This window comes from Rugosimonospora africana, from assembly GCF_016862975.1.
GTDB classification, from domain to species: domain Bacteria; phylum Actinomycetota; class Actinomycetes; order Mycobacteriales; family Micromonosporaceae; genus Rugosimonospora; species Rugosimonospora africana.
Genome location: NZ_BONZ01000013.1, coordinates 1 through 229,989 on the forward strand (window position 1 = coordinate 1; position 229,989 = coordinate 229,989).

The following is a 229,989-nucleotide window of genomic DNA, read 5'->3' on the forward strand; positions in this document are numbered from 1 at the left end:
ACCGGCACCCTCAGCGGCGTCACCGGTGTCCTGGGCGGCCAGGACTCGTCCGGTCTGCTGGGCGGCACCCTGAGCAACACCACCGGGGCCCTGAGCGGGACGCTGGGCGACACTGGTGCGCTGACCCACGACCCGACCGGCGCGGTGAGCGGCCTGCTGGGCGGACAGGACACCTCGGGCCTGCTGAACGGTACGTTGAGCAACACCACCGGCGCGCTGGGTGGCACCCTGAGCGGTACCACCGACGGTCTGACCCACGACCCGGCGGGCGCCCTGAACACCACGCTCGGCGGCGTGACGCAGAGCGTGACCGGCACCGTCAACCAGGCGTTGGACGGTCACGGGCTCGACCTGTACGGCGCGACCAACAACGGTCTGGCCGGCGGCCTGCTGTCCGGCGATGGTGGGGTCAGCACGGACGCCAACTCCGCGCACGCCTCGCTGCACGCCGCTGGCGCCCTGTCGCCGTCCGGAGTGACCGACCTGGTGGGCCAGGTCACGCACACGCCGGACGCGACGACCGACCACGGCAGCGACCACCTGCTCGGCATCCCGCTGCTCTGATCGGCTGATTGAGGCAAGATTGCTCCCAGAATCGGCTGATCTATTCGGTAGCCCGATTCACAGGTGTGCGAGCGTGGCACCCCGGCCGGAGTCGACCCCAGTGGTCGGCTCCGGCCCCTGCCACGAGTAGGGATCGATGATGGTACCGCTCTGGCTTGACGTACTGGACGACACCATCCGTGCCTGCGCCGCGCAGAGTCGGGCGGACCTGGTGCACCAACTGCAGCACAAACGCGCGCAACTTCTCGATCCGAAACTGCGCGTGCTGGTCGTCGGCGAGGCCGGGCAGGGCAAGAGCCAGCTCATCAACGCGATGCTCAACGCCCCGATCTGTGCGGTGGGGGACGACTCCACGACGTCTGTCCCCTCGGTCATCCAGCACGCCGACACACCCTGCGCGGCCCTGGTCACCGGGCCGACCGCGGTGCCCGATCGCGACGTGGCGGCCACCGAACGCGTGGCCGTACCCATCGAGCAACTGGCGAGCGGCGTCTCCGGTGCCGGAAAGTACCACCGCGCCGAGATCGGCATTCCCCGCGAGCTGCTGACCGCCGGCCTCGTGCTGATCGACACCCCCGGCCTCGACGCCGGTTGGGCCAACGGCGGCGGCCTCGACGCCGCCTGGGTGGGACACACCGACGCGGTACTGCTGGTGTCCGACGCGAACCGGCAACTGTCCGATGTGGAGCTTGCTTTCCTCGCGTACGCGATCCGGACCTGCCCGCACGTCATCGTGGCACTGAACAAGACGGACATCGCCCCGCAGTGGCGGAAGGTCGCCGAGGAAAACCGTGAGCGCCTGGCCGACGCCGGCATCCCGGCCACCGTGATTCCGGTCTCCGCGACGCTGCGCCTGCTCGCCGCGCGTACCAACAATCGCAAGCTGAACACCGAATCCGGCTTCCCCGATCTGATCGCGCGCCTCCAGCACGACCTGCGGACCAAGTCCGAGTCGCTGGCGCCGCACACCGCGCGGACCATCGCCGGTACCGTCGTGGAGCAGCTGTGCGTGCCGCTGCGCGCCCGCCGATTCGCACTGGATGGCGCGCTGGTCTCGAATGCCGCCTCGGATCTCAGCGAAGCCCAGCGGCAGCTCGACGACCTGCGCCGGCTGTCCAGCCGGTGGCAGAACTCACTGGCGGACCGGATCTCGGACCTCAGCTCCGACATCGAGCACGACCTGCGCGACCGTACCCGCAAAATCATGCGCCGGGTCGACGAGGTGTTCGACTCCGCCGATCCGGGCGCGGTGTGGGACACCTTCCAACCCTGGCTGGAGGAAAACCTCCTGGAGGCCGCCGAGGCCAACTACGGCTGGCTGGTGGAGCGTTCGCACTGGATCGCCGAGAAGATCGCGGCCAGCTTCCCCGGCTACCGGGAAAGCGTCATCCCCGAGTCCGCCTTCCGGATCGAGCACGATGTGTTCGAGACCGTGGCAGACCTGGAGAAGCCGAACATCGGGCGCTTCACGTTCAGCCAGAAGGTATACACCGGGCTGCGTGGCTCGTATGGCGGCGTGGTGATGTTCGGGCTCGCGACCAGCCTGGCAGGGCTGCCGCTGATCAACTTCGTGTCTCTGGGCGCCGGTGCGCTGTTCGGCGGCAAGAGCCTGAAAGACGAGGGCGAGTCCCGGTTGCTGCGGCGCCAGAGCCTGGCGAAGGCCGCGGTGCAGCGGCACGTCGAGGACTTCTTCATCTCGTTCAGCAAGGACTGCAAGGACGTCATCCGTCAGGTCCAGCGCAAGCTGCGCGACCACTTCTCCGCGATGGCCGAGGACCTGCAGGAGAGCATCCTGGAGTCGGCCAGGACCGCGAAGCAGGCGGCCGACCGCGACCTCACGGAACGGGACCGGCACGATCGCGAACTCCAGCGCGAGCTGGAGGATCTGCGCCGGCTGCACGACCGGGCCAACGCGCTGGCGGTGGTACCGGCGCCGGCCGCGAAGGCAGTGGCGGCGTGACCGGTACCCGCCTGGAGAGCCAGGTCTGGGCCCTACTGAACGAAGCCCACGACCTGTACCGCGACAGTCCCCGCGCGTCCCGCTGGCTGGAGCACCACGTCGAGCGGTTCGAGGAGCCGCTGCGAATCGCGGTCGCCGGGCCGGCGCAGGTCGGCAAGTCCACGCTCATCAACGCGATCGTCGGCGAGGGCGTCGCACCCGTCGAGGTCGACGGCGCCAAGGATGCCTTCGTCTGGTACCAGGACGGTGCCGTACCACGCGCCGCGCTGCACTCGGCGCACGAGTCGGTCACCGACCTCGCGGTCACTCGGCTCGACCGCTGGCTGCACGTCGATCCGCCGCCCGGTACGCCGGAGGACCTCAACGAGATCGTGGTGGACTGGCCGACCCGTACGCTGCGCCACACGATCCTCATCGACACCCCCGCCGTCGGTGTCTCCGCGACCGCCACGCCGACTGGGCAGTCCATCATGGACAGAGTCGCCCGGGAGGCGGACGCCGTGCTGTACCTCGCCCGGCGCGCACCCGGTACCGAACTCAACGCGCTGCGCATCATCCCCGAGACACCGGTGAGCCGGGCCGCCCCGGTACACACGATGGTCGTGCTGTCCCGGGCGGACGAGATCGGCGGCGGTCGCATCGACGGCCTCCTGGCCGCGAAGCAGCTCGCCCGCCGGCACCGTCGCGACGTCCGGATGCGCGCGCTGTGCCTGAACGTCGTCGCGGTCGCCGGGCTCCTCGCGGAGGCCGGCCGCACGATCCGGGAGCCGCAGTACGCGGCGCTGGCCAACCTCGCCGCGATCGACCGGGGCGAACTGGACGAGCTGTTGCTGTCCACCGACCGGTTTCTCGGCGGGGCGGACAGCGTCGCGACTCTCTCGGTGCGCCAGGATCTGCTGAACCGGCTGGGGATCGTCGGCGTGAGGCTGGCCACGACTCTGATCCGGCAGGGTTGCGGTGACGTCGGCTCGCTGGCGAGCCAGCTGGTGCGCCGCAGCGGCCTGGCCGAGCTACGCGAGTCGATCAGGCAGCTCTTCGTCGAGCGGCGCGGCCTGCTCAAGGCACGATCCGCTCTCCTCGCGCTGGAGTTCGTACTCCGTGCCGAGCCGCGGCCGGGCTCCGACCGGCTGATGGCGGAGCTCGACCATACGGTCGCCGGCGCCCACGAATTCCGCGAACTGCGGCTGATGGCCGCGTTGCGCAGCGGGCGTACCCGGCTGCCCGCCGCGCTGGAAGCGGAGGCGCAACGCCTGATCGGGATGGAAGGCACGGATGTATCGACGCGATTGGCAGCAGATGAACAGGCAACCGGGGCGCAACTGTGGACACTGGGGGCGCAGGCTCTGGACCGGTGGTTGGAACACGCCGAGAACCCACTTTTCAATCATGCTCAGCAGGGCGCGGCGCGTACCGTCGTCCGCAGTTGCGAGGGGATGCTGGCCGAGCTCGCCGGATGACCGGGCGGTACGCCGGGCCGGGTGACCGCCGGAGCCGCGCTCCCGGCTGCGGGCCGGTACCCACCCCAACAGCATTGATGCCTTGACAGGAATATAACCCATCGGGAATTCTGGTGCTCATGACCGATGGTGAACTCGAACGGATCGACGACAGGTGGCGCCTGCGGTTCTCCCGCAGGCTGGCACACACACCCGAGAAGGTATGGCGGGCGTTGACCGAACCGGAGCACCTGGCCGCCTGGTTCCCCACCACGATCGAGGGAGACCGGGCGGCCGGCGCATCGCTGCGCTTCGCGCATCCGGAGGGCAAGGGGCCGGCCTTCACCGGCACGATGATCGCGTACCAGCCACCCTCGCTCATGGAATTCGAGTGGGGCACCGACACGCTGCGGTTCGAACTGCGGCCGGACGGCGACGGTACTGTGCTGACCCTCCTGGACCTGTTCGACGAGCAGGGCAAGGCGGCGCGGGACGCGGCCGGCTGGCACGTCTGCCTGGATCTGCTGGGCGTCCACCTGGACGGTGAACCGGCACCGGACGACCGGCTCAGCGGCTGGGCACAGGCCAACGCCGACTACACCGCCCGGTTCGGGCCGGAGGCGGCCACGATCGGCCCGCCCGGGTCGGCGGGCGCCTGACCGGGTCTCCGGCCGTACGGTCCACCTTCCCGTTCAGGCTTTCCGGATCTGCCGCCGGGGCCGCCGGCTCCCGCTTAGGCTCGAAACCATGGCTCGCGGACCCCGCGGCGAATCCGGACACCGTCTCATCGGGGCCTCGCCGGAAGACCTCCTGACCAAGCTGCGCGTGCGCTCCGAGACCGGATTCCGCCAGCGGTGGCGGCGCGTCAAGACCAGCAGCATCCTCGCCATCCAGGCCGGTGTCGCGGGGGCGCTGTCCTGGCTGTTCGCGAACAGTCTCCTGCACCACCCGCAGCCGGTGTTCGCTCCGATCTCGGCCGTCATCGTGCTGGACATCTCGGTCGGGCAGCGGCTGCGCCGCACCGCCGAACTGGTCTTCGGGGTGGCGCTCGGCATCTTCATCGGCGACTCCATCGTCTTCGCGATCGGTACCGGCGCGTGGCAGCTCGGTCTCGTCGTGTTCCTCGCCACGGTCCTCGCGGTGTTCATCGGCGGTACCCCCGCCGTGGTGTCGAACGCCGCCTCCTCCTCGGTCCTCATCGCCACCCTGTCCCCACCCGCCAAGGGCATCTACTACCTGCGGTTCGAAGACGCACTCATCGGCGGTCTGATCGCGCTCGGCGTGTCGGCCCTCCTGTTGCCCGCCAACCCGGTGGCGGCCGTGTCACGGAAGGCCGGGCCGGCCTGCACCGCCCTGGCCGACGGGCTGGCTCAGGCCGCACACGCGATGGGCGACCGCAACGCGGACGAGGCGGACGAGGCGCTCACCCGACTGCAGGAGGCCGGAATCACGGTGTCCCAGTTCCGGGACGCCCTCCCGGAAAGCCGGGAGACCGCACGGGTGGCCCCGCTGCGCTGGCGTTCCCGCGGGGCGCTCGGCAAGTACAAGGACGCCGCCGAATATCTCGAACGGGCGCTGAGCAACGCGCGGGTACTGGCTCGCCGCGCGGTCACGATGATCCGGGACGAGGAGCCGATTCCCGAGGAGCTCTGCAGATCCGTCTACACACTGGGAGAGGCGACCAAGGAGGTACGCAAGACACTGCTCTCCGACGTCCGGGACCCCAAAGTCGCGGACCTGTCGGTGCAGGCGGTCGCCGAGGCGGCCGAGGCGTACCGGAAGGGTTTGAGCTTCTCCGGCAGTGCGGTGGTGGCTCAGATCCGGGCGATCGCCACCGATCTGCTCGGTACCGCGGACCTCGGACACGGCGAGGCGAACGAACTCGTGCGTCGCGCCGGCGGCAACCCCGCGAAGCCGGTCGGTTGAGCCACCGCGCGGTCGCGACGCGCGACCGGTGCGCCGCCCCGATCGGGTGACAATGGGCGGATCGCCAGTGCCAGCAAGCGAATCCGCGATGCGACGCCAGCCGGCGGACGGATGCGCGCGATCCTTCGCGACCGCGAACGTGCCACCTCGGCGAGGAAACGCAACACCTCCCGGAGCATCCGCTCCGGCGGTGTACTACGCTTTTCCCGCGAGATGTTGATACCGCAACAATCGCCGGGGTAGGTTGGCGGCCAGCAAACAGGCGTACAAACCCGAGTGCGGTGTACGCCAGCCCCCACAAGCATTCCAGGCACAGCGCGCCCCACGCGCACCCGACCCGAAGGCAGCAACCGTGACCTCCTACACCATCACCATCACTCCCGACGACAACAGCGCGACAACCACCACTCTGCGGCTGGACACGTCCGGCGGCGACGTCACGCTCACCGACCTGCATCTGCACGCCGGCAACATCCTGTCGCAGGGCTCGGTTCCCGCTATCGACTACGGCCTCCTGCTCCAGGCCATCACGCCGAGCATGCCGACCCCGGTCCTGACCGCGTCCGCACCGAAGCACGAGATCGAGGCGGCGCCCTCGACGGTCGTCGACGCCACTGTCACCGACACCGCACCGGCCAGCCCGGCGAAGGCAACCTCCGGCGCGGCCAAGGCAACGGCGAAGTCGGCGTCCGGCGCGACGAAGTCGGCGACCAAGTCCGCGACGAAGTCGGCAGCCAAGGCAGCGAAGTCCACGGCCAAGGCGACGCAGCCCGCGGCCAAGGCGAGCCAGCCCGCGACCAAGGCGGCGGAGGCCCCCGCCAAGGCAGCGAAGTCGACGGCGAAGGCGACGCGGTCGGCCACCCGGCGGGCGCCGGGCAAGAAGGCCACGGCGGCCGAGACCGCTCCGACCGCACCCGCGACCAAGGCACGCACGCGTCGCTCCGCCGGCTCGACGCGGTCGGGCGCCCAGTCGTCGATCACCGACGCGGCCATGGCGAAGAAGAGCGCGAAGGCGGCCCCGGCCAAGAAGGCCACCACCCGCAGCACCACCGCCGCCGCCGCCAGCAACGAGCGCGCGTACCGTCGCATGCCCGACGACTTCGCCACGGTGTACGCGCAGGCGGGCAGCGCCGCCGCCGTCGCGGACCACTACAGCGTGCCGCGGCACACCGCGCACGGCTGGATCCGCCGGCTTCGTGGGCAGGACGCCGCCGCGACCCGCTGAACTTCCGCGGCTGATTCGCACCGCGCCCGGGGTGCCACCGTGCTCGTCCACGGCGGCACCCCGGTTCGCGTCGGGCCTCGCCTCGATCGTCCGGGGCGGCGACCCGTCCCGATGGAGGGTGTAACGCGACGACCCACCGTGGCACTGTTAATACGCGATGCATAGGTGGGGAAACCGTCGGCTTGATCTGGCCGAGACAGACCGGCTGATAGCTGGTGGCACGCCCGACCCCGGGCAGACGGGGTTGGGTGAGCTGCTCGACGCGGTCCGTGCTCCGGCGCTTCCGGAAGAGTTGCTCGGGGAGCAGCGGGCCGTGGCTCAGTTCGTCGTGGCACGCGAGGGCACGCAGGCGGCCGCGGCCCCGGGACGGATCCGTCGCCGGGTGCGCCGGGACCGGGGGCGTCAATCCGTGGGAACGGTCGTGCTGCGGCTCGCCGCGCTGGTCGCGGTGTTGATGACCGGCTCCACGGTGCTCGCCGCGGAGACCAACCGCCTGCCGCCGGTCGTCCAGCAGCGCGCCCACAACCTGTTCTCCCCGCTGGGGGTTCCGGCGCCGAGCACGGCGGCGCGGCCGTCGGTATCGAAGTCGCCGATCCCCGGTGGCACCGGCCGGTCGGCCGCACCCCGGCCGGATCCCAGCGTCACCCATCCGAGCGATTTCACGCCGGTCCAGCTGTGCCAGGCGTGGAACCTGGCGCGGAAGGGCCCGCACCGCACTACCCTGCCGGACCCGGTGCAGCGCGCGCTCGAAGCGGCGGCCAAGGGGCAGCCGAACATCGCCTCGTTCTGTGCCCATGTGCTGTCCGGAAGCGGGAAGCAGGCCACTCCGACGCAGCCCGGCGCGACACCGACGCCGGACCGCACGGACAAGCCCGGCAAGGGCAAGGGCAAGGGGCACACCAAGCGGTAAGGGTCAGGCTCGCGCCGACAACTCGTCGACCGTTGCCGCGATCTCCCCGTACGGGTCGTGCCGGGCGATGTCGGCCCGCAACCGTTCGGCGTTGCGCCGGTACGACGGCGTGCTGAGCACCGCCTCGACCGAGGCGCGGATGTCCTCCTCGGTCGGCCGCTGGGTCGCCAGGTTGATGGCCGCGCCGGTCCACGCCGTACGGGCGGTGATTTCCGCCTTGTCCTCACTCAACCCGGCGAGCACCATCGGTACCCCGAATCCGAGCGCCTGCTGCACCCCGCCGTAGCCGCCGTTGCTCACGAACACGTCGGCATGAGGCAGCAGGTCCGAGTACGGCACGAACGCGGCGACTCTGGCGTTGTCCGGTACGCCGGACAGCGTCGCGTCCCGCCCGAGCGTCGCGACGACCAGTGCGTCGGAGTCGGCCAAACCCCGTAGCGCCGGCTCGACCAGTTCGCTGAAGTCCCGGTTCGCCAGAGTGCCCTGGGACACCACGATCACCCGTCGCGCGGCGAGAACGTCGTCCCACCACGGCGGGAGCGGCCGGGATGTGTCCGCCACGCCGGGCAGCGGCCCCACGTACCGCAGCCCGGGCGGCGCGTCGCTGCGCGGGTACTCCAGTGCCGCGACGGTCAACTGCAGGTACCTGTCGGGCATGAGCACCTGGTTGTCCTGAACGAACGGCGGCACCTCGGTCGCGCCCAGGCCGCTCAGCAGTGCCAGGAAACGCCCCTGGACGTCGCAGAAGACCCGCTCCACCTCGGCGTTGGCCGCGCGGTTGCGGGCCCGCCCCTCCGGCGAACTGTCCGGCGGCAGGCCGAGCCCAAACGGCGCGGTGTCGACGCTGCTCACCGGTAGTGCGGCGAGGCCGATGCCGACGATCGCGGCGGGTGCCAGGCCGGGCGCGCCGTACCGCACCGGCGCGGCCCCTTGGAACGTCGTGTCCTGGAGCAGTACCACCGGCTCGTCGCCGGCCGCGGCCAGCAGCCCTTGCAGCGAGTGGTGCTGGGCCGGGATCGGCTCGACGAACAGCCGCTGCAGGTCCAGCGCGATGCGCTGTGGGCCGGGCGGCGCCGAGTTCCGCCCCGGTACCAGTTCGTCGAGCCGGCCGATGTCGAAGTCGGCGACCCCGGTCAGTGGCTCGAACCGGACGCCGATGCCGTCGAAGCAGTCGCGGTACCGGGAACCGGTCAGGAAGGTGATGTCGTGCCCTCGCCGGCTCAGGTCGGACGCGATGGCCCGCATCGGAGCGACAAATGCGTACAGTGGCGCGGCGGCCACGATCAACTTCGCCATCTGGTCCCTGTCCGGGTTCACCCACTGAGTCCGTTCCGACGCACGGAGTGTTGTGGTCCGCGCGCCCTGCCTACGCGCCGACGCCCTGGCCGGTTCGAGGAGTCCGCGCCGAACGTGCTGAGATCTTCCCCATCGCGGCACGCCGGGTGCGTGCGCGAGCATCGACATTCGGCGTTGTGCGGCCGCACCGGCTGGCTGAGAATGGTCCCCATGCTGCGGCGGCGGGCGTGACGTGTCCGGGCCGGCTGCTGCGACGCCCTGGGTCCCCGCCCGCCGGGGTGGCGTCGGCGGGCTGGAATCGTGGCAGGCCATCGACGGCGGCATGCGGCTGGCCTCGTCCGGGACCGATGGCGTGGTGCAGGTGTGGGACCTGTCCGCCGGCACGTTGACGAGGCTCACCGCGTTCAGTCATGGGGCCGGCGTCCAGCATCTGCGGGCGTGCCGCGGCGACGCAGGAGTCCGGCTGGTCTCAGCCGGTGTCGACGAGTGGATCAGGGTCTGGGATCTGGAGTCGGGCACCGAGGTCGCCTCGATGTCCCCGGTCAACGAGAGCTGGATCCACGCGATGAGCAGTTGGACCACGACCGACGGCGAGAGCCGGCTGGCGGCGGCGGGTTCGGACGGTTCGATCCGGATCTGGGACGTGGAGAGCGGCGCGCTGGTCAGCGAGCGGATCGCCGCCCACACCGGCGCCCTCCACGCGCTCACCACCTGGGTCGCCGCCGACGGCACGAGACGGCTGTGCTCGGCCGGGCAGGACACCGCGATCCGGATCTGGGGCGAGGGATCGGGCGACCTGCTGCGTGAGATCAGCGGGGGTCACGCGCGGGCGATCTGGAGCCTGACCAACTGGCCGGACGCGGGTGGCGGGATGCGGGTCGCGTCCGGCAGCGCGGACGGAACGGTACGGATCTGGGACGCGGAGACGGGTACTCCGATCGGGTCACCGCTGCTCGGTCACACCGGTTGGGTGCACACGATCGTCACCTGGAGCACCGGCGACCAGGTCGACCGTCTCGCGTCCGCGAGTATGGACGGCACCGTGCGGATCTGGGACCCGCGCACTGGCGATCCGCTCGCCGGCCCGGTGCCCGGGAATTTCACCAGTGCCGAGAGCGGCATGACCGCGTGGTCGACGGGCGGACGCAACCGGCTCGCGACGTCCGCGCGGGACGGCATCATCCACATCTGGGACGCGGACACGGGCACCCCGGTCGACTCGTCGCCCACCACCCACATGGCCGCGTTGTGGGCGCTGGCGACGTGGACCGCCAGCGACGGTCACACCCACGTGGCCGCAGCCGGGGACGACGGGGTCCTGTGCGTGTGGGACACCGAGACCGGCGCGCAGGTCGGCCAGCCACTGTCCGGGCACACCGCGACGGTGTGGACGATGACCGCGTTCACCGCCGCCGACGGGCGCGCGTTGATCGCCTCGGCGGGCGACGACGGCACCGTGCGGTGCTGGGACGCGCACTTCGGTGCCGCGGCCGGTGAGCCGATCAACGCGCATGCCGGCTGGATCCCCGCGCTGATCGCCCACCCGGCCACCGGCGGGCCGGTGCGACTCATCTCCGGCGGTGCGGACGGCACCATCCGGCTGTGGGATCCGGCGACCGGCCGGGCCCAGCAGGTACCGAACGTCGCGGTCACCGGGCTGAACTGGGTACTCGCCCTGGCCGCCTGGTCGGCCGAGGACGGCCGGGTACGGATCGCGTTCGGCGGCGACGGCAACGAGATCCACGTGTACGACGCCGGCACGGGCGCCCCCTTCTTCGGTCCGCTGTCCGGCCACGCCGGCTGGATCCGGGCACTCGCGACGTGGACCGACCGGAACGACCGCCGCCTCCTGGCCTCCGGCAGTGTCGACGGGACGATCCGGGTGTGGGACGCGGGCACCGGTGAGCCGGTCGGAACACCGCTGCACGGCCACATCGGCACGGTACGTTCGCTCGTGCCGTGGACCGATCCGCAGGGCAACCCGCGACTCGCGTCGGCCGGCGGCGACGACGGGACGATCCGCTTGTGGGATCCGGAGAACGGGACTCCGATCGGCGAACCGCTGACCGGCCACCAGCGCGGCGTGTGGGACCTGGCCGGGTGGCGCGCCGCCGACGGTTCCGCGCGACTCGCCTCCACCGGCTACGACGGCACCATCCGTCTCTGGGATCTCCACCTGCGGCGGGCGATCCGCTCCATCGAGGTCGGCCCGGTCGGGATCTGGGCGCTGTCCGACGCACCCGCCACCGTGGACCTGCTCGACCGGCAGCGGTGGGCCGACGCCATCGCCGACCAACTGGTTCGCCCGGGCCAACCGTCCGGCTCGGGCCAACCGTCCACTTCGGACGATCCGGCCGACGACGGGCCGTCCGTCGTGAGTGTCGAGGGGCCGTGGGGCTGCGGCAAGACCACGCTGATGCGGTTGGTCCGCCGCCGTCTCGACGAACGCCATCCGCCACCGGCGCGTGCCGACCACCGATCCGCCGCGAGGCAGCGGTACACCGTCCGGGCGGCACTGCGGGAGATCACTCGCCACGGTCGCGCTCCGGCCCAGCCGGCACAGCCGCGACCGGCAACCGGTCCCGCCCGGCGCGTCGGGCGCCGCGCCACGAACCGGACCAGCCGGCCGGGCGGCGCCACGGCGCACCGGGGCGTGCTCACCGTGTGGTTCAACCCTTGGGTGCACCAGTCCGGCGAACAGGCGTGGGCCGGACTCGCCCACGAAATCATCGAGCGCGCCGGCACCGTGCTCTATCCGACCGACAGCGAGCGGGAACGGTACTGGTTCCGCCGGAACCTCGGGCGCAGCGACCGGTACAGCCTGCGCCGCGCCCTGTACCGCCGGGTCGTGTCGCCGATGCTCGGGGTGGCGCTCGGCGCGATCGTCGCGCCGCTGGCGATCGCGCTGGCCGAGTTGAACGTACCGTTCGACGTGCTCGGCCACTCGGTCACCGCGGCGACGATCGCGCTGGTGATTTCGGCGGCCTGCCTGGTCGCCGGCATCGCGCACACCACCACCCGGTTCTGGTTCAGTCCGGCGGCGCACTACCTTCCGGCCGCGCTCTTCCACGGACCGGTCACCGATGCCGACCTGCTCCAGCAGGACAACCAGCCGCTCGAGATCGTCGCGGATCCGTTGCGCAGAGCCCGAGTCGGCGCCCTCTACCTGTACCAGCACGACATCGGCGAGGTCATCACCGACGTCCGGAACGCGGGTTGCGACCTCGTCGTGTTCGTCGACGACATCGACCGGTGCCGGACCACGGTGACCGCGGAGGTGTTCGAGGCGATCAATCTGTTCCTCTCCGGCGTGAACGCGGACACCGGACTGCGCTGCCGGTTCGTCATCGGCCTCGACCCCGAGGTGATCGCGGCGCACCTCGACGGCCACTACCCCGACCATTATCATCGCCAGACCGCACAGCGCGGAGACGATCCGAGCGCGGGCTGGGCCTTCCTGCGCAAGCTGATCCAGTTGCCGGTCGTGCTGCCTCAAGCCGCGGACGACAGCATCCCGCGCTTCATCGATCAGGCCGCCGGATCCGCCCGGACGTCCGCCGACGGCTCGCGGGTGCCGGCGCCGCGGGGGGCCAAGGTTTCCGCTGCCGGGGCTTCCGCTGTCGGGGCCTCCACTGCCGGGGGTTCCGTTGCCGGGGGTTCCGTTGCCGGGGGTTCCGTTGCCGGGGGTTCCGTTGCCGGGGGTTCCGTTACCGGAGCGGCCGGCGGGGCCGCCGCCGACGGCGCGCGGGGAGACGGTGCCAGGCCGTCGCCGGGGACCGCGCCGACTCCGGTCGACACGCTCGCCTGGCGGTCGCTGGAGCAGCATCCGCAGGTACGGTCCTGGCTGACCGCCCGGTTGAGCGCGCAGCCCGGCCGGTCGGTACGGAACGCGAAGCGCCTCATCAACGTCTGGCAGTTCTACGCCCGGGTGTGCCCCGAGCCCAGCCGCTCACCGGATGACGGCCCTGCCGACGTACGCGCGTCGATCTCACACGCCAAGCATCTGCTCATCTTCGCCGAGATCGTCACCCGGTGGCCCGCGCTGCTGCACGCGCTGCAGTGGCGCTCCGACGGCCGGGCCGGCCTCGACCGTCTCGTCGCGTACCTGGCCGACGAGGACCGGTGGAACCAGACCGTCGGGGAACTCGGCATCGAGGTGAACCGGTACGAGCACCAACTGCGCGAGTTGCGGCTGCTGCTGCTCCAGTGCGATCCCGGGCTCATCGGCAACCTGGCCGACACGCTGCTTTGACGCGTATCTTTACCCTTTGGACTCGCGTCCCGAGTGAGCAAGGTCCCCGAGATGCTGACGAGCCGGGCGGTACCAGGAGTCGGACCGGGCAAGGATGCCCACCGGCGACACCTCGGTGCCCTTCTCCGGCACGTACACCTGCGAGGTCCGGCCTCCCGCACCGAACTGGCCGACCGGATGGGGCTCAACCGCAGCACCATCATGGCGCTGACCGCCGAACTCACCTCCGCGGGTCTGGTCCGCGAGGAGTTGCCCGACCAGACCGGCCGGGCCGGACGGCCGTCGCTGGTGGTGCGACCCGAGTCCGACCGGGTATTCGTGCTGGCCTTCGACGTCGCCGTGGACCGGCTGGTCGCCGCGCGCGTCGGGCTGGGCGGGACGATCCTGGACCGCCGCGAGGCGGTACGGCCGCGGGCCGGTGCGGACCTCGACAGCGTGGTGGAGGTACTGGCCGGGTTGGGCCGGCGGGTGGCGGGCACGGCTGGCCCCGGATCGGTGTGCGTCGGGGTGGGCGCGTCGTATTGCGGGATGATCCGGCCCGGCGACGGGATGGTGCGCTTCGGCCCGGACATGGGCTGGGTGGACCAGGCGTTCGGCGCTGAACTCGGCCGGCGGCTGGGTCTCGGCCTGCCGGTACCGGTGGGCAACGAGGGCCACCTGGGCGCCCTGGCCGAGTACGAGCGCGGGGCGGGCGTGGGCTTCCCGAATCTCATCTACCTGCACGGCGACGTCGGCGTGGGTGGCGGGATCATCGTCGGCGGCAAGCTGTTGAACGGCGACGGCGGGTACGGGTGCGAGCTGGGGCACATGCTGGTGAACCCGTACAACGGCCGGCCCTGCGGATGCGGCTCGCGCGGCTGTCTCGAAGCGGAGGTCGGCGAACGGGCCCTCCTCGACGCCGCGCGGCGGCCCGCCGACCTGACCGGGCGGGACGCCGTCCGCGCCGTGGTGGACGCCGCCGATCGCGGCGATCCGCTGGCCCGGGCCGCACTCGATCACATCGGCGACTGGCTCGGCATCGGCGTCGCCAATCTGATCAACCTGTTCAATCCGGGCCTGGTCGTCTTCGGCGGGATGCTGCGCGACGTGTACCGGGGGTCGGCGACCCAGGTACGCACCCGGTTGACGGCCAACGTCCTGGCGGTGTCACGGGAACGGGTGCTGCTGCGCACCTCGGCCCTCGGCGACGACGCGACCCTGATCGGCGCCGCCGAGCTGGCGTTCGCGCCGCTGCTCGCCGACCCGACCGGGGAGCACAGCGGCGGCCGGCACCCGGCGGAGGCGGGCACCGCCCGCTGAGCTCTGTGTTCTCCACCACGGCCGGCTCCGTGACGGCCGGATTCTGTCGGTACCCGCTGGCACGATCCCCCTCGTGACGTGGAACGGGAGGAGAAGGACGTGACGCTGAACTTCGTGGAGCGGGGCAGCGGCATCCCGGTGCTGGCGGTGCACGGCTGGACGCCGGATCACCGGCTGATGCTCGGCTGCCTGGAGCCGTTCTTCTCCGGGCGACCGGGATACCGGCGGCTCTATCCCGACCTGCCCGGCATGGGGAAGTCTCCGGCGCCAGAGTCGATCGCCAGCTCCGATGACGTGCTGGCCGCCCTCGACGACTTCGTCGACCGCACCATCGGCGACGCACCGTTCCTGCTCGTCGGCGAGTCGTACGGCGGCTATCTCTCCCGGGCGCTCGTCCGGACCCGGGCCGACCAGGTGCTCGGACTGGCCCTGATCTGCCCGATCGGCGCGGTGGTCGAGCACGCCGATCGTCACGTGCCCGGGCACCGGGTGCTGCGTGCCGACCCAGACCTGCTCGCCTCCGTCGACCCGCGGACCGCCGAGGCGTTCGCGGAGATCGCGGTGGTGCAGACGCCGGAGACCCTGCGCCGGTTCCGGGAAGAGATCATGCCCGGGCTCGACGCCGCGGACAGCGCCGCGATGGCGCGCATCCGGCAGCGCTGGACGTTGACCGACGATCCCGAGGGTGGCGAGCCGTTCGCCCGCCCGACGTTGATCCTCACCGGCCGGCAGGACTCCAGCGTGGGCTACCTCGACCAGTTCGTACTGCTGCCGCACTACCCGCGGGCCAGCTTCGCCGTGCTCGATGTGGCCGGCCACAACCTCCAGTTCGAGCAGCCGGAGTTGTTCGACACGCTGATGGGCGACTGGCTCGACCGGGTCGACGAGTCCTCACAGCACGGGGCGGACGGACGGCGGACGCGGCGCCTCACGGGGTGACGAAGGTCCCGTGCGAGAACCGGTACGCGGCGACCGCCAGGAACAGCGCGACGAAGACGACCGGCCACACCAGCGCTCCGACGAACACGCCGATGGCGGTGCGCTCGCGGCCCCGCCGCTGGTGCCGCACGCCGAGGAAGGCACAGGCGAGCACGCCGAGGATGGCCGCGGCCTCACCCTGGAGCGGGTAGCCGTGGTCGCGCAGGCTCGGGCCGCCCAACACCTCGACAGCGGCGAACAGCGCCACGGCGCCCAGGTAGATGCCCAGCGGCTGGACGAATCCCACCGCGAAGCCGGTCGGCGTCCTGTCTCTGCGCTCGGAGCCGGACACTGCTGGACCAACCATGCTCCACACCATCCTTGAGACGCGGCGGTATCAGACTACGGCGAACGGGCAACGGGTATCATAGGTAACCTTCTTTACAAACTGCGCGCGCCCCAGGTCCCCGATCACTCCGTCGCGCGGGGCAAACCGGGAAATCCGCCGACCCCGCACAGCACACCGCGTGATGATGAAAGGCGATGAGCCACAGCCGCTCCGCGCCCGATCGACCCAACCAATCGGAGCCACATCGCTACCTGTCCGGCTGCGCGCTCTCGGCCGTCGCCGGTGCCGTGCTGGCCCTCCAGTCCCGGATCAACGGCGACTTCGGGCACCGCGTGCACGACGGCGTACTCGCCGCACTGATCAGCTTCAGCAGCAGCCTGACGCTCTGCACGCTGATCCTGGCTCTCTTCGCGGTGCGCGGGAAGGCCGGCGCGCTCATCCGTCAACTGCGCGCGAACCGGCTGCCGCCGTGGTACTACCTGGGCGGGATCGCGGGCGCCTACACGCTGATCAGCCAGGGCGAGGCGGTGACCGCCCTCGGTGTCGCCGTGTTCACCATCGCGGCGGTCTCCGGGCAGTCGATCGCCAGCCTGGTCATCGACCGGCTCGGGATCGGGCCGTCGGGTCGCCAGCCGGTCACCGCGTTCCGGCTGATCGGCGCCGTACTCTCGATCGGCTCGGTGATCGTGGCCGTGAGCGGGAAGTTCCACACCCCGGAGGCGATCGGCCTGATCGTCCTGCCGGTAGTCGCCGGCATCGTCACTCCGCTGCACCAGGCGCTGAACGGCCGGGTACGGGCGGCGTCGCACAGTACGCTGGCCCCCACGCTGATCAACTTCGTGGTGGGTACCGCGCTGCTGCTGCCGGTGTTCGGGATCGAGGTCGCGATACGCGGCGCGCCCGGCAACATACCCACTCCGCCCTGGCCCGCCTACGTCGGCGGACCGCTCGGCGTGACGTTCATCGCGATCACGGTGACCGTGGTGCGCCAGATCGGTGTCCTGCTGCTCGCGCTGGCGACCATCGCCGGCCAACTGGTCATGGCGATCATCCTGGATCTCATCGCGCCGACCGCCGGCATGCACCCCGGCCCGGCCACCTACGTCGGCACCGCGCTGACGATCGTCGCCGTCGCGGTCGCGGCGATCCACCGTCGCCGCTGACCGCACATCGCACGCGTTCGCGCCGCCACCGTACCGACCTGACCCGTTTCCTAGCGCCGCTAGCAGTTCTATCGTCGCCCTGCTAGTGTCGACCACGTTCCTAGCGCTGCTAGAAATTGGAGACGGGTCATGCTCACCCCCATCGCCTACGGGCTAGCCATCGTCCTCGGTGTCTTCGTGGTCTTCATCGGCGTGCGGTTCCTCGTCGCGCCCCAGTCGTCGGCCGCCGGCTACGGCGTCCCGGCCAAGAAGGACGGAGACTCCGCGTACCTGACCATCAAGGGAGTGCGGGACTCCGTATACGGGCTCCTCGCTCTCGCCCTGATCGCCTTCGCGTCGGCCCACGCGGTCGGCTGGTACATGCTGGTCGTCGCGATCGCCCCGCTCGGTGACATGGTCATCGTGCTGCGGCACGGCGGGCCCAAGGCGGTCGCCTTCGGCGTTCACTTCGCCACCGCCGTCGTGATGCTCATCAACGCCGCACTGCTGTTCGCAATCTGAGATGCCGCACTGCAGTTCGCGATCTGAGATGCCGCACTGCTGTTCGCGATCTGAGATGCCGCGCCGCTGTTCGCCCTCGGGGATCGGGTCAGCCACCCGCGCCAGCGAACGGGGCGACCCGGACGCCGGCCGCGTGCAACGCCCCGCGGACCGCCCGAGCCATGGCCACGGCGCCGGGGGTGTCGCCATGCACGCACAGCGACTCCACCGGCAGCCGGATCGTCGCCCCGTCGACCGCGACCACGGTGCCCTCGGTCGCGACGCGTACGGCCCGGGCCGCGACCTGGTCGATGTCCCGCAGCACGGCACCCGGCTCGCGACGGGAGAGCAGGCGCCCGTCCGGCCGGTACGCGCGATCGGCGAAGCCCTCTGCCACAACCCGCAGGCCGGCGTCGGCGGCCAGCCGGGCGAGCACCGAGCCCGGCTGGCACAGCACCGCGATGTCGTCCCGCCACGCCAGTACCGCGTCGACCACCGCACCCGCCTGGGCGGGGTCCACGGCCGCCGTGTTGTACAGCGCCCCGTGCGGCTTCAGGTACGTCACCGGGCCGAACGCCGACAGCGCGCCGATCTGGTACAGGATGTCGTCGCGCAGCTCGCCGGCATCGACGTCGATGTATCGCCGGCCGAACCCGGACAGGTCGCGATAGCCCACGTGGGCACCGGTCGCCACGCCGCGGGTCGCCGCGTACCCGCAGACCCGCCGCATCGTCGAGGGATCCCCGGCGTGGTAGCCGCAGGCCACGTTGGCACTGGTCACCGTGTCGAGAAGCGCTTCGTCGTCGCCGAGGCGCCAGATGCCGAAGCCCTCGCCGAGGTCGCTGTTGAGGTCCATCGCGCTACCTGTCCTCTCTGTTCCGGCGCAGGCCGTGGACGCTGCCGGCACGGAAGGCGGCCGCCGCGATAGCGCCGATGGCGGTGAGGCCGATCGGGGTCGGGTGCATGAATTCGATGACAATGATCGCCAGGACACCGGTACAGCCGGTCCCGACGCAGATCACCGCGAGGTGGTCGGAGAGCCGGCTGGCCGGGCGCCACCGCGAGGGACCCGGCGGCCCGCCGCCGTCGAGGATGTCCTGCTCCCAGTCGCCGTCCTCGTCGCCGAAGTCGGTGAAGTGGCCGATATCCCTGAGGTCGGCCAGGACGCCCAACTTGTGCAGGACCAGGTTCACCGCGCGCCGCCATCGGTTCCGGGACTGGCCGCCGGGTCTACGCAGGAGAGGCAGGAGAGCCGGCGCGGTGTGTTCGGGGCGGAGGCGGTCCATGGCCGTACCTCTTTTCGGTCCGCAGTGTCACCTTCCGTCGACAGCGGTGTCGAATCCGCTCGCCCGATCCGGGTACCGGCCAGGCGAGCGGGTGGTTCAGTCCAGGTCGGCCGCTCGCGCGGCCGGCGTGACGACGTACTGGCGCAGGCGCAGGTCGCGGAACGTGACCGGCCCACGAGGCCCCGGTACCCGATCGATGTTGATTCCGGTCTCCGGGACCGCGAGCAGTTTGAATCCGTCCAGCAGGCGGGTGGTCGCGTTCCAGAAGCCGCCGGTGCCGGCGTAGCTGCCCAGGAACTCGCCGGCCGCGGCGGAATCCTCGGCCACGATGGCCGCCGCCAGTCCGGAGGTCTCCTCGTTCGCGATCCGAGCGGCGTCGACGGGCCCGTCCGCCGGCGCGATCGTCACCGTCGCGTCCGCCGCGGAGTCGAGGGCCCACTCGTGCCCGATCGGGAAATCGTGCGGGGGCAGCATCGCGCGGATGCTCGGCTGCTGCGCGGCGAGGAGGTCGACGATCCACGGCGTGCTCTGCTCCCAGATCGCCCGGTCGACGAGCAGCAGGTTGAGCCGGTTGCAGACGCCCAACCGGTCCACGCTGGCCACGATGAGGTCTTCCGCGCGGCGCCGGTCGGCCGACGGATGCAGATACATCACCCCACCGCCGTCGGCGTGCGCGAGGGTCTTGACGCCGTTGAGGGCGGCACGCTGAGCCAGCTCGCGGGTGCTGTCGCCGCTGCCGCGCAGGATGACCAGCGGGATCAGGCCGGGCTGGCTCACCAGGGCCGCGGCCGACTCGCGCCCCGGCACCCGGACCAGTTGGATCGCGTCGGGGTCGAGCCCGGCTTCGGCGAGTGCCGGCCCGACCACCTCGTCCATGAGGGCGGCAGCCGACCGCAGCGCCGCCGAGCCGGTCCGCAGCACTCCCGCGTTGCGGGACTTGATGAGCTGGGACGCGATGTCCACCACCACGTTGGGCCGCGCTTCGAAGTTGGCGCCGATCACGCCGACCGGGCGGCTCCACTCCTGAAGCAGGAGCCCACCGGGCAACTCGCGGACGGTGACCCTGGACGGCTCGGGCGCCAGGTCGGCGAGGGCGGTGAGCTGGTCGGCCATGCCGGCCAGCCGGTCCGCACCGAGCCGCAACCGGTCGGTGAGGCCCACGCTCAGTTTGGCCTCGGCGGCGGCCTCGAGATCGGCCCGGTTGGCCGCGAGGAGCGCCTCCGGCGCCTTGCTCAGGCGGGTCACCATCCCGCGCAGGGCCAGGCCGATGGTCTCGTCCGAGGCCGCGGCCAGCGAGGAGGCCGCCTGGTGCGCCCGCCGGGCGGCGTCGGCGACTGCCCCATGCGTTTCGGTCACGTCTGTCATGAGATGCCCCTCGGGGTCGAACCTGATCTTCGGCGACGCTCGCTTTACGCGCCCTGCAACCGACTGTAGGGTGTCGATTGTTGAACAACACAGACGGTACCGGCGTGACTCTGACTCGTGCAACATTTTTGTTCAACAATCTTTCGTAGAACTGTCTAACAGGAGCCGCCATATGACTCGCCCCGAGCGGGCCCGGCCCGGCAGCGGAGCGCTCGCCAGCCTGCCGTCCCTGGCGCCCCTGCCGACCGCCGCCGAGCGAGCCGCGGCCGTGATCCGGGAAAACATCTTCGAGGGGAAGTTCCAGCCGGGCACCGCGCTGCCGGAGGCCGCCCTGTCCCAGGCGCTGCAGATCTCCCGCAACACCGTGCGTGAGGCGTTCCGGGCGCTGATGAGCGAGCACCTGCTGACCTACGAGACCCACAAGGGCGTCGCCGTCCGCGCGCTGACGGTCGCCGACGTCCACGACATCTACACGCTGCGGCAGATGTTCGAGACGAGCGCGATCGACCTGCTCGACTCCGGCAGGGCGGAGCTGGATCCGGCCGCGCTGCTGGAGCCGGTGGCGGCCGGCGAGGCGGCGGGCGCGGCCGACGACTGGGTCACCGCCGGCACCGCGAACCTGCGCTTCCACTCCAACCTGGTCAGCGTGCACGGCAGCACCCGGATGGAAGAGTTCTTCCGGCGGCTCATGACGGAGATGCGGCTCGGCTTTCTGGCACTGGAGGATCCGAAGACCTTTCACGCGCCGTACCTCGTCCAGAACCGCTCCATCGCAGACAAGATCATCGGCGGCCGCTACGACGAGGCCCGTACCGACCTCACGGCCTACCTGGAACAGGCCAAGACGGAGGTCGCCGCGGCGGTCGCGAAACAGTCCACGGTGGACGATGACCGCTGAGGTGAGGGTCCGCCCGGTGGGGCTCTCGGCGTGCCTGCTCGACGTGCCGCCCTCGGTGGTCGGCGGGTTGGCCGAGTACCTGCGGGACTGTCACGACCGAGGGATGCTCGGCGGTGTCGTCGACGTGGTACCCGGTGCCAGCACCGTGCTGCTGGACGGGGCCGGGGCGGCAGACCTGGCCCCGGTACTGGGGCCGCTGCTGGCCGGCTGGTTCGGCGGTGGCCCCGACCCGACCCGGGCGGCGGAGCTGGTCGAGATTCCGGTGGCGTACGACGGTCCCGACCTCGCGGACGTGGCTCGGCAGGCGGGGCTGAGCGAAGCGGACGTCGTGGCGCTGCACACCCGCGCGCCGATGACGGTCGCGTTCTGCGGGTTCGCGCCGGGCTTCGCGTACATCGCCGACCTGCCGGTACCGCTGCGGATGCCACGGCTGGCGACCCCGCGCAAAGCGGTACCCGCCGGTTCGGTCGCCATCGCCGAGGAGTACACCGGCATCTACCCGCGTACCTCGCCCGGTGGCTGGCGGATCCTCGGCCACACCGCGGCCGAGCTGTGGAACCTCGACCGGGAACCGCCCGCGCTGCTGAGCCCGGGCACACGCGTTCAGTTCGTCATCGCGCCGTGAAACCGCCGACTCTCGACGTGCTCCGCCTCGGCCTGCTCGCCACGGTGCAGGATCTGGGCCGGCCGGGGCTCGCGCACCTGGGGGTCCCCCGGTCCGGCGCCGCCGACCGGGACAGCCTGCTGCTGGGCAACCGCCTGCTCGGCAACCCGCCCGACGCGGCCGGGATCGAGGCGACCGCACTCGGTCTCGACGTCCGGCTCGACCAGCCCCGGTGGATCGCGGTGACCGGTGCCACCTGCCGCGTGTCGATCGCCGGCCGTCCGGCCGACCTGCACGCCCCGCAGTACGTACCGGCCGGGGCGACGCTGTCGATCGGCCGCGCGGAGAACGGGATCCGGACGTACCTGGCCGTGGCCGGCGGGATCGCGTGCCCGCCGGTACTGCACAGCCGCTCCACCGACACCCTCAGCGGGATCGGCCCCGCCCCGCTGGCGGCCGGCACCGTGCTCCCCCTCGGGCCGGCTGCCGGCGACCCGGCTCCGGTCGACATCGCGCCCCGCGCACGCATCCCGGAAACGGCCTGGGTACGGCTGGTTCTCGGGCCGCGCGACGACTGGTTCGCGGGCGACACGATCGACGGGCTCTTCGCCGCGACGTACCAGGTGTCGACCGCGAGCAACCGGGTCGGCGTACGGCTCGACGGGCCCGAGGTACCGGTGCGCCACTCCGGCGGCCTGCCGAGCGAGGGGATGGTGCTCGGGGCGGTACAGATTCCGGCCAGCGGCAAGCCCATCGTCTTCCTGGCCGACCACCCGACCACCGGCGGCTACCCGGTGGTCGGCGTCGTGCACCCCGACGACCTGTGGATGATGGCCCAGGCCGCGCCCGGCACCCGGGTACGCTTCCGCCGCGTGGCCACTCCGCCCACCGGCACCGTGCTGCGCCTGGCCGAATCCGCCCGGCACACCGCGCCGGTCAATCGCCGCTGACCCGGCTCCGGTCGAACACACACAGCGCGTACCGGTGCCCGTCAGACTCCCGCTCGAAGTCGTACGCGCGGCGGAAACCGGCCTTCTGGCACGCGCGTACGGCGGCGCCGTCGGCGGCGAGCGGATCCGCGACCACAAACCGCGTCTTCGGGAAGCGCGGCAGCACGATGTCGTGGACGACGCTCCAGATCACCCGCGTCCCGATGCCCCGGCCGGCCAGCTCCGGATCGCCGATCGCGCAGTGGACAGCGACGGCGTCGGCGCCGTCGTCGGTCGCCCAGCGGGCGGCCTCGAAATACTCCTCGTCCGAGGCGAGCGGCGCCGACCGGGCCAGCCCGATGGGACGGTCCGCCATCAGGACGGCGTCCACCGCGTCGGACTCGGGAGCGAAGGAGATCCGATCCAGCGGTACGGACAGGGCCCGCCGCATCCCGTCCGCGACGAACCGTGGCCTGACCCGCGCGTACGCGTCCTCCGGCGGTACCCATTCGAACCGGTCGTGCTCGACGTCGACCAGAGTCACCTGCGCGTCCGACCCGACCCGGGCGGCGAACGAAACCCAACTCCCGCTGAGGTCGACCGGCGCCACCTCGATGCCGGCCAGGCCGGTCTCCTCGGTCAGTTCGCGCAACGCGGCGGGGAGGATCGCCTCGCCCGGCTGGCGGGAACCGGCCGGTGTCGTCCATCCCCACGGACCCGCGTAGTCGACACCCTGGTGCGCCCGGTGCAGCAGCAGCACGGCGCCGTCGTCGCGACCTACCACGATGCTGGCCCCGTTCGGCCATTCCTCGGCGATCGGCAATCCGTCCCACGTCGTGGCCATCAGCAACTCCTCTGGCGATGTGGCGTCGCACTGCCGATTATCGCCGGTAAGGACACCCCGCCCGCGGGAGCCGCGGGGCGGGTGCCGGCCCCCGTCGCCGGCACCCGCCCCGAACGCTTCCGGCTCGACCTCAGGAGGTCTGGCCGACCCGGTCCACGATCGTCACCTTGAGCACGGCCGTCGACTCCAGCACCTGGCCGGCCTTGAGCCCGTCCTCGTTGCGTACCTGGACCAGGCGCTCGCCGAGGAAGGCATGGGTACCCCGATCGAAGATCAGCTCCTGGCGCTGGCCCTGCACCTCGGTGAGGGCCACCGCCACACCGCCGCGTCCGGCCTCATCGGTCACGTTTCCGACCACCGTCACGCCCGGAATCTTCGCCACCGCGTTGAAGACCGCGGCCAGCGACGCCGGGCTCAGGTACGCCTCGCGGATGAGGTCACCGGCCGCGGTGAACGCCTCCTGGTCGCGTGGATTCTTCGTACCGCCCGCGTTGCGGTAGAGCAGGGCGCGCATGCCGTCCGCGTCGGTCGGCAGGTCGCCACGATAGTTGGGGATGGGCTTGCAGGGCTGCGAGACAGTCTGTTCGCCCTTGGTCTGCTTCTCCACCCCGCCGCGGCAACCCGGCAGCGGTATCTCCTGCCAGCCGCCCGCGTCCGACCTCGGATGTTGACGGATCAGGCCGTCACCGGTGCCGTCGACCGACAGCCAGGCCCGGCGTTCGTTCGAGGTGGTGACCTGACTCGAGTCGCCGCCCTGCCCCTGCGACAGCTGGGTCGCGGTGGCGATGGAGTCGGCGTAGACGAACTGGTCGCCGCGGACAGTCAGCATCGGCCCGTGCTGCGCCAGCGAGGCGGCATCGTGGAGGATGTCCGCCGCCGAGGCGCGCGATGCCGGAGCGTGGCCGCCGAAGGGCACCACCTGTGTCACCAGTACGCCTGCGGTCACCACGGCGGCCAGCCCGCCGGCGACGCCCAGCCGCCAGCCCATCGACGGCAGCGCGAACCTCGGTCGCCGGTACCCGCCGCGGCCCGCGACGGTCGCCTCGGTCAACACCCGCTGGCGCAGTCGCGCGGGCGGGTTCGCGCCGGCCGGGTCGAGTTCGCTGCCCAGCACGGCCAGCGCTTCCAGGTCACTCATGAGTTCTCTCCCAAGACTGTTGTGGGGTCGCTCCCGCCGAGCGCTTCCTTGATCTGCCGGCGCGCCCGGTGCAGCCGCGACCGCACCGTGCCCAGCTTGATCTGCAGGGTCTCGGCGACTTCCTCGTAGCTCAGGTCGCCCCAGGCGATGAGCAGCAGCACGTCGCGGTCGCCGCGGGCCAGCCGTCCCAGTGCCCCGGCCAGCGGGGCGCGTACCGCCTGGGCGGTCACCGCGATCGCCACGCGGTCGGCCATCCCGTCCACGGTGTCGTCGACACCGGCGCGGCTGAGCATGCGGTACCGCGCCTGTTCGGCCCGGCGCCGCCCGGCGATTTCCTTCGTGACGATGCCGAACAGCCACGGCCGGGCGTCCGGCCGGGCGAGGTCGTACTCCCGCCGTCGCCGGAACGCCGCCAGGAACGTGTCCGCGACGACGTCCTCCGCGAATTCGGGGCCGATCCTGCGATGGGCGTACCGGTAGAGCTGCGCGGCATAACGGTCGTACAGCACGGCGAACTGCTCGGTGTCCCGCCAGGACGCCTCGATGATGGCCGCGTCGCAGCTGCTCCCGGCCGCCACTGTGGTCACCACGGTGCGGTGACTCGATACAACCGACTCACTCGACTTCCCTCCGTGTTCGCGACATTCGACATCCATGTCTCTGCCGCACGGCCGTTTCGAGTTCACGGTCGTACCGACCCCGGCGGCGTTAGGCCGGGTCTGTCGCCTCCGGCGGTTCCTCGATCGGGAACTGGATCAGGCTGATCAGGCGGGGGGTACGCCCGGGCGCGGGTTGGTTGCGGGACCGGGACGCGAACAGCCCACGGACGTCGCCGATCAGCTCGACCAGCTCGTCTTCGCTCAGCCAGGCGATGCCCTGCCGGTAGCCCACCAGGTCGGTGTGCGGATCGGAACCGGGCCGGTCGAGGTAGGCGTTGAACTCCGCGTGCAGCGCGGCCATGGACGCGGCGAACCCCTGCCGGTGGTCGTTCAGCGACATCGACGCGCCGGCCTCGGCGTCGATGTCCGCCCGGTCCCGGCGCAGCCGGTAGTGGCGCTCCACCGCCCCGCGTACCCGCTGCTCGTCGACGACTTCCAGCACCCCTCCGTCGGTCAGGAGGCCGACGTGCCGGTACACCGTGGTCTTGGGGACATCGGGCAGGCTCGCGCACAGGTCGGCGGTGGTGCGCACGCGCCCGCCGGACATGGCGTACACGATGCGCAGCCGAACCGGGTGCAGGAGCAGGTCGAGGACGTCCATTCCGCCATGTTCCCACATCTGGTACCTTTCCCAAAGTTGGGAACGATGGAGGGGGACGGGGATGACTGACAACACACCGGCGGCGCCACGGCCAAGCGAGGCGGCGACGACGCCGGTAAGCGACGCGACGGCACCACGGCTGAGCGACGCGGCGGTGGCCCGGCTGCGCACGCTCGATCCGGCCGCGCCGCTCGATGACCTGGAATGGCTCGATGCGGCGATCGGCGACGCCCGGGTGGTGGCGATCGGCGAGAGCGCGCACTACAACCACGAGTCCTACCAGCTGCGCCACCGGCTGCTGCGCTACCTGGTCGAGCGGCACGGCTTCAGCGCGTACGCGATGGAATCGGGTTTCACCGAGGGTTGGCGGACCGACGGTTGGGTCCACGGCGGTGACGACCGGCTCGGCGAAGTCATGGCCGACGGGATCACCTCGCTGATGGGGCTGTGGGCACCGATGCGCACCCACCTGGAGTGGATGCGCGAGCACAACCGGCGCGGGTCGCTCGCTTTCTACGGCATCGACCTGGGCGGCTCCAACGCGTCGCTGCTGCCCGGCCTGGACGCCGTCATCGCCTACCTCGCGGAGGCCGACCCCGAGTTCGAAGTGGACCCCGGCATCCGGAAGACCGCCGCCACGTTCGCTGCCCCGTCCGCGTTCTCCGCCCCCGCGGCCATCGCCGGATGCGCCGAGATTCCCCCGGAAACAAGAGACGCGTTGACCGCGGGCCTCGCCGAACTCACCGCGCGGATGACCGCACGGCGCCTCGACTATCTCCAGCGCACCACCGTCGACGCCTACCAGCGCGCGGTGCGTTCGCTGCACCTCACCGTCGCGCTCGACACCGTCGCCCGCGCGATGATTCGCGGCGACCGGCAGACCGTGATGTCCAACCGGGACGCCGCGATCGCGGACACCGTCGAGTGGATCCTGCGACGGGAGGACCGCATCGTGGTGGCCGCTCACAACGGCCATGTCCAGCGCTGGCCCGCCACCATGCCGGGCATGCCGGCGGCGGCTCCGATGGGCCTTCACCTGGCCGATCGTCTCGGCGACGGGTACCTGGTCATCGGCATGACCACCGGTACCGGCCAGGCTCTCAACAACAACGCCGACTTCTACGCCGGCACCCTGTTCGCGGACCAGGAGCCACCGCGACCCGGGAGCCTCGACGCGCTGATGGCGGCGAGCTGCGACGACCCGTTCGCGACCGACCTCCGGCGGCTGTCACCGGAGGACGCCGACACCGTACGGGCCGCCGGCCGGCAGCGGTTCGCCAGCTTCTACACCGAGCTGAATCCGCTCGACGCCTACGACGTGATCGTCCACCTCCCGCACGTCACGGCGGCCGAACCCGACCCGGACGCGATCGCCTGTTCCCCACCGGATGTACGGGAGGCGTTCTCCCGGTGGCGGGACGCGCGCTGATCCGCGTCACGGCCGGCGGCGGCCACCCAGTACCCGGAAGATGAGGTAGGTCGCGACGATGACCACCGCGACCCCGCCGACCGCCAGCGCCTGAACGGCCCGGGCGATGCCGTCCAACGAGGTGGCGAGCAGGTGCAGGACCTCCAGCCCGGCCGCGGCTATGCCGGCGCACCCGACGAGCAGAATGACCGGCGCCAGCGGCCGGGGCATCCGCGGCCGCTGGCGCACCAGCACCACGCAGACGACCAGGATCGCCAGGTACCCGCCGCCGCTCGCCCACCGCCACGACTCCGGCAACGCGTCAGTGAGCCTGGGCAGAACCGGGTCGCGCAGCTCCCCGACCCGCCGGTCGATGAACCGGCCCAGCGCCCGTACCGGTTCGGCGGACATCCGCCCGAACGGCGGGTAGGTGTGCACCCGCCGCGAAAGTTGTGGCCAGTCGCCGAGCGTGTCGAGCAGAGCCAGGACGCAGACGAGTTGCCACAGGGTGACCCAGCGGTCCAGCTTCTCCGCCGTCCGAACGGACCAGCGTACGGTGCCGGACGTCGCCCGCCGGATCGTTGACAGTACCCGCCGGCACGCCCTCGTCACCGGGTTCCGGTTGATCCGCGCCTGGCGGCGCTCCCAGCGCTCCAGCGCCGGAACGAAGACCTCGTCGATGAGCCCGTCGTCCGGTGCCTCACCGGCTTCGGCCAGGTCGCCGGTCATCAGTCCGGGCCAGCGCCGGTGGCGGCGGGCTCCTCCCACTCCAGCCGCAGCACCATGCTGGCCTCGCCGCCCACCTTGGCCAGCACGCTGACCAGCGCGTTGGACTCCACGGCCAGCTTGACGCCGAACTCGACGCTGACCCGGCGCGGTGCGGCCAGCTTCGCGCCGGCGACCGCCTCGGTGACCAGCCGGGTCAGGTTCGTGATGTCGTCGCGCAGGTCGGCGAACCGGACCCGCCGGGCAGCGGTGGCGTCTCCTCCGCCCGTGCCGGCGACCTCGACGCGCAGGACCGAACCGTCTGGCATCTCGACCGGTACGACGCGGGACCGGTCAGTCGAGTCGGGCATGACCGCCTCTCTGTTGGCACTGGTCGGGCGGGACGGTGTTCCGATTTTAGTAGCATGTGGTCAACTCATGTCGATCGGTTGGCGGTGACGTCCGGACATGCCAACGCCGGAGACGGGTCCCGCGGCGCAGACCCGCCGGTGTGCCGTCGCCCTGTTCGCCGGTGACGAGTTTCTGGGCAGTGGCTTCTTCATCCAGCGCGGGGTGGTGCTCACCTGCGCGCATGTGGTGTGGCAGTGGTCCGAACATCTCACCGTGCGGTGGGGCGAGCTTCGGCTGCCCGGACGGGTGGTCGTCCGGGAGCCCGATCGTCCCGACCCGCAACGGTCCTTCTATCCGTTCCCCGACCTGTGTTTCATCAAGGTCGGCGAGTCGGTGAACCACCCGTACGCGCCGCTGCCCGACAACCCCGTCACCCCGGACGAGGTGGAGGCGTACGGGTTCAGCACGTACTCGCCGGACGAGACGGTCGCCGAGGACACCCTGCGCCTGGACGTCGCCGGCTTCACCGGCCGGTACCTGCGCCTGAAAAACGACCAGGTACCGGCGGGCATGAGCGGCAGCGCCATCGTCGATCCGGCCACCGGCGTTGTGCACGGCATCCTGAAGGCGTCCCGCGACTACCAGCAGCCGCAGGGCGGGTACATGGTCGGCGCGGCGAGCATCTTCGAGGCACTGCGCCGGCACGCGGGAACCCTCGACCTGCGGTCACCGCTGGAACAGCCGCTGTCCGCGCCCAGTTCGCCGTGGCTGCGGGAACTGCTCGCCGCCCAGTCCCATGCCGCCGACCGGTTCCCGTACCGGCTCGTCGAAGGCAACCCACCGCCACTGTCCGAAGTGTACGTTCGGCTGCGCGCCCGGCCCCGGGCCGGCGGGGAGACGCCCGGAACTCTCGGCGACACCCTTCCCGGCGCGCGCCGGTTCGCCGACCGGCCGGCCACCGACATGCTCACCCGTCACCGTCACGCGCTGATCATCGCCGGCCCGGGCGGCGGCAAGACGACCCTGCTGCAGAACATCGCCGGGAACACCGCGGTGAACTGGCTCGCCGGCGCCAGCGAGCCGCCGCCGTTCGGGCGCGTGGTCGCGGTGCGGGTACCGGCGGTGGCCCTGACCGCACGCCGGCCGTGGCGGCAGTCCCTCGCCGAGGCGGTCACCGCCGATCTGCGCGGACTCATCAACCATCCGCTGTCCCCCGAGCTGTTCGACAGCCGCCCGATGCCCGGGGTCAACTGGCTCGTGATGGTCGACGGCCTGGACGAGATCCTGGACACCGACCGGCGCCAGGAGCTCATCGACACCATCGCGCTCCGGCTCGGCGGGTACGATCAGGATTTCCGGTACCTGATAACGAGCCGCCCGCTTCCGGCCGGCGAACTGGACCGGTTGGCCGCGCAGATTCCCCGGCACGAGTCCGACCGCCTCGGCGACTATCTGCTCAGCCCGCTCGACCCGCTGGATCTGCGCCGCTTCGCCGGCCGCTGGTTCCGTGCCCGCCATCCGGACAAGGCAGCCGCGCTGGCCGCCGACTTCCTGCACAAGGTGGACGGCAGCGAACTCGCACCGCTGCTGAAATCCCCGCTGCTCGCCACCATCACCGCCGTGGTGTACGAGCACAATCCCGGCGCGTCGCTGCCCGCGGACCGCACCGGCATCTACCGGGAATTCGTCGACTACCTCATGCACCAGCGGCAGGACCGGTTGCGCCTGGCCGATCAGCTGCGCGAGCAACTGTCCGGCCGGCTCACCGACGACCAGGTCAGCCAGTTGCTGCGCGACACCGAACCGTGCCTCGAACATCTCGCCGACCTGCGGCTGTCCCTCGACGAGCTGCCCTCGGTGCCGAATGCCGTCACGTACCTCACCCGGCGGCGGGCCGCGCTGCACGCGGTACGCAACCTCGGCGACCACGTCTCCGGCCTGCTGACCAGTACTGGCATGCTGGTGCCGGTCCGCGACCGGATGGACTTCATCCACCAGAGCTTCGCCGAGTACCTGGCCGCCGCGCCCGCCTCCGACCGGTCCCGGTTCTCCTGGCGTTCCTGGGTCCGTGCCGCCCGCCGCGACGGCGGCGTGCGCAGCCTGGCCATGTTCACTCTGGCCCGGGCGATCGGCCGGGGCTTCGAGCCGCTGCCCCTGCTGCGCCGGCTGCTGCTGCCGCGCTGGAACCTGCGGCACACCGGCTTCCCGATCGTGTCCGCCATCCTCAGGGACGGCATGTCGCTGGGGCCGGACAACGGCCGACGGTTCTTCCGGACCGCGCTGCGCCTGCTCCGGCTGCGCCCGGCGTTCGCGCTGGGTACCTTCCTCGAACGCGACCTTCCGGAGATCGTCGGCTGGCTACTGGCCCGGTCGCCGCGGCCCACCGACCTGTACCGGTTGGCCAACAGCCGCTGGGTGTCCCGACCGAAGCGGCTGGCGGTGGCCGCCGTCCTCGCCGAGAGCGCCATCGACGACGTGGCCGAACACGGCCGTGAGGCGCTGCGGCGGCTCGCCGACCGCGGCCGGCTGGACCATCGGGTGATCGCCTGTGTGGTACTGGCCGAGTACGGCACCGCCGACGACTCGGAGCTGATCCTCCGGGGACTGCGCGACGCGCTGATCGACCGGCGTCACACCGCGGCCCGGTCCACCGCCCTGAACCTGCTCAACGAGTGGGGGTACGGCCGCCTCGCCGTGCTCACGCTGCTGGCCGTCGCGCTCGATCCCGGCCGCGGCCGGCGCGCCCGACGCAGCGCACTGGGCATGCTCGCCTTCGCCGCGAACAACACCCTGTCGCGCGTCGGCGACTGGCCGAACCGCTCGGACCGGATCGGGCACTGGCTGCGCACGGCACTGTCCGGGCCCCGGTTCAGTCCGGTGTCCCCATGGATGGGCGACATCCTGGCCAACGACCGCCGGGCGCTCGTCGACCGTCTCGCGGCGGCGATAGCGACCTGGTACTGGCTCGACGAGGAACGGCTCGGTCGCGCGCTGGTGCTGCTGTTGCGGGATCCGTCGTACAGCCGCGCGGAACGGTTGCGGGTGGGCGATCTTCTACGGGTACGCGCGGACGAGGACGTCGCCCGGTTGGCCCTGCGTACCTTGGCGGCGGACGAGCACCTCGGCCCGGCCCGGCGGCTCGCGGTCGCGAAGAGCCTCGCGAGCCTCGGTGAAGCCGGCGAGCGCGACGGGCTGCTGGCGGCGTGGCGCGAGCGGTCGGGCCGGCACGGCCGGCTCGCGCGTGCGGCCCTCGATGAATAGCCGTCTGCACCTTTTGTCTGACTCACGGCTCCTTTTGTCGGACTCACTGCCTCGACTTGCATGATCATGCATCCGTATGCATATACTCCTACTCGTGTCCAAGGTGCTCACCTCTCTGCCTGTCGGTGAACGTGTCGGAATCGCCTTCTCCGGGGGCCTCGACACCTCGGTAGCGGTCGCGTGGATGCGCGAGAAGGGTGCGGTCCCCTGCACCTACACCGCCGACATCGGCCAGTACGACGAGCCGGACATCGCCTCGGTACCCGGGCGTGCCGCCGCGTACGGCGCGGAGATCGCCCGCCTGGTCGACTGCCGGGCCGCCCTGGTCGAGGAGGGGCTCGCGGCCCTGGCCTGCGGGGCGTTCCACATCCGGTCCGGCGGCCGCGCCTACTTCAACACCACGCCGCTCGGGCGGGCCGTCACCGGCACCCTCCTGGTCCGCGCGATGCTCGATGACCAGGTGCAGATCTGGGGAGACGGCTCCACCTTCAAAGGCAACGACATCGAGCGGTTCTACCGGTTCGGCCTGCTCGCCAACCCGCACCTGCGCGTCTACAAGCCGTGGCTGGACGCCGACTTCGTCAACGAACTCGGTGGCCGCCAGGAGATGTCCGAGTGGCTGCTCGAGCGCGGGCTGCCGTACCGGCACAGCACGGAGAAGGCGTACTCGACCGACGCGAACATCTGGGGCGCCACCCACGAAGCCAAGGCGCTCGAACACCTCGACGCGGGCATCGAACTCGTCGACCCGATCATGGGCGTACGGTTCTGGGACCCGACCGTCGAGATCCTCACCGAGGACGTCACGATCGGCTTCGAGCAGGGCCGGCCGGCGACGATCAACGGCAAGGAGTTCGCCTCCGCTGTCGACCTCGTACTGGAGGCCAACGCCATCGGCGGCCGGCACGGCATGGGCATGTCCGACCAGATCGAGAACCGGGTCATCGAGGCCAAGAGCCGGGGCATCTACGAGGCACCCGGCATGGCTCTGCTGCACGCCGCCTACGAGCGGCTGGTCAACGCCATCCACAACGAGGACACACTGGCCAGCTACCACAACGAGGGCCGAAAGCTGGGCAGGCTGCTGTACGAGGGCCGCTGGCTGGACCCGCAGGCGCTGATGCTGCGCGAGTCGTTGCAGCGCTGGGTCGGGATGGCGGTCACCGGTGAGGTGACGCTGCGACTGCGGCGGGGTGAGGATCACTCCATCCTGGACACGTCCGGGCCGGCGTTCAGCTACCACCCGAGCAAGCTGTCGATGGAGCGGACCGAAGATTCCGCCTTCGGGCCGGTCGACCGCATCGGTCAGCTGACCATGCGCAACCTGGACATCGCCGACTCCCGCGCCAAGCTCGAGCAGTACGCCCGGCTCGGCATGATCGGCAGCCCGCAGCCGAAGCTGATCGGTGCCGCGCAGGCCGCCTCGACCGGACTGATCGGCGCGATGCCGGAGGGCGGGGCCGAGGCGATCGCCTCGCGCGACATCCCGAGCGAAGAGGAGCTGCTCGACCACGTCGCGATCGAGTCGGGTAGGGACTGATCCGGCTTTCGCTTCTGCTGCGGCTTCGCGTCTCCTGCCGCTTCACTTCTCCTGCCGCTTCGCTTGTTCCGCGGCTCTCGCTTCTCCTGCCGCTTCGGGCTGCCTACCCGGCCAGCCGCTTGGCCGCGTCGTATCCGAGGTGCAGAAAGTCGGCACCGGCGATGGCAGAGGCGATGCCCATTCCGAAGCGGGTGAGCCTCGGCACGAAAACCAGCCCGGACGCCAGCCCACTGGCCACCCACACCGCCGTGCAGAACGGGCAGGTCAGCAGCTCACCGATGGCGTGGCGGGCGCCCCGGCCACGGGGGCGCTCGTTGAGTTCGGCCTCGCCGGCCGGACCCTCGAACGCGGTGACCGGAGCGCGCAACGGGCTGGTGACGGCGTCCTTGGTCAGCAGGCGGGAGAGCTTGTGCGTGGCCAGCGCCAGCAGCAGCAGGTCGCCCGGCGCCGGTCGCTCGGGCAACCGCCGGCCTAGCAGGCGCGCGGCCAGCGCCACGGTACCCGCCGCGCCCGCGTAGCCCGCCAACACCAGCGCGTACCCCTTCAGTGGCCGCTCGTCGCTGGCGCTGTCGGCGTACCCGCGCACCAGCGTCGACGTGGTGTCTGTCGATCCCATGCGCATCTCCTACCCGGCACGTTCGGCGCGCAACCGTCCCACCTACGTGTGACGGAGACCTCGGTACCTTGCAATCCACGGCACGGCGCAGAGGATTGATTCGCACGGTGCGTACGGGTGGGGGCGATTCGCGTGGAGAGTGATCTCGACGAGGCCGTGGCGGTCTTCACAGAACTCCGGCCGCGCCTGTTCGGGATCGCGTACCGCATGCTCGGCAGCGCCGCCGAGGCCGAGGATCTGGTACAGGACGTCTGGCTGCGCTGGCAGGCTTATGACCGGAGTACGGTGACGAATCCCGGCGCGTTCCTGGCGACCACGACCACGCGGCTCGCCATCAACGCGCTCCAGTCCGCGCGGGCCCGCCGCGAGACGTACATCGGGCCGTGGCTTCCCGAACCCGTCGACACCAGTGCCGACCCGTCGCTGGGCGCGGAGCGTGGCGAGGCACTGGAACTCGCGGTCCTGATCCTGATGGAAAGTCTCACCCCGCAGGAGCGCGCCGCCTACGTGCTGCGTGAGGCGTTCGACTACCCGTACTCCCAGATCGCCGAGATCCTGCAGTCCAGCGAGCCGGCGGTCCGCCAACTGGTCAGCCGGGCGCGCAAACACCTGGCCGGTCAGCGGCGCACACCGGTGAGCAGCGCGGAGACGAAGCGGCTGCTGACTGCCTTCCTCGCCGCCGCCCGATCCGGTGACCTCGCCGCCCTGGAGAGCCTCTTCGCCGCCGACGTGATCAGCTACGCCGATGGCGGTGGCGGCCGGGGCGCCTCGCGGATCCCGGTGGTGGGCCTGGAGCGGGTGGCGAAGTACCTCAGAGCGTTCGCGGACCGGTTCTGGATCGGCGTCGACGTGGCATGGACCAGCGTGAACGGGCAGCCCGCCGCGCTGTTGTCCCGAGACGGCACGGTATTCGCGGTGCTCGCCGTCACCGCGTCCACCGAGGGGATCGACCAGCTCCTGTGGGTGATGAATCCGGCCAAGCTCACCGGGGTGTCGGCACCGCGGTGAGTCCCCGGCGGCCGAGACCTCGACGAGGAGTCGGCCGCCGGACTCGGGCGCCGCGGGGGGTCAGCGCTTGAGCCAGTCGCGGTACGCGGTGGGCGCGATCACCGCACCCTCCCTGGCGATCAGGACATCGCCCTGTACCGCGGCGAACATCCCGGCGCTGTCGTCGGTGACCACGGTGCGGGAGTCGCCGCGAGCGGCAAGGGTGATCTTGCCCAGCTCGTCGAGCGGGAACACCTCGGGACCGGCGACGTTCCGCGTCCCCTGCAACGGGGCGCCCATGGTGACATCCGCCACGGCCTGCGCGACGTCGGCCGAGGCCATCGGCTGGACGGGCGTGGCGGGCAGGCGCACGGTGTTCTCGTCGGACGTCCAGGACAGGACCGCGTCCACGAACTCGAAGAACTGGGTGGCGCGGACGATCGAGTACGGCACCGGGCCGGCCTTGAGAATGTCCTCCTGCAGCACCTTCGCCTGGTAGTAGACCAGGTCGGGCACCAGCTCGGCACCGACGATGGACAGGATGACCGCGTGGCCCACCCCGGCCTTCGCGGCGGCGCCCAACAAGTTGTCCATGGTCGTCTGGAAGAAGGCGGGCGACGCGTCGTCGAACGTCGGCGAGTTCGTCAGGTTCACCACGACATCGGCGCCGTTCAGCGCCTCGGGCAAACCCTGCCCGGTAAGCAGATCAACACCGGTGGACGGCGAAAACGGCACCGCTTCGTGCCCGGACCGCTGCAGGATCTTGACGACCTGCGACCCGATAAGCCCCGTTCCACCCATCACGGCGATCTTCACGTCAGTTCACACCTTTCCCAACAAGGCCAATCCTCTGATCCGCCGGCGGCCTTCCGCATCGAGTGCGGCCGCCTCCGGCAGGCAAGACCGGATAGGGGGCTCGGTTGTGACAGCCGCCGCGGACTCGGCCGTGACCGGTGACCGTGCGTGTCAGGGGTACCGGGTAAAACAGGGCTATGAGCAGCATAGGCGCGGAGCTGAAGCGCTGGCGTGGTATTCGCCGGCTCAGCCAGCTCGAACTGGCGACGCTGGCCAGCACCACCCAGCGTCACGTCAGTTTCATCGAAAGCGGGCGGTCTCAGCCGGGACGCGTGGTCGTGATCCGGTTGGCCGAATCGCTCGGGCTGTCGCTGCGCGAGCGCAACGACCTGCTCACCGCGGCCGGCTACGCGCCTGTGTTCACCGAGTCGAGTCTGGATGAGGCGGCACTGCGCCCGGTCCGGTCCGCCCTCGACCAGATCCTGCGCGGCCACCTGCCGTATCCGGCGCTCATCGTCGCGCCACACGGACGAGTGGTGGCGGCCAACGACGCCATCGACGTGTTCACCGAGGGGGCGTCACCCGAACTGCTCGCGCCTCCGGTCAACGTGCTGCGGCTCATGCTCCACCCGGAAGGCATGGCACACCGGGTGCGAAACTTCCCCGAGTGGGGACGGCACGTCATCGAGGGGCTGCGCGCCCGGGCGCGACGCAGCCCGGATTCGCGCCTGGACGACTTCGTCGACGAACTGGCTCAATACGTCCCCGAGGAACCGCTCGGCGCCGAGCATGTCGGGTTTGCCGTACCGATGCGGTTGGCCTCGGCCGACGGTGAGCTACGCCTGATCACCACGCTGACCTCGTTCGCCACCGCGACCGACATCACCCTCGCCGAACTTGCCCTGGAGGCGTTCCTGCCCGCCGATGAGGCCACCGCCGAGCTGCTTCGGATCCGGGCGAAGCGATAGCCCGCCCCGGCCGGCGGTTAGGGCCGGGGCGAGTTCACGGCCGGTAGGAGGGCACCGGCGCACCCACCTGCTTGGCCCTGTCCAGGAGCATCGGGGCGAACTTGGTCGCGTTCGGCCCGTCGAAGTGCAGCCCGTCCTCGCGCTGCGGCGCGCCCGGCTTGTCCACCGCGCAGGTCGGGTCGGCGCACAGCAGGTCCCACAGCGACATGGTCAGTACCTTGCCGCCGAAGCCCTTCGCGACCTGGCTGAACAGTGCGTTGTAGGTGGGCATGAGGGAGTTGGAGACGTTGCTGTCCCGGCAGGTCTTGGTGTCCGGGCCGCCGACCCGCTTGCACAGCTCCGGGCCGGCCGGCGTCAGGTCGAGCCACACCACGGTGGCCCCGCGACTGGTCAACCGCGTCAGCGCGGTGCGCCAGTGGTCCTCGATCACCTTCTCCTGTTCGGCGGTGCCGCCCATGAGCGCGTGGTCCGGGCCGTACGCGATGTCCAGGTCCCACCGCGAGTACACGAAGATCACCGACGGGTCGTAGGTGTCGACGAGCTGGCGCTGCGCCGCCTCGACCTTGCCGGGGCAGCGGTTGGCACCGATGACGTCCTGCGCGTCGGATCGCTCGAAACCGCCCACGCTGCACCCGTCGAAGGCCGCGCTGACCAGCCCCCACCCGTTGCGCTTGGCGATGTCGACCAGGCCCGGCGCGGTCAGCCGGGCCACCGAGTCGCCGGCGAAGCCGACCGTGTACGCGCCCAGTCGCGGCTTGTCGACGAGCACTCGGAACTGTGACGCGTCGTCGGTCAGCAGCGGCTTGGTCGCGTTGGCGGTGCTGCCCAGCACCAGTACGGCCGCCACCCCGATGACCACCGGCGTGGCCACCACCAGCCGCCGAGGTGACAGCCGGAACCCGAACGGCTTACCCCGCCGGATCGGCTGCTCGATCAGGTAGAAGGACGCCACCGCGATGAGCAGCGAGACCGCCACCCGCACCATGTCCAGCGCCGCGCCACGAAGCCCCGAGGAGGATTCGGTCAGCGCCTGATATACCGGCCAGTGCCAGAGGTACAGCCCGTACGAGATGCGGCCGAGCCAGGCCAGCGGTCGCAGCCCCAGCAACCGGGCCAGCGGCGAGCCGACCGCCCCGCCGGCATAGGTGCCGGACACCAGTACCGCGGCCACGAAGCCGAACACCAGCCCGCCGCCCCGGTAGTACCACGGCCACGAGTCCGGCATCACTACCAGCGCGACCAGCACCACCAGTACGGCCGGCACCGCCAGCCGGCGCAGCCACGGCCGCAGCCGATCCCCGAGCGGGCCGGCGACCAGCAACGCGAGCGCCGCACCGGCCAGCAGTTCGTGCGCCCGGGTGTCGGTGCCGTAGTAGACCCGCGACGGATCGGACGCGTGGTAGTAGTGGCGCATCAGCACCGCTGAGCAGAGTGCGCCGACAACGGCGACCGCGGTCAACAGCCCCACCCGGCCGCGCCGCCACCGCAGCAGCACCAGCACCACCAACGGCCACACCAGGTAGAACTGCTCCTCGATGGCGAGCGACCAGGTATGCAGCAGCGGCGACGGCAGGTTGAACTGCGCGAAGTAGGACTGCCCGGAGAGCACAAAGTGCCAGTTCGCCAAGTACCCGAGGGTCCACCACGCGTCGTGGCGCACGGACCAGATCCGGTCCGACGGTCCGGTCAGCGCCGCCCAGACGCAGACCGCCAGGATCACCAGAAGCGCCGCGGGCAGCAGGCGCCGCACCCGGCGGGCCCAGAACGTGCCGAGCCGGATCGTGTCCCGCACCTGATACTCGCGTACCAGAAGGGACGTGATCAGGAAGCCGGACAGCACGAAGAACAGGTCGACGCCGAGGAAACCACCGCGCACCCAGGGCAGCGACAGGTGGTAGAGCAGCACCGAGACCACCGCGACCGCGCGCAGCCCGTCCAGTGCCGGGCTGTAGGCCAGGTTGGTGTTCGACGCGGTGGGCGGGGCGTCCTGTGAGGTGGTTATTGTCTGCGGTTCGGTTTCGAGCGCCATCGGCTCGGCAGTATTCCACAGCCCTCCCGGACATTCCATCCATGTGATGGTTCGGTCGCCGTGGAGCCGGTGCGGGCCGCGCGCCCCTGACTCTTCGCAGTCCACCGCACACGCCACGCATCCGGTGTGGCTTGCCGGCTACGGAGTCATTCGTCGCTTGACAGCAGATGGTGGAGGTAACGGGCGGGATCGTTCAGGAACGCGCGGGTCAGCGCGACCGTCTCGGCCTCGTCGTAGGCGACCTGCCGGATCGAGCCGTCGCCGTCGATCTGGAGGATCCGGGCATCGGGCGCCGAGAGCAGGATCGGCGAGTGAGTGGCGACCACGAACTGGGCGCCCTGGTGGACAAGCTCGTGGATGCGGGCCAGCACCGCCAGGCAACCGTGCACCGACAGGGCTGCTTCCGGTTCGTCCAGCAGGTACAGCCCGCGCGGCCCGAACCGGTGGTTGACCAGGTCGAGGAACGACTCACCGTGCGAGCGCTCGTGCGGGTTGTGCCCGCCGTACGCGGGAAGCAGCGAGCGGGACACGGTATCGAGGTTCAGGCGTTCGATCTCGGTGGCCACGTTGTAGTACGACTCGGCCCGCAGGAAGAATCCGGTACGTGGTCGGTGGACGTCGCGCACCAGCCGCAGGTAACCGCCGAGGGACGACTCGGAGGCACGGGTACTGAATCGGAAGTTGGTCGATCCGCCCTCCGGGTTGAACCCGGCCGCAACCGCGATCGCCTCGACCAGGGTGGACTTGCCCGCACCGTTGTCACCGACCAGGAACGTGACGCCCGGGTCCAGGTCCAGCCGTCCGGCCGCGCGCAACCCGCGGACGACGGGCAGCGTGAACGGGTACCCGGTCAGGTCCGCGTCGCGTTCGTCCAACTCCACCCACCGGACGAATCCGCCACCGTCGCGGCGCCCGGTTGACGTTCGACGTTCAGCCGCCAACGGTCCCCCCACCACTCCGGGGCGACGGGCACCGGATCTTTGCCACGGTACGTCCGGTCTTCACGTCGATGAGCAGAGTCTCGCCGGCGAGAGCAGGCGATGACGCGTCGTCCGGCGGCATCGTCCGGGCCTCGCACACCGGCGACAGTCCAGCGGGGGCGAGCGCCCCTGGCTCTCCGCCGATGCAGGCAACGCCGACGACCGCCGCGACGGCCAGAAGCGGGCGTACGCCCGGCGCCCAGCCGCCACGCGGTGGCGTACGCGGAGCGTCAAGGTCGATCAACGTCATCCCGGCAGGTTACCGGTGCGTTGGTTCCTCGACGCACCGCCTTGACTTCCCCCATGTCGGTTCCTTGACGCGTTTACGACCAGTTCGGCTCGGCGCGACTGACGCCGCACGACGACCCGAACCAGTCGCCGTGCGGGCCGCCCGGGGAGGGACGGCCCGCACGGTCAGACCCGGCTGAGTTCCGAGCACCGGGTTCAGGTGTGGTCAGAACTTGCCGGCCTCGATGTTGGCCAGCGTCACCCGCGAGGACTGGTAGGTCTCCAGCGACGGCGGAGTCGCGTCCGCCGGGTCCTGCCCCGGGGCGGGGCTGACCGCGGAGCTGACCGGCAACCCGGTCGTGGCGTTGATCGTCAGCACCTCTTGGGCGCTGTCGCCGAAGATCGCGGGCCCGGCCGTGATGGTCAGCGTCGGCTGCCCGCCGGTCGTCGAGTCCGCGACGGTGACCTCGGGAATGGTGGAGAGCAGACGAAGCACGCCCGCGCGGACATCCGGGTCCTCCGCCCCCCTGGCCAGCGCGTCGACGCTGTTGGTCCAGAGGACGTTGTTGATGCCGTCCTCCAGGGCCTTGCCGGTGGGCCGTGGCCGCGGCGACCTCGTGACCCCCTTCTCCCGCAGAATCCGCTGCTCCTCGGCCATGGCCTTGTCCCACGCCTCCTGCGCCGCGGCGGGGCTCAGGCCCAACCCCCACGGGTTGGCGGTGGCGTTGACCATCTGCTCCCGGGCCTTGGCGAGGTCGCCGGTCGCCGCCAAGCGCGCCGCCGCCACCTCACGGGAATCCTCCGGCTCGGCGAGGTTGTCATGGTGAGCAATGGCCGCCGGAAGGGCGCCCTCGGTGTCCGTCACGTAGACGTCGCCGCCGTCCGTGTACAGGTTGTAGGTCACATATGGCGCCCTGTTGGCAACGGTCTGGGTCCTGATGACCAGCGACGCGTCTCCCGGCAGCGGGCCGTCGGTCGCCGTGATGTCGGATGCCAGGGATACCAACCGGGAACTGACCGCGGGCGCCTTCGACGCCGACCCGGCGGCCGCCCCGGCCGGCGCCGCGGACCGGGGCGTCGACGTGGCGACGGTCGCGACGGCCACCGCCGCCGCCACCGCACCGATGGCACCAATGCCGACCTTGCCCAGAACGCCCACGCGGAAGTTGCGCACCCAGGAGAACCTCTCCGCTCGTACCGGGGCCGCCCCGGACTCGACCATCGCCGACCGCAGCGTCGCCCGCGCCTGCTCGTACGCCTCAGACCGCAGCGGCGGGACATCCTTCAACTGACTGAGCAGGTCCATCTCGTCCACAATCACAAGCTCCCCTTCACACTGTTGAAATCGTTCAAGAGCGCGGCCACTTCCGGCGCGTTTCGCAGCGCCATCCGGGCCTGATGCAGAAGACGGCGCGCCGTTCCGGCCGGCATGCCGAGCGCCCGCGCGGCATCGGCGACGGTCAGGTCCTCCCAGGCGACGAGGGTCAGCACCTCTCGCTCCTCCGACCTGAGCTCTGCCAGGGCCGCCCGCAGTACCGCCTGGATGTCCACGCGGTCGTCCACCGCCGGCCAGGGATCCCACCCGGTCGCCATGCTCGTCACGTCCGGTACGAGGTCCTCGGCCGGCCGGGACCGCCAGTAACGCCGGAGTCGGTTCAGCGCCACGCCGTACAGCCACGGCCGTGCCTCGGCGAACGACCGGTCATAGGTCTTGCGGGACTCGAAGGCCGCCACCCACACCTCGCCGAGCAGGTCCTCCGCCGCCTCCCGCCCCACTCGCCGCGCGAGGTAGGCCCCGACCGCGGCTTCGTGACGGCAGATCACCTCCACGAAGGCGTCCCTGTCGCCGGTCAGCGACCTGCCGATCAACTCCGCGTCTGACGTCATGACCCTCCTCGTCCCTGCCTCGCCTTCCACACAGGGATTGCCAACCCGCCCCCCAAAGCGTTCAGGGCCGGAACGAGCGAGGTTCCGCCCCGGCCCGTCGACCCACAGCCTGGAGCGCCGCCGGCAGTCCCCGCCTGACCAGCAGAAGCGCCCCCGGTTTCATCACCATCCGCCGTTGAAGAGGGCCAGGAGCGCCGGCGCCGGGTCTGCCGCGGTGGTGGCGTTGGCCACACCGACAACGATCACGACCAGCACCAACAACACCGAGAAAGCGCCGAACGACCCCCATACCCGTCTCGTTCGCCGGTCGGATGACGTCGTTCGCACAAACCTCCGCCACCACAGCGCCACGCTCGTGCCGATGAGAACGACCACCACCATCGCGGCGAGCACGGCCATGACCACGTGGTACCGCGTGAAGTCGTTGATCATCACCCCGACGGCGGGCGGTGTCCGGCCACCCGCACTCCGAGAGTCGGACAGTTGCTGCCTGACCTGCGCTAGCGTATCGGCGAGCGGTCCGTCGGTCGCGCCGCCGGTGAGCATCGGCATCAGCGAGGTGAACGGCGCTACAGCACCCTGGATGTTGGCCATCACGGCCGCCAACGAGAGCAGCGCGAGCATCGTGACAAGAACACCGGCCGATGCCAGGAGTACCTGCCTCGCCGCCCCGATACCGCCGGCGTTCACGAACGCCCGCCAGAGAAGAGCGCCGAGCGCGATGAGCACGATCAGCAAGATCCCGGCGATCACACCCTTGGCCACGTGAAAGCGGAACCAGTAATCGACCACCCTGTCCAGGTCCGGGGAGAAATCCCGGTCGCCAGAACGCCAATACTCGACGAACGCCCGGCGAACGGCTTCGGTGAGATGGTGCTCGTCGGCGAAGCCGCCGCCCGGCCCCCTCGCCGCCAGCGCGGGCGGGCCTACAACGAAGGCGCCGATCAGGACGGCAGCGATGGCGGTGAGCGTGGCGATCGCGCGACTGCGGACACCTCGCGCCACCGCCCTGAGCAGGGTGGGAGCCGACATCATGGGCCCAGGCTAGGAGAGCGTGGCGGGCGCGAACCAGGACGCTGGTTGGAGTCTTCCGGGTAGTGGTAGCCATACCCGGCACGCGGCGCTTGCATCGCATGCACCTTCAACAACCTCGGCGTACCGATCGACCGCGAGGTCAGCGGCTGATTGGCGAAACTGGCGCCAGCTTGTTAGGTGGACGAAGCCTGGGACAGACTGTGGTCGTGACCGTGGAGACGCCGGAACAGCGCAGGACGCGGGAGCAGCAGCGCGTCCTTTTCGATGGCGTGGCTGGGCTGTACGACGCCACCCGCCAGAGTTATCCCGCTGAGATTGTCGACGCCGTCGTCGCGAACGCCGCGATCGGCCCGGGCGCCGCCGTACTGGAGATCGGCTGCGGCACCGGCCAGCTCACCCGGCAATTGGCAGGGCAGGCGTTCAACCTGACCGCCATCGACATTGGCGCGGCGATGGTGCAGGCCGCCCGGCGCAATGTCGCGGACGCGACCGCCCGGTTCCAGGTGTGCTCCTTCGAGGATTTCCCAGACAGCGGTCCATTCGATCTGATCGTGTCCGCCACGGCCTTCCATTGGATCGATCCCAGCGTGGGTCTGGCCAAAGCCGACCGGCTGCTGCGGCCCGGCGGCTGGGTTGCGCTGCTGACCACCGGGGAACGTTATCCTGAGCCGCTCCAGGGAAGGCTGCGCGATCTGTGGGTCAGGTACAGCCGCCAGGCCGGGAAATGGGGCGGCCAGCCTGCTTGGCTGACCGCACTGCGGGAGAACGGGCGCTTCGGCGAGACGGTCGAGGCGAGCCACACCAGGGCCCTCCGCCTTCCCGCGGAGGCCATCGTCGGCGTCGAACGCACCCGCGCCACATTCCTCAGCTACGCCGAGCAGGATCAGGCGGATTTCACCGCGGACCTCAAGGCGCTGCTGGAGCCGGGCTCGCATGTCGACCTGATCCAGGAGAGCTTCCTCGCTATGGCACCAACAGTCTCCTGATCCCGTCGTCCGCTTCGGCGAGCACGTAGACCCATCCCGAGGGCCACACCGTCAGGCTCAAGCAGCCCCGAGCCCCGGCCAGATCACCTGTCCGGTCATTGTCAGGGCTGCCGCGTCGGGCACCGGACGCTCCGACAACCGGCACAGTTCACGCAGAGCGTCCGCGAAGCCTTCGTCGTCCTCGTGTATCTCGAAGTACTCGCCCCAGGTGACGTCCACCGTCAACTCGACCCAGCGTTCGCCGTCGGGCGGTAGCTCGATCGCCGAGACCTCGACACGGGAGATCTCGTCCCACGTCAGCGCATAGACGCTGGTGGCGCCCGGCCGCATCTCCTTGCCGTACATCGAGACCAGCGGCTCGATGACGGACGTTATCGTGATGCCCTCGTCCGTCACCTCGACTCGCCGCACGAACGGATCCTACGCGTCGACACCCCCTGGTCCGGACTTCACAGGCCGCCACGGGCCTGTGGGGCCCCAAAAGTTCGGGGCCCCACAGGATGGGGTTCTCAGTGGGAGTTGGACTTGTTCCCGCTGTGCGGATGTCGACTCAGAATGTGCCGAGGGTCAGCGCAGTCATGGAACTCCAGCCGCTGCCGATTTGGCTCCGACCGCCCAGGGTGTGAACACCGGCGATACCCGTGTTCGGGTAGAGCCAGAGGAAACCGGCGCTGTCGCGGGCCACGACGTCCGGGTGGCCGTCTCCGTTCATGTCACCCAACTGGAGCGCGGTCATGACGTTCCACCCGTTACCGAGTTGGATCTTGGAGCCGAAGGTCGAGGTGCCGGTGCCTGGGTAGAGCCAGAGGTAGCCGCTGGTGTCGCGGGCGACGAGGTCGACCTTTCCGTCGCCGTTCAGGTCGGCTGGCTTGATGGCGTTCATGACGTTCCAGCCGGTGCCGATCTTGATGGGCGCGCTCAGCGCCGGGCTGCCGGGGGTGCCGGTGTTGACGTACTCCCAGAGATTGCCGGACGCGTCCCGGGCGACGACGTCGGCCTTCCCGTCGAGGCTGAGGTCGGCGGTCTCAATGATGTTCATGACGTTCCAGCCGTTGCCGGCCTTAAGTGGTGCCCCGAACGTCGGGATGCCCGTGTCACTGGTGTTCGGGTAATCCCAGAGGTTGCCGGACCCGTCACGGGCGATCACATCATCGTGGCCGTCCCCGTCGACATCGCCGACGTCGATGGTGTTCATGACGCCCCAGCCGGTGCCGACGGTCGACGGCGAGCCGAAGGTGGACATGCCGTGCCCGTGGGTGTTGGGGTACATGGCCAGGGCGTTCTGCGGGGTCCGGGCCAGAACGCTGTCGAAGGCCGGGTTCAGCGTCTGGTTCGGCCTGGCGAAGGCCGCCAGATCGGCCAGTGACCCGTTGAATACGTCCTTGTCTCCGGGCCAGGGGCTGTCGGCGTACTGCCAGAAGGTGAACTGGTTCCAACCGGCGGGCAGCGGCGGCGGCTGGGTGGTGTAGCCGCCGATGTCCAGCGGCAGGTTGGCGAAGGAGGCGTCGTTGCCGGTGCACGGGTTCCACCAGTTGGTGTTGGTGTAGATCATCGGCGGCCGGCCGATGTGTGCCTGGACTTCGTTGACGAAGCCGGTGATCCAGGCGGACATCTGGGTGGTCGTCAGTCCCCAGCAATCGGAGAGGCCGAGTGCGGAGTAGGGCCACTCGATGTCCAGGAACGGCACCAGAGTCTGACCGTCGGTCGACCACTGCGCGGAGTTGAGGAAGTAGTCCGCCTGCCCGACCGGGTCGCCGAGGTCGGGTCTGGCGTAGTCGTACGCACCGACGTACAGGCCCTGATCCTTCGCCGCATGGTAGTCGGAGTCGAAGTACGGGTTGATGTAGTCGTCGCCTTCGGTGGCCTTGACGTAGGCGAATCGTACGCCGGCGTTGTACTGTCCGGCCCAGTCGATGGCCTGGCCACCCGGGTGGTCATTGCTTGATACGTCGATTCCGGCCACCGGGTATCCGGTTGGTGTGGCTGTCGGGCTGGCCAGCCGCGAGGTGGCTCTGTCTGGTCGTGCGCCCGCGTGAGCCCAGCCGCCTCCGTCGACGACCGTGGCCTTGGCCAGCGCCGGTGAGGGTGCCGCCGCGACTGCCGTGCCGGCCGCTAGCAGTACGGCCGAGGCGAGCGCGGTCAGGTACCGGGATGTCATGGGAATCCATAATCCTTCCGCCGAACGATGCATCAAGGATCTTCACGGACGGCTTCCCGGCGCACAAGACCGGAGCGGTGTGCGAGGTGTGGACTGACCTTCCGCGTTCGGACGTTTCCCGCCGGTGACCGCGACAACTGATTGCACCAAATCTTGTCAACCACGCGGCCGTCCCGGCGCTCGCATTCCGCGCACAGTGGCCGGCTTCGCGACCATTTTTCGTCATCGGTAGGTGAGAGTGCGGAATCGGTGTGATTCACAGTGGTACGTGGCAGTTTTGGGGTCGACCTCGGTTCACGGATCCGGGATGAGAACTCAGCTGCTTCTGGCCCCAGCCTTTCGCGCAGTTTCGCGCGGATCTGGTCGGCGTTGGGATGGCCGTGATGGTCGAGGATGTCCATGGCGTACTGCCAGACGCGGCGTAGCAGGTGATGGCCTGGGCGTGATCCCCGACGGATAGCACAGCACCACGCCCGCGTACGCGGTATGCAGATAGTCGTCCAGGACCTGGCGCAGCGCCCCCCGCACTTCGCATCCTCCTGCCCACTTGGTCGCCCGTACCAACGCGGAGCTGCTCGCCGCATCACGCCGCGCGGAGCGCCTCGGTCGGTGGCAGCCGGGCTGCTCGGGCGCTGGGGTACAGGCTGGCGATGACTCCGGACAGGATGCTGGCGGTGATGCCCGTCACGACGACCTCGGCGGGAACCCGGACTTCCCAGTCCTGGATGGTCGCGTAGACGATGGTGGTGAGCACACCGATGACCGCACCGGCGACGCCGCCGATCGTGGAGAGCAGGACGCCCTCGACAAGGAACTGCCAGCGGATGTGGGCGCGGGTCGCGCCTAGCGCGCGGCGCAGCCCGACCTCACCGCGGCGTTCGAGAACGCCGATCACCATAACGTTGGCAATGCCGATGCTGCCCACGAGCAGGGCTACCGCGCCGAGCCCGAGGAATAGCCCGGTGTAGGCGTTCTGCGCCGCGGCGCGCGCGGCCAGCGCGTCCGAGGGCCGGGTGACGTTGACCTCATCGGGGTGGTCGGGATTGGTCATGAGCGCCAACTGCGTACGGACGGACTCCACCGTCTCATCAGTGGAACGCTCGTAGATCGTCGTGGGGTGGCCGTCGAAGTTGAGCAGCGCCTGGGCGACTGGAAAGCCGACAAGTACCCCGGAGTTGATGGTGGGGTCGAGCACGCTGGGGCCGAGTATCCCGATGACGGTGAACCACTGGCCAGCCACGTAGATCTGCGGCGAATTCTCGACCTTCTCGACACCGAGCCGTCTGGCCGCGGTAGCGCCGAGCACCGCCACCGGAAAGTTGGCGGTGGCGTCGCTGAGCCACTCGCCGGAGAGAACTGGCATGTCGAGAGTGCGTGGCAGGGTCGGGCTGGTCGCGAGAATGGTCAGGCCGCTGGTCTGGCCCGCGGGCACCCGCTGGTTGCGGTACGCCGCGCCGTCGACGATGCCGGTCGAGGCGACGTTCTCTACGCCGTGGATGCGGCCGATCATCGCGGGCGCGGTGGTGGGCAGCGCGCTGGCATCGCCGCTCATTGAGGTGCCAGCCGTGACGGTGAGCAGATTGGTACCCAGCGCGTCGATCTGAGCGAGCAGTCTGGCCTGGCTGGAAGCGGATATTCCCAGAACGGCGACGACGCAGGCGATTCCGATGGCGATACCCAGGCCGGAGAGCACCGTGCGCGTCGGGCGACCGCGCATGCCGAGCGTTCCGAGGGACATGACGTCGCCGAGCCGGAGCCGAGAGCGCGCCAGCCGGGGGGCGGTGGGTTGCGCGAAGGTCATTGCTGGGTTCCTCGATGAGTGGGAGTCTTCTCTGCGACTGCGCGCGGCGTGTGCTCATCGGAGACGATGGCGCCATCCCGGAGGTGGACACGACGGGGCAGGCCCGCGGCGATCTCGGCGTCGTGCGTGATGACGACGATGGTGGTGCCGTCGGCGTTCAGCTCCTGCAGCAGTTCCAGAACGGCGCGGCCGGCCGCGGAGTCCAGGTTTCCGGTCGGCTCGTCGGCGAGTACGACCGCCGGTGCGCCGACCAACGCGCGAGCGATCGCGACGCGCTGCCGCTCGCCGCCGGAGAGTTGGTCCGGGCGGTGGCGCAGCCGGTGACCGAGCCCGACCCGTTCGAGCGCGAGTGCGGCACGCCCGCGCCGGTCGCCGCGTGGAGCACCGCAGTACAGCAGGCCGGTCGCGACGTTGTCCACGGCGGACAGCGTGGGGCTGAGGAAGAACTGCTGAAAGACGAAGCCGATCCGGTACGCCCGCAGCGCGGCAAGCTGGGTGTCGCGCATGCGTCCGGTGTCGTACCCGTCGATGCGTACCGATCCGCTTGTCGCCTTGCCGAGCGTTCCGGCGATCTGCAGCAGGGTTGTCTTGCCCGACCCGGACGGCCCGACAACGGCAAGGAACTCCCCGGCACGTACCGTCAGGTCGAGGCGGTGGAGGACTTCGAGTCCACCGTAGCTTTTGGTCACCCCTCGCAGTTCGATGACCGGCGCTCGACCGCTCCCGAGGTGTGATACCGCCGCGGTCACAGGTCGGGCACCTCCACCCGGGCGCCGGCGGTTATCCCGTCGCCGCTGATCTCGACGGAGCCGGAGGCGAACAGCCCGGTGGTGACTTTGACGGTACGGCGTTGCGTACCGTCGACGATGACGACGGCGAAGCCGCCGTCGGCAACGGTCAGGGCCGAGACCGGCACGATGAGGACGCCGCTGCGCTTCTCGCCGTTGAGCGTGACGGAGATGGGCGCCTGGTCGACACCGCCGAGGTTGGCGTGGCTGTCGATGGCGATCTCGACTGAGACCGACTGCGGGCAACTGTTGCCCTGGCAGGCGTTGGGCCGCCCGCCGGTCTGCTCCGCGGTGCCGTCGGAGTTGCCGCCCTGCGTCGCGCTGGCTGTGCCTATCGTGGCGACGCTGCCGGAGACGGTCTTCCCGCTGGGCAGCAGTACTTGGACCGTCTGACCCTTGTGCACATAGGCGAGGTCGGCCAGCGGCACGTCCACGTACGCGTCATGCCCGGTTCCGGTGCCCGTGGCGATCGTCGAGGCCGGTGCCGCCGGCCCGCCCGTGGTCGCGGAGACAGTTGCCACCCGCACCGCGCCGGGGGCGACCACGGCGTCGCCGGCCCTGACCAGACCGGTGTCGTTCTCATCCAGCGCCCGCTGCCACCGCCGGACCGCCTGCGCCGTCGCGTCCGTGTAGCTGTCGTCGACGGTAAGGCCGCTCGGGTTCGCGTAGCCGAGGGCCACCAAGTTCTCCTCGAGTTCCCGGACGTCCTGGCCCTCGGTGCCGATCGTCAGCGTGCGGTAGAACGGCACCGTCCCGTACAGCAGGGGAATCGGGTCCTGGTCGACCGAGTAGACCGTCTGGCCCCGCGTGATGACCGCGCCCGGCACGGGTACCGCGGTGATGGTGCCCCGGCGCTGATTGACCAGGGTGTAGCTGCCCGAAAATCCCAGCCGCCCCGGCACCTGGACCGTGGCAGCGAGGTCGCCCTTGGTCACCTCTGCCGTGGCCAGCGCTACCGGCGTCTGCGCCTGGGCCACCTGCGTGCGGGGCCGGTGCGGGTACCACCAGGCGGCCGCGGCACCCGCGCAGACCGCCACCACGACCGCCACGGCTGTCAGCCCACGTCGCCTCACTTCTGAGCTCCGGGAAGCTGTACCCCCGACGGCAGCTTGCTGGCACACGCGGTGCTCGCCCGCTTCCAAGCCGGAGAACTCATCAACTCCTTGCTCAGCGACCAGTTGCCCGACGGGTCTGGGTCGGCCACGTTCACGCCGTTCTGTCGCAGGCACTGCGCGTAGGCAAGCAGATCCTGGGAGCTCTGCGTCTTCTCGTTGGGCTTGCCCGCCGCGACCCAGGCTTCATTGAACGGTTTGCGGCAGATGGTACGGGCAGCCTCGTAAGCAGCATTGCCGCGCGCTGCCGGATCCTCGTGGAAGTTCGGTACGCCGTCAGCGTCGAACGTTGGATCCGGCACGTCGAAGCCCTTGCCGCGCATACACTTGGCGACTTGCAGGGCGGCCGCGCTCAGGTCCGACGCGGCGCCCGGGCTCGCCTTCGCGGTCGCGCTGCCGTGCGACGAGCAACCGCTGGTCGCGGTCAACACAAGTAGGCCCGACAGCATCGTCGACAGCACCACTGCACGTTTCATAGTCGGTCGATCCCTTTCGGCTGGCTGGGTGCGTTCGGACAGCCAGGTTCCCCGGCCGACCGTCAACAGGGCGTGCGCAAATTCCTTGATCCCGTCTTTATGCCCGCTGGTGTTTACTGACCAGATGCGCGTACTCGTGGTGGATGACGACCAGGTACTGGCCGAGACCGTGGCCCGCGGCCTGCGACGTCATGCCCTGTCCGTGGATGTCGCGTTCGACGGTGGCCAGGCGCTGGAGCGGGTGGCCGTCACCCGGTACGACCTCGTCGTGCTGGATCGCGACTTGCCTGAGACCCACGGTGATGACGTGTGCCGGCGGATCGTGGAGACCGGCTCGGGAAGCAGCCGCATCTTGATGCTCACCGGGGCGACCACGGTGCGCGACCGAGTCTCCGGGCTCAATCTCGGCGCCGATGACTACCTCAACAAGCCCTTCGCGTTCGACGAACTCGTCGCGCGCGTACAGGCGCTGCTGCGACGCGCCACCCCGGCCCGGCCGCCAGTGCTCGAACGGGCCGGGATCCGCCTCGACCCCTCGCAGAGGGTCGTCACCCGGGGCGGCCAGTTCGTCCGCTTGGCACCCAAGGAGTTCGCCGTCCTGCGCGTCCTGCTCGCCGCGGACGGGGCCGTGATCAGCGCCGAAGAACTACTCGAGCGCGCCTGGGACGAGAATGCCGACCCCTTTTCCAACACAATGCGCACCACCATCAGCACACTGCGCAAGAAGCTCGGTCAACCGGAAGCGATCCTCACCACCGTGGGCGCGGGATACAGCATCCCGTGAAGAACCTCCGTCTGACCGCACAGACTCGACTCGCCGTGATCCATGCCGGACTGTTCCTCGCCGCGGGTGTCGCCCTGGCAGTCGTCATCATCACGTTTACCTTCTGGCCGGACACAGCCACCCACCCCCCGACCGTGCTGATCGACAAGATCAGCGGCAGGGTCCGCCTCTCCGGGAACTTCCAGAGCGTGCTGGCAGTCAAGCAGCAGGCACGCCACGAACTCGAGATCCGGCTCATCACCGTGTCCGTCATCGGCATCGTCGTGATGACCGCCGTCGCGGGGTTCATGGGCTGGGTCATGGCGGGCCGGACACTGCGACCCGTGCACGCTGTCTCCGGCGCCGCGAGGCGCCTCTCGCAGACCAACCTGCACGAACGGATTCCTGTCGCGGGTCGGGACGACGAGATGCGCGAGCTCGCCGAGACCTTCAACCAGATGCTCGCCCGCCTGGAGAAATCCTTCGAGGCCCAGCGCGCTTTCGTGGCGAACGCGTCACACGAGCTGCGCGGGCCGATGACCACTCAGCGTGCGCTCACCGAGGTCGCCGCCGCGGACTCACCGGACAACGCCGAGCTCAGGGATCTCGCCGAAGCGATGCTCCGCCAGCTCGATCGCCAAGACCGACTCGTCAACGGCCTGCTCGCACTGGCCACGAGCGACGGCGGCGTCACCGAGACCGCACCGGTCAGACTCGACCGTATGGCCACCGAGTGCCTCGACGGACTCGCCGGGGAGATCGATCAGCGGCGGCTCACCGTGCGGCTCGCGCTCGAACCCTCGACGGTGGACGGCGACCGCGCGCTGATCGAACTGCTGTTGAGCAACCTGATCCGCAACGCCGTCCTGCACAACGTGCCCGGCGGCGAGCTGCGGGTGAAGACTCGGGGCGGCCACGTTGTCATTGACAACACCGGCGCCCTCGTCGACGCACACCGGCTCGCCGAACTCGCTGAGCCGTTCAGGCGAGGACAGCGGGACCGCACGTCACAGACAGCCGGCAGCGGACTCGGATTGGCGATCGCCCGAGCCGCCGCTCACGCGCACGCCGCTCCGCTGCGTCTCGCGCCGCGGCCCCGCGGAGGGATCATCGCCGAGGTCGATTTCCCTCAACGAAAACCACTCGCGGACAGTCGAGGGACTGCAGGGGCTACTCGGGAACGATGGAGAACCCGAGGATGACCGCGGCGGAGACCACCACGTGCCCGGGGGCCAGGTCCTCCGCCGACGCCGCTCCGCCCGAACCGTGGCCGCGGTAGCGCTCGTGGCCGACCTGCTCGGGGTCGACGTCGTCGATGTGTAGAACACTGCCGAGCCGGACGCCGGCCGCGTCGGCATAGAGTTCCGCCTTCCGCCGCGCCGCCACCACGGCCTGACGCCGAGCCTCGGCCCTCATCTCAGCCTTGCCCAGGACGTCGAAGTCCACTCCTTCGATCTCATTCGCGCCGGCGGCGACCAGGTCGACGAGCAGCTCCTGCACGTCGTCGAGGTTGCCGGATTCGACGGCGAACGAGGCTTGGCACTGGTATCCCAGGAACTTTCGGTCGGGCCCGTAGTTACTCCACGCGCTTTTCAGATCCAGCCGCGACCGTTCGACGGCAGCGTCGGGGACAGCGTGCCTGCGCAGCGCCTGCCGTACCGCGTGCACCGCGTCGCTGGCCACGGCGAACGCCTTTGACGGAGTCTGCTCCACCCGCTGTACCCGGAACCTGGCCCGGACCAGGTCCGGCATCGCCTTCACACTGGCCGCGCCGTAGGCGGTCACACCCCAGGGATTCTCTACCAGCTGCATAGCGACGATCTTATGAAGCTCGCGCCACGAGCCGCTGCCCGGTTATGTGCCGATCGAACAGTCGCAGCTGAGCCGCACGGGTGTCCGCGCCACCGATCGCCAGGTGTACTCACGAGGTCAAGCAGCGGGCGATCCCGGTCCGGGACGGTTGTGCCGGTGTCGCCGGTCAGCGGTGTAATAACCTTCCCTGCGTCGATGTATGGACGCTGCCGGAAAGCCAGGAGGTTCAGTGAGGTCACCCGACGGCGCGGATCCGACTGACCGCCTCGGCAAACGCTCCCGGCGCACCTGGCTAGGAGCACTGATCGTCGTCGTGGCCCTCGGGCTGTCAGTCGGCCTAGTGAAGATTGCCGCAGATGCCGGTTCCGCGGCCGCGAACTATCCCGCCGTTCGCAAGCCGCCTATGGGCCCCGAAGGGCCGAGCCCGACAGCCACTTGGCTGAGCAATCCCGTTCTGCCCGGCGTGAGCCTGGCCAGCGTCCAGCGTGACCTGCCGGCAGCGTGGCACGTCACGCTGTATCACCTCGGTAGTTCGGCAGTCGGCAACTTCACCGATCCGGTCACCGGTAGCTCTGGGCAAGCCGCGCTCAGTCTCTCGGACACGACAGGCAAGGACTCAAGCCACGTCATCGGGATCGTATGCACCTTCAACAAGGTTGGGGTGCCGATCCGCTCCACGGTCCTCCCCGAGGTTACGTCGTGCGTCGACACCGTGCTACCGAAGACCCAGCAGCAAACGCTGGCGACATGGCTAACCGCGACCGTGCACACACTGGGCACCCCAATGGATAACCCGCAGTACGAAGAGAGCACCGACAAGTCGCCGTACCACGCGAGGGCCGTACTGACCGCCGGCGGCGACCTCACGGTCGTTATCACCGCAACCAGCCACTGACAAGCCGTACGGACATCGCACTGCCTCCTGGGCCGACGATTCCTCAGCCTCCAGCGGCACGCTGGACGTGTGATCGGCTTCGGTGACGCGATTCTGCGTGAGCGGCTGGCCAGGCGCGCGTCCCGTCGAGGAACACCGCAGCGATGGCCGCAGAGGCATCCTCGACGCCCGCACGTCCGGCGGAGCTTATCTGCAGCGCTGCCTTGACGAGGCCGCCTTGCGCGGCGCGCCGTCCGTCCAGATCCCCCGCTTTTGCCCTGAATCACGATGTCCCTAACCCCTTCGAGCGTGAAGGGATTAATGATCCAGAGTCTTCGCTCCCGGTGGCATCCGGATCTCCTGCGCCGATCGGCGAAGGTGCAGCTCAACCGCCATCTGTCGCCTGAAATGGCGAGTCACGGGCGCGGCTCACACGTGACTCACATGAGTCAGGAATATAGTCAGGCGGCCATATTCCCTGCTCAGAGGAGGTGGGCCGCCAGGGGCTCGAACCCTGAACCCGCAGATTAAAAGTCTGCTGCTCTACCGTTGAGCTAGCGGCCCGCGGGGCCCTACATTACCCGACCGGCGCCCGCTCAGTCCTCCGACTTAAGGGCCGCCCCGTACCTCTGTGGGGACCGTCTCGGGTGTTGAGAACCGATGGTGGCTACCGGTAACCCGCCGGGAGCCACGCCGGGCACCTGAGCGTTGCCGATGCCCGGCGTGTCGGAGACAAGGGTCGGGCACTACGCACCGATCCCCGCTTGGATGATCAGCTGACTGGCAATCTCGACGTACTCCCGCCCGGGGCGCTGTTATCGGCTCGGGAGTGATCGCGGTAGCCCGAAGGATGGGAGCACGCTGTTTTCGAAGCGGGTCATGGCGCAGATCCGGTCGCCGGTGAGAGTGAGGACGAAGAGGCCGGTCCCGTGGCGGATACCGGTAGGGGCGTGCAGATAGGCCCCGAACGCCGGTTGACCGTTGGCCCGCGTCGGCACGAGGTCGAACCTGCGGCCGGAGCCGAACATGCCGGCGCAGAAGCGGGCCACAAGGTCTCGGCCCTCGTATTCGAGGGGCAGCGGTGGCATGGACATGAAGACGTCGTCGGTCAGCAGGGCCACCAGCGCGTCGATGTTGGCGGATTCGTACGCGCTGACGAACTTCGCCACGATCGCATCCTCGGCCGGCGAGTCGGCGACGGGTGGCGGTTCGCGGTCGGCGACCGGCATTCGCCGGCGCTGCAGGCCGGCACGCGCCCGTTTGAGGGCGCTCTTGACCGATTCGATGGTGGTGTCCAGCATGTCGGCTACCTCGTCCGCGTGGAATCCGAGGACGTCGCGCAAGATGAGGACGGCGACCTGGCGAGGTGGCAGGGCCTGAAGCGCGGTCACGAAGGCCAGCGAGATGGATTCGGTCTGCTCGTAGCGTGCCTCCGGGCCGAGCGGCAGATTGATCGCGCCTTCGAGGAGGGTGTCGGGATATGGCTCGAGCCAGACGACTTCGCCGAGCCGGGTCGGCTCGGGCGGTTCGACCCCGGGGATGTCCCACTCCTTGACGGGACGTCGGCTTGCCGAGCGAAGCGCGCTGAGGCACTTGTTGGTGGCGATCCGGTAGAGCCAGGTGCGAATCGAGGCGCGACCGTCGAACCCTTCCAGACCTCGCCAGGCGGCCAACAAGGTGTCCTGAAGGGCATCCTCGGCGTCCTGGAACGACCCGAGCATCCGGTAGCAGTGCACCTGTAGCTCGCGGCGGTGCGGCTCGGTCAGCGCACGGAACGCCTCTCCGTCCCCGGCCCGCGCCCTGCTGATCAGGTCGGCTCTCACCAGTTCCACCCTCGTCGCCTCTCTCGCACTCTGTCGCGCTTCGACTGTACGGACGCCGGCCGAGGGCCAAAGGGGGCGGCGTCGAGCGCCCCCTTTCCCGATCTGGCGGCGTCTAGATCGGTGGCAGCCGACAAGGCCAACGAAAGGGAATCGACATGGGAAAGATCGTGATCAGCGAGAACATCTCGCTGGACGGCGTCATCCAGGCCGGCGAGGACGACTTTGAGCGTGGCAGCTGGGTCACTCGGATCGGGCAGAAGGACCACGAAGAGTGGGCCAAGGTCGAGTTCGAGGAGGCGCTGGGGGCCGAGGCCCTGCTGATGGGGCGACGCACCTACGCGTGGTTCCTCGCGCGTGGTTGGGCTTCCCGCACGGGCGAGTGGGCGGACAGGTTGCGAAGCCTGCCCAAGTACGTTGTCTCCTCTTCCGCGCTCGAAGGCCCCGATTGGTCCAACTCGACGGTCCTGAAGGGCGACGTGGTGGAGGAGGTCTCGAACCTGAGGCAACAGGGGAACGGGGACATCGTCGTCTACGGCAGCGGCCGCCTCGCGCACACGCTGATGGAGCACGACCTCGTCGACGAGTTGCGCCTGATGACCTACCCGTTCGTGGTCGGGGCGGGCGAGCGGCTCTTCGGCGAGACCAGCGGCGTGAAGCCCATGCGCCTGGTCGACACCCGCGCCGTCGGTGACGGCCTCGTCCTCCTCACCTATCAGTCCGTCCGGGACGTCTAGTCGGCCGGCGAGCGGCCTTCTCGACGGTTCGCGGGACGCGCCTCTACAGGCCGCCCCGCGACCCGGCGGGCTCGGGGTGCTGTACGCGCTACCGTTCGCGATCGTCCGCTAGCGGTACGCACCAGCCTCAGTTACAGTCACTCCCATCGATCTCTTAGACGTGGGAGCGACTATGAGAAATCGGTGGAGCCGTCGTGCACGTCGACTGGTGTCGGCCGCACTTGCCGCGGTACTCGCCACACTCGGTGTTGTCATGGTCGCCGCCCCGGCGTCGGCCGACGGGAAGAGGGACTTCAACGGCGACGGGCGTGGTGACCTGCTCGCGCTGTTCGACTACGGCAATGGCGACACGGGGCTGTGGGTGTTCCCCGGCGCGCCGAACCGGCCGGACGGGCAGCCCGGGCAGATCGGGGCCTACGAGGCGTGGGAGACCGGGCCCGGCAACTACTGGATCAGCGCGACGAAGAATGTCGCCGGTGACTTCAACGGCGACGGGCGCACCGACATCATGAGCCTGTACGACTACGGCAACGGCGCCGCGGGGCTGTTCGTCATTCCCGGCACGGGCGGCTCCGGACCCAGCGCGACGGACGCGTACCGTGTCTGGTACACCCCGCCGGGCAACTTCTGGCTCAGCGACGTGAAGTTGGCCGCGGGCGACGTCAACGGCGATGGCAAGGACGACCTGATCGCCGTGTACCACTATCCCGACGACACCATGGGAGTCTGGGTGTTCCCGGGCACCGCGAGCGTCGGCGACGGCTCGAGCGAGCCCTACGAGAGCTGGCAGTCGCCCAGTCACTGGTATCCGCTTTCGCAGGTGGAGTTCACCGCCGGCGACATCAACGGCGACGGCCGTGACGACCTCGTCGGTCTCTGGGACTACCCCAACACGACCGCCATCCTGTGGGTCTGGGCCAGCAGCCCGTCCGGACCCGGGAATCCGTACCAGATCTACTACAACCAGAACTGGGAGCCGAATGTCGGCCAGCGTGCCCAGTTGACGACGTTCAACCAGAACAACGACGGCATGGACGACATCGCCGTGGTCAGCAACGCCGAGATCAGGATATTCAACGGCACCGCCCAGCAACAAACGGGTTACTCCACGCCGTACGTGCTGCCACTCGAACTCCCCACCGACAGCGCGGTGCTCACCCGGTCGGTCATCACCTCCGCCGACATCGACGGTGACGGCGAGGGCGAGATCATCGGCATGTTCGACAACTTCAACGGCGGCACCTCCATGTGGGTACTGAGCGGCTCGCCGGACGCCGTCTTCGAGTGGTATCTGGCGCAGGTCTGGTCAGCGATCCCGGGCGACTTTCCGATGAACCGCACCAAGGTCGCCCGCTAGCGGCGACCATCAGGACTCGTTCACCAGCGACCGACCGAGCCAGGCGCGGACCAGCGCCTGGCTCGGTTCCGTCATGCCCCGACAACCACGGCCGGGGCGACGGTGAAACTCGTCCGCCAGGCACGGCAACCTTTGGCGTAGTCGTCGCATCTTAGGAAGGTGAATGCGGATAACGAGTTCGTGCGGCGCACACCGGCGCTGACCAGACTCGCGTTTTCTTCCGTGGCCTGTTCTGAACGCCGGACGGCCGCCAAGGCCAAGGAAGGAAATTCCGCATGCCGCGCGTGTTGGTTGTCGAAGACGAGGAACACGTGTCGGATGCGTTGTCGTACCTGCTGCGCAAGGAAGGCTACGAGGTGTGCCTCGCGGCCACCGGTACGCAGGCACTGACCGAGTTCGACCGGACGGGCCCCGACATTGTGCTGCTGGACCTCGGGCTGCCGGACATATCGGGTCTCGACGTATGCCGCGGAATCCGGTCGGAGTCGACCGTGCCTATCGTCATGGTGACCGCCCGGGACTCCGAAATCGACAAGGTGGTCGGGTTGGAGATGGGCGCGGACGACTACGTCACCAAGCCGTACTCGTCGCGGGAGCTGTTCGCACGGATCCGGGCGATACTGCGCCGACGACGTGGCGAGGTCCGGAAGCCGACGGCGGCGATGCTGGCAGCGGGGCCGGTACAGGTAGACGCGCAGCGGCACGTCGTGACCGTCCGCGGCGACGAGATTGACCTGCCCCTGAAGGAGTTCCAGATCCTGGAGACGCTGCTTCGCCATGCCGGCCGAGTGCTGACCCGGGCGCAGATCATCGATCAGGTATGGGGTCCCGACTACCCATGCGACTCAAAGACCCTGAACGTGCACGTGAAGCGACTTCGGCACAAGATCGAGGCGTCACGCTCAACGCCCCGCCACATCATCTCGGTGCGGGGCGTGGGCTACAAATACGAGCCGTGAAAGGCCCGAACCGATGCGGGTCGGGGGGTCTTGTCATGCCTGCCGGACAGCGGCGACCTCGAACTCCAGCGACACCGTCCTGCTGATGGAGACCCCGGTCGCCGCGTTCCAATTCACGCCCCAGTCCGCGCGGTTGATCGTCGCGTTGCCCCTGAGGTGAATCCGCGCGATGCCACGCGGGTCGTTCTCCGCACCGGTTCGCTCGAAGGCGACGGTGACCGGCTTGGTGACGCCGCGGATGGTCAGGTCACCGGTGAGTTCGAAGGTGGCCTCGTCGACCTGCTGTGTCCCGGTCGAGGTGAAGGTGATGGTCGGGTGGTCGTCCTCGTCCAGGAACTTGCTGCGCAGCAGGCCGTCGCGCTGTGAGTTGCGGGTGTGGATGCTGCCGGCCCGGATCGTGAGCTCGACGCGCGACTTCGACACGTCGTCGCCGTTCAAGTGCCCTACGCCCTGGAACTCCTCGAAGTGCCCGCGCACCCGGGGTCCGAACGTGTGCCGGGCGACGAAGCCGATCCGGGTGCGGGCGGTGTCGAGGGCGTAGTCGCCACTCAGTTCGCCGAGCGTGGCTGTGCCTGTCATGCTGGTCGCTCCTGTGAAGACAAGTGCCGCCTGTCGGGTGGTCACGTGTCCAGCATCGAGGCAGGCCAGCGGCGGAACAATGTAAGCTTCGTGGAGCGATCCATAACGCTGGAGTTATCGGTGGAGATACGGGAAATCGAGATCTTCCTGACGTTGGCCGAGGAGTTGCACTTCGGCCGCACCGCCGAACGGCTCCACGTGTCCCAGGCCCGCGTCAGCCAGGCCATCAGCAGACAGGAACGGCGCATCGGCGTGGCGCTGTTCGACCGCACCAGCCGACGCGTAAGTCTGACCCCGGTCGGGCGGCGCCTCCGCGAAGACCTGCAGAAGGCCCTCGACCTCCTCCGGGACGGACTCGCCCGGGCCGAAGCGGCCGGCCTGGGCGCGGGCCAGACCCTCCGACTTGGCGTCTTCGGCCATGCCGGCTACGAACTGCGCCCCCTCGTCGATGTGTTCCGCACCCGCTACCCCGGCAGCGACGTTCAGTTCAACGAAATCACCGGCGGCCACCCGTTCACCGCCCTGCGCACCGGAGACAACGACGTGAACGTGGTGTGGCTGCCTGTCGCCGAACCAGACCTCACGGTCGGCCCCACCGTCTATGTCGGAGGTCGCGTGCTGGCCGTGTCGGCCGACCATCCACTCGCCGAGCGCGGCACCGCATCGCTGGAGGACCTCGCCGACTACCACGTCGTCGACCTCGGCCCCGATGCCCCCGAATATTGGGTCGCGTCGATGGTTCCGACGCGTACACCGAGCGGTCGCCGGATCCCCCGCGGGCCCGCCGCGCGAACCTTCCACGAGATTCTCTCCCTGGTCGCCACCGGGCGGTGCGTCCACCCGCTGGGCGAAATCGCCGCCCGCTACAACAGCCCCCCAGGCATCGTCTTCCTGCCCATGCCCGACGCTCCCGACCTCCACTGGGCCCTGACCTGGCGCTCCACCGCCGACAGCGCCGCCATCCGCGCACTGGCCCAGACCGCCGCCGACCTCGGCCCCATCTCGCTGGACCGGTCCTCGGCGGCTCCCGTGGCCGGCTGAAGCGTGGGCAGCCGGTCGGGGACCGGCTGCCCACGTCGTTCACGTCAGCTGTTGACGAGGTACGCGCGGATGATGGTCTGGTCGAGCTCGTTGCCGTCCGTGTCCTGAGCGTGCGCACGCAACGAAACGCTGCCCCCACCTGGGTTGTCGACGGTTGCCACCCAGCCACCGCCGTTACGGGCCAGTGGCGCCTCGCTCCAGGTCTTGCCGTCATCGTCAGAGGCTTCGACCGTGAGTTTGGCGATGGTCGCGGTGCCGGCTCCCGGCTGCCGGGACACCGCGACCGGGATTAGGTAGTGCTCCCCGGGCCTGGCGTGGTTGTGGGCGTCGAGGGCCGGGGTGTACCGCACATTGAGCAGCGGCAGCACCGCCGCCTGATCGCCATCGACGTGCTCGGACTGGAAGGTCCAGTCGCTGGTGATGGTGGTGGAGATCTGGGAAATCGGAGAGGTCACCGTGGCCGCGAGGCGGTAGGTGGCCTTGTCGGGAGGCAGGTCCGCGGAGACATAGGCGAAGCTGGGCCAGTCCTGGATGAGCTGGCCGTCGCGGTACAGCTGTGCCGTCGCGCGCTGAGCCTTGGGCTCGCTCAGGTGGTCGGGAGCGGAGTCCACGAACATGTCGACTCCGGCGGCGAACTGGTCACCCCGCCGCAGCACGCCGTGGGCAAAGCCGTTGGCTATGAGCTGTGGATCGCGGAAGTTCGGTCCGAACACCCCCTGGCTCCAAGGGACCGGATGGTATGTCTGGCCGGGCCGGTAGGAACGCCATTGGCTGTCGGACAGTATGAAGTCGAGTGCACCGCTCTGGACGTCGCCCTGTTGCATCGACGACAGCCACTGCAGTCCCTCGGCGAGGTAGTACTCGGTGCGGTGGAATGGCGCCTTGGCGAGCAGTCGCTGCGCCCCGAAGTCCGAGAAGAACTGAAACAGCCCTTCGGGACCGCTCGCTGGCCGGGCAACGTGAGCGGTTTTGACGTCTCGGGGCTGGTCGGTGACGGCGTCGTACTGCGCGTCGACGGTGGCAAAGTCCTTCTGCGCCGGTTGGAGCCGCAAGCCGGTGAACAGTTGGCCGAAACTGGTGCCGGCGAGTTCGTACTCGTAGGGGCTGTCGGTGTAGTCGTCGGCCGGACCCGGCTCGGCCAGGCGACCCTGCACGAAGCCGACGAACTCGTCCTTGCCGGCGGGAGGGCCGCCGAGGTCGGCGGTGTAGAGCGGCGTCGAATAGTCGCCCGACACGGAGTAGGTGAGCACTTGGCCCAGTCGGTGAACGTCACGGACGGCGTTCAGGTCCCACTCCATCAGCCGGGCCGAACTCCTGGGCGCGGTCAGCCGCACCGGTTGGGCCCGGCGCGCGTCGACCGTCAGGGAGACATCCCTCTCGACATCGAGTACCGGCTGCATGAGGAGGTTCGTGTCGTTGCGTCCGGCGGTCGTACTGAACTCCGCGAGCGTGTACTGCCCGGGAGGCAGTCGCAGAGTGGTCTGCCCGGCCGATCCGCTGACGACCCCACCGCAGGACGGATCGGTACCGCAGTCACCGATCCGGTCGAGATAGGTCACGTACTCGCCCGGAGCGCCGCCGTCCCGGCCGATGTGGGTGATCTGGACGTTGTAGTGCTCGCTCTCCTTCTCGACCGCGACTGGGGTCGTCAGGGAAGAGCCGCCGCCGGTGGCGATGAGCCGACCGCTGTAGCGCCCAACGGGCACCTGGTCGGAGCGGGTGTCTACAGCGACGGTGACCTGCTGTGTTCCACCGGCCGGTACCACGGTCCGGGCCGGGCTCACGGTGAACAGCCCTGCCGGTGCCGGGGTGCCGTCCGGGCCGGTCGCTTCCAGCGCGAGGTCGAGTGTGACATCGGCGGTACCCGTGTTGCGGTAGGTGACGGTCTTCGACAGCACCGCGTCGTCCCCGTGCGGCCAGAGAGCCATGCCGAAACTCAGGCTCGCTGGCTGCGCCATGACGGACTGGGTGATCGCCTTGGCGATGTCGACGCGCCCGGCGCCCTGGTCGAAGACGCCGACAGTCCCACCAGTCGTACCGAGGGTCTTGGCCGAGGCCATCAGCGCGTCCTTGACCTGTTCGCCCGTCCAGTCGGGGTGCTGCTGGAACAGGATCGCGGCCGCGGCTGAGACGTGCGGCGTGGCCATGGAGGTGCCCGACAGCTTGACGTACTGCTGGTCCACGACCTCGCCGAGTTCGGTCCCGGCCGCGCGGGCGCCGACGATGTCCACGCCGGGGGCGGTCAGATCGGGCTTGAGCGTGTCGCCGGCCGTCGGGCCGCGGCTGGAGAAGTCGGCGACCACATCCTGCCCGTCGACCGCGCCGACGGTGAGCGCCGCGTCCGCGCTGCCCGGCGACTGGACGGTACTGCCCGTGTTGCCCGCCGCGACGACAAACAGCGTCCCGTACTGGGCGGACAGTGCGTTCACGGCCTGCTCCACCGGGTCGACGTCCGGGGTGTCCGCGCCGCCCAGGCTCACATTGGCCACCGACGCGTGCTGCGCCGCGGCCCATTGCATGCCGGCGATGATCGCGTCGTCCGGGCAGGAGCCGTACTGATCGCAGACCTTCGCGTCGAGCAGCCGTGCGTCCGGTGCGATCCCCTGGTACTTCCCGCCGGACGCGGCGCCACTGCCCGCCACCGTCGAGGCAACGTGGGTACCGTGGCCGCCGAAGTCACCCGCTGGTTCGCTGGTGAAGTTCGCCGATGCGTCGACCTTCCCCGCCAGGTCCGGATGGGTGGTGTCGATCCCGCCGTCGATGATCGCTACCCGCACGTTCTTGCCGGTCAGCCCGGCTTGCCAGGCCACCGGGGCGCCGATCTGCGTCGCGTTCGCATCCTCAGCCAGGTGGCGCCGCCCGTTGAGCCACACCTTGGTCAGGCCGGAACCCAGCGTGCGCGTCCCACGGTCGAGGTGGGTCGCGGCGTTCCACCAGGTCGGCGCGTCCTTCTTGGACACCGCTATCGAGGCGCCGTGCACGCTGGAGAGCTGCCGGACGGTGTTCTCCGCGGCGGTCAACGGGTGCGGGGTGCCGGGGTCGTACTGGACGATCAGCGACAGGTCCTTGCGCTGCGTGTCGCCGTACCCGTCCTCCAGGAGTGTCGTCACGTCGAACAGCCGCTGGTCCAATCGACCCGTGGCGAGAAGCGTCGCAGCGTCCCCCGGGACCACCTGGATGTGGCCCTTGTCCGCGCTGACGCGGAACGGCATCGATCGCCTGCCGGGTCCCGGGGTGATCTGGGGCGGCGTGCCGCCGTTCAGTTCGACCCGATCCCCGGTGATCAGGGTGACCGATCCGCTCGGCGATGCGACCGCAGCCGGTACCGTGCGCGCCGATGCCGGGGTACCGGCGGAGGTCCCCACCGCGCCGGCCGCGGCGAGGATGACCACCACCGGTACACCCACAAAGCGTTTTCTCATGGGCAACGTCCTTTCCTGGGCAACGTCCGGCCCGGCCGGACGCCCGTCGGTTCGGGATGGCAGCGGACCCGGCATGCCTCACCTGCCGGGTGCCTCCGGTGAATGCCCGCGGCCGCACGATCCCTTCGCGACAGCCATCCGCTCGACCGCCCGCCAGCACCCGTGCGGCCTCACCCGCGGCCGGAAGGCTCGTGAAGGGAACCGATGGCATCGGGCATCAACGCGGTGACCAACGCCCATGACGAATGGAGGCTTGATGGTGAGAATGAGTCCGGCATGACGATGACCGCCCAGTCCGCGCGCAGCCCGTCCGATGCCGACATCCTGCGGGAATCGCGGGATCGCCCGGGGCGCTTCGCGGACCTCTTCGACGCCTACCACGGCCAGATCCACAGGTACATCGCGAGCCGGCTCAGTGCCGGCCACGCCGACGACCTGGCCGCCGAGACATTCCTGGTGGCCTTCCGCGGCCGCAAACGCTTCGGCGGCCAGGGCGGCCACGTACGGGCCTGGTTGTACGGCATCGCCACCAACCTGATCCGGCGGCACCGGCGGGACGAGGAGCGCAAGTACCGGGCACTCGGCCGGATCGCCGCATCGGACGGCACCGACGTTCACGACAACGACGAGGACCAGATCGCCGCCCGCCTGGACGCGCTGGGCGTCCGGCGCGACCTCGGCGCGGCACTGCGGTCTCTCAAGCCCGCCGATCGCGATGTGCTGTTGCTCATCGCCCTCGCCGAACTCAGCTATGCCGAAGTCGCGGTGGCCCTCGGCATCGCCGAAGGGACCGTCGCGTCCCGTCTCAACCGCGCACGCAGGACCGTCCGCGCCGCCCTCGCCGACGCGGATCCGGCCCGAACTCGACAGGAGCACGAGAATGGATGACTTGCAGCTGATCCGGCAGACGCTGGACGCCCCGCCGCCCTCGGCACGCGCCACATTTCAGGCGCGCGGACGGCTCGACGCCGCCATCGGGGGTTCGGCTCCCGTGTCCGCACGTCGCTTTCCCGTGCGGTTGCGCTGGTCCTTGAGCGGCGGCGTGGTACTCGCCGCGGTAGCCGGCGTCGTCCTCGCGACCACGGCAGCTCACCCGGAACACGCCGACCGCGGCGGCACTACCCAGGTTCTGGGCGACCGGTCGGCACAGACGATACTGCTCGCCGCGGCGACCCGCGCCGGCGCCGACAAGACCGGCAAGTACTGGCACGTGGAGACCATCGCCGTCGCCGGACCGCAGAGGGTGGGGACCGCGCCCGACCAGTACAACCTGGTCGATCGTTCGGCGACCGCGAACTGGATCGCGCGGGACCCCGAGGACACGAGCTGGACGGGCACCCGCGATCTGGGTTGGCGCCCCGACACCGAGGCCGACCAGCGGGCGTGGAGCGAGGCGGGGTCCCCGAAGCAATGGGACCTGTCGGTGGATGGGTCCGTGGACGGGTCCCCCGCGGGCACACGGCGGTTGACCATGACGGCTGGCAAAGGCCAACTTTCCCCGGTCGATAGCCGGACGACGTACCTGCAGGATCTCGGAGGATTCGACCTCACCCAGATCCAGCAGCTGCCAACGAACCCGTCGAAGCTGCGGGCGCTGCTCCTGTCCCGGATGGCCGCGGCCGGGCTCACGGCCGGTAGCTCGGGCGCTGACACCTTTCTGTTCGGCGCGGTGAGCCAGTTGCTCCTGGACGTTCCGGCGCCCCCCGCGGTCCGGGCCGCGGCGTTCACCGTGCTCGCCGGAATCCCCGGCGTCGACAGCGTGGGTACGGTGAAGGACGCCGACGGAAGGCAGGGCCTGGGCATCGAGATGAACCGCACCTCGCCCGGCGGCTTCGTAGAGCGCCACCAGCTGATTCTCGACAGCTCGACCTACGTGATCATGGGCGAGAGCTTTTCCGGCAGCCAGGGCGCGGCCGCGCCGATCAAACATGGGGAGAGTGTCGTGGTCGCGGCGGAATGGACCGACCAGAAGCCCGAACCGCCGGCCGCCTCATAACCCGGATCCGGCGGGCCGGGCACTCGCGAGGCTGCCCGGCCCGCTGGCGACCACGTAGGCGAGCGCCCGTGTCAGGGGCCGTGTCAGGGGCGTGACAGGTCGGTGGCGGCCCGGGCGCCGATGGTGGTCGCATGACAAGTTCAGCGATCGCAGTTTCGGGACTGCGGAAGGCATTCGGGGACAAGACCGTACTCGATGGCATCGATTTCGATGTCCCCGCCGGTACGGTTTTCTCCCTACTCGGCCCGAATGGCGCCGGTAAGACGACAACGGTGAACGTGCTGACCACGTTGATGAAGCCCGACGGCGGCACGGTACGGGTCGCCGGGCATGACATCGCGACCGAGACCAAGGCGGTACGCGCGGCAATCGGGGTCACCGGTCAGTTCGCGGCAGTGGATGAGCTGCTGACCGGGCAGGAGAACCTGCAGTTGATGGTGGACCTCAAGCGCCTCGGCTCCGGCGAGGGCAAGCGCGTCGTCACGGAGTTGCTGGAACGGTTCGACCTGGTGGAGTCGGCCCGGAAGCGGGTGTCCACCTACTCCGGGGGTATGCGCCGGAAGCTGGACCTGGCTATGACGCTGGTCGGGAAGCCCCAGATCATTTTCCTGGACGAGCCGACCACGGGACTGGATCCCCGCAGCCGCCGGACGATGTGGGCGATCGTCCGCGAGTTGCTGGCCGACGGCGTCACCATTTTCCTTACCACTCAGTACCTTGAGGAAGCCGACCAGCTCGCCGACCGGGTGGCGGTGCTCAACCAGGGGCGCCTGGTTGCCCAGGGCACTCCGGGCGACCTCAAGCGGCAGGTGCCCGGCAGTCACGTCCGGCTCCGGTTCGCCAGCACTGTCGAGCTCGACGCGGCGGCGCGGGTCCTGACCGGTTCGACCCGGGATGACGAGGACCTGACCCTGCGGGTGCCCAGCGACGGCGCGACGAAATCGTTGCGGGTCCTGCTGGACCGGCTCGATGAGTACTCGATCGACGCCGAAGAGTTCTCGGTGCACACACCGGACCTCGACGACGTTTTCCTTGCCCTGACCGGCCACGCCAGCACGGAGGTAACCGCACGATGAGCACCGATTCTGTCACCATGTTGCGTCGCAACTTCAAACACATCGCGCGGAATCCGACCTCGGTGTTCAACGCGGTCCTGATGCCGATCCTGATCATGTTTATGTTCGTGTACATGCTGGGAGACGCTTTCAACGTCGGCGTCGACTACATCGACTACGCGACGCCGGGGCTGATGCTGCTGGCCGTCTGTTACGGGCTGGGAGCCACCGCGACGTCGGTGAACTCCGACATGACGAGGGGCATCATCAACCGGTTCAAGGTCATGGACGTGCGTCGCGGTGCGGTGTTGACCGGTCACGTCGTCGCCAGTCTGCTGACCAATCTGATCGCCATCGCGGCCCTCATCGGAGTGGCCTTCCTGCTGGGATTCAGCCCGTCGGCGAGTCTTCTCGACTGGCTCGGCGTGGTCGGCATGATCGTGCTGCTCGGTTTCGCGGCCGCCTGGCTCACGGTCGCCCTGGGATTGGCGGCGAAATCTCCGGAAACGGCGGGCATGGCCGCTGTACCGCTGGTCTTGCTGCCGTTCTTCAGCAGCGCGATCGTACCGGCGGACAAGATGGGGGCGGGCATCCGGCAGTTCGCGGAGTACCAGCCCTTCACGCCGATCATCGAGACCATGCGTGGGTTGCTCAACGGCGCACCGTCCTCCGGTGACGCGATCGCCGCCATCGCCTGGTGCATCGGAATCGCTCTCGTCGGGTACCTGTGGGCGCTTGCCACGTTCAAGAAGCGAGTGTGACCGCGACAAGCTGGGACCAGCTCGTCTGCGAGCCCTCCCGCGTCGCCTCGGCGAACCTCGTGTCGCCGAGGCGGCGCCGCGCGGCCTGCTCGATCCGGGCCACATCCGGGTCGGACCGATCCGGCAGGCCGCGCACGCCGGCGCTCGCCGCGAGCAGCCGCGCGGCCTGCTCGTGCTGGTCGCGACGCAGTGCCAGGTCCGCGACCCCGACGAGTACCCGCGCGATCATGGGTGCGTACCCCGCCTCGGTCGCCGCTTCGCAGGCCGCCACGCGGTGCGCCCGGGCCTCGCCGAGATCGTCGGCGAGGTAGCCGAGCAGGTCGTGCGTCACCGCCCGGATGCTCGCCCGCTCCGCTTCGTCGCGCAGCATGGTGGTCGCGATGCCGAGGTGCTGGTGCGCCTCCCCGGCGTTGCCGCGCCAACGCGCGAGTTCCGCCTTCACCAGGGCCAGCTCCGCCAGCGCATCGGGCCAGGTGACCCGTTCCGCACACCGTTGCGCCTCGGCCAGGGCGGCCACGCTGGAGTCCTCATCGCCCAGCAACCAGTACAGCTGAGCCTGTCGCGACCGCATCCGGATGACATCCTCAATGGCGCCGAGTTCGGTGACCACCGCGATCGCCTGTTCGTAGTGCTCGCACGCACCGGCGAACTCACCGCGCACGGCGGTCCGCTCCGCCAGTTCGCTCAGCGCGAACCAGATCCCGAACCGTTCGCCGAGCGCCCGGAACTCGCTGAGAGCCAGCTCGAGATGCGCGTCCGCGTCCCGCCCCTCATGGCCGAGCGCGATCCGCATCTTGCCGAGCTGGAGCCGGGCCAGTGCGCGTACCCAGGCGTCCTCGTCGTCCAACAACGGTTCCCAGACGGACAGGAGGTTGTCCGGCCCCTGCAACATGCCTTCCAGCGGGGCGATCAGTCCCAGCCGCGGGTCGCGGGACTGAGTGCGCTGGCTGAGCCGGTACGCCTTGTGGATCCACTCCGCCGCCTTCTGCTCATCGCCTCGCCCGGAGCCCAGGAAATGTACGACAAGCGCGTACACGATGGCGCGGGCCTCATCGGTCACCTCGCCGGGAACTTCGGTGGCCGCGGTGAGCAACTCGATGCCTTCGGCCTTGTACCCGCGGAGCCACCAGTACCAGCCGGCGGCCCCGGCGAGCCGCATCGCGCCCTGCGCCTCGCCGGCCGCGAGCGCACCACGCATCGCGGAACCGATGTTGTCGTGCTCGACATCGAGTACGGCGAGCCATTCCAGTTGCTCGACGCGGCGAAGACGCGGGTCCGCGGTCTCGGCGAGTTCGGTGACGTAGGCGAGATGCGCGTGGCGCACCAGGTCCGATTCCCCCGCCTCCGCGAGCCGGTGCCCGGCGTACTCCTTGATGGTGCCGGTCATCCGGTAGCGCGGTGCGCTGTCGCCCTCGGCGAGCAGCAGCGACTTCTCGGCCAGTGCGGTGAGCGACTCGAGCACCTGGTCCGGCTCGACCCCATCGCCGGCGCAAACCCGCTCGGCCGCTTCCAGGCTCGCCCCGCCCGAGAACACCGAGAGCCTGCGCAGGACCATCCGTTCGGCGTCGCTGAGCAACTCCCAGCTCCAGTCCACCACCGCGCGCAGCGTCCTGTGCCGCGGCAACGCGGTGCGGCTGCCGCCGGTCAGCAGGCGGAACCGGTCGTCGAGCCGGTTGGCGAGCTGATCGATGGACATTGTGCGCAACCTGGCCGCGGCCAGTTCGATCGCCAGCGGCATCCCGTCCAGCGCCCGGCAGACGCGCGCCATCGTCGACAACGTGTGGGCGTCGGCCGTGAGATCCCTGCGCACCGCGCCGGCCCGGTCCCGCAGCAACCGCACGGCCGGGGAGGACTCGATCTCGCCGGGGCCGGCGTTCCGTTCCGGCAGGTCCAGCGGCACGACCGGCCACAGCGCCTCACCGGTGATGCCGAGCGGTTCCCGGCTCGTCGCCAGGATCCGCAGCCGCCGGCATTCCCCGAGCACCCGATGAGCGAACGCGGCCGCCGACTCGATCACGTGCTCACAGTTGTCCAGGATCAGCAGCGCCTCTCGCTCGCGGATCGCGGCGATGAAGCGGTCCGTCAGATCCGCGTTCAGTGCCCCGCCCAGCAGGGAGTCCCGGAGGCCGAGGCCGGCGATCGCCGGCTGCGCCACGTCGTCGTCCGCGCCGATGGCAGCGAGTTCCACCAGCCAGGCCCCGTCGGGCAGGTCGTCGAGCAGCGTGCGCGCGGTCTCCGTGGCCAGCCTGGTCTTGCCCGAGCCGCCCGGCCCGATCAGGGTGGTGAGCCGGTGTTCGGCGACGAACTCACGAACCACGGCGAGATCGGCGTCCTTGCCGACAAAGCTGGTCAGCTCGGCGCGCAGGTTGGTCTTCCGGCTCTCCTCCGGCCGTCCCAACTCGCCGCGCAGCAGCGCGACGTGCAACGCGGACAGCTCCGGTGAGGGGTCGACGCCCAGCGTGTCGGCCAGGGTCTCTCTCGTGCGCTGGTACACGAGCAGCGCCTCGTTGTTGCGACCGGTCGCGACAAGGGCACGCATCAACGCGGCGACAAGCCGTTCCCGCACCGGATGCGCGGCCACCAGATCGGTCAACTCCGTGACCAGCTTCACACCGTGGCCGGACTCGATCTCCGCGTCGAACCGATCCTCCATCGCGGCCAGGCGCAGTCCCTCAAGCCGGGTGACCGCCGCGTCAAACGCCCCACTGTCGGGCAAAGCGACGTCCTGCATGGCCGTACCGCGCCACAACGCCAGGGCCTCGCGGAGCCGCCGTACCCGCCGCGGATCCTCGTCACCGCGGGCCTGGCCGACGAGGCGCTCGAACCGTACGGCGTCGACGGCGTCGGGTTCCACCCTCAACCGGTAGCCGTCCGGCTGCCCCTCGACCGACCCGTCGGGCAGCACTTTCCGCAGCCGGGAAACCAGGCGTTGCAAGGCATTCGCCGCGTCCGACGGCGGGTGCTCACCCCAGATCCAGTCGACGAGCGTCGCCTTCGGGACCGCGTGACCCGGTTCGAGCGCGAGGGCGATCAACAGCCCGCGCAGCCGGTCCCCCGGCACGTCGGCGAGGACGCCGTCGTCCGTACGAACCTCGAATGGCCCAAGCATCCCGATCTGCACCTGGCAGATTTTGCCACGGGCGGCTGGCGGGTCAGCGGCTGCCGACCCGGCGCCGCCATGGGGAGTCCCCATGGCGGTGAGCCGGCTCAGCGACGCCGAGAGGTCGGCCCCGCTGCGGGATCGTCAGGTCCTTCCGGTCTGCGCGTGCCTGTAGGTCAGCCGGCGCAGCAGGTGCTCGGCGGGCCCCCGGTACCGCCAGCGGTCCATCGCCCAGGCGGCCAACACCGAGACTGTCCACACCCCGAGTCCGGCAAGGAGCGCCGGGTAGGTGGAGCCGCCCAGATCAAGGGCGAACGGGGCAAAGAGGATCATCCACGCCACCGACTGGAACAGGTACCCGCTCAGCGAGCGCTGGCCCAGTGCGGCGATGGCGTTGACGACCGGCCGGCGACGGTCGGACAGGCGCAGCGCCAACAGGCCGATCAGGGCCACATAACCTGGGCCGCCGTACTCGCCGCTGACGTCGTGCAGCAGCGACAGGATCTTGATGGTCCCGGCGTCCGCGTGCACCAGGCCGGCAGCGATCAGCGCGTACGGCAGGGCGCCGAGCACGACGATGGTGAGGCATCCGATCGCGGTGCGGCGCAACAGGACCCGGTGCGCCGCCGGGTTCTCCAGGATGCGGCGGCGCGCGGCCCACATGCCGAGCCAGGCGATGACGATGATCGGAATCACCGTCAGGGTGTGCTGGGGCCACTCCGTCAGCCGATCCAGCACCGAGCGGCCGTACGAGGTCGCGGCCAACGATGGGTCGGGGATGTTGGTGAGGATCGCCCGGCCACTCCTGCCATGGACGAGTACCAGGACGGGCAGGACGATGAGGTACGCGAGCTGCGCGGTCCACAACCACAGGACGACGCGGTGGAACCGGTCGCCGCGGCGCAGCAGGATGAGCGTGGCGATGACGCCCACGATGCCGTACGCGCCGAGGAAGTCGCCGAAGTACAGCAGCGTGCCGTGGAGGACTCCGAAGCCGAGGAGGAACGCGTTGCGGCGCAGCAGAATGCGGCGCGCGTCGGTACCGGCGGCCTCGTGGCGACGCGCCAGTTGCACCAGTCCGTAGCCGAACATGACCGCGAACACCGGGTACGCCCGGCTGTGCACAAAGGTCACCATGAAGAAGTTGACGACCCGCTCCCACCCGTGCGGGGTACCGTCAATGCCGGGCTGACCGGCGAAGGCGCAGTTTGCCGCGTTGGCGAGCGCGATGAACAGCAGCATCGCTCCGCGGGCGAGGTCGGGAGCGAGTGCCCGTTCGGCGCGCTGCACCGGCCCCGCCACGGTGGTCCGGGCGGCCAGGGTTTCTGTCATACACCGAGGCTCGGCCATGGAAGCCGCGAAATCGCTGGGGCCCGACCCCGTCTTCGACGTAGGTCTACACCCCCCACCCGTCCCTTGCCGGCACCGCGCGAACCCTGGGCGGGCGCCGTCGCGGGTATGGCTGGCCATACCCCACAAGACGATGGCGCGCTGTGTGTCGGGCGGGGCCGCGTTCCCGAAGGCTTGATGGCATGCGGAACACGGTGGTTGACCTGTTTGACGTGGTGAAATGTTATCCGGGCGTGCGCGCCCTCGACGGGGTGTCGGCGGGGTTCGCGGCGGGCACGTTCTCGGCGGTGATGGGGCCGTCCGGCTCCGGCAAGTCGACGCTGTTGCACTGTGCGGCCGGTCTCGACCGGCCGGACAGCGGCCAGGTGAAGCTCGGCGGACACGAGATCGGTCGGCTGCGCGAGCCGAAGCTGACCGAGACGCGGCGGCGTCTGGTGGGGTTCGTCTTCCAGACCTACAACCTGCTCGACTCGCTGTCGGTGTGGCACAACGTCCTGCTTCCCCAGCGGTTGGCCGGGGTGCGGCCGGACCGGGCCTGGGCGCGCGAGGTCGTGCGCCGCGTCGGCCTGAGTGGACGCGAAAACGACCGGCCGGCTCAGCTTTCCGGAGGCCAGCGCCAGCGGGTGGCCCTTGCCCGGGCACTCGCCGCCCGACCCGAGGTGATCTTCGCGGACGAGCCGACCGGTGCGCTCGATCTGGCCACCGGCCGCGAGGTGTTGGGTCTGTTGCGGGAGGCCGTCGACGAGTTGGGTACGACGATCGTCATGGTGACCCACGACCCGGCAGCCGCCGCCTGGGCCGACCGGGTCGTGTTCCTGGCCGACGGCCGCGTGGTCGCTCAGCTCGACAACCCGTCGGCGGAGAAGGTCGCGGCGCAGATGACGGCGGTGAGCGCCCGGTGATACGGCTCGCGATCGGCTCCCTGCGGCGGCACCGCGGGGTGTACGCCGGCACCTTCCTGGCGGCGATGCTCGCCGTCGCCCTGCTCGCCGGCGCGGGCATGTTGCTCTTCTCGGTGCTGACCGCGAAGCCGCCGGCCGACCGGTTCGCCGCTGCGCCGCTCGTCGTCTCCGGTGCCCGCCAGGTCAGCGTCGCGACGGAGACCGTCAAGCACAAGAAGGAGGGCAAGACCAAGCTCAAGCGCAAGGTGAAGAACGAACGGCTCACCGGCGCCGGCACGCTGCCCGCCGACCTTCCCGCACGGATCGCGGCCGTGCCGGGCGTCACCGGCGTGGTGGCCGACGCCGCCTTCCCGGTCCAGGTCGCGGGGCCCGATGGCATGCCGCTGCGCGGCACAGATGGCGCCCCGGTCATCGGTCACGGCTGGCGGTCGGCGGTGCTCACGCCGTACCAGCTGAGAAGCGGCCACCCACCCGCGCACGGCGAGGCGGTGATCGACGCCGACCTGGCTGCCCGCGGCCGGGTCGCGGTGAGCGACACCCTGCACGTCACCACCCGGACGGGCGAGTATTCGGTACGGGTCAGCGGCATCGCCGCGCCGGCCGGACGCGACGGCCTCGCGGCACAGGGTGCGTTGTTCCTGGCCGACGGCGACGTGGCCGCGGTGTCCGGCCTGGCCGGCCCGACCGCGGTGGGCGTGTTCGCCCGGCCCGGCGTCGAACTGGGGGGCGTCGTCGGCGACGCCGAGGTCTACACGGGCGACGACCGCGTGCGTGCCGACCTTCCCGGTGCGCTGCCCGACTACGTCGGACCGATCTCGATCTTCGGGTTCGTCATCGGGATCACCGCGTTCGCGGCCGTCTTCGTGCTCACCGGTACGGTCGCCCTCGGCGTACGGCAACGGCTGCGCGAACTGGCTTTGCTGCGGACCGCCGGCGCCACGCCCGGCCAACTTCGTCGCCTGCTGGGTCTGGAGAGCGTCGTGCTGGCCGCGCTCGCCGCGCTGCCCGCCGCGCCGCTCGGGATCGTGTTCGCCCGGGTCGTCGCCGCCCGGTTCCGCGCCCTCCACGCCGTCCCGGCTCAGTTCTCGGTGCGGGTGAACCTGCCAGTCATGCTGTTGGGCGCTCTCGCCGGGGTGCTGGTCACGTTCGTGGCCGCGCGGATCGCCGCACGCCGCTCGGTGCGCATCGCCCCGACCCAGGCACTCACCGAGACTGCCACCGCCCCGACCGGCGGCCTGGTACCGCGTGTGCTCGTCGCCCTGGTCACGACCGGCGGCGCGACCGCGATCCTGACGTTCGTGCCGCTCGGCGGGCCTCTGGGGATGGGGATGAGCTTCGTGTCGTCGGCCCTGTTGCTGTGCGCGGTCGCGGCGCTGGGGCCGTATCTGGTCCGCCCGCTGACCATTGCGGCCCGGCCGCTCGGGCTGGCGGGAATGCTGGCCCGGGCCGAATACCGGCGGGTCGCGGCGCTCGCGGTGCCGCTCGTGCTGATGTTCGGCATCAACGCCACGATGCTGCTCAACAGCACCCTGCTGGGCAAACTGACCGAGCAGGATCAGGTGGCGCGCGACGCGGTGGCGACCGCGCAGGTGACCGGTCCGGGTGGTCTTCCGCTGTCCACCGCCCGGAGGCTCGTTGCCACTCCGGGCGTCACCGGCGCCGCGGCGTTGCTGCCGACCCGGGTGATCGCGGTCAAGGGCGGCAAGCCGGAGGACTACCCGGCGCAGGGCCTGCTGGCCGCCGGGCAGAGCGCGCTGGACCTGGACGTCCGGTCCGGGGCGTACGCGGCGGACGGCGTGGGCGCGAGCGAAGCGATGGTGCGGCAGTACGGCTGGAAAGTCGGGCAGGTCGTGCCGTTGTGGCTCGCCGACGGCGTACCGGTCCGGTTGCGACTGACCATGGTGTACGCCCGGGCACGCGGCTTCGGCGATCTGGTGCTGCCGGCCGGACTGGTCGCGGCGCACGACCCGAGCGGGCTGATCAGCACGGTCGGCCTGCGCTACACGCCGGGGACAGCGCAACGGTTGCTCGCCGACTTCCCGAGCCTGCGCGTCACGCCGGCGGTCGGTGCCGCCGCGACCGGGGACGCGTCGGAGCAGCAGGGCGCCTGGGAGCTGATGGTGGTGATTTCGCTCGGGTTCACCGCGATCGCCGTGGTCAACACGTCCGCGATCGCCACCGCGAGCCGCCGCCGCGAGTACGCCGATCTACGGCTGGCGGGCGCGACAGTCGGACAGTTGCACCGTATGGCCGGGGCCGAGGCGTTGGTGACAGTGTTCGCCGGGCTTCTGCTCGGCGCGGCGGTGACCGGAGTGGTCGTCGGCGCGTTCAGCACGGCCCAGGACGGCGCGCTGAGGTGGCTCGTCGATCCGGCGACATACGCGGCGATGGCCGGTGGTGTCGCGGTCCTCGGCCTGCTCGCGGGTACGCTGCCCGCCCGCCTCCTGCTGCGCCGGCGCGGCTTGGCCACCGAGGCGTGACGGGATGAGCGGCTACGCTCGGCAGCGATGCGCCACGTGATCGCGAAGACCGGACGGGCCCTCGCCTACGTGGTGACGGGCCTGTTCGCCGGCGTCCTCGGCTTCGCCTGGAGCCTGGCCGCCACCCTCGCGGTCGTCGTGACCTCGGTCACCCACCTGGGCGGGCACGTCTTCCTCGGGGCCGCCTGGGTGACCCGTCGCTTCGCCGGTCTTGAGCGGCGCCGTGCCGGTTGGGTGCTCGGCGTCCCGATCGCCGCGCCGTACGTGCCGGTCACCGGCGATCGGGTCCGCCAACGGGTCGGCGCGGTCGCCGGGCAGCCGGCCACCTGGCGTGACCTCGCCTGGCTGGTCCTGCTCTTCCCGGTCGGCCTGGTCACCGGCGGGGCGGGACTGGTCGTCGCCCTGGTCGGCGTGGGCGTGGCGGTCGCGCCGACGTGGGCGTGGGCGGTGCCGAATCCGCACGCGCCGTTCCCGATGAAGCCACTGCTCACCACCACGCCGGGGCGGTTCGGGCTCGCCGTGATCGGCTTGGCCCTGCTCCCGGTGGTGCTCGGGATCGTGCGTACCCTCGCCGCCGGACCCGCCCGGCTCGCCGCGGCGCTGCTCGCTCCGGGCGAGCACCGGCGGTTGGTCGACGAGACGGCCCGTCTCGCCGAGACCCGCCGCCGGGTGGTCGACGCGCAGGCCGCCGAGCTGCGCCGCATCGAACGGGACCTGCACGACGGCGCCCAGGCCCGGATCGTGGCGGCCGGCATGACCCTCGCGCTGGCCGCCCGCAAGCTGCACGCGGACGGCGACGCCGCGCCCGACGTCGACCTGGCCCGCCGCCAGCTCGACGACGCGCTCGGCGAGCTGCGCCGGCTGGTACGGGGCATCCACCCGCCGATCCTCACCGACCGTGGCCTGCACGCCGCGCTGGCCGCGCTCGCCGGCGACAGCCCGTTCCCGGTGCAGTTGCGCGGCGACCCGGACGCCCGGTACCCCGCGGCCGTGGAGTCGGCAGCCTATTTCGTGGTAGCCGAGGGGCTTGCCAACGCCGCCAAGCACGCGGCGGCGACGGCCGGCACGATCGACGTCCTGCGCGCCGGCGACGTTGTGCGGGTCGAAGTCCGCGACAACGGCCGGGGCGGTGCCGACCCGACCGGCGCCGGACTAGATGGGCTGCGCCGCCGTGTCGAGGCGCTCGACGGCGGCCTCACCCTCACCAGCCCGGCCGGTGGGCCGACCGTCCTCTCAGTGGAGCTGCCGTGCGCATCGTGATCGCCGAAGACCTGTTGCTGCTGCGCGAGGGGATGGTGCGGCTGCTGACCGAGACCGGGCACACCGTGGTCGCCGCCGTCGACACCGCCGACGCCCTGGTCGCCGCGGTCGGCGAGCACCGGCCCGACCTGTCGGTCGTCGACGTGCGGTTGCCGCCCGGCTTCCGCGATGAAGGGTTGCGCGCGGCGTTGCGGATCCGGGCCGCCGACCCGGACGCTCACGTGCTCATCGTGTCGCAGTACGTCGAGCGGGCGTACGCGGCGGATCTGCTGGCCGACGGGCGCGGCGGGGTCGGGTACCTGCTCAAGGACAGGGTGACCGCACTCGACGACTTCCTCGACGCGGTGGAACGCGTCGCGGCCGGCGGCACGGCGATGGACCCCGAGGTGGTACGGCAGCTGTTCGCCCGCACCGGCGGGCGGCAGGGCATCGAGGCGCTCACCCCGCGAGAGCGGGAAGTGCTTGCCCTGATGGCGCAGGGGCTGTCGAACTCGGCCATCTGCACCGAACTGGTGTTGGCCCCGGTGTCGGTGGAGAAGCACATCGGGAACATCTTCGCCAAGCTTCAGCTGCCGCCGTCGGACGACGCCCATCGACGGGTACGGGCCGTCCTGGCCTATCTCAACGGGTGAAGAGCGGTCGGCGGCAGAAGGACCGCGGCGGCGCGCTGAAGCGCCGCCGCGACATCGGTGAAGGACGGTCAGCGGCGCCGGAAGCGGCCCAGGAGGCTGTGCGGGTACGGCAGCTCGCGGTCGCTGGCCGAAGTCAGCCGGTCCAGCTGCTCCGGCGACAGGGACCAGCCGGTGGCGCCGAGGTTGTCGTCAAGCTGGTCCCGGTTGCGGGCACCGATGATCGGCGCGGTGACCGCCGGCCGTTGCAGCAGCCAGCGCAGGGCCACCTGGGCAAGCGTGCGTCCGGTCTCGCCGGCCACCGCGCGCAGGGTGTCCAGGATGCTCCAGGTGCGCTCGTTGGCGTACGCGGCCCACTGCTCCGCCCCTCCCTGGCTGGCGGCCCGGTCCACTCGCGTGTCCGGCGGCGGGGCGCTCATGTCCCGGTGGTACTTGCCGGTCAGCCAGCCCCCGCGCAGCGGGCTCCACGGGATGACGCCGACGCCCTCGTTGCCGCACACCGGAATCAGGTCCAGCTCGGTGCCCCGGTCGAGGAGGTTGTACAGCGGCTGCAGGCAGGTGAACGGCTCCCACCCGTGCCGCATGGCGACGTCGATCGACTTCTGCAGCTGCCAGCCGGTGTAGTTGCTGGCGCCGAGGAACCGGACCTTGCCGCTGGTGACCAGTTGGTCGAGCGTGGACAGCGTTTCGGTCAGCGGGGTGGCGTCGTCGAAGACGTGCACCTGGTACAGGTCGATGTAGTCGGTGCCGAGCCGGCGCAGGCTCGCCTCGACCGCGCTGCGGATGTGTTTACGGCCGGCTCCGCTGTCGTTCGGCCCGGTGCCCATGGCGCCGTAGACCTTTGTCGCGATGACCAGGTCGTCGCGTGACCTGGTCTTCAGCCAGCGGCCCACAATCCGCTCGGACTCACCGGCGTGGTACACGTCGGCGGTGTCGATGAACATGCCGCCGGCGTCGACGAACCGGTCGAGCAACTGGTGGGAGGTACGCTCGTCGGCCTCGCGGCCGAAGGTCATGGCCCCCAGGCACAGTTCACTGACCTTCAGCCCGGTGGCGCCCAGAAATCGATACTCCATGGTCTGACGCTAGGTCTTCGAGTGTGCTCGAAGGCAAGCACGCGGAGACCGTAGTCCACTGTGGACGGCGCCTCAGCCCCGCTCGGCGAGCAACTGGACTCCCGAGCGATCGATCAGCAGCAGCGACGGGACCAGTTCACCGGTCGGGTACGGCGACGAGAGGACCATTTCGCGCAGCGTCTCCGGCCAGCCCGACGCCGCCCCGGCGACGGCCAGCTCATCGGGGCTGGGCAGCCCCACGACGATCCGCTCGTCGCCCAGCAGCTGCGACATCCGCTGGTAGAAGTCGGGCAGCGCCACGGCCGAGGCACACATGCCGCCGTCCCGCCGCATGGTCAGCAACTGGCCCCGCTCCGAGGAGTGGGCGTCGATCTGCAGGCCGCGCCGCAGCCCGTCGGCCGCCCGGGCGAACAGCTCGTGCAGCGGCGGCGCACCGAGCCGCTGATGGCCGTCGTGGGTCAGGTGGTCCATGCCGATGTTGCCCGTCGGGGTCGGCCCGACCGTGGCGAGCGCGAAGAACAGCCGCTCCTGAACCAGGGCCCAGTGCGGCATGGTCGAGCGCATCAGCGGTGCGTTCGGCGCCGACGCGCTCCACAGCACCGGCAACAACTCACCGTTCTGCCGCACGTGCTCCATCCGGCCGGCCGCGTCCTGCGCCTCCCGCCGCTGTTCGGCATCCGCCATCGCCTGCCGCGCCGCGGCGAACGCCGGCTCCCAGTCGCCGTCGGTGGGTCGGGTGAAGCTGTGGCTGAGTTCCGCCCGGGGAAAGGTTTCCGCGATGAAGCGGTTGTCCTTGTCCGACGCCTCCCACTCGGTGTAGATGGCGGTGACCTCGTCCGGCCGCGCGCGGTGCTCCCGTGACGCGCGGTCCCAAGCCTGCCGTACGCAATCGTCGGCCTGGGTCGGCGCCCCGGCGATCGCGTGCTCGCCCTCGCCGCGCGCGAGCAGGAAGACCACCATGTTCGTAGTGGGATCGGCGTTCACAGGGAGCCTCCTCGTCGTCCGGTAGAACCTAACCGACGCCGAAGACACGCGGGCCGCTCGGCGTGGCAGGGCCGCACCCGGTACGTGCGGCCCTGCGGTGCGGGCTCAGCCGCAGTTGCCCCAGCTGTACCGGCCGGCACCCTCCCAGTTGGTGCCGTACAGAACGTCGCCGTCGTACATCACACACTTGTCCACAGCGGAGCGCTGGATCGTCTCGTAGTACTTGAAGTTCCCGGACGCGTAGACCCAGGAACCGCCCTCTACCCGGATTCCGGCCTCCACACCGGTCGCCGAGCCCACAGCCACGCTCTTCAGGGTGGCGACACAGTTGTACCCGGTGCCGCTGTTGTACATCAGGTAGACGTCGCCCACCTTGGTGCCGTCCGGCGCGGTGATCGCCTGGTGGCCGCCGGTGACGCTGGCCCACGAACCACCGAAGTCGTTGCTGCATGCCTGTGCGGCGCTGTACGGGTTCGAAGCGGCGTGTGCGGGCGAAGCGAGAGCCACCGCCGCGACAGTCGCGGAAGTAATCGAGATGGCCAGTCGTTGCGCCAATTTGCGCACAAGGTCCTCCAAATGCTCTGGCGCGAAGATCGCGCGCATGAGCCGTCATGATCCCACAAGGCACGAGTGGGGCTGATTGCACCGTCACGACGGCTTGCGCCCGGACCACACACCACTGGGTCGCCACAGCACTCGGTTGTCCGAAGGAAGCGCGAGCACGCGCGCATGGAACTCGCGGCGGTGCTCCTCCGGCAGATCCTCGACGAATGCCCGGTAGCCGTGGGACATCGCCCAGCGCCACAGCGTCTCATTGTCCGCGAAGTGCACAGTGGCCTCGGCCCGATGCTCGCGGAGATCGACGAAGCCGGCCTCGGTCAGCAGGTCCGCGGCGTCTACTGGGTGGCCCATGCTGCCACCGGGCGGCAGGAACTCATCGAACTCGAGGAACAACGCGTTCAGGCGCGCGCCCAGTGACTGGCTCTCGGACAGTGCCGGCCCAGCCTCAAACGCGCCTTGACTGCGCGCACTGCCACCGGTGAAGGCGAACCGGCCGCCGGGTGCCAGGACCCGGTACGCCTCCGCCACACCAGCCGCCGGGCGGCCCAGGACGTGGATGACGAACGACGCCGCGACCAGATCGAAGCTCCCGGACGCGAACGCCAGCGCCTCGGCGTCCATCAGGCACACCCGCGCGGCGGGGTACGACGCGGCGAGCCGGCCGGCCATCCCCGGCGCCGCGTCGACGGCCGTGACAGCACAGCCGCGGTGCAGAGCCGGACCGGTCAACGCACCTCGACCCGCACCGAGGTCCAGGAACCGGGAACCCGGGGGCGGAGCGAGGGCCTCGACGATCGCCGCGCCGAACTCGGCGAAGAAGGGAACGACCTCGTCGTACTGCCCGGCTACCCGATCGAAGAGCTGCCAGGTCGGACCGATCACAGTGATCGATCATGATGTGGGCATCGCCACCGGGCAAGCGATTACCCGCCTGCCGCATCTCCGCCGCAGAGGTGTGGGCGGCCCGTCGGGCGGGTATTGGAACTGCTGTTCGAGTCAGTCCGACAGGGATGAGGGAGTGGCAGTGTCCAGGACGGATCGGGATGGCAAGCGCGGGCGGAACCCGGCCGCCAAGGATCCCAGCGACTGGGTGACCGGCGAAGAGCCGATGACGGCGGCGCAGGATTCTTACCTGCACACGCTGGCCCAGGAGGCGGGCGAGGACGTGCCGGACGACCTGACCAAGGCACAGGCGTCGGAACGCATCGACGAGTTGCAGGAGGAGACCGGGCGGGGCCGCTGAGCGCGGTGGCCGGCGCCGCCCGGCCGATCCCGCGCGGCGTCGCTCCGACTCGACCGAGCACTCCGGACGCACCGGCATCAACAAGTTGTTGACAAACAAGTTGTTGATGGACAGGCTGGGCGCGTGAGCGGAGAAGCCGAGGACCAGGCGGCCGGCGCCACCGAGCGTCAGGCCCGGAAACGGTTGATGACCCGTGGCGGCGACGAGCTGCCGCGGCTTCCGTGGTTGGCCGACAGCCAGCCGCACGATGCCGTCACGCTGATCCGCCAGGCACTGTGGCGGGCCAACACTGACCGGAGCGCGCTGGAATTGCCCGACGACCTGCTGGCCGCGATCGCGTTGCTGGCCGCGGGGCGCGGCGAACTCGACCAACTCGAGGCGGGGCTGCTGTTCGTCGCCCGCGCGGAGGGGCTGACCTGGGCACAGATCGCCGAAGCACTGGGCGTACGGACGGCCCAGGCCGCACAGCAGCGACACGAACGGGTTGTGGCCCGGCTCGGTGAGCGTTCGTGAGCATCGTCCGGCTGATCGAAGCGGACGCGGCCTGCGGCCGGAAGGCACAGGCCCTCGCCGTCCTGATGCGCGCCGGCCTTCCCGTACCGGACGGGTTCGTCGTCACCGACCCAGGTACCGACCGGCGACGGGTTTCCGCGCACCTGAGCCGGCTGCCGGCCCGGGCGGTCGCGGTCAGATCGTCGGGCCTGAGCGAGGACTCCGAGAGGGCGTCCTACGCCGGGCAGCTGGAGACCGTCCTCGGGGTTCGGACCGTCGACGATGTCCTGGCCGCGATCCGGCACTGCGCCGCCTCGGCCGGCACCCCGCGCGCACGGGACTACCGGACGCGCGTCGACCCGCACGGCGACCCCACCGGCGAGGCGGCCGACCCGGTGATCGTGCAGGAACTCGTCGAGGCTGACCACGCCGGCGTGCTCTTCACCCGCGACCCGCGGACCGGCGACGACACGATCGTGATCAACGCGTCCTGGGGACTCGGCGAGTCCGTCGTCGCCGGCACCGTGGTGCCAGACGAGGTCACCGTGACCCCGCCGGCGGACACGATCCGGGTGACCCTCGGCACCAAGCAGACCCGAGTCGACCTGTTCGACCACGGTCTGGTCCGCATGCCAGTCCCAACGGCAGACCGGGCGCGGGGCTGCCTGACAGTCGACGGGATCGGCCGGCTGGTCGCGCTCGGCCGGCGGTGCGAAGACCTCTTCGGCCGGCCCCAGGACATCGAGTGGGCGGCGCGCGACGGCCTGATCTGGCTCGTGCAGTCACGCCCCATCACCGCGCTCGACGCGCCGCGTACACCACCAACCGAGCAGGGCTCCGGTCACCTCCTCGTCACCGGCGTACCGAGCAGCCCCGGGCGGGCGCTCGGGCCGGCGCGCCTGGTTCGTTCGGTCGACGAGTTCCGTCGCGTACGGCGCGGCGACATCCTGGTGTGCCGCACCACCGACCCGGCCTGGACACCGCTGTTCCGCCTCGCCGCCGGTGTCGTCACCGAGACCGGCGGCGTCCTCAGTCACGCGGCGATCGTGGCGCGCGAGTACCGGATCCCCGCCGTCGCGGGCGCCCGGGCCGCGCTGACCAGCATTCCCGACGGAACGCAGATCACCATCGATGGAGCGCGCGGCACGGTCACCGGAAGGCGCTCCTGATGGCCCACCGGTCGCCCACCGACCTCCTCGTGCTGCACGCGGTCCGGCTCAAGGGATTCGCCGACACCGGAGCCGTGGCGGCGCGGTTCGACCTCGACACAAGGCAGGCGGCCGAAGAACTCCTCGACGCTCAGGCATACGGCTGGGCGACCAGGTCCTCCTTCGCCGACCTGGTCGGGTGGTCGCTCACCGAAGCCGGCCGCCTACGCGACGAGAGCCTGCTCCGCGATGAACTCGACGAGGTCGGCGCGCGCGACATGGTGGCTAGCGTCCACGAGCGGTTCCTTCCGCTCAATGCCGAGGCCGCGCGGCTGTTCACCGGCCTGCAGCTCGGCACCGGCCTTGGGCAGGATTCCGCCACCCGCCGGTTCGCGGAGATCGCCGAAGCGCTCCGCGACCTCGAACACAGCCTGACCGCGCACCTGACTCGTTTCACCGGCTACCACAGTCGGTTCACCGGAGCACTCGCCAACGCTCAAAGCGACCCGGCCTGGATGACCGGCATGGAGGTCGACTCGTGCCACCGGGTCTGGTTCGAGCTTCACGAGGATCTTGTCGCCACGCTCAACCTCTCCCGATGAGCTGGCTGCCAAGCCTCTCCCGATGAGCTAGCCGCCAGGTGCGGACGGTCTCACTCGCGCAGCCGCGCTGCGAGTTCGCGGGTCGCCTCCATCGCGTACCGCTGCAACCTGGGGCCGAAGGTGATACGCGTCGCGCCCAGCCGACCCAGCTCGGTCACCGACTCCTTGTCCGGTCCGGCAGCCAGATTGATCGGGCCCTCGATACCCTCCCGCAGCACCGGTACCACCTCGGACGGCGCCATGATCGGGTACACGCAGTCGGCGCCGGCCGCCACGTACAGGCGGGCACGCGCCACGGCGTCGGCCGGATCACCCGTGCCGATCAGGAAGGTGTCGACGCGCGCGTTGATGAACAGAGCGTCACCCGCCTCCGCCCGTACCTCGGCCAGCCAGTCCGCGTGCCGATGCGGGTCCTTGAGCGTGGTGTGCTCCTCGGAGTCCTCCAGGTTGCAGCCGACCGCGCCCGTCTCAAGGAGCCGCCCGACCAGTTCCCCCGGGGCGAGGCCGTAACCGCCCTCGATGTCGGCGGATACCGGCACGGAGACGGCTCGGACGATCCGCGCCACCGCGGCGAACATCTCGCCGGGCGGGGTCGAGCCGTCCTGGTAACCGAGCGAGGCGGCGACCCCGGCGCTCGGAGTGGCCAGCGCGGGGAAGCCGGCGTCGGCGAAGACCCGGGCGCTGGCCGCGTCCCAGGGGCCGGGCAGGACGAGCGGGTCGCCGGCGGCGCGGCCGTGGTGCAGGGCGCGGAAAGTGGAAACGGTCATGCGCACACGCTACGTCCCGGGTGGCACTGGATCCTGGTCCATTTCGGCGACAGCTCTGTGGGCCAATTCATGCCGAACGGCCGGCTTCTCTAGTACCGGCTGAGGTTCTGGCTGGGCGCCATCACGATGCGCGGGGAGGCGGCCGGATCCAGCCAGTCCAGCACCCGGGTCAGATCGGACTGTCCCAACGAGACACAGCCGGCGGTGCCGCCGCTGCCCATCTGGTGCAGGAAGATGCCGCTGCCGCGCGCCGGTGTGGCCGATACCGCCGGGATGTTGTAGTTGATGACCGCGAAGTAGTTGTACTGCGGCACGGTCTGCCACAGCGCCTCGCTGCCCCCGCCCGGGTTCGTGCCGTGCACGAAGCTGTTGTACGTCGACGAGCTGGGGTTCTCGTTCCAGTAGTCATTGGCCACCAGTTGGTGGTAGCTGTACCTGACGCCGGGATTGCTGTTCACGCCGTACATGGTGGAACCGATGCTGTAGACCCCGGTCGGCGTCGTGGGGTCATTCTCCACGTGGTTGTCGCTGAATCCCTTGGTGCCGATCCGCGCGCTCATCGCACCGGACTTCGGCCGCCACACGCCGCTGACCTTCTCGAACGTCTCGATCGTCGCGACGCTGGTGCCGTAGCCGTTGCTGTAGACCACGATGAGCTGGCGGGTACTGGCCGGGATCGTGTGCAACCGGGAGGCGAGATTGCTCGATGTGGCCGGCGTCGCGGCCTTGGTGGTCGAGGAATGCCCGCCCGACGGCGTCCGGGTGGTGGACGGCTTGGCGGACCGGCTCGGCGTGCGGGACGGTGCCGCGCTCGGAGACGGTACGGGCGACTGGCTCGCCGACGCGGACGGAGTCGTGGAGCCGGTCAGTCCGGACGCCGAGGTGCCGGCCGGGATCAAGCCCGCGTCTCCCGCGCTGTTGCGGGCCGAGGATCCGCAGGAGGTCAGTCCGAGCCCGCCGAGTAGCACCACCGCGAGAGCGCCAACCGCAGTCCGCCCCAGCGGGGTTCGCATCCGTACTCCTCCAAGCGGCCGGCGTTCGCAAGCCGCGTGACGCTACCACGGTGGTTGTAGATTTCGAGGAAAGATCGGGGCGTCATCGAACTCCAGGTTGATCATGCTGGCCGAACGGACGACTCCCCGGTGGTCGCGTTTCGGCAGAACTCCAGGCGGGTCGGACGATTCGCCAGCACCCGGCCGCGTAGAGTGCGCGCGTGACTGTGCGCCGGGTGAGCGGGCGGAAGGCGGTTCTGGTCGCCGGCCTCGTGCTGGCCGGCTCCGCACTCGCCGGCTGCGGCCACGGCTCGGGGCTGACTTCGGCGGTGTGGCACGGTTCCGGCGTGGCGTCACCGTCGCCGAGCCCGTCACCGGTACCGTCCGCCACCCCGACCGGCGGCCCGGCGCCGTTCGTCGGTACCGCGTCACCGGTCACCGCGGACACCGTGGCGCACACGTGGCATTCCGGATGCCCGGTCGGCCCCAGCCAGTTGAGCCTGCTGCACCTGAGCTACTGGGGCTTCGACAACGCGCCGCACGTGGGCACGATGGTGGTCAACAAGTCGGTGGTACCGGATGTGCTGAAGGTCTTCGAAAGCCTGTACCGGCAACGGTTCCCGATCCGTCAGATGCAGCCCGAGGACGTCTACGGCGGCAGCGATCCGGCATCGATGGCGGCGGACAACACGTCCGGCTTCAACTGTCGCAACGCGGTCGCGGACGGCCCTCCACAGTGGTCGGTGCACGCCTACGGCGAGGCGATCGACGTCAACACGGTGGAGAACCCGTACGTCTTCGGTGGGCAGGTGTTGCCGGCGGCCGGCTCCGCGTACCGGGACCGGTCGAAGGTGCGACCGGGCATGGCGGTGAAGGGCGGCGTGCTGGTACGGGCGTTCGCCGCGGTCGGCTGGCAGTGGGGCGGCCGGTGGAGCGACGGCCCGGACTACCAGCACTTCAGCAAGACCGGCGGCTGAACCCCTCGCGACAGCACGTGTCCACATGGACACTACCCGTGACCTCTCGCCATATTCTTGACTGATTCCAGAAAACTGGCCAGACTACGAGGCGTGGCCACGACCCTGGAACTCCAGCGGATGCTGCGAGGGGCCGCGCTGCGCGCCACCACTCCCCGGGTGGCGGTGCTGAACGCGGTGCACGCGCACCCGCACGCTGACACGGACTCGCTCATCGGCGCCGTGCGCGAAGATCTCCCCCGGGTCTCCCACCAGGCCGTGTACGACTCGCTGCACGCGTTGACCGCCGCGGGTCTGGTACGGCGCATCCAGCCATCCGGCTCCGTGGCTCGCTACGAGTCCCGGGTCGGCGACAACCACCACCACGTCGTGTGCCGTTCGTGTGGCCGCATCGCCGACGTCGACTGCGCCGTCGGCGAGGCGCCCTGCCTGGTCGCGTCCGACGACGGGGGCTTCGCGATCGACGAGGCCGAGGTCACCTACTGGGGTTGGTGCCCCGACTGTTCCACCCCAGGCAACCCCTGATCCCTCTGATCCGCCCAGTCAAGTCACGGAAGGAACCCGATGTCCGAGAACCACGACGCCGTCGTTCACGACGCAGACGCGGGAAGCGAGTCTCGCTGCCCGGTCGCGCACGGACGCGCCCCCCACCCGACTCAGGGCGGCGACAACCGCGGCTGGTGGCCGAACCAGCTCAACCTGAAGGTCCTGGCCAAGAACCCCGCCGTGGCCAACCCCCTCGGCCAGGAGTTCAACTACGCCGAGGCATTCAAGACCATCGACCTCGCCGCCGTGAAGCGGGACATCGCTGAGGTCCTCACGACCTCTCAGGACTGGTGGCCGGCCGACTTCGGGAACTACGGCCCGTTCATGATCCGGATGGCGTGGCACAGCGCCGGCACCTACCGCATCAGCGACGGTCGCGGCGGCGCCGGCTCCGGGCAGCAGCGCTTCGCGCCGCTCAACAGCTGGCCGGACAACGGCAACCTGGACAAGGCCCGCCGCCTGCTCTGGCCGGTCAAGAAGAAGTACGGCCAGAACCTCTCGTGGGCCGACCTGCTGATCCTCACCGGCAACGTCGCCCTGGAGTCGATGGGCTTCAAGACCTTCGGGTTCGCCGGCGGTCGCGCGGACGTGTGGGAGCCCGACGGAGACGTCTACTGGGGTCCCGAGACCACCTGGCTCGGTGACGAGCGCTACACCGGTGACCGGGAGCTGGAGACGCCGCTCGCCGCGGTCCAGATGGGCCTCATCTACGTCAACCCCGAGGGCCCGAACGGCAACCCGGACCCGATCGCCTCGGCCCGGGACATCCGCGAGACGTTCCGCCGCATGGCGATGAACGACGAGGAGACGGTGGCGCTGATCGCCGGCGGCCACACCTTCGGCAAGACCCACGGCGCGGGCACCGCGGACCACGTCGGCGCCGAGCCGGAGGGTGCGCCGCTCGAGGCCCAGGGCCTGGGTTGGACGAACTCGTTCGGCACCGGCAAGGGCCCGGACGCGATCACCAGCGGGCTCGAGGGCATCTGGACCAACACCCCGGTCACCTGGGACAACAGCTTCTTCGAGATCCTGTTCGGGTACGAGTGGGAGCTGACCCAGAGCCCGGCCGGGGCAAACCAGTGGCAGCCGAAGGACGGCGCGGGTGCGGACACCGTCCCGGACGCGTACGACCCGGCCAAGAAGCACGCCCCGACGATGCTGACGACCGACCTGGCGCTGCGATTCGACCCGGTCTACGAGCAGATCTCGCGGCGCTTCCTGGAGCACCCGGACGAGTTCGCGGACGCCTTCGCCCGGGCCTGGTTCAAGCTGACCCACCGCGACATGGGCCCGATCGTCCGGTACCTCGGCTCGGAGGTCCCGACCGAGACCCTGCTCTGGCAGGACCCGATCCCGGCGGCCACGTACGAGACGATCGACGCGCAGGACATCGCCACCCTCAAGGGTCAGCTCCTCGCCTCCGGGCTGTCGGTGTCCCAGCTGGTCTCCACCGCGTGGGCGTCGGCCGCGTCGTTCCGCGGCAGCGACAAGCGCGGCGGCGCCAACGGGGCGCGCATCCGGCTTGAACCGCAGAACGGCTGGGAGGTCAACAACCCCGAAGAGTTGGCGGCGGTACTGCGCACCCTGGAGGGCGTCCAGGAGTCGTTCAACGCATCCCAGACCGGCGGGAAGAAGGTCTCTCTCGCCGACGTGATCGTGCTCGGTGGGGCCGCGGCGGTCGAGCAGGCCGCCAAGAACGCCGGCTACGACGTCGAGGTCCCGTTCACCCCGGGGCGCACGGACGCGTCGCAGGAGCAGACCGACGTGGAGTCCTTCGCCGCGCTCGAGCCGGCCGCGGACGGGTTCCGCAACTACCTCGGCAAGGGCACCCGCCTGCCGGCCGAGTTCCTCCTGGTCGACAAGGCCAACCTGCTGAACCTGAGCGCGCCGGAGATGACCGTCCTCGTCGGCGGTCTCCGCGTCCTGGGTGCGAACTACCAGCAGTCGTCGCTGGGCGTTCTCACGAAGACCCCGGGTTCGCTGACCAACGACTTCTTCGTCAACCTGCTCGACCTGGGTACGACGTGGAAGCCCGCGGCCGAGGACGGGAGCGCCTTCGAGGCCCGCGACTCCGCCACGGGCGAGGTCAAGTGGACCGGCAGCCGCGTCGACCTTCTCTTCGGGTCGAACTCGGAACTGCGCGCGCTCGCCGAGGTTTACGCGAGTGACGACGCCCGGGAGAAGTTCGTGCGCGACTTCGTCGCGGCGTGGGTCAAGGTGTCGGACCTCGACCGGTTCGACCTCGTCTGACCCCGACCAGTCTGGCTCGGCGCGTCTGACGCCGCGCCACGACCCAGACCAGTCGCCCAGCGTCTCCGATCACAGGTCCGGGCCGGCTCGTGATGAGCCGGCCCGGACCTGTATCAGTTGCCGAGCATCTGCATGCCCTTGCCGCCGTACCGGTCGCCGGACACCAGCTCGCGCGGCACGACCTCGCCGATGCGGGCCAGCTGCCGCGCCGACAGCGAGATACCTTCGGCCGCGACGTTTTCTTCGAGGTACTTCACCCGCTTGGTACCCGGAATCGGGATGACCAGTTCGTCCTGAGCCAGCAGCCAGGCCAGGGCGACCTGCGCTCCGGTGGCGCCCAGCTCATCCGCGAGGGCGCGGACCGCGTCCGCCAGCCGCAGGTTGGTGTCCAGGTTGGCGCCGGAGAAGCGGGGCAGGCCGCGCCGGAAGTCGTCGGCCGCCAACTGGTCCGGCGTGAGCGGAGTGCCGGTGAGCATGCCGCGCCCGACCGGTGAGTAGGCGACCAGCGCCACCCCGAGTTCCCGGCACGCCTGAAGCATGCCGTCCTCGACATCGCGGGTGAACAGCGAGTATTCCATCTGTACCGCGGCGATCGGGTGCACGGCGTGCGCCGCGCGCAACGTGTCGACGCTGACCTCGGACAGTCCGAGGTGGCGTACCTTCCCGGCCGCGACGAGTTCGGCCATGGCGCCCACGGTGTCCTCGATGGGTACGGCCGGGTTGCGCCGGTGGGCGTAGTACAGGTCGATGGTGTCCATTCCGAGCCGGGTGAGGGAGGCGTCGCACGCCTCGCGTACCCACTCCGGAGAAGTGTCCACATAGGACGTCGGTGCGTCGGAACGGGCCGGGCCGTCGCCGCTGCTGCGCAGCCCGAACTTGGTGGCCAGGATGAACTCGTCACGCCGGCCGCCCAGTACCCGCCCGATCAGCCGCTCGTTGTCACCGGCGCCATACACGTCGGCGGTGTCCAGCAGGTTCACACCGAGGTCCAGCGCCCGGTGCAGGGTACGGGCGGATTCGTCGTCGTCACGCACCCCGTACGCGTGACTCATGCCCATGCAGCCCAGCGCGATCGCGCTGACGGCCGGTCCGGACGCGCCCAGTTGTCGTTGATTCATGGGTACCAGCCTGGCGCTTCGAGTGTGCTCGAGGTCAAGCCCGGGCACCGCCGGTCAGAACGAGCGCGCTCGGCGCATCACCCGCGGGCGCCCGTCGGGGTCGCACAGGTACCGGTACATCGGAACGGCGAGCAGCCGCCCCAGGCGCCCGAGGTGGGGCGGGTGGTAGGCGCGCAGCCGCCCGCGCGGTCGTGGTGTACCGTCCGGGAGCCGGTGCCAGTCGTCGAGTGCCCCGGCGGCGTGCCGGTACGCGTCGAACAGCCCGCGCGGGTCGCGCAGATCGGCGTCATCGCCGGCCGCCCGGTCCAGATGCTCGTGGGCCAGCCGGAGGCGCAGCGCCCGCCCGAAGCCCGTACCGGCGTCCGTGTCCATGACCGCGCAGCTGAGTTCGGAGTCGTGTGTCCAGGACCGCAGGTTGAGGTTGTCGGAACCGACACAGGTCCACACGTCATCGATGACACACACCTTCGCGTGGACGTAGATCGGCCGGCTCTCGTGATTCTCGATCCCGTAGACGGCGACCCGGTCCCGCCCGGCGTCGTGAAGCATCCGCAGGGCCCGGGCGCGGCCGACGCACTCGGCCCGTGCGGTGCTGCCGTCGGTGTCTGGATGCAGCGGGATCACCGCGACCATGAGCAGCTGCGGCTCGCGGCGGAGCGCGGCGGCAAAGACCTCCGTCACCTCGGTCGACCAGAGGTACTGGTCCTCCAGGTAGATGAGCGACCGGGCCCGCCCCACAGCTTTCAGGTACGCGCGAGCGATGCTGCGTTCTCCCGCCCGGGCGAACGGATATCCGGGGTATCGGCGAGGGTAGGTTCGCAGCACCTGCACCGCCTGGGAGCCACACGCACCGGGATCCGCCGACTGCTCCGGCAGGCGATCGGCGCTCAGGTCGTCGTGGTCCACGATGCTGCCGAGCAGCCGGATCGGATTGTGGGACAACGCGGCGGGATCGGTCCACCGTTCCCGGAAGGTGGCTTCGACGTCGCCGACCGCGGGACCGCGCACGGCGAGTTGGATGTCATGCCAGGGCGGCGGATCGCCGTAGACCGACGGCATCTCCTGCTTCCGGGGATCGCCGTGGTGCCGCTCGTCATCTCTGCGCGAATGACATAGATCGATGCCGCCGACGAACGCGACGTCGCGTGAGGATCGGTCACGGTACCGTACGACGACCATTTTCTGGTGGTGGGAACCGCCCCACCGGATCCGCATGTCCAGCAGGCACTCGCCGCCCGCCGCCTCAATCTCGGCGCCCAGGCGCCGGTTCTCGGCGCTGCTGAAACGTAGCAGGTCCAGATGCGAGCGCCAGATCAGTCCCTTGACGGTGACTCCGCGCGCCGCCGCGTGACACAGCAGGGACGAGATGGAGGTGCCTTCATCGTCGACCGGCTCGTCCGGGTCGCCCCGCCAGTCGGTGAACAGCACCAGATCGCCGGCACGGGTGGCCGACACCGCTTCGCGCAACGCGGCGAAGTATTCCCGGCCGTGTACCAGTGGAACCACCTCGTTGCCGACCGTCCAGGCCTCACCGCCGGCGTGCCGGCGGTCGATGCCGGTGTCGGGATTGCCCCGCTCCTCGGCGCTCAGGAACCAGTCGGCGGGGCACGGCGGTGGCTGCGATACCGCGCGGGATCCGGTCGCGGGAATCCGCGAAAGCTGATCGTCGGGGTACGGCAGCCGGGGAGCGGGCAGCACCGGTCCCGGACGGGTTCCGGACTCGCCCCGCTCATCCTGTGGTCGTGAGCGTGTCGGCATGCCCGATGCTGTTCCCCGTGGGGTGATCAGCTATGCCCCGCCCGACTCGGTCGATCTTGGCACCGGATCTCGCGGTGTCCCCGGTTGGCGACTTCGTCTGATCCGCGCCACGGGTAGCATTATGAACCGGAGGCACCTCCACCTGGGGTTCTCCACCGCCGCGACCCGAAACAGCCACCGCGACCCGAACAGCCACCGCGACCCGAACAGCCACCGCCAACCGATCGGCCAGCCGCAGACCAGGAGGAGCCCGTGTCCGCCCCCGACAGCCGGCCACTGCGCGCGGACGCGCAGCGCAACCGCGACCGGTTGCTCGAAGCCGCGGTGCGGGCTTTTTCCACCGACGATCCCGAGGTGACGCTGGACGGGATCGCGAAGGACGCGGGTGTCGGGATCGGCACGCTGTACCGGCACTTCCCCACCCGGGAGGCGCTCGTCGAGGCGGCGTACCGCAATGAGCTGGCGCGGCTGTGCGACGCCGCCGCCGACCTCTTGCGCGCCATGCCCCCGGACGAGGCGCTGCGGACCTGGATGGACCGGTTCGTCGAGTACATGACGACCAAGCGGGGCATGGCGGCCGCATTGCGCGCGGTCATCGCGTCGGGTGGGAATCCGTACGCGCAGAGCCGGGACTCGATGATCGCCGCGATCGGGTCGTTGTTGCGCGCCGGGGCCGAAGCGGGGACGGTCCGGCCCGATGTCGACCCGGGCGATGTCCTGGTGAGCCTGAGCGGTGTGACCCTCGCGACCGCCGAACCGGCGCAACGCGAACAGGCCGGCCGGGTTCTGGACCTGCTGATGGACGGGCTGCGGTACCGGGGCGCATCGGCCTGACGCCGTCCGGGGCGTACCCGACCGGTTGTCCGGTCGGGGTTCCTGCCGCGACCGGTCCGGTACGCGAGGTGTGCGCCCGGCCGCGCCCGATCCGTCCGCGAATCCCCGGCTCGGCGGCGGCCAGATCCCGGAATGGCCGGCCCCGGCGGTTGGTTGTAACCCGGTGACGCCGACACGTTCACTGGCGCGCTCCCCTAAAACCCTTATGACACAAGGCTTTTAGCCTGCGCGTCGCCAACCCGGAAGGCTTGGAATTGAAGACCAACTTCACCCGCTGGCTGCCGTCGATCGCCAAGACGCCGACCCGCAGGACGGCCCTCGCCGCGGTCGGAATCGCCGCTGTCTGCGGTGGTGTCGCCGGCCCGGCTATCGCCGCCGAGAGCGGAACGACGCCCACGATCACCGGTGGGACCACTGTCACCGCCGCGGAGATCAAGACGGTAGCCGCGAGTGAGCCCGCGAAGGACGGCAAGTCCGCGCCGGCGAGCAAGCCCGCGCCGGCCGACAAGTCCGCGCCAGCGGGCAAGCACGCCTCGAAGGGCGATCACGCTTCGAAGGGCGACGCGAACCGGCACGGGGATTCCGGCAAGAACGACCACCGGTCCGCGCCCAAGAAGCCGGCCGCTCCGGCCTACCCGGCCGCGAAGCAGTTGAACTACCAGTACCAGGGGCAGATCAACTTCTTCTACTGCGGCCCGGCAGCGACCCGGATCGCGCTGAGCGCGCAGGGCCACTCGCTGAGCCAGGACGACGTCGCCGGCAAGCTGGGTACGACCATCAACGGCACCCCGTCGGCGGTGGACACCACCCGCGTGCTGAACAGCATCGATGGTCCGAACACGTACCACACGACCGACGTCCCGCATAAGCTCGTCACCTCGAAGCAGGTCGACCAGTTCCGCGGTGACGTGATGCGGGCCATCAACAACGGCAACCCGGTGGTGGCCAACATCGCGGGTACCGGGGTCGACACGCTGGGCGGGGCCCACTCGTACGACGGCGGTCACTACGTGACCGTGGTCGGGTACGCCGACGACGGGCACACCGTACTCATCGCCGACCCGGCTGACACGGTGGCCGACGGCTCGTACTGGATGAGCACCGGCGACGTGACCACCTGGATGGGGAACCACGGGTACTCGTCCTGACGGACTCGACACTCCTTTCGCACCGGCCCGGCCCGGCGGTACCTCACCGCCGGGCCGGGCCATTTCCGTCTCCTGCCACGGATTGCCGGGGTCGCGACGGCAAGGCTGGCCGGCGGTTTGACCGGCACCACCGCCAGACGGGCCGGGTATCCGGTTTGACCGCCACCATCACGGGCATGCCTGGTGCATGGACGAGCGCCAAGACCAGCCGGACCCGGAACTCGACCTCGCGGCGATAGACCGGGATCCCGATCTCAACGCGACCCTGGACCGGGACACCGACCTCGACGAACTGCGTGACGGCGGCCCGAGCCGCACGCCGGGTACCCGGACGACAACCGCCCGGACGACGCTGATCGGTACGACGACCGGGCGCGCCGGCCGGGCCATGACCCCGGGCAAGCGGCACCCCCGACCCGGGGCGGGCCCGACCACCACCGGCGATGCCACCACCGGCGGCATGAACACGCCGACCGGAATGGGGACCAGCGACGCCAACTCGACCGGGCAGGTCGGCGGCGCCCCGGAGACCGGGGCCCGGGCGCGGCGCGAGCAGGATCGCGAAGAGCCCGAGCGCTGATCCGGGGACCCGCCGGACCGATCCGAGCCCCAGCTCAACCCCTATACACAATGTGTATACCTCTGGGTGTAGAGTTCGGGCATGTCAATCGGACAGGTATTCCTCGGGCTGCTTGAGTCCCGGCCGAGTTACGGGTACGACCTCAAGCGCTCCTACGACGAGCGTTTCGGCCAGGACCGCCCCCTGCACTTCGGGCAGGTCTACTCCACGCTGTCCCGGCTGCTGAAGCACGGCCTCATCGAGGTCGACGGGGTCGAGCCGGGCGGTGGCCCGGAGCGTAAGCGCTACGCCATCACCGGCGCCGGCGTGACCGACGTCCAGCGGTGGCTCGCGCAGCCCGAGAAGCCCGAGCCGTACCTGCAGAGCACGCTGTACGCCAAGGTCGTGCTCGCCCTGCTCACCGAGCGCCCCGCGGCCGAGATCCTGGATACCCAACGGACCGAGCACCTGCGACTCATGCGCGAACTGACCCAGCGCAAGCTGGACGGCGACTTCACGGTCCAGCTCATCAGCGACCACGCGCTCTTCCACCTGGAGGCGGACCTGCGCTGGCTGGAGCTGACCTCGGCCCGGCTCGACCAGCTCGCGACGGTGGTCCGGTCATGACCGCTTCGGAACGGCCGTCCGGCGACGCGCTGCTGGCAGCCATCGACCTGCAGAAGTCGTTCGGGGCGACCGCCGCACTGGCTGGCGCCACGCTGCGGATCCGGCCCGGCGAGGTGGTCGCGGTGATGGGTCCGTCCGGGTCGGGCAAGTCGACGCTGCTGCACTGCCTGGCCGGCATCGTCCGGCCGGACGCCGGCAGGGTGGTGTACGCCGGCCGTGAGCTGTCCGCGCTGTCGGACAGTGAGCGCAGCGCGCTGCGCCGCAGCGAGTTCGGGTTCGTGTTCCAGTTCGGTCAGCTGGTACCGGAGCTGACCTGCCTGGAAAACGTCGCGCTGCCGCTGCGGCTGAGCGGGGTACGGCGCCGGGAGGCACAGCGCCGGGCGACCGGCTGGCTGGACCGGTTGGAGGTCACCGACGTGGCCGGCAAGCGGCCCGGTGAGGTGTCCGGCGGTCAGGGGCAGCGGGTCGCGGTGGCCCGTGCGCTGGTCACCGACCCCCGCGTCATCTTCGCCGACGAGCCCACCGGCGCGCTCGACTCGCTCAACGGCGAGCGGGTGATGCGACTGTTCACCAAGGCCGCGAAGAGCAGCGGTTCGGCCGTGGTACTGGTCACCCACGAACCGCGGGTGGCGGCGTACTCCGACCGAGAGGTGGTGGTCCGCGACGGCCGTACCCGGGCTGAGGAGATGGTGGCGTGACGCCCGGGGGAACGCAGCCGGAGCTGGGTTTTGGCGGAGGCGAGCACCCCCCACGTTTCCCCAGCCGGTGGACGCGCGACCTGACTCTCGGCGCTCGGCTCGCGTTCGCCGGCGGTCGCGAGGGCTGGCTGCGTACCGCGCTCACCGCGATCGGCATCGGGCTCGGCGTCGTGCTGCTGCTCGGCTGCGCCGCCGTGCCGAACATCCTGCGGGCGCACACCGGGAGGGTGGCCGCCCGGGCCGACGATTTCTCCTTCGCGACCACCGACCTTCCGCGCGGCGACGCGACGCTGCTGGTCGCCGACATCGACACCCGGTACCGGGAATGGAACATCCGCGGCCAGCTCCTCCAGCCGGAGGGTCCTCGGGCACCGCTACCTCCGGGGCTGTCCGCCCTGCCCGGCCCGGGGCAACTGGTCGTGTCGCCGGCCCTGGCCAGGCTGCTCGACTCGCCGGACGGCGCGCTGCTGCGTCCCCGGTTCGAGTACCCGGTCGTCGGCACGATCGGCGAAGCCGGCCTGCTCGGACCGAACGAGTATGCCTTCTATCTGGGCAGCGACCAGTTGGAGGAGGTTTCGAGGGGACCGATCGGCAGGCGGATCGACCACTTCGGGGCGGTCCACGCGAGCCAGCCGTTGAGCCCGATGCTGATCCTGCTGGTGCTCATCATCTTCGTAGTCCTGCTGCTGCCCGTCGTGGTGTTCGTCGCGACCGCCGTGCGCTTCGGGGGTGAGCACCGCGACCGCCGGCTGGCGGCGCTGCGGCTGGTCGGCGCGGACGGTGCGATGACCCGGCGGGTCGCGGCCGGCGAGGGGCTGCTCGGCGCGGCGCTCGGAGTCGGGCTGGGGATCGTGGGTTTCCTCGTCGCGCGCGAGTTCGCCGGGGTGGTCACCCTTTACGACCAGAGTGTGTACCCGGCGGATGTGCGCCCCAGCCTCGCGTTGGGCCTGCTCGTCGTACTCGCCGTTCCGGCCGTCGCGGTCGGCGTCAACCTGCTCGCCCTGCGCCGGGTCGTCATCGAACCGCTCGGGGTGGTCCGCCAGGCGGCGGGTACCCGGCGCCGGCTGTGGTGGCGGCTCACCCTCCCGGTGCTCGGCGTCGCCGCGCTGTACCCGCTGTCCCCGGGGACTGACCTGCGGGACGGCACGGTCGCGCAGATCCAGGTGACCACCGGCGCCATCCTGCTCCTGCTCGGCGTCGCGGCCCTGCTGCCGTGGCTCATCGAGGTGGTCGTCGCCCGGCTCGGTACCGGCTCCGTGCCCTGGCAACTCGCCATGCGCCGGCTGCAACTGGGCGGCGGCACCTCGGCCCGGGCTGTCGTCGGGGTGGCCGTCGCCGCGGCCGGCGCGGTCGCGCTGCAGATGCTGTTCGGTGCGGCGGCACGTGCGAACACGGTGTCGACCGGCCAGGATCCCAGCCGGATCCAGGTCGAGGTCAGCCTCATCGGGCAGGACAGCGCGCAGGAGGTGACGCTGCTGCACCGGCTGCTGGCCACGCCCGGGGTGACTTCCGGGTACGGCATGACGCACTTCAGCATCGTCGATCCCGCACAGCTCAAGCCGCACAGCCAAGGCAGCCAGCCGGGAATCTGGGACCTGACGGTCGCCGACTGTGCCTCGCTGCGCCAGATGCTCGTCATCGACGAGTGCGCCGACGGCGACGTGTTCCAGGCCAGTCCCACCGGCGCACCGGATCCCACGGATCCCCACCCCGGCGAGCGGGTCCTCATCGGCGACCCGGACCAGCCGAATGCTCCACATTGGACGATCCCGGCGACGGCCCGCGCGGTGCGGTCGGCGACCGATGCCAGCGGGTTGACTTACACCGGGCTGATGGCGACGCCCGGCGCCATCTCCGGATCGGCGCTTCCCCGGCCGGGGATCGTCGTCGACCTGCGGGCCGACGACGACGATCCGGACGCCATCGAACGCGTCCGCAACACGGCGGCGGGCGTCGACCCGCTGGCCGACGTCACGTCGCTGCGGGCGACCGCCGAGAACCACAACTTCGCGGTCATCCGGCGCGGGCTGGCGATCGGCGCGCTCGCCACTCTCCTGCTGGTCGGCGCGAGCCTGCTCGTCGGCACGCTGGAGCAGCTACGCGAGCGGCGGCGGCTGCTGGCGGTACTGGTCGCGTTCGGTACCAAGCGGACGACCCTGAGCCGTTCGGTGCTCTGGCAGACCGCGATCCCGGTCCTGCTCGCCATGGCGCTGGCCGTCCTGGCCGGCGTCGGACTGGGCGCCATCCTGCTCCGGATGGTGCACGAGCCGGTGCGGATGGACTGGTCCGGCATCGGTCTCATCACTGCGGCGGCGGGGCTGGTCGTGCTGCTGGTGACCGGGCTGAGCCTGCCGCTGCTGTACCGGTTGATGCGCCCGGACGGCCTGCGTACCGAGTGAACTCGGCAGACGGGTACCGGCACGGTCGGGTATCGTCTCGGCCATGGCGTGGTACGGCGCGAACCTCCGACGAGGGCGAACCCTGGCTCGTTCGCGAGCCTTCCCGTCCGCCTGAGCTGACCACCCACGTCTGATCGACGGCGGATCGAATCCGCCGTTCCCTTCGCATCCGCGCGATCGATCCGCTTCCGAAGCCCCGCAGGTGATCCGGGCGAGCCCCGGACCGGAGCCGATTGGTACGCGCTGATGAATCTGGAGAAGTTGTTGTCCGGCCGGCTCGGCCCGGCCTTCTCGGCGGTCGCCGGACAGGCCGCCGGGAAGACCGCTGGGCCGGCCGCCGGCAGTTCCGCTGAGCCGGCCGCCGGAGAGGCCGCCGAGCCGGCCGCTGACGATGCCGCCGAGCCGGCCGCACCGGACGGGCAAGCGATCCCGGTCGACCCCGCCGTCCGGCGCTCCCAACGCGCCGACTTCCAATCCGACGCCGCCCTGGCCCTGGCCCGCCGGCTCGGCCGCCCGCCCCGGGACATCGCCGCCGAGGTGCTCGGCCTGGCCGACCTCGGCGACCTGTGCCGGGCCGAAGTCTCCGGGCCCGGATTCATCAACCTCACCGTCGCCGACTCCGCGCTCGGCACCCTGCTGTCCGGCATGGCGGCCGGCGAGCGGCTCGGGGTGGTGCCGCCCGAGGTTTCCGAGACCGTGGTGGTCGACTACTCCGGCCCGAACGTCGCGAAGGAGATGCACGTCGGGCACCTGCGGTCGACGGTCATCGGGGATGCGACGGTACGGCTGCTGGAATGGCTCGGCCACCGCGTGGTGCGGGTGAATCACCTGGGCGACTGGGGTACCCCGTTCGGCATGCTCATCGAGCACCTGATCGACGTCGGCGAGTCCGAGGCGGCGCACGACCTGTCGGTCGGGGATCTGGACTCGTTCTACAGAGCCGCCCGGGTCGCCTTCGACGCCGACGAGGCGTTCGGTGAGCGCGCCCGGTCGCGGGTCGTCGCGTTGCAAAGCGGCGACGCGGACAGCCGGCGGCTGTGGCGACTGCTCGTCGAGGAGTCGGAGAAGTACTTCCTGGCCGTCTACGACCGGCTCGACGTGACGCTGACCGAGGCGGACTTCTACCCGGAGAGCTTCTACAACGACCTGCTCGGCCCGGTGGTCGACGAGCTGGACCGGTTGGGGTTGCTGACGACCAGCGCCGGAGCGGCGTGCGTGTTCCCGCACGGGTTCCCCGGCCGGGACGGCCGGCCGCTGCCCATCATCGTGCGCAAGAGCGATGGAGGGTACGGGTACGGGGCCACCGACCTGGCCGCGATCCGGCACCGTACCCAGACTCTCGGCGCCACCCGCCTGTTGTACGTCGTCGGCCTGCCGCAGCGGCAACACCTGGAGATGGTGCACCAGACCGCCCGGGAGGCCGGCTGGCTGTCACCACCGGCCCGGGCGCAACACGTCGGATTCGGCTCCGTGCTCGGTGCGGACGGCAGGATGCTGCGCAGCCGCGCCGGTACCAACGTCAAGCTCATCGAACTGCTCGACGAGGCCGTCGCCCGTGCCGCCGAACTGGCCCGGAGCAAGAGCCCGGACCTCGACGAGCGCACCATCGCCGAGGTGGCGCGGGCGGTCGGCATCGGAGCCGTCAAGTACGCCGACCTGTCCACGTACCGGGTCAAGGACTATGTCTTCGACTGGGACCGGATGCTGTCGCTGGACGGCAACACCTCCGCATACCTCCAGTACGCCCACGCCCGGATCCGGTCCATCTTCCGCCGGGCCGGGGCCGTGACTGCCCGCGGGGACATCACCGTCACCGAACCCGCCGAGCACGCCCTCGCCCTCGAACTGCTCGACTTCGGCGACGCCGTCGCCAGCACCGCGGAAACGCTGGAGTTCCACCGGCTCACCGGCCACCTGTACACGGTGGCCACGGCGTTCAGCGCGTTCTTCGAGCAGTGCCCGGTGCTGCGCGCCGGGGACGGGGTACGCGACAGCCGGCTGGCACTGTGCGACCTGACCGGCCGGGTACTGCGGCAGGGCCTGGCATTGCTGGGCATCGCCACCCCGGACCGCATGTAGCCGTCACCTACCGGTCTGGCTCGGCGCGTCGGGCGCCGCGCGACGAACGAGACCGGTCGCCCTCACAGCCAGCCGCGGTCGTCGGCGATGCGTACCGCCGCCATCCGGTTCTGCGCACCGGTCTTCGTGATGGCGGCCGAGAGGTAGTTGCGCACGGTTCCTTCGGACAGGTACAGCTTGGCGGCGATCTCGGCGACCGTGGCTCCGGAACGGGCTACGGTCAGCACGTCGCGTTCCCGTGCGGTCAGCGGGGAGTCGCCCGCGGCGAGCGTCGCCGCCGCGAGCGCGGGATCGACGACCCGCTCGCCGCGCATGACCCGACGGATAGCGTCCACCAGTGCTTCCGGGGGCGCGTCCTTGACGACGAAGCCGACCGCGCCGGATGTCATGGCCCGGCGCAGATAACCGGCACGGCCGAAGGTGGTGAGGATGACGACGCGACACTCGGGCAGCTGAGCGTTGAGCACCGCCGCCGCGGCCAGGCCGTCGAGGCCCGGCATCTCGATGTCGAGCAAAGCCACGTCGGGCCGGTGCGTGCGAGCCGCGTCGACCACCTTGTCGCCGCGGTCGACCGAAGCGACCACTTCGAAGTCGTCCTCGAGTTCGAGCAGCGCGGACAGTGCGCCGCGGATCAGGTCCTGGTCATCGGCGAGCAGCAGGCGGATCGTCATGCGGCAGTGTCCTTTGTGGTCTTCGATGTGGGTGCTTCGGATCGGTCGAGCGTGACGCGCAGGCTCCAGCCGCGTGGGCTGGCCGGGCCCGCCTTCACCGTGCCTCCGGCGGCGGCGACCCGTTCACGTAGTCCGGTCAGGCCGTTCCCGCTCGGGGCCGCCGCACCGGTACCGTCGTCGCGGATTTCCACCTCTGCCGCCGACAGGGTCACCGCGCACCGGGTGGCGCGGGCGTGGCGTACCACATTGGTGATGCCCTCCCGCACGATCCAGCCGAACAGTTCCTGGTGGCTCGCGGGGACCAGATCGGTGGCCGTCGGCAGGTCGGCCACGATGCCCGCCGCTCGCAGCAGTTCCCTGCCGCGGGCGAGCTCGCCCGCGAGGGTCACTTCGCGGTAGCCCGACACGGCGGCCCGCACGTCGGTGAGCGCCTGGCGGGCCAGCCCCTCCACGGCGGTGATTTCCTCGACCGCGCGCGGCGATCCGCTCTCGGAGAGGCGGCGGGCCAGGCCACTCTTGACGGTGATGACGGTCAACGAGTGGCCGAGCAGATCGTGCAGATCCCGCGAGATGCGGGCCCGTTCGGCCTCGGAGGCCAGGCGCGCGACCTCGGCACGGGCCTCCAGGAGGGCGCGGTTGTTGGCGGCGATGTCGGAGAACCCGACCACCGTGAGGCTGGTGAAGACGATCAGGATCGCCTCGGTCAGGCCGGGTCCGAGGTGCCAGGGCCGCACCGCCCAGGGAACCACGAGCGCCGCGAGCGTGCCGCCCGCGACGATCGGCGCGAGATGGCGGCGCGACACCATCGCGGCGAACGACACGATGACGACGGCGAGGAAGAACGCGTAGTCCCGGGCGATGGGTAGCTCGGCCGCGAACAGTACGACCATGACGCCGAACAGCGACCACATCCGGACCGACCGGCGCCTCCCGTAGGCGAGCGCGGTCAGGATGTAGCTCAGGCAGAAGGCGGCGACGATGACGTATCCGGCAATCGCCTCGACGCCGGTCGCGTACCGCGGGATGCCGGAGACCGTGACCGCCGGGTAGACGAGCATTCCGGCGGCGAGCACGATGCGGCGCCAGCCCCGGGCCCACCGCAGCGGGTCTTCGTGGAGCGAGTCTTCGTCCGGCATGACCACTCCTGATGTCTGTGTTTCCAACAAGTCTGGCTCGGCGCGTCTGGCGCCGCTCCGCGACCCAGACCAGTCGTCCGACCAGTTGCCTGGCTCTTCACGTCTGGCGCCGCGCCGCGACCCAGACCAGTCGTCCGCCGCGCCGTTGACGTTAACAACGGCGTGGCGGACGGGACGGGTCGGGATTTCCCAGTTCACGCGGTGGCGAATACGGAGCGCAGGTGCCGGCCGTTGACCACCGCGACCACACCGAGCAGCAGGAGCCCGCAGACCGCCTGTTCGGTCTTCATCCACAGTGGAAAGGTGCCGGGCAGGGCGATGATCACCGTGATCGCGGCGACCATGACCGCGGCGATGATGCGCAGCCGCCGGTAGGCGCCGCGGGATCCGCGGGCCGCACGGGTGGCGAAGGTGTACGTGAGCGCCGAGCTGACGGCCACGATGATGCCGCGGATCCAGACGGCGGAGTTGACCAGGGTGGTGTGGTCGCGGAGCAAGACGATGACCGCGACGGTCAGCACGCTGAGGAGCAGGTAGCCGCCGGTGAGCATCCGGATGGTCTGGAACGCCTTGCGGCCGCTGGGGTGCGTGAGGTTGGCGGCGGCTGCGGTTGCGGTGAGCTGTGTGTTTGTCATGTCCAATATGGTGGCCGGCGGCACCGGCACCCGGGCAGTGTGATCATTCCCCAGTCATCCATGACATTCGTCATGGATGGTCGACCGACACGTCGGGGGCGCGGGACGTGACCGTCCCGCGCCCCCGACCAGCACCCCCCAAGCTCAGTCGATACCGTCCGTGACTGTGCTCGCCTCCGCCAAACGGCGGCTCCGGCTGTGCTCAGTCGATGCCAACCAGCACCGGCTCCTCGACCTCCACCAGCGCCTCGGGCGCGTCGGCGGGGGCCGGACGGCGCAGCCCGGTGAGCGCCACCAGCAGGCCGAGCCCACCGATCAGCGACACCAGGACCAGGCCGGGCCGGAACGAGGCCAGCGTCTGGGCCGCGGACACCGGGCCGTGCTGGCTGTGCGCGGTGACCACCGCGGTGACCGCGGCGAGCACGATGGCGCCGCCGAGCTGGCCCGAGGTCTGCACGAGCCCACTGGCCAGGCCCTGCTCCTCGTCCACGATGCCGGACGTGGCCTGGATGTTCAGCGCCGAGAAGGCCAGCGCGAACCCGATGCCGATCAGCACGATGGTGGGGAGGATGGCCACCGCGTAGTGCGGCGTGATCTGCACCCGGAGGAACAGCAGGTACCCGGCCGTCAGAGCGACGAACCCGAGCGCGATCAGCCGCGGCGCTCCGAGCCGGCCGACCAGCGTGCCGGCCCACGGCGCGCTCAGCGCGACCAGCAGTCCGGTCGGCAGGAACGCCAGGGCCATGGTCAGTGGCGACCAGCCCAGCAGGGACTGCATGTAGAGCGTGCCGATGAACTGGAAACTGAAGTACGAGCCGAACATCGCCATCATGCCGAGGTTGGCGCGGACCAGCGACCCGCTGCGTAGGATGCCCAGCCGGACCAGCGGCTGCCGGGTGCGCCGCTCGACCGTCACGAACCCGACCGCCAGCACGGCGACCAGCACGAGCGAGCCGATGGTGCGGGCGCTGGCCCAGCCGACCGTCGACGCCTCGACCACCGTGTAGACCAGCAGCAGGGAGGCGACGGTGGACAGGGCGGCGCCGGCGAGGTCGTAGTGACCACGCTGCCGGGCCGAGTGGTCCGCGCGCGGGATCAGCGGGATGCCCGCCAGCAGCACGGCGAGCGCGACCGGTACCGGCAGCAGAAGCGCCCAGTGCCAACCGATCTGGGTCATCAGCCCACCGAGGATCAAACCGGACGAGAAGCCGCTCGCGCCGAACAGCGTGTAGATGGACAGGGCGCGGTTGCGGGCCGGCCCCTCGGGGAACGTCGTCGTGATGATCGACAGCCCGGCCGGAGCGGTGAACGCGGCGGCCGTGCCCTTCACGAAGCGGCTCGCGATGAGCAGCGCACCGTTGTCGACGACGCCGCTGAGCAGCGAGGCCGCCGCGAAGGCGGCGACCGCGATGAGGAACACCCGCCGCCGGCCGAGGAGGTCGGCGGACCGGCCGCCGAGCAGCAACAGGCCGCCGTATCCGAGCACGTAGCCGCTGAGGACCCATTGCAGCGCCGAGGTGGACAGGTGCAGATCGGCGCCGATCGAGGGCAGCGCGACGCCGATCATCGAGACGTCGAGCCCGTCGAGGAAGAGCGCGCCGCACAGGACGAACAGCGCCCCCCAGAGCCGGGGTGTCCAGACGCGTGGATCAGTTGATGCGGTAGCCATGGCGGCCAACTTACATGCAAGCGCATTGAATGCACAAGCATTAAATGCAGTTGCAAATTTTGTACCCGCATGTGGTAGAATCCTGCTCAATCTCGACGAGGAGGGGACTATGGCGCGGCGGACCATCAAGGCCGGACGAGCTGATGACTCCGCGCTCGTCGCCGATTGGCGCGACATCTCGGCGTGCTACAGCTCACTGCGCTGCGACCTCGACCGGGAGCTGGACGATCATCACGGCCTGGGGATGAGCGAGTTCGAGGTCCTCGACCGGTTGGTCGAAGCCCCGGCTGGTGAGTGCCGGATGCACACGCTGGGCGACGCGATGTATCTCAGCCAGAGCGCCCTGTCGCGGGTGGTGGCCCGGCTGGAGCGCGAGGGCCTCCTGGTTCGGGACATGTGTGCCGACGACCGCCGCAGTGTCCGGGTTCGGCTTACCGAGGCCGGCGCCGACCGGCACGAGAAGGCCCGACCCACGCAGCTCGCGGTGCTGGCCCGGCACTTGCGCGAGGAGCGGCAGCCGGCCGGCGACGGCCCAGCCTGATCCGCCCGGCCGACGGCCCAGCCTGATCCGCCCGGCCAGCCACGGCCCCACCTGATCCGCCCAGCCGGCGACGGTCCCCGCCTTCTCCCCCGGGCCAGCAGCCTCGCCGAAAATTCGTAACAGCACTTATATAAGTACTGTTACTGTGGGCCCGTGACAGCAGACGATGCCTCGGATCCGACAGCGCAGAGCCTGTGGCGACCACTGCGCCTGCTGCAGGCGAGGATGGACGTCGACATCGCCCGGATCTACGACGAGGCCCACATCGAAGGGCTGAAGCCCAGCTTCGTCATGGAACTCATCCGCCTGGACGCCCTCGGTCCGATGACCATTACCGAGCTGGCCGAATCCGTTCAGCGCACCCACTCCGCGATCAGCCAGAAGGTGGCCGCGATGCGCGGCGCCGGCCTGGTCCGCACGACGTCCGGCACCGATGCCCGCAGCAAGAAGGTCACGCTCACCGCCAAGGCACGCCGCATCGTCGACCGGTTGAAGGCCGAGTGGCGGGCCACCGAGGCCGCCATCGCCGACATCGAAGCGGAGATCCCGTACCCGCTGAGCCGGATCGTCGGCGACATCGAGGCGGCACTGCGACGCAAGAGCTTCCACGACCGGATCGCCGAAAAGCTGGCCGGGGACGCCGCATGGGAGTGAGGCATTCACTGATCGACCTGGGGCCGCTGCGCTCGTCGCCGCGGTTCCGGCGGCTGTGGATCGGCCGCGCGTTCTCCGGATTCGGCGGGCAGATGACGCTGGTCGCCGTCATGTTCCAGGTGTGGCAGCAGACGAGCAGCACAGTCTGGACCGGCCTGGTCGGCCTGGCACAGGCCGTGCCGCTCATCGTGTTCGGGCTCTTCGTCGGCTCCCTCATCGATCGCAGCGACCGGCGCAGGTTCTACCTGATCACCACCACCGGCCAGGCCGCGTGCTCGCTACTGCTGGCTGCACAGGGGTTCTCCGGGCACGTTCCGGCGCCCGGGGTGCTGCTGCTCCTCGCGGTGCAGTCCTGCTTCGTGGCCGGTGGCGGGCCGGTCTCCCGTACCTTCATCCCGCGGCTGCTGCCCAAGAATCAGCTGGCGGCCGGGCTGGCGCTCAACCGCATCTCCGGGCAGGCGGCGCTGCTGCTCGGGCCGGCGCTGGGCGGGCTGATGCTGGGCTGGCTCGGCGTCGGCGGCTGCTACCTGGCCGACGCCATCAGCTTCGGGCTCGCGTTCTACGGCGCGTTCGGGTTGCCGCCCATGCCGCCGGACGGTGAGTCGTCCCGGCCCGGCCTGAGGGGCGTCGCCGATGGTCTCGCGTTCCTGGGCCGTAACGCCACGGTACGCGGCGCGCTGCTCACCGACCTGGCCGTCACCGTACTGTCCATGTCGACCAGTCTCTTCCCGCTCATCAACGCCGAACGGTTCGGGAACGACCCGCGGACCCTCGGGCTGTTCCTGACCGCCATCGGATCCGGCGGCGTCATCGCGTCGCTCTTCTCCGGTACGTTCACCCGGCTGCCCCGCCCCGGCCTCGTCATGCTCTGCGGTTCGGCCACCTGGGGCGTCGCGATGGCGCTGTTCGGCGTCTCACCGAATCCGTGGGTCGGACTGGCCTTCCTCGCGCTCGCCGGCGCGGCGGACACCGTCGCCGTGGTCTCCCGCAGCACGGTCGTGCAGCTTCACACCCCGAACGCGCTCCTCGGCCGGGTCTTCGCCGCCGAACAGATCGTCGGACAGGCCGGTCCCGACATCGGCAACCTGCGCGGCGGCCTGATCGCCGGCGCCACCTCGGGAGCGGCGGCGTTGGTCAGCGGCGGCCTGCTCAGCGTCGCGGCTGTGTTGCTGATCGGCGCGACAACGCCGGCGTTCCGCAGGACCGCACCGGTCACCGGCGGCGACACCGCCGACGATCGGACGCCGGTCGCCTCGCAGCCAGCCCCCACAACCTGACCTCGGCCGCTGTGCGCGAGACCGAGGCCAGGTCGTCGGAGGTCAGGTCGTCGGAGGTCAGTAGATGGCCTGGTACTTCTGGAAGCCGGATCCCTCCAGGATCCGAGCGGAGAAGCTGCCCGCGCCGTTGCCCGGGTATTCCCACAGCTTGCCGGCACTGTCCCGGGCGACCAGGTCGTTGTTCCCGTCCAGGTTCAGATCCCCGATACCGATGATGGCGTTGTACCCGCCCCACCCCGGACCGATCTGCACCCGGGCACCCAGCCCGCCGTTACCGGTGCCGTTGTAGCGCCACATGACGCCGGACGCGTCCACGGCCAACAGGTCACCGATACCGTCACCGTTCAGATCCCCGGCACCGATCAAGCGACTGTAGATGTTCCACCCAGGGCCGGTCTCGACTCGGCTACCCACCGAACCCTTACCCGTACCGGGATACAACCACAGACGACCGGCACTGTCCCGCGCCAGCAGATCCGCCTTCCCATCCCGGTTCAGATCGCCGGGAGAGGTCAGCGTGTACCCACCCCACCCCGTACCGATCTTGATGCTCTTCACGATCTCTGTGTTGAAGTAGGTCTGGCCGAGGCCGAGGTACGCGTGCAGCACACCCGCCCCGTCACGCGCGAGGATGTCTGACAACCCGTCGCCGTCGAAGTCGCCGAACGGCACGATCGCATTGAACTGCCATGACCCCGAACCGAGCAGCCAGGTGTCGGTGAACCCGTTGTCGCGCAGAGCACCGTCCGATGTGCCCTCGTACCAGTGGGACTCGCCCTGCCAGTTTCCCATGACGCCGAGCAGCGCGGGCGAGCCGTTACAGCCGTAGCTACGGAACGGCATCTGTCCACAGTAGACGCTGAAGCTTCCGGTGCCGGCCGGCTGCGGGGCGCTGCCACCCGCCGGCACAACCGTCAGGTGCCAGGTGTAGGCGCCGGAAATCGCCTTCGCACCCGAGGAGAGCAGACCGGTCCAGTAAGCTCGGATGCTGGTTCGTGCCGGGCCGTCCGACGTGGTGAACACGGTCTGGTCACCGATGTCGCGGGTGATGCTCAGAGTCCACGACGCGACCGGACGGGTGACTGCGTAATAAACCTGGAAGTCTGGGTAGGTGGAGCCCGGATAGACCAGTTGCGGGACGTACATGTCGGCAAGGTCGGTCGGCGACGGTGGCACTCCGGTGTCCACCACGTGCACCGCACCGTCCGCGGCGACGTACGCGACATCGCCGCCGTACTTGTCCACGGTCCAGTCGATGTTCCGGTCATCGGCGACCGGGCCCGCCGGCAGAGACGCCAACTTCACCGGCGTCGGCGGCGCGAACCTCGGCTCCGTACCCGGCAGGCGCCGACCCAACTGCCCGGTGTGGAAGTCGAACATCTCCAACGAGCCCGCATCACCGTCATGCCAGACCAGGTAACCGTCGCCCAGCATCGCGGGGCCGGCGAGATGCGGCAACGAAACGGCGGTGTCGTACTGGAGATTGACCAACCCGGCCGCCCCCGACGCGCACGACCAGTACAACCAACGGGCACTGGCCTGCACCTCGCTTGGCACACACGACGCGCCGGTCGAGACCGTCTGCGTGGTCTTGCCCGTGGGCAGGTCAATCGCCGCGAGCTGGCCGGGGGTCGTGGTCGCCGTCCACAGCGTCGAATACCACAACGCCGCCCCGGTAACCGGCCCCGACCGCACCACAGAGCCGTAGCCGGGCTCGACGACATACTGGGTCGCCGGCGACGTGGCGTCCACGATGGCGTAGTTGGTGGAAGCGTCGACCAGAGTGCCGCCGGTGGCCGGCAGCGTCATGTGCACAGTGCCCGTATAGAGGTCGATGCTCCCCGCGGTGGACGTGCTGACGTATGCGACGCCGTACGTGTTGCCATCGACCATGCTGACGCAGCGGACACCCGTAGCGCAGGTGACCGCCTGGTCCGACAGCGTTCCCCCGTTCTCCGACGGAGCGGTCTCCCCGCTGTCCGGTGCCACGAGCAAGTGGTTCTGTAGCACGAAATGTGGGCCTCCACTGGGCAGCAGTCCGCTCTGCGCGTGCCGCAACAGCCCGTGGTCGAGGGTCAGGCCGGCGTTGGTCAGCGGATCGCGCAGCGGCAGCGCGTGATCCGTCAGGGACCCGCCGCTGGCCGCCGAGAACCGGTGCACAGCCCAGTCGGAGATCCCCGAGCCCCCGATCACCAGGACCGAACCGTCAGATGCCTGTGCCATCACCCCCTGGGTCGGGTACGGCACTGCTGGCACTAGCGTGCTGCCGCCACCTCCGGAGAGCGGGAAGTCCCGCGCGGGGGTCTCGGCGTTGGCCTGGACGGCAGACGCTATGAGGTGGTCTCCCGTGAGCCCGATGTGGAAGGTGGCCGCGCCGGACAGCACGACGTCCTGCGACGTCGTGTCGGTACCGGTGGTCAGCCCGCTGATAGAGAACACGTGCACCGTGCCGGCACCGGATGGGGCGCAGGCGACATGGTCACCCGAAACCAGGAACTGAGTAACGGAAGACTGGGGGACCGGGATGCTCGTCGCCACCCCGCTCGTCAAGCTCAGTAGCGAGTAGTACCCAACGCCGTTCGAGGCGTATCTGACCACCGCCCAAGGGGCGCCGCCGGAGGTTGTCGGCGGGCTGACGGAGATCGACGCATCGGCCGGAAGCCCAGTAACCGGCTTTACCGTGAACGTGCCGTCCGCGGCGAAAGTCCACAATTGTATTGCCGTCACTGCCGAGTTCTGTACAGCGGTTACCAGGGCCGTTGATCCATATACCGCGTTGACCTGGTACCCCGCCGGCACCGCCCACTGTTGCCAGCTCTGGTTCGCGAGGTCGACAACGCTGACTGTGCCTGTCGGCGCCGGATGGGAGGCGACCTGTCCCTTGATGACGATGGCGTCGCCGCCGGCCGGCCGGATCGCGTTGTCACCAACCTTGGCGAGGTCGCTCACCACGGTCGTGGCACCAGTGTCGTAACGCGTCCAGAGGAAGTCGGTGGAGCCATCGTGATGATGCAGGAAGCCAGTGGCTCCGGCGACCACGATGCTGTCCTGCGGGTGGTTGGCCTGGCCGAGCGGCGCGACGACCGCGACCTCGGCCGGAGGCTTGCTCGCCGGAGGCGCCTGCGGGCCGGTCCCGGCGACCGGGTCGGCGACGGCGGGGCTGGCCGCTGTCAGCGCGACGAACGCCGTCATAACGGCAATGGCATATCTGGACGAATGGCGGCGTAGAACCACGAGAGTCTCCCCCGAAAGCCGGACCGCCGGTGCGCGCGCCCACTTGATCATCGCGCCCGGGCAGCGGCAGCGTATCAGCCAGCCGAGCGCGACGAATGGACCGAAGGGATGGCGCCAAGCCGTCCTACCGGCCACACTCGACGGCTCCAGACCCGCGAAGCAATAAGATTTCGGGATCCGGGCGAATCTGTCCAGTGTTGCGCCGCCCCGAGGGACTCGAACCTATTGAGGGCGTGGCTTCGCCTTCAGCCGACGGCGAAGGTCAGGAACCGGCCGTTGGCTGACGCGAGCGGGATGGGTTGCGCCGTCTGAAACTCGACCAGGTTCGCGCCGGGGTTGCCGTTGTTGATCGACCCGTTGGTGAAGGCACTGACCGCGTGGTTGGCATCGCCCAGTCCGTTGAGTTGCTGCCCGCTGTATCTCCCAATTCGCCCGTGATGTGACGGCTGGTGGCATAGCGACTACACATCGTAGATAGGCGGAATTGGGGAACAACCTCCGTCAGTACTGTCCGGCTGGCCGCCGAGCGTCCCACTCCGGCGTGCCGGAACAGCTACCGGGACCGGGAGAGGCCAGTCCTGACGATTCTTCAACTAAGCCTTCGACCTCTGCCGTCACCTCATACGCGATAGTCGTCCTCGTCGGGGCTCACCGCATGCCGGTGGTCCGGGACGTCGACCGGAGCAGCCTCGAACGGGGTCCGCAACTGCCGCATCACCTCGTCGTCGACCCACGGCCGAGGTTGGACAGCGACGTCAGGGTCCAGCCCGTCCAAGAACGGACTGCCAACATCGGATCCGCTGGCGTTCATCAGGCAACACTCCCGTACCTCGGAACGGAATCAGAACCAGTGTCGGAGGATACGAGACAGGACCGACACTTCTACCGACGCGGGTTTATCCCCTCGGACTGGATCAGCGTCGCGGAGGCAGCTCGCCTGGCGTTCCGGCGTCGCGCGGACACCCGGGTTCCCACCGAGCCTGCGATTGCAGCCGACCACTGTCAGGGACCAACTGCCAGGACCAGGGCAAACTGAAGAGCAGGATCCCGGGCTGCGGGAATCCGTCCCGCCGGCCGGAACGACTCAAGGCCGCGACCCGCATCTCTGCTGATCACGGCCTTGAACTCTGGCGCGCCCGGAGGGACTCGAACCCCCAACCTTCTGATCCGTAGTCAGATGCTCTATCCGTTGAGCTACGGGCGCCAGAACCTGAACCAGTGTACATACCGCGTTTTGCGCGGAGGCTCCGGGATTCGAACCCGGGAGGGGCTTTAAGACCCCAACCGCATTAGCAGTGCGGCGCCATAGACCAGACTAGGCGAAGCCTCCCGGACGGCCCAGTGGACCGCCGCCGGTCGAGGATACAGGGCAGCCACCTCTGCGAGCAAAGCAGAACCGCGACCGATTGGTCCGGCAGGACGCGAGCAGGGCCCGCGAAGGCTACGCTCGGGGCGCATGGAGGACGACAGCAGGACACCGCGGCGCGGAAACCCGCCCAGGGATCCGGCGGCGAAGCGTCCCGACCAGCCCCGGAGTGCCGAACGATCCAGGTCTCCGGAGCGGCCGAGAACCCCGGACCGGCCGCAGACCCCGGACCGGCCGCAGCCAGCCGAGCGGCCCAGGCCCCCGGCGGCCCTGTTCATGGAGCCGGTGATCCCACCCCGACCACCGGCACCCGAGCGGGACGAGAGCGCACCGGCCGGCGAGCCCGCGCCCCCGGCCACCACGCCGGCTGCCACGGCAGCCCCGACCAACGCGCCGGCTGCCGCCGCGCGAGCTGCCATGGCGGCCCCGGCCACCGAGCGCGCCCCGACCGAGCAAGCCGCCACCGAGCGGGCGGCCACCGAGCCCACCTCCCCGGCCGCGGAGGCAGCCCGGGTGGCTCCGACCCGCGGCGGCATCCCCGGCCAGCGCTCCGGACCCCGGCGCACCCGCGCGGCCGAACCCGGCACGGGCGCCGCGGACGCCGACGAGCCGGAGGACACCACGGGCGCCGACGAGCCGGGGGTCGTCGCCGCGGATACCGATGAGCCGGAGGTCGCCACGGACGTCGAGGCCCAGGCGAGCGGCGCCGCCGGCCGGGCAACCCCGGCCAAGAAGGTGCCGAGCAAGGCGCCGAGGAAGGCACCGGCGAAGAAGGCGCTTGCGAAGAAGCTCCCGTCCCGCAAGGCCGCCGCCCGGAAGGCCGCCCCGGCGGAGCCCACGGACCTCCCGCCCGCCGACCAGGCACCCACGGACCTGCCACCCACGGACCAGGCACCCACGGACCTCCCGCCCGCCGACCTGCCGCCTGCGGATGTGGCGCCCGCGCCCGCCGAGACCACCTCCCCGGGCGCCGCCCAGCCCGCGAGCCCGCCGCAGCCCGACCAGCCCGCGAGCCCGCCGCAACCCGACCAGGCCGCGAGCCCGCCGAAGCCCGGACAGGCCGCGAGCCAGACGGCGCCCGGACAGGCCGCCGGGCCCGCGCCGGCCGGCCCTCCGGAACTCACCCTCTGGGATCGGCTCCGGAGCGACCCGGCCCACGTGCCCGAGGTACTTGCCCTCGCCGCCGTCGAGCGGCTCGGCCCGGAGGCGGCCCGGTACACCGGATGGGTCCGGGCCACCTATCCCGGTGCCACCGACGACCGGCTCGCCCAGGCCGCCGGCCGGCGCTTCGCCGCACAGGCCAGGTCGGCGGCGCTCGCCGGGATGATCGCCCCGGAGATCGGGCAGCTCGTCGCCCTCGTCACCCTCGGCTGGCTCCAGGCCCGGCTGGTACTGCACATCGCCGCCGCGTACGGGCGGGATCCGTCCGCCCCCGAGCGCGCCGCTGAGCTGCTGGTTCTGCTACGGGTACACGACGATCTCGCGACGGCGCGCGACGCACTGGCGACCGCCCGGGACAACGGCGTACCCCTGCGCCGGCCGGCCCACCGGCTGCTGTCCGGTGGGGCGCGCGGCGCCGGCCGTCGGCTGGCGGCCCGGCTCATCCCCGGTGCCGGCGTGCTCATCGACCTGCTCGTGAACGACGCCTCGATCGAGGCCGTGACTCGGCGCGCGATCAGCTACTACCGGACTCCGCCGGCCCCGGTGTCCGGGGCACCGGCTGGCACGGCGGAGGGAGCCCCGGTGTCCGGGGCACCGGCCGGAACGGCGGAGGAAGCCCCGGTGTCCGAGGCACCCGCCGGCACGGCGGCGGGAGCCCCGCTCTCCGGGCCACCCGCCGACACGGCGGCGGGGACATAGGCCCCGACCGGTCAAGCGGGCGAACGAGTCGACCCGCACGAGACGGGCCCCGGCCGCCGTGGCGGCAGCCGGGGCCCGTCCGGTGTGACGTGGCTACGGGTTGACCGAGACGATCGTGCCGCCCAGGCCGCTGGTCCCGTCGCTGTACTCGACGAGACCCAGGTAGTGCCGGCCGGCTGTCAGCCCGGTCCAGCTCGCCGTCACCGTCGCCGCCTTGCCGAGCGTCACCGACTGGCTGGCCGGGCTCACCGCGAAGTTACCCGCGTTGGCCCCGGTGACCACCCAGCTGTGCAGCTGCGTGTCGACCGGACCCGTGACCGGGCTGGCGAACAGGTCCACGAACACCGCGTACCTGCCGGGGGCGGTAAACGTCATCGTCTCGTCGGCTGTACTGCCGGAACTCTGGCCCACTTGCGCAACCAAGTTGCCCGACGCATCCTCCGAGTACGCGTACAGGTCGATGTCCGTACCCGCGGCGTAGTCCGACGCCAAGGTCGAGAACCTGGCCAGCTTGGTTCCCGCCGGAACGGTGAGGTCGACCCGCGCGGTCCGGCCCGACGCCGCCGGGTTGGCCGGGTTGAACGGGGTACTCGGGTCGAGCGACAGCGCGTTGTGAGCGACCTGGTCGGCGACCAGCCCGGAAGCCGTCGCCTTCAGGGTGCCGGTGTAGCCGGCCTGCGTGCTGATCGCGGTCGAACCGCTGGTCCCGGTGCCGGAGATCGCGGGCGGGGCGGACAGCGCGGTCGACTGCACCGCGATCGGGCTGTAGACCTTGTGGCCCTCAAGGTCCCGCCAGGTCAGCGAGCCGAACGAGTACGAGCCGAGGGCGGCGCTGGTCCGGGTGACGCTCACCGTGAAGCTCGCGGACCTTCCCGGCCCGATGAGCAGGAGCGGCGGGTTCACCGAGACCTTGTACCCGCTCGGCGCCTTCACGTCGGCCAGGTACAGGCCCCACCGGTTGGTCACGTTCGTGACCGTGCGGCTGACCGAGCCCTTGCCGGCCAGGGCACCGAACGCGATCGACGGGTAGTTGAGCTGGTTCGGCGCGATCGATCCGGTCTGGTCGCACACGTCCGAGCCGTCGCTCAGCTGCAGGTGCACCCCGATGCCGCAGGTGTACTGGAGCCACTGGGTGGGCGTGGAGTCGTACACCAGGCCGGGGTTGAAGGTGGCCGCCGGTACGACCTCACCGGAGCCGTAGTCGAGCGGGTTGCCGTTGCCGTTCTGGCCCTGGATCGGCTTGCCCTTGTTGTCGACCGTGGTCGCGGTCGTCATGATGGCCGACTTGACCCAGGTCGGGGACCAGTTCGGGTGCTTGCTCAGGATCAGCGCGGCGATGCCGGCGATGTGCGGAGCCGCCATGGAGGTCCCGGACTCGGTGTCGTACAGGTTGCCGTTGTGGTTGAGCGGTGAGACCGCCGCCACCACGTCGTTGCCGGGTGCCATGACGTCCGGCTTGAGCAGGTCGCCGCCGCTGGACACCGAGGGTCCCCGGCTGGAGAAGGATGCCGTGGCCGGCGCCTCGACCTTCACCTTGGTCCCGGCGGACAGCGACGCGGTCGCGCCGGGTGTCGCCGCGTACGCCTTGATGGCCGTGCCGGCCGGGGTGTCGACGTGGATGCTCGGCACGAAGTGGAAGTCGGCGTTGAGCGAGTTCGGCGACGGGTTCCACTGGATCATGCCGACGCCGCCGGCCTGCTGTACCGCCTTGCTCTTGTCCGTACGCGCGTTGACGCCGCGCTGGCAGAGCACGATGTGCCCGGTTACCTTCGCCGGGTCGAGGGAGCCGACGACGCACAGCGTGGCGTCGCTGGCCGAGTGGCCGGCCAGGGCCGCGGTCGCCGAGTCGATCAGCGGCGAGCTGGGCACCGCCGCGCCCACGCCGACGCCGCTGTAGCTGGCGCCGTTGCCGAGGGTCACGGTCTTCGTGTAGTTCACGTCGTGGGTACCGGCGGCGACCGTCGCCTCCCACGGCATCGCGTTGTCGACGGTGCTCGGGCCTGGACCGGCGTTGCCGGCGGCGGCCGAGACGAACACGCCCGCCGCGGCGGCGTTCAGGAACGCCAACTCCTCCGGGCCGAACCCGTCGACGTTGTCGCCGATCGAGAAGTTGATGACGTCCGCGCCGTCGCTGACCGCCGCGTCGACGGCGGCGACGATGTCGACGCTGCTGCCCGACGCCGTGGTGCCGTCGGCCGCCTCGTAGAGCACCTTGTAGATGGCCAGCCGGGCGCCGGGAGCGACACCCTCGACATCATCGACCGGGGTACCCGTGACGACGACGTTGTTCACGTGCTCACCGGCCGCCGTGCTGGCGGTGTGCGAGCCGTGGCCGTCGAAGTCGCGCGGCGACTTGAACTCGCCCGGGTTGGCCTCGGAGTTGCCGGCGGCGTCGAAGTATCGCGCACCGATCACCTTGCTGTTGCACGTGACCGGGTGGTCGGCGCCGGCCTGGCAGGTGCCGTGCCACTTGGCGGCGATGATGGCATCGTCCCGCCGCGGCTCCGGCAAGGGCTTGAAGCTCGGGCTCTCTGGCCAGAAGCCGGTGTCGATGTCGGCGATGATGACGCCGTCACCGGCGTCGCGGTCGCCGCCGAACTGCTTGTCCCACACGCCGTTCTTGCCGGTCAGACCGATGAAGGACGGCGTGACCGGAGTGTCGATGGTGAGCGTCGAGTTCTTGAACACGGCCAGCACGCCGGGCGCCGTGCGCAGCTTCTGCGCCTGGCCCGCGGTCAGGCTGACCGCGACACCGTTGAAGGCGGTGCTGTACTGGTACACCGCTTTCTTCGTGTCCACGCCGTTGGACCGCAGGACGTCGGTCTGCTTGGCCCTGAGGTGGTCGCCGTACGCCTTCGCCCGCGTGCTGTGCGCGTCGAGCCGCTGGCCCGCCGCGGGTTTCGTCGCGGCGTAGCCCTGGACGCCGCCGTCGTACGACGCGAGCGGCGCGCCCGCCATTTCCACGATGTAGAGCGCCGTCGGGCCCGCGGCACTCGCGGGTGCCGCCTGGGCGCTGCCGATTGTGGTGAGGGTGAGCGCGATTGTCGCCGCGCCGCACATAGCGATAGTCGCCGAACGTCGCCGTCCGGCCAGCCGTGATAGCAACACTGGGTACGAACCTCCGTGCCATCTCACGCGGGCGCCGGGGAAAGGCCCACGGTTGTGGGCAGCCTAGGGCCTGTTACGACTGCTGAGAAGCACTGCGGAATGGCGAATCGGCCCAGTTGGCGGGATAGACCGGCCGGTAGAGGGTGAAGTCAAGGGTCAATTCAAGAACGACAGGTGATTGTGCAGCGTGGCGTACCCGACGAACGCCACGGAATCAATAAGAAAGTGCGCAACTATGAGAGGAACAACGCGGCGGAACCGGAGAAAGAAAAACACGAAAATGACGCCCATGACGGCATTGCCGAGGAAACCGCCGAACCCTTGATAGAGGTGGTACGAACCGCGGAGCAGCGCACTGGCCACCACGACGGCCGGTAGCCCCCAGCCGAACTGCCGCAGCCGGGTTACCAGGTACCCGACCACGACCAGTTCCTCCAGCATCGCGTTCTGAGCCGCGGACAGCACCAGCACCGGGATCGCCCACCACACCTTGGGCAGCGCCTCCGGCACCACGGTCGCGTTGATGCCGGCGGCATGCGCGGCGAGGTAGAGCCCGAGGCCGGGGATGCCGATCAGGGCGGCCAGGCCGGCGCCGGTACCCAGGTCGAACCCGGCGCGCCGCGGTTCCAGCCCCAGGACCCTCGGCGCCGGGCCGCCGTCCCGGTTGAGCAGGTACACCGCGAGCAGCGCGGGTACCACCGCGAACCCGATCTGGGCGAGTTGGAAGGCGAGGTCGAGCCACGGGCGGCCGGGCGCGGCCGAGCCGTTCAGGGTGGCGGTCTGCTTGGAAAGGGACTGGGTCGCGGTCAGCCGGCCGACGATGTCGATCATCGCGTACACGGCGCTGTAGCCGAGCGAGACACCGAGGACGAGCAGGACCTCGTTGCGCAGGGCCGCCCGGCTCGCCGGGGTGCCGGGCCCTGCCGGCGCCGCCACACCAGCCGACAGATCAGTCTCCACGCGGCCAGATTATCCGGCGACCGGCGCGTCCCGGTGCGGACGACGGGATCAACAAGTACAGGGGCGCGGGGCGCGGATCGCTCCACACACGCCCGGAGGTCGCACAGTCTGTGCGATACCGGTCAACGCACCGTATCCACTCTGGTACGGCACACCTACAGAGCATCACCGAACGCCAACGCAGCGCTAACCTTCCCCGAGCGTAGAGGGCGTCATGAGCGACTTGTCACGGTTACTGAAAGAAAGCTGGGCGCTTGTCGAGGACAAGCAGGACAAGGTAGCGGGCTATTTCTACGCTCGCATGTTCCTGTCCAACCCCCAACTCCGCGACCTCTTTCCGGTACAGATGGACGTCCAGCGCACCCGGCTTCTCAGCGCGATCGTCACCGCGATGCAGACCATTGAGGATCCGGAACGGTTCGCCGAGTACCTGGGGTCGCTCGGCCGGGACCACCGCAAATTCCAGGTCGTTCCGGAGCACTACACCGAGGTGGGCAAGGCGCTGGTGGAGGCGCTGCGGACGTTCGCCGGCGAGGACTGGTCCCTGGAGTACGACCAGGCGTGGCGCGACGCGTACCAGGCGATGTCGGAGCGCATGATCGCGGCGGCGGAGGCCGACACCAACCCGCCCGTGTGGCACGCCGAGGTGCTCACCCACGAGCGGCGCGCCCTCGACGTCGCCGTGTTCACCTGCCGGCCGATGGAGCCGCTGAACTACCGGGCCGGCCAGTACGTGAGCCTGGAATGCTCGTACCAGCCCCGGCTGTGGCGGCCGTTCTCCATCGCCAACGCGCCGAACAAGAGCGGCGAACTGGAGTTCCACGTCCGCTCGCTGGGTGCCGGCTGGGTCTCCGGCGCACTGGTACGGCGCCTGGTGCCGGGCGACATGCTCCGGCTCGGCGCCCCGATGGGCACGATGACGCTGGACCGGAAGTCCACAAGGGACATCGTGTGCGTCGCCGGCGGCACCGGCCTGGCGCCCATCAAGGCACTGGTGCAGGAGCTGACCCAGTTCAACCGCACCCGGTGGGTGCACGTCTTCTTCGGCGGCAGGACCCGCGACGACCTCTACGACCTCGAAGAGCTCAGCGAGCTGGCCGCAGCGCACCCGTGGCTGTCGGTGGTGCCGGCGTGCAGCGCGGACGAGGGGTACGCCGGCGAGCAGGGCGACATCAGCGACGTGGTGGACCGGTACGGGCCGTGGCGCGAGCACGACTTCTTCGTGGCCGGGCCGATCGCGATGGTCCGCGCGACCCTGCGCAAGCTCACCGAGCTGGGCGTCCCGTCGGTACGCGTCAAGTACGACTCGTTCTCGAAGTAGAGCTGTACCGCCACGGGTTGCCCGTGCCCCGGTACTCCTCCACCGGTACCAGCGCGTTGTCCGGTGCCATCCGGTCCACGTACAGCCGGCCCTCCAGGTGGTCTATCTCGTGCGCCACCAGCCGGGCCAACCCCTGCTCGTACGCGGTGATGACGCTGGACCCGGCGAACGTCGCGTTGCGTACCTCCAGCCACAGCGGCCGGCGTACCCGGCCGCGGACGTCGAAGAACGACAGGCATCCCTCGAACTGCTCGTCGGCCTCGGACGACGCCGCCACGATGCCGGGATTGAGCAGCACCACCGGCGGCGCGTCCGGCTCCGGCGGGCGCACGACCGCGGCGGCCCAGTCCAGGCCGAGCTGAGGGGCGGCCAGCCCCATGCCCTTGCCGAACACGTGCAGCTCGTTGATCCGGTCCAGCGCGGTGAGCAGCCGGTTGACGACCTCGCGGGCCATCGGCTCCTCGGCCGGCAGGTCGAACTGCCGGGCCGGCTGGCGCAACTGGTCGCTGCCGCGCTGCACGATGCCGACCGCGCGCATGCGCTCGCTTGCGCGCAGCCGGCTGAACTGGTTCTCCACCGAGATGCGGGGGGCCGGCACCCGGCCGCGGAACCGCCACTGCAACCGGTACCGGGAGGACAGCGGCGGGTTGTTCGTGGCCCACTCGAAGACCGTCGTGTCGCCGTCGGTCGTCTGCTGCACCGGCGTCCGCAACGGCGACTCGGCGGTCAGCGACGTCTGCACTCCCCAGACCGCGGGCGCGGCCTCGGCCGGGAACCTCAGCCGGACCGTCAGCCGCCGGGTGGGCAGCCGGACCGCCCGCTGGAACCAGCGCCCCCACTTGTCCTCGCCGACCTGGTACGAGTACCGGATGACGGTGCGCTGCCCGCGGTACAGCGGGAAGCGGGACTGGTCGTTCTCGAACAGCACCCAGATCTCTTTGAACGAGTCCCGGTCGTGCGTCGCGCGCCACTCCATCGGCTCGCCGGGACCGTCCAGCCCTTCGCCGTGGAACGCGGCCAGGTTCAGCTCTTCCCAGGTCAGTGGGTTTTCCCGGTAGTACCGGTTGGAACGCTCCGGTTCACCCGGAAACCGGTCGACCGCCACCCGCACGGGGTAGCGGGTGACCGGTTCGGTGCCCGCGTTGTAGAGGTGGCGCCGGATCTCGCAGCGGTACATGCCGTCCACATAGGACAGTGTGGCGATTTCGTGCTCGACAATCAGCCCGGCGCCGGGCGGCAGCCACTGGCCGGACACACCGCTGGACTGCTTCGGACCGACGCGCTCGCGGCGCAGCTCGTTGTACTCCGCGAAGCGGGCCCAGATGGCGCCCCCCGCCTGCAGTACCGCCTCGGCGCGCCGGGCGAAGTCCTCGGTCGGACGGTGCCGGCGACCCTCGACATGGCTGACGTAGGACGGGTCGAAACCCATGTCGGAGGCCAGCTGCTTCTTGGACATCCCGCGTTCGGCTCGCCATTGGGCAAGCTCAGCGGCGAAGGCACCAGCTGCCCCGTCAAGGGGTGAGGTGGTCATTCGATCGCCTCATATAGACCGGGCTCCTGATATGGACCGGGCTTCCAGTCTCTGTCGACCGCCCAAGAAACTCCAGTACTGTCAGCTACCTGACAGTTACTCACGGATGAATTCCTCCGACCGAGATCGCCGGTACCGCCGGTGTTGCCCGCCAAGAGTGGTTAGCCTTGCCTTAGTCAGCTAGGGTGGGCGAGTTGCCCGCAGCCGGGAAGGGGAGACGTGTCCGCGCTCGCGCACGCCACACACCCCCTATCCGCGAACTCGCTACCGGCCCGGCCCGCCGACCCCCTGAGCCCGATCCTCGACTGCCTGGCGGCCGTACGGCGCCGGCACGGCGAGGCACCGGTGCACGGACTCGCGCCCGGCCTGGTGGTCCGCGACCCGACCGGCTGGCTGCCGGCCACCTGGTTCGCGGACGGCACGGCGCTGCCGGAGTTGCTCGACGCCGCCCACCGGCGGTGGAATGCCAGCCCGCACGCCGCCGCGGCGCTGGCCTGGAAGTCCTACACGTACTGGCTGGCACTGCCGGCGGTGCTCGGCTACGCGTACGCGCGCCGGATCCCCGTCATGTCGGCGGAGAACACGCTGGTCCGGCTGCACGTGAGCGCGCCGTTCCTGGAGATCGGGCTGCGCCGCCCGCAGGTCGCGGTGCTGCCCGGCGACCCGCTGGCAGCCGACCCGCCGAATCTCGGTGGAGTCGAGCGCCCCGCGCGCCCGTCCGGCGTCCGCGTGGTCGAAGACCTGGCCGCGTTCCTGAAGTCCACCATGGTCGACCAGCACCTCGCGCCGGTACTGGACGCGCTGAGCGCCCGGGTGCGCGTCGGCCGCCGTACGCTGCTCGGTTCGCTCGCGTCCGGGGTCGGGTACGCGCTGGTCCGGGCGCACCACGCGCTGCCCGAGCCGGCACCGGAGACGGCGAAGACGCTGCTGGCCGCCCTCGGCGTCGACGACCTGGCCGAGGTGTCGGCCGACGCGGAGGTGCGGCGACACACCTGCTGCCTGGCGTTCACCCTGCCGGAGCCGAAGGTCTGCCGGGGCTGCTGCGTCCCGCCCCGGACCGACCGCGCCGCCGCTCGCTGAGCCGGGCGCGGCCCGCTACGAGCCGTCGAGCGCGCTGGTGTCCCAGATCGTCACGTCGTCGACCTGCCGGCCCGGGCCCACCAGCTGATCCAGCGTCGCGCGCAGGTCGTCGGCGTGCGGCGCTCCCGGCCCCAGCACGATCAGCCCCGCGTCCCAGAACCGCACGTCCTGCCGGGCCTGCTCGCGCTGTTCGTCGCCGACCGGCGGTACCCCGCCGTTGTACCCGACGTTGCTCAGCAGCCCCGCAGTCGGCCGGGTCTGCGGCCCGTAACCGCCCTTGCCCGACCAGTCCGGGCCGAGGAAGTAGCCGCCCACTGCCCGGTATGCCTGCCCGGTTGCGTTGTCCCAGTTCATCGCCGTGATGTTGCCGTCCCAGGTGGTGTCGGCGGACAGCACCGAGCGGTCGCCACGCAGGTACCCGCGCCAGTCGCCGCTGGTGAAGAACGCCGGTACGGCGGGCCGGGGCGCCACCGGCAACTGGCGCGGGATCACCGGTACCAGGGCGAGGGCGAGCGCCAGGCCGCCCACCCACCCGTACCGCTGGCGAAACAGCTGTTCGACCGCGTACCCGAGCAGTACCGCCACCACCGGCACCAGCACGAGTCCGAGCCGGGTCGGCACCACGCTGTCGAACAACGGCAGGTGGTTCAGCCAACTCCACGGCGCGTGCTTGACGACCGTACGACCCCGGTAGGTGACGCTGGCACCCAGCGACAGTACGAAGAACACCACCCCGACCACGGCCAGCGCGCGCACCGCGGCGCGCCGCCACAGCCAGATCACGATGATCAGCAGAGCGACCAGCAGCGGCCAGCCGAGGAAGGTGTTCTCCTCCGGCTGCGGTGCCAGCTGCCCGTCCGCGACCGGCTGGCCGATCAGCGACAGCTTCGCGAACGCCGGATAGCTGGCCAGGTCGGCACCGTACCCGAGGACGAAGTCGGGCAGCCCGTGATAGTGCTGCGGACCGAAGAACTGGTACCACAGCGGGTACGCCAGCAACACCACCGCGACCGCCGCTCCGGCTGCCGCCCCGCGCAGGAACGGCAGCACCGCGACCCGCACCTCGTTCGGCCGGAACACCGCGTACCCGGCCACGAACAGCCCGGTCGCCAGCGCGGTCAGGAACAGCAGCTCCTCGTTGATGAACGCCTGCCAGGTGACCAGCAGGCCGAGCACGATGCCGTGCCGCACGGTACGCGTCGACAACGCCCGCCACACGATGACCGGGATGAGGAACTGGGCTACCAGGTTCGGGTGCGCGTTGGTGTGGTTGACGATGCCGGGCGCGAACCCGGCGAAGGCCCCGCCGACCGCGGCGGCCAGCCGGTTGGACACCAGATGCCGGGACAGCACCAGATACCAGGCGGCGGCGGTGGCCGTCATGCCGAGCGTGAGCATCAGGACGAACGCCACCGACGGGCCGAACAGCAGCGTCACCGGTACCAACGGCACAGTCAGCCCGAGCAGACCGGTGTTGGCCATCAGGTTCACGCCGTACGGCGCGTTCAGCCGCGGGGTGAGGAACGGGTTCTCGCCATGCGTGAAGATCCGGACGGCGTGCCGCAGTACCCACTCGAAGAACGGCGGATCCGAACTGTTCGCCGCCGGGTTGAGCTGCCCGAAGCCGTGCCAGAGCCGGGCCAGCACGGTGGCCGCCATGGCCAGGTAGATCAGGATGACCGCGACATCCACGATCCGGTCGTCCCAGCCGCGCGCGACCTCGGTCTCGCCGGACGCCTCGGTCTCGCCGGGCACGGTCTCGGCAGGCAGCGCCGCCTCGGCGGGCGCGGTCTCGACCCCGTCGGTGGCGGGGCCCGCGGTCGGAGGCTCGGTCTCAGGCATCGAGCGCGAGCTTAGCCGCCGACGATTTTCCGGACGTCCCACAGCCAGACTCCATTGACCCAGGTGGGCTGAAAGCCGAGCAGCGCGCTGGTGGTCCGGCTGAGCAGCGCCTCATTGCGCCCGGGCGCGAGGATCACCACCGCCGCCCGCCAGTAGCGCAGGTCGGCCAGCGCGTTCCGGCGGTCCGCCGCGGTCACCGTGGTCGCCCGGGCACGCGCCGCCTCCGGGTCGCGCGGCTTCACGACGGTACCCAGCGGAGTGTCCCCGCCCACGTACGGGCTCGGCTGGTACGGCAGGAGGTACACCGCGTACAGCTTGGTGGCGGTCGGACGGGGCGGTGCGCCGAACCGGGCGGCCCGGTTGGTGGTACCGCTCGGGCCGAGGAAGTACCCGCGCGGGATCTGGTACGCCAGGCGGGTGCTCGCCTGCCAGAGCATCGGGTCCGGAAACCGGTACGCGGGCAGCGGTACCGACACGATCGTGCGCCCCTCCGGCACGTACCCGCGCCACTGGCCGCTGGCGATGAACCCGGGCACCGGCGCCCGACCCACCGTCGGGATCGGCGTCGGCAGCACCGGAATCAGGGCGCCCAACAGGACGATCAGCCACAGCGGCGCCCAGTGCAGCCGGGTGCGCCGCGACCCCGACGTCAGGTCCAGTACTCGCTGGATTCCCAGTGCCAGCAACATGCCCAGCACCACGATGACGGCGAACGCGTACCGGCCCGGTACCGACAGGTCGACCAGCGGCACGTAGAGCAACAGCCGGTACGGCCCGGGTACCCCGGTGTGATGGTTGCCGATCTCGATCTTCGGCCCCAGCGAGAGCACCGCGAAGATCAGCGCGGTCACCGCGCCGGCCCGCACCAGCGCGCTGCGCCGCCACAGGTACACCGTGACGACCACGGCCAGCGCGACCAGCGGCCAGCCGAACGACGCGTTGTCCTCGTTCGGGCTCTGGCCGAGCGCGGGCGCGGCGACCCGGCCACCGACGGATTCCCGGGCATAGGTCACGTAGGCCACTGCGTCCAGCTGGTAGGAGCCCGGCGGGAAGGGCAGCCCGTGGTACGCGTGCGGGCCGAAGAACTGCCAGTACACCGGGTACGCCAGCAAAACACCACCGGTGAGCGCGGCGACGCCGAGCCCGATCAGGAAGCGCCGCACCTCGCGGCGTGCCCGTTGCCGGTCGAACAGGGCGTACAGCACCACGAACGCACCGATCGCCAGCCCGGCGAGAAAAAGCACCTCTTCGTTCAGAAATGCCTGATAAGTAATCAATAGCCCGAGCAGAATCCCGCGGCGTACCGGCCGACCGGCGAGCCGCAGCGTGGCCAACGCCATGAACGGGATGGCGAACTGGGCCACCAGGTTGGGCTGGCCGCTGGCGTGCGCGACCATCGCCGGCGCGAATCCGCACAACCCGGCGCCGACGAAGGCGCCGAACCGGGACTCGACCAAATGCCGGCTGAACACGTAGTACCAGGCCAGCGCGGTCAACCACAACGCGAGCGTCAGCATGACCGCGAACGCCACCACCGGGCCCCAGATCAACGTCACCGGCGCGAGCGGGATGGTCATACTCAGAGCAGATGTATTGGCCATCATGTTCACGCCGGCCGGTACGTTCATTCGGTGGGTGAAGAACGGGTTCTCCGGGTGAGTCACGAGAAGCGCACCGCGCGCCAACATCCATTCGAAGAGGGTGTGGTCACCGTGGTTGCTGGCGAGTAGCCTGCCCGAGACGTCTCGCCAGAGGTGCGCGGTGGTCTCCAACGCACCCAGCAGGAAGACCACGCAGGCAGCGACATCGGACCGGCCCGGTCGGGCACGGCGGGGCGGAGGCTCGGATCGCCGCACCGCCGTTCCGTCCCTTGGTGTGCCCGGACTCGAGTCAGTCATAATCACTGTTCCGGTGATTTTCAGAAATGGGAGGCCCCCTTGGTCCCATCCTCATCTCTGGCAAATCCCCGTGTTGTCGTGAGAGCACGTATTCATCCCGTAGAGTGCTTGGTAGGTGACCTGCCGAGCAGTCAGAGGAGTTCGCTCCATGCCTGAGATCACCGGAGACCAGCGGATCCAAGCGGAGGTGCTGGAAGGGCTCGCCACGGCAGTCAACCACCGGCGCTGGTTCGTCGAGTTCGCCCTGGAATACCTCGGCGACAACCCGATCGAGATCGGCAGCGGGCTCGGTGACTACGCGCTCGAGTGGGCACCGCACTTCGCCCGGTTCACCGCGACCGAGGCCGACCCCGACCGGCTCGTGCTGCTGAAGGAGCGCCTGACCGGCCACTCCAACCTCGAGGTGCGGCAGATGCTGCTGCCCAGCGACGATACGGACACATACAGTGGCGCGGTCTCCTACAACGTGCTGGAGCACATCGAGGACCACGTGAGCGCGCTGCGGAGCATGGCGCGACTGGTGCGGCCCGGCGGCGCGATCGTGCTGATCGTGCCGGCGTTCCCGTTCGCGATGAGCCCGGTCGACGTGGCCACCGGCCATGTCCGCCGCTACACCAAGCGGACCATGGCCGAGGCGCTGCACGCCGCCGGGCTCCGGATCGAGCGCCTGCACTACGCCAACGCGCTCGGGCTGATCGGGTATTACATGGCCACCAGCGTGTTCCGGCTCACCCCGAGCGAAGGGCCGATGGTGAAGTTCTACGACCGCTTCGTACTGCCCCTGACCAAGGGCGCGGAACAGCTGGTCCGGCCGCCGTTCGGGCAGTCGGTGTTCGCGGTCGCCCGGGTGCCGGAGATCGCCGGGTAGCGGCTCACGCCGCCAGAAACCCGCGGACCGATTCCCGCAACTGTTCCGGAGTGAGCCCGTGATACCGGGCGTGGTCCTCGACGCTGCCGTACCGTCGCGGATCGGTGCGCGTGACACCCAACGCCAGCAGGCGATGCGGTACGGCGACGAGAGCGTCGGCCACCTGTGCCGCGGAGGTACCGGCGAAGTAAGGCTCCACCAACACGACGTCGGCGCTCCCCGTACCCGACACCAGAGCGCGCAGGCCGACCTTGTCGAACGGGCGGGGCGTGTGCGTGTACGCCACCGTCACGTCCAGCCCGTCCGTGGCCGCCAGTACCGGGTCCAGCATCGGCCCGACCGCGACGACCGTGGCGGCCTTGCCGTGCCTGATCGGCACCAGCCCGTACCCGTCGTGCGCCCGCTCGTTCGCCTGCGTGGACAGCCGCAGGTACACCGGATCGTCGTGCCCCGCCGCCGCGCGCAGCAACGGCTCCACCTCGGCCGGGTGCCCCGGCACGTGCACCGTCCAGTTCCCCAGCGTGTCGATGAGCGCCACGTCCCCCGGCGCGTGGTGGGTACGGCCGACCCGCGACGAGTCGTACGACGCGCCCACACTCACCAGGATCGCGCCCGCCCCCTGGTGGTCCAGGTCCAACTTCACCTGCTCGAACGCCCGCTCGACCAGGAACGGCGCGTACGTGTGGGCGATCGGGCGCAGGCCCGTCTGAGCCAGCCCGCCGGTGACGCCGACCAGCAACTGCTCCCGGATACCGACGTTGATGACCCGGTCCGGATGCTGCCGCGCGGCACCGACGAACTCGGCCGCCGAGATGTCCGCGAGCACGACCGCGACCCGCGGGTCCTCGTCGAGCAGGGCGGTGGCGGTGTGGATGAACTCGTCACGCATCGGACTCACCATTTCCTTTCCACAGTCGCGATGACGGCGCTCGGTTTGCCAGTCTCGGATGCCCGCTTGCCCGTCTGGGATGCCGGCTCGCCTGTCTGCGATGCCGGCTCGCCTGTCTCGGATGCTTCGGTGAACGCGCGCTCCAGCGCGTCGTGGTCACGACCATCCACTGTGGACGTATGCCACCCGTTCACCGCGAACCGCGACGCGATACCACCCGGCCAGCCGTGCGTCGCCGACTCGTTGTCGACCACCACCGCCGTCAACGAGTCCAGCCCGACCGCGCCGGCGTACGCGATCGCCTCGTGATTCGAGCCCTCGTCCAGCTCCGCGTCCCCGAGCAGCACGAAGACCCTGGGCCGCGTCAGGCCCTGAGCCCGGAGGCCGAGCGCCATCCCCACGCCCAGGCCCAACCCGTGGCCCAGCGATCCGGACCCGATCTCCACGCCCGGAATCAACGTGCCGTCCGGGTGGAACCCCAGGCGGCTGTCCCTACCGCCGAGGTCGTCCAGCCAGTCCACAGGGATGAACCCCTTGGCCGCCAGTACCGCGTAGAACGCCGCCGGCCCGTGACCCTTCGAGAGCAGGAACCGGTCCCGCTCCGGGTCGTTCACAGTCTCCGGCCGTACCCGCAGGATCCGGTCGTACAGCACCCACAGCACGTCCAATGTGGACGTCGCGCTGGGACCGTGCTTCTCGTCACCCGTGATCCGGCTCAACAGCCGGTACAGATCCCTCGTCGTTGCCGCTGTTGTCGTCATGCGGCTAGTCTCGGACCTGAAGTTAACTTCAAGTCAAGGAACACATCGATGCAGTTGCTCACCATCGGCGAACTGTCCGCCCGCAGCGGGGTGGCCCCGTCCGCGCTGCGCTACTACGAGCGGCTCGGCCTGATCCGGTCCACCCGTACCGGCGGCAACCAGCGCCGGTACGAGCGGGCCGAGCTGCGCAGGGTCGCCTTCATCCGGGTCGCCGGGCAGGTCGGCGTACCGCTGGAGGAGATCGGTGCCGCGCTGGCCGGCCTGCCCGACGGGCGTACCCCCACCAAAGCCGACTGGGCCCAGCTGTCCCGGCAGTGGCGCGGCCGGCTCGACGAGCAGATCCACCTGCTCGAACGGCTGCGCGACCGGCTGTCCGGCTGCATCGGCTGCGGGTGCCTGTCCATGGCCAGTTGCACCATGTTCAATCCCGCCGACCGGCTGGCCACCACCGGGTCCGGGCCGCGGCGTTTACTGGCCGAGGACCAGTAGCACCTTCCCCGTGTGCGCGTTCTCCGCCACGACCTCGTGGGCGCGGGCCGCCTCCGCCATCGGGATCCTACGGTCGATGATCGGACGGATCGCACCCGACTCGATCAGGGGCCACACTTCCTCTCGTACCCCCGAAACGATCTGAGCCTTCTCCTCCGGCGGCCGTGCCCGCAGCGCGGTGACCGACACGCTCCCGCGCTTGGCCATCAACGCACCCAGATTCAGCTCCCCGCTGCGACCGCCCTGCAGGCCGATCACCACGAGCCGGCCGTTGGTCGCCAGCGCCTCGATGTTGCGCTCCAGGTACGACGCCCCCTGAATGTCCAGGATCACGTCCGCCTTGCCCGTCATCGCCTTCGCGAAATCCTCTTCCGTGTAGTCGATGACCTGGTCCGCACCCAACTCCAGCAGCCGCGCGTGCTTCGCCCGGCGGGCCGTGGTGACCACCCGGGCGCCCAGCGCCTTGGCGAACTGGATGGCGAACGTGCCGATGCCGCTGCCGCCGCCGTGGATCAGCACCGTCTCGCCGGCCCGCAGGTGCGCCACCTGGATGAGGTTCGACCAGACGGTACAGGCGACCTCCGGGAAGCCGGCCGCCTCGATGAGATCGCCCGGTACCGGCAGCAACTGGCCCACCGGCACCGCGACCCGCTCCGCGTACCCGCCGCCGCCCAGCAGGGCGCACACCCGGTCGCCGACCTGCCAGCCGGTGACCCCGTCGCCGAGTGCGCTGATGGTGCCGGAGCACTCCAGCCCCGGGTACGGCGGAATGCCCGGGGGCGGGTCGTAGGCACCCAGCCGCTGAAGGAGATCGGCGCGGTTGACGGCGCTGGCGGCCACGTCGACGATGACCTCACCGGGGCGCGGCTCGGGGTCGGTTACCTCGGTCCAGGTCAACACCTCGGGACCGCCGGGCTCTCGAATGATGATCGCGTGCATGGGGTCCATTCTTGCCTCGTGGCTTTTGGGTCGCGGTGGCCGGTCTCCGGTTCTTCGCTTTGGTCTTTCCGTCTTCCTTGGTCCGGTCCCCCCTTTGGTTCGGTCCTCCCTTTTGGTCCGGTCCTCGCGGCCGGAGTCTCTTTGGCTCAGCCGAAATCGGACACGGGTGATTGTCAGGCAGGAAGGCCGCGGGTTTCGGGGTAACCCTTATGGTCGAACGTATGTTCGACTACGGTCCTGGGACATGGAACGGCGCAAGCACTGGTGGAACGGCAAATGGGGCCGGCTGGCCCGGGAAGACATCCTGGTGTCGGAGGACGCGGGCACCTGGTGGGTGGAGGCCCGGGAGGGCGGGGCCGAGGGCCGCAGCCGCTGGTTCGAGCTGCCGAATGAGGACCTTGCGCTGGACTGTGTACGGGATCTGATGACCGTTTCGCAATTCGAGGGGTGGCGGGAGTTGCCGGTTGGTTGATTGCTCCACTGTGGACAATGCCGTCGCGTTCTTCGCGGGAGGCGCCGCGCTCCCGGCCCGGCGGCAGTCACGTCGGCGGGCTCGGCGCTGACGGCGGACGCGGGTCATGGCACACTTAGCACGGCTGCGACCGGCCGCGTGATCACGATCGTAGATCTTGCGGGTACGGGAAGCGGCCGAGGAGGGCTCGCCTAGTGGCCGATGGCGGCGGTCTTGAAAACCGCTATGGGTGGTGACACTCATCGTGGGTTCGAATCCCACGCCCTCCGCCCAGGAGCAGCGAAGATGGCCTCTGACCAGAAAGAACCCTGGGCAAAGGCCACCTCCGGTCCAGGCCGGCGGGTCTCATACGGTCTCACCGGAACCCGCTCAGACTCATGTGCTGAGTCGACCCGGTCACCGGATTGCTTGGCGAGAGTTGACCACTACCCACCGGTCAACCTCGTCTTCTGACTTCGGCGCGACCCACTGCACGTTGCCCATCGAGTGTTCGCTTTCATCTAGATCACGAACCTAAGTCCGCCTAGCGTGTCGATACGTTCCTACCCGGTATTTTCACCGCCCTCGTGGTCTGGTCGCAGGCACGCCCGGCCGAGGCCGGCGAATCCCCGATCGCCGATCGGGACTGCCCCGAGGGAGAGGTGAGATACCGCCAAAAAGGCCGTAGCCAGCGGCCCGATCAACACCAGCGCAGCGGGGGGATTAATACCGGCGAATCTTTGACCTGACCGGCTCGCGGCGCTTCACCCACCGCCGAAGCGATGACAGCGAAGTGGCAGGGGATGACCCAGACATTGGCAAGCATCGTGCGTAAGGTACCGTCCGCTCAAGAAACATCGCTGCCTCAGGAGGTACATATTTCATGCGACGCCGACGCCAACCGGCTATGTCGATCGTGAAGCGCACTACAACCTGGCTTGCCGTCATGGTGGCCGCGGCAGCTACGGCCACGGTTGTGGCTACCAGCCCATCGTTCGCCGCCACCGTTCCCACCAGCGCCACAGCGACATCATCGTATGGTTGGGTCCATTTCGACGCGGATACCCAGATACTGAGCATTCACGATTCGCACGCGGACGGCTACGGAATCGCGGCCCTAAACTGGCGGTATGACCTGGCCAATACAGGTCCATATATTGGGTGGAACCGCGAGGGCAACGGCACCACTACCTACTACTACCTGCACATGCCTTACCTGGGCGAGATCAAGTTTTACGCATGCCCCGAGCAAGACGGCGTATACATAGACGTGAACCACTCATGTGGTGAGGCTGCGTTTGGGTTCGCCGGCGGAGAAATTTAGCATAGTAGTCCAGCCGGGTCTACGAGACGTAGGCGTTTCTCGCTGTCGCGCGAACGCGTATCACGCTTGAGAACCGCTATGGGTGGTGACACTCATCGTGGGTTCGCGAATTCCATGCCCTCCGCTCGGCGACGGCGTCGGTGGGGCGCGGGTGGGGGCCGGCAGCGGACTGCGGGGGATCGTCGAGCGTCCGGGTGCCTTCGACGGCACGGGCGACGTGGAGAGCCCCTCGGGTGGTCCGACCGCGGTGCGTCTTCACGTGCCCCTCGACGGCGTATCGGCCACGGTGCACGCCGGCTGAACACCTGACCGGCGGCTGGCGCGAGGAGTGCGACCGTACGCCCGGGATCGTCGGCTACCCCCGGGCCGCCGAGGCGCCTCGGGCGCGGCCGAGCTATTGGTGTACGTGAGCCTCGCCAGCGGGCTCCGCCGCTCCTGCATCGGGTGCAGACTCGGCCTCCCGTACCGCCGGCTCATCCGAATGAGCGATCCGCGTCAGCTCACGCCACAAGGCAACCACGAAGATGGCCGAACCGACGAATGCGAACCAGAAGGGTGCCGTCACGCCGTACCGGCTGGCGATCGTGCCGCCCACCGCGGAACCGATGACGAGTCCGCCGAACACGCTGATGGTGTTCAGGCTGCCCACCCGGCCTTGCAGGTGCGTCGGCACAGCCCTCTGTCGGACCGTGATCGAGGTAGTGCCCCAGATGAACGCGTGCGCGCCGAACACGAACAGGATCGACGCCGCGACCCAGGCTGACCGGGTCAACGCCAGACCGAGGTGGGTGAGCGTCTCCAGGATCAGCCCAACCCGCATGACGTTGCCGAGGCTGACGCGTTTCGTGATCCAGCCGTACACCGCCGTCCCCAGCAGGCCACCGACCGCGGACACCGTGGTGAGCAGCCCGTACCCGACCACGCCGAGGCCCAGTCGTTGGTGCACGTAGAGCACCAGGACGGACCAGGCCGCCCCGAACGTGATGTTGAAGATCAGAATCGTCAACGAGAGGGTACGCACGGCGGCGTGGCGCACCGTCCACCGGAACGCCTCGGCGATGTCCTGCCGGAGACTGCGCGCTTCATCGGCGTCGCCACGGCCATGTGCGGGCAGCGTGACTCGCGAGATCAACACGATGCCGGCAGCGACCAGGATGGCTTCGGTCGTGGACGGCCAGACGCGGCCGATGGCGAACAGCGCGGCGCCGATCGGCGGCCCGGCGAGCTGATTCAGCGTGATGAAGCCGGTCTGGAGCCGGGAGTTGGCCAGCGCCAGGTCGTCACGCCGCACCAGCATGGGTGCGAGCGTGCCGGTCGTGTTGTCGGAGAACACTTCGGCCGTGGCCAGCAATCCCAATGCCACGAGGACGACGACCACGGTTACCCTGCCGCTCGCCATCATCGCGATGAGAGCGGCCAACACGATCACACGGGTAGCGTCCGCGACGATCACGATGCGGCGCCGGTTGAGGCGGTCGGACAGGACGCCCGCGTACAGGCCGAACGCCAAGGGCGGCGCCCAGCGCAGGAGAGCGGCGAGCGATACCAGCAGCGGGTTCTGCGTCAATGACGCGACGAGGAGAGGACCGGCCGCCGAGGCGACGCCGTCACCGAGGCTCGTCGTCCAGGAAGCGGCCAGCAACCACCGGAAGGCGCCTCCAAGGCGAGCCGGGATGAGACGCTCCAGGAGACTCCGCATAGCGGAACGAGCCTATGGACGGTCGGTACGGACCGCAAGGCAATTGACTACGTGCCGTTGCTGGTGGCCGGATCCCCTGGGCCGGCCGGCAGGGCACGGGGCGTCAGCTCCCCACGGCGTAGCGCCTCGTAGGCATCCCGCACCTGTGCCGCCTCCGGAAGCCCGGCCGCCTCCAACGCGCTCACGACCTCAAGCGCCCGCCAGTGATTCGACGGGACGATGCGCCCGGACAGGATCGCCACCTGCGTGACGCCCGCCGCCTCGTCAGGCCGGTTAGCCGCGATCAGCGCGAGCCCCAGGTCCACCTGTGCCGCCGCCACCCGTCGAGGCCACCCGCCTACGTGCTCCAACTGCGCGATGACCTGTCGGGCGTACCCCTCCGCGGCCGGGTCGCCCACCCAGGCCAGGGTTGTCGCGAAGTACGCCGTCGCCTTGCCCGGATCGTACTGGTAGTGGTGCTCGGGACGGTCCGGACGCGCGAGCCCCGCGACCAGGTGCTCCACCCGACCGATCGCCTCGTACGTCTCGTCGGCCCGCCCCAGCCGAGCCCACGCCCGGCCCTCCTGGGCGGTCGCCTGGATCGCCACCGAACTGTCGCGCGGGGCGACGCTCCGCGCCGCCTGGGCCAGCCGCAGAGCCGCCGGGTAGTCGCCATTGGTCAATGCGCTCCACGCGCGAGTCTCCAGAACCCACGCCTCGATCTCCCGATGCCCGGCATGACTGGCCAGGCTCGCCGCGGTCAACAGGCGCGCGTCGGCCATCGCCGGTTGCTTCAGATCGATGTGGAGGGTCGCGGCCAGCAGAGAGAGCCAGGCAGACACCACCACCAGGCGGCGGTGCTCGTCGAGCGTCTTGCGGACAGCATGGTCCAGCAGATCCGACGAGTACGCCAGGTACCGGCGTACTCGGACCATGAGCTGCGCGGGCGGGGTCACCGAGTACCGCATAGCGAGGTCGTCCACGACGTGCTCCAGCCGGCCCACGGTCTCGCCACCCACATCGCTCGCGGCCACCCGGCGGACCAGCTCAAGGGCCTCGATCTCATCCGCTTCGTCGTCAACGGGCGCCATGATGGGGGGCGAGACAGTGGCCGGTCTCGCCAACTCGTCGCCCCGTGCCATGGCGAGGCCCCCAGTCGCAGGCTCGGCGCGGGCCACCTCTGTCATCCGACGGCCCGCCGTACCAACCAGGCTAACCGGCGGCGCTGTCGCCGGACCGGTCGTCTGGTTACCCGCGGCCATGCCGATGTCCGCGGTGGTGATCCGGCGGTCGAGTGCTTCGCTGAGGACCCGCGCGATGAGTGCCGGTACCGAGCCGCGGGGGCACTCACCCTTGCGGACCCAGCGGTACACGGCCGTGTAGTCATAGGCGAGGCGTTGAGGTCCACCGAGTCCGTTGACTCGGCGGGCCAGCCCGGCGGCGGACATGCCGGCCTCGCTCATCAATGCGGCCAAGGCGTTGTTCGGCTGGCCCATCACGCCTCCCGAATGGTCGCGATGGCGCATACCGTACCGATCGGCGGCACACGCAGTCATCAGATTAGGGCGCTCCCACACATTTCACATGGGTGTTCACATGGTCTGCCCCGCGGATGCGACCGAGTTTGATCAGACCCCAGACCGCGTCGGGGTGGGTGCTGAGGCGAGGCTCCGCTCGCTCCGGCGCATTCCCAATCAGAAGGAGCGTGCGAATGAGCGCCTTGCGAGTACTCAAGCCAGGCGACGTAGACCATCCGCGGTGGTGCTCACCGGCTCACTGTCGGGCGGACCGCCTTGGCAGAAGCCATGAATCGGCACCGGTGCGGGTCGCCGACCTCACGCTGACCGTGGCACAGTCCACTTCGGAACGTCCGACCGAGACTGTGGTCATGATTGATTCATGCCCTGACGACCAGGAGATCGCCGCCGTGGTCGTGCGGCTCGACGACGTACCGGCGTTCGCCCGGACGCTCCTCGACCTCTACACCAGATAGGTCCGATGGTCCACATTGGACCTATCGGTCGTCCGGCTGCCCCGACTCATGCGTCGCGCACGCACCATCGCGGAAGAGCAGGATCGTCAGCGTCTGCTGAAGTTCCTCCCGGAAGAAGCCCGCATAGCCGTCCTCGTCCGCCCATGGTGCCAGGAGTTCGGCGAACCGCCACCAGCAGTGCGCCCACAGATCGTCCACCAGTACACCCGGGCGTGCAGACCCCACGCGTAGTGGTCCCCGCCCGAAGACGTGTACCGGTACTGCCGGTTCAGCGTCGCCGTCTCGCCGCCGGGCAGGTAACTGGGGGTACCGGGGCTGAGTAGCGGCTCGTCGTCGTCGATGGTCAGCCGGGGCGACCGTTCCGGCGAGAGGCCGAGGTGCCAGCGAAGCTCAGCCAGCACCTCGGCAGGCGTGTCATCGCGGAGGAACACGGAGAAGACGACCTCGAAGTGCCCGCTCATGGCGCCCTCCCGTTACCGCCGACCTCCGGCGCGGTAGCGAGCCGCCGGCCTCCGGCACAGTAGCGGACAAAGGCGAAAGCGGAGGCGCCCTCAGGAGCGCTGATGGAGGCCGAACGGTACCCCCGCCGGATCCGTACCCGACGCGAACCGGCCGAAGCCCTCCCGCACCGGCCCCGCGTCGTCGATGGTCGCACCCAGCTCCCGTGCCCTCACCACCGCCGCGTCGATGTCCGGAACCGAGAAATACACCACCACGTGGCGGTCGTCGTCGCCCGCGTGCAGGCCGGCCCGCAGCCCCGGACCCGTGAAGTTGTTGTTGGTGCCCGGCATCGGCTCCACCCGCCAGCCGAACAGCGCCGCGAAGAACTCCCGGGTCGCGGCCGTCTCCGGTACCCCGATCTCCAGCCACCCAGGCGAACCCACCGGCGCCGGCGGGCGGTAGGTCCCGACGTTCCACGCGTTGCCTTCGGTGTCGGCCACCGTGAATCCGAGGCCGCGATCCTGCTGGGTCAACGGCCGGCTCACACTCGCGCCGGCCGCGGTGACGCGGTCGAACGCCGCCCGTACCCCGGCTTCGTCGGAGACCAGATACACCTCGCCGCGCGCGTAGCGGTTCCGCGGTCCCTGGTCCTCGCCGCGGGAGTGCTGGCCGAGCATCACGGCGCTGTCGCCCCAGGCGAGTTCGGCGTGTGCGATCTGCCCATCCTCGCCGCGGACCACGAGCAGCTCGCGCAGGCCGAGCACCGTGGTCAGCCATTCGATGGCGGCCGGCGCGTCCAGGTAACGCAGCGCGGGATACACATCGCTCATGCGCCCCACGCTAAGGGCGTCGCCGGGCCGAGGCTTCGAAAACTACCGGCTGTCTCCATAGGAGCGGAGACAGCCGGTAGCGGAGCGGGTCGTTCAGTTCCGCGGGAACCTCGACGATCCGGTCGTGACCGGGACCGACTGCCGCGCCGCCTGGGCCGCTCCCAGGATCGGCAGCCCGGCCCGGCGCGCCAGCATCAGGTTCTGCACCACGAGGGTGACGCCGAGGAAGAGCAGGATCTCGCCGGTACCTTCGGGAGCGTGCAGCGCCGAGCCGAGGGCGGCCATGCCCACCCGCACCAGTACGGTTGCCACCCAGAGCGCCATGGTCCAGCCGGTACCCCTCGTGTAAACCACCCCGTCGCGCCAGATCAGCCGCTGGCTGGCGGCCCGGGCGACGCCGCCGATCGCGCCGATCAGCACGCCGCCCACGAGCAGGAGGATGGCGGTTGGCGAGTTCAGCCGGTCGAACATGGTGCGGTCCTCCACCAGTCCGATCAGGACCAGCAGTACCGGAATCGTCAGCATCCGCGTCGTGCTCAGCCGCCGCTCCGTCATCTGACGGCGGATCACCCAGACCAGCACCAGTACCGCGATGGTGCCGGTGATCAGCCCCTGCTGCAGCCCGCTCATGTCGAAACACTCCCCTGTCGATCAGCGATGTCATCGACGCTACGGCGCGACCCAACGGCAGGGCGCCGGAGCTGGGATGGAACGCGGATGGAAACCGGCCTCCACCCATGGGTGGAGGCCGGCGACGAGGGAGCTGGCCGGGCTCGGACCCGAGGATCAGCGGCTGTGTGTCTCTTCCAGCTTGAGCGCGTTGCCGATGCCGAAAAACGTCGGCGCCCATAGCCCGACGTAGATGCCCCACCGGTCGGCCCGGTCGACACCCGCGCGCTCCGCCTTCTTCGAAACCGCCCACGACGCGATGGACATCGCGATGGAAGCGACACCCGCGGTGTAGGCGATCGAGCTGGTGATGCCCATCTCCTGCATCTTCTTGATCACGAGACCCCCTCATGTGTGCTTGCCTGTCGCAGCTACCCATCGGGCGCACCGGTAATCCCGGGCGACCAAGCCGGTACCGGCCCTCCGGAACCGGTCGCCTCGCACAGGAATCACCCATCCGGCGTAAGGGGCTCGGGTTCCGGCCGCAGGTCACTCAGACCGCCCAGCCGTGAGCCTTCGATTAGGTACTCTCTGCTACAGGACCAAATGCGCCATACGCTCAGCTTCTACGCGAAGTGTCAGCAAGACTCGGGGCACCCCTGGCTGGGCGGCGGCGCCTGATTCTTGGCCCGGAACCCTTCACCGGGGTCGCGTTCGACGTGCCGCCGACCGGTTCGGCTTCGCGATGACGAACGCCAGTCCTCTCTCGCGGAGGCGAACACAGTCACCGACAGGTATCCACCGAGAACGCAGATCGACCGAGACTGGGAGACCTTCGTGAAATCGTTCCGGCTGACCCTGGTCGCCGTGGGCGCCACCGTGGCTTTGCTGGCAACGGGTGCGGCGATCGGCGCCGCGACGTCATCCGGTACGCGTCCCGAGCGGGCGGCCGACACTCACAACGTCAAAGCCGCCGCGGCACAGCCCACCCCGACCAAAGCGGCCAAGGCCGCCGGCGACCCGACCGCCAGCCAGTTGCTCGCCATGACACAGGTCTGCGATGAGGTGTCGGACGGCAAGTACGCCATGCACGAGGGTGGCCTCGCGAAGATCTCCGTGTGCAAGAAGAAGTCGGCCTATTTCTGGACGTCGGACATGGCCATCGACTGCGATGGGGAAGTCACCGACGAATGCAACCCGGACACGGACTCGACTTTCTCCGAGGGAACCAACTTCAAGACCTCGACCGGGAAGTACTTCACCGCCGACGTCACGCACTACTTCGTGATACCGCTGCCCAGTTCCCGGTTCGACTACCAGAACGCCGGCATCAAGCCGGGCAATGTCGGCGCGGTCATCTACAACGGCAAGCTGGTGTACGCCGTCTTCGCCGACCTCGGCCCGTCGGACAGCATCGGCGAAGCCTCGTACGCCACGGCCCGGTCGCTCGGTGTGGAGACCGACCCCAGCATCGGTGGGACGGCCGGCCCGGTGACGTTCATCGTGTTCCCTGGCGTGGTACCGGATCCGGTTGAGGACAACGACGTGATCGCCCGGGTCGGGAAGACGGCTGCCAGATCGTTCCTCGGTATGAGCGATCCAACCGCGCCGCCGGCCCCGGTGAACGAGCGCAAGCCGGCGCCGAAGCCGACCAAAGTGCTCGCCGACGGCGCGAAGAAGAACGACTCCAAGAAGGACGACGCCAAGAAGAACGACGCGAAGAAGAACAGCGCGAAGAAGAACGACGCCAAGAAGACGCCGGCCGCCGGCCCGACCAAGGCAAAGGACGTCAAGAAGGCGCCCAATCCCAAGCCGACCAAGGCGCAGGCTCAGGCGCCCAAGCACAAGCCCACACCGAAGCCGACGAAGGTACAGGCCCAGGGCCCGAAGAAGGCGCCCACCCACGCGCCGAAGCCGACCGGTACCCACACTCCCAAGCCGCCCACGACAAAGCCGGACACCGACGCGCAGCAGCGGGACGACGGGTCGGGCGACGACACGCCGAACGAGAAGGCGACGCCCGACGAGGAGGCCAGTGATCGCGGAGAGTCGGAGCCGGATGGGACGCGGGCCGGGGACGAGACGCCGCGCCACCGCAGCATCCCGCGCGAGGATCAGACCCCCGTCGAGCCGGACGGCGTCACCGGTCAGATCACCGGCGCGGCGGGCAGGTGCGTCGACGTGGTGCCGAGCGGCCCGAACGCCGGCACGGTGCAGCTGTACGGATGTAGCGGCGCCGAGGAGCAGGCCTGGACTCTCCGCGACGACGGCACCATCCGGGTCCTCGGTGGCTGCCTGGCGGTCAGCGGCGGTTCCGCGCAGGACGGAGCTTTGGCACAGGTGCGGGACTGCGACGGCTCGGAGTCGCAGCAGTGGGCCACAGACAGCGGCCGACTGGTCAACGTCAACGCCGGCAGGTGCCTGGACGCCGTCAACGGTCAGGTCGCCGACGGTACGCCCCTGCAGATCTGGGCCTGCTCGTACGGCGACAACCAGCAGTGGAGCCTGCCGGACGAATCCACGCGGTGAGGTATCCACGTGAACCCATTCCGCCTCATCCACGTGGAGGGTGGTTAGGGAACCTCTGGAGGAGGTTGCGTGCGCAGGCATCGACGGATGGTTGGCAACATCATCCAGGAACGACTCGCGAGGCTCTCCGAGCTGTCGCGGTCCGAACTGGAGCAGCAGCTCGGGTTGCCGGCGGAGCACCTGGTCATGGGTGAGGACCAGCGACCGTACCTGATGACGTCCGTGCTGATGCGCCGGCCCGACGGGTCGATCTGGGCGCACGTGTACGTGGCGACCGGCGGCTGGGACGAGGTCGAACCGGTTATCCGTTCCGCGGCCCTGATCCGTTGACCGGCACCGCTCACGGTCGGCTCCCGATTTCTGTCGTAGGGCGCCCCTAGCATCCCCCCATGGCTTACGAATTCCAGGTGGTCGTCGACGCCGCCGATCCGCACACCCTCGCCGACTGGTGGGCCGAGACGCTCGGCTGGGCGGTTGAGCCGTCCAATCCCGGGTTCATCCGGAAGATGATCGATGAGGGCCGCGCCACCGAGGCCGACACGACCACGCACCGCGGGCAGTTGGTCTGGAAGGAGGGGGCGGCCATTCTTCACCCCGACGAGCCGGCGCCCGGAGTCCATCGGCGGCGCATCCTGTTCCAGCTCGTGCCCGAGTCAAAGACCGTGAAAAACCGGCTCCACTTCGACCTGCGGGTCGGCGCGGACAACCACGAGGCGGAGCTTCGGCGGCTCACCGAGCGGGGCGCCACGTTCCTGCACCGGGGCCAGCAGGGGCCGAGCAGCTGGATCACGCTCGCCGATCCCGAGGGCAACGAGTTCTGCGTGGCCTGACGCACTGGTGTGACGGGCGCGGGACGCCCGGGAAGTGGAAGCCGGGCGCGGCGTGGGACGGCCGGAGGCGGAAGCCCGGTCGCGGCGGGAACTGGGCTCGGCACGACCGAAGGCGGGAGCCGGTCGCGGCGCGAGCTGGGCGTGGGACGACCGGAGGAGAGAGCCGGCTGCGGAGAGAGCCAGTCGCGGATCAGGCTCCGAAGAACTCCCGGGCCCAGCGCGCCAGCGCCGAGCCGGAGTTCGGACCCTGACTGCGCACCTTGATCTCGCCGAAGTAGGTGTTCACCTTCACCCGTACGACCGGGGTGCCGGGCAGCCGGGGCACCGGAGCGAGGGCGAGCGCCTTGGAGCCGAACATCGTCGAACCCTGGAGGTCGACCTCGACACCCTCCGGCACGATCACCTTGAAGCTGCCGAACACGCACCGACCGTTGATCTCTACGACCTCGGCGTCGGTCTGCGCCTCCCGGAGGTCGAGTTCGCAGTCCCCGAAGACGGTCAGCACCCGGAGCACGCCGGGCATCCGCCACCGGCCGCGCCGCTTGTTCTCGCTGAAGACGCAGGTGACCCGCTCGACCTCAGTGATGCCGACGACCGGTGCCGGCGCCAGGTCTCCGGTGGCGCGCTCCAGCTCGGCGGACGAGTCCGCCGCCCAGACGGCGCCGACCCGCACGGTGAACTCCTCCAGCGTGAGCCGGCCGTCGCCGCAGGCGTGCTGAAGCCGCTCGGCGGCGCGCTCACGATCCACATCGGAGATGGGGGTCGACATGGTCCGCAAGATTACTCGTACTTCCGCATCTCCGGCATCCGGCCCGAGGCCGGGAAGGTCATCGGTGACGGCGTGACCGCTCGCGACCGAGAATCCACAGCGCTTCCACCCCGTCACGCCAGGTGATCTTCTTGCCCTCCGCCCGGGATCGGGCCCGGTAGCTGATCGGCACCTCGTACGGGCGGATCTGCCGGCGCAGCAGCTTGCCGGTCACCTCGGCCTCCATGCCGAACCCGTTCGAACGGATGTCCAGCGACCGGTACAGGCTCACCGGCATCAGTTTGAAGCACGTCTCCAGGTCACCGAGGTAGCAGTTGTAGAGCATATTGGCGGCGGTAGTCACCGCGCGGTTACCCATGACGTACCAGAACGAGAAGGAACTGTGGCTGCCGAACGTGCGGTTGCCATAGACCACCTCGGCCCGCCCGTCCATTACCGGGTCCAGCAAGCGCGGAATGTCCTGCGGGTCGTACTCCAGGTCGGCGTCGAGAATGACCATGAACTCGCCGGCCGCGCTGCTCACCGCGGTTCTGATCGCCGCACCCTTACCCTGATTCCGCGGATGTGTGACCACCCTTACTCTTGGGTCATCGATACGATCCAAGATCTCCGCAGTGCCGTCGCGGCTACCGTCGTCCACCACGACCAGCTCGATTTCGCACGGGTAGTTCACGTCCAGCGCCTGCTTGAGCGCATTCGCGAGCCGAGCCTCCTCGTTGTACACGGGCATGAGGATCGACAGCTTCACGGCGGACTCCGGGATTCGGGTACAGGTTCGCAACAGACTACGTCCTCATCGCCCTCCGGTCATCTAAACGGCGCGCGGTAATGCTCGTCGTTCTCGGGCTGCTGCCGGCAGCCACATACGTGCTGACCGGGTACGCGGTCCGACCAGCCGGTCAGGTGTTCGCCCCGCTGCGACTCGCCCTGGTACGGGCGGCGGTCCTGGTCAGCGCCGTTGGAGCGATCCTGGTCGAAGTCCTCGGCGCGGCGCACGCGCTGACCCACGTGGCGCTGGTGCTCACCTGGTCGGTCGCGACCCTCCTCGCGCTGCTCGGCGCCGCCGTGCGGTACCGGCGCGACCGCCGCCGGGCCGGTGACGCCGCCCCGGTTCGCCGCCTGCCGGATTTCCGGGGCTGGGCGCGCGCGATGTGGACCGGCGCCGGGCGACCCGAACGGATCATGATGATCGCATTGGCGGCGCTGCTCCTCGCGGAGCTGCTGCTCGCGATCATCTCGCCGCCCAACAATTACGACTCGCAGACCTACCACCTGCCCCGGATCGAGCACTGGGTACAGCAGCGGGACGTCGAATTCTTCCCCACCCGGATCCACCGGCAGCTGACCATGGCGCCTGGCGCCGAGTACCTGCTGCTGCACCTCAGACTGCTCACCGGCGGCAGCGCGTTCTACAACCTGCTGCAGTACTCGGCCGGGATCGGCTGCGCCCTGGTCGCCTCGCGGATCGCCGGGCAGTTCGGCGGTTCGGCCCGCGCCCAGGTGCTCGCCGCGTTCGTCTTCGGTACCGCGCCGATGGTGGCGCTGGAGTCGACCAGTACCCAGACCGATCTCGTCGTCGCGGCGTGGACGGCGTGCGTGGCCACCCTGGTCCTGGACGGGCTGCACCGGCGCGCCCGGGCGGTGGACGTGACCCTGCTCGGCCTGGCGACCGGCCTCACCGCGCTGACCAAGGAGAACGGCCTGCTCGCGGCGGGTCCGCTGCTGGTGATCTGGGGCGTCGCTCAACTGCGCCAGGACGCCCTGCGCGCCCGGCGCGCCGCCGGGGACGCGGAACCGACCCGACCGGCCGCGTCGCGGTGGCTCCGGGCTCCGCTACGGACCGCGGGCGGCACGGTCGCGATCCTGGTACTCGCCGCGGCGGTCGCGGGTCCGTTCCTTCTCCGGGTCGACGACGAGTACGACAACTTCCTCGGTCCCGACTACCTGCGCGACTCGATCTCCATGCAGCGGCACGATCCGCCGTCGATCCTGGTCAACGCCCTGCGCATCGGTCACACCGCTCTCGAAACGCCGATCACCCCGCTGAACGAAGCGGAGGCGCGGGGCATCAAGGGGCTGTCCCGGGACATCGACGTCGACCCGAACGACCCACGGACCACCTTCACCCGCACGTCGTTCCCGTCGATGAGCTGGATCCCCGACGAGGACAGGGCGTCCTTCCCCGTCCAGGCGGTACTGGTGCTGCTCGGCGCCGGGTTTGTGCTGGTCCGGCCGAGTCGGCGGGTACCGGCGGGGCAGGCGTGGCCGGTACGCGTCTACGCGTCGGCATGGTGGCTGTCGGTGATCCTGTACGTGTCGACGATCAAGTGGCAGCCCTGGGGCAACCGGCTGATCATGTACTTGCTGGCACTCGGCGCCCCGCTGGCCGGACTCTGGCTGGACGCGTTGTTCCGGCGGCGAACCGCCCCGGGCAAGCCGGCCCCGCAGACGAGCGGCAACCCGGCCCCGGAGGCGAGCGGCAAACCGGAGGCGGGCGGCGAGGCGGCCTTGCGGGCCAGCGGCGAGGCCGCCCCGCACGTGGGCGATGAACCGGGCCGGCACACGCTCGGCCGGCGCATCGCCGCCGGGGTCGCGGTCGCCGCGCTCGTGATCGGCGGTTGTGCCGGCGGGCTCGCGGTCGGGTACGGCTGGCCACGTCGCCTGGTCGGCACCGGCTCCGTGTTCACGGACGGCGACATGAAGGCGCTGTTCCAGCGCCGGCCGAAGTGGCGGCCCAACTACGAGTGGGCGGCGGCCGCCGTACGGGCGTCCGGTGCCAAGCGGGTCGGCCTGGTCCAGGATCAGGACACCTGGGAGTACCCGTGGTGGCTCCTGCTGCCCGGCCGCGACATCGAGGCGGAACAGAGCATGGCCCCCGACATCCCGCCGGTGAAGCCGGACCAGGTCGACGCCATGGTCTGTGTCGAGGCCCCGGTCGTGTGCGCGCAGTACGTGCCGCACGGCTGGAAGCTGCACATGCGCAACGGCATCGGCTACGCCCTGCCGCCGGGCAAATAGAGCCGTCCGGAAAGTGAGCCGCCTGGCAAATAGAGCCGTCTGAAAAGTGAGCCGCCAGGCAATAAGCCGGCGGCAAGCCCGGCAAGCGAAAAACTACTACGTCAGCGTCGCCAGGTCGCTCAGCAGGACGTTCGAGAGCACCGCGCCGTCCGGCCGCACCTGGCGCAGGTACCAGGTCTGCAGCGGCGTGCGGTTCTGGTTGAACTGCCAGGTGCCCCGCGGGCTGTCGATCTCACCGATCTGCGCGATCGCCGCGTTGATCGACTGCGGGCTCAGGTCGCCGCCGGCCAGTTGCAGCGCGCTGGCGAGCACCCCGCCCGCGTCGTACGAAGCCATCGCGTACGTGCTCGGGTCCCGGTCGTACGCCTTGCGGTACTGCGCGGCGAACAGCTGGTTCGCGTCGTTGTCCAGGTCCGGTGAGTAGTTCAGCGACGTGTAGACGCCGTTCGCCGACGACTTCTGCTCGGTCAGCAGTGCCGTTTCGGTCATGAAGCCGGGGCAGTACAGCGTCACCCCGGACAACCGGTCGTGGAACGCCTTGATGAACGCGACCGCCCCGGGATCGGCGAAGTACGCGAAGACGGTGTTGGCACCCGACTCTTTGATCTGCTGCATCGCCTGCGTGAGGCTGGTGTCCGGCTTGCTGTGCAGCGGTACGACCAGCGGGTCCGCGGCAAGTTCGAGTTGCCCCGAAGCGTCCTGGTACGCGCCGACGAACCCGTTCACCTCGTCACGAGCGCTGGGCGAGTCGTCCGAAATGACGAAGACTTTCTGGTTGCCCGGAACGTTCTGCCCGATGTACTGACCCAGCGACTGACCCGGCTCGTTGTCCACGTAGCAGGTCCGCCAGATGTACTTCGGGCTGCTCAGTTCGAGGGGCGAGCCGTTCGTCCCCAGCAGCGGCACCTGCGCCTTCTCGATCTGGTCCCGCAGCGCGCTCATCGTGCTGGCCGCCGCGACACCCGTCATGACCTGGACACCGGCCTGCTTGACCAGCTTGTCCGCGGCGCTCTTCGCGACGTCGCCGCCGGCACCCTCGTCCGCGACCGTCAGAGTCACCGGATGGCTGCCCAGCTTGTTGCCGTTGAGCGAGAGGTAGAGGTTGAAGCCGTTGGCCAGCTCGTCGCCGATCGCCTTGTTCGGCCCACTCTGCGGTACCAGCAGCCCCACCCGGACCGGAGCGGTGTTCGCCGCCGTGGACGATCCCGAGTCGCATGCCGCGAGCATCGGGGCGGTGACCCCGGCAGCGCCGGCGGCGGCAATGAGGCGTAGCAGATCTCTTCGAGCTAGCTGGGTCACGTCGCGCAGTTCCCTTCCGCCACCACGGTGATCATATTTTTGTGGTACCGCTGGGGCCCACGCACGTTCGCGTTCCTACCGCGTATGCCGGATCTTCCGACCAGTCTGGCTCGACGCGTCTGGCACCGCGCCGCGACCCAGACCGGTCGGCGTCAACCGACGGCAGCGTACCGTAACCCCAGGCACAGGCCGGTGGCCATGGCGCCGGCCACACTGGTGAGAGCTAGTCTCGATCGGTGCTCAGAATTCAATCGCGCGTCGCTCGGCGGCCATCGCGACCGCACGCGAATTCGAGAGCCATTCGACGCCCGTTTCGGGCCAATCGGCACCCATTTTCCGGGCTGTCGCCATCCGTTTCACAGCCATCGGGCGCGGAAATCCGGATACTGATCCGGGTTCGGCGGGACGGGGTCGGGTCCGGCTCGGCGCGTCTGGCGCCGCGCGACGATCCGGCCCAGTCGGTACTCGCCGGCCGGCAGTAGGGAAGGATGAGGGTATGACCGACGCCCCTGAGGAGAAGCGCACCGTTGTGGTTGTCGGGCCGGACGGCCAGCCGGTCGGCACGATGAACCTGCCGGAGGACGGCGAGGGCAACCAGGAAGACCCGTCGAGCCTGGTCGAGCAGCCCGCGAAGGTGATGCGCATCGGCAGCATGATCAAGCAGCTGCTGGAAGAGGTTCGGGCCGCGCCGCTCGACGAGGCGGGCCGGCAGCGGCTGACCGAGATCCACCGCCGGTCCATCCACGAGCTGGAAGACGGCCTCGCCGTCGAGCTGCGTGACGAGCTGGAGCGCCTGTCGCTGCCGTTCGAGCAGGGCACGCCGTCGGAGTCCGAACTGCGCATCGCGCAGGCCCAGCTGGTCGGTTGGCTGGAGGGCCTGTTCCACGGCATCCAGGCGGCGCTGGTCGCCCAGCAGATGGCCGCGCGGATGCAACTGGAGCAGATGCGCGGCGGGCGGCCCGCGCTGCCGTCCGGGCTGCCCGGGATGCCGGGCGTGACCCAGCCGGGCGAGGGCACCAACCGCACCGGTCAGTACCTCTAGCCACCGGAGGGCAGGACAATTGTCCTGCCCAACACCGGATCGCTGATTCTGCCCGGCCGGAGGCGCCGTCCGTAGCGTCATCGGCATGACAGAAGCAGTCAGACTCACCGACGTCTCGAAGAGTTTCGGGGCGGTACGCGCGGTCGACGGGATCAATCTCACGATCGCGGCCGGCGAGACGGTGGCCCTGCTGGGCCCGAATGGCGCCGGCAAGTCCACCACCATCAACATGATGCTCGGGCTGACCCGCCCCGGGCGCGGGACCGTCGAGGTGTTCGGCACCAGCCCCGATCGGGCGGTACAGGGCGGCAATGTCGGCGCGATGCTGCAGGATGCCGGCTTCGTACCGAACGCGACCGTACGCGATCTGGTCGAACTCGCCCGCGCGCTGTACCCGGCGCCGCTGCCCACGCCCCAGATCCTGCGCACCGCCGGGCTGACCGAACTGGCCGACCGCCGCCTGGACAAGCTCTCCGGCGGCGAGGCGCAGCGGGCGCGCTTCGCATTCGCGCTGGCCGGCGACCCTCGGCTGCTGGTACTCGACGAGCCGACCGCGGCCATGGACGTGGTCACCCGCCAGTCGTTCTGGGCCGCGATGCGCCGGTACTCGGCGGCCGGGCACACGGTGCTGTTCGCCACGCACTACCTCGAGGAGGCCGACGACTACGCCGACCGGGTGGTGGTCGTCGCCCAGGGGCGGATCGTGGCGGACGGCACCGGAGCGGACATCAGGAGCCTGACCGGCGGTCGTACCGTCACCTTCGATCTCGCCGGCGAGGGCACCGCGGGCCTGGACCGGCTGCCCGGGGTACGGGCCGTGGAGGTCCGTGGCGATCGCGCGAACCTGCGCAGCGACGACTCCGACGCCACCGTGGCCGCACTTGTCCACAGTGGACGTTCGTTCCGCAACCTGGAGGTCAGTGCGGCCGGCCTCCAGGAGGCGTTCCTCGCGCTGACCGCCGAGAGTGGACCGGCCGGCACGACGACATCTTTCGCCGCCGCGGGCGGCACGACGACCACGGGGGCCTGACCATGTTCGCGTTCTTCCTGTTCGAGCTGCGCCGGCTGGTCCGCGAGCCACGGCTGTTCATCTTCACGGTCTTCATGCCCGTCATCTCGTATGTCGTCTTCACGGGGGTAGGCGACACGAGCGGGCAGAGCGAGGGCGTGTCGCTCGCGACCGCGATGACGATCGGGATCGCCGCGTACGGCGCGGTGCTCGGCGCGATGTCGGTCGGCAGCGGGGTCGCCAACGAGCGCGTCTCCGGCTGGCTGAGGCAACTGCGCCTCACCCCGCTGCCACCGATCAAGGTGGTCGCGGTCAAGGGCGTGCTGACCACGCTCGCGGCGATCCCGTCGGTCATCGCGGTGAGCATCGCCGGACGCATCCAGCACCACGTCACCATGCCGATCGGGCATTGGGCGCTGCTGGTACTGGTGCTGTGGCTGGGTACCATCCCGTTCGCGCTGCTCGGTCTCGCCGTCGGGTACAGCCTGCCGCCGCAGATCGCTCAGCCGGCCACGTTCATCACGTTCTTCACCCTCTCCATCCTGGGCGGCCTGCTCGTCCCGGTCGAGGTGTTCCCGCGCTGGTTGCGACACTTCTCCGAGACGCTGCCCAGCAACCGGTACGCCGAACTGGGTTGGAAGGCGGCGGCCGGCCACCTGCCGTCCGCGGCGGGCGGCACCATCCTGGCCGGCTGGACGCTCCTGTTCGCCGTGCTGGCCGCCGTCGCCTACCGTCGCTCGACGGCCACCCGCTGACATACGGTGGCTCTCGTGCAACCCGACCCCCAATTCGGCCGCGCACCCAACCGGCTCGGCATGTACGCCTGGGCCGCGGTCTGGATGTGGCCACTGGTCGCCCCGATCAGTGCGATGGCTCACGGCCAGGTCCACCCGATCGTGCCCGCCGCGATCGGGTTGGCCGCCTTCGTCGCGCTCTACCTGTTCTGCGTGGGCCGCGGCTTCGGCAACGAGTTCCGCAAGCCCACGCCGATCGAGCTGGCCGGCCTGATCGGTTTCGCGGCACTGGGCATCGCGCTGGCGCTGGCTTACGGCGGCAACGACGAGGGCTGGCTGGTCCTGCCGCTGTACATCGGCGCGGCCGGAGCCTCGCTGCTGACCAACCCGCTGGTCGTACCGTGGGTGTTCGGCGCCACGATCGTCCAGATCGCGTTCAGCGTCGGGTACAACGAGGGCTGGGGCGACGGCTGGAGCAACGTGTTCGGCACGTTCATGGGCAGCCTGCTGGTCCTCGTCGTCAAGCGGCTGATCTGGTACGTGCGCCAGCTGCACAACGCCCGCGCGGAACTCGCCCAGGCGGCGGTCGCCGAGGAGCGCCTGCGCTTCGCCCGCGACCTGCACGAGCTGCTCGGGCACACGCTCACGCTGATCGTGGTCAAGGCCCAGGTGGTGCGCCGGCTGGCCGCCACCGACCCCGTCGCGGCGGGCGCGGCCGGGGCGGACATCGAGCAGATCGGGCGGAAGGCTCTGGTGGAGGTACGCGAGGCGGTCACCGGGTACCGGGAGAGGGCATTCTCCGACGAACTGGACGGCGCCCGGTCGGCGCTCTCCGGAGCCGGAATCGACGTGAGCATCGAGACGGCGGGCACCCCGCTGCCGGCTATCGTCGACTCCGTATTCGGCTGGGCGGTACGGGAGGGGACAACGAACGTGATCCGGCACAGCGGGGCCCGGCACTGCGTGATCGCGGTCCGCCGGGCCGGCGACGAGGCCACCCTGGAGATCCGTGACGACGGCTCGGGCGGTTCGCCGGACGGTACCGGCACCGGCAACGGGCTGCGCGGCCTGCGCGAGCGGCTGGCCGCGGCGGGCGGGACGCTGGCCGCCGCGCCGCAGCCGGGTGGCGGGTTCCGGCTGGTCGCGACGGTACCGGTGGCCACCGCATGATCCGGGTACTGCTCGCCGAGGATCAGGGCATGATGCGCGGCGCGCTGGCCCTGCTGCTGCGCCTGGAACCGGACATCGAGGTGGTGGCCGAGGTCGGCTCGGGTACCGACGTGGTACCCACGGCGTTGGAAACCCGGCCGGACGTGGCGCTGCTGGACATCGAGATGCCCGGCTGCTCCGGGCTGGACGCAGCCGTGGCGCTGCGCCGGGAGCTGCCCGCCTGCAGGGTGCTCATCGTCACCGCGTTCGGCCGCGCCGGGTACGTGCGCCGCGCGATGGAGGCCGGCGCGAGCGGGTTCCTGGTCAAGGACGGCCCGGTGGAAGACCTCGCGGCGGCGATCCGCAAGGTACTGGCCGGGGAGCGGGTCATCGATCCGTCGCTCGCGGCGGCGGCCCTGTCGGCCGGCCCGAACCCGCTGACCGAGCGGGAGCGCGGCGTGCTGGCCGCTGCCGCCGACGGCTCGACGATCGCGGACATCGCCAAGCGGCTGCACCTGTCCGAGAGCACGGTGCGCAACTACCTGTCGGCGGCGATCGGCAAGACGAACTCGCGCAACCGGATCGAGGCGGTACAGGCGGCCCGCGCGAGCGGCTGGCTCTAGGCCAGGTCCGGCTCGGCCGGCAGGAACCGCTCCAGGTAGGCGGCCACGCCATCGTCCTCATTGGACAGTGTGATCTCGCGGGCCGCCGCGCGGGCCGCCGGGTGCGCGTTGCTGACCGCCACCGAACGGCCGGCCCAGTGCAGCATCGGCACGTCGTTGGGCATGTCGCCGAACGCCAGCACGTCGGCCGCGTCGATGTTCAGCTCCGTGGCCACGGTCGCCAGGCCGGTCGCCTTCGTCACGCCACGCGCCGACATCTCCACCAGGCCCGTGCGCGACGAGTGGGTGGGTACCACCTCTCCATCCACAATGGACTCGGCGAGCGCGACGAACTCGTCCGGCCCCATCCCCGGCGTACGGGCGAGCAGCTTCACCGCCGGTTCCGCGGTCAGGTCCGCGAGCGACCCCGGTACCACGCCGGGCTGCCCCTCGTCCCACTTCACCGGCCAGGCCGGCTCGTACCGCATCACCCGCCCGTCGTCGACCTCGACCGCGAACAGGACATCCGGGATGGCCGCGCGCAGCCGGAGGCACATCTCGCTCAGGAGGCCGGGCTCGATGGTCCAGGAGTCGCGCACCTTGTCGGTGACCGGGTCGTAGATCACCGCACCGTTGGCGCACACCGCCAGGTACGGGGCGCCCAGCTGCTCGTACACGATGTGCAGCCAGCGCAGCGGTCGGCCGGTCACCAGCACCACCGCCGTGCCCGCCCCGGCCAGCCGGGCCAGAACCCGGGCGGTGTGCGGGCTCACCAGTCCCCCGGCCCCCACGAGTGTCCCGTCCAGGTCGGTCGCGACAAGCCGAGGAACACTCACATTCATCCAGCCGACAATAGCCGGTCGAGGTAGGCGGCCACTCCGTCCTCGTCGTTGGCGCCGGTGACCTCGTCGGCGATCGCCAGGATCTCCGGGTGCGCGTTGGCCACGGCCACCCGGCTCCACCCGGCCCACCCGAACATCGGCAGGTCGTTGGGCATGTCTCCGAAGACGAGCACGTCCCGCGGGTCCACCCCGAGCGACGCGGCGACCACCGCCAGGCCGCTCGCCTTGGTCACGCCGGGCGGGCAGATCTCGATGTACCCCAGCCCCGCCTGGGTCACCGACAGCCCGTCCGGCGGTACCAGCCGGCGGGCCACCGCGAGCAGCTCGTCCGTCTGGCGCGTCGTGGAGTGTGCGAACGTCTTGAGTACCGGGCCGGCCAGCGCGTCCTTCCGGGACCTGGTCACCACCGCCTCGGGCCACTTCCAGATCACGTGCGGCTCGCCCCACAGCGGGGCGTTCGGCGCGTCCAGCGCCTCCACCATGATCGACAACGGTCCGACGACCGCCTCCAGCGCCTCGATCAACCCGAGTACCTGCTGGCCCGGCACCGTCTTGGAGAGCAGCACCAGCGGCTCGTCCGGATCGGTCAGGTCCACTACCCGGCCGCCCTGGGCCAGCACCAGGAAGCTCGCCTCCGGTATGTCCCGCCGGCATAGGTCGATCAGCCGGGGACCGCGCCCGGTGATCCCGACGATCGGGATTCCGGCGGCCCGTACCCGGCCCAGCACTTCATGCGAGTAGGCGCTGACCGTCTCGTCGGATCGGACGAGCGTGCCATCAAGGTCGGTGGCGATCAGCTTGGGCAGTCCGGGGCGTACCGTCACGTCCGCCTCACTCTCCGGCCGTAGTTACCCTGCGGATCCATCCCTTCCCGGAGCGGAAACGCCCCAGGTCGGGCCAGCAAGGTTACTCCGGTCGGACCAACCCAGGGGAGTGATCACCCCAACAGATCGCGACCACCGAGGAACGGCTGGAGGGCCTTCGGTACCCGTACCGTGCCGTCCGGCTGCTGGTGGTTCTCCAGAATCGCGACGATCCACCGGGTGGTGGCCAGGGTGCCGTTGAGCGTCGCGGCGACCTGGGGCCTGCCCTCCGCGTCCCGGTACCGGACGCCCAGCCGGCGGGCCTGGAAGGTGGTGCAGTTCGAGGTGCTGGTCAGCTCCCGGTACCGGCCCTGGGACGGTACCCACGCCTCGCAGTCGAACTTGCGGGCGGCACTGGTACCCAGGTCGCCACCCGCCACGTCGATCACCCGGTACGGCACCTCGATCTTGGCGAGCATCTCCTCTTCCCAGCCGAGCAGCCGCTCGTGCTCGGCCGCGGCCTCCTCTGGCCGGCAGTAGGAGAACATCTCCACCTTGTCGAACTGGTGCACCCGGATGATCCCGCGCACGTCCTTGCCGTACGAGCCGGCCTCCCGCCGGAAGCAGGACGACCAGCCGACGTACCGGCGGGGCTCCTCCAGCCCGTCGAGGATCTCGCCCGAGTGGTACGCGGCCAGCGGCACCTCGCTCGTACCGACCAGGAAGACGTCGTCCGCCTCCAGCCGGTATACCTCGCTGGCGTGCGAACCGAGGAACCCGGTGCCCTCCATCGACTCCGGCTTCACCAGCACCGGCGGGATCATCGGAATGAACCCGTGCTCGACCGCCTGCTGCATGGCCAGCTGGAGCAGGCCGAGCTGGAGCAGCGCGCCGACCCCGGTGAGGTAGTAGAACCGGCTGCCGGAGACCTTGGCGCCGCGCTCCATGTCGATCGCGCCCAGCGCCTCGCCGAGTTCCAGGTGGTCGCGCGGGTTGTCGATCGCCGGCGGAGTGCCGACCTCGCGCAGGACGACGTAGTCGTCCTCGCCCCCGGGCGGCGCGTTCTCGATCAGGTTCGGTACCGCCATCTGCGCCTTGCGCAGCCCGGCCTCCGCCTCGTCGACCCGGGCCTGGGCCGCCTTGACCTCCGCCGACAGCTCCTTGGTGCGGGCCAGCAGCGCGGCCCGCTCGTCCCCGGTGGACTTCGAGATCCGCTTCCCGAGCTGATTCTGCTCCGCGCGCAGCACCTCGTAGGCACCGACCGCGGCGCGGCGCTCCTCATCGGCCGCGAGCAGCGCGTCCACCACGTCATCGGACTCGCCCCGGGCCCGTTGGCTGGCGCGTACCAGGTCCGGATCCTCGCGAAGCAGGCGCAGGTCAATCACGAATGGTGAGACTACCCGGCGCGGCGGCCGCTCCGCGCTCGGCTTCGGAGCCTGCTACCGGGAGGCGCCGTCGGGCCGGCCGAAGTAAGGCGTCACGCTCGCCTCCACCGGGCTCACCGGGGTGACGGTGAGGTCCGGCGGCTCGTCGGTGAACTGCGCGTCGACGGGTTCGGCGGCCCCGGTGACCAACCGAACCCGGACCTGGTCCGGCAGTACCGAGACGGCCAGCGCGGCCAGCAGCAGGGCGAGCGCGCCGAAGGCGAAGAACGTACCGGGGTTGACCGTGGTGGACGCGGCCAGGACGGTGTCCGGCACGTTCGTGAGCGTCGACCGGAACGACGATGTGCCCCCGGTGTAGGTGGTGGTCGGCAGGAGCGTGTTGAAGGAGTGCACCATGCCGACCACGACGACGACCATGCCGGCCAGTACCCCCAACCCGAGGCCGGTCGCCAGCCTGCGCTGCGCCGGCCGGGCCAGCAGCGCGGCGCCGACGAACGCGAACAGCAGCAGCGCGCCGAGGTGGTAGACGAGCGTGCTGCCGCTGGCGATCTGGCCGAGCCCGACCGTGTACGGGTCGGGATGCAAGGTGCTGGGCGGCAGGGCGACGCTGAACCGCCCGCTGCCGCTGTCGAAGCCGCTGATGCTCCCCACATCGACAGTGCTCGCGCCGTCGACGGCGCCGCGCAGGGTGGCCCACGGCAGCAGTTCCGCGGCCACCAGTGCGACGAAGGCGAGTACGGCGAGCACGATGGCCATCCGCCGTCCGCCGGTCAGCGCCGCCATGGCCCGAATGCGAGGAGCACGCTCCGACCGCGTATCGGAGTTGCCCCACTCCAGGGTGTCCACGGCCGCATCATGACACGGCCAGCTCAATGGGCCGAACACTCTTCACGGATCTTTGCCCGAACCGCGAACCGGAGCCGCAACGGTGGACGACGCCGTCGAGTACGTCTCCGGGTGCCACCCAATCGTCGCGACCCACGCGCCGGTCGGCTAGGTTCGAGACCATGCCGACTCGTACCTCAACTGCCCACTGGCAGGGCTCGCTCAAGGAGGGCTCGGGCGAGATGCGCCTGGCCTCCGGGGCGTACCAAGGCTCGTTCTCCTACCTGTCCCGCTTCGAATCCGGTGAGGGCACCAACCCGGAGGAGCTGATCGCGGCCGCGCACGCCGGCTGCTTCTCGATGGCCCTGTCCAACATCCTGGGCAAGGCCGGCGTCACGCCGAACTCGATCGAGACCAACGCCACCATCCACCTCGACATGCCGGCCGGCATCACGAAGATCGAGCTGTCCACCGTCGGCGACGTGCCCGGCCTGGACGAGGCCGACTTCGTGAAGTACGCCGAGGAGGCCAAGGCCAACTGCCCGGTCTCGAAGGCGCTCGCCGCCATCGAGATCACGCTGTCCGCCAAGCTCGGCTGAGCATGCCGGTCCAGATGGACCGGGAGCGGTTCGAGGAGTTGGTCGGTGACGCGCTCGACGCGGTACCGGCTCAGCTCCTCGAACTGCTCAACAACGTGGTGATCCTGGTCGAGGACGATCCGCCGCCGGACGATCCGGACCTGCTCGGCGTCTACGAGGGGTACGCGCTGACCAGCCGCGGCTGGGACTACTCGGGCGTACTGCCCGACCGGATCATCATCTACCGCAACCCCATCCTGAGCATCTGCGACGACGAGGCGACCGTCGTCGAGGAGGTCTCGGTGACCGTGGTGCACGAGATCGCGCACCACTTCGGCATCGACGACGATCGGCTGCACGCGCTCGGCTGGGGCTGACCCCGTCCCGCGTCCGCCCCTATAGGGCCGGCCTTCTGCCGCGCGCCCGAGCCGGAACCGGCGGCCTTCCGTCGCGCGCCCGAGCCTGAGCCGGCGCCCTTCTGCCAGGCGCCCGAGCCGGGTCAGGCCAGTTCGCCTGCCCGAATCCGGGCCAGCCAGGCCGCCGAGTCCGCGTAGTCCGCGTCCGCCGCCGCGACCGCGGACGACGCCGGGCCGTAGTGCGCCTGGGCACGAGGGTACGAGCCGATGAACCGCACGTCCGCGCAGATGCGCCGCAGCCCCTGGAGGGCCTCGCCGACCCGGGCCTCGGCGACGTGACCGGAGCAGTCCAGGAAGAACACGTACCGGCCCAGCCGCTCTCCGGTCGGGTACGACTCGATGCGGGTCAGGTTGACGCCCCGGACGGCAAACTCCATCAGCACTGCCAGCAGCGCCCCGACCCGGTCGTGCGAGATGTACACCGCCAGCGACGTGACGTCGTCGCCGGTCGGCGGGGGCGGCGGGCCCGGCCGGGCGACCAGCGCGAACCGGGTCACCGCGTCCGGATGATCGGCGATCTTGTCGGCCAGCACGGTCAGCCCCACCCGGCCCGCGCCGACCGGTACGCAGATCGCCGCGTCGTGCTCACCGGCGGACACGCTGATCGCGGCCGCCGCGTTGGACAGCACCTCCACCACGGTGGCGTCCGGAACGTGGCCGCGCAGCCAGTGCCGGCACTGGGCGGCGGCCTGCGGGTGCGCGGCGACCGACCGGATCGAGTCGAGCCCTACCGGCCCGCGCGCCGCCAGGACGAACTCCACCGGGATCACCACCTCACGGGTGATCACCAGCGGACTGCCGTTGGCCAGCTCGTCGAGGGTCACGCCGACCTGGCCGCCGATCGAGTTCTCCACCGGGACCAGCGCCGCGTCGGCGTCGGCCGACCGCACCGCCTCCAGCGCCTCGGGCACGCTGCGGGCCGGTGTCCGGGTGCCCTTCGCCGCGGCCGGGATCGTCAGCAGCGCCTGCTCGGAGAAGGTGCCCTCGGGCCCGAGATAGATGAAGCGGGTCGGTGGTACGCCTGGCATGCCCCAAAGACTAACGGGATCAGGCCGGTGGCACGCCGAGCCCACACTGCGCGACCGAGAGGATGCCGGCCGGAGCCTGAGCGGACACCTGGGTGCTGCAGACGTTGGTACCGGCGGTCACCAGCGTCAGCGCCCCCGGCTGGCCCTGGGTCACCACCTGCAGCGGCTCCCGCCCGCTGACCGTGAAGACGGTGTACTGCCAGCTGCCCGCGCACATCGGAGCGACCTTTACCGTCAGCTTCGCGTTGCCGCTGACCAGTCCGGCCGCGCGCACCTTCGTCGCCACCTGGTCGGCGGACGGGTGGCCGGCACAGCTGACCGCGGTGGTCTCGCCGAAGCTCGCGCTCGGCCGCCCCGAGGCGGGTGGCGGGGGAGGCGGCGGAGGAAGGTCCGGCGACGCAGAATCCGACGGCGCGGGGGACGGCGAGGCGGTCGCCGGACCCAGGCTCGGGGCGACGTACGGCTCCGGCGCCCGCGAACAGGCGGCAAGGCAGCAGGCGACCGCGACGATGGTCAATGCGCGGCAGGCCGTGGGGGTGGTACGGCGGGTCATCGCGAACCCTTCTCGACCGGTCTGGCTCGGCACGTCTAACGCCGCGCAACGACCCAGACCAATCGCCGAGCCCGGTGAGGGACGCGACCTATCGTAGGTGGATCAGCTCGCGATCCGGTGTCCGGCCGCACCCAGTGCGGTGACGGCCTCGGCCAGCCGGACCGCCGGCACCAGAAGGTAGTCCGTGTCGTACGTGGAGAACGCGAAGACATTGACCCGGGCCTCGGCCAGCGGGCCGGTCAGCGAGGCGAGGATGCCGGTGAGGGTCAGGTCGACCAGTCCGGCCACCCGCAGGCATCGCCACGGCGTCTCCACGGTCGCCTCGGCCGGCGCCTGATCCCGGGGACAGATCACTGAGACCTCGTCGGGTGTCCAGGTCACCGAGACGACTCCGGCCCCCGGATCGAGCCCGGCCGGAAGCGCGGTACCCGCGGGGAGGCGACAGATCGCGTAGTCGCCCGGCAATACCTGGAGATCCGGCATCCCGCGACTGTACGCAATCGATCGTTTACGCGGTACTCCAGTCCCAGATCGTCGGATCGGGCGGCCGGCCCAGGTCCTGCGCGAAGTCAGATTCGCGAGAAGAACGTGAGCGACCCGACCGGCTTGTCGCCTTCCAAGATCGGGGTCGCCACCGCGTCGATCGTGTGCACCTCGGTCTCGGTCTGGACCCGCAGCAGCCCCCGGGCCAGCCGGCCGGAGGAGTAGGCAAGCCTGGGCGGCACCTTCTCCAGATCGCCCTCCGGCAACGGCACCGGCGGGGAGGTGAAGTCGACCAGCGGGATCACCGACAGCCGCTGGCCGATCGCCGACTCCTCGTCGGGGAAGCCCAGCAGCCGGGACGCCGCGGGTGAAACCGCCACGATCTCGAACACGCCGTCGAGCACGAGGCAGGGCTCAGCGGCCCCCGCCACGGCACGGGCCCACCGACTCAGGGAACCTTCCGGCTCGGGCGGGGCGTCCCGGTCCGGGCCGGCCAACGGTTCGGAGACGGAGAGTTCGACATGAGCCACGGCACCTCCTCAACGCTGCGCACCAACACCATAACCCTGGGTTCCAACGGGCGCCGCCCGCGCCCGAGGAACACCGGGCCAACTGTCCATAGTGGACAATATGGCATCGGTCAAGGATGGCACCCCGCAGACGTTACCGCCCGCTGCCCGTCTTGTCAGTGGCCGTCGATCCCGCGTACCACTTGTACGACTCGACCTGAGCCCGCTGTTCCGGAGTCGCCCAGGTCACCGGGTGCCGCGCGATCGAGTACAGCTTGCTGACCGTACTGGGCGCGATCCGCTCGCCGTACGCGCCGAGCAGGTAGTCCAGCTCCCGGTACGAGGTGACCACGCAGCCCTTCGGCAATCCGTGCACGTCGATCACTCCGGTGCCGGACAGCGCCACCACCGGGGTCACCGGAACCATGCTGCCCGCCGTCCGGGACATCGCCTTGCCGGCCTGATCAGCGAGCTTGCGTGCCTCGGGGATGTAGGTCAGGCGCCGGCCGTCGATCTGGACGACGTCTCCGGCCAGCCGCACCCGGGTGCGGCCATGCTCTTTCACTGTGACCAAGAACACACCTCCCGGCCCAATGGTGAGGAAGGTGTTCTTCGCCGGCAGACCCAACTCGGCGATGTCGATCACCTTCCACTGCACGCCCAACCGCGACATCCTGGTCACCGCGCGCTCGCGAACCGCCTCGGCGCGCCGGGCGTCCCGCTCGTTACGACGGCGCCGCGCCCACTCCAACGGAGTCGGGCGCGGCGCTTGGAGCAGGGAGTTCTGGTTGTTGCGATCCGTCGGCATCAAGCCTGGTGGGCGGCCGGCGTCAAGAAATCCGGTCATCGGAAACCTCCGAGGGGGGTTCGATGCAGTTGTCCTTGTCACTACGTTACGTGCTCGATCGGGTACTCAAACAGTCTGAGTCCACGGAGTGAGCGAGAGTGAGCGGGGATGAATCTGACATTCACGTCCCCGCGCTGGTCCTAGGCTGTCGCCGTGGTCCACTATGCGGACAGCGAGGTCGGCCGGCTGCGTACCGTCGTGCTCCATCGTCCCGGCCGGGAGCTCCTACGTCTCACCCCACGCAACAATGGCTCACTTCTGTTCGACGGTATCCCCTGGGTCGGCAGAGCGCAGGAGGAGCATGACATCTTCGCCGGGCTGCTGCGCGACCGAGGCGTCGAGGTGCTGTACCTCGCCGATCTGCTCACCGAGGCGCTCGCCGTACCGGAAGCCAGGCATGAGCTGTCCGCCGGTGTACTGGCGGACATCCGCCTCGGCGAGACCCTGCGCCGCGAGGTCGGCGACTATCTCGGGTACCTCGACCCGGCCGGGCTGGCCCGCGTGCTGATCGGCGGGCTGGCGCACGAGGAACTGCGTACCGGCTCCGGCCTGGTGTACGCGATGCTCGACCCGCACGACTTCGTCATCGACCCGCTGCCGAACCTGCTGTTCACCCGGGACTCCTCGGTGTGGATCGGCGACCAGGCCGCGGTGACCAGCCTCGCCATGCCGGCCCGGCGCCGGGAGAGCACGCTGACCGGAGCGATCTACCGGTACCACCCGCGGTTCGCCGGTACCCGCCTGCTCTACAAGCCCGGCATGGAGCACCTGGAGGGCGGGGACGTGCTGCTCCTCGCCCCGGGCGTGATCGCGGTCGGGGTCGGTGAACGGACCACCCCGGCGGGCGCCGAGCGCCTGGCCCGGCGGGTCTTCGCGGCCGGGCTGGCGCACACCGTCCTGGCCGTACCCGTGCACCAGCAGCGCGCCACGATGCACCTGGACACGGTGTGCACCATGGTCGACGTCGACGCCGTGGTGATGTACCCGAACCTGGCCGAAGACCTGATCGCCTACCGGGTCACCGGTGGCGGCGACGACCCGCGCGTCCACGGCCCCCAGCCGTTCCTGGACGCCGCCGCCGAGGCGATGGGCATCGATCAGCTACGGGTCATCGACACCGGGCTCGACCCGGTGACGGCCGAGCGCGAGCAGTGGGACGACGGCAACAACACGCTGGCCGTCGCCCCCCGAGTCTGTCTCGCGTACGCCCGGAACCGGGAGACGAACGCGCAGCTCGAACGCGCCGGGATCGAGGTGATCCGGATCCCGGCCTCGGAGCTGGTCTCCGGCCGGGGCGGTCCGAGGTGCATGTCGTGCCCGGTGAGCCGGGACCCGGTGGGGGCGCCGGGCTGACCGACGCCGGATGGCTCAGCGCAGGGTGATCTGGCGGCCGAGCAACCCCTGACGGGCCCGGCGCTGCTCTCCGGTGAGCGGATCGGACGCGGCGACCGCCTCCGCGTACCGCTTCGTGAAGTCGGCCAGCGGTGCCTCCCACTCGCCGGCGTCCGGCTCCCGGGGCAGGTCCCAGACCGGTACCAGCAGGCCGTGCGCGCGGAACATGCCGGCGAACTTCGTACCGTCGCCGAGCAGCAGCAACCCCTCCGCCGACAGCCGCGCCAGGGCGTCCATCGCGGAGTCCTCGTCCTCGGAGAGCACCCAGCGCACGTGAGACTTCTCCGGCACCCGGCACCAGTAGGCGGCGTGGGCGGCGGACATCCGTACGGTCGGGTAGATCGAGGCGTTGGCCCGGTCGAGCGAGGCGGCCACGTTAGGGTCCTCGTCCGCGCCCTCATCCAGCCAGTACCCGAAGCCGTCGTGCACGGTGATGTCCAGCGGCCCGTCGTCGAGCACGTCCTGCAGGCGCGGCCCCTCGTCGGGCAGGGCCGGGATCGACACCTGCTCGCCCGGCTCGGTCTCCAGCGCGCGCAGCAGCGCCACCGACAGGTCCCGGGACACGTCGCCGGACTGCACGTGCCGCTGGAGCCCGATGAGGACCCGGCCGTCCGGCTTGGTCATGGCCGGCAGCGCCATCGGCAGCACCGTGGACAGCGTGACCGGACGGTCGCCGTACTGCTCCACGAGCGACGCGGACAGCTTCAGTGGCGCGGACGCGGCGGGGACCAGCTCGCGCAGCGCGATCCACTCCGGCTCATCGGCCAGGCCCTGGAACGGACGGGGGACGAAGACGTCACGCAGCTTCTGCCGCTTGGGCTCGCCAGTGCGCTGGGACGCGGTGCGGGAGGACTTCCGACGCTTGCTCACGGGCGTTCAGCTTAGACACCCGCGGACGGCTCCGGTGTGCGGTGCGGGAAACTGAGTTCGGCCCAGACGCTCTGGCCGAGCCCGTCGCGCTCGACACCCCACCGGTCGGCCAGGGCATCGACGATGGTCAGGCCCCGTCCGTCCACCGAATCCGGGCCGACGATCCGCTGGCGCGGCTCCTCGGTGGCGCCGCCGTCGGTCACCCGGACCTCCAGCAGCTGGTGGCTGACACCGGCCCGGATCCGCCAGGCCACCCGGATCACATCGCCGGGCAGCGGGCGGGCGTGCCGGATCGCGTTGCCGACCAGTTCGGCGACCACGGCGACGGCGTCGGCCAGGAGCTCAGAGCTGATCGCGCCGGCGAGTTCGCCGGCGATCCGGTGCCGAGCCTGCCGCGCCCCCCGGGCATGGTGCGGCACGACGACGCACCATGCGCGCTCCGCTACCGCCGTCACCACGCTTTAGCCTCCCCCGGACCCTGATCCGCACGTGGTAGCCGTACTTCTGCGACCGTACCTCCCAGTTCGCGGGGACGTAAGGACACCCATCCGTTTTGTCGCTCGACGAGCCGCCTGACGAGGTACAACCCGAGGCCCACGCCCCCGTACCGACGGTGATTACCCGACTCCGCCTGCCAGAATCTATCGAAGGCCCGCTCAACGTGTTCGGGGGACAGTCCGATGCCCCGGTCCGAGACCCGGAAGCCCACAGAGCGGGTTTCTGCCAGCGTGGACAGTTCGACCGGGCTGTCCGGGTCGGCGTACTTGACCGCGTTGGTGACCAGCTCGGACAGCACCGTCGCGACCGTGGCGCGCTCACCCAGCGCTTTCGGCAGGGCGTCCGGGATGTCGACCTGGACCGTTGTCCGAATCTCGACAGGCAGCTCGGCGACCGCGTCGCGGAGCGCTTCTCCGAGGTCGAACGGCAGGCCGGCGGCGGGACCGCCGAGCGCGGAGCCGTCCCCGACCGCGGAGAGAAGCCGCTCCACCAGGCGGGCCAGCTCCCCGGAACGCTGGCCGAGCCGCTCCGCCGCGTCGCGTCGCGCCGCCTCGGGCAGGTCGTCCCAGTGGTCGGCCAGGGTGTCCGCGTACCCCTTGATCACCGTCACCGGCGTGCGCAGCTCGTGGCTGGTGACCGTGACGAACAGATCCCGGGCCTGCTCGCGGCGGTGAGCCTGAGTCACATCGCGCAGGGTGACCAGCCGGTCGCCGGTGCCCGGCAGGTCGGTGGCCAGGACCTGCAACCAGCGCCCGTCCGGCAGGCGCTGGTCGAGCACCTGCCCGTGGGTCGGCACTCGGACCGGCAGCGGGCGACCCAGGGCGGTGGCCGCCGGGCGGCCGGTCACTGTGGCCGCCGCGTCGTTCCAGGATCGGACGGTCCCGTCCGCGTTGACCACCGCGATCGCGTCGGCCGGCATGGCCGTCACCGGTTCGCCGCCGTAGACCGGCAGCCCCTGACCGTCCAGGTAGAGGTGCCCGAGCAGCGAGGCGGACAGCGCCATCGCGTTGCGCTGGACAGCGGTGGCCGGCCCCTCGCCGGAGAAGTAGGTGTGCAGCGTGCCGACCACCCGGCGGCTCAATTCGATCTTCGCGGCCAGCATGTGGCGCACGCCGGCGTCCTTCATGTGCTCGGCCAGCTCGACGGGCATCTCGTCGAGGCCGACCTCGATGAGGCTGTCCGACGACATGAGCCGGACGATCATCGGATGCGCGGGGTCGACGTGACGGCCCAGCCCCCAGACCGACACACCGCTTCCGGCGATCACCCGACCGCCGACGGAGCTGTATTCGGCGAAGCCGGCACCCTCGGCACCCGCGGCGGCCTGGGTGAACTCCACCATCCGCTGCACCGCCGTCAGGCCGGGCGTCCCCGCGTTGACCATGTCGGCGAGCGCGGTCAGCTCGGCGAAAAGCCCCTCCATGTCCGACGCCACGGTTGAAGTCTGCACAATCGAACCGCCGAGGGGAACCCATCGGAGCCCCTCGAATGGGACTGGGGGCTACCGGGATTCCCTCGTCAGCGGCCCAGCCGGTCGAGTACGAACCTGGGTCGGTCGGAAATGATCCCGTCGGCGCCCAGCGCGAGCACCAGGTCCACGTCCGCGGCCGTGTTCACGGTCCACACGTACAGCCGGTTGCCCTGGTTGTGCAGCCGCTCGGCCAACCGGGGATGGTTGCGCAGCAGCCGGACCCCGGGGCCGGCGATCCCGATCCCGGACGGCAGCCGACCGTCCCGGAGCCAGGGCGGCAGCAACTCCATCAGCAGCACCGTGGGCAGCTCCGGCGCCAGTTGCCGGAGCCGGCGCAGCGCACCGGGCGAGAACGACATGACGGTCACCTGTACCGGTCCCGGCCCGGGACGCTCCAGCCCGTACCGGCGCAGTACGGCGACCAGCCGCTCCTCCACGGCGTGCCCGAACCGGGTCGGGTGTTTCGTCTCGATCAGCAGCCGGATCGGCCGGCCGGCGCCCAGCGCGGCATCGAGGAGCCGCTCCAGGGTCAGCACGCTGGCGTGCGCCTCACGCCCGCCGGGCCGGTCCAGGATCAGGTCGTCGGCGCTGTCCGGCCACTGCGGGTGCCACGACCCGAAGTCCAGCCGGTTCAACTCGGCCAGCGTGTGCGCGCTGACCACACCCCGGCCGTTGCTGGTGCGCTCCAGCCGGCGGTCGTGCAGGCAGACCAGGTGACCGTCCCTGGTCAGCCGGACGTCGCACTCCAGCCCGTCGGCGCCCTCGTCGACGGCCCGCAGGTAGGCGCCCAACGTGTGCTCGGGCAGGGCCTCGGACGAGCCCCGGTGCGCGAAGACCAAGCGGCCCTGTCCGTTCACGGGAGGAAGCCGTTCTACAAGATGACCGGGTCGCCGCCGTCCTCGCTGACCAGCGGGCGCGACGCCGCGGCCCAACCGAACATGCCGTCGGTCAGGTTGCGGACGTTGTCGTACCCCTGCGCGAGAAGAAACCGCACCACCTCGGCCGAACGGTGCCCGGAGCGGCAGACGATCACCACGTCGCCCTCCCTCGGTACCTCCGCCAGCCGCTCGGGTAGCTGCATCATCGGCAGGTGTACCGCCTCCGGGGCATGCCCGGCGCGCCACTCGTCGTCCTCACGCACGTCGATGAGGTAGGCGTCGGCGGGAAGTTGCGTGCAACTCACGTCAGGGATGCGCATTTGGGCAGCCTAAATCGCGTTCACCCAACTGGGGTTGGCCGCCACCCAATCTTCGAGTGTGTCTGAGGCAATCGCCTGGTAAAGCGAAGTGGCTTCGTCCTCGGCCACCACGTAGCTGACTCCGCCGATCATCTGCGGCTCGGAGGGCAGCTTGATGCCGACCAGCGAACCCGCGTTGATGCCCTTGAGCCCGAAGACGAGGTTCGCCAGCGGTACCCCGTTGGTGTCGACGGTCAGCGCGCTGCCCACCGCCCGGATCAGCTGGTCCAGCTTGATCGGGTTGGTGGCGATGCCCTGGTCGATCGCCTCCTGGAAGATGGCCTTGAGGAACTGCTGCTGGTGGCGCTGCCGGTCGTAGTCGCCTTCGGGGAGCAGTTCGCGCTGGCGGACGTAGTCCAGCGCCTGCCAGGGGGCCATGTGCTGGCAGCCGACCTGGTACGTGACTTTGGTGTGGATGGACTTCGTCTTCTCGTCCACGCACAGGTTCACGCCGCCGAGCAGCTTGACGGCGTTCTGGAAGCCGTCGAAGTTGATGATCGCGGCACCGTCGAACTTGATGTTGATCAGCTGGTTGAGCGTCTTGGAAAGCAGCTGGAAGCCGCCGACGCCACCGCCGCCGTAGTTGAACGCCGCGTTGATCTTCTGGCGGCCACCCTCGAACCCGGTCGCCGGATCGGCGGGGATCCGCACCCGCAGGTCCCGGGGGATCGAGATGAGGTACGCCCGGTCGAGGCTCGCCGGGATGTGGACCAGGATGATCGTGTCCGACCGCTGGCCGTTGCTCGGATCGGTGTCCCGGGCGTCCGAACCGAGCAGCAGGAAGTTCAGCGGGCCGGTGACGGCCGGGCCGATGAACGGTGCCGTGAGCCCGCCGTCGTCGGTCGGCTGCACCCGGGCGCCAGGGTCGATGAGGATCGCCTTGTGTACCGACTTGTCGTACCTGCCGGCGAGGTAATGCAGTCCGGCCACGGTACCGGCGGACAGCAGCACGAGGACGGCCCCGACCGACACGAGAACCTTGGCCCACAGCGGCCTACGGCGGCGAACGGCGACCGGCGCGACCGGCGCGACGGGATCGGGACCGAGATCGGTGCCGGCGGAGGCCGGGCCGGCGGAGTCCGCGTCGTTGGAGTCCGCGTCGGCGGAGTCCGGATCGGCGGGATCCGGGGCCGCGGGATCGGGGGCGGTCTCGACGGCGGGATCCGGGGCGGTCGCCGGCTCGCCCACCGGGGCGGTATCGCTCGAGCTCCGCTGGGACGGGATGTGCGGGCCGCGGACGGAGTCGTCCTGCTTCAGGTCCAGCGCCGCGGCACCCGTGGCCTCACCGGCGGCGGCCGGCCTGGTCGCCTCGGCCGGGGCGGCGGGTGGCTGCTCGACCGGCGCCTGTGGCTCGATCGGCGGCGTTACGTCGGAACGACCGGTGGTGGACGTGGTTCCTCCAGGAGCGCCGCGGCCGAAAAGGTTCCTCAACTGTACGAACAGCCTTCACGAATCGCGACCCCGTACGGCGGCGGATCAACTCCGTCAGCCGCACGTATCCGCGCACGGCTGTCCGGACGACCCACAGTCGTCCGGAAGATGCCGCATTCTTCGGAGGGAGCCGGTCAGCTCGCCGCGACCCAGTCCGGGTGGAGCTGGACGAAGCTGGATACCGAGTCGGTCACGACGGACTGGAGCAGCTGCATGCTGGTGTCGTCGAGTGTCTGGACACTCTGACCGTTGATCATCTGGGTGCTGAACTGACCGCCGTTGGTCTTGATGGTCAGCAGGTCGTTCGCGCCGATGTTCCGCATAGCGAAGATCCAGTCCTCGATCGACACACCGCCGGTGTCGACGGTCATCGCCTTGCCGACCGTGTCGAGAACCTTGGTCAGCTTGGCCGGGTTCGTCAGCGTGCCGCTGCTCAGGATCTCCTTGAAGACCGCCTTGATGAACTGCTGCTGGTGACGCTGGCGGCCGTAGTCGCCGTCCTGGTTCTCGAGCAGGTCGCGCTGGCGCACGTAGTCCAGCGCCTGCCACGGAGACAGGTGATGGGTGCCCTTGGTGTACGTCTCCGGCGTCACGCCGGGGACCGCGCGGCCGACCGTGCCGTCGGAGTTGACGTGGAACGGCTCCTCTTCCTTGCCGCTCTTCGTGAAGCCGACGTGGATCGACCTTGTGGTCTCGTCGACGTACATCGTCACGCCGCCGAGGACCTGCACCACCTGCTGGAAGCCGGTGAAGTCGACGATCGCACCGGCGTCGAACTTGATGTCCGACATGCCGGGCAGTGTCTGGATCGTCTTCTCCAGGAGCTCGAAACCGTGCTGCCGGGCCGCGTTGCCGGTCAGGCCCCGGCCACCGAACGCGAACGCCGCGTTGATCTTGTCGTGACCGCCGTCGTACTTCTGTTTCCCGTTGTCGTACTCCGGGATCTCCACGTACGTGTCACGCGGGATCGAGATCATGTAGCCCTGATCGTGGCTGGCCGGAATGTGCAGGATGATGATCGAGTCCGAGCGGACCAGCTCGTTCGGGTCCTGATTCGGCCGGGAGTCGACACCGACCAGCAGGATGTTCTTCGGCCCGTTGACCGAGGCGTGAGACCGGTCGGCACCGGCCGAACCGAGCAGGTTCTGCTGGGTCACGCTCTTCGTCGCCGCGGCGAGCAGCGCCTTGGTGCCGAAGATGGCCACGCCGCTGGTCAGCATGAGCAGCGCCCCGAACACGACAAAGAGCTTCGCCCAGAGCGGGTCCCGACGCTTGCCGCCCTTCTTCGGGCGCCGGTTGCCGCCGCGCTGGCGGGGCGGTCCGCCGCCGCCCGGGCGGCCACCGGAACGCCGGCTACCGGACGACCGGTCATCGTCGGACGGGTCGAAGGCCGCGCTGGAGGCGTATTGCACTACCGGCTCCTGTCGCGAGAAACATTCGAGAACAACATGCACTGTACGTATGGGTCACGACAGATGCGAGCCTGACTTAGGTGCAAGTTAGAGGGAAAGGTGCACTCGGGCACAAGCACGGCACACCTTTCCTGCATTACTACGGTTGGTTAACGATCGACTACCGACCCGGGGTCGGTGACGAGGACGTACTCGCCAGATAACTGGCGACCGTGTCTTTCGCTACCGCGTCGTAAAGGGCGGATGCCTTGTCGTGGTCGGCCAGCACCACACTCTGCCCGTCCCGGGTACCGAATCCGCTGTACGGGCTCGTCATGAACGTGAGGTCGCTGCTACGCAGCCCGTGGAACTGCCAGGCCATGTCGGCCAGCGAGAAGTCCTTGTCCACGGTCATCGCCTTGGTCACCGCCTGGAGGAAGCCGTTGAGTTTCCCGGGATTGGTCAGCGTGCCGGTGCTCGCCGCCTTGTCCATGATGTCCTTGAGGAACTGCTGCTGGTGCTTTTCCCGGGTGATGTCGCCATCGGAGAACTGGTACCGCTGCCGTACGTAGTCCAGCGCCTGTGCGCCGTTGAAGTGGTCCAGCCCCTTCTTGAACACCCGGTGCGGCGGGTGGATCGAGGTGATCGTCTGATCCACCTGCATGTCCACGCCGCCCAGCGCGTCGGTCACCTCTTGAAAACCGCCGAAATCGATCAGTGCGAGGTGGTCGACATGCACACCGGTGAAGCCCTCGACCGTCTGGATGACCAGCGGCAGCCCACCGAACGCGAATGCCGAATTGATTTTGTTGTTGCCGTGCCCGGGGACGTTGACGTACGTGTCACGCGGAATCGAAATCAGATACGCGTGCTTATGGTCCGCCTGCATGTGCATGAGGATGATGGTGTCGGTCCGCGACCCAGCGTTGGCCTTCTCGTCCGGATCACGCGAGTCGCTGCCCAGCAGCAGGATGTTCATGGCGCCCTTGGCGAGCACGGGCGGCCGATCGCCGGTGATCTTGCTGAACGGGTCGGTGCGGCCGATCTGCGAATCCAGGTGCCGCGAATACAGGAACACACCGAAGCCGGCAAGCACCGCGATCAGCGCCACGGCCGCGCCGGCGACCAGCGCGATCCGACCCCAGTGCGGCCGTCTCCGGCCCCGGTACTGCCGCCCGGGCGAGCCACCCGGGCCCTGTGGTCCTCCCGGACCGCGCCCACCACCGCCCGGACCGCCGCCGCCGGGCCCGCCACCGAAGCCGGGATCGGCCTGCCGGCGGGTCGGCGGAGCCGTCGCGGAGCCGCGGGTGCTCGGCACACCAGCGCGACCGCTGGCTCGGGCTTGCGGACCGGAGACGTGAGCTCGACCGGAGGGCGTCGTCATTCACCCAGGGTACGTAGCCCCTGCTAGTCGTCCCTGCCGCCACGACGGCGACGGGTACAGATCGGGACTATCGGACGCGGTCGGCGAAGTACTCGATGGTCCGTCGCAGACCCTCTTCGCTGCCCACCATGGGCTGGTAATCCAGCTTGGTGCGGGCGAGCGTCAGGTCGGGCCGGCGCTTCTCCGGGTCGTCCGCGCTTCGGGTGATATAGGTAACAGTCGACGCGGACCCGGTCAACTTGATGATTGTCTCGGCGAGGTCCCGCATGGTCATTTCGTCCTCGGTGCCGCAGTTCACCGGGCCGGTCTCGGTGGAGTCGAGCAACGCGACGATGCCCCGCACCAGGTCGTCGACGAAGCAGATCGACCGGGTCTGGTTGCCGGTGCCGGCAACCGTGATCGGCTCACCGTGCAGCGCCTGGTTGACGAACGTCGGGATCGCCCGGCCGTCGTCGGGGCGCATCCGGGGACCGTACGTGTTGAAGATCCGGACGATCCCCACGTCCACGCCGCGGGAGCGGTGGTAGGCCATCGCGGCGGCCTCGGAGAACCGCTTGGACTCGTCGTAGACGCTGCGGATGCCGTTGGGGTTGACGTTGCCCCAGTACGTCTCGGGCTGCGGGTGCACCAGCGGGTCGCCGTACGCCTCCGACGTGGACGCCATGATGAACCGCGCGCCGTCGGCCTGGGCCCGCTCCAGCAGGTGCAGGGTGGCCACCGAGCCGACCCGCAGGATCTCGACCGGCAGCTGCTCGAAGTCGGTCGGGCTGGCCGGCGACGCGAAGTGCATGATCGCGTCGAAACGGCGGGACAGGGCCGGCTCGTGATCCGGCAGCCCGTCGGTGATGTCGGCCTCGACCAGGCAGAATCGGGGATTGTCGGCCAGATGGGCCACATTCTCCTTGGCACCGGTGACGAAATTGTCCAGCGCCACCACCTCGCAGCCCCGAGCGACCAGGGCGTCTACGAGATGGGAGCCGACGAACCCGGCGCCGCCCGTTATCAATATCCGGTGACCCTCGCCGTATCGCTGCACAACCGCCATACCGCTCAGGTTAATGGATCGGTCGCGGGTCGACCCCGCCGACTCCAGGGGATGCCCGATCGACGGCCGGACGGCGCCAGACCCACTGGGCAGGCGCCGTCCGGACCGGGATTCGCGGCAAGGTACGGCGACTACACCGAACCCGCCCCGGTGAGCGAGCGGACTTCCAGCTCGGCATAGCGTTCCGGGTCCCGCTCCCGGGAGGTGCGGGCACCGATGTAGGCCGCCAGGAAGCCGATCGGGATGGAGATCAGACCCGGGTTGCTGAACGGAATCGGCGCGGGAGTGGTGCAGCTGAACAGCGCCGTCGCGTTGTTGACCTCGGTCGAACTCGTCGGTACCCCGCAGTCCGCGGCCTGCGTCGCGGTCAGCTTGACCGCCGGCAGGTTGCTGTTGGAACCGCCCCAGCAGATCGGCGAGAGCAGCACGACCAGTACCGCGGAGATCAGGCCACCGTAGATGCCCCAGACCGCGCCCCGGGTGTTGAACTTCTTCCAGAACAACGAGAACAGGATCGCCGGCAGGTTCGCCGACGCCGCGATGGCGAACGCGACCGCGACCAGGAACGCGACGTTGAGGCTGCGGGCGAAGACCGCCAGCACGATGGCCACCGCGCCGACTCCGAAGGCGGCGTAGCGGGCGACGTTGACCTCCTCGCGCTCGCTGGTCTGCCCGCGCCGTAGCACGTTGGCGTACAGGTCGTGCGCCACGCTCGACGAGGAGGCCAGGGTGAGCCCGGCGACCACAGCCAGGATGGTGGCGAACGCGACCGCGGCGATGACCGCCAGCAGGACGGCCCCGCCGGTCGAACCGCCGAGGTAACGGGCACCCAGCACCTGAGCCAACTGCGGCGCGGCCGTGTTGCCGCCCGGGTCCTGCGCGGCGATCGCCTTGCCGCCGACCAGGGCCGCCGCACCGAAGCCGAGGGCCAGGGTGAGCAGGTAGAACACGCCGATGATGCCGATCGCCCAGAGGACGCTGCGGCGAGCCGCCTTCGCGTTGGGTACCGCGTAGAAGCGGATCAGCACGTGCGGCAGGCCGGCGGTACCGAGGACCAGCGCCGCCCCCAGCGACAGCAGGTCGAGCTTGCTGACCAGCGTCGCGCCGGAGTTGCCGGCGATGTCCTTGCCGTACTTGAGCCCGGGTTCCAGGAACTCCGCGCCCTTGCCGGACTTCGCGGCCGCGTCCCCGAGCAGCGACGACAGGTTGAACCGGAACGCGATCGCGACCAGCAGCGCCATCAGGATCGCGCCCAGCATCAACATGAACGCCTTGACGATCTGTACGTACGTGGTGCCCTTCATGCCGCCGATGACCACGTAGGCGATCATCAGGATGCCGATGAGCACGATCGTGAGAATCTTGGCGGTCGTCGGGGTCAGGCCGAGGAAGGTCTGGCCTTCCTTAATGCCCAGCAACAACGCCACGAGCGAACCGGCGCCGACCATCTGAGCCAGCAGGTAGAAGATCGACACCACGATGGTGGAGACCGACGCCGCGGTACGCACCGGGGTCTGGCGCATCCGGTACGCCAGCACGTCGGCCATCGTGTACCGACCGGAGTTGCGGAGCAGCTCCGCGACCAGCAACAGGGCCACCAGCCAGGCGACCAGGAAACCGATCGAGTAGAGGAAGCCGTCGTAGCCGGACAGCGCGATGATTCCGGCGATGCCCAGGAAGCTGGCCGCCGACATGTAGTCGCCGCCGATCGCCATGCCGTTCTGGAAGCCGCTGAACGACCGGCCGCCGGCGTAGAAGTCGGTGGCATTGCGGGTCTGCCGGTTGGCCCAGATCGTGATGGCGAGCGTGACCAGCACCAGCACGAGGAACAGGACGATGGTGAGGGTACGGGCGGTGCTGCTCACTGCTGCTCACTCCCCTCGATCTCCTGCCGCAACTGGTCGGCGACCGGGTCGAGCCGGCGGCTCGCGAACCGGGCGTAGAGCCACGCGATCAAGAACGTGGAGACGAACTGGAGCAGCCCGAACACGAGGGCGACGTTGATGTGCCCGACGACCTTGGTGCCCATGAAGCCGCGGGCGTACGCGGAGAGCACCACGTACAGCCCGTACCAGACCAGGAACGCCACGGTGGTGGGGAACACGAAGCCACGGAACGCCTTGCGGAGCGCACCGAAGCCGTCAGAGTCTTGGAGAGCGCGGTATCGACCTTCGTCCGGCGGTGCCGGGGGGGCCGGAGTCTCGGTAGCCATGGCCGGACGGTATGGGCTACCGCCCAGTTACCGAGGGTGCCGGTCGACGGCTGCGCCGAGCGGCTCCGGCGATGCGCCGAACGAGAGCCGCGATGCCGCTCAACGCAGCTGCCGGTACCGGCCCCGGAAGTGGGTGAGCGGGTCGAGGTCGGGACCGATCTCGACGTACTCGACGGTGCCCTCGACCAGCAGGCCCCACCCGTACGGGCGACTGCCGGTCAGCCGGCAACCGGCCCAGGTGTCGAGGCCGTCGAGTACCGGCCCGTAGTCGGTCTCGCGCCAGGGGTCCGCCCGGAACAGCCCGCCCGGCGCCGGCATCAGCCCGGCGAACCGGTCGGCGAGCTGCCGGTCAGAGTCCCGCAGCGGGGCCACCGTGAAGCGGCCCGCCTCCTCGACGGCGCTCCAGAGCTCCGACTCGTCGTCGATGAGGCCCAGCACCAGGCCGGGGTCACCGTCCGCGACGAGCGCGGAGGACACGGTCAGGCCGGCCGGGCCGGGCGCGGTCCACAGGGTCACCGGGGAGGCGAGCCGGCCGCGGAGCCGCCGTACCGGCGAGCGGTCCTCCTCGGGCGACGCGAACGGGTCCGACGCGTGGATCGTCATGCGCGCGCGTCAGGCGGCCGGGTCCTCATGACGGCAGCGTAATCTCGCCCAGCAGGTCCGGTCCGCGGCGGTCCAGTTCGTCGCCGACCAGCCGGGTGGTCACCAGTACGCCGGCGATGCCCCAGGCCAGTCCCGCCGGCAGCACCAGCCAGGACAGCGCACCGGGCAGGGCGAGGGCCGCCATCAGCACCGGCGACGCGGACACCACCGCGGCGACCATGCCGATGAACGCGAGCAGGCCCTTGGCGCTCGCCGACCCGCCGGCCGAGGCGAACGCGTTGCGGCTGTCCGGCACCGGGTAGGCGACCAGCACCGACAGCACCGACGCGACGGCCATCGAGGCGCCGTACATCGCCGCGGCGGTCCCCAGAGTCGCGATGAGCTGCCCGCTCTCCTCGCCGAACACCGCGACCGCCACGACGATCACCAGCAGCACCGGCACCATGATCACGGACAGCGCGGCGGCCCGGGCCCGCAGTTCGGTGCGGCCCGGTACCGCGGCCAGCAGGTGCGCGGCGTACGCGCTGCCGTCGAAGCCGAACTGGTTGGCCAGGATCGCGGCGCCGGCCACCGAGGTGAACGCCACCGCCAGCGGCAGCGGTACGCCGGCCGAGTGGCCCGGGGCCAGCCGCAGCGCGACCGGGACCACCGCACCGCCCACAATGATCGAGATGAGGCTGGATCGCCGGCGTGGGTCTCGCGACCAGTACCGCAGTTCCCGCGCCATGATCCCGGAGAACTGTCCCGGCTGGGCCGCCGGCCGCAGCACGGCGGGCAGCAGCGTGCGGACCACTCCGCCGCGTACCGGCCGGCTACCGCCCAGCCCGCCGGACACGCCGATCATGGCGGACTCCAGGGTCACCGCCCACCACCAGGTCAACAGCGCGACCGTACCGGCGACGATCGCCAGCCGTACCAGTGCCAGCAGCGGCCGCCCGTCGGCCAGGTCGTACGGCGCGACGAACCCGGCCGACAACGGCGTCCAGGCGAGTACCCCGGCGATCCGCAGCACCGGCGCCAGGCTCGCGTGCCCGAGCGTCGACGAGATCACCAGCTGGAGTGGGCCCATCGACGCGGCCAGCAGGGCGATCACCACACCGGCCAGGTCACGCACCCGCCGGGACCGGAGCAACGCGGCGAACCCGCTGGTCACGGCGCGGCTCAGCACGATGCACAGCAACAGGTTCAGGGCCCCGCCGAGGATGGCTACGCCCACCCCGGCCGGTCCGGCGCGCAGCCCGCCGGCCACCGCCACGCCGAGCATCGCCAGCGCGGTGGCCACCCCCGGGATGCCGACCACGGCACCGGCCAGCATGCCGGTGGCGAGGGTGCGCCGGGGCAACGGGAGCAGGGCGAACCTGGCCGGGTCGAGGGTCTCGTCGACGCCGAAGAACAGCAGCGGGAGAAGCAGCCAGCCGAGCACCAGAGTCGCGCCGCCGAACGAGGCCATCACGTACCCGATGTCCCGGCCCACCGCGCCGCTGGTCAGGAACAGCAGGAATCCGGCGATCGCCAGCCACAGGCCGACCGCGAGGCTCACCGCGAACGTGACGACCCGCCGCCGCCGGCCGCGCAGCCCGTGGCCGAGCATGCGCAGCTTGAGCCGTACGAACACGGTGACACGCACCGGCCGGACCGGCATCAGAGCCACGTCAGCTCCTCGCCGGTGGCCACCCGCCCGCCCACCACCTCGACGAACACGTCTTCCAGGTCGCGGCCGGCACGTACCTCGTTCAGCGTGCCCACCGCCTTGATCCGTCCGTCGGCGAGGATCGCCACGTGGGTGCAGATCTTCTCCACCACCTCCATCACGTGGCTGGAGAAGATCACCGTGCCGCCCGTCTCGACGTACCGGTGCAGGATGTCGCGGATCAGGCTGCCCGCCACCGGATCGACCGACTCGAACGGCTCGTCGAGTACGAGCAGCCGCGGGGCGTGCAGCAGAGCGCAGGCCAGGCCGATCTTCTTCTTCATCCCGGCCGAGTAGTCGACCACCAGGGTCCGGCCGGCGTCGGCCAGGCCGAGCACGTCGAGCAACTCCCCGGCCCGGGTCTCGATCAGATCCGGCGGCATGCCCCGCAACAGCCCCTGGTAGGCCAGCAGCTCGGGACCGGAGAGCCGGTCGAACATCCGGACCGAGTCGGGAAGCACACCGAGCCGGCGCTTGGCCTCGACCGGATCGGCCCACACGTCGTGGCCGAGCACGTAGGCCCTGCCCTGGCTCGGCCGCAGCAGCCCGACCGCCATCGACAGGCAGGTGGTCTTGCCGGCGCCGTTGGGGCCGAGCAGCCCGTAGAACGAGCCGGTGGGTACGTCGAGGTCGACTCCGCCTACCGCCAGCTTGGCGTCGAACCTCTTGACCAGGCCCCGTAACTTCAGGGCCGGCACAGTACCGTCCAGCACGAGATTGACGCTACCGGCTCACGCCGTCCCAGGGGCTCCGCCCGGTTAACCGGATTCCGGCCCTGCCGCCGGCGCTCGGACGGCTACAGGCGCAGCGGGTCGGGAGCGTGCAGGCGCAGCATGGTCAGGCCGACGTTCACCGGTACCCGGCGGCGGGTCGCCAGCGACACCGAGACCATCACCAGGAACGCCAGGGGGACCGTCCACGCCGCCGGCTGGCCGATCAGGACCGCCGGCCAGCCGGTCAGCGGCGGCCCGACCACCGTGGTGATCACCGCGGCCAGCGAGATACCCCCGCCCAGCGTCACGCCCGCCGCCGCTCCCATCGCGGTCAACCCGCGCCACCAGATACCCAGCACGAGCAGGGGGCAGAAGCTGGACGCGGCCACCGCGAACGCCAGCCCGACGACCTGGGACACGTCCAGCCCACCGGCACGCAGCGCCAGGACCAGCGGAACCAGGCCGGCGAGCACCGCGGATACCCGGAAATCCCGGACCGACCCCCGGCCCAGCAGGTCCGTCGACAGCACCCCGGCGACGCTGGTCAGCAGCCCCGACGAGGTGGACAGGAAAGCCGCGAACGCGCCCGCCGCCACGAGCGCGCCAAGCAGCTGACCGGTCAGCCCGGACAGCGCGGCACCGGGCAGCACCAGCACCACGGCGTCCGTGTCGCCGGTCATCAGCAACTGCGGGGTGTAGACCCGGCCGAGCACGCCGTACAGCGTCGGGAGCAGGTAGAACAGGCCGACCAGGCCGAGCACGACCAGGGTGGTGCGGCGGGCCGCGGCGCCGTCCCGGTTGGTGTAGAAGCGGACCAGCACGTGCGGAAGGCCCATCGTGCCGAGGAACGTCGCCAAGATCAGCGAGTACGCGGCGAACAGGCCACGGTCGCGCCCGCCCCCGGTCTCGGTCGAGCCGGGCAGCAGCCAGTTCGCCCCGGAACTGCTCTCGACGCCGCGTACCTGCGGAATCGGCGTACCCGCCGGGAAGTCCATGGACGCGTGGGCCGGCACGTCCACGGTGGACCCGTCCGGACGCACCAGCGTCGCGGCGTGGTCGAACACCACGGTGGTCGAGTGGGCGAACGTCGCACCGGACGGCGGGGCCAGCGGCGGGCGACCATCGGCCTGCCAGTGCAGGACCAGGAAGATGATCGGTACGGCCAGCGCGGTCAGCTTGAGCCAGTATTGGAACGCCTGCACGAAGGTGATCGACCGCATCCCGCCGAGGGCCACGTTCGCGACCACCACGCACCCGACGAGCAGGACTCCGACCTGGTACCGGCCCCCGGCGACCGTCTGCATGGTCAGCCCGGCGCCCTGCAGCTGCGGTACCAGGTACAGCCAGCCAATCATGATCACGAACAGCGTGGCGAGCTTGCGCAGCCGCACCGACCCCAGCCGCAGCTCACAGAAGTCCGGCAGGGTGAATGCCCGGGACCGGCGCAACGGGGCGGCGACGAACAGCAGCAGCGCGAGGTATCCGGCGGCGAACCCGACCGGGTACCAGAGCACGTCCACGCCCTGCTTGAGTACCAGGCCGGCGACCCCCAGGAAGCTCGCCGCCGACAGATACTCCCCGCTGATCGCGGCGGCGTTCCACGCCGGGCTGACCTCCCGCGAGGCGACCAGGAAGTCGGAGGTCGTGCGGGCCACCCGCAGCCCGTACGTGCCGATGACCACGGTCGCGACCGTGACCACGACGATGGCCGGGATGGCGTAGCCGTTCAGTGCTTCTCCACCAGGTCGGTGAAGTCCCGCTCAGTGCGCTCGACCAGGTGCACATACGCCCAGCCGACACCAAACAGGAACGGGTACGCGGCGACTCCGAGCAGCAGCCAGGGCAGCACCACGCCGAACGGGCGGGTACCGGCGACCGCCGGCGCGATCGCGAACAGCAGCGGCAGGCTACCCAGCCCGACCGCGACCACGGCGGCGCACCGCAGGGCCAGCGCCAACTGGGTGCGCACGAGGCCCTTCACCAGCGCCTCCCCGATGCCGGTCTGCTCCTCCAGCTCGGCCCGGGTGTGGTCGCCACCGCCCCGCGGCGCGGCGGCGTCGACGAGGACGACGCGGACTCGCTTGGGCGGTTCGGGAGGCATGGACCGCAGTGTGTCGCTCCGCGCCCTGGTGCGCAATGGTCACGAGGGCGGGGTCAGCGGGCCGGCAGCGCCACCCGGATGCGGCAGCCCGGCTTCGGCGCGTCCACCACGGCGATCTGCCCGCCGTGCAACTCGACCGCCCACCGGGCGATGGCCAGCCCCAGGCCGGTACCCGCCTGGCCGCCGGTGCGCTCGCCCCGGGTGAACCGCTCGAACACCCCGGCCCGCTGGTCCGGCGGGATCCCCGGCCCCTGGTCGGTCACCTCGATGATGAACCGGTCGGCCTCGCGGCGGGCCACCGCGGTGACGATGCCGTCGTCCGGGCTGTGGCGTGCCGCGTTGTCCAGCAGATTCGCGAGTACCTGGTGCAGCCGGGCCGGGTCGGCGACCGCGACCAGCGGGAGGTTCGACGCCTCGAAGCTCACCGCGCGCCCGGCCGCCACCGCGGACACCTCGGCCTCGCGTACCGCCTCCTGCAGGAACTCCGTCACGTCGAACTCGGCCAGTTCCAGCGGTACCGCGCCGGCCTCGATCCGGGACAGGTCGAGCAGCTCGGTGACCAGCCTGCCGAGCCGTTCGGTCTGGGCCAGCGCGGTTCGCAGGGTCTGCGGATCGGAGACGCCGTCGACGACGTTCTCCAGTACCGCCTGGAGCGCGAAGATCGGGGTACGCAGCTCGTGCGACACGTTCGCGATCAGCTCGCGACGCTGCCGGTCGGCCGCCGCCAGGTCGCCGGTCATCTGGTTGAACGCCGCGGCGAGCTGCCCGACCTCGTCGCGCGAGGTCGCCCGTACCCGCCGGGTGTAGTCCCCGCGTGCCATTGCCCGTACCGCCGCGGTCATCTCCCGCAGCGGCCTGGTCATCCCGTGCGCCAGCACCTGCGAGGTGAGCAGGGCGACGCCGATCGCGGTCAGTGAGGCGGCGATCGGCAGCGAGCCGACGACGACCCCGAACACGACAAGGCCGGCCGTACCGCTGGCCAGCACGACGATGCCGAGTTTGAGCTTGATGTGCCGGACGAAGTCCAGCGGCCGGGGCATGACCTCACCCAGCCGAGCCATCGCCACGCGTACCCGGCCGGTGCCGTCCACGCCGAGCTGACCGGCCGTCACACCGCTCTCCTCTCCGGCAGGCGTGCGAGTTGCTCGCCGCCACCGTCGCCCGGCTCGGGCCGCGATTCCCCCGCTTCCGCGACATCGAGGGAGTAGCCGACGCCGTGCACGGTGCGGATCACGTCGGCGCCCAGCTTGCGTCGCAGCGCCTTGACGTGACTGTCGACCGTGCGCGTCCCCGATGCGTCGGCCCAGCCCCAGACCTCGGCGAGCAGCCGTTCCCGGGGCAGGACGGTGCGCGGCCGGCCGGCCAGGTGTACCAGCAGGTCGAACTCGGTCGGCGTGAGGTGAACCTCGACCCCGGCCCGGCGTACCCGCCGCTCGGCCCGATTGATCTCCAGGTCGCCCAGCGCGATCGGCGCCTGGCCGGCGCCGGCGACCGCGCGCTCCATCCGGCGCAGCAGCGCGTGTACCCGGGCGGCCAGCTCCCGGAGGGAGAACGGCTTGGTGAGGTAGTCGTCCGCGCCCACGGCGAGGCCGACAAGCAGATCGGTCTCCTCGTCCCGCGCGGTCAGCATGATCACCGGTACCGGGCGCTCGGCCTGGATCCGCCGGCACACCTCCAACCCGTCGAAGCCGGGCAGCATGATGTCGAGGATGACCAGGTCGGGCGCTACCCGCCGGGCCGCCGCGACGGCGTCCGGTCCGGTGGCGGCGAGGTCGACGAGGAACCCCTCGGCCCGCATCCGCGCGGCGACCGCGTCGGCGATGGTCGGCTCGTCTTCGACGATGAGGATGCGGCGTGTGCCCATGGGCACGAGCCTAGAAGCCGGGCGTGGACGGGTCGCGGGGGCGATGTGAAGGAGTGATGGAGGCGTCTGCGGCACCCCTCGAGCGCGGTCCTGTCAAGCCCGGAAATCGATCCTGTGGATGACTAAACTGGCCTGTGGATAACCGACCACGGCCCTTGCGATCTCGACAAGATGGGCGGCATGACAGTGACCGATCCGCTCATACAGCACGGGAGCAGGCCGTGGACGATCGACGACCTCGCGGACCTGCCCGAGGGCAACCGGTACGAGCTCCTTGGAGGGAGCCTGCTGGTGAGTCCGCCCGCCGACAACTTTCATTGCCGCACTAGCCAGGATCTGACCGACGTTTTGAAACGTGGCGCGCCCAAGGACCTCTACGTCGCCGGTTCGGGCTTCGGCGTCGGGTTCCCCGACGCCGGCACCTACTATGTCCCCGACGTGATCGTCTTCCAACGCTCAGCGCTTGGCCGACGGGCGAAGTCGGTCAAACCGGCCGACGTGCTGCTCGTCGTCGAGGTGCTCTCGCCAAGCAACGCCGGTCGCGACCTGGTGATGAAGCGGTATGACTACGCCGCCGCGCGCATCCCGCAGTACTGGATCGTCGACCAGGACGGGCAGGCGATCACGGTCCTGGAGCTGGACGCGTCCGGCCAGCACTACGAGGAGTCGATCGTCGTCAAGGCGGGCGAGCGGCTCGTGACCGACCAGCCGTTCCCGATCGACTTCGACCCGGCCGAAGTGTTCTGACCGGCGAGGCTCAGCGGTTCCAACTCTGCTTGGCGGCTCGCACCAGGCGGTCTTTCAGGTCACGCGTGTGCCGGCGGGCCACCGGTAGCTCCTGGCCGTCGATAGCGACCACGTACGCGCCCGAGATCAGGCGCAGCTCCGAGATCAGGCGCAACTGCACGAGGTACGAGCGGTGGATCCGGACAAAGCCCGCGTCCGCCCACCGCTCCGCCAGGGTGGCCAGCGACACCCGTACCAGGTGGGAGCCCTCCGCCGTGTGCAGTCGGGCGTAGTCGCCCTGCGCCTCCACCCACCGCACCGATGAGCGGGGCAGCAGCTTGGTGACACCGGCCAGCTCGACCGGGATCGTCGGGTCGTCCGCGCGTTCCCGGCGACCGGCTACGGCCGGATGGGTCGGCACCAGGCGGGCTCCGGCCACCCGGCGCAACGACTCGGCAAGCCGCTCGACCTGTACCGGCTTGCGGATGTAGTCGGCGACGGCCAGCTCGAACGCCTCGACCGCCCGGTCGTCGTACGCGGTGACGAACACGATCGCGGGCGGCTTCGCGAACCGGCCGAGGATCCGGGCCAGTTCCATCCCGTCGAGCCCGGGCATCCTGATGTCCAGGAAGACCGCGTCCACCTCGGAGTCGTGCAGCACCCGCAGTGCCTCGGTCGCGTCCGGCGCCGTGTGCACAGTGGACACTCGTGCGTCGGCGCGCAGCAGGTACGCCAGCTCGTCGAGCGCCGGGGGCTCATCGTCGACGGCCAGCACCCGCAGCCCGGTCACGACCGGCCCGCCCGTACGCCCGGGTGGAACTTCGGCACCCGCATGCTCACCTTCGTACCCGCGCCCGGCGCCGTCTCCACCACGAGACCGAACTCGTCCCCGAACACCGCCCGGAGCCGATCGTCTACGTTGGACAGACCGACGTGCTGTCCGGCATCGGTCGACTCGTCGCCGGCCGGGCCACGGCCACCCAGGTGTCCGTTGTCGCCCGAGCCGTCGCCGGAAGCGGCACCCCGGCCAGCGACCGGGACGGCGACGGGACCGCCGTCGACGTCCTGGCTGCCGGTCAACACCGAGGGTTCCATCCCCACTCCGTCATCTTCGACCGTGATGTGGCACTCCGCACCCGCGTCGCGGGCGACGATGCTGACCGTACCGACTCCCGGCTTGGCCGACAGCCCGTGCCGTACGGCGTTTTCGACCAGCGGTTGCAGGCACAGGAACGGGAGTCCGACCGGCAGCACCTCGGGCGCGATCTGCAACCGCACCTGGAGCCGTTCGCCGAACCGGGCCCGTTCGATGGTCAGGTACCGGTCGATCGAGCGCAGCTCCTCGGCCAGAGTGGTGAACTCGCCATGCGCCCGGAAGCTGTACCGGGTGAACTCGGCGAACTCGAGGATCAGTTCGCGGGCGCGCTCCGGATCGGTACGCACGAACGAGGCGATGGCAGTCAGCGCGTTGTAGATGAAATGCGGGCTGATCTGCGCCCGGAGTGCCCGCACCTCGGCCCGGGCCAACCGTGCCCGCGAGGTGTCCAGCTCGGCCAGGGCCAGCTGGGCGGCTACCCACCGGCCGGTCTCCCGGGTCGCCTGCACGAATCCGGGTGCCGGCGGCCCGTCGGCGAGTGCGACCAGCGCACCGCCCCGGAGCGGTACCACGACGGCACCCCGGATCTGGCAGTCCATCAGGTCGCAGGGCAGCTCGCGGGTCGCCAGTACCGCCGGGCGACCGGAACCCACCGCCCTCGCCGCCGCCGCCAGCAACTGCTCCCGGTGGTGCTCCCCCGTCCCGTCGAAGGCCAGCACCCGGTTCGTGTCGGTGACGGCCAGGCCGGCCGCCCCGATCAACGCCCGCAGGTGCCGGACGGCCTTGCCGGCGCTGCCCGGGGACAGCCCGGCGCGCAGCGGCTCGGCGGCCAGCCCCACGGTGTGCAACACGTCGTAGGTGGCCCGCTGGGTGGCGGTGGCGATCCCCCGCCGGGCGCGCAGCCGCGCCACCCCGTACACGGTCGCGCCGAGCGCGGCGAGCAGCGCGAGTACGGCCAGCGCGGCGGAGAGGTTCGCCCTCACGGCGGACAATCCTTTCGGCCAGCTCGCCGGATGTCCAGACAGGGACCCCCTGGGCTGCTGCAATAAGTCGAGTGGACGGGGACGACGGACGCGAGTCACGCCGTGCGCGGGAGCGCGGGGCGGACCCCCGTGAGACCTGGGAAAAGGCCCGGAGTGCCCGGTTCGCCGAGATAGCGGAGCCGCCGGAGGCGGACGGATCAGGCGAGGGTGCGCCGGCCGAAAACCCGAGCGAGACCGCCGCAGCGGGGGCGGAAGGCGCCCAGCGCGGCCAGCCGAGCGGAGACGGTCACCGGAACCGAGACGGCGGCCAGAGCAGGGACGGCGGCTGGCCGTTCGGGCGGCCGCAGTCGGGCGCCACACTGCGCGGCGAGGCGGACAGGCGTACCAAGTGGGATAAATGGGATTCCGATGAGCCCACTGCTCCGATTCAGCCGATCGAGTGGCAGCCACTGGCGGACCAGGCGCGCGAAGGCCCGCGCGGGGAAGGCGCCGATCCCCTGGCCGGAGAGCGGGCCGGCGGGAATCCGTCACCCCGGCCCCCGGAGCCGCAGGACGGCAGCCGAGTCGGGCACGGCGGCGAGAGCGGCTCAGACCGTCGCGACCCCGACTTCGACGGCACCGAACTCGACACGATGGGTCAGGAGCCGCCTGTTCCGGAACCGGACTCCGAGGACGTCGACCCCGATCACCCCTTCGACTGGCTGACGCCGGCCGACCCGGCCGACGCCGGCGAACCGGAGGATCCCGGGCGTCCGAGGCGCGCGCCCGCCGCCCCGCCGCGCGGCACGACCGCCTGGGGCGGCACACAAGCGGGCGCCCGAAGCCCGGGACAGACAGCCGCCCGAGGCGGCGCACAGGCGGGCGCCCGAAGCCCCGGACAGGCGGCCGCCCGGGGCGCCGAACAGCCCGAGCGAGCAGCCGGCCGGGGCACGGAACAAGCCGGCGAACCGGCCCGGAAGCAGGGCCGACGCTGGCCCTGGCGCCGGAAACGGCGCGACAGGGAAGACCCCGGCCAGACGGGCCAGAACCAGACCGGCGCAGACCAGATCGGCCCGGAACGGCCAGACGACACTCGGGCGGACGAGGGCGCGGAGCCCCCGCTGCCCACCGAACCGGGCGGCTCCGGCCAGCTCGACCCCTGCCCGGACGGCGACGTGAACCCGGCCGACCAGGCGGTGTGGGCGGACGAGCCGGTACCGGCGGTACGGGCGCCGGCCGGTGCCGCCGTCGGCGCCGATGCCGCGGCCCGTGCCGGTACGGCGCCGACCCGGGCCCGGCCGGCGGAAGGCGGCCAGCCGGCCGGCGGTCACCCCGACCCGAGACGCTCCGGAGCCGGCCAGAGGCAACCGGTCGGAGTCCGGTGGGGTACCGGCCGGCGGCAGGCGGGCCGGGGCAGGCGCGCCGGCCGGCGTGGACCGTCGGCGGCGAGGCGCAGATGGTGGCGGATCCGGTCCGACGTCTACGCGGTGACGATCTACCTTCTCGGCGCGGTGTACGTGCTGGAACGGCTCCTGCCCGACCCGGTCGGCCGGGTCCAGACCAACGTTCCGGACCAGACGTTCTTCCAGTGGATGCTCGCGTACGGCGCCCAGGTGGTGTCCCGGGGTGCCGACCCGCTGTTCACCACCCGGTTGGGCAATCCGATCGGGGTGAACATGATGGCCAACACGTCGGTGCTGGGCATCAGCATTCCGCTGGCACCGGTGACGCTCCTGTTCGGGGCGCCCGTCGCGTACGTGGTGTTCTCCCTGCTGGCGCTCGCCGGCACCGCGGCCGCCTGGTACTACGTGCTGTCCCGGCACGTGGTGCGGTCACGGATGGCGGCCGGCATCGGGGGCGGCCTGGCCGGCTTCGCCCCGGCGATGATCTCCCACGCGTACGGGCACCCGAACATCGTGGCGCAGTTCCTGGTGCCGTTCCTCGTCTGGCGCGCCATCTGCCTGCGCGAGCAGGGCCACTGGCTGCGCAACGGAATCCTGTTCGGGCTGCTGGTCACCTGGCAGGCGTTCATCAACGAGGAGGTCCTGCTGATCGCCGCCATCGGCCTGATCGTCTTCGTACTGAGCTACTGCGCCATGCGGCCGTCGGTGGTGCGCCGGGACGCGCTGACGTTCCTGCGCGGTCTACTGGTGTCCGTCGTGCTCGCCGGGGTGCTGCTGGCGTACCCGCTGTACGTCGAGTTCCGCGGGCCGCAGCACGGTACCGGGGCGAACACCGCGGGACCTCGCCCGTACCCGGCTGACCTGCTGTCCTTCCCGGCGTTCTCCAGCAGCTCGCTGGCCGGCAACCCGAGGGTCGTCGGACAGCTGGCGCAGAACATCTCCGAGCAGAACGCGTTCTTCGGCTGGCCGCTGCTGGTCCTGCTCGCCCTCATGACGGTCCTGATGCGGCGCAGCCGGGTCTACCTGTCCGGGCTGATCGTGGTGCTGGTGCTGACCGCGCTGTCGCTGGGCTCTCACGTTCACCTGGGTGGTCAGGACACCGGGGTGTCCGGCCCGTGGAGCCTGGTCGCGCACGCGCCACTGTTCCGGCAGGTGGTGCCGACCCGGGTCGCGGTGGACATCGCGCCGGTACTCGCCGTGCTGGTCGCGCTGGCGTACGACCGGGTCGCGGCCATCCATGCCCGGGATCCGCTCGGGCCGGGGAACCTGGTCTGGCGAGGTGCGCTGATCGCGGTCCTGTTACCGCTGGTACCGCTGCCGCTGCGCGTGAGCGACCTGCCGCCGGTACCGCCGTTCATCACCCAGGGCGTCTGGCACGAGTACGTGGACGACCACCATTCCCTGGTCAGCGTCCCGTCCGCGCAGATCGGCCGGTTGGAACCGATGCGCTGGTCGCTGCTCACGAACGTCGGATTCACCATTCCAGCCGGGTACTACCTCGCCCCGAACGGAGCCTTCGGCAGCCCGCCACGAGCGACCTCGACGCTGCTGGACGCCGTCGCGAACACCGGGCGCATCCCGGAGATCGGGCCGGAGGAGGAGGCCAACGCGCTGACGGACCTGCGGTACTGGCGAGCGTCAGCGGTGGTCGTGGTGCCCGGTTTCCACACCGATCAGGTCAACGAGACGGGTAGCGAGCTGTTCGGCTTCCGCCCCCGGTTCGTGTCCGGAGTATGGGTGTGGGACGTCCGGGAGCTGGTGAATCAGTAAGCGCCCCTGCTGCCCAGGACGACGCCGACCGTGCGCCACAGGATGGTGAGGTCGAACGTGAGCGACCAGTTGTCCACGTAGTACAGGTCGAGCCGCACCGCGTCGTCCCAGGACAGGTCGGAGCGCCCGGAGACCTGCCACAGACCGGTCATCCCCGGCCGGACCAGCAGCCGGCGCCGCACGTCGCCCAGGAAGTCGCCATCCTCCGCCGGCAGCGGCCTCGGGCCGACCAGCGACATCTCACCGAGCAGCACGTTGATCAGCTGGGGCAGCTCGTCGAGTGAGCTGGCCCGCAGGAACCGGCCGACGGGAGTGACCCGAGGGTCATTCTTGATCTTGAAGAGAAGTCCGTCGCTCTCGTTCTGGTCGACCAGCGCGGCGAGGCGTTCCTCGGCGTCGACGTACATGGTGCGGAACTTCCACACCTTGAACGTCTTGCCCTCGCGACCGACCCGGCGTTGGCGGAAGAAGACCGGACCTTTGTCCGACGCCCAGATCGCGATGCCCACCCCGGCCAGCACCGGCAGCAGGATGAGCAGGCCGATGGCCGCGACCAGGCGGTCCATCAGCGTCTTGAAGAGCCAGGCCACCCCGGACAGGGTGGGCTCTTCCACGTAGAGCAGCGGAAGGCCCTCAACCGGTCGGATATGTACCCGCGGGCCGGCGATGTCGGTCAGCTGCGGCGCCACGATGAGGTCGACCCCGGTGCCCTCCAGCTGCCATGCCAGCCGGCGCAGCTCGCCCGGCTCGGCGCTGGCCGAGCCGCACACCGCGATCGTGTCGGCGCCGACCTCGCGGACCAGCGGCACGACCTCGCGGTTGGAGTAGACCGGCACCGGTGTGTCCGAGTCCGAGTTGGACGAATAGCCCTCGGTGACATGAATCGCCACCGGTACCAGGCCGGCACCCTCGTTGCGGCTGACGGCGGTGTGCACCTCCAGCGCCTCCGGCAGGGTGCCGACCAACAGCACCCGGTGCGTGGCCACACCCTTGCGCCGGACCAGGTGCAGTGCCTTACGAGCGACGTACCGCATGATGCTGATGTAGACCGCGGCGCCGACCAGGGCGACCGCGACCGAGAGCCGGGACAGCTGCGCCTTGTTCGCGAACGCGATGAACGACGCGACCGCCGCCATCGCCAGCGCGGCACGGGACACCCGTTTGAACTCGTCCGTGCCGATGCCCAGGTACCGGCGGTCGTAGGCGCCGTTGCCCCAGAGCACGATCAGCCAGGCCAGCGGCAGGAGCAGGTACACCAGCAGGTTGAACAGCACCGGCGGCTTGATGCCCGAGGTGGCCTTGTTGAGGAGGGAGATGGCGGTGAGGTCGGCGAGAATGACGGCCGCGTAGTCGAGCACCAGCAGGATCCCGGCGTACGAGCGGTGCCAGGTCGACAACCGGCGCGTACGGAACCATGCGGAGCGCGGTACGCCATTGGCCTTCGACATGATCTCGAAGGTGTCACCGTAACGCGTGTCGGTCATCGTTCTCCGGGTCGGCTCGGTGGCCGGTGGGTGGAGGCTCGTCGTCACTGTTAGTGTGTCCTCCCGCGCCGCGATGGTACGCATGTCACCACGCTCGCCGGCCCGAACGCGCTGCACTCTCCACCGGCGTGTCGCCCACTTACCGACCCTCGATGATCATGCCGAAGGTGGGCTGGCCAACCGCCAAGCGAACCGCTCCACCTGGGAAAGCACCCAATCACGGTGTCCCCAGTGTGCCACGGGCCGCCCGCGCGTGCGATGTCGACCGGCTGACATTAGTGCGTAGAAGGGACACCTGTCGAGTCCCGGTCCGCGGTTTTCGCGGCGTGATCCGATCTTCGGAAAAGACGGGTCAGCCACCGCGGACCACGTACCCAGAGTAACGGATCCGATGACTTCCGTGGTGACCGCTGGCAGCGGGCCGCGCATTTGACAGTTCTCACCGGTCAATCTGCGCCAATTGACCGCCATGACCAGTGCGAAAACGAGTCATTATGGCGCCGGGGACTTTTCTGGCAACGGAATGGTCACAGTGCGGTGAGGCGGACCATTCACCGCAACGGTTCCGTAACTGGCGAGGCCCGGCGACCGGGCCGGAATCGCCGGTTACCACCCCTGCATTGACCGGAAAAGCGGACCCTCGCGAAAATCCGCCCGGACGGGCAGGTGAACCGGACCGGACGACTGCAGAACCTTGGCTGGTCGACGCGTGGATCCGGCCCGGTACCGGCCGCAACCGGCCCGGACGGCTCAGCGCACCAGCCGGGACAGGCGCCGGTCGGCCAGCGGCTTTCCGTTGGTCTGGCAGCCCGGGCAGTACTGGAGACTGGAGTCGGCGAATGACACCTCGCGGATGGTCGTGCCACACACCGGGCAGGGCAGGCCATTCCGGTTGTGGACGGCCAGACCGGACCGCTTCTCGCCCTTGAGGGTCGCCGCCTTCTGCCCGACCGATCGGTTCACCGCGTCGGTCAGGACCGACCGCATCGCCGCGTACAGCCTGTCCAGCGCTTCGGCCGGCAGCCGGTCGGTGATCGCGAACGGCGACAGCTTCGCCGCGTGCAGGATCTCGTCGGAGTACGCGTTACCCACGCCGGCGATCACCTCCTGCTCGGTCAGTACACCCTTGACCTGCCCACGCCGGGACTTCAGCCGCTGCTCGAACTCCTCCCTGGACACGGCGAGCGCGTCCGGGCCGAGCCGGGCGACGCCGGGGACCTCGGCCGGGTCGCGCACCAGGTACGCGGCGAGCTTCTTCTGGGTGCCTGCCTCGGTGAGGTCGAATCCCGAGCCGTCGTCCAGCCGGACCCGCACCGCGATCGGGCTCTTGCCCGGCTTGAGCGGCGTGGCCGAGTTGAACGCGTCCCGGTAGTGCAGCCATCCGGCCCTGGCCAGGTGGACGACCAGGTGCAGGTCGTCGCCCAGGTGCACGTCCAGGAACTTGCCGTGCCGGCCGGCACCGGTCAGGGTGAGGCCGGCCGCGGCCGAGACCGGCGGGTCGTAGGTCTTCAGCGCGCTGATCGCGGCGACTTCGATCCGCGACACGGTGTGGCCGGCGGCGCGCTCGCGCAGGTACGCGGCGAGCGCCTCGACCTCGGGCAGCTCCGGCATGACGACAAGTTAACCTCAATCCACCGGCATCAGCTCATGTCAACAGCTGGAACAGGACATCGCGACCGCTCACACCCGTCGGAGGCTTGCCACACCATGAAGGTGGTCGTCGCGCACAACCAGTACTCTTCGGCCGCGCCGTCCGGGGAGAATGTGATCGTCGACGCCGAGATCGCCCAGCTCCGGGCGGCCGGCGTCGAGGTTGTGCCCTTTCTGCGCAGTTCCGACGAGATCGGTTCGCTGCCCCTGGCCCAGAAGGCCCTCCTGCCGGTCGCGCCGATCTGGGCGCCGGCCGCACAGCGGGCGCTCGCCGAGCTGATCCGTGCCGAGCGCCCCGACCTGCTGCACCTGCACAACCCGTACCCGCTGATCTCCCCGTGGATCGTGCGCACCGCACACGCCCACGGCCTGCCGGTGCTACAGACCGTGCACAACTACCGCCAGGTGTGCGCGCCGGGCCTGTACTTCCGGGACGGGCACATCTGCCACGACTGCCGGGGCCGGGCGTTCGCGCTGCCGGCGATCCAGCACAGCTGCTACCGCGGCTCGAAGGCGCAGAGCGCGATCATGGCGACGTCGCTGGCCGTGCACCGCCGGACCTGGCGCAGCGTCGATCACTACCTCGCGCTCACCGGTGGGATCGCCGAACACCTGCGCGACTACGGCATTCCGGACGATCGGATCACAATCAAGCCGAACGCCATCGCCGACCCGGGCCCGGTTGCCCCGATCGGCTCCGGCCTGCTGTTCGCCAGCCGGCTGTCCGCCGAGAAGGGCCTCGCCCTGCTGCTCGACGCGTGGTCCCGGCACCCGGTCGGGTCGCTCGGCGTGCTGCGCGTCGCGAGCGACGGGCCGCTGCGCCCGGTGGTCGAGGCCGCGGCCGCGGCCCGCTCCGACGTGGTCTACCTCGGCCCACAGGACCAGGCGGGGGTACGGGCGGCGATGCGCGAATCGGCCGTCGTGGTGGCCGCGTCGACCTGGGACGACGTGCTGCCCACGGTGATCATCGAGGCGCTCGCGAACGGGCGGCCGGTGCTGGGCACCAAGCTGGGCGGCATCCCGTACCTGATCGGTGACGCCGGGTGGACCGTGGCGCCGACGGTCGACGAACTGGCCGCGGCCCTGCCGGTGGCGGTGGCCGGTGCCGCCGGGCTGACGAACGCCGCCCGCGCCCGATACGAGGCGAATTTCACTCCCGACGTGCTCGTCAAGCGGTTGCTGGACGTCTATTCCAACCTGGTGAACAGGGGGCACCGGGAAGGGGACCAATCAGTGAACGGATATCGTTCAGGGCCATGGGCCACTCCTCAACCGTGAACTCACGACGGCCAGAAACCCCCTTCGACTCGCCCGACCAACCCGCGACGAGGCGCAGTGGTTCCGGCCGGAAGATCCTTGACCTTGTACTTCACCCGGTCACGGCGGCCGGTCAGGGCGAGCCCATCCTCAACCCCACCCGGTGGACCTCACGACACCGCTGGTTCGTCCTCGCCGGGCTGATCCTGGCCGGCGCGGCGGGCCTGCTGGAGGGGATCCAGCGGGGCACCCTCGGCGCGAACGGGTCGGAAGCCACCCGCGCCTTCGCCGCCGCGCTGATCGGCGTCGCGATGATCGGGCTGGCGCTGTCCCTGCGCGGGATCACAGTGCCCGGCTTCCTGCTCGGCGGATTCTTCATCGGTGCCGGCATCCTCAGCTGGACGTACACCGACATGGGGTGGGTCGTCTGGCTACTGCTGGCGATCGAGGGAATCGTGTTCGCGATCTGGACCATCCCCTGGCTGCGCGACCTGGCGCGCCTGCCCCGGTTGGGGTCGGCCTGGATCGGCCTGGCGTACTGGGTCTTCGGCGCGATCAGCGCGGTACTGGTCTGGAAGGTCAACGTCGCGGCCGGCCGGATCGTGTACTCCGGGTTGTTCATCCTCGGCGCGCTGGCGGTGGTGAACGCGACCCGCAAGTCGCGGCGGGACATGTCCGTCGGCGTGGTGGCCGCCTTCCTGGTCGCGGTCGGCGCGCTGTTCATCGTCGGCTCCGGGAACGCCCTGGACAACGCGCACGACGTGCCGGGCAACGAGTGGGGCGCGCACCAGCAGGGCCGGTTCTGGGGCGGTCCGCACCTGCTCTACCACCCGAACTCGTTGGCCGTCGCGGCCGTCACGATCGCCATCCGGATCGCCGCGGACAAGGCGTTCGAGCGCTGGCAGCGGTACGCCGCCCTGGCCGCGGCCACGATCGTGCTGCTGCTGGTCAACTCGCGTACCGGCTGGGGGTACTTCGGCGCGGCGACCGGCCTGTGGGCCGTGATGATCGCGTACTCGCGCTGGTTCAAGCGCCCGATCGAGGGCATGGACACCTTCCGTACCGCGCGGGGTGCCTGGGCGGCGGCGGTGCTGCCGGTCCTGCTGGCGTTCGCGATCATCCTCGGCTCCGGCGGTGTGCACTTCCTGAGCCAGCAGCGGTACGGCGGCGGCACCACCAGCACCGCCAGCGCGCTCACCAGCGGCCGCTCGTCGACCTGGAGCGTGGCCTGGTCGGAGTTCAAGCAGGACGGCATCTCCCAGAAGTTGTTCGGCGACGCCAAGTACGTCCGCGGCTACGTGCTGCGCGAGGACAGCAGCGAGAACGGCCTCCAGCAGCCGCAGCTGACCACCGACGACGCGATGGTCGGATCGGCGCGGCGGGGCGGCATCCTGGGCGGGCTGGCATTCGTGATCGGCCTGCTGGTGATGATCTGGCGGTCGCTGTTCGGCGTCCGGCGGGGCTCCGGCCGGCGGCGCCCGCCGGTCTGGTTCACGCTCGCGGCCAGTTGCTCGGTCATCACCATCGCGACGGCGGACTGGCTGCTCGGCGGCACCGGCGGCACGCTGTGGGTGTACCTGATGGCCGGCGAGGCTTTCCTGCTCTTCGGCCCGGTTCAGACCCCGCTGACCTCGGTCGACAACGGAGTCGACGCGGAGGCGGGAACCAGTCGGGCCGCCGCCCAGGTGTAGATCGAGATCATCGCGACCAGCCCGGCGGCGGCTCCGATCGTGAGTCCCCACGCCGCGCCCTGAAGGTGACCCTGCGAAGCGCCCAGTACCAGGCCGGTGAGGCTGGTGATCGTGAAGATCAGGTACTGGGCGAAGAGCAGCCGGGCTCGCTGCATCCCCCGGATCGCCGCGGTGAACGGGATCTGGAGCAGGTAGATCCCGGCCTGAAGATTGATCGGAAGGGCTAGCGGGACGATCGCCGCGTACCGGCCCAGGTGGGGCTGGAGCACGTTGGCCAGCGGTACCACCACGGCGATCATCACGACCGCGAGGCCTGCGAACGCCGCCGCCAGGCGCAGCGTCTGCCTCCGCAGGCCGCGCTCGTTCCGGCTGCCGGCCAGCCGGGACGAGCGCGGTACGAGCAGCCCCATCATGGCCGTCACGAAGTTCTGTACCGGTTGGAGCAGCGCGGTCTGCCCGGAGCGCAGGACGGCCAGCTCGGCGCCGCTCATCCGGCCGGCGACCAGGAACCCGACGGCCTGCACCTGGATCTGCCCGACCAGCGTCGTCGCCGTGAACCAGCCGGACAGTTTGCGCGTCTCGGCCAGCCAGCGCCGCGGGTCGCCACGCCACGGCCGGGCTCCGCTGCGCGCCAGGAAGGTCGCCGCCCCGGCGCACGCACCCAGCCCCCAGCTGGCCAGCAGCAGGCCCGGCGACGTCGACCCGGTGGTCACCATCAACACGATGATCAGCGCCTGGCTGCCGGTCCAGACCAGGTCGATGATGAGCGCCTGCGCCGGCTCGCGCTCGGACAGATAGGTGTACCGGCCGGTGTCGTGCAGCAGGATCACCGGGAGGAACGGAGCCACCCAGATCAGGTCCTGAAGGTCGATCGTCCCGGACGGATGTCGCCACAGCGCCCAGACAGCGATCAGGATCGCACCCGCCACGCAGCCGACGGCGACCGCGGCGGCCAGGGCATGCCGCACCAGCCGGGCCCGTTCCTCCCCGTCCAGCCGGGAGACCTGGGCGAGCATGGTGTCGCCGATGAACGCCCGGTTGACAGACAGCACCAGATAGCCCAGGCCGACCGAGAGCACCAGAGCCCCGGCCCGGGTACGGCTGGCGAGCAGTCCGATCGGGAGAAGGGTGTTGGCGGCATTGGCGGTAGCCATCACCACCTGGTCGGCCAGGCCAGCACCGACCCAGCGGGCGCCCCGCATCGCCATCGGCCGTCAGGCTCCCTGGCCGGTCTGTCCGGGAATCCCCGCGTGTGGCACGGTGACGACCGACTGCGGGGTGACCGGGGCCGGGCTCTTCGGGCGGACGCTGGCCCTGGCCGCCATCCCGATCGAGGCGATCAGGAACAGGCCGTTGACCAGGCCGAACGCGACCATCACCCAGACCGTCCACTGTGGGGCGAGCGCGATGATCAGCGCGATCGCCGTGATCACCGCGCCGTAGTCGCGGATCAGCTTGACCACGCGGATGACCGGGGAGGAGGACGAGACCAGGCTCTGCGCCGAGTTGCCCTGCTGGAGGACGGAGGTGACCAGGTTGACCATCCAGGTGCCGGCGAACACGCCGTACCACCAGACCGGAGTGCTGGGCCGGTACGCGTGGGCGACGCTCGCGACCGCGGCGACCAGCGAGATCTGCAGCGCGACATCGCACAGCACGTCGACCCTCGCACCGGCCGGGCTGGACTGGCCGGTGACCCGGGCGAGCTGACCGTCGGCGCAGTCCAGCGAGTATGCCAGCTGCCAGACGACCAGCGCGGCCAGCCCGATCGCCAGGGCCGGTACCCGTCCGCTGTGCAGCGATCCGGCCAGGCTTCCGACGGCGACCGAGGTCACCACGCCGAGAACCAGGTTGAGCAGGGTCAGCGCGGTCGGCGGCAGTCCGAGTCGTGCCGCCGCGACGGCGAGGTAGGAGCCGAGGTACTGGTTGACCGACTCGGTGAACAGGCCGCTGGACCGGTGCCGAGCCCGGAAGTCGGCCGAGGTGGGAACGCTGGCGGCGGTCACGGACGGGCACCCAGCAGGTTGGCGCGGTCCAGGTCCGGTTCGAAGTCGACCTCGACACAGCCGTACTGGCTGATGTCGACGGCTGCCACGCGCAGCCCTTCCTCCCCGATCGCGGTCTCCAGGCCGCGCTCGAAGTAGTCCTGGTCACCGCATCGGTCGAGGTGCTTGACCAGGACGGCCCGGTCCTCCTCGGTGACGTAGTTGATCCCGACGGCCTCGCCCAGCCCGCCGACCACCTGCTTGGACAGCTCCTTGATGTACCCGTCGTCGTCGAGGGTGTATTTGACCTCTTCGTCGGCCACGCTGTCGGTGTTCACGGCGACGAAGCTCTGGCCCGCGTCGATCTGCGCGGTCAGCTCGCCCAGCAGGCCGGGCACGAAGACCACGTCGCCGTTGAGCCAGAGGACTCCTCCCGGCGGTGCCAGCCGCAGAGCCTTGAGCAGGCTCTTGCTGGTGTTGGTCTGGTCGTAGAGCTCGTTGTAGATGAATGAGGCTTCGTCCGCTGCGGCCTCCATGATCAGGCTCATCTTGAAGCCGACGACGACTGTCACCTGGACCTGCGGACCGAATGCGTCGCGCAGGTGGTCCAGTTGCTGGCGCAGGATGCTCCGGCCGTCAGCGAGAGGGGTGAGTGGTTTGGGGTACGGCCGACCCAGCCGAGTACCCAGGCCGGCGGCCAGCACGACCACGTTCACGATTCCCATACTCCTTCCGGCGGCGGCATGGACCGTCGCAGAATAGCGCGCGTACACGAGATTAATTCCGGGGTACGTGCACCCTAAAAGTCAGCGACATCAGCCGGCAATCCACGTAAATCAGCAGTTGGTCGGCCTCCCCGGACTCCGCTCGCGCCGCGACCCGCGCGCATCCGTCGTGGGTACCCGCACCCGCGCCCGGCAGTCATGGATCGATCACCGCCACTGAGGCAGGTACCGGGAGCAGGGAGATCATCGAGGGGGCGTATCGAAAACAGGTCTTGAGAAGTTATCCCAGCACGCGGACGATGTCCGTAACGTCCGTTGCTATCCGGTAGCCAGCGACGCCCGGTAGGGGCGGCGTCGCGGTCCGGCGCCGGAACCCGTTGCGAGGGGTGGTGCGCGGTGCAGGTACGCGACGCGATGACCAAGTCTGTGCTGGTGGTCGGGCCGGATCACACCATCAGGCAGGTCGCCAGGCAGATGGCCGATCGCCGGGTGGGTTCAGCCGTCGTTCATGATCCGGACGCCGAGGGCTTCGGCATCATGACCGAACGGGACATCCTGTACGCGATCGGTCGCGGCCTCGATCCGGACACCGAACGGGCGGCCAACCACCTCACCTGGGAGGTCGTCTACGCGACCCCGGAGTGGACGCTGGAGGACGCTGCCGCGGCGATGGTCCGGGGCGGCTTCCGGCACCTGGTCGTCATCGAGGGCGGCGAGGTTCTCGGCGTGATCTCGGTGCGCGACATCCTCCGGGTCTGGACCCAGCACCGGATGCCCGTTGCAGCACCTTGACAGGCCCGGTTACCATGACCCGCCGCCGAACCGGGGCAAACGCCTCCGTAGCATACGGGCATGACTCCCGAGCAGCTCATCTCGTTCGCCCGTGGCGCACCGTCCATCGACATCATCGACGTCGCCGGGCTGAAGGCCGCCGCTGGCCGCGCGTTCGACGCCGACCCGGTCGGGATCACCGCGTACGGGACCTCGGTCGGCTACGGTCCCCTCCGCAAGTGGATCGCCGACAAGCACAGCGTCGCGCCGGAGCAGGTGCTGATCACGAACGGCTCGCTCCAGGCTGACGCGTTCCTCTTCGACCACCTGGTCAAGCCCGGCGACGCCGTCGTCGTGGAGAAGCCGACCTACGACCGGACGCTGCTCGGCCTGCGCAACCTCGGAGCGGAACTGCACCAGGTGAGCCTCGACGAGGACGGCCTGAACGTCGACGAGCTGCGTGCCCTGCTGGAGTCCGGCGTACGCCCCAAGTTGGCGCACGTCATCCCGAACTACCAGAACCCGGCCGGCGTGACCCTGTCCCTGGCCAAGCGCCGGGCACTGCTGGACCTGGCCAACCAGTACGGGTTCACCATCTTCGAGGACGACCCGTACGCCGAGATCCGGTTCCGCGGTGACGCGCTGCCACCCATGTTGTCGATGGATATCGCCGGCGACGCCGGCCAGCGCGGTGTCGTGGTGCACGCGTCCAGCTTCACCAAGACGGTGTGCCCCGGCGTCCGGGTCGGGTACCTGGTCGGTCCGACCGAGATCATCGGCGCGATCGCCCGTACCGCCACCAACCTGTACATCTCCCCGGGCCAGGTGTCCGAGGCGATCGTGTACCAGTTCTGCGCCTCGGGCGACATCGACCGCTCCATCCAGACGGTCTGCGCCGCGCTCGGCGAGCGCGCGCGAGTGCTCGCCGCCTCGTTGCGCGAGCACATCCCGGGTGTCCGGTTCACCGAGCCCGACGGCGGCTACTTCCTGTGGATCGACCTGCCCGAGGAGGTCGAGGTCGACCTGGTCGTACCCGAGGCGGCCGCCCGTGGGGTGGCCGTGGTCAAGGGCAGCGACTTCCTGCTGGAGGGCGGCAACCACTCGCTCCGGCTCGCGTACTCGGCGGTGACCGTGGACCAGATCGACGAGGGCGTACGCCGGCTGGCCGATGCGATCCGCGCGGTGGCGAAGCAGAACTGACCCGTACCCCGGTGAGCAAACTGTCGGGTTTCTGACACGAAGCCGACTTGCTGGAGAGGTTCCCTCGTCAGCTCCGGATGGATCAAAATCCACCCGGCGTATCTATCCGCCCCAAGGCATAACCCCCCGCCCCCCAACGGCACCGGGTGGGCCGACCGCTCCCCCCACCCCCACCTGCGGCCGGTCCGCCCGGTGCCACCTCTATGGGCGTAGCTTTGCCCCGAGCCCCTGGAGGTTGGTGATGTCGGAGCAGCGTGATCAGCGTGAAGTCGGCGGGCTGTCGCGAGCCTTGACCGCGGTGACCCGGCGGATGCTGGGCGCCAATCGGATAGGTGACGATCATCCGCATCTGCACCATGAGCACAGCAGCGCGATCGTCGACTGCGGCCTGTATGTTGACGGTCGCCGCCAGCCCGGGCACTGGCACTACCCAGAGGCGTTGGCCGCGGCGAGGCGCCGGGAAGACGCCTTCGTGTGGCTCGGGCTGCATGAGCCCGAGGAGTCGGAGTTCGCCGACATCGCGTCGGTCTTCGACCTGCACGAGCTGCCCGTGGAGGACGCGATCAAGGCGTTCCAGCGGCCGAAGATCGAACGGTACGGCGACATGGTCTTCGCCGTGCTGCGCACCACACGTTATGTCGAGCACACCGAGCTGACCGAGTACTCCGAGGTGGTGGAGACCGGCTCGGTGATGATGTTCATCGGCGACCACTTCGTGATCACGGTCCGGCATGGCGCCCCGATCGCGCTGAGCGGCGTGCGGCACGATCTGGAGGACAAGCCGGATCTGCTGGCCCGGGGACCGTGGGCGGTGGCGCACGGCATCTACGACCGGGTCGTCGACTCGTACGTGGACTGCGCCAACGCCGTCGAGCTGGACATCGACGCGCTGGAGGAGAGCGTGTTCGGCCGCCAGGGCCAGGGCCGCATCCAGCGCATCTACCAGCTCAAGCGGGAACTGGTCGAGTTCCGGCGCGCGGTGGTCCCGCTGCAACGGCCGGTGGAGTCCATCGTGGCCGGCCGGATGCCGGAGGTACCCAAGGAAGTGCGCCGGTACTTCCGGGATGTCGGCGACCACCTGACCCGTACCGTCGAGCAGGTCCAGTCCTTCGACGAACTGCTCAACTCCATCCTCCAGGCCCGCCTGGCACAGGTGAGCGTCGAGCAGAACAACGACATGCGCAAGTTCGCGGCCTGGGCCGGTATCGCGGCGGTGTGGACCACGGTGGGTGGCATCGAGGGGATGAACTTCGAGTTCATGCCGGAACGGAACTGGCGCTACGCCTATCCCGCGATGCTGCTGCTCTGCCTGGCCGTCACGGCGGTGCTGTACCGCTTCTTCCGGAAGAGCGGCTGGCTCTAGCAGTCTCCGGCGGCTCGGCTACCTCTCCGGCCACCCGGCCGGCTCTCCGGCGGCTCGGCGGGCGAGCATGCCGCACCGGGCCCGAGCCGTGCCCGGACCCGGTGCGTGCGGCGTCAGCCGCGGCTGTTCTTGGTGGCCGTGCCGGCCTTGTCCGCGGTGCCTTCCGGACCCTGGCCGGGCCGCGGCGGCGCCGGATCCTTGCCGTTGCCGAGCTGGTCGCTGGGCGCGGTGGCCGTGTCACCGCCGCTGGTCTTGCCGGCGGCCATGTCCATCGCCGAGCGGGTGGAGTCGAGCACGGCCTGAGCCTGGTCGCCCGCCATGCTGTAGCCGCCCGATTCGTACTCTTCCCACCGGGAACGGCTGCGACGGCGGGCGGCCATCGCGCCCACCGCGCCGGCGGCCACGCCGACCGCGAGCAAGCCCACCATGATTCCCGTGCGCTTGCCGGACATCCGCGACGTCTTCTTCTTGGTCATCTTCTTCCTTGCCCGAGCGGCGGTCTTCCGGCCGGCCTCGGTCGCACCGGTACGAGCCGCGTCCATCAGTGGCGTCAACGCCGCCACCGTAGTGTCCCAACCCTGGGACGCGACATCGCGTACCCGGTCGGTGCCCGGACCGACCAGATCCATCGCCGAACTCAACTTGGGACCGACCGCCGCACCGACACCGTCCGCGGCGTGTGTGGCGGCCTGGCGGAGGTGATCGAACCCCTCGCCCAGTTCGGCACGCGCCATCTCGCCGTGGGTCCGGCGCCTGGCCTGGCTCCGCTTCAACACGTGTCCCACCTCCTGCGGGCATCGATGGCCGTAGGGCGATGCCCCACTCGACATACTGCCCTTTCCGAGGGCGTCGCGCGGGTGGAACGGACAGATGGCAGGATTGCCAACAGATCAGATCACGGAAGTGAGGAGCATTCGCGTGAGCGTCGCGATTCTGCACACCAACGCCGGACCCATCCGGATCGAGCTGTTCGACAACCACGCCCCGAAGACGGTGCGCAACTTCGTCGAACTCGCCGAGGGGACCAAGGCGTACACCGACCCGCGCACGGGTGCCCAGGGCAACGGCCCGTACTACGACGGCACCATCTTCCACCGGGTCATCAGCGGCTTCATGGTTCAGGGTGGGGACCCGACCGGCACCGGCCGCGGCGGCCCCGGATTCCAGTTCGGCGACGAGTTCCACCCGGAGCTCCAGTTCGACCGCCCGTACCTGTTCGCGATGGCGAACGCCGGTCCGGGCACCAACGGCTCCCAGTTCTTCATCACCGTCGGCCCGCAGCCGCACCTCAACCGCAGGCACACGATCTTCGGCGAGGTCACCGACAACGACAGCAAGAAGGTCGTCGACTCGATCGCCACCGCGCCCACCGCTCCCGGCGACCGCCCGCTTAACGATGTGGTCATCGAGCGGGTAGAAATCGAGCGCTAACCTCGTGGCATGACGAACGTCCTTCCGACCGGTGTGCCGGTCTGTTATCGGCATCCCGGTCGGGAGACGTACGTCCGCTGTACCCGCTGCGAGCGTCCGATCTGTCCGGACTGCATGCGATCGGCCTCGGTCGGGCACCAGTGCCCCGAGTGCGTGGCCGAGGGCCGGCGCACCCAGCGGCCGACCCGCACCGCCTTCGGCGGCGGGGTAAGCGGTCGCCGGGGCTACGTCACCATCGGCTTGATCCTGATCAACGTGGTGATGCTCCTCATCTCCCTGGCCTCCGCGAAGAACGGCGCCCACGCGCTGGGCGGCCAGGGCTTCGCCGGGCTGATCGGCGGCGACACCCCGCTGCTCGACAAGCTGGGCGTGATCGGCGAGGTCAAATTCAGCCAGAACGGGCCGGCCGTGCCGTTCGGCGTCGGTGACGGGCAGTATTACCGCCTGTTCACCGCCATGTTCATGCACTTCGGCATCCTGCACCTGCTGATGAACATGTACGCGCTGTGGATCCTCGGCCGGACGCTGGAGAGTTTCCTCGGGCCGGTGCGGTTCCTCGCCCTGTACCTGGTCGCCGGGCTGGGCGGCAACGTCGCGGCGTACCTGTTCCAGCCGGCCGACCTGTCGGCGGGGGCGTCCACCGCGCTGTTCGGCCTGTTCGCGGCGCTGTTCCTGGTACTGCGCCGGCTCGGGCTCAACGCGACGTCGGTGCTCCCGGTCATCCTGATCAACCTGGTCTTCACGATCAGCGTCCCCGGCATCTCGATCGCGGGACACCTGGGCGGTTTCGTGGTCGGAGCGCTCGCCGGTGCCGGACTGGCGTACGCGCCCCGCCAGCGGCGGAGCCTGGTCCAGGCAGGGGCACTGGTCGCCATCGTCCTGGTGCTGCTTGTCCTGACGATCTACCAGACGGGCCACATCAGGGGTTGAGCCCGTCGCCTCTTCGGCTGGAGGCTGCTCGCCCGTCGCCGCTTCGCCCGGAGGCCGCTCAGCTCGGCCGCAGGCGATCGAGCGCGTCGGCGACATCCTGCGGGTGCGCGCTCAGGTCGTACGAGCTGAGCAGGTACAACTGCTCGCTACCGTCGATCTCCAACAGGTTGGACCGGGTACCGAACCGGCGGCGCTGATCGACCCGTACCTGCTCGATCTCGTCCCAGGACAGCCGGTGGCGCGCGGCGTACCCGGAGACCACGGTCACTCCCTCGCCGTCCGCGAACAGCCGGACCGGCGCGATCACGTCGCGCAGCGCATACACCCCGAGGATCACGGCGGCGAGTCCGGCGAACGCGACCGTGGCCCGGTCCTCGTGAAACCCGAGCGCGACCAGCGCGAAGATCACAAAGCCGACCACCTTGACCGCGAGGAGCCGCCCGTCGACCCGGTAGCTCAGGGAGTCGACCGGCGCGGGGGGCTCGCCGTCCCGCGACTGCTCTCCCCACCGCTCGCCGCGCCGCGCCCGTTCGGGGCCGGGCTCATCCGGCATCGCCGCACCACGAATCTCCACGGGCCAACGGTAGCCGCGCGACGGCCCGCCCGTGGGGCGTGGCCGTGGGGGCCGCGGTACAGCGCCGGCAGCGGGCGCCCGACGGCCGACGCCTCGCCCCCGAACCGGCGTGACCGGGCGGTGCCCCGGCGCCCGGAGAGCGACCCTGCCGGCGGCTGGGGGCCCGGGGGTAGCATCGGGCGCAGCCGAAGCTACTGAGGAGTAACAGATGCGCGACGCGATGATCGTGGGAGCCGTCCGGACTCCGGTCGGACGGCGCAAGGGTGGCCTCGCGCAGGTACACCCGGTTGACCTGTCCGGGTACGTGCTGCGCGCGCTGGCCAGCCGCACCGGCTTCGACCCGGCCGATGTCGACGACGTGCTCTGGGGGTGCGTGTCGCAGGTCGGCGACCAGGCGTGGAACGTGGGGCGCAGCGCGGTGCTCGCCGCCGGCTGGCCCGAGTCGGTTCCGGCCACCACGATCGACCGGCAGTGCGGGTCGAGCCAGCAGGCCGTGCACTTCGCCGCCGCCACCGTACTGTCCGGCCAGGCCGACCTCGTGGTGGCCGGCGGGGTCGAGTCGATGACCCGGGTGAGCATGGGTTCGTCGGCCGGCACCGGCAGCCCGTTCGGCCCGCTGGTCCGGGCCCGTTACGCGGGCACCGAGGGCTTCGAGGACGGCGCGGCCATCCCGTTCAACCAGGGCGTCGGCGCCGAGCTGATCGCGCGGCGGTGGGGTCAGTCCCGCAGCCAGCTCGACGAGTACTCGCTGGCCAGCCACCAGAAGGCGGCGGCCGCGCAGGACGCCGGTGAGTTCGACGGCGAGATCGTGCCGGTCGAGGTGCCGGCCAGCGACGCCGCGACCGCGGTGGCGCAGTCGAGCGGCCGGGAAAACGAGTTCATCATTCGGCGCGACGAGGGCATCCGGCGGGACACGTCGCTGGCGAAGCTGGGCGAGCTGCCCACCCCGTTCCGGCCGGGCGGCGTGGTCACCGCAGGTTCGGCGTCGCAGATCTCCGACGGAGCGGCGGCGCTGGCGGTCACCACGTCCGACTGGGCTGCGGCGCACGGGCTGACTCCGCTGGCCCGGATCCACAGCGCGGTCGTCGCCGCGGACGACCCGGTCACCATGCTCACCGCGCCGATCCCGGCCACCGCCAAGGCGCTGCGGCGCTCCGGCCTGAGCATCGACGACATCGACGTCTTCGAGGTGAACGAGGCGTTCGCGCCGGTACCGCTGGCGTGGCTCACCGAGACCGGGGCGGATCCGCGGCGGCTGAACCCGCGTGGCGGTGCGATCGCCCTGGGTCACCCGCTCGGCGGCTCCGGCGCCCGGATCATGACCACCCTGCTCGCCCAGCTCCGGGACCGGGGACTGCGGTACGGGTTGCAGACCATGTGCGAGGGCGGCGGCATGGCCAACGCGACCGTCATCGAGCGGCTGCCGGCCAGCTGATCGGCGGGGTGCGCGCCGTGGTTGAAAGGTGAAACCGGCCCGACCAGGGTGTTTCCCCAGAATTCATTCACCCGCCACACCGCACCGCACCTTGACATGCGTCGTTGAAACAGGCATGGATCTGTTCGCACGGACGTTCCTACCTGCCGCCGGCGACGCCGGCCTGTCCATGCCGACCATCAGCCGGCACATCCCGATCTTCCGTCGCTGCATCGGGCCCAACGACGCCGTCCTGCTGGTGAGCCGGTGCGTACGTCCCGACCGGCCGCTGGCCGGGGAGCACCTGCTCGTACTGAGCCGCGGTCGGCTGGTGGTGACCCACGAGGGTCGGCTCGCTCACCGGATCCGGCTGCACCTGGACGCGCCGATCCACGAACTGTCGTACGTGACCTGGGCACCGGACCACCGGGTGTCCTCGCTGGAATTCGCCGCCACGGCGATCGACGGCATCCGGGAGCGGTTCTGGATCAAGGCACGCCACCCGAAGGCGATGTCGATGCTGGAGGCGACGTTCGGGTACGTCTTCCACGCCCGCCCCGGCGGTGCCGCGCCGGCCGGCTCCACCCACTCCACGGGTGGCCTCGCCCCGGTCGCCTGACCTGCGGTCCGTACATTTCCCTGACCTGATCCGTACGTCGGGTTGATCCGCGATCCGCCATCATTGGCGGGTGATCGAGCAGACGCCCGCGGGCAAGGGGCTGGTCCTCGTCGTGGAGGACGAGCGGCCGATCGCCGACCTGGTCCGGATGTACCTGGCCCGGGAGGGTTTCGGGGTCCAGGTCGAGCAGGACGGAGCGGCCGGGCTCGCCGCCGCCCGCAGAGTCCGGCCGGTCGCCTGCGTGCTCGACATCGGGCTGCCCGGCATGGATGGCACGGAGATCTGCCGCCGGCTGCGCGAGTCCGGCGACTGGACACCGGTGATCTTCCTGACCGCCCGGGACGATGAGGTCGACCGGATCGTGGGCCTGGAGTTGGGCGCCGACGACTACCTGACCAAGCCGTTCAGCCCGCGTGAACTGGTCGCCCGCGTCAAGGCGGTACTGCGGCGCACCGCCGGGCCGCCGGAGGGCGCGCGTACCCGCCAGGTCGGCCCGGTACTGCTCGACCCGGAGCGCCGGTCGGTGCGCGCCGGTACCGAGCCGGTCGCCCTCACCCCGACGGAGTTCGACCTGCTCGCCCACCTGATGAACCGGCCCGGCCGGGTGTTCAGTCGGGAGGAGTTGCTCGCCTCGGTCTGGGGGTACGCCGCCCACGCCGGTACCCGCACCGTGGACGTGCACGTGGCCCAGGTTCGGGCGAAGCTCGGCCGGTACGGCGGCGTGATCCGCACCGTCCGCGGCGTGGGTTACACCGCCGATGCGTAACCTGCTGCGCACGCTGACTGCTCGGGCCGTTCTCGCCGGCTGCCTGGTGGCCCTGGTGTCGGTGATCGTCACCGCGCTGGTCGCGATCCCGCTGGCCGTCCGGGCGGCAAACCGAGCCGAGCGCTCCGGCCTGGCCAACCAGACCGAGATCGTGGCCGCCGCCATCGACCTGCGGCCGGGCAGCGCCGCGAATCTCGTGCGTGACCTGCACGCTCAGAACATCGACGTCTATGTGGTCCGCGCCGGCCGGCCAGACCGCACCGCCCTGCCGGCCCGCTTCGTCACGGCGGTCACATCCGGCCGGCCGGTGAGCGGGACGGCACTGGTCGGCGGCAAGCGGGTCATGGTCGAGGGTCGCCCGCTGCCCGGTACCGGCAACGGGGTGATCCTCACCCAGCGGGCGGGCACCCGTACCGCGCCGGAAGTGCTGCAACGGCTGTACCTGGCGCTGGTGGCCGGGCTCGTCGCCGGTGCCCTGGCCGGCGCGCTGCTGGCCCGCAGGCTGGCGCGGCCGATCCGGCACGCGGCCGGCGCGGCCGCCCGGCTCTCCGCCGGGGACCGGTCCGTGCGCGTGGAGCCGGAGCCCCCGATCGAGGTCGAGGAGTTGGCGCACGCCCTGAACGAACTCGGCTCCGCACTGTCGACCAGCGAGAGCCGGCAGCGGGAGTTTCTGCTGTCCATCTCGCACGAGCTGCGCACCCCGCTGACCACTCTCAAGGGATACGCGGAGGCTCTGTCGGACGGGGTGATCGGGCCGGACGGCGTCGCCCGCACCGGTCAGCTCATGCTCACCGAGGCCGAGCACCTCGACCGCCTGGTCTCCGACCTGCTCGCGCTGGCCCGGCTGGACGCGGTGGACTTCCCGCTGTCCGTCCTGCCGGTGGACCTGACCGCGCTGGTGGACGAGGCGGCACAGGCGTGGGCCGGGCGGTGCGCCGGGGTCGGCGTGGTGCTGAGGACCGACCTGCCGCACGGCCCGGTCCCGGTGCCGACCGATCCGGGACGGATCCGCCAGGTGATCGACGGGCTGATGGAGAACGCGCTGCGCGTCGTGCCGCCGGGCGCACCGGTGGTGCTGGCCGTCTATCCGCCGGTACCGCCGGGGTTCGCGATCATCGAGGTACGCGACGGCGGGCCGGGGTTCACCGACGCGGATCTGGCGGTCGCCTTCCAGCGTGGCGCGCTGCACGAGCGGTACCGGGGGGTGCGCAAGGTCGGCTCGGGGCTCGGCCTGGCCCTGGCGGCCGGCCTGGTACGCCGGCTCGGCGGCACGATCGAGGCCGGCCACGCGCCCGAGGGCGGCGCCCGCTTCACCGTACGGTTGCCGGTTTACCAAACCCGTACATCGCGCTGATCCGGCGCACGTACCCGGCGTCGATGCTGGTGGGCGTACCCAGCCGACAGGGAGGAACCATCCGATGAAGGTGCGCGTCGCACTGGTCACCGTGGCGTTGGGCGCGGTTGCCGCGATCGGGCTGACCGCCTGCGGGCAACCGGGCGCCACGACCACAGCCGACTCCAGCACGGCCATGACTCCGGAAGCCTCGGCGCTGTCCGAACTGGGCTTCTCGGCACAGGACCTGACGCTGGTCGACGACCCGTCGCCACTGGTCGACGACCCGTCGCCGAGCCCGAGCGGCCATCCGGGACCGGGCTCGCGGGCGCGGGCCAAGCACCCCGCTCTCCGCGCCCTGACCATCCGCCGGGCGCTGGCGAGGAACGTGGAGCACGGTGAGGTCGTCGTGAAGACGAAGGACGGCGACAAGACGATCGACGTCCAGCGCGGCACGGTGACCGCGATCAACTCCACCACGGTCACCGTGAAGTCTTCCGACGGCTTCACGCTGACCTGGACGTTCGGCAGCCCGATCCGGGTGATCGAGCACCGTAGCTCGGTCCAGCCGCAGAACGTGGCGGTCGGCGCGGACGTCGGCGTCGCCGGTACCAAGTCGGGCAGCACGGTGACCGCGTCGCTGCTGGTCATCGCGAAGAGCGGCTGACCCTCGCCGGGTCGCGTCCGGTGTGGTGGCCGCCCCGCGCGCCACCGCGCCGGACCTTCGCAGCCTCGCCCGACGTTCGCAGCGCCGCCCGCCCGTGTCCGCCGCTCGCACCCGGGCCGGTCGGGCCGGCTCAGCCGCGGGGCGCCTCAGCTACGCAGCTCGGCCACGCAGCACTTGACGCTGCCGCCGCCCTTCTTCAGCTCGGTCAGCTCCACCAGCCGCGGCAGGTACCCGGCCGCCGCGAGCCGGTCCGCCAGCGCGGTCGCCTCGCTGCTGAGCACCACGTTACGGCCGTCGCTGACCAGGTTCAGGCCGAACGCCAGGGCGTCGGGCTCCGACGCCAGTACCGCGTCCGGGAACAGTTGGCGCAGCACCGCCTGTGACGACGCCGAGAACGCGGCCGGGTAGTACGCGATCGTGGTGTCGTCGAGCGGCGCGAGCGCCATGTCCAGGTGGTAGAAGCGCGGGTCCACGAGCCGGAGCGAGATCACCGGCCGGCCCAGCACCTCCTGCGCCTCGGCATGGGCGGTCGGCTCGGTGCGGAAGCCGTACCCGGCCAGGATCAGGCCGGGACCGGGGACGTAGGTGAAATCGCCCTCGCCCTCGTTGATCTCGGTCGGTGCGACGAAACGCCACCCGGGCTCGTCCTGGATCGCGTAGAACGCCTGGTGCGCGGCGGCTTCGGCGGCTCGCTGCGGGTACCGGAACCGGGCGCCGTACACCGTCCCGTCGACCGAGAAGGCGCCGTTCGCCGCGTACACCATGTCGGGCAGCCCGGCCTGCGGCGTCAGGACGTGTACCCGGTGTCCCAGTTCGACCAGCGTCTCCCGCAGCCGTTCCCACTGCTTGCCGGCCAGGTCAGCGTCGACCGGGGACGTGGTGTCCATCCACGGGTTGATCGCGTACTTGACCGTGAAGTACGCCGGTGGGCACATCAGGTATGTCCTCGGCATGATCCAAAGCGTAGGTACGCTCGAACAAGCGAAACAGCCGGAAGGCTTGCGTGAAAGGAGCGATCCGTTGCAGATCGACGCGGTAGACCAGCGGATCATTGCGTCCCTCGCGGCGGACGCCAGGGCCACGTACGCGGACATCGGGGCCCAGGTCTCGCTGTCCGCGCCGGCCGTCAAGCGCAGGGTCGATCGCCTGCGCGCGGGCGGGGTCATCAAGGGCTTCACCGCGGTCATCGACCCGGCCGCGGTCGGCTGGACGACCGAGGCATTCGTCGAACTGTTCTGTACCGGGCGGACGACGCCGGCGCAGATCGGCGCCGCGGCCCGGCGGCACCCGGAGGTGGTCGGCGCGTACACGATCTCCGGCGAGGCCGACGCGCTGGTGCACCTGCGGGCGGCGGACATGGCTCACCTGGAGCAGGCGCTGGAGCGGCTGCGCGCGGAGCGCTTCGTCACCTCGACCCGAAGCATGATCGTCCTGTCACGCCTGGTCGACGGCGTGCCATCCGCCGCCGGACCGGCCGGCACCCCGGCGAAGCCGGCCGCCACCCGGTCACGCTGACCGCGGACACGGCGCCGGCGGCTCACCGGCATCGCGGGACCGGACGGAACCGGGACCGGACCGGCGGCGTCGAAGGGGCATGGATGTCAACCGGGGTATCGCGGGCAGGATCCGTCCCCTCATGGCCGGCGCCGTGGCCGCCGGGCTGCTGCTGACCGGGTGCGACGCCGGTGGGGCGGCGCACCGGACCTCTCCCGTGCCGGTCGGCACGTTCGCCCTGGTCGGCTTCGGCTCCTGCGCCGATCTGCTGGCCGGGCTGCGCGCTGCGGCCAACGCCAGGGTGACCGCGTACGGGTTGGGTGGCGCGACGCCGGTGTTCGCCGGCGGCGGGCCGGTGCCCGACGCCGTGGCGGCCGGCAGCGGCACGAACGCCGGTGGGCCGGTCGCCGGCAGGGCCGACGCCGCGGGCGGGACGAGCGCCGACGCGGCTTCGACTCCGGCATACTCCGGCACCAACACGGCCGAACCCGGGGTCGACGAGCCGGATCTGGTCAAGACGGACGGGCATCGGATCGTCGTGATCAGTGACGGGGTACTGCGGGTGATCGACGCCGCGAGCCGCAAGGTCACCGGCAGCCTCCCGCTCGGCGAGCAGAACGGGAACGGCACCGGCACCGGCTCCATCGGCGGCTTCGACGACATCGGGTACGGCAGCGGCGGCGACGCCGGCCTCCTGCTGGCCGGCGACCGGGCGCTCGTGTTCACCCGTACCGGCGGGATCGACGACATCACCGGACCGGCACTGCTGCTGGTCGACCTCGCCGGTCAGCCCAGAATCGTCGGCTCGTACGCGATCGACGGAAACTTGGTCGACGCGCGGCAGGTCGGCGCGACCGTGCGGGTGGTCGTGCGCTCCGCGCCCCGGATCAACTTCCCGCGCCTCGACAACGCGACCGACGCGCAGCGGCTGGCGGCCAACCACGCCGCGATCGACAAGTCGGGGCCGGCCGACTGGCTGCCCGGGTACGCGGTCACCACGGGCGGCAAGACCACCCGGGGTACCGTGCCCTGCGACGCGGTGAGCCGACCGGCCGAGTACTCGGGGTCGTCGATGCTGACCGTGCTCACCTTCCCGTTGGGCACCGGATCAAAGGGCACCGGGGCAACGGGCACCGCACCCACGGGCACCGCGTCGCTGGGCACCGGGAACCCGGTGACCGTGGTCGCCGACGGGACGACCGTCTACTCCAACGGTTCCAGCCTGTACGTCGCGGGCGACAACCGGTGGCGCCTCATGCAGCCGATGATCGCCCTGCCGTCTGGCGGCCCATCGGTACGGCCGTCGCCGCCGCAGCAGCGCACCGAGCTGTACCAGTTCGACACCGCCGGTACCGGGCGGCCGGGCTTCGTCGGTGCCGGTTCGGTGCCCGGGTACCTCATCAACCAGTACGCGCTGTCCGACTGGGGCGGCAACCTGCGGGTGGCCACGACCGAGGGGGACTCCTCGGCGGTGTACGTGCTGCACCGCTCGGGCTCGGCGCTGCGGACCATCGGGAAGGTGGGCGGCCTCGGCAAGGGAGAGCGGATCTACGCGGTCCGGTTCGACGCCGGCATCGGGTACGTGGTGACCTACCGGCAGACCGATCCGCTGTACGCGGTCGACCTGCGCGATCCGGCGCACCCATCGCTGAGTGGCTCACTGGACATCGACGGGTACTCGGCGTACCTGCATCCCATCGACGGCGACCGGCTCATCGGCGTCGGGCAGGCGGCCGGCCCGGACGGCCGGATCCAGGGCGCGGCGGTTTCGCTCTTCGACGTCTCCAACCCGGCCGCGCCGAAGCGGCTCACCCAGTACCGGGTCCGCTACGGCCACTCCACCGCCGAGTTCGACCCGCACGCGTTCCTGTACTGGCCGGCGACCGGTCTGCTGGTGCTGCCGATGACGACGGTGAACGTGGGGCCGCTGCAGAAACCGCGCGGGCCGATGCCGCCGGTGGCCAAGCAGACCGCCGGTGCCGTCACGCTGCACGTGACCGCGAACGCGATTCGCGCGCTGGCCACCGGTAGCGTGAGCCACGAGAACCAGCCGATCAGCCGCTCGCTGGTCGTCGACCGTACACTGTGGACGGTCTCGGCGAACGGCCTGGCCGCGTACGACCTCTCGTCGCTCGCCGCGCAGGCGTGGTTGCCGTACTGATCAGAGGTACATGCCGGTGTGCTCGCCCTCGGCACCGGCCGCCTTCTCGTCGCCGAAGAAGCGCTTGCCGCCGAACTCGCCGGCCAGCCGGTCGTCGAGTTCGTCGGCTAGCCCGGTCATGACCTGTACCGCCAGCATCAGGTGAGTCGCCTGGAAGTCGCGGCCGAACACCGGCACCGAGGCCCACACGGTGTCGTCGGTGCAGTACAGCCGCCCGATCGGCATGCGGTTGGTCAGCTCGGACAACCGCACGTACAACTGCTCGGTCGGGCGCACCTCGGTCAGTACCGGTGAAAAGACATCGACCAGCGGCGGGTTGTCGCGCACCCGCACGAAGACCATCGCCGAGCCGGCCCGGATTCCGATGTCGCCGTCGCCGTCCACCTGCAGGAGTTCGGGTTGGGTCTTGAGCAGCCCGGCGACGACCGCGGCGACCCGGTCACCGAGCGGCAGGTCGATGTTGCGGGCGGCCGAGCCGGTCCCGGACAGCACCCGCGCCTCCGCGCCCTCGTCGGTCGCGGCGCCCGCGTCCGGACCCTCGCCCAGCAGCACCGGACGGGCCGTACCCAGCGGGCCGACGGGCAGCGGCTTGTCGTCGTGACCTCTCGCGGCGTAGGTGACGAACGCCGGGTGCGGGGCTCCGTAGATGTCGCGCAGCGTACGGGTGACGATCACCGCGATCCGGGTGGCTTCGGCCGCGGTGCCCGAGTATCCGAAATCGTCGCCGGAGCCGGCCATCACCCCGGGCGGTGACCAGCCGAGCGCGACCAGGTCGGCCACCTGGCCACGGTCGAGGCGGTAACCCGGCGGAAGCGTCGAGTTACTGACAGCGAGAGCCCCGAGCCTCCCCCCGTCGTTCGACTGCACGGTGACCGCGTAAACCGCGTCGCCGGTACCGGAGGCGGTCGGGTCGAGGGTCAGCTCCAGCTGAGTACCGGGTGGCATTTCCGGCGCACAATCGGCCAGCGCCTTGGCGAAGTCCCGCCAAGCGTCGGTGACCTTCGACTTGAGGTCGGCATTCACCGCGAGGTCATCCAGCAGGGCTGCCTCTGGTGGAGTTTCAGCCGACATCTCGTCTACCTCCTACACGCCCCGCTCCTGCACGCGACGCATCACTGTCCGGTTGGCGAGCCGGCCGGTCCAGGGACGGTTCGGCCCGCTCGTCGCGCCCACCTTAGCTCCCTGGCCCGCCAGCGCTCCGCCCATGCCGAAGCTGCCTGGCCTGCCAGGGTTCCGCCGCGCGAAAGCTGCCCGGCCCGCCCGCGCTCCGCCCATGCCGGAGCTGCCTGGACCGCCCATGCCGAAGTGAACAGGATCTGGACGCTCCGCTCTCGCCGACTATGGTCGGAAGCATGGTCCGTAAAGCGCCGCGCGAGGACACCGGAGACGAGAATCTGACCGTTCGCCGCCCGGAACGCAGTGCCGCCGGGGTCGGCGGGGTCATTCACGGGCTGGCTCCCGGGCTGGCCCAGATGGGCGTCCGGCGATCCGCCCGTACTCTGCTGAAGCTCAACCAGGTCGGCGGGTTCGACTGCCCGGGCTGCGCGTGGCCGGAGCCCGCACCGGGCAAACGGCACCACGCGGAGTTCTGCGAGAACGGTGCCAAGGCGGTGGCCGAGGAGGCGACCCTGCGCCGGGTCACCGCCGAGTTCTTCGCCGCGCATCCGGTGTCCGAACTGTCCGAACGCAGCGATCACTGGCTCGGCCAGCAGGGCCGGCTCACCACACCGATGGTGCTGCGACCCGGCTCAACGCACTACGCGCCGATCTCCTGGGACGACGCGTTCGAGCTGGTCGGCTCGACGCTGCGCGGGCTCGACTCGCCGGATCAGGCCGCCTTCTACACCTCCGGCCGCACGTCGAACGAGGCCGCCTTCCTGTACCAGCTCTTCGCCCGGGCCTACGGCACGAACAACCTCCCGGACTGCTCCAACATGTGCCACGAGTCGTCCGGCGTCGCGCTGACCGAGACGATCGGCATCGGCAAGGGCTCGGTCACCCTCGACGACATCCACCGGGCATCGCTGCTGGTGGTTGTCGGCCAGAACCCGGGGACCAATCACCCGCGCATGCTCACCGCGTTGGAGACCGCGAAGCGCAACGGCGCGAAAATCATCGCGGTCAACCCGCTGCCGGAGGCCGGCCTGCTGCGCTTCCGCAACCCGCAGCGCCCGTCCGGGGTCATCGGCGACGGCACCGCGCTCGCCGACCGGTACCTGCAGATCCGGGTTGGTGGGGATCTGGCTCTGTTCCAGGCGTTCGCCTCGCTGCTGCTCGAGTGGGGCGCGATCGACAAGTCCTTTGTGGACACCTACACGTCCGGCTTCGCCGCCTACCGCGCGGACTTGGAGGACCTGGACTGGGCGGACGTGCTCACGGCGACCGGGCTGAGCCGGGAGGAGATCGTCGAAGCGGCCCGGATGCTGGCGATGTCGGACGCCACCATCGTCTGCTGGGCGATGGGCCTGACCCAGCGCCGGGACTCGGTACCGGCGATCCGTGAGATCAGCAACGTCCAGCTGCTACGCGGCATGGTCGGCAAGCCGGGTGCGGGGTTGTGCCCGGTGCGTGGGCACTCCAATGTCCAGGGCGACCGGACCATGGGCGTCTGGCACGAGACGCCGAAATGGCTGCCGGCTCTGGCGTCGCGGCTGGACTTCGAGGTGCCGGCCCGTCGCGGGTACGACACGGTGGAGACGATCCGGGCGATGCGCGAAGGCGCGGTACGCGTGTTCTTCGGGCTCGGCGGCAACTTCGCGGCGGCGACGCCGGACACCGAGGTCACCCGGGCGGCCCTCGCGGCGTGCGAGCTGACCGTGCACGTGTCGACGAAGCTGAACCGGTCGCACACGGTACCGGGCCGGACCGCGCTGATCCTGCCATGCCTCGGCCGTACCGAGCGGGACGCCCAGCGCTCCGGCGACCAGTTCGTCACGGTCGAGGACTCGATGTCGGCGGTGCACGCGTCGCATGGCACGCTGCGCCCGGCCTCCGAACACCTGCTCTCCGAGGTGGCCATCGTCAGCCGGCTGGCCCGCGCCACCCTGCCTGGGTCGACGATCCCGTGGGCAGCGTACGAGGACGACTACCGGGCAATCCGGGAACAGATCGCCGCGGTGGTACCCGGCTTCGGCGACTACGAGGCCCGGGTCGCCACCGGCGCCGGATTCACGCTGCCGCACCCGCCCCGGGACCGGCGACAGTTCCCGACGGCGTCGGGGCACGCGAACTTCGTGGTCAACCGGCTGGAGGTCACTGAGATCCCGGCCGGGCGGCTGTTGCTCCAGACGGTTCGGAGCCACGATCAGTACAACACCACGATTTACGGACTAGACGATCGATACCGGGGAATTCACAATGGGCGTCGCGTGGTCTTCGTGAACCCGGACGACCTCGCGGCACTGGGTATCGACGACGGCACGCTCGTGGACATCGTGTCCGAGTGGACGGATGGCAGCGAACGGCGGGCGACCGGCTTTCGGGTGGTCGGCTACCCGAGCGCGCGCGGGTGCGCGGCCACCTATTTCCCGGAGGCGAACGTGCTGGTACCGCTGGAGTCCACTGCGGAGCGGTCGAACACGCCGGCCTCGAAGAGCATCATCGTCCGCCTCGAACCGGCGCCTGTCGGCCCCGTCGTCGGATCGGCGTCCTCGTCCTCGTCGGCGACGAGCACGCCGGCCGGGCCTGCGTGAGGTACGCCCGGCTCGTCTTCGCCTTCGCCACCTTCATCCTGATCGGCGTCGCCTCGGGCGCCTCGGGCGTGTTGATCCCCAGCCAGATCGCTGACTACCGGGTCGACAAGGTCACCCTCGGAATGATGTTCTTCACTTTCTCGGCCGGCTATGTGCTGTCCGGGGTGGCGAACGGATCGCTGATCCGGTGGTTGGGCGCACGCGGCCAGCTGTCTCTGGGCGCGGCCGTGTTCGTGGGCCTGTCGTACGCCATCGGAATGCGACCGCCGAGCTTCGCGCTGCTGCTGATCGCGAACCTCGGGCTCGGATTCGGTACCGGCATCCTCGACGCGGGCCTCAACGCGTACCTGACCACGCTGCCCGGGCACACTCCGCTGCTGAACCTGCTGCACGCCTTCTTCGGCGTCGGGGCGCTGATCGGGCCGGTACTGGCGACCGGCCTGCTGCACGATCACCGGCCCTGGCAGGACGTGTACCTGCTGCTCGCGATCGCCGGGGTGGTGTCGCTCGTCGGATTCCTGGCGCTGTTTCCCCGCCGGGCCGCCCCGGTCGCCGAGGATGACCAGAGCGCGCCGTTGGGCGCGGCCCTGCGGCGCCTCGCGGTCTGGTTGGCCGCCGCCTTCCTCTGCCTGTACGTGGGCATCGAGGTCACCGTCGGCAACTGGAGCTTCAGCCTGCTCACTCAGCAGAAGGGGGCGGGCGAGTTGCTCGCCGGGTACGTGGTCAGCGGGTACTGGCTGGGCTTGACGCTGGGCCGGTTCCTGCTGAACGCGGCCGCCACCCGGGCCGGGATCGGCGTGCTGGGAATGATGTACGGCTGCCTGGCCGGAGTCGGCGCCGCCACTGTGCTCACCTGGCTCGGGCCGGGCGACGTGGTGGTCATGATCGGCTTCGGGCTCATCGGGTTCTTTCTCGGCCCGGTGTTCCCGACTACGATCGCCGTGCTTCCCCGACTCGTCCCGGTCCGGCTGGTACCGACGGCGGTGGGCCTGCTGGTCGGCGCGAGCGTGATCGGTGGCGCGGTGTTCCCGTGGCTCGCCGGTGCCCTGGCGCAGGGGCTGGGGTTGGGCTCGTTGCTGCCGTACACGCTGGTGCTCTCCGCGCTGTTGCTCGCCGTGTGGACGACGATCGGGCGCCGGATGGGATCAGTCCCGGGACCAGGAGCCGGCGAGGTCCTTGATGACGGCAGCGGCCTGCGCCGGATCGGCGCCGCGGCCGACGGCCAGGCCCAGTAGGTACGCGGTCAGCGGTGCGGCCGGGCGCATCACCCCGTGCGCCACGTCCCGAGCCAGGTCCAGGACCAGGTTCACGTCAACCGGGTCGAGGTGCAGCGCTTCGCGGACCGAATCGGTCCAGTCGTCGAGTGCGGACATCAGGTCCATTCCTCCGCGCGGTGAAGGTCGTCGGGTTCATCGCAGTCGTACCACGGCGGCGGCCCGCCGGTACCGGCCGACACCTCGCCGATCCGCAACCCGGCGAGCAGTACCCGCAGCGGTACCCCGGCTAGTCGCACGCCCCCTGTCGCCGTCTCCGCAGGCGTCGACGCCAGTCGAGCGCCCCCGGTCGCCGTCTCCGCAGGCGTCGACGCCGGTCCGATCCGGGCGAGCGCGTTTCGTAACGAGCCGGTCCGCCAGACGCCGCACAGCGTCTGGCGCTTCCCGTCGCCGTCGAGGAACACGACGCCGTCGAGACACTCGACGCCGCTCCCGGTCGGGGTGGACGCGGCCAGAGTGACGCGCAGAGTGTGGATCGCCGCTCGGTCGAGGAACGGCAGGTCGGCGGCGAGAAGGACGACTGTGTCAGCCGTGACGGCAGCGAGCCCGGCAGCGGCGGCGGCGACCGGCCCGCCGCCCGGGGGCTCCTCCCGTACCCGCCGCACCCCGTCGGGTACGTCCAGGGTGGGTGGGCCGACCACGATCCGGTCGACCGCGTCCGGTACGGCGTCGAGAACCCGGTGCAGCATGGGCCGTCCACGCACCGTGAGCATCGGTTTGTCGACACCGCCGAACCGGCGGGCGGCACCGCCGGCCAGGATCACGGCAGCGTAGGGATCCACGCACCCGACGCTACCGGCCGCCGGGCCCGCTGCGGGAGCAGCCCGGCCGCGAGCGAGGCAGGGGTGGCCCGCTGCGGGAGCAGCCGGGCCGTGAGCGGGGCCGGGGTGGCACGCTGCGGGGGCAGTCCGGCCGCGAGCGAGGCAGGATGGAGGCATGGCAAGGGTCACGGCGCGGCGCAGCATTGTGCGCATCGACACGTCAACCGGGCAGCAGAGCCGGCGCCCCGACTCCCTGGCGGCCGAGGAGCCGCTGGAGATCCGGGTGGACCACTCCGCGCTCGCGGTCACCATGCGTACCCCCGGCAACGACATCGACCTCGCTCTCGGGTTCCTGCTGACCGAAGGGATCATCGGGTCCGACGACGACGTGCACACCGCGCAGCTGTGCGCCGGTACCGACACCCCGAACACGTACAACGTCGTGGACGTGAAGCTCACCCCCGGCGTACCACCGCCGGTGACCGACCCGAGTCGCAACTTCTACACCACCAGTTCCTGCGGCGTGTGCGGCAAGGCGAGCATCGACGCCGTCCGGACCCGGTCGCGGTTCGCCGTCGACCAGGACTCGGCCAAGATCGAAGCCAGCACCCTGGTGACCCTGCCGGACACGCTGCGCAAGGCCCAGCGCACCTTCGAGGCGACCGGAGGGCTGCACGCCGCCGGTTTGTTCACGACGGACGGCCAGCTCGTGGTGATCCGGGAGGACGTGGGCCGCCACAACGCCGTCGACAAGGTGGTCGGGTGGGGCCTTCGGGAGCGGCGGCTCCCCCTGGACGGGCACGTCCTGTTGGTCTCCGGACGAGCGAGCTTCGAGCTGGTGCAGAAGGCGTCCATGGCCGGCATCCCGATCATCGCCGCGGTCTCGGCTCCGAGCACGCTCGCCGTGGAGCTGGCCGATGAGGTCGGGCTGACCGTCGTCGGTTTCCTGCGCGGGTCGACCATGAACGTCTACACCCGCCCCGACCGCATCGGCTGAACTCCGCGCGTCGCCTCCCACGCCTGTGGCGGCAACCCGCCCGCCACCACCTCCGCGAGCAGCCGCGCCAGCGAGTAATCCGGGTCCACGGTCAGCGCCCGCTCCAACGCCATCGACGCGATCACTCCGTCGCCGGCCCGCCAGGCGGCGAAGGCGAGCAGGGTCGCGGGCGCCACGCTCAGCTCCGTCTCGGCCCGGCGCAGGACCTCGGTCCACAGGCCGACGTGCACTCCCAGGTCGCCGTCGACCGCGTCCCAGGCGTGATCGCGAACCGGCAGATAGACCAACACCACGGTCAACCAGGCCAGCTCGTCGTTGTCCAACGGGCCGCCGGACCGCTGGCGCTCGATCGCGGCGTCGACCGCCGCGACACCCGCGCCGCGGAGGGCATCGCACGGGTCGACCGACGACTCGACCAGCTCGACCAGCCGCCGGTCGGCCCCGGCCGTGGCCCGGGACATGTCGGCCCTGGTCAGCCCGCCGATCGGCGCGAGCCGGCGCTGCACCGCGGCCCGGGAAGGCAGCGCGACGTGCCCGGCGACCACCGCGGCGGCGGCCACCGGCCCGGTCACCGGATCGAACGGCGTGCCCTCGGGCGGGCAGCAGTCAAGTGAGTCGCAGACGTAGGACCAGTAACGGCCGTCGGTGACGCGCAGCACGTCGAGCACGTTCACCTGCACCGCCGCCAGTGCCCGATCGATGGCCAGCACGCCGGGGGTGACCTCGGCGGCCGGGCCGTAGCCGACGATGATCACGTCGGTCACCTGCTGCCGGGTCACCACCGCGGCGTAGTAGCCGGCCAGATCGGCGGCACCGAGCAGATCACCGCGCACCTGGAAGACCATGCGGCCGCGGCGCAGGCCGAGCAGCACGACGCTGTCGGAGGGATGGAACCCGAGCAGGTACGGAACCATGCTCAGGATGTCGGCGGTGCTACGCAGAGTCAGGGGCGAGGCCATGCGGCCAGAGTGGCGAATCCGGCCAGAGATCGGAAGAGGCGAGTTCCAGCCTGTGGACGACACCCGGGTTATCCACAGGCCGACTACGTTTTCCCACGTCGGATGGGGTGCCGCCGGGTCCGGCGATATGCCCGACACGCCGGAGCGCGACACCCGGAGCGATCACCGCACGGCGCTCACCCGGCTCGCCGGAGCCGATCCGGCGGTACCGTTTCGGAGTGGATCTGGCATACCTCCGGCAGCATCCGCACCACCTGCCGACCTTCCTCACTCACCAGCGCATCCGCGAGACGCCGGTGGCCGGCGGCAGCATCTGCCAGGCGTCCCGGCTGACGCTCGATGACGGCACCTCGGTCTTCACGAAGACCTGGCCGTCCGGGAGCCAGTCCGGTGAGCCCGCCGGGAAAGCGCCGGACGGCTTCTTCGCCGCCGAGGCCGCGGGCCTGAAGTGGCTGCGGGACGCCGGTGCAGTGCCGGTTCCCGAGGTCATCGCCGACCTGCCGGACATGCTCGCGGTCGAGTGGATCGACGGCGGCACGCCGAGCCCGGAGGCTGCCGAGGACTTCGGCCGCGGCCTGGCCGCCCTGCACCGCAGCGGTGCGGACGCGTTCGGCGCGCCCTGGCCCGGGTACATCGGGGCGCTGCCGATGCCCAACGCCCCGTCGCCCGGGCCGTGGCCGGAGTGGTTCGCCGAGGCCCGGCTCGAACCGTTCCTGCGGGCCTCGGCCGACCACGGTGCGCTGTCCGCGGCCGACGTCGCCGCTGTCTCGCAGGTGCTGCGCGACATCGACCGGTACGCCGGCCCGGCAGCCGGTGAGCCACCCGCCCGCATCCACGGTGACCTGTGGCCGGGCAACGTGCACTGGGCCGCGTCGGGCCGGGCGTACCTCATCGATCCGGCGGCACACGGCGGGCACCGGGAGACGGACCTGGCGACCCTCGCCCTGTTCGGCGGCGCCCCGCAGTTAGACCGCATTCTCGCCGGGTACCGGGAGGTGTGGCCGCTGGCACCGGACTGGGAGCGACGGGTACCCCTGCATCAGCTGCACCTGCTGCTGGTGCACACCGCGATGTTCGGATCCGGCTATCGGGAGGCCGTTCTGTCGGCGGTTCGCGCTACGGTCAGACAATGACCTCCTCGACGCTCGCCGATCGCTACGGGCGGGTGGCGACCGACCTGCGGGTGTCGCTGACCGACCGGTGCAACCTCCGCTGCACCTACTGCATGCCCGCGGAGGGCCTGCCCTGGTTGCCCACCGCCGAGGTGCTGTCCGACGACGAGGTCGGCCGGCTGATCGAGATCGCGGTGACCCGGCTCGGCGTCACCGAGATCAGGTTCACCGGCGGCGAGCCCCTGCTGCGGCCCGGGCTGGCAGACATCGTGGCCCGTGCCGCCGCGCTGACCCCGCGACCGTCGATGTCGCTGACCACCAACGGGATCGGGCTCGACCGGCACGCCGCGCGGCTGCGCGCCGCCGGGCTCGACCGGGTGAACGTCTCGCTGGACACCCTGTCGCCGGAGAGGTTCGTCCAGCTCACCCATCGCAAGCGGCACGCCGACGTGCTCGCCGGGCTGGCCGCCGCGGCCGAGGCCGGGCTCGGACCGGTGAAGATCAATTCAGTGCTGGTCCGCGGGATCAACGACGACGAGGCGGCACCGCTGCTCCGGTTCGCTCTCGACCACGGATACCAGCTGCGGTTCATCGAGCAGATGCCGCTCGACGCCGGGCACACCTGGGCCCGGGACCGCATGGTCACGGCCGACGAGATCCTCGCCGCACTCGAAGCGAGCTTCACCCTGCTGCCCGACCCCGATGACCGCGGCGGCGCGCCGGCGGAGACCTGGCTGGTCGCCGACGACCCGGGCACGCCGGCTGGTCCGGATCCTCACGCGGCGCCGGACGCGCCGACCCGCGCCGGTCGGAAGGTCGGCGTGATCGCCAGCGTCACCCGGCCGTTCTGCCGCGACTGCGACCGCACCCGGCTGACCGCCGACGGCCAGGTCCGCAACTGCCTGTTCGCCCGGGAGGAGAGCGACCTGCGCGCGCTGCTGCGGGGCGGCGGCTCAGACGATGAGATCGCCGAGCGCTGGCAGGCGGCGATGCGGGGCAAGTTGCCCGGTCACGGCATCGACGATCCCGCCTTCCTGCAGCCTGCCCGCCCGATGTCGGCGATCGGTGGCTGACGTGCCGATCGTGCGTTATTTCGCCGCCGCCCGCGCCGCGGCCGGTGTCTCCGAGGAGTCGCTGGACGCGGCGACCCTCGACGAGTTGCTGGACGAGGCCGGCCGGCGGCACGGCGAGCGGTTGACGCTGGTGCTGAAGTCTTGCTCTTTTCTGGTCGACGGGCTGGCCCGCCACGACCGGACGGTGGCGCTGGCCGCACAGTCCACAGTAGACATCCTGCCCCCCTTTGCCGGAGGTTGACATGCTCGTCGCGTTCTCGGTGACCCCGTTGGGAGCGGGTGAGGCGGTCGGCGATGTGGTCGCCGAAGCGGTCCGTGTGGTCCGCGAGTCCGGCCTGCCCAACCGCACCGACGCGATGTTCACCACGCTGGAGGGCGAGTGGGACGAGGTGATGGCGGTGGTGAAGCGGGCGGTCGACGTCGTGTCCGAGCGGGCGCCGCGAGTGAGCCTGGTACTCAAGGCTGACCTGCGACCGGGCGTCACCGACGCGTTGACCAGCAAGGTCGCTCACGTCGAGGAATACCTGTCCCGGTGAGGCGACCCCCGCGGTCGCACTGATCAATTGCGCCGCGCGTGGCGGTGCGCGTCTTGCGGCGCGCACGTGAAAGGATGCGTCGTGCCCGCAAAAGCACCCGACCGCGGCCACGACACGACGTTCGTGGCAGATCTGCACATCCACTCGCGCTACTCCCGTGCCTGTAGCCGCGATCTGGACCTGCCCAGCCTCGCGTGGTGGGCCCGGCGCAAGGGCGTCACCCTGCTCGGCACCGGCGACTTCACCCACCCCGCGTGGTACGACCACCTGCGAGACAGCCTGGTCCCCGCCGAGCCCGGCCTGTACCGGCTGGCCGGTCCAGTCAAGCCGCTGCCACCCAGCGTCGCGGACCGCGACGTGCGGTTCATGCTGTCGGTGGAGATCTCCACGATCTACAAGCGCGACGACCGCACTCGTAAGGTGCACCACCTCATCTACCTGCCCGACCTCGACGCCGCCTCGCGGTTCAACGCGCGGCTGGGCCGCATCGGCAACCTCGGCTCGGACGGGCGGCCCATTCTCGGCCTGGACTCCCGCGACCTGCTGGAGATCACGCTCGAATCCAGCCCGGACGGGTACCTGGTCCCGGCGCACATCTGGACCCCGTGGTTCTCCGCGCTGGGCTCGAAGTCGGGCTTCGACGCGATCGCCGACTGCTACGCCGACCTGGCGGACCACATCTTCGCGGTGGAGACCGGGTTGTCCTCCGACCCGGAGATGAACTGGCGAGTCTCCAGTCTCGACCGGTACCGCCTGGTGTCCAACTCCGACGCGCACTCCGCGCCGGCACTCGCCCGGGAGGCCACCGTCCTGGCCACCGAGCTGGACTACTTCTCGGTACGCGAGGCGCTGCGCACCGGCACCGGACTGGACGGCACCATCGAGTTCTTCCCGGAGGAAGGCAAATACCATGCCGACGGCCACCGCGCCTGCGGCGTGAACTGGGAGCCCGCCCGCACCCGGGCAAACAGCGGCACCTGCCCGGAGTGCGGCAAGCCGCTCACCGTGGGCGTGCTGTCCCGGGTCGAGGACCTGGCCGACCGCCCGACCGGCTCGCGCCCCGACGGAGTGGCCCAGCGGGTCACCCACCTGATCCAGCTCGCCGAGATCCTGGGCGAGCTCCATGGCGTCGGTCCCCGCTCTAAGACCGTCGAGGGTCGCCTCGCCACACTGGTCAGCACGCTCGGACCTGAGTTGTCCATCCTGCGCGAGGTACCGGTCGACGACATCACCCGCGCCGGCGGCGAACTGCTCGGCGAGGCGATCGCCCGGCTGCGCCGTGGGCAGGTGCACCGCACGCCCGGGTTCGACGGCGAGTACGGCGTGATCCGGCTCTTCGAGCCGGCCGAGCTGAGCGCGGCCACGGCCGGCACCGCCGACGCGCTGTTCGACGTGCCGGAGACGGCGCGGGTACCGGTGCCGCGCAGGGCCACGAAGGCCGGCGCTCCCGCCGCCATGGCCGCCTCCCCGAAGCAGGCCGGCGACGAGACACCCGGCGGCAAGGCGGGCGGCGGCAAGGCGAAGGCCGCCAAGGGCACTACTGCCAAGGGCACTACCGCCAAAAGCATCACTGCCAAGAGCACTGGCAAGGCGGCACCGACCAACGAGGTGGCACCGCCGATCGCACCCGAGCCGTCGCCGCACGAGCCGTTCGAGCCGATGCTGTCCGGGATGGAGGAGGTCGGCACCGGGCTGCTGGACCGGCTCGACGCGCTTCAGCGGGTGGCCGCGTCGGCACCGGGCGGGCCGATGCTCATCGTCGCCGGCCCTGGTACCGGCAAGACCCGCACGCTGACCCACCGCATCGCATACCTGTGCGCCGAGATGGACGTGTACCCCGAGGAGTGCCTCGCGATCACGTTCACCCGGCGGGCAGCCGACGAGCTGCGCCAGCGACTCGACGGGCTCCTCGGCGAGGCCGCGGAGGACGTCACCGTGGCCACCTTCCACAGCCTGGGCCTGACCATCCTGCGCGAGCACGCCGAGCTGGCCGGACTGTCGCCGTCGTTCCGGATCGCCGAGGAGGACGAGCGGATCGCCGCGCTGACCGCGGCCGGCGCGGCCGACGAGTCCGCCGCCCGGCGGATGCTGCGCGAGGGCGTGGACGACGAACTGCGCGAGCGCTACGTCAAGGGGCTGCGCGCGAGCGACCTCGTCGACCTGGACGACCTGGTCCGGCTGCCGGTCGCCCTGCTGCGCGACGATCCGGAGCTGACCGAGCGGTACCGGGCCCGGTGGCCGTGGGTATTCGTCGACGAGTACCAGGACGTCGACCCGGTGCAGTACGAGCTGCTGCGGCTGCTCGCCCCGGCAGACGGCAACCTGTGCGCGATCGGCGACCCCGACCAGGCCATCTACTCCTTCCGCGGTGCGGACGTGTCCTTCTTCCTGCGGTTCAGCCAGGACTTCACCGATGCCCGGGTGGTCCGGCTGACCCGCAACTACCGGTCCTCTGCCCCGATCGTGGCCGCGGCGGTGCAGGCGATCGCGCCGTCCTCGCTGGTACCGGGGCGGCGGCTGGACCCGGCCCGGCTCGACCCCGAGGCCGTACCGATCGGGCTCTACACCGCTGCGTCGACCGCCGACGAGGCCGACTTCGTGGTGCGCACCATCGACGAGCTGGTCGGCGGCCTGTCCCACCGGTCGCTGGACTCCGGCCGGATCGACGCGCACGCCGCGGCGGGCTCGATGAGCTTCGCCGACATCGCGGTGCTGTACCGCACCGACGCGCAGGCCGCCGCCGTCATGGAGGCGCTGTCCCGGGCCGGGGTACCGGCGCAGAAACGCTCGCACGACCGCCTGCGGGACCGGGCCGGGGTCGCGGCCATCGCCCGCGAGCTGCGGTACGCCACCGGGCTGGCCGGCTCGCTGGCCGCCCGGGTCCGGCTGACCGGGCAGCTGCTCGCCGAGCGACCCACCCTGGACGCGGACGGCGGCCTGTCCCCGCAGGACGTGCACATCGCGATCGAGCTGCTCACGCCGCTCGCCGTGCGCTGCGGCGACGATCTGGAGAAATTCCTCGCCGAGATCGCCACCGGCGCCGAGGTGGACGCGCTGGATCCGCGCGCCCAGGCGGTCACGCTGCTGACCCTGCACGCGGCGAAGGGCCTGGAGTTCCCGGTGGTCTTCCTGGTCGGCTGCGAGGACGGCCTGCTGCCGCTGCGCTTCCCCGGCGCCTCGGCGAGAGAGACAGACGTCGACGAAGAACGCCGGCTGTTCTTCGTCGGGCTGACCCGGGCACAGGATCGGCTGTACATCAGCCACGCCCGGCGGCGCGTCCGGTACGGCGCCGAGCGGGAGATGGTGCCGTCGCCGTTCCTCGCCGCGATCGATCCCGGGCTGCTGGAACGGCGCGGCAGCGAGGAGCCGCGGCGCCCCCGCGACCGGCAGCTGCGCCTCATCTGACCAGCAGGATCGCCAGGTACGCCCCGGCCAGCAGCGCGGGACCGAACGGCAGCACGGTGTGCCGGTGGACCCGCCCGGCCAGCATCAGGCCGAGCACGACCGGCCCGTTGCACGCGTACGGCAGCGCGAGCCCGAGCAGCACCGCCGGCCAGCCCAGCCAGCCCAGCAGGAACCCGAGGAGGCCGGCCAGCTTCGCGTCGCCGAGGCCCAGCCCGGTGCGCGGTACCGCCGCCACGACGCAGTAGGCCGCGGCGCAGCCGAGCCCGGCCAGCAGCGACCGAAGCAGCGGGCGGCCGTCGCCGTCCACGATCGAGGCCGTGCCCAGCACCGCCGCCGTACCGGCGAACGCGGCACCGACCAGCGCGTCGGGCAACCGCAGGCAGGCCAGGTCGGTCGCGGCCAGCACCAGCCCGGCCGCCGCGACGACGAGGGCGGCGCCGAGCAGCGGTACCGGGCCGAGCGCCCAGCCCAACCCGCCGAAGGCCGACGCCCCCACCGGTACCCACAGCCACCCGGGCGGCTTCCGGCCGCACCGGTCGGTGCCGCACAGCCGGTACGCGACCCTGGGCACCAGGGTGCCGGTCAGTCCGCCGAGTACGGCGCAGGCCATCGCCAGCATCGCGCGATGCTAGCGGCACGGTGGGGTCGCCCGTCGCCCGTCGACACCGCCGGTGGGATGAGCGCGGCGGGCGCTCACGCTACGGTGTCGACAGCGGGAGGTGCCCGCACGGTCGCGGCGGTGACCGCGCGGGTCCCGACCCTGGAGGAGTGGATGTCAGAGCATGGGCGCGGCGATCGCCAACCGGATTGGCCGAGCGATCCGTGGCGACGGGACGACAACTCCTACCGCGACGATCCGCCAACCGTCTCCGCGGCGGCCGGCCCTCGTCGCGCCGCGAACGGGTCGTCCGGGCTGGTCATCACGCTGGCCACGGTCCTCGTCCTGGTGCTGTGCGGCGGCGGCGCGCTCGCGCTGTACCTGATGCACTCCAAGAACTCCGCCAGCGACGCGCGGTCCACGCAGGCCGGCACGGCGTCGGGGGCTCCCGGTGCCCGGGCGAGCGCGACCCCCAGCTACGATGCGAGCGGCATCGTCAAGGGGCAATGTGTGGCCAACGATGGCACCGAGGACGCCCCGAAGCTGCGCGTGGTCACCTGCTCGCCGGGTTCCTTCCTCGTTCTGGCCCGCCTGGTTGGCACGGCCGATACGAACAGGTGTACGATGGTCCCCGGCTCCACGCACGACTTCTTCTACCAAACGACGCAGAGCACCCGCGACTTCGTGCTCTGCCTCAAGAAGCAGTGAATTATTACGCTGTCTAGCGCTGACGCTAGACAGCGCTAGAGCGACCGATAAGTGCGTGGCGTTTCTAGCGATGGCGCTAGAGAGCCCGATACGGTGCCATCGTGGACCCGGTACGTAACCCCTATGCGCCCGGCGCCGGCCAACGGCCGCCGGAGCTCGCCGGGCGCGACCGTGAGCTGGAAGTGTTCGACGTCGTGCTGGAGCGGGTCGCCCGCAGCCGGCCGGAACGATCACTGGTCCTCAGCGGCCTGCGCGGTGTGGGCAAGACCGTGCTGCTCAACACCCTGCGCTCGCAGGCTATCGGCCGGCTGTGGGGCACCGGGAAGATCGAGGCGCGGCCCGACCAGCCGATGCGCCGCCCGCTGTCCGCCGCCCTGCACATGGCGGTACGCGAGCTGGCCCCACGTCACCGCGCCCCGGACCGGATCGACGAGTTCCTGGGCGTACTGAAAGCCTTCGCGCTGCGCGCCAACGCCGGCGGGAAGATCCGGGACCGGTGGCAGCCCGGCATCGACGTACCGGCCGCGAGCGGCCGCGCCGACTCCGGCGACATCGAGATCGACCTGGTCGAGTTGTTCACCGACGCGGCGAGCATCGCCACCGACGTGGGCACCGGGGTCGCCATCTTCATCGACGAGATGCAGGACATGGCCCCCGACGACGTCTCGGCGCTCTGCGCCGCCTGCCATGAGCTGTCCCAGACCGGCGCTCCCCTGATCGTGGTCGGTGCCGGGCTGCCGCACCTGCCCGCTGTGCTGTCCGCGGCCAAGTCGTACTCGGAGCGGCTCTTCCGGTACCAGCGGATCGACCGGCTGGACCGCATCTCAGCCGACTTCGCGCTGTGCGCACCGGCCGAACGCGAAGAGGTCGAGTACGAGCCGAAGGCGCTGGACGCGTTGTACGAAGCCAGCGGCGGCTACCCGTACTTCGTCCAGGCGTACGGCAAGGCCACCTGGGACCACGCGCCCCGCTCCCCGATCACCGCCGCGGACGTCCGGGTCGGCGCGCCGGAGGCGGAGGCCGAGCTGGCGGTCGGCTTCTTCGGTTCCCGGTACGAGCGGGCCACACCGGCCGAGCGGGAGTACATGCGCGCCATGGCGTCGCTGGCCACCGCCGACACCGAGGGGGAGGCGGTACCCACCTCCGAGGTGGCCCGGGCGCTGGATCGCAAGCCGGCGTCACTGTCCCCGGCACGCGACGCTCTGATCAAGAAGGGCCTCATCTACTCCGGCGAGCGCGGCACGGTCGCGTTCACGGTTCCGCACTTCGGCCGGTACCTTCGCACACAACCCGCGTAGTTTTCGCTTACTCGGTGTAAAGCGTGCCCGGCTGGGTAGTACCGGCGCATGAGTTCCGTACGCACCGCTGCCCGCGCCATGCTCGCGGGAATCTTCGTGGCGAACGGTGCCCAGGGACTGACCGACCCCGACCGGCTCGTACCCGAGGCCAAGCAGGTCACCGACCGGGTCGTGCCGGCGCTCAAGCGCATCCTCCCCATGCTGCCCGACGACCCGCGCGCGCTGGTTCAGCTGGACCAGGCGGCGAAGCTCATCGGCGGCCTGCTGCTGGTCACGCCGCTGCGGCGCCCGGCGGCGATCGTGCTGGCCTGTTCGTTGGTTCCGACGACGCTCGCCGCACACCGGTTCTGGGAGTTGGACGATCCGTCCGCCCGCAGAGCCCAGAACAACAACTTCCTCAAGAACGTCGGACTGATGGGCGGCCTGCTGCTGACCGCCCTCGACACCGAAGGCCGGCCGGGCCTGCGCTGGCGGACCACACACCTGATCTCCGATGCCAACCGGTCGATGCACCGGGCGGCTCACGACACGCAACTCCGGGTCCGCCTCGCGGCGCAGGCGAACCCGGTCACCCGTCGGCTGTCCGCCTGAAGTGGAGGATCCCTTCCCTCTTTCGTAAGCATCCGCTGAGGTTGCGCTGATCTCGGCGGCACACAATTAGCACATCAATCACCTGAATCCGCCGGCATGCGTTAACCCCTATGAAATATGACGAAGCAGTGTGGGATCAGACACGTTCGGATAACGCGGGAGGTGCGCCCTTGGCGCGCCGCTCTAGGCTCCTCGATAGACCGGGGTGGGAAGCACGCATGGAGCACGGGGGTGTCGAAAGCATGCCGGCGACCGTCAAGGATCGACCGCGTATTGCCATTGAAGACCACCAACGCCAGGTCGTCGGCCGGCTCCGTCGGCTTGGTCCGGTCTGGGTCCACCGTGGCACGCTGATCCGGCTCGGCATCCTCGCCCTCGCCGTGTACGCCGCGGTGAAGGCGGTCGACAAGTGGGGCCGCCACTACACGTTCTTCGACATGAACATCTATCACGGCGCGATGGTGTGGTGGACGCACGGCGGAAACCTGTACGACTTCGTGGCCCCCAACACCACGCTCGGTTTCACGTACCCGCCGTTCGCCGCGCTGGTGATGGCGCCGATGGCCGTGCTCCCAGCGCTCGCCGCGGGCTGGGTGAACACGGTGATCAGCCTCGCCGCGTTCACCGTGCTGCTGGCCTGGCTGCTGGTACCGATCGCCGACCGGTACGGCTGGCGCCGCTGGTTTGTCGTCGCCCTCGCCGTACCGCTGGCCGGCGCGACCGAACCGATCCGAGAGACGCTCGGCTTCGGGCAGGTCAACATCCTGCTCGCGCTGCTCATCTACGCCGACTTCGTCGCCCTGCGCAACCGGGCGAAGCTCGCGGCAACCCCGTCGCGCCTGGCGGTCACCGTCGGAGCCGCCCGCACCACCGGGCCCACCAAGACAGCCAGCCCGACCGAGACAGGCGGCACCGTCACGGGTGACGCCGCCGACGACACCGAAGGGGCGGAGCCGATCGGCACGGTCGCCGCCGCGCTGCGCAGGCTGTGGAACTCCGGCGCGCTGGCCGGCCTGGGCGTCGGCCTGGCCACCGCGATCAAGCTGACGCCGGGCGTGTTCATCGCGTACTTCGTGGTGACCAAGCAGTGGCGCGCCGCGATCGTCTCCGCCGCCACCACCGCGGTCGTGACCCTGCTGACCTTCGCGGTCGCGGGCAAGGCGGCCACCCAGTACTTCACGTCGGTCGTCTTCGACACCAGCCGGGTCGGCGCCGTCGACGCGACCGCGAACCAGTCCCTGGCCGGTGTGCTGGCCCGGCTCTACGACTCGACCACCACGCCCACGCTGATGTGGCTGGCCTTCGCCGCACTGCTGTTCGCGGTCGGCATGATCCGGGGTAGCGGCGCGCACAGCGACGGCGACGAGTTGGCCGCGTTCACCATCGTCGGGCTGACCGGCAACGCGATCTGCCCGATCTCCTGGTCGCACCACCTGGTCTTCCTGATTCCGGCGCTGATCGTGCTCGGCGACTCGGCACTGCGCCGGCACCAGGCCGCGCGCGGCCTGTCGACCCGGGACATGTGGTCCTGGGGTCCGGGTGGGATGCCGGCGATGGCCGGCCTGACCAGGGCCGCCGCCGCGATCGGTGTCTACGTGCTGTTCGTCGTGTCGCCGATCTGGAAGTACGAGCACAAGTTCCCGGCCGTCTCGCACTACGCCGACGGGCTGCACGGCGCGTTCTGGGAGAACTCGCTGGCGCTGGCCGTCATCGCGCTCGTGGTGCTGCTGCCCTGGCGGCCCGGTGCCGATCCGGCCTTCTACCCGGAGCCGGCCCTGGCGCGTCGCGCCACCCTGCGCAACCGCTGACCCGGTCCATCGTCCGCCCGCCGGCGAGGAGACCGGTCACGGGCTGTTGACCCACTCCTCGGTACCGTCCGCGAAGACCTGCCGCTTCCACACCGGGAGCCGGGACTTCACCTCGTCGACCAGGTCGGCGCAGGCGGCGAACGCGGCCGCCCGGTGCGCGGTCGACACCGCCGCGACCAGGGCGATGTCGCCGACCTTGAGCAGCCCGACGCGGTGCGACACCGCTACCGCGTAGACCTCCGGCCGGGCGGCGATCTCGTCGGCGACCTCGGCCAGTACCTTTTCCGCGCTCGGGTGCGCCTCATACTCCAGCTCGGACACGCCGCGCCCATCGTCGTGGTCGCGAACCACACCCTGGAACGACACGACCGCACCGGCCGCCGGGTGCGCCACCGCGCGCTCGTGCGCCGCGAGGTCGAGCGGTTCCCCGGTCACCGAGATCATCATGGTCGCTCCCCGGCGAGCAACGGCAGCGGTACCAGCGCCACCTCGTCCCCGGCCACCGCGTCGGAGTTGGGCGGGATCACCGCGAAGCCGACCGCCCGGGCCATGCCCCGCAGCATCGACGACGCGGCATGGGAGACGGCGACTCCGTCCGAGTCGACGAGCGCGAGATGGGTGAACCCGCCACGGGCGCCGACCGGAGCGGACAGCCGGATGGTCGGCAGTGCCGGCATGGGCCGGCCGGACAGCCCGGCCACCGCCGGGGCGACCAGGGACACCAATGCCACGACCGCGGACTGCGGGTTTCCGGGCAGGCCGGCCACCAGGGTGGTACCGCCGCCCGGACGCGGCACGCTGGCCAGCAGCATGGGGAAGCCGGGGCGTACCTCGACGGTGTTGACCAGGTACGCCGCGCCGAGTTGGGCGAGTGCCGGGTGCAGGTGGTCGACCGGGCCGCTCATCGTGCCGCCGGTGGTGCAGATCAGCTCGGCGCCCCCGGCCAGCGCGCGGTTCAACGCCTCCACGTGCGCCTCGAGGGTGTCCTCGACCGGGCCGAGCACCGGGCCGGCGGCGGCACCGAGCCGGCGCAGCCAGGCCGGTACCGACGGACCGAGCGAGTCGCGGACCCGTCCGTCGCCGGGCAGCCCGCTGGTCAGCAGTTCGTCCCCGAACACCAGTACCGCGGTGGTGGGCGCGGCCCGTACGCCGAGCGTGTCGTACCCGCACGACGCGGCCAGGCCGATCACCGCCGGATTGACCGCGGTACCCGCCGGCAGCAGTTCCTCACCGAGGCGGGCCTCCTCGCCCGGCTCGCGCCACTCCGGTGTGGAGCGCGGCGTGCCACTGACCCGACCGTCCTGCTCACGGGTCGAGTCCTCGGTGCGCACGATCGCCGTGGTATCCGGCGGTACCGCGGCGCCGGTCGCGATCTCGACGCACACACCGTCTTCGGCGAGCGGCCGCGCCAGGGTACCGGCGAGCACCCGCCCGATCACCCGCCACGGGCCGGGGCCCCGTACCGCGAAACCGTCCACGCTGGACGTCGGGAACGCGGGCAGGTCGGTACGGGTGAGCAGCGGGTACGCCAGGGTCGCGCCGTCGGCGTCGGCGAGCGGCACCTCGACCGGCGGTGCGGCGGCATCCACCCCGGCCGCGTACGCCACCGCCCGGGCGTCTTCCCAGGGCAGCGGGCCGGTCTGCCCGGTCGGATTCGCCGTTGACGGTTGAACGGTCACCCCGACAGCCTATCCGCGAACGTGGTCGGAGCGGATCACTGTGATCGAGGATGGTCGCCGCCGCGCAGTTGGTCCACGGCGTGAGTCAGGATCGGGCCGAGGACGGCCAGCCCGTCGCGCGCACCGCCGGTGGAGCCGGGGAGGTTGACGACCAGCGTACGGCCGGCGACCCCGGCCAGCCCCCGGGACAGTACCGAGGTCGGCACCCGGTCCCGGCTGTGTGCGCGCAACGCCTCCGCGATGCCGGGTACCTCGTAATCCAGCACTGCCCGGGTCACCTCTGGGGTGCGGTCGCTCGGGTTGAGCCCGGTACCCCCGCTGGTGAGCACCACGTCGAATCCGGCCTCGACCGCCTCTCGCAACGCCTGCCCGACCGGCTCCCCGTCCGGTACCACGACCGGCTCGCCCACCTCGCAGCCCAGCTCGCGCAGCCCGGTGATCAGCAGCGGCCCGCTGGTGTCCCGGTACACGCCGGCCGACGCCCGGTTCGACGCCACGATCACCCTCGCCCGGATCATGTTGGCCGTTCCCAGAGGCCGGTCTTCCCGCCCTCTTTGCGCAGCACCCGCACCCGGTCGAGCGTCGCCGCCGGATCCACCGCCTTGATCATGTCGATGAGCGCGAGTCCACCGGCCGCCACCGCGGTGAGCGCCTCCATCTCCACGCCGGTACGGTCGGCCGTGCGCGCGGTGACCTCGATGGAGACCGCTGACTCGCCGAGGGTCAGCTCGACGTCCACCCCATGCAACGCGATCGGGTGGCAGAGCGGCACCAGATCGGGTGTCCGCTTGGCACCCATGATCGCGGCCACCCGGGCGACCGCGAGCGCGTCGCCCTTGGGCAACGCGTCCCGGCGCAGCAGATCGATGACCTCACGAGTAGTGCGCACCTCGCCGGCGGCTAACGCACGCCGGACTGAGACCGCCTTTTCCGATACATCCACCATGCGGGCCGCACCTTGCTCGTCCACATGGGTCAACTTCGCGTCCACCACAACTCAACAGCGTACGAGCCGGAAGAGGATGACCGAACCGGTGGTCGGACCGAACCCGTGCGACTGAGCCGGCGTGTCTGGATACGCGTACCGTGAGAACGGACCCTTGACTTCCAGGAGGGTATATGAATGACGCGAGAGACGAAAAGATAATGATGTCTCCCGATTCTGGCGATGCTTGCGGGCAATAGGCGGCTAATGCCTGATCTCCCCCGGAATGCCTGCTCAGTGGCATCGCAAACCGCGATTATGCGCTCACACAAAGTGGTCAATTGTGTCAAGCTTCGCGCATCATGAAATGAGCGACATTTTTGATATGCAAATTGCGTTCTGCATCTTAATCTCATCCCATCGAGGCCAACTTTGATGGGAGAGAACAATGGCGAAGAACAGCAACTGCGACCACGTGAACAACATCAACCGCAGCAACGACTGGTACTGAGAGATCCCGTCCGACGACTTGCGGATTTGCGGTACTCATAGCCGCAGCGGAACTCGGACCGAGCACTTGATTGTCGAACGGACTCAGATGCACCTACGCTGAACCGCATGCCCACCATCGGCAGCCAAGGACGTTGATTGGTTTACGCGGGAACCGATGAGACCGACCGGCGGTTGAATCTGACCGTCGGTCTCGTCGTCGTGATCGGATCCTGCTGCGCACTCGCCGCTGCCGTGGCCAGTGTCCGCGCTGGCGAACCTCCGTCCTGGTTCCGCATCGCCTCGACCGCGGTGATGCTCGGTCTGGCCAGTCGCGTCATACTCCAGGTCCGGGTCAAGGACAGTCACCACGGCGTCGGAATTCAAGAGGCCGTCACGCTGGTCGGCCTGATGCTCGTTCCCGGCCACTGGCTGGTGCTCTCGACCGCGGTCGCGGTCGCCGTGGCCAAGGCCACCACTCGGATGTCGCCAGTCAAGCTGCTGTTCAACACCGCCAAGGCGACCACCGTCGCCACCGCGGCCGTTGTCACGGCCAGCGCATTCGGACTGGACGGCCCGTTCTCGATCACCCGCGGCGATCTCCCGGCGATCGTCGCCGCCTCGATCGCCATCATCATCGCCGAAGAGGCACTCGCCCTTCCCGTCATCGCACTGGCGAACCGGATGCGACTGACGACCCTGTTCCGCACCAATGCCGACGTCCGGCTCGGTGGCGCGGTCATCCGGCTCGCACTGGCCACTTTCGGACTGTTCTGGTTCTCCAAGTACCAGGCCCTGATCATTGTGGTCCCGTTGATCATCGCCGGCATGCACATCGTCGCGGCCAATCAGCTGCGGGCGCGTGCGGAGCGCGCCGCCTGGCAGAAGCTCGCGCAGGCTACCGACGAGTTCAACGAGGTCGACTTGGACGCCGTACTGCGGTCGGCGGTCACCCGGGCCTCGGAGCTGTTCTCCTCCGACGACGTCGAGGTAGAGGTCACCAATCTCGCGGTACCCAACCAGTTGGTCCGGGGCGGCCCCCACGGGCTCGGGTACACCGGCGATCCGGACGGCGCCCCTCCGGCCGAGGGGCACGTGATCGCCACTCCGCTGGAGAGCCGCGGTGGCGCGAGTGCGATCGGCGAGCTGCGGCTGCGGTTCCGGCGCAAGGTGACGCTCAGCGAACGCGAGGAGTACACGCTGCGTACCTTCGCCGCCGCGCTCTGTACCGCGGTACGTAACGCGGCCGCTTTCGCCGAGGCGCAACGGCTGGCCGAGCACCACGCCTACGCGGCGAGCCACGACCCGCTCACCGGGCTGGCCAACCGGCGGCACCTGTACGAGCACGGCGCCGCGCTGCTGTCCACCGGCGCGAAGGGCCAGATGGGTCTGCTGCTGGTCGACCTGAACCACTTCAAGGAGATCAACGACACCCTC

General features: G+C 70.3%; 207 protein-coding genes, 4 tRNA genes and 3 pseudogenes (1 of these 214 only partly in view). 103 read left to right on the forward strand and 111 right to left on the reverse strand.

Going from position 1 to position 229,989, the window contains the following annotated elements; translation table 11 throughout:
- The 7 genes and pseudogenes from Raf01_RS05725 to Raf01_RS05755 form a co-directional block, all read left to right on the forward strand.
- Positions 1–564, forward strand: a pseudogene (locus Raf01_RS05725) (hypothetical protein); the annotation flags it as partial.
- Between the two features lie 136 nt (positions 565–700).
- Positions 701–2,524, forward strand: coding sequence for a dynamin family protein (locus Raf01_RS05730; protein ID WP_239133401.1), 1,824 nt, complete (start codon positions 701–703; stop codon positions 2,522–2,524).
- Positions 2,521–3,981, forward strand: coding sequence for a GTPase family protein (locus Raf01_RS05735; protein ID WP_203916671.1), 1,461 nt, complete (start codon positions 2,521–2,523; stop codon positions 3,979–3,981). Before Raf01_RS05730 ends, Raf01_RS05735 begins: the two co-directional genes overlap by 4 nt.
- Before the next feature lie 119 nt (positions 3,982–4,100).
- A complete protein-coding gene (locus Raf01_RS05740) occupies positions 4,101–4,619 on the forward strand; it encodes an SRPBCC family protein (RefSeq protein ID WP_203916672.1) in 519 nt (172 codons plus the stop codon).
- A gap of 88 nt (positions 4,620–4,707) precedes the next feature.
- Positions 4,708–5,886, forward strand: coding sequence for an FUSC family protein (locus tag Raf01_RS05745; RefSeq protein WP_203916673.1), 1,179 nt, complete (start codon positions 4,708–4,710; stop codon positions 5,884–5,886).
- A gap of 352 nt (positions 5,887–6,238) precedes the next feature.
- Entirely contained in the window at positions 6,239–7,111 is an 873-nt protein-coding gene (locus Raf01_RS05750) for a hypothetical protein (RefSeq protein WP_203916674.1), read from the forward strand.
- A gap of 244 nt (positions 7,112–7,355) precedes the next feature.
- Entirely contained in the window at positions 7,356–8,021 is a 666-nt protein-coding gene (locus Raf01_RS05755; RefSeq protein WP_203916675.1) for a hypothetical protein, read from the forward strand.
- 3 nt (positions 8,022–8,024) lie between these two features.
- Here Raf01_RS05755 and Raf01_RS05760 read toward each other — a convergent pair whose 3' ends face one another.
- Positions 8,025–9,317 carry a nucleotide disphospho-sugar-binding domain-containing protein gene (locus tag Raf01_RS05760; protein WP_203916676.1) on the reverse strand — a complete coding sequence of 431 codons (1,293 nt, stop codon included), beginning with the start codon at positions 9,315–9,317 and terminating at the stop codon, positions 8,025–8,027.
- Positions 9,318–9,549: 232 nt separating this feature from the next.
- On the opposite strand from Raf01_RS05760, the gene Raf01_RS05765 reads away from it, so the two are divergent.
- From Raf01_RS05765 to Raf01_RS05775, 3 genes are all read left to right on the forward strand, one after another.
- Positions 9,550–13,569 (forward strand): P-loop NTPase fold protein, encoded by a 4,020-nt coding sequence (locus Raf01_RS05765; protein ID WP_203916677.1) that lies wholly within the window; start codon positions 9,550–9,552, stop codon positions 13,567–13,569.
- A 51-nt stretch (positions 13,570–13,620) separates the two neighbouring features.
- On the forward strand, positions 13,621–14,868 hold the full coding sequence (locus tag Raf01_RS05770; RefSeq protein ID WP_203916678.1) for an ROK family transcriptional regulator: 1,248 nt from the start codon (positions 13,621–13,623) through the stop codon (positions 14,866–14,868).
- Positions 14,869–14,967: 99 nt separating this feature from the next.
- Positions 14,968–15,807, forward strand: coding sequence for an alpha/beta fold hydrolase (locus Raf01_RS05775; protein ID WP_239133402.1), 840 nt, complete (start codon positions 14,968–14,970; stop codon positions 15,805–15,807).
- On the opposite strand, the gene Raf01_RS05780 is transcribed toward Raf01_RS05775, so the two are convergent.
- The gene (locus tag Raf01_RS05780; protein ID WP_203916679.1) at positions 15,797–16,153 is read right to left on the reverse strand and encodes a hypothetical protein; all 357 of its coding nucleotides are present in this window, start codon (positions 16,151–16,153) and stop codon (positions 15,797–15,799) included. The genes Raf01_RS05775 and Raf01_RS05780 overlap by 11 nt on opposite strands.
- Before the next feature lie 176 nt (positions 16,154–16,329).
- On the opposite strand from Raf01_RS05780, the gene Raf01_RS05785 reads away from it, so the two are divergent.
- Together Raf01_RS05785 and Raf01_RS05790 are read left to right on the forward strand one after the other, a co-directional pair.
- Positions 16,330–17,298, forward strand: coding sequence for a DMT family transporter (locus Raf01_RS05785; RefSeq protein WP_203916680.1), 969 nt, complete (start codon positions 16,330–16,332; stop codon positions 17,296–17,298).
- Positions 17,299–17,427: 129 nt separating this feature from the next.
- Entirely contained in the window at positions 17,428–17,799 is a 372-nt protein-coding gene (locus Raf01_RS05790) for a DUF4267 domain-containing protein (RefSeq protein WP_203916681.1), read from the forward strand.
- A gap of 88 nt (positions 17,800–17,887) precedes the next feature.
- Here the strand turns inward: Raf01_RS05790 and Raf01_RS05795 are convergent, their stop codons facing one another.
- From Raf01_RS05795 to Raf01_RS05805, 3 genes are all read right to left on the reverse strand, one after another.
- Positions 17,888–18,634, reverse strand: a complete 747-nt coding sequence (locus Raf01_RS05795; protein ID WP_203916682.1) for a LamB/YcsF family protein — start codon at positions 18,632–18,634, stop codon at positions 17,888–17,890.
- Positions 18,635–18,638: 4 nt separating this feature from the next.
- Complete coding sequence (locus Raf01_RS05800; protein ID WP_203916683.1) at positions 18,639–19,064, reverse strand: hypothetical protein; 426 nt, start codon at positions 19,062–19,064, stop codon at positions 18,639–18,641.
- A 96-nt stretch (positions 19,065–19,160) separates the two neighbouring features.
- The gene (locus tag Raf01_RS05805; RefSeq protein WP_239133403.1) at positions 19,161–20,420 is read right to left on the reverse strand and encodes an aldehyde dehydrogenase family protein; all 1,260 of its coding nucleotides are present in this window, start codon (positions 20,418–20,420) and stop codon (positions 19,161–19,163) included.
- A 181-nt stretch (positions 20,421–20,601) separates the two neighbouring features.
- On the opposite strand from Raf01_RS05805, the gene Raf01_RS05810 reads away from it, so the two are divergent.
- Genes Raf01_RS05810 through Raf01_RS05820 form a run of 3 tightly spaced genes read left to right on the forward strand, consistent with a single transcriptional unit; the run spans position 20,602 to position 22,881 of the window.
- Complete coding sequence (locus Raf01_RS05810; RefSeq protein ID WP_203916685.1) at positions 20,602–21,327, forward strand: GntR family transcriptional regulator; 726 nt, start codon at positions 20,602–20,604, stop codon at positions 21,325–21,327.
- The gene (locus Raf01_RS05815; RefSeq protein ID WP_239133404.1) at positions 21,317–21,952 is read left to right on the forward strand and encodes a 5-oxoprolinase subunit B family protein; all 636 of its coding nucleotides are present in this window, start codon (positions 21,317–21,319) and stop codon (positions 21,950–21,952) included. Before Raf01_RS05810 ends, Raf01_RS05815 begins: the two co-directional genes overlap by 11 nt.
- The gene (locus Raf01_RS05820; RefSeq protein WP_373319485.1) at positions 21,847–22,881 is read left to right on the forward strand and encodes a 5-oxoprolinase subunit C family protein; all 1,035 of its coding nucleotides are present in this window, start codon (positions 21,847–21,849) and stop codon (positions 22,879–22,881) included. Before Raf01_RS05815 ends, Raf01_RS05820 begins: the two co-directional genes overlap by 106 nt.
- Here Raf01_RS05820 and Raf01_RS05825 read toward each other — a convergent pair.
- From Raf01_RS05825 to Raf01_RS05840, 4 genes are all read right to left on the reverse strand, one after another.
- The gene (locus tag Raf01_RS05825) at positions 22,868–23,704 is read right to left on the reverse strand and encodes a GNAT family N-acetyltransferase (protein ID WP_203916687.1); all 837 of its coding nucleotides are present in this window, start codon (positions 23,702–23,704) and stop codon (positions 22,868–22,870) included. The genes Raf01_RS05820 and Raf01_RS05825 overlap by 14 nt on opposite strands.
- Before the next feature lie 130 nt (positions 23,705–23,834).
- Positions 23,835–24,842 (reverse strand): CU044_5270 family protein, encoded by a 1,008-nt coding sequence (locus Raf01_RS05830; protein ID WP_203916688.1) that lies wholly within the window; start codon positions 24,840–24,842, stop codon positions 23,835–23,837.
- Positions 24,839–25,429, reverse strand: coding sequence for an RNA polymerase sigma factor (locus Raf01_RS05835; protein ID WP_308442632.1), 591 nt, complete (start codon positions 25,427–25,429; stop codon positions 24,839–24,841). The genes Raf01_RS05830 and Raf01_RS05835 overlap by 4 nt, the downstream gene beginning before the upstream one ends.
- Positions 25,430–25,550: 121 nt before the next feature.
- Positions 25,551–26,102, reverse strand: coding sequence for a helix-turn-helix domain-containing protein (locus Raf01_RS05840; protein ID WP_203916690.1), 552 nt, complete (start codon positions 26,100–26,102; stop codon positions 25,551–25,553).
- Positions 26,103–26,163: 61 nt separating this feature from the next.
- Between Raf01_RS05840 and Raf01_RS05845 the strand changes: the two genes are divergently transcribed.
- A complete protein-coding gene (locus Raf01_RS05845; protein WP_203916691.1) occupies positions 26,164–27,531 on the forward strand; it encodes an erythromycin esterase family protein in 1,368 nt (455 codons plus the stop codon).
- Positions 27,532–27,537: 6 nt separating this feature from the next.
- Here Raf01_RS05845 and Raf01_RS05850 read toward each other — a convergent pair whose 3' ends face one another.
- Positions 27,538–28,239, reverse strand: a complete 702-nt coding sequence (locus Raf01_RS05850) for a hypothetical protein (protein WP_203916692.1) — start codon at positions 28,237–28,239, stop codon at positions 27,538–27,540.
- Positions 28,239–28,586 carry a CU044_2847 family protein gene (locus Raf01_RS05855; RefSeq protein ID WP_203916693.1) on the reverse strand — a complete coding sequence of 116 codons (348 nt, stop codon included), beginning with the start codon at positions 28,584–28,586 and terminating at the stop codon, positions 28,239–28,241. The genes Raf01_RS05850 and Raf01_RS05855 overlap by 1 nt, the downstream gene beginning before the upstream one ends.
- 97 nt (positions 28,587–28,683) lie before the next feature.
- Here Raf01_RS05855 and Raf01_RS05860 point away from each other — a divergent pair, with 97 nt between their 5' ends.
- On the forward strand, positions 28,684–31,827 hold the full coding sequence (locus Raf01_RS05860) for a serine protease (protein WP_203916694.1): 3,144 nt from the start codon (positions 28,684–28,686) through the stop codon (positions 31,825–31,827).
- Between the two features lie 94 nt (positions 31,828–31,921).
- Entirely contained in the window at positions 31,922–33,367 is a 1,446-nt protein-coding gene (argG, locus tag Raf01_RS05865; protein ID WP_203916695.1) for an argininosuccinate synthase, read from the forward strand.
- A gap of 103 nt (positions 33,368–33,470) precedes the next feature.
- Here argG and Raf01_RS05870 read toward each other — a convergent pair whose 3' ends face one another.
- Entirely contained in the window at positions 33,471–33,983 is a 513-nt protein-coding gene (locus Raf01_RS05870) for a DUF1360 domain-containing protein (protein WP_203916696.1), read from the reverse strand.
- Positions 33,984–34,100: 117 nt separating this feature from the next.
- On the opposite strand from Raf01_RS05870, the gene Raf01_RS05875 reads away from it, so the two are divergent.
- Positions 34,101–34,991 carry an RNA polymerase sigma-70 factor gene (locus Raf01_RS05875; RefSeq protein ID WP_239133405.1) on the forward strand — a complete coding sequence of 297 codons (891 nt, stop codon included), beginning with the start codon at positions 34,101–34,103 and terminating at the stop codon, positions 34,989–34,991.
- Positions 34,992–35,051: 60 nt separating this feature from the next.
- Here Raf01_RS05875 and Raf01_RS05880 read toward each other — a convergent pair whose 3' ends face one another.
- Positions 35,052–35,786: an SDR family oxidoreductase gene (locus Raf01_RS05880; RefSeq protein WP_203916697.1), complete on the reverse strand. Its 735-nt coding sequence runs from the start codon at positions 35,784–35,786 to the stop codon at positions 35,052–35,054.
- 176 nt (positions 35,787–35,962) lie between these two features.
- On the opposite strand from Raf01_RS05880, the gene Raf01_RS05885 reads away from it, so the two are divergent.
- Complete coding sequence (locus Raf01_RS05885) at positions 35,963–36,733, forward strand: helix-turn-helix domain-containing protein (RefSeq protein WP_203916698.1); 771 nt, start codon at positions 35,963–35,965, stop codon at positions 36,731–36,733.
- A 34-nt stretch (positions 36,734–36,767) separates the two neighbouring features.
- On the opposite strand, the gene Raf01_RS05890 is transcribed toward Raf01_RS05885, so the two are convergent.
- From Raf01_RS05890 to Raf01_RS05915, 6 genes are all read right to left on the reverse strand, one after another.
- A complete protein-coding gene (locus Raf01_RS05890; RefSeq protein WP_203916699.1) occupies positions 36,768–38,762 on the reverse strand; it encodes an acyltransferase family protein in 1,995 nt (664 codons plus the stop codon).
- Between the two features lie 146 nt (positions 38,763–38,908).
- The gene (locus tag Raf01_RS05895) at positions 38,909–39,643 is read right to left on the reverse strand and encodes an AAA family ATPase (protein WP_203916700.1); all 735 of its coding nucleotides are present in this window, start codon (positions 39,641–39,643) and stop codon (positions 38,909–38,911) included.
- Between the two features lie 49 nt (positions 39,644–39,692).
- Positions 39,693–39,992 (reverse strand): hypothetical protein, encoded by a 300-nt coding sequence (locus Raf01_RS05900; protein ID WP_203916701.1) that lies wholly within the window; start codon positions 39,990–39,992, stop codon positions 39,693–39,695.
- 204 nt (positions 39,993–40,196) lie between these two features.
- Positions 40,197–41,291 carry a hypothetical protein gene (locus tag Raf01_RS05905; RefSeq protein WP_203916702.1) on the reverse strand — a complete coding sequence of 365 codons (1,095 nt, stop codon included), beginning with the start codon at positions 41,289–41,291 and terminating at the stop codon, positions 40,197–40,199.
- Entirely contained in the window at positions 41,288–41,857 is a 570-nt protein-coding gene (locus tag Raf01_RS05910) for an RNA polymerase sigma factor (protein ID WP_203916703.1), read from the reverse strand. Before Raf01_RS05910 ends, Raf01_RS05905 begins: the two co-directional genes overlap by 4 nt.
- A gap of 162 nt (positions 41,858–42,019) precedes the next feature.
- Complete coding sequence (locus tag Raf01_RS05915; protein ID WP_203916704.1) at positions 42,020–42,892, reverse strand: hypothetical protein; 873 nt, start codon at positions 42,890–42,892, stop codon at positions 42,020–42,022.
- A gap of 206 nt (positions 42,893–43,098) precedes the next feature.
- Here Raf01_RS05915 and Raf01_RS05920 point away from each other — a divergent pair, with 206 nt between their 5' ends.
- Entirely contained in the window at positions 43,099–43,878 is a 780-nt protein-coding gene (locus Raf01_RS05920) for a class I SAM-dependent methyltransferase (protein ID WP_203916705.1), read from the forward strand.
- A 57-nt stretch (positions 43,879–43,935) separates the two neighbouring features.
- On the opposite strand, the gene Raf01_RS05925 is transcribed toward Raf01_RS05920, so the two are convergent.
- From Raf01_RS05925 to Raf01_RS05950, 6 genes are all read right to left on the reverse strand, one after another.
- Entirely contained in the window at positions 43,936–44,289 is a 354-nt protein-coding gene (locus tag Raf01_RS05925) for a hypothetical protein (protein ID WP_203916706.1), read from the reverse strand.
- Positions 44,290–44,428: 139 nt separating this feature from the next.
- The gene (locus Raf01_RS05930; RefSeq protein ID WP_203916707.1) at positions 44,429–46,036 is read right to left on the reverse strand and encodes a GH25 family lysozyme; all 1,608 of its coding nucleotides are present in this window, start codon (positions 46,034–46,036) and stop codon (positions 44,429–44,431) included.
- Positions 46,037–46,619: 583 nt separating this feature from the next.
- The gene (locus tag Raf01_RS05935; RefSeq protein ID WP_203916708.1) at positions 46,620–47,837 is read right to left on the reverse strand and encodes an ABC transporter permease; all 1,218 of its coding nucleotides are present in this window, start codon (positions 47,835–47,837) and stop codon (positions 46,620–46,622) included.
- Positions 47,834–48,526: an ABC transporter ATP-binding protein gene (locus Raf01_RS05940; protein ID WP_239133406.1), complete on the reverse strand. Its 693-nt coding sequence runs from the start codon at positions 48,524–48,526 to the stop codon at positions 47,834–47,836. The genes Raf01_RS05935 and Raf01_RS05940 overlap by 4 nt, the downstream gene beginning before the upstream one ends.
- Before the next feature lie 56 nt (positions 48,527–48,582).
- Complete coding sequence (locus Raf01_RS05945; RefSeq protein WP_203916710.1) at positions 48,583–49,674, reverse strand: efflux RND transporter periplasmic adaptor subunit; 1,092 nt, start codon at positions 49,672–49,674, stop codon at positions 48,583–48,585.
- A 20-nt stretch (positions 49,675–49,694) separates the two neighbouring features.
- The gene (locus Raf01_RS05950; protein WP_203916711.1) at positions 49,695–50,213 is read right to left on the reverse strand and encodes a hypothetical protein; all 519 of its coding nucleotides are present in this window, start codon (positions 50,211–50,213) and stop codon (positions 49,695–49,697) included.
- A gap of 124 nt (positions 50,214–50,337) precedes the next feature.
- On the opposite strand from Raf01_RS05950, the gene Raf01_RS05955 reads away from it, so the two are divergent.
- Together Raf01_RS05955 and Raf01_RS05960 are read left to right on the forward strand one after the other, a co-directional pair.
- Entirely contained in the window at positions 50,338–50,997 is a 660-nt protein-coding gene (locus tag Raf01_RS05955) for a response regulator transcription factor (RefSeq protein WP_203916712.1), read from the forward strand.
- Positions 50,994–52,178, forward strand: coding sequence for a HAMP domain-containing protein (locus Raf01_RS05960; RefSeq protein WP_203916713.1), 1,185 nt, complete (start codon positions 50,994–50,996; stop codon positions 52,176–52,178). Before Raf01_RS05955 ends, Raf01_RS05960 begins: the two co-directional genes overlap by 4 nt.
- On the opposite strand, the gene Raf01_RS05965 is transcribed toward Raf01_RS05960, so the two are convergent.
- A complete protein-coding gene (locus Raf01_RS05965) occupies positions 52,147–52,788 on the reverse strand; it encodes an SIMPL domain-containing protein (RefSeq protein WP_203916714.1) in 642 nt (213 codons plus the stop codon). The two genes, Raf01_RS05960 and Raf01_RS05965, sit on opposite strands and share 32 nt — an antisense overlap.
- Positions 52,789–53,017: 229 nt before the next feature.
- Here Raf01_RS05965 and Raf01_RS05970 point away from each other — a divergent pair, with 229 nt between their 5' ends.
- Positions 53,018–53,683: a hypothetical protein gene (locus Raf01_RS05970; protein WP_203916715.1), complete on the forward strand. Its 666-nt coding sequence runs from the start codon at positions 53,018–53,020 to the stop codon at positions 53,681–53,683.
- Positions 53,684–54,154: 471 nt separating this feature from the next.
- Here the strand turns inward: Raf01_RS05970 and Raf01_RS05975 are convergent.
- Together Raf01_RS05975 and Raf01_RS05980 are read right to left on the reverse strand one after the other, a co-directional pair.
- Positions 54,155–54,226, reverse strand: a tRNA-Lys gene (locus Raf01_RS05975).
- A gap of 251 nt (positions 54,227–54,477) precedes the next feature.
- On the reverse strand, positions 54,478–55,485 hold the full coding sequence (locus Raf01_RS05980) for a sigma-70 family RNA polymerase sigma factor (protein ID WP_203916716.1): 1,008 nt from the start codon (positions 55,483–55,485) through the stop codon (positions 54,478–54,480).
- A gap of 155 nt (positions 55,486–55,640) precedes the next feature.
- On the opposite strand from Raf01_RS05980, the gene Raf01_RS05985 reads away from it, so the two are divergent.
- From Raf01_RS05985 to Raf01_RS05995, 3 genes are all read left to right on the forward strand, one after another.
- Entirely contained in the window at positions 55,641–56,219 is a 579-nt protein-coding gene (locus Raf01_RS05985; RefSeq protein ID WP_203916717.1) for a dihydrofolate reductase family protein, read from the forward strand.
- Positions 56,220–56,427: 208 nt separating this feature from the next.
- A complete protein-coding gene (locus Raf01_RS05990; RefSeq protein WP_203916718.1) occupies positions 56,428–57,576 on the forward strand; it encodes an FG-GAP repeat domain-containing protein in 1,149 nt (382 codons plus the stop codon).
- 275 nt (positions 57,577–57,851) lie between these two features.
- Positions 57,852–58,535, forward strand: coding sequence for a response regulator transcription factor (locus Raf01_RS05995; RefSeq protein WP_203916719.1), 684 nt, complete (start codon positions 57,852–57,854; stop codon positions 58,533–58,535).
- A gap of 33 nt (positions 58,536–58,568) precedes the next feature.
- Here the strand turns inward: Raf01_RS05995 and Raf01_RS06000 are convergent, their stop codons facing one another.
- Positions 58,569–59,114, reverse strand: a complete 546-nt coding sequence (locus Raf01_RS06000) for a YceI family protein (protein ID WP_203916720.1) — start codon at positions 59,112–59,114, stop codon at positions 58,569–58,571.
- A gap of 120 nt (positions 59,115–59,234) precedes the next feature.
- On the opposite strand from Raf01_RS06000, the gene Raf01_RS06005 reads away from it, so the two are divergent.
- Entirely contained in the window at positions 59,235–60,155 is a 921-nt protein-coding gene (locus Raf01_RS06005; RefSeq protein ID WP_203916721.1) for a LysR family transcriptional regulator, read from the forward strand.
- Positions 60,156–60,199: 44 nt separating this feature from the next.
- On the opposite strand, the gene Raf01_RS06010 is transcribed toward Raf01_RS06005, so the two are convergent.
- Complete coding sequence (locus Raf01_RS06010; protein ID WP_203916722.1) at positions 60,200–63,577, reverse strand: S8 family peptidase; 3,378 nt, start codon at positions 63,575–63,577, stop codon at positions 60,200–60,202.
- A 276-nt stretch (positions 63,578–63,853) separates the two neighbouring features.
- On the opposite strand from Raf01_RS06010, the gene Raf01_RS06015 reads away from it, so the two are divergent.
- From Raf01_RS06015 to Raf01_RS06030, 4 genes are all read left to right on the forward strand, one after another.
- Positions 63,854–64,465, forward strand: coding sequence for an RNA polymerase sigma factor (locus tag Raf01_RS06015; RefSeq protein WP_239133407.1), 612 nt, complete (start codon positions 63,854–63,856; stop codon positions 64,463–64,465).
- Positions 64,458–65,573, forward strand: a complete 1,116-nt coding sequence (locus Raf01_RS06020) for a CU044_5270 family protein (RefSeq protein WP_203916723.1) — start codon at positions 64,458–64,460, stop codon at positions 65,571–65,573. The genes Raf01_RS06015 and Raf01_RS06020 overlap by 8 nt, the downstream gene beginning before the upstream one ends.
- Positions 65,574–65,704: 131 nt before the next feature.
- Positions 65,705–66,649 carry an ATP-binding cassette domain-containing protein gene (locus Raf01_RS06025; RefSeq protein ID WP_203916724.1) on the forward strand — a complete coding sequence of 315 codons (945 nt, stop codon included), beginning with the start codon at positions 65,705–65,707 and terminating at the stop codon, positions 66,647–66,649.
- Positions 66,646–67,389, forward strand: a complete 744-nt coding sequence (locus tag Raf01_RS06030) for an ABC transporter permease (RefSeq protein WP_203916725.1) — start codon at positions 66,646–66,648, stop codon at positions 67,387–67,389. The genes Raf01_RS06025 and Raf01_RS06030 overlap by 4 nt, the downstream gene beginning before the upstream one ends.
- On the opposite strand, the gene Raf01_RS06035 is transcribed toward Raf01_RS06030, so the two are convergent.
- Positions 67,373–70,510: an ATP-binding protein gene (locus tag Raf01_RS06035; protein ID WP_203916726.1), complete on the reverse strand. Its 3,138-nt coding sequence runs from the start codon at positions 70,508–70,510 to the stop codon at positions 67,373–67,375. The genes Raf01_RS06030 and Raf01_RS06035 overlap by 17 nt on opposite strands.
- A gap of 123 nt (positions 70,511–70,633) precedes the next feature.
- Positions 70,634–71,821 (reverse strand): DUF418 domain-containing protein, encoded by a 1,188-nt coding sequence (locus tag Raf01_RS06040; RefSeq protein ID WP_203916727.1) that lies wholly within the window; start codon positions 71,819–71,821, stop codon positions 70,634–70,636.
- 200 nt (positions 71,822–72,021) lie between these two features.
- Between Raf01_RS06040 and Raf01_RS06045 the strand changes: the two genes are divergently transcribed.
- The 4 genes from Raf01_RS06045 to Raf01_RS06060 are packed head-to-tail and all read left to right on the forward strand — an operon-like array spanning position 72,022 to position 77,113.
- Positions 72,022–72,741: an ABC transporter ATP-binding protein gene (locus Raf01_RS06045; RefSeq protein ID WP_203916728.1), complete on the forward strand. Its 720-nt coding sequence runs from the start codon at positions 72,022–72,024 to the stop codon at positions 72,739–72,741.
- Positions 72,738–75,221: an ABC transporter permease gene (locus tag Raf01_RS06050; RefSeq protein ID WP_203916729.1), complete on the forward strand. Its 2,484-nt coding sequence runs from the start codon at positions 72,738–72,740 to the stop codon at positions 75,219–75,221. The genes Raf01_RS06045 and Raf01_RS06050 overlap by 4 nt, the downstream gene beginning before the upstream one ends.
- A gap of 27 nt (positions 75,222–75,248) precedes the next feature.
- Positions 75,249–76,481 (forward strand): sensor histidine kinase, encoded by a 1,233-nt coding sequence (locus tag Raf01_RS06055; protein ID WP_239133408.1) that lies wholly within the window; start codon positions 75,249–75,251, stop codon positions 76,479–76,481.
- Entirely contained in the window at positions 76,469–77,113 is a 645-nt protein-coding gene (locus Raf01_RS06060) for a response regulator transcription factor (protein ID WP_203916730.1), read from the forward strand. The genes Raf01_RS06055 and Raf01_RS06060 overlap by 13 nt, the downstream gene beginning before the upstream one ends.
- 68 nt (positions 77,114–77,181) lie before the next feature.
- Here Raf01_RS06060 and Raf01_RS06065 read toward each other — a convergent pair whose 3' ends face one another.
- The 4 genes from Raf01_RS06065 to Raf01_RS06080 form a co-directional block, all read right to left on the reverse strand.
- The gene (locus Raf01_RS06065) at positions 77,182–78,186 is read right to left on the reverse strand and encodes an aldo/keto reductase (protein ID WP_203916731.1); all 1,005 of its coding nucleotides are present in this window, start codon (positions 78,184–78,186) and stop codon (positions 77,182–77,184) included.
- Positions 78,187–78,258: 72 nt separating this feature from the next.
- Positions 78,259–79,170: a hypothetical protein gene (locus tag Raf01_RS06070; RefSeq protein WP_203916732.1), complete on the reverse strand. Its 912-nt coding sequence runs from the start codon at positions 79,168–79,170 to the stop codon at positions 78,259–78,261.
- A gap of 105 nt (positions 79,171–79,275) precedes the next feature.
- Positions 79,276–79,677: a hypothetical protein gene (locus Raf01_RS06075; protein ID WP_203916733.1), complete on the reverse strand. Its 402-nt coding sequence runs from the start codon at positions 79,675–79,677 to the stop codon at positions 79,276–79,278.
- 141 nt (positions 79,678–79,818) lie between these two features.
- Positions 79,819–80,613, reverse strand: coding sequence for a class I SAM-dependent methyltransferase (locus Raf01_RS06080; RefSeq protein ID WP_203916734.1), 795 nt, complete (start codon positions 80,611–80,613; stop codon positions 79,819–79,821).
- A 142-nt stretch (positions 80,614–80,755) separates the two neighbouring features.
- Here Raf01_RS06080 and Raf01_RS49395 point away from each other — a divergent pair, with 142 nt between their 5' ends.
- The 4 genes from Raf01_RS49395 to Raf01_RS06100 all read left to right on the forward strand — a co-directional run bounded on the left by Raf01_RS49395 (position 80,756) and on the right by Raf01_RS06100 (position 83,216).
- On the forward strand, positions 80,756–80,974 hold the full coding sequence (locus Raf01_RS49395; RefSeq protein WP_239133409.1) for a DUF3072 domain-containing protein: 219 nt from the start codon (positions 80,756–80,758) through the stop codon (positions 80,972–80,974).
- A gap of 123 nt (positions 80,975–81,097) precedes the next feature.
- Complete coding sequence (locus Raf01_RS06090) at positions 81,098–81,487, forward strand: DNA-binding protein (protein ID WP_203916735.1); 390 nt, start codon at positions 81,098–81,100, stop codon at positions 81,485–81,487.
- Positions 81,484–82,635, forward strand: coding sequence for a PEP/pyruvate-binding domain-containing protein (locus Raf01_RS06095; protein ID WP_239133410.1), 1,152 nt, complete (start codon positions 81,484–81,486; stop codon positions 82,633–82,635). Before Raf01_RS06090 ends, Raf01_RS06095 begins: the two co-directional genes overlap by 4 nt.
- On the forward strand, positions 82,635–83,216 hold the full coding sequence (locus Raf01_RS06100) for a transcriptional regulator (protein WP_203916736.1): 582 nt from the start codon (positions 82,635–82,637) through the stop codon (positions 83,214–83,216). Before Raf01_RS06095 ends, Raf01_RS06100 begins: the two co-directional genes overlap by 1 nt.
- Before the next feature lie 50 nt (positions 83,217–83,266).
- Here Raf01_RS06100 and Raf01_RS06105 read toward each other — a convergent pair whose 3' ends face one another.
- Both Raf01_RS06105 and Raf01_RS06110 read right to left on the reverse strand, forming a co-directional pair.
- Positions 83,267–83,983, reverse strand: coding sequence for an isocitrate lyase/PEP mutase family protein (locus tag Raf01_RS06105; RefSeq protein WP_203916737.1), 717 nt, complete (start codon positions 83,981–83,983; stop codon positions 83,267–83,269).
- A gap of 89 nt (positions 83,984–84,072) precedes the next feature.
- Entirely contained in the window at positions 84,073–84,996 is a 924-nt protein-coding gene (locus Raf01_RS06110; protein WP_203916738.1) for a L,D-transpeptidase family protein, read from the reverse strand.
- A gap of 200 nt (positions 84,997–85,196) precedes the next feature.
- Between Raf01_RS06110 and Raf01_RS06115 the strand changes: the two genes are divergently transcribed.
- The 3 genes from Raf01_RS06115 to katG all read left to right on the forward strand — a co-directional run bounded on the left by Raf01_RS06115 (position 85,197) and on the right by katG (position 88,748).
- Positions 85,197–85,952, forward strand: a complete 756-nt coding sequence (locus tag Raf01_RS06115) for a M15 family metallopeptidase (protein WP_203916739.1) — start codon at positions 85,197–85,199, stop codon at positions 85,950–85,952.
- A 120-nt stretch (positions 85,953–86,072) separates the two neighbouring features.
- Positions 86,073–86,477, forward strand: coding sequence for a Fur family transcriptional regulator (locus tag Raf01_RS06120; protein ID WP_203917067.1), 405 nt, complete (start codon positions 86,073–86,075; stop codon positions 86,475–86,477).
- 39 nt (positions 86,478–86,516) lie between these two features.
- A complete protein-coding gene (gene katG, locus Raf01_RS06125) occupies positions 86,517–88,748 on the forward strand; it encodes a catalase/peroxidase HPI (RefSeq protein WP_203916740.1) in 2,232 nt (743 codons plus the stop codon).
- Positions 88,749–88,861: 113 nt separating this feature from the next.
- Here the strand turns inward: katG and Raf01_RS06130 are convergent, their stop codons facing one another.
- Together Raf01_RS06130 and Raf01_RS06135 are read right to left on the reverse strand one after the other, a co-directional pair.
- Complete coding sequence (locus Raf01_RS06130) at positions 88,862–89,866, reverse strand: aldo/keto reductase (protein ID WP_203916741.1); 1,005 nt, start codon at positions 89,864–89,866, stop codon at positions 88,862–88,864.
- Between the two features lie 54 nt (positions 89,867–89,920).
- Positions 89,921–91,624, reverse strand: coding sequence for a phospholipase D family protein (locus tag Raf01_RS06135; protein WP_239133411.1), 1,704 nt, complete (start codon positions 91,622–91,624; stop codon positions 89,921–89,923).
- A 252-nt stretch (positions 91,625–91,876) separates the two neighbouring features.
- Between Raf01_RS06135 and Raf01_RS06140 the strand changes: the two genes are divergently transcribed.
- The 7 genes from Raf01_RS06140 (at position 91,877) to argS (ending at position 99,968) form a co-directional block, all read left to right on the forward strand.
- Positions 91,877–92,458 carry a TetR/AcrR family transcriptional regulator gene (locus Raf01_RS06140; protein ID WP_239133412.1) on the forward strand — a complete coding sequence of 194 codons (582 nt, stop codon included), beginning with the start codon at positions 91,877–91,879 and terminating at the stop codon, positions 92,456–92,458.
- A 254-nt stretch (positions 92,459–92,712) separates the two neighbouring features.
- Positions 92,713–93,606: a C39 family peptidase gene (locus tag Raf01_RS06145; protein WP_203916742.1), complete on the forward strand. Its 894-nt coding sequence runs from the start codon at positions 92,713–92,715 to the stop codon at positions 93,604–93,606.
- Between the two features lie 187 nt (positions 93,607–93,793).
- Complete coding sequence (locus Raf01_RS06150) at positions 93,794–94,186, forward strand: hypothetical protein (RefSeq protein WP_203916743.1); 393 nt, start codon at positions 93,794–93,796, stop codon at positions 94,184–94,186.
- Between the two features lie 81 nt (positions 94,187–94,267).
- Complete coding sequence (locus Raf01_RS06155) at positions 94,268–94,792, forward strand: PadR family transcriptional regulator (protein WP_203916744.1); 525 nt, start codon at positions 94,268–94,270, stop codon at positions 94,790–94,792.
- Positions 94,789–95,490 carry an ABC transporter ATP-binding protein gene (locus Raf01_RS06160; protein ID WP_203916745.1) on the forward strand — a complete coding sequence of 234 codons (702 nt, stop codon included), beginning with the start codon at positions 94,789–94,791 and terminating at the stop codon, positions 95,488–95,490. The genes Raf01_RS06155 and Raf01_RS06160 overlap by 4 nt, the downstream gene beginning before the upstream one ends.
- Positions 95,487–97,889 carry an ABC transporter permease gene (locus Raf01_RS06165; RefSeq protein WP_203916746.1) on the forward strand — a complete coding sequence of 801 codons (2,403 nt, stop codon included), beginning with the start codon at positions 95,487–95,489 and terminating at the stop codon, positions 97,887–97,889. The genes Raf01_RS06160 and Raf01_RS06165 overlap by 4 nt, the downstream gene beginning before the upstream one ends.
- A gap of 246 nt (positions 97,890–98,135) precedes the next feature.
- Positions 98,136–99,968, forward strand: coding sequence for an arginine--tRNA ligase (argS, locus tag Raf01_RS06170; RefSeq protein WP_203916747.1), 1,833 nt, complete (start codon positions 98,136–98,138; stop codon positions 99,966–99,968).
- 62 nt (positions 99,969–100,030) lie between these two features.
- Here argS and Raf01_RS06175 read toward each other — a convergent pair whose 3' ends face one another.
- From Raf01_RS06175 to Raf01_RS06190, 4 genes are all read right to left on the reverse strand, one after another.
- The gene (locus tag Raf01_RS06175; RefSeq protein ID WP_203916748.1) at positions 100,031–100,639 is read right to left on the reverse strand and encodes a response regulator transcription factor; all 609 of its coding nucleotides are present in this window, start codon (positions 100,637–100,639) and stop codon (positions 100,031–100,033) included.
- Positions 100,636–101,775 (reverse strand): sensor histidine kinase, encoded by a 1,140-nt coding sequence (locus Raf01_RS06180; RefSeq protein ID WP_203916749.1) that lies wholly within the window; start codon positions 101,773–101,775, stop codon positions 100,636–100,638. The genes Raf01_RS06175 and Raf01_RS06180 overlap by 4 nt, the downstream gene beginning before the upstream one ends.
- A 194-nt stretch (positions 101,776–101,969) precedes the next feature.
- Positions 101,970–102,410 (reverse strand): hypothetical protein, encoded by a 441-nt coding sequence (locus tag Raf01_RS06185; RefSeq protein WP_239133413.1) that lies wholly within the window; start codon positions 102,408–102,410, stop codon positions 101,970–101,972.
- Between the two features lie 202 nt (positions 102,411–102,612).
- Positions 102,613–104,079, reverse strand: a complete 1,467-nt coding sequence (locus Raf01_RS06190) for an MFS transporter (RefSeq protein ID WP_203916750.1) — start codon at positions 104,077–104,079, stop codon at positions 102,613–102,615.
- Between the two features lie 109 nt (positions 104,080–104,188).
- On the opposite strand from Raf01_RS06190, the gene Raf01_RS06195 reads away from it, so the two are divergent.
- The 3 genes from Raf01_RS06195 to Raf01_RS06205 all read left to right on the forward strand — a co-directional run bounded on the left by Raf01_RS06195 (position 104,189) and on the right by Raf01_RS06205 (position 106,551).
- Positions 104,189–104,620: a MarR family winged helix-turn-helix transcriptional regulator gene (locus Raf01_RS06195; protein ID WP_203916751.1), complete on the forward strand. Its 432-nt coding sequence runs from the start codon at positions 104,189–104,191 to the stop codon at positions 104,618–104,620.
- Positions 104,621–104,773: 153 nt separating this feature from the next.
- Entirely contained in the window at positions 104,774–105,274 is a 501-nt protein-coding gene (locus Raf01_RS06200; RefSeq protein WP_239133414.1) for a MarR family winged helix-turn-helix transcriptional regulator, read from the forward strand.
- Positions 105,265–106,551 (forward strand): MFS transporter, encoded by a 1,287-nt coding sequence (locus Raf01_RS06205; RefSeq protein ID WP_203916752.1) that lies wholly within the window; start codon positions 105,265–105,267, stop codon positions 106,549–106,551. Before Raf01_RS06200 ends, Raf01_RS06205 begins: the two co-directional genes overlap by 10 nt.
- Positions 106,552–106,608: 57 nt before the next feature.
- Here the strand turns inward: Raf01_RS06205 and Raf01_RS06210 are convergent, their stop codons facing one another.
- The 4 genes from Raf01_RS06210 to Raf01_RS06225 form a co-directional block, all read right to left on the reverse strand.
- Entirely contained in the window at positions 106,609–109,743 is a 3,135-nt protein-coding gene (locus tag Raf01_RS06210; protein WP_203916753.1) for an FG-GAP repeat domain-containing protein, read from the reverse strand.
- A 661-nt stretch (positions 109,744–110,404) separates the two neighbouring features.
- Positions 110,405–110,596 (reverse strand): hypothetical protein, encoded by a 192-nt coding sequence (locus Raf01_RS06215; RefSeq protein WP_203916754.1) that lies wholly within the window; start codon positions 110,594–110,596, stop codon positions 110,405–110,407.
- A 317-nt stretch (positions 110,597–110,913) separates the two neighbouring features.
- Positions 110,914–110,989 (reverse strand) — tRNA-Arg (locus tag Raf01_RS06220).
- Positions 110,990–111,024: 35 nt separating this feature from the next.
- Positions 111,025–111,115 (reverse strand) — tRNA-Ser (locus Raf01_RS06225).
- Between the two features lie 321 nt (positions 111,116–111,436).
- Here Raf01_RS06225 and Raf01_RS06230 point away from each other — a divergent pair.
- Positions 111,437–113,011: a hypothetical protein gene (locus Raf01_RS06230; RefSeq protein WP_203916755.1), complete on the forward strand. Its 1,575-nt coding sequence runs from the start codon at positions 111,437–111,439 to the stop codon at positions 113,009–113,011.
- Positions 113,012–113,104: 93 nt separating this feature from the next.
- Here Raf01_RS06230 and Raf01_RS06235 read toward each other — a convergent pair whose 3' ends face one another.
- Positions 113,105–116,071, reverse strand: coding sequence for a S8 family serine peptidase (locus tag Raf01_RS06235; RefSeq protein ID WP_203916756.1), 2,967 nt, complete (start codon positions 116,069–116,071; stop codon positions 113,105–113,107).
- Positions 116,072–116,275: 204 nt separating this feature from the next.
- The gene (locus Raf01_RS06240) at positions 116,276–117,079 is read right to left on the reverse strand and encodes a CPBP family intramembrane glutamic endopeptidase (protein WP_373319476.1); all 804 of its coding nucleotides are present in this window, start codon (positions 117,077–117,079) and stop codon (positions 116,276–116,278) included.
- Between the two features lie 214 nt (positions 117,080–117,293).
- On the opposite strand from Raf01_RS06240, the gene Raf01_RS06245 reads away from it, so the two are divergent.
- Positions 117,294–118,400: a globin domain-containing protein gene (locus Raf01_RS06245; protein WP_203916757.1), complete on the forward strand. Its 1,107-nt coding sequence runs from the start codon at positions 117,294–117,296 to the stop codon at positions 118,398–118,400.
- Here the strand turns inward: Raf01_RS06245 and Raf01_RS06250 are convergent.
- A complete protein-coding gene (locus tag Raf01_RS06250; RefSeq protein ID WP_203916758.1) occupies positions 118,375–119,931 on the reverse strand; it encodes a peptide deformylase in 1,557 nt (518 codons plus the stop codon). The two genes, Raf01_RS06245 and Raf01_RS06250, sit on opposite strands and share 26 nt — an antisense overlap.
- 219 nt (positions 119,932–120,150) lie before the next feature.
- Between Raf01_RS06250 and Raf01_RS06255 the strand changes: the two genes are divergently transcribed.
- On the forward strand, positions 120,151–121,011 hold the full coding sequence (locus Raf01_RS06255) for a hypothetical protein (RefSeq protein WP_239133415.1): 861 nt from the start codon (positions 120,151–120,153) through the stop codon (positions 121,009–121,011).
- 15 nt (positions 121,012–121,026) lie between these two features.
- On the opposite strand, the gene Raf01_RS06260 is transcribed toward Raf01_RS06255, so the two are convergent.
- Both Raf01_RS06260 and Raf01_RS06265 read right to left on the reverse strand, forming a co-directional pair.
- On the reverse strand, positions 121,027–122,853 hold the full coding sequence (locus Raf01_RS06260) for a DUF6311 domain-containing protein (RefSeq protein WP_203916759.1): 1,827 nt from the start codon (positions 122,851–122,853) through the stop codon (positions 121,027–121,029).
- 11 nt (positions 122,854–122,864) lie between these two features.
- Entirely contained in the window at positions 122,865–124,709 is a 1,845-nt protein-coding gene (locus tag Raf01_RS06265; protein WP_203916760.1) for a hypothetical protein, read from the reverse strand.
- 190 nt (positions 124,710–124,899) lie between these two features.
- Here Raf01_RS06265 and Raf01_RS06270 point away from each other — a divergent pair, with 190 nt between their 5' ends.
- Entirely contained in the window at positions 124,900–125,619 is a 720-nt protein-coding gene (locus tag Raf01_RS06270) for a class I SAM-dependent methyltransferase (RefSeq protein WP_203916761.1), read from the forward strand.
- Between the two features lie 4 nt (positions 125,620–125,623).
- Here the strand turns inward: Raf01_RS06270 and Raf01_RS06275 are convergent, their stop codons facing one another.
- On the reverse strand, positions 125,624–126,508 hold the full coding sequence (locus Raf01_RS06275) for a transketolase family protein (protein ID WP_203916762.1): 885 nt from the start codon (positions 126,506–126,508) through the stop codon (positions 125,624–125,626).
- A gap of 125 nt (positions 126,509–126,633) precedes the next feature.
- Positions 126,634–127,269: pseudogene (locus tag Raf01_RS06280) on the reverse strand (thiamine pyrophosphate-binding protein); the annotation flags it as partial.
- A gap of 48 nt (positions 127,270–127,317) precedes the next feature.
- Between Raf01_RS06280 and soxR the strand changes: the two are divergent.
- The gene (gene soxR, locus Raf01_RS06285; protein WP_203916764.1) at positions 127,318–127,758 is read left to right on the forward strand and encodes a redox-sensitive transcriptional activator SoxR; all 441 of its coding nucleotides are present in this window, start codon (positions 127,318–127,320) and stop codon (positions 127,756–127,758) included.
- On the opposite strand, the gene Raf01_RS06290 is transcribed toward soxR, so the two are convergent.
- Positions 127,738–128,697 carry an NAD(P)H-quinone oxidoreductase gene (locus tag Raf01_RS06290; protein WP_203916765.1) on the reverse strand — a complete coding sequence of 320 codons (960 nt, stop codon included), beginning with the start codon at positions 128,695–128,697 and terminating at the stop codon, positions 127,738–127,740. The genes soxR and Raf01_RS06290 overlap by 21 nt on opposite strands.
- Positions 128,698–128,941: 244 nt before the next feature.
- Here Raf01_RS06290 and Raf01_RS06295 point away from each other — a divergent pair, with 244 nt between their 5' ends.
- From Raf01_RS06295 to Raf01_RS06310, 4 genes are all read left to right on the forward strand, one after another.
- Entirely contained in the window at positions 128,942–129,169 is a 228-nt protein-coding gene (locus tag Raf01_RS06295; protein ID WP_203916766.1) for a hypothetical protein, read from the forward strand.
- Positions 129,170–129,349: 180 nt separating this feature from the next.
- Positions 129,350–129,438 (forward strand) — tRNA-Ser (locus Raf01_RS06300).
- 617 nt (positions 129,439–130,055) lie between these two features.
- Complete coding sequence (locus Raf01_RS06305; protein ID WP_203916767.1) at positions 130,056–130,472, forward strand: hypothetical protein; 417 nt, start codon at positions 130,056–130,058, stop codon at positions 130,470–130,472.
- Between the two features lie 97 nt (positions 130,473–130,569).
- Positions 130,570–130,773, forward strand: coding sequence for a hypothetical protein (locus Raf01_RS06310; protein WP_203916768.1), 204 nt, complete (start codon positions 130,570–130,572; stop codon positions 130,771–130,773).
- A 93-nt stretch (positions 130,774–130,866) separates the two neighbouring features.
- Here the strand turns inward: Raf01_RS06310 and Raf01_RS06315 are convergent, their stop codons facing one another.
- The 6 genes from Raf01_RS06315 to Raf01_RS06340 form a co-directional block, all read right to left on the reverse strand.
- Positions 130,867–132,171 (reverse strand): MFS transporter, encoded by a 1,305-nt coding sequence (locus tag Raf01_RS06315; protein WP_203916769.1) that lies wholly within the window; start codon positions 132,169–132,171, stop codon positions 130,867–130,869.
- 47 nt (positions 132,172–132,218) lie between these two features.
- Positions 132,219–133,646 (reverse strand): NsdA family TPR-like regulatory protein, encoded by a 1,428-nt coding sequence (locus tag Raf01_RS06320; protein WP_203916770.1) that lies wholly within the window; start codon positions 133,644–133,646, stop codon positions 132,219–132,221.
- A gap of 583 nt (positions 133,647–134,229) precedes the next feature.
- On the reverse strand, positions 134,230–134,604 hold the full coding sequence (locus tag Raf01_RS06325) for a hypothetical protein (protein ID WP_203916771.1): 375 nt from the start codon (positions 134,602–134,604) through the stop codon (positions 134,230–134,232).
- A 90-nt stretch (positions 134,605–134,694) separates the two neighbouring features.
- Entirely contained in the window at positions 134,695–135,414 is a 720-nt protein-coding gene (locus Raf01_RS06330; RefSeq protein WP_203916772.1) for a VOC family protein, read from the reverse strand.
- Between the two features lie 93 nt (positions 135,415–135,507).
- Positions 135,508–136,044 carry a CcdC protein domain-containing protein gene (locus Raf01_RS06335; RefSeq protein WP_203916773.1) on the reverse strand — a complete coding sequence of 179 codons (537 nt, stop codon included), beginning with the start codon at positions 136,042–136,044 and terminating at the stop codon, positions 135,508–135,510.
- Between the two features lie 156 nt (positions 136,045–136,200).
- On the reverse strand, positions 136,201–136,422 hold the full coding sequence (locus Raf01_RS06340) for a hypothetical protein (RefSeq protein WP_203916774.1): 222 nt from the start codon (positions 136,420–136,422) through the stop codon (positions 136,201–136,203).
- A 438-nt stretch (positions 136,423–136,860) separates the two neighbouring features.
- Here Raf01_RS06340 and Raf01_RS06345 point away from each other — a divergent pair, with 438 nt between their 5' ends.
- The 3 genes from Raf01_RS06345 to Raf01_RS06355 all read left to right on the forward strand — a co-directional run bounded on the left by Raf01_RS06345 (position 136,861) and on the right by Raf01_RS06355 (position 139,382).
- Complete coding sequence (locus Raf01_RS06345; protein WP_203916775.1) at positions 136,861–138,552, forward strand: ricin-type beta-trefoil lectin domain protein; 1,692 nt, start codon at positions 136,861–136,863, stop codon at positions 138,550–138,552.
- Positions 138,553–138,621: 69 nt separating this feature from the next.
- Positions 138,622–138,882: a hypothetical protein gene (locus Raf01_RS06350; RefSeq protein WP_203916776.1), complete on the forward strand. Its 261-nt coding sequence runs from the start codon at positions 138,622–138,624 to the stop codon at positions 138,880–138,882.
- Positions 138,883–138,941: 59 nt separating this feature from the next.
- Positions 138,942–139,382, forward strand: coding sequence for a VOC family protein (locus Raf01_RS06355; RefSeq protein WP_203916777.1), 441 nt, complete (start codon positions 138,942–138,944; stop codon positions 139,380–139,382).
- A 190-nt stretch (positions 139,383–139,572) separates the two neighbouring features.
- Here the strand turns inward: Raf01_RS06355 and Raf01_RS06360 are convergent, their stop codons facing one another.
- Positions 139,573–140,151, reverse strand: a complete 579-nt coding sequence (locus Raf01_RS06360; RefSeq protein ID WP_203916778.1) for a DUF1707 SHOCT-like domain-containing protein — start codon at positions 140,149–140,151, stop codon at positions 139,573–139,575.
- Positions 140,152–140,209: 58 nt separating this feature from the next.
- Positions 140,210–140,899 (reverse strand): glycosyltransferase family 2 protein, encoded by a 690-nt coding sequence (locus Raf01_RS06365; protein WP_203916779.1) that lies wholly within the window; start codon positions 140,897–140,899, stop codon positions 140,210–140,212.
- 80 nt (positions 140,900–140,979) lie between these two features.
- Here Raf01_RS06365 and Raf01_RS06370 point away from each other — a divergent pair, with 80 nt between their 5' ends.
- Positions 140,980–143,169, forward strand: coding sequence for a glycosyltransferase family protein (locus Raf01_RS06370; RefSeq protein ID WP_203916780.1), 2,190 nt, complete (start codon positions 140,980–140,982; stop codon positions 143,167–143,169).
- Positions 143,170–143,265: 96 nt separating this feature from the next.
- On the opposite strand, the gene Raf01_RS06375 is transcribed toward Raf01_RS06370, so the two are convergent.
- Complete coding sequence (locus Raf01_RS06375) at positions 143,266–144,468, reverse strand: ABC transporter substrate-binding protein (protein ID WP_203916781.1); 1,203 nt, start codon at positions 144,466–144,468, stop codon at positions 143,266–143,268.
- Between the two features lie 496 nt (positions 144,469–144,964).
- Here Raf01_RS06375 and Raf01_RS06380 point away from each other — a divergent pair, with 496 nt between their 5' ends.
- From Raf01_RS06380 to Raf01_RS06400, 5 genes are all read left to right on the forward strand, one after another.
- On the forward strand, positions 144,965–145,510 hold the full coding sequence (locus Raf01_RS06380; RefSeq protein ID WP_203916782.1) for a bacterial proteasome activator family protein: 546 nt from the start codon (positions 144,965–144,967) through the stop codon (positions 145,508–145,510).
- 85 nt (positions 145,511–145,595) lie between these two features.
- Positions 145,596–146,540 carry an ABC transporter ATP-binding protein gene (locus Raf01_RS06385; protein ID WP_203916783.1) on the forward strand — a complete coding sequence of 315 codons (945 nt, stop codon included), beginning with the start codon at positions 145,596–145,598 and terminating at the stop codon, positions 146,538–146,540.
- A 2-nt stretch (positions 146,541–146,542) separates the two neighbouring features.
- The gene (locus Raf01_RS06390) at positions 146,543–147,274 is read left to right on the forward strand and encodes an ABC transporter permease (protein WP_203916784.1); all 732 of its coding nucleotides are present in this window, start codon (positions 146,543–146,545) and stop codon (positions 147,272–147,274) included.
- Positions 147,275–147,289: 15 nt separating this feature from the next.
- Complete coding sequence (locus Raf01_RS06395) at positions 147,290–148,423, forward strand: sensor histidine kinase (RefSeq protein ID WP_203916785.1); 1,134 nt, start codon at positions 147,290–147,292, stop codon at positions 148,421–148,423.
- Entirely contained in the window at positions 148,420–149,025 is a 606-nt protein-coding gene (locus Raf01_RS06400; protein WP_203916786.1) for a response regulator transcription factor, read from the forward strand. Before Raf01_RS06395 ends, Raf01_RS06400 begins: the two co-directional genes overlap by 4 nt.
- Here the strand turns inward: Raf01_RS06400 and Raf01_RS06405 are convergent.
- The 4 genes from Raf01_RS06405 to Raf01_RS06420 all read right to left on the reverse strand — a co-directional run bounded on the left by Raf01_RS06405 (position 149,022) and on the right by Raf01_RS06420 (position 152,880).
- Positions 149,022–149,846, reverse strand: a complete 825-nt coding sequence (locus tag Raf01_RS06405) for an HAD family hydrolase (RefSeq protein ID WP_203916787.1) — start codon at positions 149,844–149,846, stop codon at positions 149,022–149,024. The two genes, Raf01_RS06400 and Raf01_RS06405, sit on opposite strands and share 4 nt — an antisense overlap.
- Positions 149,843–150,670: an HAD family hydrolase gene (locus Raf01_RS06410; RefSeq protein ID WP_203916788.1), complete on the reverse strand. Its 828-nt coding sequence runs from the start codon at positions 150,668–150,670 to the stop codon at positions 149,843–149,845. Before Raf01_RS06410 ends, Raf01_RS06405 begins: the two co-directional genes overlap by 4 nt.
- A gap of 113 nt (positions 150,671–150,783) precedes the next feature.
- A complete protein-coding gene (serS, locus tag Raf01_RS06415; protein WP_203916789.1) occupies positions 150,784–152,034 on the reverse strand; it encodes a serine--tRNA ligase in 1,251 nt (416 codons plus the stop codon).
- A 54-nt stretch (positions 152,035–152,088) separates the two neighbouring features.
- Positions 152,089–152,880, reverse strand: coding sequence for a hypothetical protein (locus Raf01_RS06420; protein WP_203916790.1), 792 nt, complete (start codon positions 152,878–152,880; stop codon positions 152,089–152,091).
- Between the two features lie 161 nt (positions 152,881–153,041).
- Here Raf01_RS06420 and Raf01_RS06425 point away from each other — a divergent pair, with 161 nt between their 5' ends.
- Together Raf01_RS06425 and Raf01_RS06430 are read left to right on the forward strand one after the other, a co-directional pair.
- Positions 153,042–153,458, forward strand: coding sequence for an OsmC family protein (locus Raf01_RS06425; protein WP_203916791.1), 417 nt, complete (start codon positions 153,042–153,044; stop codon positions 153,456–153,458).
- 2 nt (positions 153,459–153,460) lie between these two features.
- Complete coding sequence (locus tag Raf01_RS06430) at positions 153,461–153,814, forward strand: metallopeptidase family protein (RefSeq protein WP_203916792.1); 354 nt, start codon at positions 153,461–153,463, stop codon at positions 153,812–153,814.
- A 122-nt stretch (positions 153,815–153,936) separates the two neighbouring features.
- Here the strand turns inward: Raf01_RS06430 and pheA are convergent, their stop codons facing one another.
- The 5 genes from pheA to Raf01_RS06455 all read right to left on the reverse strand — a co-directional run bounded on the left by pheA (position 153,937) and on the right by Raf01_RS06455 (position 157,273).
- Positions 153,937–154,881, reverse strand: coding sequence for a prephenate dehydratase (gene pheA, locus Raf01_RS06435; RefSeq protein WP_203916793.1), 945 nt, complete (start codon positions 154,879–154,881; stop codon positions 153,937–153,939).
- A 19-nt stretch (positions 154,882–154,900) separates the two neighbouring features.
- Complete coding sequence (locus tag Raf01_RS06440) at positions 154,901–155,434, reverse strand: hypothetical protein (protein WP_203916794.1); 534 nt, start codon at positions 155,432–155,434, stop codon at positions 154,901–154,903.
- Between the two features lie 102 nt (positions 155,435–155,536).
- Positions 155,537–155,917, reverse strand: coding sequence for an ACT domain-containing protein (locus tag Raf01_RS06445; protein ID WP_203916795.1), 381 nt, complete (start codon positions 155,915–155,917; stop codon positions 155,537–155,539).
- 86 nt (positions 155,918–156,003) lie between these two features.
- Positions 156,004–156,447, reverse strand: a complete 444-nt coding sequence (locus Raf01_RS06450; RefSeq protein WP_203916796.1) for a PAS domain-containing protein — start codon at positions 156,445–156,447, stop codon at positions 156,004–156,006.
- 133 nt (positions 156,448–156,580) lie between these two features.
- Positions 156,581–157,273 carry a hypothetical protein gene (locus Raf01_RS06455; RefSeq protein WP_239133416.1) on the reverse strand — a complete coding sequence of 231 codons (693 nt, stop codon included), beginning with the start codon at positions 157,271–157,273 and terminating at the stop codon, positions 156,581–156,583.
- 153 nt (positions 157,274–157,426) lie between these two features.
- On the opposite strand from Raf01_RS06455, the gene Raf01_RS06460 reads away from it, so the two are divergent.
- Positions 157,427–158,626, forward strand: coding sequence for an arginine deiminase (locus Raf01_RS06460; RefSeq protein WP_203916797.1), 1,200 nt, complete (start codon positions 157,427–157,429; stop codon positions 158,624–158,626).
- Between the two features lie 15 nt (positions 158,627–158,641).
- Here Raf01_RS06460 and Raf01_RS06465 read toward each other — a convergent pair whose 3' ends face one another.
- The 18 genes from Raf01_RS06465 to Raf01_RS06550 all read right to left on the reverse strand — a co-directional run bounded on the left by Raf01_RS06465 (position 158,642) and on the right by Raf01_RS06550 (position 177,175).
- Entirely contained in the window at positions 158,642–159,535 is an 894-nt protein-coding gene (locus tag Raf01_RS06465) for a DUF5926 family protein (protein WP_203916798.1), read from the reverse strand.
- Positions 159,536–159,546: 11 nt separating this feature from the next.
- On the reverse strand, positions 159,547–159,993 hold the full coding sequence (locus Raf01_RS06470) for an ATP-binding protein (RefSeq protein WP_203916799.1): 447 nt from the start codon (positions 159,991–159,993) through the stop codon (positions 159,547–159,549).
- A complete protein-coding gene (locus Raf01_RS06475) occupies positions 159,987–161,456 on the reverse strand; it encodes a PAS domain-containing sensor histidine kinase (RefSeq protein ID WP_203917075.1) in 1,470 nt (489 codons plus the stop codon). Before Raf01_RS06475 ends, Raf01_RS06470 begins: the two co-directional genes overlap by 7 nt.
- Positions 161,457–161,551: 95 nt before the next feature.
- Entirely contained in the window at positions 161,552–162,361 is an 810-nt protein-coding gene (locus Raf01_RS06480) for a glycerophosphodiester phosphodiesterase (RefSeq protein WP_203916800.1), read from the reverse strand.
- 14 nt (positions 162,362–162,375) lie between these two features.
- Positions 162,376–162,702, reverse strand: a complete 327-nt coding sequence (locus Raf01_RS06485) for a rhodanese-like domain-containing protein (RefSeq protein WP_203916801.1) — start codon at positions 162,700–162,702, stop codon at positions 162,376–162,378.
- 9 nt (positions 162,703–162,711) lie between these two features.
- Complete coding sequence (locus Raf01_RS06490; RefSeq protein WP_239133417.1) at positions 162,712–164,172, reverse strand: LCP family protein; 1,461 nt, start codon at positions 164,170–164,172, stop codon at positions 162,712–162,714.
- 134 nt (positions 164,173–164,306) lie between these two features.
- Positions 164,307–165,584, reverse strand: a complete 1,278-nt coding sequence (locus Raf01_RS06495) for an LCP family protein (protein ID WP_239133418.1) — start codon at positions 165,582–165,584, stop codon at positions 164,307–164,309.
- Between the two features lie 160 nt (positions 165,585–165,744).
- A complete protein-coding gene (locus Raf01_RS06500; protein ID WP_203916802.1) occupies positions 165,745–166,947 on the reverse strand; it encodes an LCP family protein in 1,203 nt (400 codons plus the stop codon).
- Between the two features lie 67 nt (positions 166,948–167,014).
- Positions 167,015–167,992 carry an NAD-dependent epimerase/dehydratase family protein gene (locus tag Raf01_RS06505; protein ID WP_203916803.1) on the reverse strand — a complete coding sequence of 326 codons (978 nt, stop codon included), beginning with the start codon at positions 167,990–167,992 and terminating at the stop codon, positions 167,015–167,017.
- 131 nt (positions 167,993–168,123) lie between these two features.
- Entirely contained in the window at positions 168,124–169,857 is a 1,734-nt protein-coding gene (locus tag Raf01_RS06510) for a monocarboxylic acid transporter (protein WP_203916804.1), read from the reverse strand.
- Positions 169,854–170,204 (reverse strand): DUF485 domain-containing protein, encoded by a 351-nt coding sequence (locus tag Raf01_RS06515; protein WP_203916805.1) that lies wholly within the window; start codon positions 170,202–170,204, stop codon positions 169,854–169,856. Before Raf01_RS06515 ends, Raf01_RS06510 begins: the two co-directional genes overlap by 4 nt.
- Before the next feature lie 99 nt (positions 170,205–170,303).
- Entirely contained in the window at positions 170,304–170,807 is a 504-nt protein-coding gene (locus tag Raf01_RS06520) for a flavin reductase family protein (RefSeq protein WP_203916806.1), read from the reverse strand.
- 25 nt (positions 170,808–170,832) lie between these two features.
- Entirely contained in the window at positions 170,833–172,458 is a 1,626-nt protein-coding gene (locus Raf01_RS06525; RefSeq protein ID WP_203916807.1) for an ABC transporter permease, read from the reverse strand.
- Positions 172,449–173,207: an ABC transporter ATP-binding protein gene (locus Raf01_RS06530; protein WP_203917078.1), complete on the reverse strand. Its 759-nt coding sequence runs from the start codon at positions 173,205–173,207 to the stop codon at positions 172,449–172,451. The genes Raf01_RS06525 and Raf01_RS06530 overlap by 10 nt, the downstream gene beginning before the upstream one ends.
- An 86-nt stretch (positions 173,208–173,293) precedes the next feature.
- On the reverse strand, positions 173,294–174,940 hold the full coding sequence (locus Raf01_RS06535; protein ID WP_203917079.1) for a sodium/solute symporter: 1,647 nt from the start codon (positions 174,938–174,940) through the stop codon (positions 173,294–173,296).
- A complete protein-coding gene (locus tag Raf01_RS06540; RefSeq protein WP_203916808.1) occupies positions 174,937–175,311 on the reverse strand; it encodes a DUF485 domain-containing protein in 375 nt (124 codons plus the stop codon). Before Raf01_RS06540 ends, Raf01_RS06535 begins: the two co-directional genes overlap by 4 nt.
- A 53-nt stretch (positions 175,312–175,364) precedes the next feature.
- The gene (locus Raf01_RS06545) at positions 175,365–176,423 is read right to left on the reverse strand and encodes a HAMP domain-containing sensor histidine kinase (protein WP_444544544.1); all 1,059 of its coding nucleotides are present in this window, start codon (positions 176,421–176,423) and stop codon (positions 175,365–175,367) included.
- Positions 176,420–177,175, reverse strand: a complete 756-nt coding sequence (locus tag Raf01_RS06550; RefSeq protein WP_203916809.1) for a response regulator transcription factor — start codon at positions 177,173–177,175, stop codon at positions 176,420–176,422. The genes Raf01_RS06545 and Raf01_RS06550 overlap by 4 nt, the downstream gene beginning before the upstream one ends.
- A gap of 180 nt (positions 177,176–177,355) precedes the next feature.
- Between Raf01_RS06550 and Raf01_RS06555 the strand changes: the two genes are divergently transcribed.
- Positions 177,356–177,922 (forward strand): Uma2 family endonuclease, encoded by a 567-nt coding sequence (locus Raf01_RS06555; RefSeq protein ID WP_203916810.1) that lies wholly within the window; start codon positions 177,356–177,358, stop codon positions 177,920–177,922.
- 10 nt (positions 177,923–177,932) lie between these two features.
- Here the strand turns inward: Raf01_RS06555 and Raf01_RS06560 are convergent, their stop codons facing one another.
- Both Raf01_RS06560 and Raf01_RS06565 read right to left on the reverse strand, forming a co-directional pair.
- Entirely contained in the window at positions 177,933–178,691 is a 759-nt protein-coding gene (locus Raf01_RS06560; RefSeq protein ID WP_203916811.1) for a LytR/AlgR family response regulator transcription factor, read from the reverse strand.
- Entirely contained in the window at positions 178,688–179,980 is a 1,293-nt protein-coding gene (locus Raf01_RS06565; RefSeq protein ID WP_203916812.1) for a sensor histidine kinase, read from the reverse strand. The genes Raf01_RS06560 and Raf01_RS06565 overlap by 4 nt, the downstream gene beginning before the upstream one ends.
- A gap of 71 nt (positions 179,981–180,051) precedes the next feature.
- On the opposite strand from Raf01_RS06565, the gene Raf01_RS06570 reads away from it, so the two are divergent.
- Positions 180,052–183,132: a DUF6311 domain-containing protein gene (locus tag Raf01_RS06570; RefSeq protein ID WP_203916813.1), complete on the forward strand. Its 3,081-nt coding sequence runs from the start codon at positions 180,052–180,054 to the stop codon at positions 183,130–183,132.
- Here Raf01_RS06570 and Raf01_RS06575 read toward each other — a convergent pair.
- Together Raf01_RS06575 and Raf01_RS06580 are read right to left on the reverse strand one after the other, a co-directional pair.
- Positions 183,126–184,616: a sugar transferase gene (locus Raf01_RS06575; RefSeq protein ID WP_203916814.1), complete on the reverse strand. Its 1,491-nt coding sequence runs from the start codon at positions 184,614–184,616 to the stop codon at positions 183,126–183,128. The genes Raf01_RS06570 and Raf01_RS06575 overlap by 7 nt on opposite strands.
- 750 nt (positions 184,617–185,366) lie before the next feature.
- Positions 185,367–186,227: an Fpg/Nei family DNA glycosylase gene (locus Raf01_RS06580; RefSeq protein ID WP_203916815.1), complete on the reverse strand. Its 861-nt coding sequence runs from the start codon at positions 186,225–186,227 to the stop codon at positions 185,367–185,369.
- A gap of 96 nt (positions 186,228–186,323) precedes the next feature.
- On the opposite strand from Raf01_RS06580, the gene Raf01_RS06585 reads away from it, so the two are divergent.
- Positions 186,324–187,544, forward strand: a complete 1,221-nt coding sequence (locus tag Raf01_RS06585; protein ID WP_203916816.1) for a glycosyltransferase family 4 protein — start codon at positions 186,324–186,326, stop codon at positions 187,542–187,544.
- A complete protein-coding gene (locus tag Raf01_RS06590) occupies positions 187,541–189,214 on the forward strand; it encodes an O-antigen ligase family protein (protein WP_203916817.1) in 1,674 nt (557 codons plus the stop codon). Before Raf01_RS06585 ends, Raf01_RS06590 begins: the two co-directional genes overlap by 4 nt.
- On the opposite strand, the gene Raf01_RS06595 is transcribed toward Raf01_RS06590, so the two are convergent.
- The 3 genes and pseudogenes from Raf01_RS06595 to Raf01_RS06605 all read right to left on the reverse strand — a co-directional run bounded on the left by Raf01_RS06595 (position 189,139) and on the right by Raf01_RS06605 (position 191,924).
- Entirely contained in the window at positions 189,139–190,422 is a 1,284-nt protein-coding gene (locus Raf01_RS06595) for an MATE family efflux transporter (protein ID WP_203916818.1), read from the reverse strand. The two genes, Raf01_RS06590 and Raf01_RS06595, sit on opposite strands and share 76 nt — an antisense overlap.
- Before the next feature lie 93 nt (positions 190,423–190,515).
- Positions 190,516–191,220: pseudogene (locus tag Raf01_RS06600) on the reverse strand (CDP-alcohol phosphatidyltransferase family protein); the annotation flags it as partial.
- Positions 191,217–191,924 (reverse strand): phosphocholine cytidylyltransferase family protein, encoded by a 708-nt coding sequence (locus Raf01_RS06605; RefSeq protein ID WP_239133419.1) that lies wholly within the window; start codon positions 191,922–191,924, stop codon positions 191,217–191,219. The pseudogene Raf01_RS06600 and the gene Raf01_RS06605, both read right to left, overlap by 4 nt.
- A 396-nt stretch (positions 191,925–192,320) precedes the next feature.
- Between Raf01_RS06605 and Raf01_RS06610 the strand changes: the two genes are divergently transcribed.
- From Raf01_RS06610 to Raf01_RS06620, 3 genes are all read left to right on the forward strand, one after another.
- The gene (locus tag Raf01_RS06610) at positions 192,321–192,716 is read left to right on the forward strand and encodes a CBS domain-containing protein (RefSeq protein ID WP_203916821.1); all 396 of its coding nucleotides are present in this window, start codon (positions 192,321–192,323) and stop codon (positions 192,714–192,716) included.
- Between the two features lie 60 nt (positions 192,717–192,776).
- Entirely contained in the window at positions 192,777–193,895 is a 1,119-nt protein-coding gene (locus tag Raf01_RS06615) for an aminotransferase-like domain-containing protein (RefSeq protein WP_203916822.1), read from the forward strand.
- A gap of 241 nt (positions 193,896–194,136) precedes the next feature.
- Entirely contained in the window at positions 194,137–195,258 is a 1,122-nt protein-coding gene (locus Raf01_RS06620) for a magnesium and cobalt transport protein CorA (RefSeq protein ID WP_203916823.1), read from the forward strand.
- A gap of 113 nt (positions 195,259–195,371) precedes the next feature.
- Here Raf01_RS06620 and Raf01_RS06625 read toward each other — a convergent pair whose 3' ends face one another.
- A complete protein-coding gene (locus Raf01_RS06625) occupies positions 195,372–196,034 on the reverse strand; it encodes a hypothetical protein (protein ID WP_203916824.1) in 663 nt (220 codons plus the stop codon).
- A gap of 142 nt (positions 196,035–196,176) precedes the next feature.
- On the opposite strand from Raf01_RS06625, the gene Raf01_RS06630 reads away from it, so the two are divergent.
- Positions 196,177–196,689 carry a peptidylprolyl isomerase gene (locus tag Raf01_RS06630; RefSeq protein ID WP_239133420.1) on the forward strand — a complete coding sequence of 171 codons (513 nt, stop codon included), beginning with the start codon at positions 196,177–196,179 and terminating at the stop codon, positions 196,687–196,689.
- Positions 196,690–196,698: 9 nt separating this feature from the next.
- Positions 196,699–197,619 (forward strand): rhomboid family intramembrane serine protease, encoded by a 921-nt coding sequence (locus Raf01_RS06635; protein ID WP_203916826.1) that lies wholly within the window; start codon positions 196,699–196,701, stop codon positions 197,617–197,619.
- A gap of 58 nt (positions 197,620–197,677) precedes the next feature.
- On the opposite strand, the gene Raf01_RS06640 is transcribed toward Raf01_RS06635, so the two are convergent.
- A complete protein-coding gene (locus Raf01_RS06640; protein WP_239133421.1) occupies positions 197,678–198,193 on the reverse strand; it encodes a PH domain-containing protein in 516 nt (171 codons plus the stop codon).
- Positions 198,194–198,401: 208 nt separating this feature from the next.
- Between Raf01_RS06640 and Raf01_RS06645 the strand changes: the two genes are divergently transcribed.
- The 5 genes from Raf01_RS06645 to Raf01_RS06665 all read left to right on the forward strand — a co-directional run bounded on the left by Raf01_RS06645 (position 198,402) and on the right by Raf01_RS06665 (position 202,992).
- Positions 198,402–199,628, forward strand: coding sequence for a thiolase family protein (locus Raf01_RS06645; RefSeq protein ID WP_203916827.1), 1,227 nt, complete (start codon positions 198,402–198,404; stop codon positions 199,626–199,628).
- Positions 199,629–199,743: 115 nt separating this feature from the next.
- Positions 199,744–200,226, forward strand: a complete 483-nt coding sequence (locus tag Raf01_RS06650) for a hypothetical protein (RefSeq protein ID WP_203916828.1) — start codon at positions 199,744–199,746, stop codon at positions 200,224–200,226.
- A 73-nt stretch (positions 200,227–200,299) separates the two neighbouring features.
- Positions 200,300–200,992 carry a response regulator transcription factor gene (locus Raf01_RS06655; RefSeq protein WP_239133451.1) on the forward strand — a complete coding sequence of 231 codons (693 nt, stop codon included), beginning with the start codon at positions 200,300–200,302 and terminating at the stop codon, positions 200,990–200,992.
- Positions 200,985–202,346, forward strand: a complete 1,362-nt coding sequence (locus Raf01_RS06660) for a sensor histidine kinase (protein ID WP_203916829.1) — start codon at positions 200,985–200,987, stop codon at positions 202,344–202,346. Before Raf01_RS06655 ends, Raf01_RS06660 begins: the two co-directional genes overlap by 8 nt.
- A gap of 64 nt (positions 202,347–202,410) precedes the next feature.
- Positions 202,411–202,992 carry a hypothetical protein gene (locus tag Raf01_RS06665; protein WP_203916830.1) on the forward strand — a complete coding sequence of 194 codons (582 nt, stop codon included), beginning with the start codon at positions 202,411–202,413 and terminating at the stop codon, positions 202,990–202,992.
- Positions 202,993–203,138: 146 nt separating this feature from the next.
- Here Raf01_RS06665 and ddaH read toward each other — a convergent pair whose 3' ends face one another.
- Positions 203,139–203,945, reverse strand: a complete 807-nt coding sequence (gene ddaH, locus Raf01_RS06670) for a dimethylargininase (protein ID WP_373319477.1) — start codon at positions 203,943–203,945, stop codon at positions 203,139–203,141.
- Between the two features lie 67 nt (positions 203,946–204,012).
- Here ddaH and Raf01_RS06675 point away from each other — a divergent pair, with 67 nt between their 5' ends.
- Entirely contained in the window at positions 204,013–204,507 is a 495-nt protein-coding gene (locus Raf01_RS06675) for an Lrp/AsnC family transcriptional regulator (protein ID WP_203916831.1), read from the forward strand.
- Positions 204,508–204,628: 121 nt separating this feature from the next.
- The gene (locus Raf01_RS06680; protein ID WP_239133422.1) at positions 204,629–206,647 is read left to right on the forward strand and encodes a beta-propeller domain-containing protein; all 2,019 of its coding nucleotides are present in this window, start codon (positions 204,629–204,631) and stop codon (positions 206,645–206,647) included.
- Here the strand turns inward: Raf01_RS06680 and Raf01_RS06685 are convergent, their stop codons facing one another.
- A complete protein-coding gene (locus Raf01_RS06685) occupies positions 206,648–207,718 on the reverse strand; it encodes a T3SS (YopN, CesT) and YbjN peptide-binding chaperone 1 (protein WP_203916833.1) in 1,071 nt (356 codons plus the stop codon).
- Between the two features lie 281 nt (positions 207,719–207,999).
- Between Raf01_RS06685 and Raf01_RS06690 the strand changes: the two genes are divergently transcribed.
- A complete protein-coding gene (locus tag Raf01_RS06690) occupies positions 208,000–210,339 on the forward strand; it encodes an FdhF/YdeP family oxidoreductase (protein WP_203916834.1) in 2,340 nt (779 codons plus the stop codon).
- The gene (locus Raf01_RS06695) at positions 210,336–211,574 is read left to right on the forward strand and encodes an MFS transporter (protein ID WP_203916835.1); all 1,239 of its coding nucleotides are present in this window, start codon (positions 210,336–210,338) and stop codon (positions 211,572–211,574) included. The genes Raf01_RS06690 and Raf01_RS06695 overlap by 4 nt, the downstream gene beginning before the upstream one ends.
- On the opposite strand, the gene Raf01_RS06700 is transcribed toward Raf01_RS06695, so the two are convergent.
- Both Raf01_RS06700 and mobA read right to left on the reverse strand, forming a co-directional pair.
- Positions 211,485–211,712 carry a DUF6457 domain-containing protein gene (locus Raf01_RS06700; protein ID WP_203916836.1) on the reverse strand — a complete coding sequence of 76 codons (228 nt, stop codon included), beginning with the start codon at positions 211,710–211,712 and terminating at the stop codon, positions 211,485–211,487. The two genes, Raf01_RS06695 and Raf01_RS06700, sit on opposite strands and share 90 nt — an antisense overlap.
- Positions 211,712–212,395 carry a molybdenum cofactor guanylyltransferase gene (gene mobA / locus Raf01_RS06705; protein WP_203916837.1) on the reverse strand — a complete coding sequence of 228 codons (684 nt, stop codon included), beginning with the start codon at positions 212,393–212,395 and terminating at the stop codon, positions 211,712–211,714. The genes Raf01_RS06700 and mobA overlap by 1 nt, the downstream gene beginning before the upstream one ends.
- A gap of 154 nt (positions 212,396–212,549) precedes the next feature.
- Here mobA and fdhD point away from each other — a divergent pair, with 154 nt between their 5' ends.
- The gene (gene fdhD, locus Raf01_RS06710) at positions 212,550–213,371 is read left to right on the forward strand and encodes a formate dehydrogenase accessory sulfurtransferase FdhD (RefSeq protein WP_203916838.1); all 822 of its coding nucleotides are present in this window, start codon (positions 212,550–212,552) and stop codon (positions 213,369–213,371) included.
- Here the strand turns inward: fdhD and Raf01_RS06715 are convergent.
- Positions 213,344–214,330, reverse strand: coding sequence for a DUF4192 domain-containing protein (locus tag Raf01_RS06715; protein WP_203916839.1), 987 nt, complete (start codon positions 214,328–214,330; stop codon positions 213,344–213,346). The two genes, fdhD and Raf01_RS06715, sit on opposite strands and share 28 nt — an antisense overlap.
- 218 nt (positions 214,331–214,548) lie before the next feature.
- Here Raf01_RS06715 and Raf01_RS06720 point away from each other — a divergent pair, with 218 nt between their 5' ends.
- The 5 genes from Raf01_RS06720 to Raf01_RS06740 all read left to right on the forward strand — a co-directional run bounded on the left by Raf01_RS06720 (position 214,549) and on the right by Raf01_RS06740 (position 220,456).
- A complete protein-coding gene (locus tag Raf01_RS06720) occupies positions 214,549–215,463 on the forward strand; it encodes a fructosamine kinase family protein (RefSeq protein ID WP_203916840.1) in 915 nt (304 codons plus the stop codon).
- Positions 215,460–216,515 (forward strand): GTP 3',8-cyclase MoaA, encoded by a 1,056-nt coding sequence (moaA, locus tag Raf01_RS06725; protein ID WP_203916841.1) that lies wholly within the window; start codon positions 215,460–215,462, stop codon positions 216,513–216,515. The genes Raf01_RS06720 and moaA overlap by 4 nt, the downstream gene beginning before the upstream one ends.
- A gap of 1 nt (position 216,516) precedes the next feature.
- Positions 216,517–216,756, forward strand: coding sequence for a MoaD/ThiS family protein (locus Raf01_RS06730; RefSeq protein WP_373319478.1), 240 nt, complete (start codon positions 216,517–216,519; stop codon positions 216,754–216,756).
- A 1-nt stretch (position 216,757) separates the two neighbouring features.
- The gene (locus tag Raf01_RS06735) at positions 216,758–217,051 is read left to right on the forward strand and encodes an MTH1187 family thiamine-binding protein (protein WP_203916843.1); all 294 of its coding nucleotides are present in this window, start codon (positions 216,758–216,760) and stop codon (positions 217,049–217,051) included.
- 66 nt (positions 217,052–217,117) lie between these two features.
- Positions 217,118–220,456 (forward strand): UvrD-helicase domain-containing protein, encoded by a 3,339-nt coding sequence (locus Raf01_RS06740; protein ID WP_373319479.1) that lies wholly within the window; start codon positions 217,118–217,120, stop codon positions 220,454–220,456.
- Here the strand turns inward: Raf01_RS06740 and Raf01_RS06745 are convergent.
- Complete coding sequence (locus tag Raf01_RS06745) at positions 220,449–221,075, reverse strand: prepilin peptidase (protein WP_203916845.1); 627 nt, start codon at positions 221,073–221,075, stop codon at positions 220,449–220,451. The genes Raf01_RS06740 and Raf01_RS06745 overlap by 8 nt on opposite strands.
- Positions 221,076–221,195: 120 nt before the next feature.
- Between Raf01_RS06745 and Raf01_RS06750 the strand changes: the two genes are divergently transcribed.
- The 4 genes from Raf01_RS06750 (at position 221,196) to Raf01_RS06765 (ending at position 225,459) form a co-directional block, all read left to right on the forward strand.
- Positions 221,196–221,762 carry an LppU/SCO3897 family protein gene (locus Raf01_RS06750; RefSeq protein WP_203916846.1) on the forward strand — a complete coding sequence of 189 codons (567 nt, stop codon included), beginning with the start codon at positions 221,196–221,198 and terminating at the stop codon, positions 221,760–221,762.
- A gap of 101 nt (positions 221,763–221,863) precedes the next feature.
- The gene (locus Raf01_RS06755) at positions 221,864–223,060 is read left to right on the forward strand and encodes an ATP-binding protein (protein ID WP_203916847.1); all 1,197 of its coding nucleotides are present in this window, start codon (positions 221,864–221,866) and stop codon (positions 223,058–223,060) included.
- Positions 223,061–223,108: 48 nt separating this feature from the next.
- Positions 223,109–223,651 (forward strand): DoxX family protein, encoded by a 543-nt coding sequence (locus Raf01_RS06760; protein WP_203916848.1) that lies wholly within the window; start codon positions 223,109–223,111, stop codon positions 223,649–223,651.
- Between the two features lie 242 nt (positions 223,652–223,893).
- Positions 223,894–225,459 carry a glycosyltransferase 87 family protein gene (locus tag Raf01_RS06765; RefSeq protein ID WP_203916849.1) on the forward strand — a complete coding sequence of 522 codons (1,566 nt, stop codon included), beginning with the start codon at positions 223,894–223,896 and terminating at the stop codon, positions 225,457–225,459.
- Between the two features lie 36 nt (positions 225,460–225,495).
- Here the strand turns inward: Raf01_RS06765 and Raf01_RS06770 are convergent, their stop codons facing one another.
- The 4 genes from Raf01_RS06770 to moaC are packed head-to-tail and all read right to left on the reverse strand — an operon-like array spanning position 225,496 to position 228,132.
- The gene (locus Raf01_RS06770; protein ID WP_373319486.1) at positions 225,496–225,903 is read right to left on the reverse strand and encodes a molybdenum cofactor biosynthesis protein MoaE; all 408 of its coding nucleotides are present in this window, start codon (positions 225,901–225,903) and stop codon (positions 225,496–225,498) included.
- A complete protein-coding gene (locus tag Raf01_RS06775) occupies positions 225,903–227,138 on the reverse strand; it encodes a molybdopterin molybdotransferase MoeA (protein ID WP_239133424.1) in 1,236 nt (411 codons plus the stop codon). Before Raf01_RS06775 ends, Raf01_RS06770 begins: the two co-directional genes overlap by 1 nt.
- 35 nt (positions 227,139–227,173) lie before the next feature.
- The gene (locus tag Raf01_RS06780; RefSeq protein ID WP_203916851.1) at positions 227,174–227,656 is read right to left on the reverse strand and encodes a MogA/MoaB family molybdenum cofactor biosynthesis protein; all 483 of its coding nucleotides are present in this window, start codon (positions 227,654–227,656) and stop codon (positions 227,174–227,176) included.
- Entirely contained in the window at positions 227,653–228,132 is a 480-nt protein-coding gene (gene moaC / locus Raf01_RS06785) for a cyclic pyranopterin monophosphate synthase MoaC (RefSeq protein ID WP_275412962.1), read from the reverse strand. The genes Raf01_RS06780 and moaC overlap by 4 nt, the downstream gene beginning before the upstream one ends.
- 579 nt (positions 228,133–228,711) lie before the next feature.
- Between moaC and Raf01_RS06790 the strand changes: the two genes are divergently transcribed.
- Positions 228,712–229,989 carry the 5' portion of a putative bifunctional diguanylate cyclase/phosphodiesterase gene (locus tag Raf01_RS06790; protein ID WP_203916853.1) on the forward strand. Its footprint extends 1,224 nt past the window's final position, so 1,278 of the gene's 2,502 nt are visible here — the first part of the coding sequence; it begins with the start codon at positions 228,712–228,714; the stop codon falls past the right edge of the window.

Coding starts and splice junctions, on each gene's coding strand:
- Raf01_RS05730 (WP_239133401.1), top strand. CDS start 701: ATGATGGTACCGCTCTGGCTTGACGTACTGGACGACACCATCCGTGCC.
- Raf01_RS05740 (WP_203916672.1), top strand. CDS start 4,101: ATGACCGATGGTGAACTCGAACGGATCGACGACAGGTGGCGCCTGCGG.
- Raf01_RS05745 (WP_203916673.1), top strand. CDS start 4,708: ATGGCTCGCGGACCCCGCGGCGAATCCGGACACCGTCTCATCGGGGCC.
- Raf01_RS05760 (WP_203916676.1), bottom strand. CDS start 9,317: ATGGCGAAGTTGATCGTGGCCGCCGCGCCACTGTACGCATTTGTCGCT.
- Raf01_RS05770 (WP_203916678.1), top strand. CDS start 13,621: ATGCTGACGAGCCGGGCGGTACCAGGAGTCGGACCGGGCAAGGATGCC.
- Raf01_RS05780 (WP_203916679.1), bottom strand. CDS start 16,153: ATGGTTGGTCCAGCAGTGTCCGGCTCCGAGCGCAGAGACAGGACGCCG.
- Raf01_RS05785 (WP_203916680.1), top strand. CDS start 16,330: ATGAGCCACAGCCGCTCCGCGCCCGATCGACCCAACCAATCGGAGCCA.
- Raf01_RS05790 (WP_203916681.1), top strand. CDS start 17,428: ATGCTCACCCCCATCGCCTACGGGCTAGCCATCGTCCTCGGTGTCTTC.
- Raf01_RS05795 (WP_203916682.1), bottom strand. CDS start 18,634: ATGGACCTCAACAGCGACCTCGGCGAGGGCTTCGGCATCTGGCGCCTC.
- Raf01_RS05800 (WP_203916683.1), bottom strand. CDS start 19,064: ATGGACCGCCTCCGCCCCGAACACACCGCGCCGGCTCTCCTGCCTCTC.
- Raf01_RS05810 (WP_203916685.1), top strand. CDS start 20,602: ATGACTCGCCCCGAGCGGGCCCGGCCCGGCAGCGGAGCGCTCGCCAGC.
- Raf01_RS05815 (WP_239133404.1), top strand. CDS start 21,317: ATGACCGCTGAGGTGAGGGTCCGCCCGGTGGGGCTCTCGGCGTGCCTG.
- Raf01_RS05825 (WP_203916687.1), bottom strand. CDS start 23,704: ATGGCCACGACGTGGGACGGATTGCCGATCGCCGAGGAATGGCCGAAC.
- Raf01_RS05830 (WP_203916688.1), bottom strand. CDS start 24,842: ATGAGTGACCTGGAAGCGCTGGCCGTGCTGGGCAGCGAACTCGACCCG.
- Raf01_RS05840 (WP_203916690.1), bottom strand. CDS start 26,102: ATGGACGTCCTCGACCTGCTCCTGCACCCGGTTCGGCTGCGCATCGTG.
- Raf01_RS05845 (WP_203916691.1), top strand. CDS start 26,164: ATGACTGACAACACACCGGCGGCGCCACGGCCAAGCGAGGCGGCGACG.
- Raf01_RS05850 (WP_203916692.1), bottom strand. CDS start 28,239: ATGACCGGCGACCTGGCCGAAGCCGGTGAGGCACCGGACGACGGGCTC.
- Raf01_RS05855 (WP_203916693.1), bottom strand. CDS start 28,586: ATGCCCGACTCGACTGACCGGTCCCGCGTCGTACCGGTCGAGATGCCA.
- Raf01_RS05860 (WP_203916694.1), top strand. CDS start 28,684: ATGCCAACGCCGGAGACGGGTCCCGCGGCGCAGACCCGCCGGTGTGCC.
- Raf01_RS05870 (WP_203916696.1), bottom strand. CDS start 33,983: ATGGGATCGACAGACACCACGTCGACGCTGGTGCGCGGGTACGCCGAC.
- Raf01_RS05885 (WP_203916698.1), top strand. CDS start 35,963: ATGAGCAGCATAGGCGCGGAGCTGAAGCGCTGGCGTGGTATTCGCCGG.
- Raf01_RS05890 (WP_203916699.1), bottom strand. CDS start 38,762: ATGGCGCTCGAAACCGAACCGCAGACAATAACCACCTCACAGGACGCC.
- Raf01_RS05900 (WP_203916701.1), bottom strand. CDS start 39,992: ATGACGTTGATCGACCTTGACGCTCCGCGTACGCCACCGCGTGGCGGC.
- Raf01_RS05910 (WP_203916703.1), bottom strand. CDS start 41,857: ATGACGTCAGACGCGGAGTTGATCGGCAGGTCGCTGACCGGCGACAGG.
- Raf01_RS05915 (WP_203916704.1), bottom strand. CDS start 42,892: ATGATGTCGGCTCCCACCCTGCTCAGGGCGGTGGCGCGAGGTGTCCGC.
- Raf01_RS05930 (WP_203916707.1), bottom strand. CDS start 46,036: ATGACATCCCGGTACCTGACCGCGCTCGCCTCGGCCGTACTGCTAGCG.
- Raf01_RS05935 (WP_203916708.1), bottom strand. CDS start 47,837: ATGACCTTCGCGCAACCCACCGCCCCCCGGCTGGCGCGCTCTCGGCTC.
- Raf01_RS05950 (WP_203916711.1), bottom strand. CDS start 50,213: ATGAAACGTGCAGTGGTGCTGTCGACGATGCTGTCGGGCCTACTTGTG.
- Raf01_RS05955 (WP_203916712.1), top strand. CDS start 50,338: ATGCGCGTACTCGTGGTGGATGACGACCAGGTACTGGCCGAGACCGTG.
- Raf01_RS05965 (WP_203916714.1), bottom strand. CDS start 52,788: ATGCAGCTGGTAGAGAATCCCTGGGGTGTGACCGCCTACGGCGCGGCC.
- Raf01_RS05985 (WP_203916717.1), top strand. CDS start 55,641: ATGGGAAAGATCGTGATCAGCGAGAACATCTCGCTGGACGGCGTCATC.
- Raf01_RS05995 (WP_203916719.1), top strand. CDS start 57,852: ATGCCGCGCGTGTTGGTTGTCGAAGACGAGGAACACGTGTCGGATGCG.
- Raf01_RS06000 (WP_203916720.1), bottom strand. CDS start 59,114: ATGACAGGCACAGCCACGCTCGGCGAACTGAGTGGCGACTACGCCCTC.
- Raf01_RS06010 (WP_203916722.1), bottom strand. CDS start 63,577: ATGAGAAAACGCTTTGTGGGTGTACCGGTGGTGGTCATCCTCGCCGCG.
- Raf01_RS06015 (WP_239133407.1), top strand. CDS start 63,854: ATGACGATGACCGCCCAGTCCGCGCGCAGCCCGTCCGATGCCGACATC.
- Raf01_RS06020 (WP_203916723.1), top strand. CDS start 64,458: ATGGATGACTTGCAGCTGATCCGGCAGACGCTGGACGCCCCGCCGCCC.
- Raf01_RS06025 (WP_203916724.1), top strand. CDS start 65,705: ATGACAAGTTCAGCGATCGCAGTTTCGGGACTGCGGAAGGCATTCGGG.
- Raf01_RS06030 (WP_203916725.1), top strand. CDS start 66,646: ATGAGCACCGATTCTGTCACCATGTTGCGTCGCAACTTCAAACACATC.
- Raf01_RS06040 (WP_203916727.1), bottom strand. CDS start 71,821: ATGACAGAAACCCTGGCCGCCCGGACCACCGTGGCGGGGCCGGTGCAG.
- Raf01_RS06045 (WP_203916728.1), top strand. CDS start 72,022: ATGCGGAACACGGTGGTTGACCTGTTTGACGTGGTGAAATGTTATCCG.
- Raf01_RS06055 (WP_239133408.1), top strand. CDS start 75,249: ATGCGCCACGTGATCGCGAAGACCGGACGGGCCCTCGCCTACGTGGTG.
- Raf01_RS06065 (WP_203916731.1), bottom strand. CDS start 78,186: ATGGAGTATCGATTTCTGGGCGCCACCGGGCTGAAGGTCAGTGAACTG.
- Raf01_RS06100 (WP_203916736.1), top strand. CDS start 82,635: ATGGCCCACCGGTCGCCCACCGACCTCCTCGTGCTGCACGCGGTCCGG.
- Raf01_RS06105 (WP_203916737.1), bottom strand. CDS start 83,983: ATGACCGTTTCCACTTTCCGCGCCCTGCACCACGGCCGCGCCGCCGGC.
- Raf01_RS06110 (WP_203916738.1), bottom strand. CDS start 84,996: ATGCGAACCCCGCTGGGGCGGACTGCGGTTGGCGCTCTCGCGGTGGTG.
- Raf01_RS06120 (WP_203917067.1), top strand. CDS start 86,073: ATGCTGCGAGGGGCCGCGCTGCGCGCCACCACTCCCCGGGTGGCGGTG.
- katG (WP_203916740.1), top strand. CDS start 86,517: ATGTCCGAGAACCACGACGCCGTCGTTCACGACGCAGACGCGGGAAGC.
- Raf01_RS06130 (WP_203916741.1), bottom strand. CDS start 89,866: ATGAATCAACGACAACTGGGCGCGTCCGGACCGGCCGTCAGCGCGATC.
- Raf01_RS06135 (WP_239133411.1), bottom strand. CDS start 91,624: ATGCCGACACGCTCACGACCACAGGATGAGCGGGGCGAGTCCGGAACC.
- Raf01_RS06150 (WP_203916743.1), top strand. CDS start 93,794: ATGGACGAGCGCCAAGACCAGCCGGACCCGGAACTCGACCTCGCGGCG.
- Raf01_RS06155 (WP_203916744.1), top strand. CDS start 94,268: ATGTCAATCGGACAGGTATTCCTCGGGCTGCTTGAGTCCCGGCCGAGT.
- Raf01_RS06160 (WP_203916745.1), top strand. CDS start 94,789: ATGACCGCTTCGGAACGGCCGTCCGGCGACGCGCTGCTGGCAGCCATC.
- argS (WP_203916747.1), top strand. CDS start 98,136: ATGAATCTGGAGAAGTTGTTGTCCGGCCGGCTCGGCCCGGCCTTCTCG.
- Raf01_RS06175 (WP_203916748.1), bottom strand. CDS start 100,639: ATGACGATCCGCCTGCTGCTCGCCGATGACCAGGACCTGATCCGCGGC.
- Raf01_RS06180 (WP_203916749.1), bottom strand. CDS start 101,775: ATGCCGGACGAAGACTCGCTCCACGAAGACCCGCTGCGGTGGGCCCGG.
- Raf01_RS06185 (WP_239133413.1), bottom strand. CDS start 102,410: ATGACAAACACACAGCTCACCGCAACCGCAGCCGCCGCCAACCTCACG.
- Raf01_RS06190 (WP_203916750.1), bottom strand. CDS start 104,079: ATGGCTACCGCATCAACTGATCCACGCGTCTGGACACCCCGGCTCTGG.
- Raf01_RS06195 (WP_203916751.1), top strand. CDS start 104,189: ATGGCGCGGCGGACCATCAAGGCCGGACGAGCTGATGACTCCGCGCTC.
- Raf01_RS06205 (WP_203916752.1), top strand. CDS start 105,265: ATGGGAGTGAGGCATTCACTGATCGACCTGGGGCCGCTGCGCTCGTCG.
- Raf01_RS06210 (WP_203916753.1), bottom strand. CDS start 109,743: ATGACGGCGTTCGTCGCGCTGACAGCGGCCAGCCCCGCCGTCGCCGAC.
- Raf01_RS06215 (WP_203916754.1), bottom strand. CDS start 110,596: ATGAACGCCAGCGGATCCGATGTTGGCAGTCCGTTCTTGGACGGGCTG.
- Raf01_RS06235 (WP_203916756.1), bottom strand. CDS start 116,071: ATGTGCGGCGCGGCGACAATCGCGCTCACCCTCACCACAATCGGCAGC.
- Raf01_RS06245 (WP_203916757.1), top strand. CDS start 117,294: ATGAGCGACTTGTCACGGTTACTGAAAGAAAGCTGGGCGCTTGTCGAG.
- Raf01_RS06250 (WP_203916758.1), bottom strand. CDS start 119,931: ATGACCACCTCACCCCTTGACGGGGCAGCTGGTGCCTTCGCCGCTGAG.
- Raf01_RS06260 (WP_203916759.1), bottom strand. CDS start 122,853: ATGCCTGAGACCGAGCCTCCGACCGCGGGCCCCGCCACCGACGGGGTC.
- Raf01_RS06270 (WP_203916761.1), top strand. CDS start 124,900: ATGCCTGAGATCACCGGAGACCAGCGGATCCAAGCGGAGGTGCTGGAA.
- Raf01_RS06275 (WP_203916762.1), bottom strand. CDS start 126,508: ATGCGTGACGAGTTCATCCACACCGCCACCGCCCTGCTCGACGAGGAC.
- soxR (WP_203916764.1), top strand. CDS start 127,318: ATGCAGTTGCTCACCATCGGCGAACTGTCCGCCCGCAGCGGGGTGGCC.
- Raf01_RS06290 (WP_203916765.1), bottom strand. CDS start 128,697: ATGCACGCGATCATCATTCGAGAGCCCGGCGGTCCCGAGGTGTTGACC.
- Raf01_RS06295 (WP_203916766.1), top strand. CDS start 128,942: ATGGAACGGCGCAAGCACTGGTGGAACGGCAAATGGGGCCGGCTGGCC.
- Raf01_RS06305 (WP_203916767.1), top strand. CDS start 130,056: ATGTCGATCGTGAAGCGCACTACAACCTGGCTTGCCGTCATGGTGGCC.
- Raf01_RS06315 (WP_203916769.1), bottom strand. CDS start 132,171: ATGCGGAGTCTCCTGGAGCGTCTCATCCCGGCTCGCCTTGGAGGCGCC.
- Raf01_RS06320 (WP_203916770.1), bottom strand. CDS start 133,646: ATGGGCCAGCCGAACAACGCCTTGGCCGCATTGATGAGCGAGGCCGGC.
- Raf01_RS06325 (WP_203916771.1), bottom strand. CDS start 134,604: ATGAGCGGGCACTTCGAGGTCGTCTTCTCCGTGTTCCTCCGCGATGAC.
- Raf01_RS06330 (WP_203916772.1), bottom strand. CDS start 135,414: ATGAGCGATGTGTATCCCGCGCTGCGTTACCTGGACGCGCCGGCCGCC.
- Raf01_RS06335 (WP_203916773.1), bottom strand. CDS start 136,044: ATGAGCGGGCTGCAGCAGGGGCTGATCACCGGCACCATCGCGGTACTG.
- Raf01_RS06355 (WP_203916777.1), top strand. CDS start 138,942: ATGGCTTACGAATTCCAGGTGGTCGTCGACGCCGCCGATCCGCACACC.
- Raf01_RS06360 (WP_203916778.1), bottom strand. CDS start 140,151: ATGTCGACCCCCATCTCCGATGTGGATCGTGAGCGCGCCGCCGAGCGG.
- Raf01_RS06370 (WP_203916780.1), top strand. CDS start 140,980: ATGCTCGTCGTTCTCGGGCTGCTGCCGGCAGCCACATACGTGCTGACC.
- Raf01_RS06380 (WP_203916782.1), top strand. CDS start 144,965: ATGACCGACGCCCCTGAGGAGAAGCGCACCGTTGTGGTTGTCGGGCCG.
- Raf01_RS06385 (WP_203916783.1), top strand. CDS start 145,596: ATGACAGAAGCAGTCAGACTCACCGACGTCTCGAAGAGTTTCGGGGCG.
- Raf01_RS06390 (WP_203916784.1), top strand. CDS start 146,543: ATGTTCGCGTTCTTCCTGTTCGAGCTGCGCCGGCTGGTCCGCGAGCCA.
- Raf01_RS06400 (WP_203916786.1), top strand. CDS start 148,420: ATGATCCGGGTACTGCTCGCCGAGGATCAGGGCATGATGCGCGGCGCG.
- Raf01_RS06405 (WP_203916787.1), bottom strand. CDS start 149,846: ATGAATGTGAGTGTTCCTCGGCTTGTCGCGACCGACCTGGACGGGACA.
- Raf01_RS06425 (WP_203916791.1), top strand. CDS start 153,042: ATGCCGACTCGTACCTCAACTGCCCACTGGCAGGGCTCGCTCAAGGAG.
- Raf01_RS06430 (WP_203916792.1), top strand. CDS start 153,461: ATGCCGGTCCAGATGGACCGGGAGCGGTTCGAGGAGTTGGTCGGTGAC.
- pheA (WP_203916793.1), bottom strand. CDS start 154,881: ATGCCAGGCGTACCACCGACCCGCTTCATCTATCTCGGGCCCGAGGGC.
- Raf01_RS06440 (WP_203916794.1), bottom strand. CDS start 155,434: ATGACCCGCCGTACCACCCCCACGGCCTGCCGCGCATTGACCATCGTC.
- Raf01_RS06445 (WP_203916795.1), bottom strand. CDS start 155,917: ATGCCGGATCTCCAGGTATTGCCGGGCGACTACGCGATCTGTCGCCTC.
- Raf01_RS06455 (WP_239133416.1), bottom strand. CDS start 157,273: ATGACCGGATTTCTTGACGCCGGCCGCCCACCAGGCTTGATGCCGACG.
- Raf01_RS06475 (WP_203917075.1), bottom strand. CDS start 161,456: ATGGAGGGGCTTTTCGCCGAGCTGACCGCGCTCGCCGACATGGTCAAC.
- Raf01_RS06485 (WP_203916801.1), bottom strand. CDS start 162,702: ATGCGCATCCCTGACGTGAGTTGCACGCAACTTCCCGCCGACGCCTAC.
- Raf01_RS06500 (WP_203916802.1), bottom strand. CDS start 166,947: ATGACGACGCCCTCCGGTCGAGCTCACGTCTCCGGTCCGCAAGCCCGA.
- Raf01_RS06505 (WP_203916803.1), bottom strand. CDS start 167,992: ATGGCGGTTGTGCAGCGATACGGCGAGGGTCACCGGATATTGATAACG.
- Raf01_RS06515 (WP_203916805.1), bottom strand. CDS start 170,204: ATGGCTACCGAGACTCCGGCCCCCCCGGCACCGCCGGACGAAGGTCGA.
- Raf01_RS06520 (WP_203916806.1), bottom strand. CDS start 170,807: ATGACGATCCACGCGTCGGACCCGTTCGCGTCGCCCGAGGAGGACCGC.
- Raf01_RS06540 (WP_203916808.1), bottom strand. CDS start 175,311: ATGCCTCCCGAACCGCCCAAGCGAGTCCGCGTCGTCCTCGTCGACGCC.
- Raf01_RS06550 (WP_203916809.1), bottom strand. CDS start 177,175: ATGGGCACACGCCGCATCCTCATCGTCGAAGACGAGCCGACCATCGCC.
- Raf01_RS06555 (WP_203916810.1), top strand. CDS start 177,356: ATGACAGTGACCGATCCGCTCATACAGCACGGGAGCAGGCCGTGGACG.
- Raf01_RS06575 (WP_203916814.1), bottom strand. CDS start 184,616: ATGACCGACACGCGTTACGGTGACACCTTCGAGATCATGTCGAAGGCC.
- Raf01_RS06580 (WP_203916815.1), bottom strand. CDS start 186,227: ATGCCGGAGCTGCCCGAGGTCGAGGCGCTCGCCGCGTACCTGCGCGAG.
- Raf01_RS06585 (WP_203916816.1), top strand. CDS start 186,324: ATGAAGGTGGTCGTCGCGCACAACCAGTACTCTTCGGCCGCGCCGTCC.
- Raf01_RS06595 (WP_203916818.1), bottom strand. CDS start 190,422: ATGGCGATGCGGGGCGCCCGCTGGGTCGGTGCTGGCCTGGCCGACCAG.
- Raf01_RS06605 (WP_239133419.1), bottom strand. CDS start 191,924: ATGGGAATCGTGAACGTGGTCGTGCTGGCCGCCGGCCTGGGTACTCGG.
- Raf01_RS06615 (WP_203916822.1), top strand. CDS start 192,777: ATGACTCCCGAGCAGCTCATCTCGTTCGCCCGTGGCGCACCGTCCATC.
- Raf01_RS06620 (WP_203916823.1), top strand. CDS start 194,137: ATGTCGGAGCAGCGTGATCAGCGTGAAGTCGGCGGGCTGTCGCGAGCC.
- Raf01_RS06635 (WP_203916826.1), top strand. CDS start 196,699: ATGACGAACGTCCTTCCGACCGGTGTGCCGGTCTGTTATCGGCATCCC.
- Raf01_RS06645 (WP_203916827.1), top strand. CDS start 198,402: ATGCGCGACGCGATGATCGTGGGAGCCGTCCGGACTCCGGTCGGACGG.
- Raf01_RS06650 (WP_203916828.1), top strand. CDS start 199,744: ATGGATCTGTTCGCACGGACGTTCCTACCTGCCGCCGGCGACGCCGGC.
- Raf01_RS06660 (WP_203916829.1), top strand. CDS start 200,985: ATGCGTAACCTGCTGCGCACGCTGACTGCTCGGGCCGTTCTCGCCGGC.
- Raf01_RS06665 (WP_203916830.1), top strand. CDS start 202,411: ATGAAGGTGCGCGTCGCACTGGTCACCGTGGCGTTGGGCGCGGTTGCC.
- ddaH (WP_373319477.1), bottom strand. CDS start 203,945: ATGCCGAGGACATACCTGATGTGCCCACCGGCGTACTTCACGGTCAAG.
- Raf01_RS06680 (WP_239133422.1), top strand. CDS start 204,629: ATGGCCGGCGCCGTGGCCGCCGGGCTGCTGCTGACCGGGTGCGACGCC.
- Raf01_RS06685 (WP_203916833.1), bottom strand. CDS start 207,718: ATGTCGGCTGAAACTCCACCAGAGGCAGCCCTGCTGGATGACCTCGCG.
- Raf01_RS06690 (WP_203916834.1), top strand. CDS start 208,000: ATGGTCCGTAAAGCGCCGCGCGAGGACACCGGAGACGAGAATCTGACC.
- Raf01_RS06700 (WP_203916836.1), bottom strand. CDS start 211,712: ATGTCCGCACTCGACGACTGGACCGATTCGGTCCGCGAAGCGCTGCAC.
- fdhD (WP_203916838.1), top strand. CDS start 212,550: ATGGCAAGGGTCACGGCGCGGCGCAGCATTGTGCGCATCGACACGTCA.
- Raf01_RS06715 (WP_203916839.1), bottom strand. CDS start 214,330: ATGGCCTCGCCCCTGACTCTGCGTAGCACCGCCGACATCCTGAGCATG.
- moaA (WP_203916841.1), top strand. CDS start 215,460: ATGACCTCCTCGACGCTCGCCGATCGCTACGGGCGGGTGGCGACCGAC.
- Raf01_RS06735 (WP_203916843.1), top strand. CDS start 216,758: ATGCTCGTCGCGTTCTCGGTGACCCCGTTGGGAGCGGGTGAGGCGGTC.
- Raf01_RS06745 (WP_203916845.1), bottom strand. CDS start 221,075: ATGCTGGCGATGGCCTGCGCCGTACTCGGCGGACTGACCGGCACCCTG.
- Raf01_RS06760 (WP_203916848.1), top strand. CDS start 223,109: ATGAGTTCCGTACGCACCGCTGCCCGCGCCATGCTCGCGGGAATCTTC.
- Raf01_RS06765 (WP_203916849.1), top strand. CDS start 223,894: ATGCCGGCGACCGTCAAGGATCGACCGCGTATTGCCATTGAAGACCAC.
- Raf01_RS06770 (WP_373319486.1), bottom strand. CDS start 225,903: ATGATCTCGGTGACCGGGGAACCGCTCGACCTCGCGGCGCACGAGCGC.
- Raf01_RS06780 (WP_203916851.1), bottom strand. CDS start 227,656: ATGATCCGGGCGAGGGTGATCGTGGCGTCGAACCGGGCGTCGGCCGGC.